We start from the raw sequence: 230,686 nt of genomic DNA on the forward strand, positions 1-230,686 counted from the left end.
CATATCCCTTCCAGCATAAACGGGATATAAGGAACTATTTGTGAGAAATCCAGGTTCATCTATTACAACTCATTTCTAAAGGAAAGTTTACTCTTCGTCAGTCAGCCATTCTTTCTTCAGTTCTTCCAGCTCGCCGCTTTCTTCCATTTCGGCAAGTACACCATTCACGTCTTCAACAAGGTCACTGCCTTTCGGGAAAGCGACAGCCATGCCCGGAGAAGCCGTTGTCGGGTCATCGAAAGCTCCTAAATCCTGTGCTTCGATATAGCCCAGCGCCACTTGTTTATCCATATATGCAGCGTCGATGCGGCCAGATAGGATTTCCTGGATCAAAGCGCCGGAATCATCCAGTGCTTTCAATTCAAAGTTGATGCCTTCGTCTGCAATGATGCTTTTCGCACCTTCTTCTTGGATAGTGCCAAGCTGGACGCCTACACTTTTTCCTTCCAATGATTCAAGTGTAGTCAATTCTGAATCTTTTAGCGTGACGAACATTTCGCCCGAGTGGTTATATTCTGTAGAGAAATCAACATTTTCTCTACGAGACTCTGTAGCAGACATGCCGGCAATCACCATATCGACGCGGTCATTCTGCAAAGCACCGATAAGGCCATCGAATTTCATATCGGTAATTTTAAGTTCATATCCCAATTCATCTGCGATGTGGTTGGCTAGATCGATATCGAAGCCGACAATTTCACCTTCGGGATTGCGCGATTCAAAAGGTGCGAATTCAGCGGATGTGCCCATCTCCAAAACCTTTTTTTCTTCTGATGAGCCTTCGCTCGAGCTGTCGCTTCCGCATGCTCCAAGCAGTAAGGCAGATGATGCGAACAAAGCGATCAGTGATTTTTTCTTAATCATGGATAGTTCCCCCTAAGTGATGTATGTTTATTCATTAAAATGAATTTTAACACATCATTCTGTTTTTGAGAAGTTTTTTTATGAGAGTGGGAAAAGTTTATTTTTTCAGAAATTTAAAAGGACAAAGGCCGGCTCACTAGAATTCCTCAGTGGGCACTCGTGGGAAAAGGGAAATGGGTTGCGTATAATAACAGGGAGGAGGCGATAAAATGAGAAAATTGCTTTTGACCGGGTTTGAACCATTCCTGGATTTTACGGTCAATCCAACGATGAAAATAGTAGAAGAGCTGGACGGTGATTTAATTGGGGACTATGAAATTATCGGGAAGATTATGCCGGTGGACTTCAATGCGTCTGGAAAAATGCTGCTTGATTTCGTCGCGGAGGAAAATCCGGATGCGGTAATTTCTCTTGGCCTTGCAGCGGGGCGCTATAAGATTACGCCGGAACGGATTGCGATCAACGTCAAAGACGGGGCTGCTGACAATGAAGGCAATAAACCCATCGATGAACCGATTCGCGAAGAAGGAGAGCCGGCATATCTGTCCGCGTTGCCCATCCGGAAAATGGTCGACAGCCTGCTTGCTAATGGTTTGCCTGCAACGATCTCCAATACGGCGGGTGCATATCTATGCAATAATGTCATGTATGAAGGATTGCATTATGCGAAAACTACTAAACCAGAGATGAAAACAGGATTTATCCATATACCGGCTTCGCATGAATTGGCAATTCAGCATGGCCGCATTCCGAGCTGGTCACATGAGGATTTATTGAGAGGCGTTCGGATTTGTATCGAAGCGTTGGAAGAAGCATAAAAAGGGGCTGTCCCAAAAGACCCGGCTGATGTCCAGTGCGGCGGACGCGTTCCGAGGGCACGGCTTCTGCCGCTTCCCTCGCTGCGCTCAGTCCAGTGGCTCCAGCTCGCGCTGTTCCCGCTGGAGTCGCCGCCTCCATTCCCATCAGCCAGCTGTTCTCAGAAAACGTATTCCCCCATCAAAAAACAGCCGGAGAAAAAGGCTTTCTTTCTCTCCGGCTGTTTTATTTTAGAGACTTATGGAACAGCCCCTTCTTCTGATTAGATGATTTCCCAATTGCGCTTGGCAGCAACTGTCCGCAGTCTTTCTTCGGGTTGGACGGCTACCGGATGGCCTACAAGTTCAAGCACGGGCAAGTCTGAATGACTGTCGCCGTATGCGTAGCTATTGGCCCAATCAATGTCCTGGCCTTCGAGTGCTTCTTTGATTTTGGCTGTCTTTAGAGGGCCCTGGATATGTGAAATGGGTGTCCGGTGATCCAGGACGTTGTCTTTATAAAGGATTTCTGTTCCAATGATGGTCTTGATCGGCAATTGTTTTGTGACCGCATGCAGAAGCGGTGTAAAGGCTCCCGATACCAGCATGACGTAATCGTTGTTGGCTACATGGTTTTTCAAACGCTCAACGACGTTCGGATTCATATCGCCGTGCATTCGGTCTGCAATTTCGCCGAAATACTGTTCCAGCTCAACTTTCGTGAAAGTTTCGAGCGCAGACAGATAGGCTTGGACAGAACGTTCGCGCATTTTCCGTTCGGGATAGATTTTCAGTTTATGGCCGATATAGGGAGGCATGATGGCCCGGTAAAATTGGCGGTAGCGTTTGCTGTGCTCAGGATGATTTTTCAAATGGTCCATCATCAGCTGGAAAGTTTCCTTCGAATACAAAGTTCCGTCAAAATCAAATATGGCTACACGCAAGGTGATCAACTCCGGTTTCTCAATTTTTTTCTATTGCTATTATCATAGCGGAAAAACAGAGCCTCTTCCAGCGGATGGCTGCTGCAGGTTTAGGCATTTTCTTCTTAAGGGTATGGAAGGTTAAACGAATAATTACGCCACAGGAGGTTTTACGATGGAAAAGCAGCGCATCACAGTCGGTTACGTCGAATTGACTCAGGAAGAGTCGGACCGGCTGTTTCAAGAAGTGAAAAAAGATAAAGATATCGAAAACTATAGCGAACTTCAAGGATTGATGGAAGATTTTGATTCTGTCATCATCGAACCCGATGCACGGCCCCTCGCTGATATTCTTGATGGGGATGAAGCGCCCACAGAAACAGAACAGGGCGGCACCCGCTATATTGAAGTCTTTAATAAACTCGAAGAAGATACCCGTTATCGTTTCGAATCGTCAGATCAAAACTAAAACCAGCCGCCCATTTTCTGTGTTGGGCGGTTTTGTTATGGCAGATTCATTGGCAGAAGGCTTTCGTAAACGGAAAAAACAATTTTAGAGGAATTCACGGGAGTCTTGGCCTGATTATTCCTGATTGTCCTCACTTTAAAAAAGGATGACCCATTTTTGGGTCATCCTCTTTTTTAAGTTTCTTCTATTCTTCTATTTTTCCGATGCAGCGTTCACATTCGTAGATGATCGATTCACGTTGTTCCTTGATTTCGCATCCACATTCCCGGCATTCCTTTTTCGAGCGAGTTTCATAAGTCTGTGTGTTTTTCATCATGATCTCCTCCAATGGTTTAGTTTAGTATGTCGTACCCAGGCAGTGTCAGGAATTCAGCAAAATCACTTTGCAGCGTGAGGCTTGTAAACAATTCGCGGGCTTCCGCGTAGTTTCCAGTTGAATATTTCGCTTCGCCGACGGCTTGTTTGATTTTGGCGGCTTCTTCTTCGGTAACTTCATGGAATAACGAAACATCGATAGTACGGCCGTCTTCCAAAATCCCTTTCGGGTGGCGAATCCATTGCCATACTTGAGAGCGTGAAATTTCAGCTGTTGCGGCATCTTCCATCAAGTTATTGATAGGTGCTGCGCCGTTTCCTGACAACCAGGAAGCGATGTATTGGATACCGACTGAAATATTGGAGCGAAGGCCATCTTCTGTAATCGTGCCCTCGGGAACTTCAACTAGTTGCGCAGCCGTCACTTGGACATCTTCCCGTTTCTTATCGATCTGGTTAGGAGTGGGCATGTGTTCGTTGAATTGTTCCATCGCGATTGCGACCATCCCGGGATGGGCAACCCATGTGCCGTCGTGGCCGTCCACCGCTTCACGGCGTTTGTCTTCTGCTACTTTTTGGAATGCAGCTGCGTTGGCTTCATCATTTCCTTTAACAGGAATCTGAGCGGCCATCCCGCCGAGTGCCGGTGCATTGCGTTTATGGCAAGTCTTGATGCAAAGCTGTGTATAGGCTCGCATGAACGGGACGGTCATCGTCACTTGTGAACGATCCGGGAAAATGTATTCCGGAAGGTTGCGCATCCGTTTGATGACGCTGAAGATGTAATCCCAGCGCCCGCAGTTTAAGCCAGCAGAGTGATCGCGTAATTCGTAGAGGATTTCATCCATTTCAAATGCAGCCAAAATGGTTTCAATCAATACAGTTGCTCGAATGGTGCCTTGCGGAATCCCCAGTTCATCTTGTGCGAAAACGAAAACGTCGTTCCACAGGCGAGCTTCTAAATGGCTTTCCATTTTTGGAAGATAGAAATAAGGGCCGCTTCCACGCTCAATTAATTCTTTAGCGTTGTGGAAAAAGTATAATCCGAAATCGACCAGGCTGCCGGAAATCGGCTGTCCGTTAATATGGATATTTTTCTCCATTAAATGCCAGCCGCGAGGACGAACCATCAACACTGCTGTTTGTTCATTCAAAGCATACTTCTTTCCGGTTTCAGGAGCTTCAAAATCAATTTGGCGTCGAACCGCATCACGTAAATTTATTTGTCCATCAATGACGTTGAACCAATTTGGTGCAGTAGCGTCTTCCAAATCCGCCATGAACATCTTGGCGCCGGAGTTCAATGCGTTGATCAGCATTTTCCGGTTGGTCGGACCTGTGATTTCGACACGTCGGTCCTTCATGTCTTCTGGGAGTGGGGCAATGGTCCAATTATTATTTCGGATATGTTTGGTTTCAGGAAGAAAGTCGAGTTTCTTGCCGGCATCAATTTCTTTTTGGCGAACTTGTCGTTTTTCGAGAAGTTTAACTCGCTGTTTATCAAAATTTGTATGAAGCTTTTCAATAAATTCTAAAGCTTCAGGTGTTAAAATTGTCTCCATTCCCGGAACTTTTTCACCTTTTATAGTCACAGTCGATTTAGTCAACAAACAAATCATCCCTTTCTGAGAAAAAATTTAGAACATCTGTATTAATACAGTTTGTTTTGATGTATATTAATATATAACAGAAAATTCTAACTGTCTTGCAAACAGGACGAAAAGGAGTATTCAGCGATAAAAGCAGTTATAAGGGGATAAACACATTTGGAAGGGGAGTCAGGGGATGGAAAACAGTATGTTGGAACAAATGGGGTTTATTATGGGAGACTGGATTCCGAAAGAAGCATCGATTGCGATTGCGGTAGAGGATAGCTACATCTACTATAAAGCAGGTATTCATGACTTGAAGATCCGGGAAGGCGAACCCGTACTGCCAGGCAGTATTGCTGCACGTGCAAAAACCGATGGGAAGCGGATTGAGATGTATGTAGAGGAATCGATTTTGGGAACAGCTTATTATGGCATCGGTTACCCAATCAGGTTTGGCGGCATTGAAGGTGTGTTGGTGATCATCCTGCCGCCTGATTACTTAGTCCGCAAAAAACAGCCGATCCGATTTTTAACTGGGAAAATCGACGAAACGTGGAAGCCGGTTCCAATCGATCAAGTTTCCCATATTGAAAGCAGCCAAAAGAAAACCTGGTTTTACACGGAGCAGGAAACCTATTGTTCTATCCATACCCTGAAAAACTTGAAGCATCAATTGCCGGATACCTTCTTGCCGATTCACCGCTCTTATATCGTGAATATCAATTATATAGAAGAAATCTCCCGGGATATTGCATCAAATTATCAATTGACCCTTAGAAACGGCTCAGTTTTGCCGGTAAGCCAAAATTACACTGCAAGTGTAAGGGAACGGCTGGGGTTTTAATCGAATACAGAGAAACTTCACTCGGCAGGGTTCTTCATGGCAACTGACCCTTAAAGCAGGGAAAACGAAAAGCCAGCTGAGGATTTTTACTCCTCAGCTGGCTTTTATGCAAACATTTTTCCTGGGTTCAGTAAATTATCAGGATCCAGCATGCGCTTCATATTCTTCATGACAGCAATAGCTGCTCCGTGTTCGGCATCCTGATATTTCATTTTGCCAAGCCCGACACCATGTTCACCTGTGCACGTGCCTTCCAATTCAATGGCACGGAAGGCGAGCTTTTCGTTGATTTTTTCAGCTTCCAGTTTTTGGACAGGATCTTTGGCATCGTATGAAATCGTCGTATGGAAATTCCCGTCGCCGATATGTCCCAAGGCTCCGCCTTCCAATCCGCTTTCTGCAATGAGTTCCAGAGCGTAATCGATGAGTTCCGGAAGTTTGGAAATCGGTACGCAGACATCACCGCCCGTGACAGTCATTCCGGACTGATGCCTGAAGGCGTAAGCCATTTCATGGCGGGCTTTCCAAATCATCGCCCGTTCTTCTGAATCTGCCGCAACACGCCAATTTTCAGCGTTCATGTCATGCATCAGTTCTTGTGCCAAAGCCGCTTCTTCTTCAACAGCATTTTTCATGCCGGCAAACTCAAAAAAGAGGGAATGCTTTTCAGGCAGTCCATAGTTTCCGTAAGCATTCACTTTTCCAATGCTATAGGCGTCGACGAATTCCATGCGCTGGACAGGAATGCCGCTCAGCAAAATCATATGTGCGGCTTCTGCACATTGGTGGGGAGTTTCGAAAGTACAACTGGCAGCAATGGTGTGCTCAGGAATTCCGTGTAGCTTTAATGTGATTTCCGTAATGATGCCAAGCGTGCCTTCTGAACCGGTGAACAGCCCGGTCAAATGGTAGCCGGAAGATGATTTTTTGGCTTTTGTGCCGGTATGGAGCAATGTGCCGTCTGCCAATACCACTTCCAAATCGACAATTTGATCACGCATGACGCCATAGCGCACTGCTGTGGTTCCGCTGGCGTTGTTGGCCGCCATGCCGCCGATGGATGCATCTGCACCAGGGTCCACCGGAAACTGCAGGCCATGCCGATTGATGATGTTGTTCAATTGCAGGCGCGTGATGCCGGGCTGAACGGTGACCAATAAGTCTTCGGGTGAAAATTTCACGATTTGGTTCATGCGTTCGAAATTAAGCGAAATCCCGCCATTCAAAGGAATGGCTTGTCCTTCCAAGCCTGAACCGATGCCGAATGGAGTAATAGGAATGGAAGCATCACGGGCAATTTTCATGATGGCGATCACATCCTCTGTGGATTCCGGGAAGCAGACAAGTTCAGGTTCGACAGGTGGATGCTCGGATTCATCATGGCTATGCCTGTATAATTCGCTGATGCTTTTTGAATATTGATCTGTTTTTAAGATGCTTTCTATTTGCGTGATCCAATGATTTGTCATGCGGGTGACTCTCCTTTTATTTTATTAATAATTGATGAATGACAAAGGTTTAGTACAAATTCAAATCAGGGTAAAGAGTCTAAAAATCACTGAGGAGGAGCTATGAAAAAACTCATCGGATTTGCACTGATTTTACTGGTGTTGCTTGCTGCTTGCGGACGGCCTGCTGATCAATCCACTTCAACAGAACAAGAAGGAGAACAAGAAACCTATACAATCCGAATAGCTTATCTGGTGCCCGAAGAACATTCTGCCCATATCCAATCTTTGAAATTCAAAGAAAAACTGGAAGAAGAGTCTGATGGGCGGCTTATTGTAGAATTGTATCCGAATGGCCAATTATATGGATCGGACCGTGAAGCGATTGAAGCGGTACAGCTGGGCAATCTGGAAATGACCATTCCGGCGGTAGCCCCATTAGCTTCATTCAATGAGAAGTTTCTGGTTTTCGATTTGCCGTTTCTTTTTAATGATTACGATGCCGCCTATACAGCATTGGACGGAGAGCTGGGCCAGGAACTGCTGGACAGTCTGGAGCAAAACGATTTAAAGGGACTGGTATTCGGTGAAAATGGCTTCCGGCATGTTTCCAATAACGACAAGCCGATCCAATCCCCTGAAGACATGGAAGGGCTGAAACTGCGGACCCTGGAGAATCCATTGCATACAGATACTTTTAAGGCGTTCGGAGCCAATGCCTCTCCATTTGCGTTTGGAGAACTTTATACGGCCTTGCAGCAAGGAACGTATGATGCGATGGAGTGCCCGATTTCCCTGTACTACACGAATAAATTCTATGAAGTCCAGGATTATTTAACTTTGACGGGACATGTCTATGCAGCTGCCATTCTTCTGGCCAACAACGATTTCTACACTAGCTTGCCTGAAGATCTGCAGCAACTGGTCATGGAAGCGTCTGAGGAATTCAAGGATGAACAGCGTGCACTCGCCCAGCAGCAGGATGTTGAATTCCTGGAACAACTGAAAGCGGAAGGCATGCAAGTCAACGATTTGACAGCTGAAAAACGCGATGAATTTCGTCAAGCAGCGCAGTCTGTCTATGAGAAATACGAAAGCCAAATCGGCAAAGATCTGATCGATCGGGCATTGGCGGCGAATGAATACAAAAGAGTGGCAACCAGGGAGCGTTCCCTGGTTTTTTTGATTTCAAGCAAACCGGTAAAGAGAGAAAGTTATTAGAAAATTGTAATTCTTACTATACAAACGAATCTGTCTATTCTATACTTTCTGTATACAGTATACACTGTACAAGATTTTTATGTAGAGGGGAGGAATTATGGAGAAAATCGTGAAACAAGCCACATTGGCGGATCAAGCATACGAGTATATCAAGAAAATGATCATTACTGGAAAGTTGAAACCGGGCCAGGAATTGCCGGAAGAAAAACTGGCATTGGAACTCGGCATCAGCCGGACGCCTTTAAGAGAAGCTCTAAAAAGACTGGCTGTTGATGCGCTTATCGAGTTAAGAAAAACACGGCCTGCCATAGTAGCAGCCTTTACATTCCAGGATGTCCAGGAAATCATGGAGTTGCGCAGGTTATTGGAAATCTATGGACTGGAAAATCTTTCGAAGGCAGATCAACAGCCTGTCATGAATGAACTGAGAAAAAACGTAGAACGCCAATTTCAGGCAGTGCAAGCTGAAAGAGTAGTGGAATTTATGGATTTGGATCAGGAGTTCCATTCCTTCCTCTATCAAAGCCATGCCAACAATCGCTTGAAGGAAATGATAAAAGGCATTAACAGTGGCGGCAGCCGGGCATTTTTGTTGCTGTCAGACACTGCAGCCGATAGTTCCAAAAAGGCATATGGTGAACACTTGTCCATCCTCAAGGCGATTGAAGATGGTGATATCGACGAAGCCAAACAGCAGTTGGCCATCCATTTGGACAATATCGAAAGCCGGCTGCTGAAATACATTTCACAGGAGGAACTATGAAAAAATTACTTGGACTATTTCTTATTGCACTATTTATCTTATCAGCCTGCGGAAGACCGGATAGCGGTACGACGTCGACAGAAGACGGCGGGGCCGGGGAAGACACGTATACCATTCGTTTGGCTCACCTAGTGCCGGAAGAACAATCTTCGCATGTGGCAGCAGTGGCATTCAAAGAAAAATTGGAAGCGGAATCAGACGGCCGTCTGACAGTGGAATTGTATCCGAATGGCCAACTATACGGCTCGGACCGTGAAGCGATTGAAGCAGTTCAGCTCGGCAATGTTGAAATGACGATTCCGGCTGTCGCAGCAATGGCTTCATTCAACGAGAAATTCCAGGTATTTGACCTGCCGTTCCTGTTTAATAATAACGAAGCAGCTTACCGCGCATTGGACGGCGAGCTTGGCCAGGAACTATTGGCTGATCTGGAAAACAACGGCATGAAAGGCTTGGTCTTCGGTGAGAACGGATTCCGCCATGTTTCCAATAACGATGCGCCGATTGAAGCGCCGGAAGATATGGAAGGCCTGAAAATGCGGACGTTGGAAAGCCCATTGCATACGGATACCTTTAATGCTTTTGGAGCAAACGCTTCTCCATTTGCTTTCGGGGAGCTTTATACAGCACTTCAGCAAGGCACATACGATGCCATGGATTGCCCAATTTCCCTTTACTATACAAATAAATTCTACGAGGTACAGGATTACCTGACATTGACTGGCCACGTGTATGCAGCAACGGCCTTGTTGGTGAACAATGATTTCTACAATACCCTTCCAGCGGATCTGCAGGATCTGATCACGGAAGCGTCGGAAGAATTCCGGACGGAACAGCGTGAACTGGCACAGCAGCAGGATGGAGAATTCCTGGAGCAGCTGGAAGCGGAAGGCATGCAGATCAACGATTTGACAGATGAACAGCGCAACCAATTCCGTGAAGCGGCAGAATCCGTTTACACGAAATACGAAGATCAGATCGGCAAAGATGTCATAGATCGCGCGTTGGCAGCAAATGAAGGATAAGTGAAAAGGACAGTTGAAGAATCAAGGAAGAAATTCCTTGATTCTTCATTTTTCCTGCTTTAACGACCAAAGGAATGGAAAATACCGTGCTGATTGAAGTTTCTCTTTAAGAAAGGAAGTGCAAGAATGATCAAGAAATTTGAAAAGGCGGAAGAGGCCTTTCTGGTCTTTACATTAGTCGTGATGGTGGCGTTGATTTTTAGCCAAGTCGTTGGTCGCTATGTTTTTTCCAATGCGCCCAGCTGGACAGAAGAGATGGCTCGCTATATACATATTTTCCAGGTATGGATAGGAGCAAGCTACGCCGTTAAATTGCGTGAACATATACGGGTGGAAGCCTTTATCACCCGTTTTAAAGGGATGCCGAGAAAAATACTGGAAACGATTTCATTGGCGATCTGGTTCGGAATGGCTTTGTTCCTGGCTTATTTTGGAACCGATCTCGTTTTAACCAGTATTTCAAATGGACAGGTCACGCCAGCGATGCAATTGCCGATGTGGATTCCTTTTTTGGCAATTCCGCTGGGCGGCATCGGAATGTGCATTCGATTGATCCAGCAATTGATTAAAATCTGGCAGGGCGATTACGAGATGCATAAAGGAGGGGACCTTCCGGTATGACAATAGCTCTGTTATTCGGCACCTTATTCATTTGTTTGCTGATCGGCGTACCGATTGCGATTGCGTTGGGCGTTTCAGCGTTGACAGCGATTTATTTCGGCACAACTTTACCGCTCAGCATCATCACTCAAAAAGCATTCACTTCACTCGACTCGTTTCCTTTGCTGGCGATTCCGTTCTTTATGCTGGCAGGAATTCTTATGGGAAAAGGCGGCGTTTCCAAGAGGCTATTGGCGTTTGCGTCAGCTTTGGTCGGCTGGATGACAGGCGGATTGAGCATGGTGACCATCGTGGCCTGTATGTTTTTTGCGGCTATTTCGGGATCAGGTCCAGCAACAGTTGCAGCAATCGGCGGCTTTATGATCCCGGCAATGATTGCGCGTAAATATGACGGGGGCTTTGCGTCAGCTGTTGCAGCTTCTGCAGGATCTATCGGTGTCATCATTCCGCCGAGTATTCCATTTGTCTTGTATGGGGTTATCGGGGGAGTTTCAGTCGGCAGCATGTTCCTGGCAGGCATTATTCCAGGATTGATCATCGGTGCTGGCCTGTTGTTGACTGCATATCTTATTTCCAAGAAGCGTGGCTATAAGCCGGAACCTGGCGAAGCATCGTCCTTTGAATTTAAGGACGTGCTGAAAACCTTCTGGGACGCCAAATGGGCTTTGTTGATTCCTGTCATTATCCTGGGCGGCATATACGGCGGTATCTTTTCTCCAACTGAAGCGGCCGTAGTTGCTGTAGTATATGCTATAATTATCGGCAAATTCGTTTATAAAGAATTATCCTGGCACGGACTTTATGAAAGCTTCAGAGAAGCCATTGTCATCAATGCCACCACGATGATCATCATTGGTTTATCGGTATCGTTTGCTTACTTTATGACCATCGAACAAATTCCAGGAGAAATCTCTGACTACTTAACAGCATTGTCGACGAATCCATTGGTCATTCTTTTAGCCGTCAATTTATTGTTGCTGGTGGTTGGGATGTTCATTGATACCATTTCGGCATTGGTCGTCCTGACTCCGATTCTGTTGCCGATTGTTGTTTCTGTCGGAGTGGATCCGATCCATTTCGGTGTCATTCTTGTAGCCAACTTGGCAATCGGTTTTGTCACACCACCGCTTGGAGTCAACTTATTTGTGGCTTCAAGTGTCGGAGGGGTTCGCTTCGAACGCATTGCTTTGGCCGTTGTGCCATTCTTGTTATCGATGATTGTATGTCTGTTGATCATCACATTCATCCCTGCTCTATCTCTGTGGCTGCCAGGACTTTATGAATAACGAAGATTTTTAATGAGAGAAAGGTTGTCACGTATGAGCATTTCTATTAATAGCCGGATCAAGTCGATTGAAATTTCAGGCATCCGGCAGTTTTCCAATCAACTGATCGATTTTCCGGAAGCCATTAACTTAACGATTGGACAACCCGATTTCCCGACACCTGAAGCTGTGAAACTGGCCGCGATCGAGGCGATCCGCAACGATCAGACCAGTTATACGCATAACGCAGGCTTGCTTGAGCTGCGTGCGGAAATTGCGTCTTTTTTCCAGGACAAATACGGGTTGAACTATGACCATAAAACAGAAGTCATCGTTACCAACGGCGCCAGTGAAGGATTGGATTCCCTTTTTCGAGCGATTCTTGAAGAAGGCGATGAAGTCATTTTGCCTGCACCTGCTTATCCGGGATACCAGCCGATCATCGAACTATGTGGCGGGAAAGTGATTTATTTGGACACTTCAGATACTGGTTTCCAACCCGATCCGCAGCGCCTGGAAGGTTTGATTACTGACCGGACCAAAGCCGTGCTAATGAATTTTCCATCCAATCCGACAGGAATCACCATGGAGTCGGAACAGCTTGAAAAAGTAGCTGCGGTACTGGAAAAACATGAGCTCTTTATCGTTACCGACGAAATATACAGCGAAAATTCATATGGTGAAAAACATTCTACATTTGCCCGTTTTGAAAGTTTACGAAACCGGACATTTTTGGTGCACGGTCTATCAAAATCACATTCCATGACTGGCTGGAGAATCGGTTTTGTGCTTGGGCCGGAAATGTATATGAAGCATGTACTGAAAGTTCATCAGTATAATGCCATTTGTGCAGCTGTACCAAGCCAATTTGCAGCGCTTGAAGCGATGAAAAACCAACGCTACCTACCTGCGGAAATGAATAAGGAGTATCTTCAGAGAAGAGATTTCGTCTATGGCCGTTTAACTGGAATGGGTATTGATGTCATCCTGCCGAATGGAGCGTTTTATATTTTTCCGTCGATTGAGAAATTCGGAATTTCATCTTTTGAGTTCGCTACGCGATTGCTGAAAGAAGGCGGAGTAGCAGCAGTACCAGGCTCGGCCTTCACAATATATGGCGAAGGTTTTGTGCGGATTTCCTATGCCTATAGCATGGCAGTGCTCGAAGAAGGCATGGACCGATTGGAGAAATTCATCGATACATTAAACTGATTCGAGGATTCTGCGATTACTATGCTTCTATCGGGGTAAAGTTCCATAAAGAAAGGAGCTGATAGGCATGGAAACTGTTAGGTTTTATCGATTTGAAGACGATGGGGTTATTCCTAACAACCGATCGCTTGAAGTGATAGTGTATCCGGCTGCCTTCAAGGAGAATACGCAAGAAATCGAAGAAGTGTTCAACCGCCATGAGTGGACGAACAGCTGGACAGGCGGTGTATTTGAATATCACCATTACCACAGCAATACACACGAAGTATTGGGGGTACTCAGTGGAACTGCCACGCTGCAGCTGGGCGGTGAGCAAGGTGAAATTTTGGATATTGCAGCAGGGGATGTGGTCTTGCTTCCAGCAGGAACCGGCCATAAAAAATTGGATGCCAGCAGTGATTTTGAAATTGTCGGAGCTTATCCGGGAGGTGTCTCTTATAACCTCAAGACCGGTGAACCCGGAGAGCGCCCTTATGTGCTGGAAGATATCCAAAACACGCCGTTGCCGAAAATGGATCCCGTTTTCGGCGACAGCGGACCCGTTAATGAAAACTGGTCATGAAACTCACAAAAGCCCCTTGCCGGATTTTTCAGGCAAGGGGCTTTTGCATGTTAAAGGCGTCTAAGGTGCAACTCTGTTACTCATAGTAGCCTTCCGTCGATTTACGGAACGTTTTGAACTGGTTCGCATCATGGCCAAACCAGACATCGGAATTGGTTTCTTTTGCGATTCTGCGTATTTTTTCAACTGCAGTCGTATAGCCCACTGAATCATATAAGATGCCGGGCGGCTTGATTGGCGGGCCGTAACTCTCTGCCGTATAGATGGCATCCGAGGCCAAGATGATGCCGCCTGTTTCCGGCATTTGTATCTGAAGGCCGAGCATGCCCCACGCATGCCCGCTTCCGAAGTTCAGGATTTTGATGCCTTCAGCCAGTTGCAGCCCGTCCTCTGTCCGTTTGACGGTCTGCCATTGCAGGTTGTTCTTGATCCAGGCGTCGATGTCGCCCCAGATATAGGCACCTTCCTTCATGTTGCGGGCATAGGTCTGCAAAGCGCCATTCAGTTCATCTTCGTGAACGATGATGGTCGCATTGGTGAACAGCTCAAGGCAGCCGGCGTGATCCAAATGCAGATGGGAAGCCACTACATATTTGATGTCTTCAGGCCGGACATTCAATTCCTCCAAGCGGTGATGGAGGTAGCACTCTTCCGGCATATCAATCGGAAACAGTGATTGCGTCACTTTCCCCCAACGTCCTTCGGCACCCATTGAATTCGGATTGCAGGCGGTGTCGAACAGGATTTTGCCTTCAGGATGATCGATCAATACGGTGTAGACTGGAAATGTCACCATTTCACTCGGTGGATTTGGATTTTCTGCACTTGCGGGATTATGCATGGAAATCAGGTAGTTCTTATCCATGCTCAATGTGCCATTGTCCATTACGTACAGTTTCGGGTTTGCCTTGATAATACCAGTCATCAAATGTCCCCCTCTCAGAATAATTACATAATATCATAATATTCAGTTTACTGTGAAGGGATATAAAAACTCCTGAACCAATAAGTTCAGGAGTTAAAAGGGAGTGAGGTTAATGAACCAATGCAGGCTCAAAGAATTCTTTGTATAATTCGTTCAATATCTTTTGTTCATCTTCTTTTAGAATGCCGAAGACTAAACTTACTTCAGAAGAACCCTGGTTGATCATTTCGATGTTGACGCCGGTTCTGGCAAAAGCGTTTGCTGCACGTGCAGTAAGTCCTTTTGTATTGTTCATGCCTTCACCAACCAAAACAATCATGGAAAAATCATTGCGGATATGGACGTCATCAGCCTGCAGTTCAGATTTGACCCGATCGACAATCCGCTGTTCTTTATCAGCAGTCAATTGATGGCTGCGCAAAATGACGGATAAGTTATCGATGCCGGATGGAATATGTTCATAGGAAATGCACTCATCTTCCAAAATCTGCAGCAGTTTGCGGCCAAACCCGATTTCACGGTTCATCAGGTATTTGCTGACATAAAGCGTCGAGAAACCGCTATCTGCCGAAATTCCTGTAACCGGGCGCAGGGAAGTGTCGCGTTCTGCAACAATCATCGTACCAGGGGCAGATGGATTATTGGTATTGCGGATGCATAAAGGAACCGCTGCTTTAAAAACAGGCATTAAAGCTTCATCGTGCAAGACGGCAAATCCCGCATACGAAAGCTCGCGCATTTCACGGTAAGTCATCTGTTCGATTTCGACCGGATTAGCGACGACGCGTGGATTGGCGACAAACACACAATCGACGTCAGTAAAGTTTTCATACAGCTCAGCTTTGACGGAAGCTGCAAGAATCGATCCGGTGATATCCGAGCCGCCACGCTCGAATGTCCGAAGAACGCCTTCTTTTGTATAACCAAAAAAGCCGGGGAAAACAGTGATGGTTTCTTTATTGCGCAGTTCTGCTAATCGGTCATAGGCTTCTGGAAGTGCCTGTGCCCGTTCAGGCAAGCCGTTTACAAATAGACCGGCATCAAACGGGTTGACATATTCGGCATTCAAGCCGATTGAAGTCAGGTAAGCAGCGATTAATTTTGCAGAGTTGTCTTCACCGCTTGCTTTGATCGAGTCAGCAAAAAGTGGGGGAGAGCTTTTATCTGCCTGAAGGCGGTTCAGAAGGTCTGTTTTGATGACTTGCTTAATGTCATTGCCCAGCTCCAACTCGTCAGCAATTTCCGCATAGCGTTCAACGACCTTTTCCAAGGGAGTATCCGTCGGTTCCTCGCGTAGCGCAGCTGCCGATAAATTAATTAACAAATCTGTCACTTTTACATCTCCATCAAATCGCTTGCCTGGAGCAGATACCACAATGATCTTACGAGAAGGCTCTGCTTTAACGATTGCTGCCACTTTTTTGATCTGTTGTGCACTAGCTACTGAAGTACCGCCAAATTTGCTTACTTTCATCCAATCAAGTCCCATCTTTTTTAATAGTCTGTAAAAGGGTTGTTTTAACTAAGATATAATACTATAATGTCCCTATGACAAAAACAGCTGTTTTTTCACAGTGTACACACCATGGGAGGAATCGTCAATGAAAAATGAAATTTCAATCGGATTATTAGGCCTTGGAACGGTGGGCAGCGGAGTTGCTAAAATCATTCAGCAGCATCAGCAGGATTTGCATCATAAATTAGGTGCCCAAGTTTCAGTAAAGAAAGTACTGGTCAGAGACACCAATAAAGACCGGCTTTCCAGTTTAGATCCGAGTGTATTCACGACGGATATAGAAGACATATTGAATGATTCTTCTCTCGATATTATTGTTGAAGTGATGGGCGGCATCGATGGCGCGAAGTCAGCTATTGAACAAGCGCTTAAAAATGGGAAACAGGTCGTAACGGCCAATAAAGATGTGATGGCTGAATATGGCCACGATCTACTAAAACTGGCAGACGCTGAAAAGTGTGACCTGTTCTACGAGGCCAGTGTTGCAGGCGGTGTGCCGATCATCCGTACATTGGAAGATGGACTCGCTTCAGACCGGATTTCGAGCCTGATGGGAATCGTCAATGGCACGACCAACTTCATCATGACGAAAATGAAAAAAGAAAACATGACTTATGACGACGCATTAGCTGAAGCTACTGCATTGGGTTATGCCGAAGCCGATCCTTCTGCCGACGTCGATGGCATCGATGCGGCAAGGAAAATGGTGATCTTGTCTTCGCTGGCCTTCTCAACCGAAGTCCATTTGGATGATGTCCTGGTAAGAGGCATGAAAGAAATCCGTGACGGTGACCTGGAACTCGCGAATAAGTTTGGTTATACCATGAAAATGGTCGGTTCTTCAACTAAAGACGAAGATGGAATCGAAGTTTCAGTAGAGCCGATCTTCCTGGCGAACTCACATCCGCTTGCTTCGGTCAACAATGAATTCAACGCAGTTTACATATACGGCGATGCAGTAGGTGAAACGATGCTTTATGGACCAGGTGCCGGTTCATTGCCGACGGCTACATCTGTGGTCTCTGATATCATTGCAGCTTGCCGCAACCTGCAGTTGGGCGTCAACGGAAAACGCGCACACGCAGCTCAGCATGAACGCGTTATAAAACCAGAATCGAAATGCTTTTCGAAGTATTGCCACCGTCTGCTTGTAAATGATGAAGTGGGCGTGTTGTCGAAAATGACTGCAGTCTACAGCAGGCATGGGGCGAGCATCCAGTCGGTTATACAGTCTCCGGCAAACGAAGACGGCAAAGCCGAACTGGTGCTGCTGACGCATCAGATTTCACGCCAGCAGCATTTGGATGTATTGAAGGAATTACAAGGAACGGCGAGCGTCATTAGCCATTACCGCATAGAAGGAGAGGAAACAGCATGAGATGGCAAGGACTGATTGAAGAACATAAAGAGTGGCTTCCCGTTACAGAACATACACCTTCACTGACATTACAGGAAGGGAATACACCATTGGTGCATTTGGAAAAACTATCAGAAGAATGGGGAATTGACCTCTATGTAAAACTGGAAGGAGCCAATCCAACCGGTTCCTTTAAAGACCGCGGCATGGTGATGGCTGTCGCCAAAGCTAAAGAAGAAGGCAAAACAGTATTGATTTGTGCTTCAACCGGTAATACCTCCGCTTCTGCAGCCGCTTATGGAGCCAGAGCGGGTATGCGTACAATTGTCGTCATTCCTGAAGGGCGCATTGCGCTTGGGAAACTGGCGCAAGCGAAAATGTACGGCGCAGAAATTCTTGAAATCAAAGGCAATTTTGATGAAGCATTGCAGATGGTTCGTGAGGTTGGCCAGGAGGCAGGCATTGCCCTCGTCAATTCCGTCAATCCTTACCGTTTGGAAGGACAAAAAACCATTGCGTTTGAAGTTATTGACCAATTAGGCCAAGTACCCGATATTTTCGCGTTGCCTGTCGGCAATGCCGGCAATATCTCTGCTTCTTGGAAAGGGTTCACGGAGTACGCAGAACGTACTGGCGAAAAACGCCCGACACTCTTAGGGGTGCAAGCAGCTGGAGCGGCACCGATCGTCAATAATAAAGTTGTGGAAAATCCCGAAACAGTGGCAACAGCCATTCGAATCGGAAATCCCGCGAGCTGGCAGCTGGCACTTGATGCCTTGGACCAGTCAAACGGAACGATTCTCGCAGCTACCGATGAAGAGATTCTGGAAGCCTATCAGTTGTTGGCTTCAACCGAAGGGGTATTTGCAGAACCGGCATCGTGTGCTTCCATCGCAGGCATCAAAAAGCAAGTGGAGAGCGGCCAATTGCCGAAAGGTTCAAAAGTTGTAGCTGTTCTGACAGGCAATGGATTGAAAGATCCGGAAACAGCGATTTCGGTCAATCAGCATAAAGCGCTTTTGGTTCCAGAAGACATGGAACGCTTTTGGGAGGATTTGAAAAAAGGAGTGAAAATATGAGCTGGAAAGAATTTTCAGTAACTGTTCCGGCTTCAACAGCCAATCTGGGTCCAGGATTTGATTCGATCGGGTTGGCATTGGATCTTCATATGTTTGTTCATGCCTCACCAGCAGCAGAGTGGCTGGTCGAATATAAAGATTCAGGCTATCAAGGGATTGCGAGCGGTGCCAACAACTTGATTGTCGCTACTGCCCAAGCTGTTGCGGATAAATATGGACAGCCATTGCCAAGCGCGAAATTGGTGGTCGAGACGGAAATCCCGTTGAGCAGAGGTTTGGGCAGCAGCGCATCCGCAATTGCGGCTGGCATTGAAATTGCTGACAGGTTAGCCGGATTAAAACTGCCGATGAAAGAGAAATTGAGAATAGGAACGGAAATGGAAGGGCATCCTGATAATATTTCCGCTTCACTTCTTGGGGGACTGACGATCTCCTATTTCGATGAAGACGAACTGGAAATCGTCCATATTCCGGAAGTGGAAATCGGTGTGGTTATCCTGGTTCCGCCGACTGAATTCCTGACTTCAGAATCCCGCAACTTATTGCCGGAAACCTTATCCCATAAAACAGCGACGCGGGGCAGTGCTTCTGGCAACGTCATGGCGGCTGCTTTAGCGAGAGGGGATTGGAAAACCGCAGGCCGGATGATGCAGAAAGATGTTTTTCATGAACCTTACCGCAAAGAGAGATTCCCGGATTTCGATGCCATCCAGCAAGGGTGCCTAGAACTTGGTGTCTACGGGGCGGCAATCAGCGGAGCTGGTCCATCTTTGTTCATCGCCGTGGAAAAAGGCTATGAAAAAGAGGTGGCAACCCAATTGGAAGAAAAATTCCCGCATTACGAATGCCTGGTCACCAGACCATCTGCACACGGAATCAAAATATGTGAAACAGTGATTTAAACGAAAAGAAGCAGCCCGGAATTCCGGGCTGCTTCTTTTTTCGAGCGGTATTTTCTGTTCTCTATTTATATTTTAATGGACACATACTTGGTTTCCAAAAAGGCTTCCAATCCTTCTTGTCCGCCTTCACGGCCAACGCCGCTTTCCTTCATTCCGCCGAATGGAGCTTGAGCAGTAGAAGGGGCACCGTCGTTCCAGCCGACAATTCCGTAATCAAGGTTTTCGGATAGATAAGTGCCGCGTGACATGCTTTCGGTAAAGAAATAAGCCGCCAAGCCAAAGCGCGTATCATTCGCCAGTTTGACTGCTTCTTCATCTGTTTCAAAAGACATGATTGGCGCTACAGGACCAAACGTTTCTTCATTCATGACCAGCATATCTGAAGTGGCATCGACCAGTACCGTTGGATTAAAGAAGTACGCGTTGTTTTCTGTACGGCCATCTCCGCCTACCAATACTTTGGCGCCTTTTTCGACGGCATCATTAACATGCTTCTCAACTTTTTCATAGCCGTCTTTGTCGACTAACGGACCGATTTGTACGCCTTCATCCAGACCATTGCCGACTTTCAGATTGCCTGCAGCTTGCTGGAGTTTTTGGGAAAACTCTTCAACTATGCTTTTCTGAACGTAGATTCGATTGCCACAGACGCAGGTCTGTCCGGCATTACGGAATTTCGACGCCATGACGCCTTCAACAGCGAGGTCCATGTCCGCATCTTCCAAAACGATGATAGGTGCATGCCCTCCAAGCTCAAGTGAAAGGTTCAACATAGTTTCTGAAGCCTGTTTCATCAATTCCTTGCCAATTTCTGTAGACCCTGTGAACGTCAGTTTGCGGACATCCGGATGGCTGGTGAACACTTTGCCGATCTTGCCGGCGCTGCCCGTCACTAGATTAATGACACCTTTAGGGAAGCCTGCCTCAATAGCCAGCTCGTACATTTTAACAGCAGTTAATGGTGTCATTTTCGCTGGCTTCGCTACAAAGGTGCATCCAGCAGCTAAAGCAGGTGCCATTTTTCTGGCCATCATCGCTGCAGGGAAATTCCATGGGGTAATGGATACAACAACGCCGACCGGCTGCTTGTTGATTTGAATCCGTTTGCCTTCTTTGCTTGCCGGAATAGTGCGTCCATACATGCGCTTGCCTTCTTCAGCAAACCAGGAAACGAAAGAAGCCGAGTACTCAATTTCACCGATAGCTTCAGCTAGAGGTTTGCCCATTTCCTTCGTTAAAATTTCACCGATTTCTTCCTTATGCTCGAGCAGCAAATCATGCCATTTCATCAGCAGTTCAGCACGATGGTAGGCTGTTGTCTTCGACCATTCGGGAAAAGCCGAAGCGGCAGCTTCGATTGCAGCAGTGGCTTCCTCTTCGCCCCCGTTGGGTACTGTGCCAACAACTTCGCCGGTTGCCGGATTCATGACCTCTATTTTTCCATCTCCTGTTTCAGTCCATTCACCATTGATATAATGTCTGCCATTCATTTGTTCGAATCCTCCTTTTGAATTTTGCCTATCCTAATAAATACCTCTAAACGCGAGGAGGTAAACGTTTGGAGTGAAGCAGCAAGAATGCCGTTCGCAAAATATACACATTTATAAAACTGGAAAGGGATATGCAATATATAGCTATTGGAATCGGTTACATTAAAAATGAATGGCCACTCAATTTAATATTATTTCAAAATAGTCGTTTTATTCTATTTATTCCCTGCTGTTTGTGTGCTACTATTGCATCATTATACAAGTTATCTTTAAAAAGCTTTGAGTTCAATAGCTTATTAAGAGAAAGAGGAGGAAATGGAAATGGCCCAGATGCTCGCATTACCGATTTTGATTTTTGTATTATTTATTGGCGAAGTAATCTCAACTCGAACGAAAGCTTGGATTCCTTCAATATTTGTCAGTGGGGTATTGTTTCTGCTGGGATATTGGACGTTCTTTCCTCCTGAAATTGTAGCGATTGCGGGAATTCCGCCTGCAGTAGCTGTTATGCTGATTTATCTGTTGATCACCAATATGGGGACTTTGTTATCTCTGGAAGAATTGAAAAACCAGTGGAAAACAATTCTGATTGCCATAGCGGGAATTTTAGGGATTATTGCTGCATTGTTCAGCATCGGAATTTTGCTGTTTGATTTTGAAACAGTGGTGGTTGCGATTCCGCCATTGGTTGGCGGATTGGTTTCTGCGTTGATCATGTCAGAAGGGGCAGCAGCTGCTGGACTTCCGACGCTAGCTGTCTTCGCCATCGTCATTTATGTTGTTCAAGGGTTTGCAGGCTATCCGTTGACTTCAATCATGTTGAAAAAAGAAGGCCAGAACTTATTGAACAAATACAGAAATAATGAATTGACTGCAAAGCAGCTGCCTGGTGAACAAACAGGGGCATCGGGCAAAGCGGTCAAGGAACCGCGTATGTTTGCCAATATGCCGGATAAATACAATACGGATTTCTTTAAATTTTTCAGGTTGGCATTGGTTGGTTACTTGGCGTATCTGACTTCAACTCTTGCAGCTCCAATCGTGGAAATAAGCCCGTTCGTCCTGTGTCTGCTGTTCGGAGTTATCGGACGCAGCATCGGTTTCCTTGAGCGCCATCCACTGCAAAAAGCAAATGGCTTCGGATTCGCCATCATGGGTTTATTGCTTTATATTTTCGACGGATTGAAAAATGCTACACCGAGCATGATGCTTGAAATCCTGTATCCGCTTATCGGTTGTATCGTTATCGGTGTAATCGGGATGTACATCTTTTCATTCATCATCGGGAAACTTCTTAAAGTCAGCAAGGAAATGGCATTTGCGGTTTCATTGACAGCCCTTTATGGATTCCCGGCAGATTATATCATCACGGTGGAAGTCATCAATTCACTGACGAAAGACGAAGAAGAACGGAAAGTACTGACCAGCCATATGCTGCCGCCGATGCTTGTGGCAGGATTCATCACCGTTACAATCGTTTCTGTAATATTGGCCGGTATATTTGTCGGCTTCCTATAAGAACTGGAGGAAATTCATCATGATCAATCAAACCATCAAAAATGCCATAAAAGAAAACAGCAACGAAATGATTCAAATACGGCGCAAGCTTCACAGCGAACCTGAACTGTCGTGGGAAGAGTACCAAACTTCCCAATTTGTCTTTGACTATCTAACGGAGCTCGGGATTGAAGCGCGAAAAACTGAGCCAACCGGTGTTGTTGGGGAGCTGAAAGGCGGAAAAGCAGGCAAAACTGTTGCCCTGCGTGCCGATATGGACGCTTTGTCTGTGGAAGAATTGAATGCGGATTTGTCTTATAAATCAAAAGAACTCGGGAAGATGCATGCATGTGGCCATGATGCCCATACTTCGATGCTGCTGGCTGCTGCAAAAGCATTGGCCAGCGTGAAAGATGACATTCCAGGGAATGTGCGGTTTATTTTCCAACCGGCAGAAGAAGTGGCGACCGGTGCAAAAGCAATGGTTGAGCAAGGTGCAGTAGCGGGTGTCGATGATGTGTTCGGCATTCATATTTGGTCCCAAAGCCCAACAAAGACTGTCGCTTGCAATCCTGGAGCCTCATTTGCATCGGCTGATATTTTCAAAGTTCATTTGAAAGGGCAAGGAGGACACGGAGCAATCCCGGAAGCCTGTATTGATGCGGCTGTCATCGCTTCTTCTTTTGTCATGAATTTGCAGTCCATAGTATCGAGGACCATTGATCCTCAACAGGCAGCAGTCGTAACTGTCGGGAAGATGGTTGTTGGAACGCGTTTCAACATCATTGCTGAAAATGCAGAAATCGAAGGAACAGTGAGGTGCTTCGATCCTGCGACACGGGACCACATCGAACAACAGCTTCAAGTCTACGCTGAAAACACAGCGGCTATCTACGGAGGAACTGCTGAAGTCGAGTATATCAGAGGAACACAAGCCGTCATCAATGGCAAAGAAAGTGCCGATTTGGTCCAGCAAGTGGCACGGGAAGCATTCGGTGAAGAGTCCATCTATGATGAAAAACCGACGATGGGCGGAGAAGATTTTTCATTCTATTTAGATGAAGTACCAGGCAGCTTCGCATTAGTAGGAAGCGGTAATCCAGAAAAAGATACCGAATGGGCTCACCATCACGGCAAGTTCAATATCGATGAAGAGGCAATGGAAACAGGCGCTGAGCTCTATGCACAATATGCCTGGGCGTTCTTAACTAAATGATCCAACGGATTTCACCAATCAAAAACAAGGAGGAAGTTATGCCAGCAAATAATGACAATCCTTTATATGAAGATCTGCTGAAAGACTACGATGATCGCCTTGACCACTCAGGCATCCGTGGCGAACGGATTGCGAGGCGGTTGTTTGAATTATCTCAGATTGGATTTGTGCAAGTGGGTGGCGTAAAGCGGCCCGGTTACTCGAATGAAGAAAAAGAAGCAAAAGAACTCGTCAAAAAGTGGCTGTCTGAAGCAGGACTAGCGATTCGAGAAGACGGTGCCGGCAATCTCATGGCACGGCTGGAAGGAAAAACGGAAGGGGCGGCAATTGCTTCAGGTTCCCATCTGGACAGCGTACCTAGCGGCGGGAATTTTGATGGGCCACTTGGCGTCCTGTCTGCATTGGAAGTGGCGGAGTCCTGGAAAGAAAGTGGCTATGTCCCCGATAAGCCATATGAAGTGATTATTTTTTCCGATGAAGAAGGATCCCGTTTCAACAGCGGATTAACAGGAAGCCGGGCAATGACGGGAGCCATCTCAAGACAGGAAATGGAACAGCTTCGGGATTACAATGGAGAAACTCTTGAACAAGTGCTGAAACAGTATGGCAGTACACTTGATGCTTATGAAGAAGCTAAAAGAGATCTATCAGACTTGGAATTGTTTGTAGAAGTGCATATAGAGCAAGGCAAGAAGCTTGAAAAAGCCGCACAGCCGGTAGGTATCGTCAATGGCATAGCTGGTCCTGCCTGGCTCGAAATGGAGTTTATCGGAGAAGCGGGCCATGCTGGAAACACTCCGATGATTGGCAGGAGAGATTCTCTCGTAACGGCGGCTGAATTTCTGCAGTCCATTCCGGATTTTCCGAAAACAGTCAGTGATACAGCAGTGGCCACAGTCGGAAAATTAGAGGTCTTTCCAAATGGGGCGAATGTTATCCCGGAAAAAGTGAAGTTGCTTGTCGACATTCGGGATATCATCGAAGAAACTAGAGACCGACTGATTGATTTGCTGATTGAACAGGCAGAAAAGGTTGCTGCAAAGAACGATATTCTGCTGAATATTAAGCTGAATACAAAAATCCAACCGGTACCGATTGCTGAAGACTTGCAGAAACAGCTGGCAGCCTCTTTAGAAAAATACGGAATTACGCCACAGTATATCCCCAGTGGAGCAGGACACGATGCCATGAATCTTGGACGTTACTTGCCGGTGGCCATGTTGTTTGTCAGAAGCAAAGATGGCATCAGCCATAATCCAAAAGAATGGTCATCCTTAAATGACTGCGTAATGGGAATTCATGTATTGAAAGACTTTATTGAAAACAAAATGAAACAATAATAGAGAAAAACCGTTCTAAGGAACGGTTTTTTTTATTTTTATTTATCCACATAATGGAAAATTAAAATTTTTTTTGGAATTATCAGTATTTATTAAAAATGTGTGTATAATTTTAACAAGACAGGGTATAGAAATAATAAGGACATGCCAAGTGGCTGATACTTTTTGGAGGTGGTTAGATGAAAGTAATGGAAAATCAGCATTCCAGTAGAACCAAGCTTTTTTCAGAAGACAAGCTTCTCAATGAATGCCGGTCGTATTTTTCATCAGAAACTGAAAAAACGGCAGAAATTGGAGAGAAATTTATTCACTACTTTCTGAAGAATGCTTCACCTGAAGGAGTTCTCTTTAAAACGATCAAAGACATTACAACAGACATTAATATTTCTCACCAAACATTGACTAAAGTTCTAAAAACACTTGAGTCAAAAGAAATTATATACCGAAGAAACGGCATCATCGGTCTATGGAAAGAATAATGAAAGCATCTCTCTATTGAAGGAGAGGTGCTTTTTTTTTTTTGCTGAATTCGGTTAGCTATAGTGGAACCGTTTTAACAGGGAAAAATAAAGTGAAGACAGGCTCCAACTTCACAGCTTTTTTTACCTTGATTGATAATAAGCATATGAAAAACCGGTGGTGGTTAATTATACCTAATACATAGGAATTAAATTTAAAATAAAATATTATGAAAGACTAAATACTTATATTATCCTTGAGAATTTAAAAAAATATCCTTATAGGTATAGATTGAGTCAATAAAATATGATATAAATGAACTATAATAATCTGAATTTTTAGAAATAAATTCAAATTAATTGTCTTCTTATATCAAAGAAAGGGGACTGCAAGGAGTTGTTTTAAGATGGTGATCCATTTCATAGAGAAATTGAAAAATCATACCCAGATCCTATCCGTTTTTGTTGCTCTCTTTCTGTTGGCGGTTTGGCTCTTTCCATCTTTTATTATGGATCCGAAGTACCAAGCATCAAGTCAATTGCTTATAGAAGAAAAAGGGAGAGCTTTACAAGAGGTGGCATCGCATAGTAATCGCTTGGATCCTCAAGCCATCGAAGCATTTGCTGCTTTTGTTAAAAGCCCGAAAGTATTGGAGGAACTAAGAGCGGATCTGAAATTTGAAATATCCCTTTCTGACCTTCAAAAGCAGATTACAGTAAATCATTCGAGTGATTCTCCGATCCTTACAATCACTGCCTTTTCTGATAGCGGCCAGCAATCTGTAGAAATTGCAAATAGCTTATCTTCTATATTCCAAAATAACGTGAGCAAAAATTTGGACACGGCTTCTATTCGGATTATTTTACAGGCAGTGGAAGCCCGAAAAGCAAATATCGTAACCGAGAATTGGGTTCTGGGCTTAGTAGCAGCGACAATACTGGGTTTTATCTTTAAGTTGCTTGCCGGATACATAAGCACATCAGCGAAAGCGTCAGCTGAAATAAGAAAAGATGCAAGAAAAAAAGAGAATCAATTGCAGACAGTGTTCAAGTGATTTTCTAGGTGAAGCAGGGGTGGAATTTATGTTTGAGCTAATATCGATACAACAGCACAGTCGCTGGCAAAAGATTCTCGACAGTCTGCAAATAACGGATATTTATTATACCAGCCAATATTTTTTTAGTGCATTGAAATTGGATCCAGGAGAAGCTTTGCTTTTTTATTATAAAGATGAAGAAGGAGAAGTAGCTTACCCTTACATTAAAAGGCATATAACCAATAGTCGCGGCAATACGTATTTTGACATCACAACCCCTTTTGGATATGGAGGGCCAGTGGTTAAAGCCGAAAATGACTATGCAAAGTTGATTGCGAATTTCAGGGGAACTTTTACGGAGTACTGCCATAAGGAAAAGATCGTTGCCGAGTACATCCGTTTTCATCCTTTGAAAGGAAATGCTCTTTTTTTCAAAGAACACTTGAAGTTATCTGCGCTGTACGAAACCTTTACAATCAGGCTGAGAGATTACTTCGCTTCTGGAGCAGCTACTCAGCTTTCCGACGGCAGTTTTGGGAAGAATTCTGACTTGGTAATCAAAAAGTTGGGAACTGTACGCCATATGTTCGAGTTTTTGGTATTGTATTATTCGGCTGCCAGAAGAAGAGAAGAGTCAGACAGCTATTATTTTTTCACCAATGATTACTTTGAAACGCTTATCAGTTCTATGGGGCCGAACCTTCATTTATTCGGTGCCTATCACGACAATAAACTGGTTTCTGCCTGTTATGTCCTATCTATGGGGGATACAATCTACTTCCACTTGGAAGGCAGTTTGTCGAATGCAGATAACGAAATAACGATGCAGCAGCTGCTGCTGAAAGTTGCTGAATGGGGAGAAGAGAATTATTACGCTTATTTCCATTTGGGCGGAGACTTCCAAGGGGACGTATACAGTGGAAAGCCGATGAAAAAAGAAATGGCAAATTGCGAACCAGAGGTTTTCTACATTGGCCAGAAAGTATACGACCAGGAAGTTTATAACCAATTGGTGGCATTGGAAGATCATGATATCGTTCGCCGATACAGAAACGTCTAAACGACAGACGGAATAAAACGCATAAAGATCAACATTATACCGGGGAGGCATAATAATGAGATACATGCAATATAAGGGCGTCGTAGAAAGAGAATATAAGAAGTCGTTAAGAAAGATTATGTATGAAATATGTGTGGTGGAGGGGTTAAATGCTTCTCTTGGCGCAAAAAAATTAGGTGTTGCAAAGGAGATTTTTATCTTTTGGAGACATTTTTATCGTCTGGATAAGAATCAGCAAGTGTTTGATCAGGCAGTCAGTGACTTGGACCAGATGAAATTCCTGTATCTGAATGAAGCGAAAGAAATAGATGCGTCACGGCCACTGCAGCATGAGGCGGAAGAGTCGCTTCAGGGGCTTGAAGAATTGATTGATCGGATGGTAGAGTATTATAAATGTCTACATGCTGAGAGCGGGGGGCTGGCGACGGAAACAGGAAAACTTCCGTTGTACGAGTTTGCTAAGGAACTTCTGACAGATTATCGAAATGGAGATTTGCTGAAGGAAGTAAAGGCTCAATCAGACAAGGCATCTTCATAAAACAAATTTGAATGGATGGAAGAAATGCATACTTTCACAGAAAAAGCTGTAGCTGTCATCAAAGAGATTCCTCCGGGAAAAATTATGACCTATGGACAAGTTGCTGCTGTTGCTGGAAGCCCGCGTGCTGCTCGGCAAGTAACGCGTATTCTCCATAGCATGAGTGCCAAGCATAACTTGCCTTGGCATAGAATTGTTAATGCACAGGGACGAATCATGTTGCGCGATGAAGAGTCGCGGTTTTTTCAACGGAAATCGCTGCAGGAAGAAGGGGTAGAAGTGGACCAGGATGATTGCATCGATTTAAGCCGTTACCGCTTTACTCCTTTCGCGGATGATAAAGAGTAGTATCTGATCAGGCCCTGAAAAGGGTTTTTTTATTGAGCTGGATTAGGGTTTATACAAAGTATGCATAAGACAGAATATCCTTGGGTATAGAAATAGTGAGTTCTTGGTAGAAAGCTAAATGTTTATCATTTTAATGAATAAGGGTATATAGAACAATGGACAATTTGAATAAGTGGAAAAGAGGAAGTTAAATGTCAAATGAAAACAAACCGGTTATCGGGATTACAGCACGAGTTGAAGAAGATCAAACCTACTCATTGGATCCAGTATACGGAAGAGCGATTTTGCAGGCTGGGGGTTTGCCGCTGATAGTACCGATTGTGGATAAAGAAGACATCCCTTTGTTATGCGAGCGCTTGGACGGCTTGATTGTCACTGGAGGTGGGGATATCAATCCTACTTTGTACGGGGAAGAGCCACATTTACGCTTGGGCGCCGTATACCCTGGCAGTGATGAGTATGAAAAAGAACTGATTTTGAAGTTTCTTGAACTCGATAAACCGTTTATCGGAATGTGCCGTGGGTTGCAGATGTTAAATATTTCATTAGGTGGCACAAATTATCAGGATTTAGAGGCTCAATTTGAAGGCAATTTGCATCAGCACAAACAAATGGCTATGCGGACACATCGTACCCATTCGGTAACTTTGGAAGACGAAAGCCTACTGTATGAGATTATGAAAGAGAAAAAATTCAATGTGAACTCTTTCCACCATCAAGGCGTCAAAGACGTTTCGGATCAATTGACGGTAGCCGCTTATGCTGCTGATGGTCTGGTGGAAGCATTGGAAAGCAAGCACCATCAATTCGCTATGGGCATCCAATGGCATCCAGAAGAATTCGCTCTTCAAGGCGATGATGCTTCCATGAACATATTTAAGCGTTTTGTTGACGAATGCCTGGTAGACAAAAAGCAAAATCAATAAATACAGAAAAAAGATTCAGGGATCTCTTATCCCTGAATCTTTTTTATTGCCTTCAGGAGTAAATAGAGCGGTTGCTTTTCCGTTGTCCTGAAATAGTGTGTCTGCCGGCGAGGTTAATGCGATATAAGCCTGTATATAATCTCCGGCAGAACCTGCAAAGTTTACGATCATTAAAATATAAACACTTAGAAACAAGGGGTTCGGAACGAGGGCCAATAGGGAAATCAATGCTGCTCCCCATATCGTTACAGGTGCCAAAGCGATGATGATAAAACTTCTTCGATTAAAATAAGCTTCACTGCCAACTGAAAGGAACGGAAACCGAATTCGATAGGCAGGGCGGCTGCGGGAAAAGATCTTTATGAAGACTGCGTGCATGGTTTCATGAAGAGCCATATAAACTAAAACCAAAACAACGGTAATAAAAAAAGACAAGAAAGGATTCAAAGTGCTAGATAAAGGCAAGCCTGTCCATAAAGCTAAGCCAATCAAAATGCCAGTGATCAAGACAAAGCAGGACTGGATCAAAACATTAAGATGCTTATCCTGAGCTAAATCGATTGTGCGCTCTATATTATAATGAGGTGGCAAACTAAGAGTATTTTCATTCATCTTCTTCCCCATGCATATTCCTCCTTGTAGATAGAAGTAGGAACGAACTTTAAAAGTAAAAAGACTGTCGCCAAGTGAATAAGCGACAGTCTGGGTAGGAGTAGAAAGAATACTAAGCCTGTTGATTTTTAACGGACCAAGGTTCAGGAACACGATCATTAACAGCAAGCTGCTTCACAGCCCAAGGTTCAGGAACACGGTCATTAACAGCAAGCTGCTTCACAGCCCAAGGTTCAGGAACACGGTCATTAACAGCAAGCTGCTTCACAGCCCAAGGTTCAGGAACACGGTCATTGACAGCAAGCTGCTTCACAGCCCAAGGTTCAGGAACGCGGTCATTGACAGCAAGCTGCTTCACAGCCCAAGGTTCAGGAACACGGTCATTGACAGCTGTCTCTACTTCGGAATTTGGTGCTAAAAATCCTGTAGTTAAAAGTATGGATGCAAAAGATACAATAAGTAATTTTCTCATTTTCCCACTCCTCATTTGACAGTCATTAGATCTTTATAGCATTGTTTGGATTCATTAAATGTAATAGCTGCTTTTTCGAAGTCACCTCGCTTAAAATATGTTTTACCTAATAGATCTAGGTAATAACCCTTTTCGAAAAGATTACCATTTTGGCTCAATATAGGAAGCAAGAGTTGGCAATAATATTCAAACTTGTCATCGTCACCTTTTATCAACTGAACTAGTCCTTTGAATTCGTATAAGATTTCTCTAAAAGCTTTATTAGTAGGAGATTCAAGTACTAGGTTTATTCCTTCTATGAGAGCTTCTCCCTTTTGGACTAAAATAATAGCTTCTTCTAAATCTTCTAGTTCTACATTGCATTTAATAAGAATACAATATGCTGAAAGTAAGTCAGAGGTATATTCTTTTGGAATAAATTCTAAAGAGTTTGTTATATGAAGTTTTGCTAACTTATAATCTTGGAAATGAAAATAAAAATATCCATAGTTATACTCGGTAGTAAACTTCAAAATATCATTATCAAGTTTTTTCCCAATGGTTAAAGCATTCTTAAGATGTTCTTTTGCAGTTGTGAAATTTCCTATTCTACGTTCATTAATAGCTAAATTTAAATGGCATTCGACAATTCTTTTCGGAATAAATTCCTGCTGGTAAATTTTTAAAGCAAGATGGGAATATTTATTTCCTATACCAGTTTCACGGCATTGTGTAGCAGATATCCCAATAGAATAATATAAATCCCCTATTTCAGAACCTGGTATTGCTTGAGGAGCTATTTTTTCAGCCATTAAATAAGTTTGGAGTGCGGTCTCATAATCATTTAAAATGTAATGATAATTCCCATTATATTTGTGGAACAAATAAAACTGTTCCTGATTCATAAACTCAGTGAAACGATTCATTTCCTTTAATTTATCTTCAGCGCTATCTAAGTCTCCTGTGATGATAAAATACCTGATTTGTTGTATGGCATATTCTAACTCTACATCTTCATCAACATGCAATAAAGGATGGTCTTGAATATCAGAGTAATACTCCATGATTTTCCCTTTATTTTGAGGATGTAGTAGGGCATTCTTGAAATTTTTTACTAAAACTTTTCCAATGGGATTATCCTTGGATGCCAATGGTATTTTTAACTTTTTACATAAAGCTTCAAGGTCCTTCAATGCTGGATCTTTGAGGCCGGTTTCAATTTTTTTCAGTTCCCTGGGAGTCAGTATGCCAGAGGCTAATTCTTCTAAACTAATTTTCTTTTTTAAACGATGGTATTTCAAACGCATTCCCGTGTCCATTACTGCTCTCCTTTCCTTTTGCAAGGGCAGTACTTCTGTCATCCATGTAGGAGAGTTGTTTTCCGCCTTTTTCGGATCGTCCGAGAAGTAAGAAGAAAATAGATCGCTAAGTACGATAATTGCCGCCTCCACATCCCATAGTTGCTTTGTTTTTACATCTTTTATACATGATATCATCAATTTTCGAAATAAACTGCTTTTTTATTTTAGATTTCGATAAAAAGAGAAAAAAGGGAATAAAAGCCTACTCCGGTAATTGTTGAGTAACTGAATACTCATAAAAGTTATTTTTATGGGTATATTTATCCAATATTTATTAAAGCGCTAATAACTCTTATTTGAACTTTTCATTTTTGAAAAAATAGTTACACAAGCAAAGTACGCTGATTTCCTGTGTTTTATACCTGATCATAGTATATTCATGAGGGATTTTTTTATTCTGCTCCTAAAGAATGTTATGGATGTTTCCATCGAGGGTAAAGAAAGAATAGGAAATTTTATAATGTTATGGAGGTTTTTATATGGATGCGGATAAAAAAGTATTGGCAGTGGTATTTTCGGAAAGTGATCTGCAAAGAAAAGTGGAAGATTTAAAGAATGCGGGGTATGAGGAACGCGATCTTCACATCATCGCCAAAGACGTAAAGCATTTTGACAACTACGCTTTCGATAAAAAAGAAGTCGATTCATTTGCTGATAAGTTTAAAGGATTTATTTCAGGTGAGAGTGGTGTCCGTGAAGGAGTGAAATCATTGGGCCTTTCGGATTCGGAAACAGAACGCTATACGGCTGATCTCGCAAAAGGTGGAATCTTAATATACAAAGATGAAGAAAATAAAACCATTATAGACGTGATTTCAAATAAAAATGTAGCTGCGGGACAGGAAAATCCGAATGATCTGCAAAGACAGCAGTATATCAATTCGGTTGACAATAACTTTGATGAACAGGAAGATCGTTTTGCCCGTGGAGAAACATTCATGCAGGATCCGACCTTAGTGAAAGATGAAAAACATAATTCATTCACTACCCAAGAAAATCCGGATGTCGAGAAAGCTAGAGGCGGCTCCAGTGAAGCTGAAAAGCATAGCCAAAGCGATCGGAAGTACAAATAAAGGGGCTGTCCCATGAGTCTCTAAAATAAAACAGCGGGAGAGATAGAAAGCCTTTCTCTTCCGCTGTTTTTTGATGGGGGAATACGTTTTCTGAGAGCAGCTGGCTGATGGAATGGAAGCCGCAGAAGCCGTGCCCACGGAACGCGTCCACCGCAATGGACATCTGCCGGGTCTTTCGGGAACAACAAAAGGGCTGTCACCAAAAGTCATTTTTCATGACCTTTTGGGACACCCCCTTTTTACAGGCATCAATATTGCCTGAACTCCCGGTTCCAGGTTTTAGGTATCCATCTGAATGGGTAAACAAAAGTAACACAGTACACAGGAGGTTTTATAATGAGATCGGGAAATCGTGAGTTTGAAATCGTCTACAGCAAAGCAGAAATGGAAACAGCCATACAGGCATTAAAAGCGAAAGGCTATCATGAAGGAGATATTCATTTGTTGGCGAATGATAGAGGAGTTGTTGAATCGGCCGGAAAAGAAGGCGTTCAGGCAGACCAAGCGAACTCCATCTCTAATCGCTTTAAATCTTTTCTTAGTGGAAAAGATATCGTCAGAAAAGAGCTTGACCGGTTTAACTTGAACAAGGACCGGGCAGACGACTACGAACGTGAAATCGAAAAAGGCGCCGTCCTTCTTTATACAGATGGGCAAGCGATATCCGGTGAAGATGAACATTTCTCATCATTAGATGATTCCAACGATCCGATGGATATGGAAGGCAGCAGCGGACAAAGATCTGGCGACAAAGTTATTCCTCGCTACGATGACAAACCCCATAACCCAGATGAAATCTATGCGCGCGAAGTTTCCAGAGAAGACCAGCATGCCCGCGCAGGAAAGAGTGACCGATTACAGGACTCTCGCCTAAAAGGGGATGAAATCCATCCAACTGCTGGATTGAACAAAGATGAAGGGTCTGCTCGTGAGAAGGAATTGGACCATGAGCCCGGTTTACAGACTAAAGAAGGAGAAGACAATCTATTGCGTGAAGACGGTGTCAACCGCCGTCAAGATGAACCTTCTCCTGGAGTGGATCCGAATTTAGGGCCTGCACCTTTTGGGCGTGATTCAGAAGAAGAGCATCTGCTGAATGACGAGCGCAGAGATGATTTGGATAAACCAAGAAACAAGCGCGAACACTACAATGAACAAGAAGAAAAAAGCAAAAACAATGATACTCCGCCATCGCCAAGATTGTTTTAAAGAAAAAAGGAGCCTCCCGATACACCGGGAAGGCTCCTTTAATTCGTACGATGGGATAAGCGCGCAATGATGACGCCGATTAAAGTCCCGACAAAAGCTGGGGCTATCCAGCCGATGCCTTGTTCAAAAAACAACAGGTGGCTTAACAAAGCATCTATTGGTTCAAACATAATTCCAGTGGAACGAAGTGCATCGAAAATACTGACAATTGCGGTCGCTCCAAGTGCCAATATATACACATAAGGCTTCCGATAGAACATGAGATCAAAGAACGACAAAATGACTAAGACAATCGCTATCGGATAAATTGCTAATAACACCGGAAGCGAGATAGCGATTAATTGCGTTAAGCCCACATTGGCGATAACGGCGGAGAACCCTGCAAAAAATAATACATAAACGATATAGGAAATCTTCGGAAATATCTTATAAAAAAATTGTGCTGTTGCAGAAACCAGGCCGATTGAAGTCGTCAAACACGCGAAGGTGATCGCGGCAGACAAAATGATTCCACCGATATCTCCGTACAAAACACGTGAAGCCATGGCGATAACGATGCCGCCATTGTCCTGTAGGCCAATGGAATCAACACTCGTCGCGCCAATATAACTTAACGATATGTAAACGGCAGACATGCCGATGGCTGCTATAAAACCGGCATACGCAGTCGATTTCAATATTGTCCGGGTATCCGTAACCCCTTTATTTTGTATAGATTGAATGATGACAATTCCAAAAACAAGCGCAGCAATTGCATCCATTGTCAGATAGCCTTGCAGAAAGCTTTCGAAAAACGCTTCCGTATCATAATTTCCAATCGGAGAATTGATGGAGCCCATTGGAGTCAAAAAGCTTTTTACAGCCAACAGTCCAATGACCAAGATCAGCAAAGGAGTTAAAATTTTGCCGATTCTGTCCACCAACTTTGTTGGATTCATTGCAAACAGCACCGTAATGATAAAGAAGACAAGAGTGAAGATAAATAAAGACCAGAATGGTTCTGCAAAATCAGCTGGAAGAAAAGGTGCGGTCCCGATTTCAAAAGCTACTGTAGCTGTACGAGGGATTCCAAAGAAAGGCCCGATTGCCAGGTAAACAATCAAGGTGAAGACGATACCGAAAACTGGATTGACACGTCCCGCTATAGATTGAAGGTCTCCTCCGGCTTTGGCAATCGCTAAAATTCCAAGTAGAGGCAGACCTACCCCTGTCAACAAGAAACCAGTTACAGCGATCGCCAACTCATCCCCGGCAAGCTGTCCTAGATAAGGAGGGAATATAATATTTCCTGCTCCGAGGAACAAGGCGAAAAGCATAAGTCCCAATGTAAAAATCTCTGTATTTGTAAGCGCCTTCTTTTCCATAAAAAACTCCTTAATAAATAACATGGATGCACGAATTTTCATTATAACCGAATTCTTGCACTTTTGAAAACATTAATCTTGCCATAAGAAAAACCCGGTTAGAAAACCGGGTTTCGGATTACTTATTATCTTTTTTGAAATCGCCGATCTTATCTTGGACGTTTCCTTTGGCTTTATCGATTTTACCTTCAGCCTGTTTGTTGGGATCGTTTGTAGCATTTCCGATTTGATCCTTCACTTCGCCTTTGCCTTTGTTTACTGCACCTTTTAATTTATCAGAGAATCCGTTGTTGTCGCTCATCAATAACTCCTCCTTCAAATTTATAACTACTTATATAATATCCTTCTGAAGAAGAATCTAAACATTATCGGGTAGATTCGGATTTGGCAGAAAGATTCCATAAAGTTTTTGAGGCGGTTTCTTTAACCGTAATGCATAAATCTTCCTCGCTAAGCCTCGTTAATGTTTGAAGAGGCGTATGGTCGTTTTGTGCGACGCCGAACCTTACTTCAGCATGCTGGTCCATCGATAGGTCTACAAGCAATCCTTCACAATTAATGATGCTAGCCAGCTCTGCGCGGGACTGGTAGTCCATTTTCAAAACAGCGGCTTCATCCCAAGGCGTCCACACTGTCTTCAGTGAATAAAATTGTATTGCATCATCCATCTAGTTTGCACCCCTAAAAAATATTTGAAAATTCGTGCTATTTTATTCAATATATCATATTATGATTGATATAGTAAGCAAAATTACTTATAAAGGAGCATTCATATGAAAATATTAGTTATTGGAGGCACATCTTTTGTAGGGCGTCATATAGTAGAGGCACTGTTGGAAAAAGAGCATGAGGTAGTTTTGTTCAATCGGGGCAAAAGCAATCCGCACCTTTTTCCGCAACTGCAGAAAATACTGGGGGACCGAAGGAAAGATGCAGAAAAACTGGCAATAGAAAAATGGGATGCAGTTATTGATTCGTCAGCTTACACGCCAGCTGATTTAAAACCAGTTCTTAAGAATCTTAAAACAAACCATTATATCTTTATCTCGACCATATCCGTATACGATGATTTTAAAAATGGCCCTGTCCGAGAAAGTGGATCCCTCTTTAAAACGGAGGTGACAGAAGATGAGGTTACTGGAAGTACATATGGGCCGTTAAAAGTGATGTGTGAAAATTATATAGAAAAGACTTTATCAGATAAGGCGTTGATTCTTCGACCGGGCATTGTGGTAGGTCCGTATGACCCAACAGACCGTTTTACATATTGGGTGATGAAATTAAACGGCAAAGGCCCTGTCCTCGTTCCCGGCAGTAAGGAAAGAAAAATTCAGTGGGTTGACGCGAGAGACTTAGCTGAGTTCACAGTACTTCAAATGGAAAATAAAACGACGGGTGTCTATAATGTGGCGGCTGATGCTGTGTCTATGGAAGAACTTGTCCGAACTTTAAATGGTGGCGAAGCGGATTGTGTTTGGGCGGATGATCATTTTTTGTTGGAACAAGGGATGAAAGCATTCGAATTGCCGTTTTGGATTCCATTTTCTGCAGAATTTCCGGAAGGCTTCCTGCTGGTGGACAATGAAAAAGCGAAAGGTGCAGGGCTGGGCATGCGTTCTGTGAAGCAGTCTGCCCAAGATACTTTGGAGTGGCCTCAGAAAGAGGGCTTGTCACGATTAAAAACAGGAATTAGTGAAAATAGGGAACGTGAATTATTGAATAAAATAATGAAGTGATTTGAAAAAGAATCCATTCTTCCAACACGGTTGTACACATCGTTTAACCAAAATATGTACAGCTGAAACTTTGTGAAAGAGGGAGCGTCCTATACTATATAGAGGGAATGAAGAGACAGGTTTTTCTTTATTTCTGTTCCAGTCGTGCTATAATGACAATGGATATGTATGTATAGAAGATGTTTTAAGGAGGAAAGATATGCTATACCTTACCATGGTCTTGGCATTTATCACTTCGATTTTGCTGACTCCGATTGTTAAACGCATTGCTTTTCGCGTAGGAGCAGTTGACCGACCAAATTACCGAAAAGTTCATGCGAGAATTATGCCGCGTTTAGGCGGGTTAGCCATTTTTGGTTCATTTTTGATAGCATATTTTATATTAAAACCTCAAGATCCGATTTCCAATGCAATTGAAGCATCATTTATTCCGATTGAAACAGCTATAATCATAGGCGCTTTATTGATTATCATCACGGGTGTACTGGATGATATGTATGAAATCAGCGCAAAAGCGAAACTACTCGGTCAATTGGTAGCTGCAGGAATTGTCGTAGTCGGCGGGGGACTTGAAATTTCTTTCATCAACCTGCCATTCGGTGGTGTTTTGGATTTTGGTTATTTGAGTATTCCATTGACGATTCTGTGGATAGTCGGAATCACCAACGCCATCAATTTAATTGATGGACTTGATGGATTGGCAGCTGGCGTTTCGACAGTCGCTCTATTGACACTGGCAGCAATGGCTTTCATTATGGGCGATGTTTATGTTATGTCGATGGCTGCACTTTTGGCAGCGAGCACATCAGGATTTCTGGTCTATAATTTCCACCCTGCAAAAATTTTCATGGGTGATACCGGAGCATTGTTCCTAGGTTTCATGATTTCAGTCTTGGCCTTGATGGGATTCAAGAATGTCACAGTTGTGGCATTGATCATTCCGATCATCATGCTCGGCGTACCAATTTCAGATACGTTTTTTGCCATCGTTCGGAGAGTGCGTGAAAAGAAATCGATTTCAGAAGCAGACAAGTCCCATTTGCATCATTGTTTACTGAACATCGGCTTTTCACATAGCCAAACCGTGCTGATCATTTATGGAATTGCCGCTTTGTTCGGGCTTGCAGCGCTATTGTTTTCTCAGGCGACCTTATGGGGAGGAATCCTGTTGATCAGCGTCATGCTGGTGGCAATTGAATTGTTCGTTGAGGTTGTTGGGTTGGCAGGGAAGAATTACCGGCCATTATTGAATCTTGTTAAATTTATAGGCAAATAAAAAAAGATTGAACTTGAAGCGCATTGCTTTGATTTCAATCTTTTTTTCTTTTGGGTAAAAGATACGGGGAATGCTTTAGAAAGCTCTAGAGACGATTGAACGAAAAAAAACACCACAGTTTTCACTGTGATGTGTCGTCTTCTGCTAGGTCTCTTGCTACGTTTTGTTCTATCTCATTGGTGGTTAAGTTGGACGTATCCGGTTTTAAACCGAGGTGGCTTTGCAGAACATCTTGTATTTCCATCAGGGATTCTTCTTTCAATTTCCAATAGTAAATCCCGGTGGACATATCATCATAACCGTCAAGCGTAATGGTTTCCACGTCTGGTTTACCGTTTTTAGCGTATTCGAACAATGCACGCATATCCTCGAATCTCATGTTCGTTTTCATGTTGTCTCCAACTGCTTCGAAAACATCACCGTATTTGGTGATTGAACCGACTGATAAGGCGCGGTTCATAATGGATTCAAGAATCATTTGCTGGCGTTTGCCCCGTTCAATGTCATTATCGTAATGGCGTGTTCTCGCAAGTGCCAGCGCTTCGCTGCCATTCAGGAACTGGATGCCTTCTTTTAGTTCAATGGCATCCTGCGAATCATTTTCATCTTGTTCCGTGATGTCATAAGGCACTTCTACTTTAATGCCGCCGAGGGCATCAATCACATCGATGAAGGCGTCAAAGTTCATCCGCAGGTAATAATTTACCGGTACTTCCAAAAGTCCTTCTACACTTTCGATGGTTGAACTCGGCCCATTCAAAGCATAAGCATGAGTGATTTTATCTTCTTTTCCGCTATCCGGAATATAGGTATACGTATCACGAGGGATACTGACCAGTTTAATGGACTTGTCCTGGTTGTTCAATGTTGCCAGGACGAGTGCATCTGAACGGATATTGTCGTCACTTTGGTTGCGTTCTTGGCTGTCATCCACGCCAATGAACAGGATGGAGATGTTGTCCGTAAGCGGTTCAACCGGTTCATCTACGTTTCCTGTAGACTCATAAGCGCTGTTGACGGCCAATTCCGCTTGTTTGACCAGGTAAATCCCGTAAGCTGAAACACAGATCAACAATGAAACAACTAAAGTGAGAATCACTTTTATAATTGTTCGTTTCCTGTCCGACTTGGTTTTCCGATAATGTTTTCGGTTCATATTTATTTGCTCCTCTATAGGTAATGGGCCAACCGAGTTATCTGTTCGGATAAATCCATTTTCTTAATTAGCGACAGGCTTTTTGCTCTTGAAAAAAAATTTTGTATGTGCCGACAATCTGTTTTTTCTGTGCTGTTGACATTATACAGTGATTTTTAACAGCCGTAAATGAAAAGAATCATGACTTTGAAAATTCGAGGAATTCACTGCTCGTGATGCTGACGTCTGCTTGTCCATTCGTCATTTCATTTATCCAATCGATGAATTCCTGCTCTTTTTCAACAGGAACGTAAATATAGATGTCTACACCTTCCATGTATTCTAAGCGGTCAAGCGGATACGGGGACTGACGAATTTCGTTTTCAAGTTTACCGAGCCATGTATAGTCTATAGAAGCTTTCATCAAATGATGAAGTTTTCTTTCTACAACGCCTGCAGCAGCAATAGCTGCGGAAGCCGATTTGCCATATGCCCGAATTAAACCGCCACTGCCCAATTTTATGCCGCCATAATATCGGGTGACCACCAGTACAGTATCTTTCAAGCCTTGTTTTTTTAAGACTTCAAGCATGGGGAACCCGGCAGTGCCACTAGGTTCTCCATCGTCATTTGCCTTTTGGATAGAATCGTGTTCTCCGATAAGGTAAGCTGAGCAATTGTGGGTGGCTGTCCGGTGCAAGAGTTTGATCGAATCAATGAAGTCAAGCGCCTGCTGTTCTGTTTCAGCGCGTGCTACATGTCCGATGAACCTGGATTTTTGGATAAGTATTTCTGCATTGGCAGAATCGCCTACAGTTGTGTAATTTTCTCGCAATTTAGCGCCTCCTGTTGTAAAATGAAATCAGATAATTTGTAACGTATATTTAATATGGTCTTGCTTATAAAGTGATATACTTAATACAGCCGACAAGGTATAAAGAATTAAGGTTTTTACCTGATACAGTCAGTATAGCTAAGGCGGTTTTAGAATGGCAAAGAAAATCGGTGCAAAAACACCTGATTCTATTTTTAATGAAATGCTTGCTGGAATAGAACAGGCTAAACAAGATATTTTCGTCATTAGTGAAGAAAGTCGCCAAAGTTATGAAAAAATGAAAGACGAATTGGAAGATGTCCGCATCAATATTGCTCGAGTGATTGAAGATGGAGATGTTTTGGAAGAAAAGACACGTGCAGCTCGACGGCGGTTGGCTGAGGTTTCGCAATTTTTCAACTCTTTTACAGAGAGTCAGGTTCGCCAAGTATACGAGCAGGCAAATAATCTTCAAGTACAATTATCACTCAACCGGAACGAAGAAAAAAAGTATCGGCAAAAGCGTGATAAATTGCAGCGCAGACTTCAAGTTTTACTGCAGACAATAGAGCGGGCGGAAAGCTTGGTCAATCAAATCAATGTCGCCGGCAGCTATTTGACTTCAGATTTCGAGAATGCTGATGAAGCCGTCGGCAAAAATAAGTCAAGTCAAGATTATAGCCTCCGCATCATTGAAGCGCAAGAGGAAGAAAGAAAACGTCTCTCAAGGGAAATCCATGATGGACCTGCCCAAATGATGGCTAACGTATTGCTTCGTTCCGATTTAATTGAGAAGACATATCGTGAAAAAGGCCCTGAACCCGCTTTTCAAGAGATTACGTCATTAAAGGATATGGTCAGGCAGGCGCTTACGGAGGTCAGGAGAATCATATACGATTTACGGCCTATGGCATTGGATGATTTAGGACTTGTGCCTACGCTGAAGAAATACCTGGACACCATTGAAGAGTACAACAAAGGCATCAGGATGGATTTCCAATCGATTGGAAAAGAAGTGCGGTTGCCGAACAAATACGAAACCGCTATTTTCCGTCTGGTGCAAGAAGGTATTTCAAATGCGATACGCCATGGGAAATCTTCTGAAATTACAGTTGAAATGGACTGGTTGAAAGACCAGGTGAAAATTACAGTAACAGATAACGGAACTGGTTTTGACCAAGGAATTGTCAAACACCAATCATTCGGATTAGCAGGTATGAGAGAAAGAATTGAATTGGTCGAAGGAGAGTTTTTCATTAATTCTTCGCCAGGGAACGGTACAGTCTTAATGTTTCATATACCTTTTGAAAAGGGTATATAAGATAGGGTATTCGAGGAGGACGACATAATGACAAAAATAATTATTATTGACGATCACCAACTTTTCCGTGAAGGTGTAAAGAGAATTTTAGATTTTGAAAGTTCATTTGAAGTCGTTGCTGAAGGCGGAGACGGCAACGAAGTCATCAAATTATATGAAGAAAATCAACCAGATGTGGTATTGATGGATATCAATATGCCACAAAAAAATGGTGTAGAAGCTACTGGGGAATTGATTGAAAAGTTCCCGGATGCAAAAGTCATTATGCTGTCCATTCACGATGATGAATCTTATGTGACCCATGCTTTGAAAACTGGTGCTTTAGGTTATATGCTTAAAGAAATGGATGCAGATGCGATTATTCAAGCAATTAAAGTTGTAGCGAAAGGCGGTTCTTATTTACATCCAAAAGTTACACGCAACTTAGTGATGGAATTCCGCCGTCTAAGCGAACGTGAAAATAAAGGTTCTTTCCATCAAACGGAAATCCGTCGTCCTTATCATTTATTGACGAAACGCGAAAGTGAAGTTCTTCAATTATTGACGGATGGCCAAAGCAATCGCGTCATCGGGGAAACTCTGTTCATCTCTGAGAAAACAGTCAAAAACCACGTGTCGAGCATTTTACAGAAAATGCAGGTCAATGATCGGACGCAAGCAGTTGTAACGGCTATTAAAAACGGTTGGGTGGAAGTAAGATAACTGCCAAATAGTGAAGACGGTGTACCTGCCTTTTGGCAGGTACACCGTCTTTTTTATTAGCCAACTTAACTGTGGATTGAACATCATTATTTGCAGATGCCAGCTTCTTTCTTTAAAGCCGGTCGTAGCAGTATTGGTAGATGGCCGCTGTTGCCAGGCAGTCGCCTAATGCATCGTGGGCGTCATGCTCGAGCTTTAGAAAAGCGGTCAAGGTGGTTAGTTTGTGGTTAGGTGTCTGAGTGATCGCTTTTCTCGCCAATTTGACTGTATCAATAACCGTGTATTCAGGAATGGGCGTGATTTCTTCCAAAGCGTAAAGGAAGCCCATATCAAAAGGTGCATTATGTGCAATAAGTGGCAAACCGCCGATAAAAGCGATCAGTTCATGTGCAATTTCTTCGATGGTGGGGGCGTTTTCTACGTCTTTATTGGTGATGCCGGTAATTCGGGTGATGGTGCTCGAAATGAAGCATTCGGGATTGACCATGAGATACATCGTTTCCATGCGCTCGTGGTTGATGTATTTGACAGCACCGATTTGAATGATTTTATCGCTTCCTGCACGCAAGCCGGTGGTTTCGAAATCGAGGACGACATAGTCTTCGACTTTTTGCATGCTCGACTTGTACTTCTTAGGACGGACAGGCTGTTTGCGGCTCCACTGAGGCCGTGTTTCCTTCATTTTCTGTTCAAGTATCTGCCGTGCATCTCTTTTTTCCATACGATGCCTCCTTTTTTACTTTCTAGTGTACCGCAAAACTGAAAAAAATTCCGTTTTGGCAGATGACACAGTTTCTTCATTGTATTCGCCATCTGCCTATGGCAAAATGAAGCGCAGGAGGAATGCATGATGAAAAAAATGATTATTGCGGTTGGGCTGATTTTGACGCTAGCTGCCTGTTCGAATTCAGAAGAACCTTCAGTCAATGGAAATACGGTCGAAGACGGCAATGCCTCTAATGAAAATAATGCTGTTGACCATGGCATTAAAGAAAATAAGGATGAAAAAGTCGGCTTTACAGTAGATGATGAAGGAAATGTCATTGAAGCAGATGTGCCTGAAGAAAAGGCAAGTGAACTTCTTGCTGCCTATGATGAATATATTGCTGCTTTCAATTCTGAAGATATTGATCGGTATATGGAAACCATTGCACAAGAACCGGACGGTTTCGATCGCGAAGAAGACAAAGCAGCATTGGCTCAGGCTTTTGAAGCTTTTGACAGCAAATATGAAACCAATGACGAAACAATTGTCAAATATGAAGAAAGCCGTGCGGAAGTTTTTGCAACCCTGAATGTTAAGATGAAAGATGCAAAGTCATCTGACGCCATCGAGCAGTCAGGACGCCAAGTGGTCGTATTCAAAAAAGAGAATGATGAATGGAAAGTAACTAGCGTTCACTTTATCGGTAATCAATAAAAGATATCCCGCTATGTGCGGGATTTTTTTTATTGTGACTTTTCACTTTATGTCTTTTCTATGTCTTTTTTTGGTAAACTAGCAAGGGGGGCTTGATCGAGTAATGAAAACAGCAATTGTAACAGATAGCACATCTTATTTGCCTATAAAAACACGTGAAGCATTAAAGATCCATACAGTTTCACTGGAAGTGACGTTTGGGAACCAGTCATTTAAAGAAATAGATTTAACAGAAGAAGTATTTTATCAGAAAGCTAAAGAAGAATTCCCGAAAACTTCACAGCCGCCTCTGGGAGAATTCGTTGCGCTGTATGAAGATCTTTCAGCCGACCACGCTGAAGTTGTATCCATCCATTTGTCGAGCGGCATCAGTGGCACCTACGCAGGTTCCAAACAGGCTGCTGAAATGGTTGATGGCGTCAAAGTTTATTCTTTTGATACAGAACTTACTTGTGGCCTACAGGGGTTTTATGCAATTAAGGCCGCCAAAATGGCTGAAGATGGAGCAGATGCCCAAACGATTTTAACCGAATTAAACGAAATGAAAAAAACCTTGCGTGCTTATTTCATGGTGGAAGACCTGAAACACCTGCAGCGCGGCGGACGATTGTCGACTGCACAGGCGCTGGTCGGCGGTATGCTGCAAATCAAACCGATTTTGCATTTCCAGGAAAAAGTCATTGTTCCGTTTGAAAAAATACGGACACGCAAAAAAGCGATGAATCGGATTGTTGATTTATTGAAAGCAGACGTCAACGAGGGTTTGGGATTCCAGGCAACAATTATCCATGCGAACCGGCCGGAAGAAGCTGAACGATGGAAAAAAGAATTGGAGGTTGCCTGTCCTGAAGTGGATTTTGAAATTTCCTATTTTGGGCCAGTCATCGGAACACATTTAGGAGAAGGAGCAATGGGTCTTGGTTGGGTGAAGAAATAAACCTGCTGAGGCTTTTTCTCTATCGAAAGGTGGTAGTCCATGAAAGATATAGAAGAGTTTTTGACTGGGCGGGTGTGGCTTAGAAATTTCACGCCCTTTCCAAAAGAGCAGATTGACCAGGCTATTTTAAACGGGAAAATCAGCATCAGCCGAGGCATTACGGATGAGCTTCAGTGTGCCCGTTGCCTCGAAAAGTCACCACAAAAAATTATTTCTTTTTTCTGCAGTGCATGTGTCGGCATCTGTTATTATTGCAGACATTGCATTAGAATGGGACGCGTCAGTTCCTGTACAGAATTGATCACCTGGTCATCTCCTTCAACGATTACTCCTCAGAGCCATTCTTTTCACTGGAATGGCAACCTCACACCTTTGCAGGAAAGAGCTTCCCAGGAAGTTCAAAAAAGCCTCTTTCAACAAAATGACCATCTTGTTTACGCCGTCTGCGGAGCAGGAAAAACGGAGTTGTTGTTTCCGCCGATTTTCGCTGCGTTGCAAAAAGGGCAACGCGTTTGTGTCGCTGCACCCAGAACGGATGTCGTATTGGAACTTTCACCGCGCTTGCGTGCCGTCTTTCCGGATACGATCATCCACAGCCTGTACGGGAATTCTCCCGAAGAATCGGGTTTTGCGTCGCTGGTCATTGCAACGACCCATCAATTATACCGATTTCAAAATGCCTTCGATGTCATGATTGTCGATGAAGCAGATGCATTTCCCTATTCTTATGACCTTGCTTTGAAAAATGCAGTGATAAAAGCGCGGAAGAAAGACGCACCTATTGTTTATGTATCTGCTACTCCTTCGGATCAATTGCAGAAGCAAGTGCCGGAGATATCTCAAATTTTTCAGCGCTTTCATGGGCATCCTTTGCCGGTTCCTGAATTTCGGTCATTATGGGGATACGACAAAGCTTTTGCAAAAGGGAAGATTCCCAAAAAGCTGATTGCCTGGGTAGATGAAAAAATAGAAAAAGAAGAGCCGTTTCTTGTGTTTTTTCCGACAATCGAAATGATTGAGCAGGCCATCCCTTTATTGCAAGAGCGCCATCCGGAAATTGCGGCGGTGCATTCAAAAGATCCGGATAGAAAAGAAAAAGTGATGAAGTTGCGCCAAAGGCAAATCCCAGGAGTTCTGACATCGACCATCCTTGAGCGCGGAATCACGATTCCTAATGTGCAAGTGGCAGTAGTGGGCGCTGATCAGCCTGTTTTCAATGCGGCTGCTTTGATTCAGATTGCCGGACGGGCTGGAAGATCAGCGGATTATCCCGATGGAGAAGTTGTGTTTTTCCATAATGGCATCGTTCGCCAAATGGATAAAGCCAAGCAGTTAATCATTTCCTATAATGGAGGGAGCCGCCGATGAACTGTTATTTATGCGAGCGGGATATGCCTCTCCAAGCAAATTGGCGAAGCCTTTTTTTAAACGATCTGGAAGAAGTAATCTGCAGCCGGTGCCGCAGCAGTTTCGAACGGCTGGAAAAAGGCTGCCGTATTTGCGGGGGGTTAGGAACAGACATCTGCTCCGACTGCAGCAAATGGGAAACGACAGCCTACGCCGGAGTGATTGACTCCGGCAAAAGTTTATTCCGCTACAACCTTGCAATGAAAGAATACTTGCATCAATATAAGTTTTTAAAAGATATCGTGTTGGCAGAAGTGTTCGCACCAGTCCTGCGGGAAGAGCTGCGCAGCCAAAAAGCAGTGATCGTTCCAATTCCAATGAATGAAAACAAATTGAAAGAGCGTACGTTTCCACAAGTCGATCGGCTGTTGGATGCGGCCTCTCTGCCTTATGTCCACTATCTCGAGAAAAACGAAGTAAGACTGGCAGGGAAATCAAAAGCTGATCGAATTGCTTCGGAAGATGTCTTTTGGTGGAATGGAAAACCGGTCCCTGAAAAAGTGCTACTGTTCGATGATCTGTACACCACAGGAAGCACAATGAGAATGGCTGCGAAAGCCTTAAAAGCGGAAGGCGTCAAAGAAATTACCATTCTGGCGCTCATCCGTGCCTAAGAGGTGAAGTTTTAATACAGGATAACGAGGAGGAACATGGATGTTTTATAAAAGGTCAGAAAGTTTTCGTTACACCTTCGGCACACCGCCGGAAATCCATATGCACGTATTGGGGGCAGCAGAAAGTCCACCCAAGACGACTAAAATATATGGCCTAATGCTTGATGTTTCCCCAAAAGGAGCCAAATTGTTTTCCGAAAGGGAATTGCAGCCGGGAGAAGAAAATGTCAGACTGGAATTTGTCTTAAACCACGAAACAATCCGGTCAGGCGCAACGATTGTCTGGAAACAGCAATACGAGGAAGGCTGGATCTACGGTGCAGATTTCGAACGCAATTCAATCAAGGAAATGCTTATTTTAAATGAAATCAGAGAACTGAAAGAAATAGAAATGAAATAAAACCGGCCTTGGCCGGTTCAGACTGTAGACAAAGTCTTTACAAAATGAATAGCGGTGCATACCCCCAACCGGTCCGGCCACTTCGCGTTCCGTGGGCTCAGCTTCAGCCTCCTCGTCACTGCGTTCCTGCGGGGTCTTCAGCTTTCGCTGTCCCACAGGAGTCTCCGTGGCCAGCCCGGTCGGGGGCGTGTAGCTCTAATCAAAGAAAAGGGCTTGCTAGTCAGAATCCCGAAGACATCGTCCAAACAAACTTGGTAAATCCATCAAAGGATCCGTAGCGCAAGGCGGCGACTCCAGCGGGATAGTGAAGTGCCGAAATCCACTCGGGCGTCAGTCCGAGTTAGTTCGGCGCGAGCCCGCAGGAAAGCGTCCGCCTGGAGCGCAGGATCTGGTGTAAATAAGATAAAATGAATAATTATTCTTTAAAGGATATAACTATTCTTTTGTCTACAAGCTGAACCGGCCTTGGCCGGTTTTTTAGTGCTCGTATATCATTTTTCTTGTCATGCCGCCGTCGATATTCAGGCATTCGCCCGTGATGAATGAGTTTTGTGGATTGCTCAGAAACAGGCAAGCCCGTGCGATGTCGTCGGGATTTCCGACGCGTCCGCTCCAATGCTGCTTGTGGTCCACATCGCGCAATTCGGCAGTGTCCCCAGTATGGATCCAGCCTGGAGCGATTGAGTTGACGCGGATTCCTTGTTCGCTGAAAGTGGCGGCGAGTGAATGGGTCAATGCGAAAATGCCGCCTTTTGATGCCGAATAGGTTTCTGTATTGGGTTCCGACATGAAAGCCCGTGTCGAGGCCATGTTAATGATGGAACGGATATCGTCTTTCATATAGCGAGCTGCTTCACGGCTGCAGATGAAGACACTTTTTAAGTTAGTGTCCAGAACCTGATCCCATTCCTGTTCATCCACTTCCCAGATGGATTTGAACGTTGAAATCCCGGCATTGTTGATCAATGCATGGATAGCACCGTAATCCTCATGGATTTTTTTGAATACAGCCATTACTTCCGTGAAATCTCCCACATCGCATTTTCGGTATTCCACGTTCTCCAATTCGACCGGTTGGATATCTAACCCGATAACACGCGCATTTTCAGCTGCGAAATGTGTGGCAATGCTGCGGCCAATTCCTTGCGATGCTCCTGTAACGACAATGGTTTTATTAGTGAACATGAACTTCATCTCCTTGTCATAATGTTTACCTGTAATCCATGTTCTTAAAACTTTTTTGGTTTTAAGAAGGAAAGACTAGGGAAGATGTAGAATTGTACAAGTAGCACAATAGAAGGAGGAGTTAACATGTTGCAATTTAACATCAGAGGCGAAAATATTGAGGTAACTCCCGCAATACGCGACCACATCGAAAAGAAAGTGGAAAAAATTGAACGCTATTTTACCGACGGAGCAAATGCTACCGCGATGGTCAACTTAAAATCCTACAATCATAGCCAAACAAAAGTGGAAGTCACAATACCAATGAAAAATTTAACATTACGTGCTGAAGAACGGCATGATGATATGTATGCTGCAATTGATTTGATCGTCAGCAAACTAGAGCGCCAAATCCGTAAGTACAAAACTAAAGTCAACCGCAAATTCCGTGAGCGGGATGGCATTGGGCTTGCTTTTGCAACAGCAGAAAATGATACACGTGCACAGAATGAAATTGAGGAAGAAGAAGAAGATTTGACAATCGTTCGCACTAAACAGTTCGACTTGAAACCGATGGATGAAGAAGAAGCGGTTTTACAGATGAACATGCTTGGGCATAACTTCTTCGTCTTCACGGATGCAGAATCCAATGAAACGAATATTGTCTATAAACGAAAAGACGGAAGCTACGGACTGATCGAGACTTCTGCACAATAAAGGCATCTCCAATAGGATGTTAAAGCCTCTCCTTGCGAGAGGCTTTTTTAGTTGCTTTTTTCGATAGGAAACATTTTTCATATTAGGCTTTAGAGACAATAGATGGCGGATTCAGGCGCTTTAACGACAAAGAAAGAGAATCCATAATTTGCACGCATTTCAGCGCAGTGTTAAAATGAATAGTGAGATTTTTTTTGAAACAACCGATGATGATTTGGGTAAATATGTTCTTATAGGTTTTACTTAAAAGAACACTATAAAAGCTAAAGCGATCATCCGGCATGACAGGTGCCGGCGGACACTTACGCAGGGAGCGGTATAATTATGCTAGGAGTATTGAATAAGGTATTTGATCCGAATAAACGGGATTTGAAGCGATTAGAAAAAACGGCAGATCGGGTAGAAGCGTTGGCTTCTGAGTTTGCAGCTTTGTCCGATGATGCATTAAAGGCGAAAACCGAAGAATTTATCGCACGCCATGCAAAAGGCGAATCATTGGATGACTTGCTGCCTGAAGCATTCGCGACTATTCGTGAAGCGTCGAAACGTGTACTTGGCCTGTACCCATTCCGCGTACAGATCATGGGGGCTGTTTCTCTTCATGAAGGGAATATTTCTGAGATGAAGACAGGTGAAGGTAAAACTTTGACCTCTACTTTAGCCGTCTACTTGAACGCTATCAGCAAAAAAGGTGTGCATGTCGTGACGGTCAACGAATATTTGGCTAGCCGAGATGCTATGGAGATGGGCCAACTTTACGAATGGCTTGGACTATCTGTTGGATTGAACTTGAACAATTTGACCAAAGACGAAAAACGGGCGGCGTATCAGGCTGACGTAACATATAGCACCAACAACGAATTGGGCTTTGATTACCTGCGGGATAATATGGTCCTTTACAAAGAAGATATGGTTCAGCGGCCATTGAATTACGCTGTAATTGATGAAGTCGATTCAATTTTGATCGATGAAGCGCGGACTCCGCTGATCATTTCCGGACAGGCAGCCAAAGCGGCGCAATTGTATCAGCAGTCTAATGCGTTTGCACGCCTTCTGACAAAAGACCAGGATTATACTTACGATGAAACGACCAAAGGTGTGGTGTTGACGGAAGAAGGCATCGAAAAGGTTGAGAAAGCCTTTGGAATCGATAATCTTTTTGATATCAAACACGTGCGGCTGAACCACACGATCAACCAATCATTAAAGGCATATGTCACCATGCACAAAGACGTTGATTACGTGGTACAGGAAGGCGAAGTCGTCATTGTCGACCAATTTACGGGCCGTCTAATGAAAGGGCGCCGTTATTCGGATGGGCTTCACCAGGCAATTGAGGCGAAAGAAGGCCTGGAAATCCAAAACGAATCTATGACGATGGCTACCATTACATTCCAGAACTATTTCCGTATGTATGATAAGTTGTCCGGTATGACAGGGACAGCGAAGACGGAGGAAGAAGAGTTCCGCAATATCTACAATATGTACGTTGTGGTCATTCCGACGAATAAATCGATCATCCGTGAAGACCGTGTAGATTTGATTTATTCTACAACTGCCGGTAAATACAAAGCGGTAGGCGACGATATCGCTGAACGAAACGCAAAAGGACAACCTGTATTGGTGGGTACTGTAGCGATCGAGACTTCTGAAATCATTTCAGAGTACTTGACGAAAAAAGGCATCAAGCATTCGGTATTGAATGCCAAAAACCACGCCCATGAAGCAGAAATCATTTTGAACGCAGGCCAAAAAGGTTCTGTTACGATTGCCACCAACATGGCTGGACGCGGTACAGATATCAAGCTTGGCGAAGGTGTCATCGAGGCAGGCGGACTGGCTGTTATCGGGACAGAGCGCCATGAATCACGCCGTATCGATAATCAGCTGCGCGGACGTTCAGGACGCCAAGGCGATCCGGGTGTCACTCAATTCTACCTGTCTCTTGAAGATGACTTGATGCGCCGCTTTGGATCAGATGCGATGCGCAACATGATGGGCAAATTAGGCATGGACGATTCACAGCCATTGCAATCAAAAATGGTGACACGTTCTGTGGAATCAGCACAAAAACGGGTTGAAGGCAATAACTTTGATGCACGGAAACGCTTGCTCCAATACGATGATGTGCTTCGCCAGCAACGCGAAATCATCTACAAAGAGCGTATGGAAGTTTTGGACACTGACAATATGCGTACATTGGTTGAAAATATGATCAATAGCTCTATTGAACGCATGGTTTATACGCATACTGTTGAGGAAAAACAGGAAGACTGGCACCTGAAGACACTTTCTGAAACAATAGCTGCCAACCTGCTTCCCGAAGATACAGTCACTGAAGCTGATCTGCAAGGAAAAAACCAGGAAGAATTGATCGACTTCATCAAGGCAGCTGTCGCTGTGCGTTACGATGAAAAGGAAGTTGAGATGACGCCTGAACGGATGCGTGAATTCGAGAAAGTTGTCTTGCTTCGTTCGATTGATACGAAATGGATTGACCACATTGATGCAATGGATCAGTTGCGCCAGGGAATTCATTTGCGTGCTTATGGACAAAATGATCCGCTTCGCGAATACCAAAGTGAAGGATTCGCCATGTTCGAGGCAATGGTTGAAGCCATCGAAGAAGATGTCGCGAAGTATTCCATGAAAGCTGAAATCCGCAATAATCTTGAACGTGAAGAAGTTGCAAAAGGGCAGGCCGTCAACCCGAAAGAAGACGGACCGGCACCGAAAAAGAAAAAGGCTCCTGTCCGCAAAGACATGGAAGTTGGGCGCAATGAACTTTGCCCATGCGGCAGCGGCAAGAAATTTAAGAATTGCCATGGCACAGCTTCATAAGAGTGTGTGAAAATACCGAAGAGCATATGCTCTTCGGTGTTATTTTGAGGAGGAACATATAATGATGGAATTAGCAGACATCCGTAACGAGCTCGACAAATCAGCCAGTAAATTGGCGGACTTTAGGGGGTCTCTTTGACTTAGAAAACAAAGAAGCCCGCATACAGGAATTGGATGAAATGATGCTCGATCCGGATTTTTGGAATAACCAAGAATCGGCGCAGACAGTCATATCGGAATTGAATGGGTTGAAGGAAATCGTTAATGCTTATTACGGTTTCGTAGAAACCCAGGAAAACATGGAAATGTCTTTAGAGCTACTAAGAGAAGAAGACGATGAAGAGTTGCATGAAGATGTTAACACTGAAATGAAGGAATTCATTTCTAAGCTGGCAGATTACGAATTGACGATGCTGCTCAGCGAACCGTATGACAAAAACAATGCCATATTGGAGTTGCATCCAGGGGCAGGCGGAACTGAGTCTCAGGATTGGTGTTCAATGCTTTTGCGCATGTACACACGCTGGGCTGAAAAACGCGGATTCAAAGTAGAGACACTGGATTACTTGGCTGGAGATGAAGCAGGTGTTAAATCGGTGACTTTAGGGATTCGTGGACACAATGCCTATGGCTACTTGAAAGCTGAAAAAGGGGTTCATCGCCTGGTTCGGATATCGCCTTTTGATTCATCAGGCCGCCGTCATACTTCTTTTGTTTCCTGCGAAGTCATGCCGGAATTTACAGGTGAAATTGAAATCGATATTCGTACAGAAGACTTGAAAATCGATACGTATAGGGCAAGCGGCGCCGGTGGACAGCATATCAATACAACGGATTCCGCTGTCCGTATCACTCACCTTCCGACGGGGGCTGTTGTGACGTGCCAACAGGAACGTTCGCAGATCAAAAACCGGGAAAAAGCCATGCAAATGTTGAAAGCGAAATTGTATGCGCTGAAAATCGAAGAAGAAGAAGCGCGTCTTCTTGAAATTCGTGGAGAACAAAAAGAAATCGGATGGGGAAGCCAAATCCGTTCTTATGTGTTCCATCCCTATTCGATGGTCAAAGATCACCGGACGAATTATGAAACAGGCAATTTGAGTGCCGTCATGGACGGCGATATTGATGGATTCATCAATTCCTTATTGCGTTCTAAAATGGAATAGAATTATGTAGTGGATTGTGAAAAATTGCTGCAGTTCTAGACGAACGCCGCGAAAGCCAATGAGCTTTCGCGGCGTTTTTTCTTTGGGTGTCTGGCGAATGCCCTGCTTTACTTGAATGAAGTTCACAAAGTTCCATGCGTTTGGTATACTCTGACAGGGTTTAACCGAACATAACAGAGAAGAGGAAGAAACAGATGGCTAAAAAAAATAGACGTATCCGTAAAGATCCACATCCACTGCTGACGGTTTTCATAGATTATGCCAGTGTCATAATCGGCTCAGCGATTGTGGCCATTTCCTTTAACGTGTTTTTGCTGCCTAACGAAGTAGCTTCGGGCGGAGTAAGTGGCATCAGTACTTTATTGAAAGGGTTATTTGAATGGAAACCAGCATTTGTGCAATGGGCATTCAATATCCCTTTGTTTATTGCAGGCTTGATTTTATTAGGGAAAAATTTTGGCGTTAAAACGGCTGTAGGGACCGTATTCCTTCCGTTTGTCGTCTTTCTGACGGAATCATGGGAACCATGGACGCGTGATCCTTTGCTTGGGGCTTTGTTCGGAGGGATCATGGTTGGTCTTGGATTAGGAATCGTATTCCGGGGGAAAGCATCTACAGGCGGGACGGATCTGGCCGCTCAGATCATTACCAAATTTACTGGGCTGACGCTCGGGACAAGTGTTGCCATGATTGATGGATTTATCGTATTGGCTGCGGCATTGGTATTTGATATCGAGAAAGGCCTTTATGCATTGATCGGCCTTTACGTGACGACCAAAACCATCGACCTTGTCCAGGTAGGGTTTGGCCAATCCAAATTGGTTTATATTATTACTACAAAACAAATGGAGATCCGTGATGCCATTTATGAAGAAGTGGACCGGGGGGTTACAGAATTGGCTGCAACCGGAGGTTATTCGGGAACAGAAAAACCTTTATTGATGGTGGTTATTCCTCAAACGGAATTTACGAAACTGAAACAATTGGTGAAATTTATCGATCCTTCCGCATTTGTTATTGTCTCGGATGCCTCAGAAGTTTTAGGTGAAGGTTTTAAACGGGCGTAACTTTGGTATACTCTAATAGGAAGAGATAATACATCTGAGGAGGTCACCAAATGAAAAAACAGTTGATGGCTATATTATTCGGATCAGCACTTATCCTTGGTGCGTGCGGCGGCGGAGATACGACTGAACCGGAAGAGGCACCTGCTGACAGTGGCGGTGAAGAAGCAGCAGCGGTGGATGCGGAACAAGTGGTTCAGCAAAATTGCATTTCCTGCCATGGTGAAAACCTGGAAGGTGCAGGGAATTTCCCGCCTTTGAACAATGTTGGTTCGCGTTTATCGCAAGATGAAATTCGCTCAGTAATCGAAAATGGTAAAGGTGCAATGCCAGCAAACATCATTGAAGGTGAAGAAGCCGATGCTGTTGCAGAGTACTTAGCAAGCATGAAATAAATCTGCTAATTAGCAGATTTATTTTTTTTGCCAAAAAATAGGTCCGAATAGCATATTTATGTCTAGAAAAAGGAAAAAAATAGTTTTTAAAAGGTCTATAATTAGGACAAGAAGTATTTTTTCATATAGTTCTGATTATTCAGATTGAATTTTAAATGATACAGAAATGTAATAAAAATATATGTTTAAGGTGTTATAATGAGTTTGCTGCAAAATTCTATGGAAATAATTTTGGCATTTAGCCAATTAATAATAGGTGGGTAATAAAATGATTCAAATGAAAAATGTCTACAAGAAATATCCGAATGGCATTGTCGCTTTGAACGGTCTGAACGTTGAAATCGAACAAGGAGAATTCGTATATATTGTAGGTCCGAGTGGAGCAGGGAAATCAACATTCATCAAAATGATGTATCGCGAAGAACGTCCATCTTCAGGCCAGATGTTTGTGGATGATATCGATATAGCAACATTGAAGAACAGAAAAGTTCCGATGCTGCGCCGTCAGATCGGAGTCGTGTTTCAGGATTTCAAATTACTGACGAAGTTGAATGTTTATGAAAATGTAGCATTTGCCTTGGAAGTAATTGAAGAAAAACCACAAGCAATCAAAAAGCGTGTCATGGAAGTATTGGATCTGGTTGGCTTGAAGCACAAAGCCAAAATGTTTCCGACTGAATTATCCGGTGGCGAACAGCAACGTGTTTCAATTGCGCGTTCGATCGTCAACATGCCGAAAGTAATGATAGCGGATGAACCGACTGGAAACCTGGATCCGGAGACAGCATGGGACATCATGAATTTGTTCGAGCGGATCAACAAAGCAGGAACAACTGTAATTATGGCAACGCATAATCAACAAATCGTCAATACGCTCAGACATCGCGTTATTGCAATAGAAGGCGGATTAATTGTCCGTGATGTAGCTGGAGGTGATTACGGCTATGAAGGGTAGAACATTGGTACGCCATTTCAAAGAAAGTTTCAAAAGCATCGGAAGAAACAGCTGGATGACATTTGCATCTGTAAGTGCTGTAACAGTAACGTTATTGTTGGTCGGGGTATTTGTTCTTATCATGATGAACTTGAACAAAGTGGCCGATGATCTTGAAAACGATGTTGAAATCAAAGTATTCGTTTCCTTGGACGCTTCGGAAGAGACGGTCCAGAACCTGGAATCGAAAATAACTGAAATGCCTGGTGTTGAATCGACCAACTTCTCGACAAAAGAAGAAGAGTTGACTGACTTGGTTCTTGATTTTGGGGACGAGTTAAGCTTATTCGAACAAAGCAATCCATTGTTCGATGTTTTTTATGTAAAAGCACTTGACCCGCAGCAAACTGAAAAAGTGGCCACAGATATAGCGGCTTTTGAACATATAGAAGATGTGAAGTACGGAGAAGGCAAAATAGAAAAACTCTTTAATTTCTTGAATGCCGGAAGAAATGTCGGGTTGATTTTAATCCTTGCATTGCTGTTTACAGCCATGTTCTTGATTTCCAATACGATTCGAATCACAATTGTTGCGAGACGACGTGAAATTGAAATCATGAAATTGGTGGGTGCAACAAACTGGTTTGTCCGAATTCCATTTATTTTGGAGGGTATGTGGCTTGGCCTGTTAGGTTCCATCATTCCAATTGGTCTTGTAGCATTGCTTTACAGCAAAATCACCGAATTTGCACAGCCCCGCTTGAGTGGCGAACTGTTCCAGCTATTGGAGTTTACACCATTCATTTACCAGGTAAGCGCCTTGATCTTGCTGATGGGTGTATTTATCGGGATTTGGGGAAGCTTCATGTCCATCAGAAAATTCTTGCGTGTGTAACATAGATTTAGAAACGGCCTGCATGTAGGCCGTTTACATAGAAAAAACGGAAATAGATAGAAAAAGAGCGTAAAGCCGAAAGGGGATCACGAACTTGAATTCGAAGTCGAAATGGATGTTGACTGGTGTTTCATCGGTATTAGCACTTACCTTGTTGATTCCAACAGCAAATGCAGATACATTGAGTGAATTACAGCAAGAACAACAAAAAGTAGAACAAAAACAAAATGAATTAAATTCTGGAATCAGTGAAAAATCCAACGAAATGAATCAAAACCAATCTACACTGGAGAGCATCATGGCTAAAATCCAGGAGTTGGAGAACCAAATGCAAGAAACCCAGTCAAAAATTAATGGAGTTCAAGGCGAAATTGATCAAACAATCGTTGAGATTGAAGAGCTGCAGAAATCAATTGAAGAACTGGAACGAAAAATTGCTGAACGTACAGAGCTTCTTCAGGAACGTGCACGTGCTATCCAATTGAGCGGCGGCTCTGTGGATTACATAGATGTATTACTGGGTGCCAATAGTTTTGTTGATTTTATTGACCGTTTTTCAGCAGTCAATACATTGATTGATGCAGATCGCGAAATCATGACAGAACAGGCGGAAGATAAAAAGCTATTGGGCGAACAAAAGGCTTTAGTTGAAACAAAACTTGCAGAGCAGGAAGAACGCCGTGCAGAACTTGTTAATTTAAAGGAATCATTGGAAGGCCAAAAAGCGCAGCAAGCAGGCCTCGTGAAAGATTTGAAAGCTGAGCAGGAACGCTTGGCAAAAGAGAAAACTTCACTCGTGCAACAACGCGATGAAGCAATTGATATAAGTGCTGATCTTGAAACAAAAATCGTTAATGAACAAGCGCGTCTGGCAGAATTGGCGAGAAAAGCTGAAGAAGAACGCCAACGTAAGCTAGCGGCAGAACGTGCAGCAGCAGAAAAAGCAGCAGCAGAAAAAGCGGCGGCAGAACGCGCTGCAGCAGAACGTGCAGCAGCTGAAAGAGCGGCAGCAGAAAAAGCAGCCAGCAAATCTCAAGCAGCCAAAGCACCGGCAGCAGTAAGTGCACCGGCTTCAACGCCGGCTCCAGCTTACAGTGCTCCTGAACCAGCAGTGTCAGTAAGCGCAAGCTCAGGATTTATTCGTCCAGCAGCTGGACGCTTCACTTCTAAATTCGGCTGGCGTGATATCGGTTCTGGTCCGGAATTCCACCAGGGCGTAGATATTGCCAACAGCAAAGGCACTACAATTGTAGCTGCAGCGAACGGATTCGTTTCTTATGCAGGATCGATGGGCGGCTACGGCAATGTAGTTATCATTACTCACTCGATCAACGGACAAACGCATGCGACTGTTTATGCACACTTGAATTCGATTAGCGTGTCAGTCGGACAGCAAGTTTCACAGGGACAAAAAGTTGGCGGAATGGGGAACACTGGACGTTCATTCGGTGATCACCTGCATTTCGAAATCCATGTTGGACCTTGGAATGGCGGACGGACAAACGCAGTGAATCCAGCAAGCTATATTTCTTTATAAGTACAAACAGCCGGCCTCGTGATGCCGGCTGTTTTTCTATTCTGCGATTCTGTCACATTTCGCAATAAACATAGTGGAACAAGTCACCTGATTTATCGTATGATAAAGAGAAACTTCAATTTATGTGGGTTTCTTCATCCCCCATTGATTGTTAGTTGATCCAATCGGACTTTTACGTCCAGTGGATCACCCGTTTGTTAAAACGGGATGAAAGTTGAATGGAGTGAATAACAGATGCCTAAAAAGATAATTGGCTTATTAGTGTTGGCTGTTATGATAGCCATTGTTGTAATAGGAGCTGTGAAGAATAACATGGCGGATTCTGATGCATTGGATGGCATGGCAATCGGCAGCGATGTGGATTTTTTGCCGACAGAGGAAGGCCTTGCCAAAGGTGAAAAAGCACCGGATTTTCTGTTGACTACATTGGATGGCGAAGAAGTTAAATTGTCGGACTATCAGGGAAAGAAAGTGCTGCTGAATTTCTGGGCTACCTGGTGTCCTCCTTGCAGAGCCGAAATGCCGCATATGCAAACCTATTATGACGAGCAGGCAACAGATGAAAATGTCGTGATTCTGGCAGTCAATTTAACGACTGAAGACAAGGGACTCGGGAAGATCGAAGATTTTGTCGAAGAATTTGGATTGGAGTTCCCGATTCCGATGGATGAAAACGGGGATGTGGGAGCTTTATATCAGGCGGTATCAATTCCGACTTCATATGCAATCGATACAGAAGGACGCATTCAGAACAAAGTAGTAGGCCCGATGGATGAAACGATGATGGAGCAACTGATTCAAGAATTGGAATAGGAGATGGACTAATGACCTCAATTGAAACGAAATCCGTACACACTGCAACAATGAAAGAACGGACAATCCAATCAAAAGTTATGCCGCTTTACCAGACTTCCGCTTTTTCTTTCTCTTCGTTGGAAGAGCTTGAAGGTTATTACGAAGGAAATGGAACGTATTTGTATTCTCGTACAGCTAATCCGAATACCGATGCACTTGGCCAGACTGTAGCTGATCTCGAAGGAGCCCCTAGAGGCGTTTCGGCATCTTCCGGGACTTCGGCTATCTTGGCGGGAATCTTGTCGGTGGTGAAAACCGGAGACCATATCCTGGCAGCACAGGATGTTTACGGCGGAACTTTTCATTTGTTGAAGGAAGAACTGGTGCTGATGGGAATTCAGGTCCATTTTGCTGATTTTTCGAATATCAATGAGATTGAACAGATTTTAGTCGATTTCCCTGAAGTCAAACTGGTATTCAGTGAATCGATCACCAATCCATTTTTGCGTCTGGAAGATATCGAAGCTCTGGGACAATTGAAACGGCATTACGGTGTCCGGCTCATGATTGACAACACCTTCGCTACGCCTTACACAATGACGCCTTATGCTCTTGGTGCTGATTTGGTTGCTCACAGTGCGACTAAGTATCTTGGTGGCCACAGTGACGTCACAGCGGGTGTTTTGGTAGGGGATGCCGATCTGATTGGCATCGCTGAAAAACGTGTGGTGAATTTAGGATTGAACTTAAGCCCTTTTGAAGCCTGGCTGACGATTCGGGGAATCAAAACGCTGGCGCTGCGAATGAAGACACAAACCGAAAATGCTGTAGCAATTGCTGCTTTCCTGAAAGACAAAGCCCGCGTCTGGCATCCGGGAGTGGGGGCCATCGTGTCATTCGAATTGCCTGAAGCAGTTGATGTATCGAAATTCTTTTCATCTCTTGGTTGGATAAAAATCGTGCCGACTTTGGCAGGCGTCGAAACAACAGTGTCGTATCCTTACGGAACCTCGCACCGGGCGTTGTCTGCAGAAGAAAAAGAGAAAATCGGCGTGACACGCCAAGTAATCCGGCTGTCTGCTGGAATTGAAGGCACTGAAGATATTTTGGAACAATTGGGTGCCGCTTTTGATTAACTGAAAAAGAAGTGCAGAAAGCCGGTTTTCTTTGGTACAATAATAACTAAAGTCAATTGCCGGTGATAGGATGGTGTAAGAACAGTGATAATGGATTTAATAGTAGCTATAGGCAGATTTTTTGTGAATCCGGTTTTTTACATAGCATTGCTTGCTGCAGTGTTATTGGGATATTACAGAGTTAAGAAAGAAAGAAAGATTTTCAGGATCCGTATTGTCTATGGTCTGACGGAATTCAAGCGGCTTATGAAAGATGGCTGGCTGTATGCCCTAATCTTTTCTGTGCTGTTTGCAGGAATCGGGCTGGTTGTACCGATGGATTGGCTGATTGCTTTGAGCATCGTTTCCATCGTATTGATGGCCACAACTTTTTACCAGGCAGGTTCATTCATTTATTTGTCTGCCGCCGCTGTAGGGTTAAGTTGGTTGTTCAGTGCAAATGATTGGACCTTGAATTTCGGGTTTTTCAAATTTGAAGGAGTGGCTTTTTCTTACGAATGGCTCGTTCCGGTTGCGTTGATTGCAGGAGCATTAGTATTCGCAGAAGGCAAAATGATCGGCAGAGCGGCAGCGGAAGCCGCTTCTCCGCGTTTGCATAAGTCAGGACGGGGCCTTAAGGCTGCTGCTTACATTTCGAAACGTTTGTGGCTGCTGCCGATCTTATTGGTGGTGCCAGGTTCATTGATTGAATCATATGCACCTTATTGGCCTCAATTGCCGATCGGCGAATCCAGCTTTTCGCTGATTTTGTTCCCGTTCATCTTTGGTTTTCAGGGGCGCTCGCAGCGTACCTTGCCAGTGTATCTATATCCGCAAGTCGCCAAAGCGGTCTCCACTTTGGGGATCGGCATTCTGGTTGTCGGGTTAGCTGCATTGTTATGGCAGCCGTTGGCAGTAGTAGCATTGGCAGCTGGAGTAATCGGCCGCATCGCCATTGCTATCCGTTTTGCAATGAAAGAACGCAGCGGCAATTACGCTGTAACTCCACAATCTCAAGGCGTCATGATCGTCGATGTTTTGCCGGGTTCTCCCGCTGACAAAATGGGCTTGCTGCGCGGCGAAGTGATCCGTAAAGTAAACGGTATCGCTATTACGAATGAATCAGAGCTGTATGAAGCAATTCAAGTCAACGCGGCACATTGCCGTCTGGAAGTGCTGGACCATAACCTGGAAGTTCGTTTGCGCCAGCATGTCATTTTCCGGCATGACCATCATCGTCTGGGGTTATTAGTAGTCAATTAAGGAGCTAACTAAATGGAATCAATGGTAACGAAATTTTTCTTGTCTCTGCTGGTGCCTGGGCTGCTCGTCATTTTGTTTACGAGAGTCACGTTCAACCACATTGTTGCATTGATTTTGACTGTGGCGCTTATGGCGGCGGCTGTCTATGCGGGTTATACCCACACATGGCTATTGTTCATTGCCAATGCAGCTTCTTTAACCGCCGGATTCTGGTATTCCACAAATATGTTCAACCGCAGAAAAAAAGCCGAAGCTCATGAAAATGAGTAACGGCTTTTTTGCTGGATAAATTTAAATGATTAAACTTAAAACTGCCAATACGGCAATCGAACCGAGGACCACTACCATGACATTGGCTCCGGTAAAAGCGATGCCGAATGCGGCAACTGCGCCAATTATGCCATACCAAATATTTTCCTGAATAAAAAAGATCGCCGGAAAAATCAAAGCACCCAAAACGGCATAAGGAATATTGCGCAAAACATTCTGAAGGGTTTGAGGCAGTTCCTTGCCTTCCAAAAAAGTAAGTGGAACGGCGCGCGGGATATAGGTCACCACTGCCATGCCAAGTATCATCCACCAGTACCAAGAGCCCATTAGTGTGTCACACCTTTCCGGGAAATCCATTCAATGAAAATGGCGGACGCCAAAGTCGAAACCATGATTGCCCAGCCGGTGGACAGCCATTCAGTAAAATAAAATAAGGAATTGACCGCCCCGGCAATAAGGGCGAGGCTGACCACTTTTCGATTGCCGCGCATCGAAGGCACTAAAAGGCCGACAAACATGGCGTACAGTGCAATCGACATGGAAGCCTGGAGAAATTGAGGCAAGTTGGCTCCGATTAAATGGCCGATTGCTGTAAAAATGACCCAGCTTCCGTAGGCGATGACAATGACACCTACAGCAAAAGCAGTGCTTAATTTATGTCCTTTTTGTGTAGCCAGCACTGAAAAAGATTCATCTGTAATTCCAAAAGCGTACAGCGCTTTTTTCCACCGGTCGTCCGGCTGCATCTTTTCATTGAGTGCGGCCGTCATAAGAAAGTGGCGAATGTTGACGATAAACGTGTTTAATACAATGACCGCTGGTGCCACTCCGGCAGTAATGAGTGATAGGGATATGTATTGTGCAGCACCCGCATAGACGAAAATGCTCATCGCTACAGCTTCAACCAGTGATAGACCAGTGGTTTTAGCCAACAAACCAAAGGTTAATGCTATCGGAAAATAACCGACGGCTATGCTCGTTCCAGCCTTCAGCCCGGACGAGAACTCACGACCATTCATTTTTCTCGCTCCTTGTGATTAAGTATTTCCTTTTCCAAACCTCTTGAAAGAGTGTAAAGTAATTATAATAGCATATCATATAATCTTTAAAATTTTGCAGACCATTTCTAAAAAATAGGTAGTTTAAAGGACTGAGCTTATGTCGGATTTTTTTTCCATGGAGAATATTGTTGAATTGACACAATCCTACCGGGCTTTCGGTCCAATCATTGGTTTTTTATTGCCGTTCTTTGAAGCCTTTCTGCCCTTTTTGCCATTGTTCGTTTTCGTCTTTGCGAATGCTACGGCTTATGGACTGTGGGTCGGCTTTTTGCTGTCCTGGAGCGGCTCTGTAGTAGGAGCATATGCAGTATTTTTAGTAATCCGCAAGTATGGCCGTGCCCGGTTTATGAATTTTATGACAAGGCATGAAAAAGTGCAGAAATTGATCCACTGGGTGGAGCGAAATGGGTTCGGCCCGCTGTTCCTGCTGTTGTGCCTGCCTTTTACACCTTCAGCATTGGTCAATCTCGTAGCGGGTTTGTCCAATATCCGCAAGCATTATTATTTATTGACGGTCATGGCAGGCAAGTTCGTCATGGTCTTTACGATTTCATATGTCGGTTATGACCTGCGGGCTTTGTTTACACAACCCATTCGAACGGCCATTGTCATCTTGGTGATCGTCCTCCTTTACATCATCGGAAAAATTCTTGAGAAAAGGCTGCACAAAAAAGTCGAAGCGGATTTCCGTTTGGCAAGCGAAGAACGTAAAAAGCGCCAATCCTAAAAGCTTTTCTATAATTGGCAATCAAATTCAGTTAGTCGTATAATTAGAACAAACGTTCTTAATTGAGGAGTGATCATGTGTCTTTACGCATTGTATACGGCCGAGCAGGAGCGGGGAAAACTCGTTATCTACAGGAAGAAATTGTGGAAGAACTGCAGCGCCAAGCCGATGGAGAACCGATTTTTCTCATCGTGCCTGACCAGATGTCGTTTTCTACCGAGTATCGCCTTTCTGCCGCCTATGGCATGAATGGCATGATCCGTGCCCAGGCAGTCACTTTTAAACGGCTGGCCTGGCGCGTGCTGCAGGAAGTCGGCGGCATCAGCAGAAAAGAAGTTGATACCTTTGGTTACCGGATGCTGATCCGAAGCTTGCTGGAAGAACATCGGGACGACTTTCAATTATTCCGTAGAGCGGCTGGAAAACGGGGCTTTACGGATCAAATCGAGCAGTTGGTGAAAGAATTCGCCCGCTATTGTGTGGACTGTGGAGAATTGAGTTCCATTCGTTCATCCCTAACAGAAGCAGGGGCGCCCAGAACCTTGCTCGATAAGGCCGAAGACCTGGAGCTGATTTTAACTGAAATCGAAAGCCGCCTGGGCAAAGTCTTTGTGGATTCTGAAGGGCACCTGGCTTTGCTGAGCGAAAAAATCCCTTATTCCGAGCTGATTAAATCAGCGACCGTCTATATCGATGGATTTGTCACATTCACTGCAAGAGAATATGAAATTCTGTTTGAATTGATGAGGCATGCCAAATCGGTGACGATTGCCTTGCCGATGGATGACCGCACAGATTCCAACGATGAGCAGGCCCTTTTCTATCAGTCTGCCAACACGGCACGCCGGCTCAGTGAACAAGCTGCAAAAGACGGCATTGAAATTGACCAGCCAGTGCATTTGGATGTTCCGCGCAGGTTTGCGCATCCGGAACTGGAGCATATCGAACAGCATTTTGATGATTATCCGATTCAGACAATGCAAGGGCAAGGCCATGTATCTTTGGTGGAATCATCAAACAGAAGAGCAGAGTTACATGCCGTGGCACGGAGTATCAGAGACCAGGCCAGAAAAGGAATGCGCTATAACGAAATCGCCATTTTGTACCGCCAGCCGGAAATCTATGATGAATTGATCAACACGATTTTTCCGCAATATGATATTCCCTATTTCATCAGCCAGAAAAAATCGATGCTGCATCATCCCTTAATTGAGTTCAGCCGCTCGGTCCTTGAATCGGCTGTCTCCAATTACTCCTATGAGTCGGTTTTCCGGGCGGTCAAAACGGATTTATTCTTTCCGCGTGGTCCTGCAACAAAATGGCGGGAGCGAAGCGATCTGCTGGAGAACTTCGTTATCGCCAACGGCATTTATGGAGAACGCTGGTTTGAAGAAAAGCGCTGGTTCTTTAAGAAATACAAGGGACTGGAATTTCATACGTCCATCCAAACAGACGAAGAATTGGCGGCCCAAATGGAACTGCATGCAGTCCGTGACTTGATTCGAGATCCACTGGCACAATTGAAAGAGCAAATGAAAGAAAGCAAAACAGGCAGAGACATTGCGGAAGCTTTGTTTCTTTTCGTGGAAAAGATGGACGTTTACGCGAAGATCCAAGATTTGAAAGAACGCGAAGAAAATGAACATCGCCTATTGGCTGCAACCGAGCATGAACAGGCGTGGAATCAATGGGTGGGTGTCCTTGATCAGTTTGTGCTGATGTTCGGAGACAAAGAAATCGATTTGGCTACAGCTGTCAAAATTCTGGATGAAGGATTTGAAACGCTGGAGTTTTCCCGCATCCCGCCATCTTTGGATCAAGTGACAGTGTCCAAAATCGATTTGGCGCGCCTGATGGATATCAAGTCGGTATTCGTCATCGGAGCCAATGACGGCGTATTGCCGAAACGCATCGAACAGGAAGGGATTTTGACCGATACGGACCGTGAATGGTTTGCCCAGATCGGTTTCGAGCTGGCACCTACTTCGAAAATGCGTCTGATGGATGAAACGTATATGGTCTACCGGGCATTCACGTCAGCTTCGGATGTATTGACAGTTTCCTATCCGATTGCAGATGAAGAAGGAAAAGCGCTGTTGCCATCGCTTTATATCCAGAAACTGAAGGATATGCTGTCGATCGACACGGTGCCTGCGGTCATCGATCCGGAAGAACTGTTGGACGTGTCCCCAATGGCTTATATTTCGCATCCGCGTGCAAGCCTGGCTTATTTGACTTCGCAGATCCGCAGCGGTGACTTAACTGCCGAATGGCGCGCTGTTTTGAACTATTACGAAGACGATCCGTTTTGGTCTTCGGTCATCAAACGCATTTTAGCACCGATCAAACCGAATATTGCAGATCCGCTGCGGCAAGATATTGCTGAACCGTTGTACGGCACGCCGATTTCTTCCAGTGTTTCACGTGTGGAAACCTATTATAGCTGTCCGTTTGCGCATTATGTTGCTTACGGCCTGCGTCTGGAAGAGCGCAGCCAGTACAAATTGGCAGCGCCGGCGATGGGGGACCTTTTCCATGCAGCGATCAAGTGGATATCTGATGAAGTCATGAGGCTCGGCGTATCTTGGTCATCACTGACTCGGAAACAATGCCAGGACTTGGCAAAAGAAGCGATTGAACAGCTTTCGCCTTATTTCGTCAACCACATCCTGATCAGTTCCCACCGCTATCGGTATATCCAATATAAATTGGAAGGAATTATCCGCCAGACAGCGTTCATGCTCAGCAAGCATGCCAAAGTTTCAGGATTCGTGCCGGTTGCCCTGGAAGTTGGGTTCGGTCCGAAAGAAACGATTCCGCCGCTGGATATTCCGTTGAAAAATGGCCGGAAAATGAATGTGCGCGGCCGTATCGATCGGATTGATTCGACTGAAATTCATGGCAAACCTTATTTGCGCGTGGTTGATTACAAATCATCGAAGCAAGGACTTGACCTCGGAAATGTCTATCATGGCTTGTCCCTTCAGACGTTTACCTATCTGGATGTGGCATTGACACATTCAGACCGTTGGCTAGGGGAAGAGGCAGAACCTGCCGGAGTGCTTTATTTCCATATGCACAACCCCATGTTGAAGTTGACGAAGCTGATGACAGAGGAGGAGCTGGAAGAAGAGATGGCTAAGTCCTTTAAGATGAATGGGTTGGTCGTCGAAGATCCGGAAGTGATCCAGGCAATGGATGAAGCGATTGACGGTTATTCGAATGTCATACCGGTAAGGCTCAATAAGAGCGGCACTGTGTCTGCTTCCCAATCGAAAACCGTAATGAAAGAAGACATGCAGGCAATTCGCCGTTATGTCCGCGGCAAGCACCAGAGCGCGGGCAATGGCATATTGGATGGAAATACAAGCATTACACCATATAAAGTGAAGGAAGATACACCTTGCCAATTCTGTTCTTACCGTTCAGTCTGCCAATTCGATCCGGCGGACCCGGCGCAAACTTACCGGAAACTGCCGGCATTGTCTCCGGACAAGGCAGTAGAATTGATCAGAAAGGAGACCGCTGAAGATGATACCGAAGAAACCGACTGATGCCACATGGACTGATGAACAATGGCAGGCGATATGGGCCAAGGGCCAGGATATGCTTGTTTCAGCTGCAGCTGGATCGGGTAAAACAGCCGTCCTGATCAATCGGATGATTGAAAAAGTGTTGGCTGAAGAAGAACCGATATCAGTGGATGAATTGCTTGTCGTAACTTTCACTAACGCATCAGCTGCGGAAATGCGCCATCGTATGTCCAAAGCCTTGGAAAAAGCGGTGGCTGAAAACCCGGAATCGGCCCATTTGAGAAAGCAATTGCGCCTGATCAATAAAGCGCAGATTTCGACTCTGCACTCTTTTTGCCTGCAGGTGGTGAAACAGTATGCCTATCTGCTGGAAATTGATCCCGGCTTCCGGATTGCAGGAGATACTGAAGCTGCCCTGTTGCGGGACGATGTCCTTGAGTCGGTTCTGGAGGAATCCTACGAAGGAGAAGGGGCTGACGCGGTTTACCGGCTGGCAGACAGCTTTACTTCGGATCGCAGTGACCAGGCGATGGAAGTCCTGTTGAGCAAGCTTTACGACTATTCCCGGGTGCATCCTGATCCGGAAGAGTGGCTTCAGCAGGTTCCGGCTTTATATGCGGTTCCGGAAACTGCCACTATCGATGAACTGCCTTTTATCGGCGACTTAAAGCTGACCATACGTCATGCACTAGAGGAAGCGCTGCAGTTGACGCAACAAGGTCAGCAATTGGCATTGCAGCCGGATGGACCTGCTTTGTTGGAAGAAACATTCAAAACGGATGCAGAAGTAATCAAAGCGGCAATTGCCGCTTTGGAGATATCCTGGGACAGCTTATATAATTTTTCAAAGTCGTTTAAATTTGAGAAAGCAGCAAGCATCAAAAAGGATTCCTGCGACCCTGCAGTTGCTGAAGAAGCGAAAGGCATGCGCAACGATGTGAAGAAAATCGTTACGGGGCTGTTTGATTCGTATTTTACACGGACGCCTAAGCGCCTGCTTGACGAGATGCGTGAAATGGCACCGATGATGGCTACATTGGTGGAACTGACACAGCTTTTCGCCGATCGCTATAAAGCATTGAAAATCGACCGGGCATTGGTTGACTTCTCGGATTTGGAACATTATGCGCTGGAAATCCTGTCAGATGAGGGGAAACCGTCTGCAATTGCGAAAGAGTACCAAAATCGCTTTAAAGAGGTGCTTGTCGATGAATACCAGGACACCAATATGCTTCAGGAAACCATTTTGAACTTAGTGAAGTCCGGAAATGAACAGGATGGAAACCTCTTCATGGTAGGCGACGTCAAACAATCGATTTACCGGTTCCGCCTTGCAGAACCCATGCTTTTTTTAGGGAAGTATTCCAGGTTCAGCCATGATGCGGAAGGCACGGGACTGCGCATCGACTTGAATGCGAATTTCAGAAGCCGCAAAGAGATACTGGATGGCACCAATTACATCTTCTCGCAGATCATGGGACAACGTGTAGGGGAAATTGACTACGATGAAGCAGCAGCTTTAAAAGCAAAAGCACCTTATCCGGAGCAGCAGGTTCCGATTGAATTGGCGTTGATTCATGAACCTGAAACCGAAGAGGAAGCGCCGGATGAAGACTTGGCGAAATCCCAATGGGAAGCACGTTTCATTGCAAAGAAAATCAAAGAGATGATGGATCAGGAAATGCTCGTCCATGACCCGTGGACACAGCAGCAGCGGAAATTGGAGTATCGGGACATCGTCGTCCTCATGCGTTCTATGACGTGGTCGGGAGATTTTGTGGATGAGTTCAAAATGGCTGGCATTCCTTTGTATGCCGAACTGAACGGCGGTTATTTTGATGCGTTGGAAGTGATGATCATGCTCAATACATTGCGCGTCATCGACAATCCGTATCAAGATATTCCGTTGGCATCCGTTTTGCGGGCACCGTTTATCGGCTTAAAAGAAAATGAATTGGCCGAAATCCGTTTGGCTGCGCCAAACGCCTCGTTTTATGAAGCAGTAAAAACCTTTATGCGCGCAGGGACCGGAATCGACCGGGCTGCGGCTGATAAACTGCAGCGCTTTGTTCTTCAACTGGAAGGATGGCGCAACCAGGCACGCAGGGGTTCGCTTGCGGAGTTGATCTGGCAGGTTTACCTGGATACGAATTATTATGAAATGGCAGGGGCCATGACCAACGGCAAGCAGCGGCAGGCAAACTTGCGTGCGCTGCATGACCGGGCACTGGAATATGAAAAAACTTCTTTCCGCGGGTTATTCCGCTTCTTGCGCTTCATTGATCGGATGCGCGAGCGGGGCGATGATCTGGGAACCGCCAAATCACTCAGTGAAAAAGAAAATGTTGTTCGGCTCATGACGGTCCATAAATCAAAAGGACTTGAGTTTCCGGTGGTCTTTTTTGCCGGTACTGGACGGTCGTTCAATGAAATGGATTTTAGAAAATCGTATCTGTTCGATCAGGATTATGGATTGGCCGTCAAAGCGGTCAATCCCGACACGAGAATCGAATACACTTCCTTGCCGTTCCTGGCAGTCAAGGAAATGAAGCAGCTGCAGATGAAAGCAGAAGAGATGCGGGTGTTATACGTAGCGATGACACGAGCCAAAGAACGGCTGTTTCTGACGGCTTCTGTCAAAGAAATCGACAAGCTCTTTGAAAAATGGAAAGTCGGCGGCAATGATGTCCGTCTGCCGGATTTCATGCGTTCACGTGCCAAAGGCTATTTGGACTGGATTGGTCCGGCCGTGGCCAGACATCCCGATGCTGCAGAGCTATTGAGTATCAATGGCAATGTGCTGCCGCATTCTTCCCGCTTCCACATCGAAATCATCGAGTCCCAGTCATTGCTTCCAGGAGAAATCAATTTGGAAGAATTGCTGAAAGGCGATGACGTAAATGAAGATTATCAGCAGCTTGTCAACGAACGTTTCGATTTTCGTTATCCGCATCAACGGGCGGTTGAAAAGCGTTCCAAACAATCAGTCACTGAAATGAAACGGCTGCAGATGCTTCAGCGTCTGGATGAACCTGAGTCCTTTATCCAAACCGCAAAACCTGAACGAACGATGCTCTTGCACCGTCCGGATTTTATGATGGACAAACGCTTATCGGCTGCTGATATCGGTACTGCCGTCCATGCAGTCATGCAGCACATTCCATTGGACCGCACAATGGATTCTGCGGAAATCAAGGGGTTCATCGACAATTTGGTCGGCATGGAAATATTGTCGCCCGATGAAGGAAAAGCCGTAAAGGTTGAAGAAATCGAACGGTTTTATGCCAGCGACACTGCTGAACGTCTCCGTTCGGCGAAACATGTTAAACGGGAAGTCCCTTTTACGTATGCCAAAGCGGACGCTGATGGAGACCACCAAATTATACAAGGGATTGTCGATTGCCTTTTCGAGGAACAGGATGGCTGGGTTTTGCTTGATTACAAAACAGACAGGCTAGCACATTTAAATGATGTTAAAATGGAAATGGCTGAGCGATATGGCGTCCAGCTGACTGTCTATCAGGAAGCGGTAGAAGCGATTCTCCGCATCCCGGTCAAAGAAAGGTTGCTATATTTGTTTGCAGCGAGCCAAGAAGTGAATATTTAGGGGGATTATTTTGGACTTACAGCCCGTTTCAATAAATGAACGAGTAAAAGCGATTGACTTGATGAGAGGCTTCGCGCTTTTGGGAATTTTAATCATCAACATGTTGGCCTTCCATTCACCTTTGTCGTATATTGATCCGTACAAATGGTTTAATGGGAGTTTGAACGAAGGAATATACATGGTTATTGATATATTTATTCAAGCCAGTTTTTATCCTCTGTTTGCGATGCTATTCGGTTATGGCCTTGCGATGCAATTCATGCGTGCAGAAGCGCGGAACCGGCCATTCATGCCACTTGCGGTCAAACGGTTATTGATTCTTCTGCTGATCGGCATCATTCATGCGTTTTTGATTTGGTACGGCGATATACTGATCACCTATGCCATCATGGGTCTTCTGCTGATCAGTATGATCCGCCTGCCATCCGCCTGGCTGATGGCCTTTGCAGCGGTCATCTATACGGTACCGCACCTGTTGCTGCTCGGCATCATGTTTTTGGCAGTGGCAGTGGATCCGAACACGTATGTCGGATATATGGAAATTGAAAGTTCCATCCAATCCTATCAGTCTGGCAGTTTTGCAGAAATCTTCAGCCAGCGCCTGGCGGATTGGACTTACAGCAATAACCTGGTCAACTACATTGTCCTGATTGCCACGATTCTGCCATTTTTGATGGTCGGAGCAGCTGCAGCAAAATGGCGGCTGATTGAGCGGACACAGGAAAAACGCAAATTATGGTTGGTGTTGGCTATTGTGCCGCTGACAGTCGGCTTATTATTAAAGTCTGCACCTTTCCTTTTCGAATCGAATTATGCCTTTGTCTATCTGCAGGATATTTTCGGCGGGCCGCTTGTAGCCATCGGTTATGCAGCGCTGATCGCTTTGCTTGCACAAAATGCCTTCATGCAAAAATTGCTTTCTCCGTTGGCGAAAGTCGGACGCATGTCGCTGACAACTTACATTACACAATCTGTCCTGGCAACATTGATTTTCTATTCCTATGGATTCGGTCTTTATGGACAAGTGGATTTGCTGACAGGAACCTTGATCGCTCTTGGAATATTCATCGGGCAAGTGATTTTTGCGGAGCTCTGGTTCGAAAAATTCCAGCGAGGACCACTTGAAATTATCTGGAGAAATTGGACATATGGAAATAAATTCGAAAAAACTAACAATTCAAAACTCTGAATGTGTATAATGGATTCAATCAAAGAAAAGGAGTGTTTGACGAATGAAGCTGTTATCATTTCGCTATGCAGGGGAAGAAAGATTCGGACCAAAAGTTAAAAAGGAAGAAGCTGTTTGGGACCTGATTGCCATTCAACAGCAATTGGAGGTTCTGCCTGCGTTTCCTGCCTCACTGATTGAAGGAATTCCGCAAGGCATGGAATTTGTGGAAGCAATTCGAAAACTGACCGAAGCCGCAGTCCAATCTGACCGCTCTGAAGAATTCAAACACTCTTTTTCAGAAATTGAATGGTTGCCGCCAATTTCGAAAACACCAAAAAATATCCTTTGCGTCGGCAAAAACTATGCCGATCATGCAAAAGAAATGGGAGCGGAAGCGCCTGTGGATTTAGTGGTTTTCACTAAAGCGCCTGCAACCATCTCAGCGGATGGGGCAACTGTCTCTGTGCATAGTGATTTAACCGATTCCTATGATTATGAAGGGGAACTGGCTGTCGTCATCGGCAAAGCCGGGCATAAGATACCGAAGCAAATGGCTTATGACTACGTATTTGGCTACACAATCGCCAATGACTTGACCGCGCGGGATCTGCAGGATAAGCACCAGCAGTATTTTCTTGGGAAAAGTTTGCCGGATTCCTGTCCGCTTGGGCCATATATTGTCACTAAGGATGAAATTCCGCAAGCGCAGAATTTATCAATTGTAACAAAAGTAAATGATGAAGTGCGCCAAAACGGCAATACGGAAAAAATGATCCGCCGCGTGGATGAGTTGGTAGCTGAAATTTCGAAGTACGTGGCATTGGAACCGGGCGATGTATTATTGACGGGTACGCCCGCCGGAGTCGGCAAAGGCTTTAATCCGCCGAAGTTCCTAAAAGCGGGGGATACCATCAAGGTGTCGATCGAATCAATCGGTACCCTCGTCACACATTTGTCATAAGATCAGAGCTCTTTTCATCGTCCGCTTTGTGATAAACTGAAGAGGACATTATTGGAAGAGGTGAGCTTTTGAGTATTTTTACAGACACTACACATTTACACATCACGACATGGGTCATTGCAATCGTTTTATTCCTGATTGCCGCATTCATGCAGCGTGACAGCAAAGGACGCAAGATTTTACACATGGTATTGAGATTGTTTTATATCTTGATCATCATCACCGGACTTACTTTATTCATTGAATGGTCTTCTTCTGATCCGATGGTATACGGCATCAAGTTCCTATTGGGCATTTTGACAATCGGAATGATGGAGATGGTATTGGTCCGTTCGAAGAAACAAAAACCGGTTACGATGTTCTGGGCATTATTTGCATTATTCCTATTTGCAACTATGTTTATCGGCTTCATGTTGCCGGTCGGTATGGATTTCTTTTAATGAAAGTAAGGCAGGTGCATCCAGCACCTGCCTTTTTCTTTTGTTTCAGCTGCAAGTGTTCAGCTTTTCTGCTCATATCTTCCATTCCTTCAGTTGGGCGCTTCCGCTTTTCTAAAGCGATTTTCACAGTTTAGACGAAACTCGGACAAGTCACTGAGGAAACCTTAACTTAACATGGCGGCAGTAGCTGGAGTTTGATAAAATAAACCGGGTGGAACATAAGTACGACCTCATTGAAGGAGGATTTTAGAGTGAAGAAAAAATGGATTTCAGGCATTTTAACAAGTGTGCTGCTGCTGACTTTGGTTAGTCCGGTATCTGCTCAAGATGAGCTGGAGCTTAAAGACGAGTTCATATACGATACACTGGTCGACCGGTATTTCAACAAAAAGATCGACAACGACTATGAAGTGAATGCAGTTGACCCTGCTGCTTTTAACGGAGGCGATTTCGATGGCATGGCCAGTGAAATCCTGTTTGTTAAAGAAATGGGCTTTACTGCTCTTTCAATAGGACCTGTATTCTCTACAGCTACATATGATGGAAAAAGCGTATTGGATTATACTGAATTTGAACGCCATTTCGGTACCGATGAAGAATTTAAAGAGCTGGTTACCGAAGTCCACGACCAGGAAATGAAAGTGATTGTGGATATTCCAACGCAACAAGTCAATGAAAACCATGTATGGGCAATTGAAAATCCAGAGTGGTTTACAGAAAATGAAGATGGCAGCCTGGCACTGGATACAGCGAATTCAGAAGTTCAAGAAGCCTTGATCTCAGTATTCGAGGAATTCACGGAAACCTACGAAGTTGATGGGTATCGTCTTCAGAATGCCGATCAATTGGACCCTGCATTTATTCTCGATTTTTCTGAAGCTATGAAAGGCGCGGGGAGCAGCTATTTGCTGAGCGATCGTGAAATGGAAGAAACTCCTGGGTTTGACGCAGTGGTCTTGCCGGGAGTGGAAGAAACCCTGCGCGCCGCGTATAAGAATTTTGATCAGGACATGACCGGGATTTCCACTATCATGGAACAAAGCGAAGGCAAGCTGATTCAAGTCGATTCCCTATTGGGGTCGCGCTTTACGGCCGATATTGTCGATGTGAACGGCTTTCCGCCCACACGCTGGACTTTATTGCTGACTCAATTATTGACGATGCCTGGAATTCCAGTCATTCAATACGGCTCTGAAGCTGCTATGAATGGCGTTGAAGCAACGGAATCGCATCAAATTTTGGACATGGCAGTAGATAAAGAACTGGTTGACCATATTACTGACCTAACGTCCTTGCGCAATGCCTCTGCCGCTTTGCGGACAGGAGACTTGGAAGTGCTCCATGACGAGGATGGGTGGCTGGTATACAAACGTTCAAATGATGAAGAGACATGGATTGTCGCCATCAACAATTCCTCTTCGACTCAGAACTTCAATTTGTCGACTGACGTAATTGGAGAAGGCAAGGAGCTTCGTGGTTTGTTTGAAAGTGACATCATTCGCCAAGGAGAAAATGGCGAGTACCGTGTGACACAAGATCGTGAAATTGCGGAAGTTTTCCACGTTACTGAAGAAACCAGCCTCAATACGGCCTATATTGCAACACTTGCTATCATGTATGTCGTGTTCATGCTGTTCCTTTGGTTCGTCTGGCGCAAAGGCAAACAGCGCAAAGCAGATGCTGCAAAACAAAAAGAAAATGAAAAAGCGGTACAGTAGTTTCAAAAACTAAAACAGGACGGAAAAGCGATATGCTTTTCCGTCCTGTTTTTGATTCTGCTTTTATTTAGTGATGGCTTTATAGCCAATCATATTGATCGGGTCTTTCGGAGACGAGTAGGGAGGCGCGTAGCAAAGCTCAAGTGCCTGCAGATCATCAACCGTTAAACCGGCATAGATGGCTGTAACAATCACGTCAATGCGTTTGTCGACTCCTTTGCCGCCGATGCATTGCGCGCCTAAAATCTTACGAGTTTCCGGATTGTAATGGACCTTTAACGTGATTTGAGCGTGGTCCGGATAATAGCCGGCGTTCGAGTTGCCGGTATGAGTGACTGTAGCGGACTGGAGATTCTTATCCTTTATGGAACGTTCGTTCAATCCGGTCATAGCTGCAGTCAGTGAAAAAACTTTCAAAACAGAAGTCCCGAGCAACCCTTTTTTTGCGAGTTTGTTCCCTGTCAGGTGCTGGGCTACAATGAACGCCTGGCGATGGGCAGGGGACGCAAGAGGAACCCTTTTAGGATCTCCGGTGACCATGTCGGAATTCTCTGAAGCATCTCCGATTGCATAAATCGAAGGGTCGTTTGTTTGCATAAACTCATTGGTTTGGATGCCGCCGGTTTCGCCGATATTCAACTCTGCTTTTTCAGCAAGCTCAGTATTGGGCTTCAATCCGATGCTCATGATAATGAAATCAGCCTGCAGGTCAATTCCGTTCCCCAATTTAATCGTTTTGCCTTCGGTTTTCTCAATCGTAGTTCCTGTCAAAAGCTTCACGCCTTGAAGCGCTAATTCTTTTTCGATGAGCAAGGAGATGTCCGTGTCTAAAATGGACATGATGGTTGGGGACTTATGGACGAGTGTGACATCCAACCCAAGATGCTTCAAGTTTTCAGCCATTTCAAGGCCGATAAAACCTCCCCCTGAGACGATGGCATTTTTAGGCTGCTGTGTCTTGATAAATTGGTCAATGCGCTGCATGTCCTCGTAATTGCGCAAAGTGAAAACTTTCGAAGACTCGATGCCTTCCACATCAGGCATCACAGCAGAACCGCCAGGAGACAAGATTAACGTGTCATAGGACTCTTGGAATTGCTCACCTGTTACTAAGTTTTGAACGTGTACCTTTTTGCCCTCACGATCGATTTCCAACACTTCATGCTGCAACTTAACATTGACATCGCGTTTCTTTTTGAATTTTTCCGGATCTGTCATGATGATGGAGCGTTCATCTTCGATGACACCACCAATGACGTAGGGAGTGCCGCAGGCAGCGTAGGACATCGTCGAATCACGGTCGAATACTACGATGTGTGCATCCGGATCATAAAAACGAATTTGGCCGGCTACTGTTGCTCCACCGCCAACTGCACCGACAATGACTATTTTTTTCATAAGAAAGTCAGCCCTTTCCTTATTCAATTTTGTTGAAGAAGAATAAAGCCAATGTGCCGGGGCCCGTATGTGCAGCAATAACCGAACCGATCATATGGATTTCGACTTTTTGGGGATGGAAGTTTTCTTCAATTTCTTCTTTCAAAGTATTGGCGAATTCTTCATCATCTCCATGGCTGATGGCAATTGTTTGCTGGTCTAATTGGCTTCCGCGTTCTTTCATCAATTCAATCATTCGCTTGATGACTTTTTTGCGTCCGCGCAATTTTTCAATCGGCACCAATTTGCCGTCTTCTACGTGGAGCAATGGTTTGATGTTCAATAACCCGCCTACAAAAGCGCTGCCTTTAGAGATGCGTCCGCCTTTGGCCATATAATCCAAATCCTCGACAGTAAATAGGCTTTCCAGGTGGTCGGCCATAAAACGGGTTTTTTCTATAATTTTGTTTAACGGTTGGCCGTCATCCCGCATTTTTGCAGCTTCTTTCACCAGAAGCCCGTAGCCGAGGGATGCTGCTTTAGAATCAAGAATGGTGAGCTTCATTTCCGGGTATTCCTCGCGTACTTGATCTGAGACCATTACGGCTGTACTGTAAGTGCCTGATAGTTCAGACGAAAAGGCGATGTAATAACCTTCATCACCATCTTTTGCTAACTTCTCAAAAGCGGACAGCATTTCTTCAGGTGATACTTGTGATGTTTTGGGATGATTGCCTGAACGGATATCATCAAATACTTTAATGGATTGAATGCCTCTTACATCTTCATAATCCTGATTTCCGATATGGACACGAAGCGGAAATAAAACGACGTTTTCATTTTCAAAAAAATCTTTCGGCAAATCAGATGCGCTGTCAGCAAATAGTCTCATGTAAATCCCCCTTTTCTTTTACAATTTCAATCGATCGATCAGCAATTCAGCGATGCCGTCTTCATTATTGGTTAAAGTTATTTCGTTAGCTATGTTCTTCAACGGATCAATGGCGTTGCCCATTGCAACTCCGACGCCTGCAAAATCTATCATTTCCAGGTCATTGTCTTCGTCGCCGAATGCAATGATGTTTTCCCGTGAAATCCCGAGCGATTTAGAGACGCGGTCAAGTCCGACAGCTTTGCTCATTCCGCTTTTGACAATTTCAATGACGTGCCAAGGAGCTCCCCAGCGACGATGATCGATGACTTCCGCATGGACAGAAGAGAGATGATCATGAATTTCCTGTACGCGTTCAAAAGGTGCATGAATCAGAATAGAAGTTGGATCTGTTTTTAAGTAATTTCGCAAGTCACCCGTGGTGATGGTCGGATCACCGAACCGGAAGATATCCATTAGTTTTTCATCGTGGTGATGGACATAGACATCATCCAATACTTCAGCGACGATATTGTGGAATTCATAGTTGTGCATGGATTCGACCACTTCATGGACAACGTCGAGCCCGATCGGGTTATGGTGCATGCCCCAATACTGATTGGCTGGATGATGCACAAAAGCTCCATTGAAGTTGACGATTGGTGTCGTCAACCCCAATTCTTTGTAATACGGTTCGCTTGAACGGTATGGACGTCCAGTGGCAATCATAACTTGATGCCCTGCTTCAAGTGCTTTATTTAAAGTCAGTTTCGTTTTGGGTGAAATGACTTTTTGATCGGTTAATAAGGTTCCATCTAAATCTAGAACAATCAAATGTTGCTTCATAAATTGCCGACTCCTTTCTCTATACTACTAGTGTAGCGATAATACGAGGGTTTCGTCAAAAAATCTTGAGAAAATCGACAGGGTTTTTTGGGAAGTAGATTGACATTTGCTGGATAAGGTTAAGATTGGTAGGATTACTAATGAAGGAAGTGATTTGAGATGAGAGTTGAACGACAAGTCTGGGGACATATCCCATTGCTGAACATAACGCCGGATCAGGATGGAAAAGAGTTGCCGACCGTTATTTTTTTTCATGGGCATACGAGTGCTAAAGAGCATAATCTGCATTATGCATACCAATTGGCTGATAAAGGAATTCGTGTGATTTTACCTGATTCCCATCTTCACGGAGAACGAAGTGAAGGATTGGATGGAGTCCAGATAAGCTTACGATTTTGGGAAATCGTTTTGACATCAATTGAAGAATTGGCATTTCTGCGGGACGAATTACATAAACGCGGATTGATGGCCGGTGAACCAGCAGTAGGCGGTACGTCAATGGGCGGCATTACGACACTGGGCGCAATGACGGTCTATCCGTGGATCAAAGCGGCCGCAGTAATGATGGGTGCCGGAAACTATGTGGAATTGGCACAGGCACAGATGGCCCAATACGAAAAGAGAGGTTTCCAGTTGCCGATCAGTGAAGAAGAACGCGAAAAGATGCTGTCGACTTTAGCTATTTTTGACAGCCGCCGCCATTTGGAGAAATTCAATGGACGCCCGATTTATTTCTGGCATGGGGAACAGGATGTCACGGTTCCATTTGAACCGACCTATCGCTTGTATAAAGAATTGAAACAACAATATGAAGCGATCCCTGAGAAGATCGAGTTCAAGCGTGAACGCGAAGCGGGACATGCAGTGAGCCGGACCGGCATGCTTGAAGCGACAAACTGGCTGGCTAAGTATTTGCTGGAATAAGCGTGTGAATTTCATTTCCGGTGAAAGTTTGTTAAGATGGTACTAACAGTAAAGGGAGGGATTCTGAATGGATCAAGATATGAAAGACAGCATGATGGGTGCCTTAGAAACAGTAATCGATCCTGAATTGGGTGTCGATATTGTCAATTTGGGCCTTGTATATGATGTAATGGTTACAGAAGACGGATTTGCAGTGGTTACCATGACATTAACGTCAATGGGTTGCCCAATGGGACCTCAAATCGTTCAAATGGTCAAAGAAGCATTATATGAGCTGCCTGAAGTGGAAGAAGTCGATGTTAAAATCGTCTGGCAGCCAGTATGGGGCAAAGAACATATGTCGCGTTACGCGAAAATGGCGCTTGGCGTCAGATAATCTATACTTGAAAGGCCGTTACGGATTTTATTCCGTAACGGCCTTTTTTTAAGACCAAAATAATTGCATATTCCTGAAAATTTGACTATAATCTAATTAGTCAAAGATAGTCAAACTAATTGAGAGGTGTGGTTGTTATGGTTCAATTCCAAAATAACACAGAACAAAAATCCCCGTTGGAGCAGTTTGGCCGCAATATGGTGGAGCAAGCCCAATCAGGGAAAATGGATCCTGTCATCGGACGAGACCAGGAAATCCGTAATGTCATCCGCATCCTGTCGCGGAAAACCAAAAACAATCCGGTATTGATCGGCGAACCGGGTGTCGGTAAAACGGCGATCGTTGAAGGATTGGCACAGCGAATTGTCCGAAATGACGTACCGGAAGGGTTGAAAAACCGGACCATCTATGAGCTTGATATGAGCGCATTGATTGCTGGAGCCAAGTACCGGGGGGAATTTGAGGAACGGTTGAAAGGTGTTTTAAAGCAGGTCAAAGACAGTGAAGGACAGATCATCCTGTTTATTGATGAAATTCATACCATCGTCGGAGCGGGTAAAACTGAAGGTGCGATGGATGCAGGAAATATGCTGAAACCGATGCTTGCCCGAGGGGAATTATATTGCATCGGAGCGACCACATTGGACGAATACCGGATGCATATTGAAAAAGATCCGGCTTTGGAACGCCGGTTCCAGCAAGTAATGGTAAGAGAGCCTTCTGTAGAAGATACGGTGTCGATTTTGCGCGGTTTAAAGGAACGTTTTGAACTGCACCATGCTGTGCGGATACATGACCGTGCCATTGTAGCTGCGGCGGCTATGTCGGATCGTTACATCACTGAACGCTTTTTGCCGGACAAAGCCATTGATTTGATCGATGAGGCTTGTGCGATGATCCGGACGGAAATCGATTCCATGCCGCAGGAATTGGATGAAGTGACGCGCCGCCTTATGCAGCTTGAAATCGAAGAGCAGGCATTGATGAAAGAAACCGATGCAGCCAGCAAAACACGCTTGGATACTTTGCGTAAAGAAATCATGGAGCTGCGCGATTCTTCTGCAGATATGAAAAACCAGTGGACAGAAGAAAAAGAGTCGTTGAAGAAAATCCAGGAAAAGCGGGAACAATTGGATCAGTTCCGCCGCCAGCTGGAAGATGCGGAAAACCGCTATGATTTAAATGCGGCAGCCGTTCTGCAGCATGGCAAGATTCCGGAACTGGAAAAGGAATTGGTAGCGCTCGAAGCCAACCTTGAAAAAGACGGCGCAGAACGGTTGTTGCGTGAAGAAGTGACGGAAGAAGAAATTGCCGGCATTGTCGCCAGATGGACTGGAATCCCGGTAACCAAATTGGTGGAAGGTGAACGTGAAAAATTGCTTCGCTTAGGCGAGACCTTAAAAGAACGTGTCATCGGACAAGATAAGGCAGTTGAACTGGTGACGGAAGCTGTATGGAGAGCGCGGGCAGGCATCAAGGATGAGAAGAAACCGATTGGTTCATTTATTTTCCTAGGTCCGACCGGTGTCGGTAAAACCGAATTGGCCAAGTCTCTTGCTGCAAATCTGTTTGATTCGGAAGATCATTTTATCCGAATCGACATGTCCGAGTATATGGAAAAACACAGTGTATCCCGTTTGGTCGGAGCTCCGCCAGGATACATCGGCTATGAAGAGGGTGGACAGTTGACCGAAGCGGTACGCCGCAACCCTTATTCTGTCGTGTTGCTTGATGAAATTGAAAAAGCCCACCCGGATGTCGCCAATATCCTGTTGCAGATTCTGGATGACGGGCGCATAACCGACAGCCAAGGGCGCTTAGTCAACTTCTCGAACACGGTGGTGATCATGACTTCCAATATCGGATCAGCCCACATCAGCGATACGAGCAATGAACATGATATTGAAGACATTGTCATGAGCGAATTGCGCAGACATTTCAAGCCGGAGCTGTTGAACCGCATTGATGACATCGTCATTTTCCATGCGCTCAACAACACTCATTTCTACGGAATTGCTAAGAAGATGATCGCTGAATTGGCAGCCCGCATCAGTCAGCAGCAAATCAAGCTGACAGTGGATGATTCCGTCATCGACTATATCGTCGAAGCTGGAACCGATCCGGTATTCGGGGCACGGCCATTAAAACGGTTTATCCAGCGGAATATCGAAACGAATATCGCCCGTGAATTGATCAAAGGTGGAATCGTCGCAAATACAGAGTTGAAATTGACTATGGGCGACAATAAGCAAATCATCATCAACAAAAAAGAAGCGTAAACCGGCTAACCGGTTTACGCTTCTTTTTCTATTAATGCTTTTCAGGAGCTGGTTCGTTAGAAATGACAGCTGACATAACGAAGATCATGATTGAAACTCCGACTGAAATGTAAACGCCGATCATGAAGTCGAACGGTACGTTTTGTACTGCGCTTACCACATAGTTGACCAATGAAATCAATAAGAATGACCATAAGAACGTTCCAATATATTGCATCTAGTTTCACCTCTACATAGAATATCTAGATTAATCATAGCACAAGCTCCGACAGACAGAAAGGAAGATTGGAGAGATTGAAGATTTTTTGTCGGAAATATGTCAGTTAGTTGAAATTAAAGGATAGATGACGTATTATTAACACCAGGTACTAATATATGATGACAAGTGAAATGAGGGATATGAAATGAATGCTGGCATAATCGGTATGGGCAGATGCTTGCCTGAAGATAAATTGACGAATTTTCAATTAGAGCAGCGGATGGATACCAGTGACGAATGGATTCGAACAATGACAGGCATAGAAGAACGCCGAATCGCGAGAGAGGAACAGGACACTTCTCATATGGCTCGTGAAGCTGCGCAAAAAGCGATTCAGGATGCTGGAATCGATCCTGCTGAAATTGGTTTGATCCTAGTGGCGACCGTAACGCCGGACCAGCCATTCCCATCGATGTCTTGTGTCATCCAGCAGGAAATTGGTGCTGTCAATGCTGCAGCCATGGATATTTCAGCAGCATGTGCCGGCTTTATGTATGGAGTTATCACAGCAAAACAATTCATCGATAATGATGTTTATAAATATATTCTGGTTGTGGGCGTCGAGAAATTATCAAAAATCACCAACTGGGAAGACCGCAATACGGCTGTCCTTTTCGGTGACGGAGCGGGAGCCGCCATCATTGGGAAAGTATCCGAAGGAAGAGGGATTCTGTCCTTTGAACTGGGGGCTGATGGGTCTGGCGGGAAGCACCTGTTCCAAGATGAAGAAGATCATCTGCAGATGAACGGCCGGGAAGTATTCAAGTTTGCAGTTCGCCAGATGGGTGAATCTGCTGTAAACGTTATTGAAAAAGCGGGATTGCAGAAAGAGGACGTGGATTTTCTGATTCCGCATCAAGCGAATATTCGAATTATGGAAGCATCCCGAGAACGCTTGGGGCTTCCAATTGAAAAAATGTCAAAAACGATTCACAAGTATGGCAACACTTCAGCAGCTTCAATTCCGATTTCTCTTGTCGAAGACATCGAAGAAGGCCGTGTCAAAGATGACGATGTCATCGTCATGGTAGGATTCGGTGGTGGCTTGACTTGGGGAGCAATTGCAATGAAGTGGGGCAAATAATCAGCTATGCGAAAGGAAGAAGATAGAATGGATAATCGCCGTGTAGTCATTACGGGAATTGGTGCTGTAACACCTTTAGGCAATAACATCGAAACAACCTGGGAAGCTGTAAAAAGCGGGAAATCCGGTGTCGGTCCCTTAACTAGATTGGATGCAGATTTGTATTCAGCAAAAGTGGCAGCTGAAGTAGAAGGTTTTTCAATGGAAGATTATGTAGAAAAGAAAGATGCCCGGAAAATGGACCGTTTTACGCATTATGCGTTAGCAGCCTCCATTATGGCCATGAAAGATGCTGACCTTGAACTGGATGACAATACAGCTTTGCGTACGGGAGTTTGGATCGGTTCTGGCATCGGCGGAATGGAAACCATTGAAAACCAGATGAATGTGTTGAATACAAGAGGCGTCCGCCGCATCAGCCCGTTCCTGATTCCAATGATTATTCCTGATATGGCTTCAGGGCAAGTATCGATTTACTTTGGCGCAAAAGCCATCAACTCCTGCTCGGTGACTGCCTGTGCGTCCGGCACCAACTCAATTGGAGATGCTTTTAAAGTCATCCAGCGCGGAGACGCAGATGTAATGATTTCGGGTGGCGCTGAAGCACCGATCACGCAATTGTCTGTAGCCGGCTTTACAGCCAATACGGCATTGACGACCAATCCGGATGCAGCTACAGCATCCCGTCCATTCGATAAGAACCGCGATGGTTTCGTTATCGGTGAAGGTGCAGGGATTGTTATCCTTGAAGAATATGAACACGCAAAAGCACGTGGCGCCAAAATCTATGCGGAAGTGGTCGGGTACGGCTCGACTGGCGATGCCCACCATATTACAGCTCCTGCTGAAGGTGGAGAAGGAGCGGCCCGTGCAATGGCACAAGCTTTGGCAGATGCCGGTGTTGAAACAACGGAAGTCGGTTATATCAATGCGCATGGAACAAGTACACCATATAATGATTTGTACGAGACCATGGCTGTGAAAACGGTATTTGGTGAGCATGCCTATAAATTAGGAATGAGTTCTACAAAATCTATGACAGGCCATTTACTTGGTGCAGCAGGTGGAGTAGAAGCGATCTTCACTGCGTTGGCTCTTCAAGAAGGCATTATGCCCCCAACAACGAATTACGAAACACCGGACGAGCAATGCGATTTGGATTATGTTCCAAATGAAGCCCGCAAAGCGGATTTGAAATTTGCTATGAGCAATTCATTAGGCTTTGGTGGACATAACGCTTCACTGGTATTCAAGAAAATTTAACTACTATCTAAATGAAACAGCTAGTTGCGCTTTATTGACGCAACTAGCTGTTTTTATGCTTTCCATGTAGAAATAAGGGGGTTATGACATATTTTTATAAAAATTGAAAAAGTTTTCCGATTATTGTTTAGCTTGTGTTATTCTATTTACACAGAGTATTAGTGTTTAATTATATGGATGTACAATACAAATTATATGAACAATATTTACTAGGCTCTCTCTCGTTAAAAAATGAGTGGATATTCACAATAATTTAATCTCTATCGAAACGTTGGTACGACTGGTTTTCTAAAGAGAAATTGCTATTCGGAATTACGAAATAATTCATAAAATTAATAATAATCATTGTTTTTGTAATTTTATTGTAATAAAATTAATGGTAGAAACCATTATCCGAAGAAAACATTAACGTTGATATGCTGTTCCGGGGAAACAGCCCAGCAAGTGTTAACATTTTTTTTAGGATGATATGTCTGAAAATTGAAAACTTCATTGCATGTATTAAGTCGCTCAGTTCAGCAAGAAGACAACCATAGAACGGATTCATTTTGAGGAGGATAAATGTGAATGATGTTTTGTTGAATATCAAGAATTTAAAAACGTCTTTTAGAATTAAAGATGATTATTACGCTGCAGTTGATGATGTATCGTTGACCGTTAGAAAGAACGAAGTATTGGCGATCGTAGGTGAATCAGGATCCGGCAAAAGTGCTTTTGCTTTTTCTATCATGGGTCTTCATACAAGAGCCAAAATCGAAGGAGATATTGATTACAAAGGGATCAACCTGGTAAAGGCCAGCACCAGCCAAATGAGAAAATTGCGCGGCAAAGATATGGGAATGATTTTTCAGGATGCACTTTCAGCTCTGAATCCGCTTATGGTGGTGGGAGATCAAATCGATGAAGCAATTTTCCTGCACAACCCGAAAAGTTCCAAGAGCCTGCGAAAAAAGCAGGTCATCAATTTATTGAATCAAGTGGGCATTCCCCGTCCAGAAAAAACATATCACCAGTATCCGCATGAACTGTCAGGCGGAATGCGCCAACGTATTGTAATCGCTATGGCGATTTCCAACCAGCCCGAACTGTTGATTGCAGATGAACCGACAACTGCATTAGACGTGACGATTCAGTCACAGATCCTTGATTTGATAAAAGAATTGAAAGACACCATCAATGCCGGCATTATCCTAATCACACACGATTTGGGTGTCGTAGCAGAAATGGCCGATCGGGTAGCAGTCATGTACGCGGGCCAAATTGTGGAGATTGCGGATGTTTATACATTGATGGAAAATCCACAGCACCCGTATACCCGTTCACTTTTAAATTCAATACCTACATTGAACGACGTGAAGGAAGAACTTCACGTAATACAAGGGGTAGTGCCATCGCTCCAGAAACTGCCGAGAACCGGTTGCCGTTTCGCTGCCAGAATTCCTTGGATCGAAGAATCTTCACACGAAGCTTCACCGGAACTCCATGAAATTAGTCCTGGACATTTTGTGCGCTGCACATGCTACAAGGACTTTTACTTCCCAGAACAAGCCGAGGAGGAGCGCAATTATGTCGCTAATTGAAGTTGAAAACCTGAAAGTTCATTTCCCCGTACGTGGAGGAGTCTTTCAGACAGTAAAAGATCATGTTCGCGCAGTAGATGGTGTTTCATTCTCTATTGAACAGGGCCAAACTTATGGGCTTGTCGGCGAATCTGGATCAGGAAAGACAACAACTGGACGCGCGATTATCGGTTTGAACGATATCACTTCAGGCAAGGTCATGTTTGAAGGAAGAGATTTGGCTACGATCAACAAGAAAGAGTATATTGATGTGCGAAAAGATATCCAGATGATTTTCCAAGATCCATTTTCCTCATTGAACCCTAAAAAAAGAGTAGTGGATATTGTGGCAGAACCTCTGCGCAACTATGAAAACTTATCGGCTAAAGAAGAGCGGATCCGTGTTCAGGAGCTAATGGAATTAGTTGGGCTCAGTCCAGAAGCTATCTATAAATACCCGCATGAATTCTCCGGAGGACAGCGGCAGCGGATCGGTATTGCCCGGGCAATAGCGCTCAATCCAAAATTGATCATTGCGGATGAACCGGTATCTGCCTTGGATGTTTCCGTCCAGGCGCAAGTATTGAATTTCATGCGTGAAATACAAAAAGAATTGAACTTGACGTATTTATTCATCAGCCATGATTTGGGGATTATCCGCCACATGTGCGATCACATCGGCATCATGTATAAAGGGCGATATGTTGAACATGGGACATCTGACGAAATTTTCAACAACCCGCAGCACATTTATACAAAACGGTTGATTGCGGCCATTCCGGACAGCAACCCGCGCAATCGGGAAATGCATTACGAAAATCGCAAACTGGTGAAATCTGAGTACGACAAGTTGGAGAAAGACTTTTTTGATGAAGAAGGTTTGCCTTTCTCTTTAAAATCAATTTCAGCTACCCACCAAGTAGCGTTGCCTGAGAGAGGTTGAATGGTATGTGGAAATTAATTTTACGCAGAACACTTATAACTATCCCGCAAATTATCCTCTTGAGTGTCTTGGTCTTCATCTTGGCCCAAGCAATGCCTGGAGATGCATTAACCGGACTGATCGATCCCAATATCGACCCTGCCACCATCGAAGCGATGCGAGAACGTCTTGGATTGAACAATCCATGGTATGTACAGTATATCGACTGGATCAAAGGTGTGCTTCAAGGGGATTTCGGACAGTCATTCCGCTTTAAGATGCCAGTATCTGAATTGATCGGCGAACGCATGATCAATACATTGTGGCTGTCATTGGCTACATTGATCCTGACTTACTTGATTGCCATTCCACTTGGAATCATCAGCGGCCGCTTTAACGACACATGGTTGGATCGTGCCATCACAGGATATACGTATATAGGCTTTGCAGCTCCATTATTTATTTTCGCCTTGGTTATGCTGTTTGTTTTTGGATTCCAGTTGGGCTGGTTCCCGACAAGCGGAAGTGTGACACCGGGTACTGAACCGGGAACCTTCGCATATTTCCTGAGCAAACTGAATCATTTATTATTGCCGGCATTGTCTATGGCATTAATTACAACTGTTTCAACAGTCCAGTATTTGAGAAGTGAGATCATTGATACAAAACAAAAAGATTTTATCGTAACAGCCAGAGCAAAAGGCAATTCTGAGACACGGGTCTACAATCGCCACATTTTGCGGAATTCCCTGTTGCCGATTGCCGCCTTCTTCGGCTATGAAATCACGGGCTTGATTGGCGGGACCATTTTCATCGAGAATATTTTCGGCTATCCAGGAATGGGTGAATTGTTCCTTTCTTCAATCAGTTTACGTGATTACAGCGTTATGACAGCTCTTGTCCTGTTGTTTGGACTAGCAGCGATTATCGGGGCATTGCTATCCGATATCATCTTGAGTTTGGTTGATCCACGCATACGGATTAAATAATAAATGACAATTTTAGAGGTGTAAATATGAGAATTGATAAAGACAGTGGAGCACAAATCCCTGATGTGGATCTTGGCAAAAGCCCATCTGGATTCAGTATATTACTAAGAGAGCTGATTCGGGACAAAGTTGCATTTGGTTCTCTCTTGTTCCTGTTTTTGATCATTGCTGGCGTCTTCGGCACTTCGATCATTATGGACCAGTCTGAGATTATCAAAGTAGATCTTTTTGCACTATATGAGCCGCCATCGGCCACTTATTGGCTGGGGACGGATTACGGCGGCCGCGATATTTTCGGGCAATTGATCATCGGTACACGGAATTCATTAGCTATTGGATTTTTGGTCACATTACTGACTGGAATCATCGGCATATTGGTAGGATTGATTTCTGGTTATTACGGCGGTACTGTGGATAATATCTTCATGCGCTTTGTTGACTTCTTCATGGTTTTGCCGATTTTGATGATCGTTATCGCATTTGTTACAGCGGTACCAGGATACAGTATTGTATCTTTTTCATTGATCATGACAGCTTTCCTATGGATGGGAATTGCGCGATTGATCCGTTCAAAAGCATTGCAGGAAAAAGAACTGGATTACGTAAAAGCTTCTAAAACATTAGGGACATCCGATTTTAAAATCATGTTTTTCCAGGTCCTGCCGAATCTTAGTTCGATCATCATTGTTACGATGACGTTGAATTTGGCAGGCAATATCGGAATCGAGTCAGGCTTATCCTTTTTAGGGTTCGGCTTCCCGGAATCGACTCCGAGTTTGGGGACCTTGATCAGTTATGCAAGAAATCCGCAAACACTGGAATTACGATGGTGGATTTGGTTACCTGCATCAATCCTGATTTTTGTTTTGATGCTTAGCATAAATAATGTCGGGCAAGCGTTAAAACGCGCTACTGACGCACGACAGCGTAGAGGGTGACAAAAAGCGGGGGAAAAGGAGGAGTAGGGTTCTCAGTACCAGAAATAAACAACTCTATTCGAGTACAACATCAGTCAGAAATACCTTTAGTTATTAGAAAAGAGGAGGAAACAGAGAATGGCGAAAAACAAATGGTCCAGATATTTAGCATTGCCGATGTTGTCTTTTGTAATGGTCTTGGCAGCTTGTTCCGGAGACGATACGTCTAAAGAAGAAGGCGGGGAAAAAGAAGCCGACGGCGGACAGGATCTGAAGAATGGCGGCATGTACTCAATTGAAGATTTCGACAATGTAAAAACAAATGAAGGGGAAGCCATTGATGGCGGAACCGTTACATTCGGTTTGGTGTCGGATACAGTATTTGAAGGAACATTGAACTGGAACTTCTACTCCGGTGCACCGGATGCTGAAATTTTGAACTGGTTTGATGAAGGTCTATTAACATGGGATGAAAACTATGTGTATACCAATGATGGAGCTGCAACATATGAAGTTTCAGAAGATGGCCGTACATTTACCTTCAAAATTGGCGACAATGTCAATTGGCATGACGGCGAACCTGTAACTGCAGAAGATTGGCTATTTGCGCACGAAGTAATCGGTAACCCTGATTATGACGGCCCTCGCTACAATACTGATTTCACCAACATTGAAGGAATGGAAGAGTATAACAGCGGGAAAGCTGATACAATTTCAGGCATTGAAGTGATCGATGAAAAAACCTTGTCGATTACGTATATCGAATCAACACCTTCTCTATTAACAGGAAGTATCTGGACTTACCCATTGGCTAAGCACATCTTCGGAGACATGGCAGTTGCTGATATCTCGTCTTCACCTGAAGTGCGTGAAAAGCCAATCGGTTTTGGGCCATTCAAAGTGGACAGCATCGTACCTGGAGAGTCTGTGACTCTTTCTAAAAACGAAGACTACTGGCGCGGAGAACCAAAACTTGATGGTGTAACAATTAAAGTAATCAGCAGTTCGACAGTCGTTCAGGAATTGGAAACTGGCGGTGTTGACCTGGTAAGTGATTTCCCTGTAGATCAATTCCCGGATAACGCTGAAATGTCGAACGTAGAGTATTTGGGAACAATTGATCGTGCTTATACGTATATCGGCTTCAAGCAGGGAACATGGGATGCTGAAAACAACCGTGTTGCGTATGACCCAGAATCGAAAATGGGCGATGTAGAGCTTCGCCAAGCAATGTGGCATGCAGTGGATAACGCAGCTGTCGGCGAAAAATTCTATAACGGTTTGCGTTGGAATGCTACAACATTGATTCCGCCATCCCATCCTGAATTCCATGATGAAAACAATAAAGGCAGAGAATACGATCCTGAAGTCGCTAAACAACTTTTGGAAGAAGCTGGATATGTTGATACAGATGATGACGGTTTCCGTGAAGATCCAGAAGGCAACCCATTGGAAATCAATTTCGTTTCTATGACTGGCGGCGATACAGCTGAGCCTTTGGCACAATACTATGTTCAGTCTTGGGAAGCTGTTGGTTTGAACGTGAATTTGGAAATGGTTGAGTTTAACTCGTTCTACGATCGTGTAGGTAACGGCGGAGAAGATGATCCAAGCGTAGATGTTTACCAAGCAGCTTGGGGAGTTGGAATTGACGTAGATCCTTCAGGTCTGTACGGCGCTGACACATTGTACAACTTCGGCCGTTGGGAAAATGAAGAAAATGATCGCCTTCTAGCAGAAGGCCGTTCAGAAAAAGCATTTGACCTAGCATACCGCCAAGAAGTTTACAACGAATGGCAGCAATTGATGGTTGACGAAGTACCGGTATTCCCTACGCTATACCGTGCACTATTGGCTCCTGTCAATAAACGCGTAATGAACTATGCAATCGGTGATGGCACTGGAGTGTACTTGTCTGATCTTGCGGTAAACGCAGAATCAGCAGAAGTAGCTGAATAAAAGAACATGGAAAAGGAGCTGCGAATTCGCAGCTCCTTTTTGTATATTTTATTTTCTTTTCCGTCCAAGACCCATAGCGTTTTCCATTTTCTTCAACGTTTTATTTGCCAGATAATTGGCTTTTTCAGCACCAGCATCGAGTATCGCATCCAGCTCTTCAGAACCGAGAAGCGCAGCGTAGCGTTCTTGGATCGGTGCCAAATGTTCAGTGACGGCTTTGGCAACAGAAGCTTTAAAATCTCCGTAGCCGGAACCTTCATATTTAGCCACCAGACTATCAATGCTTTCTGCGGTCAATGCAGCTTCAATAGTCAACAAGTTCGCAACACCAGGCTTGTTGATCGGATCGTAGCTGACTACTCCTTCAGAATCCGTGACAGCGCTCTTGATTTTTTTCTCGATCGTTTTCAGGTCATCCAATAAAGTAATGATGGCTTTTTTATTGGTATCGGATTTGCTCATCTTTTTCGACGGATCTTGCAAGGACATGATGCGTGCTCCGTTCTTGGGCACGCGAATATCAGGGATCGTAAAGATGTCGTTGTATTTGCGGTTGAAGCGTTCTGCCAAATCACGTGTCAGTTCGATATGCTGCTTTTGATCATCGCCGACAGGGACGATATCCGTCTGATACAAAAGAATATCGGCTGCCATCAATGGTGGGTAAGTCAATAATCCTGCTAGAACAGACGTGTTTTTCGCGGACTTGTCTTTGTACTGGGTCATGCGCTCAAGTTCACCGATAGTGGAGACGCATTGCAGCATCCATCCGGCTTGTGCATGGGCAGGAACTTCAGATTGGATAAACAAAGTGACTTTTTCCGGATCGATTCCGACAGCCAAATAGAGAGCTGCTAAAGCACGAATGTTATTCCGGAGCTCTAAACGATCCTGGGGCATTGTAATGGCATGTTGGTCGACGATGCAGAAGATGCAATCATACTCGTCCTGCAAATCTGTAAATTGCTTAAACGCTCCTATGTAATTTCCGAGTGTCACCGTACCAGTAGGCTGAACGCCTGAAAAAATTTTCTTCATCAATATTCCTCCTCAAAGTAAAAAACACAGCACACACCCCTAAAAGAAGGGACGAATGATGTGTTTTCCGCGGTACCACCCTAGTTGCCGTCACCGGCCACTCTTCTTCATAACGTGAAGAACACGGAACCGGCTACTCCACGTTCACCGGTTCAGCTCAAAAGCCCATTCAATGCAATCCTCCATCTGTTTCCACCAACCACAGACTCTCTTTATAGAAGGAACTGCATTTACTCTTCTTTTTCATCGCTCAATATATGTCTTATTATTATAATACATAAGCGATTTGAGGTGCAATGTTAGAAGCTGTAAATCATCAGGCAAATTCCCATGATCAGCATAGTGACTGCACCTGTGGTCAACAGCAGAGAACTGGAAAATCCCAATGCTTCGGATGGGGGACGCATTTCATCATCATCCAGTGTGGATTTCAGCTTAAAAGCTTTTCTCATGCTGATGGTGAATATATCAAATACGCCTGTACGGACGACGAAAACCCACAAACCGAAAAACAGCAGAACGCCACCGTAAATAAATGAGTTGTTGATATAGGACAACAAGGAAAGATTTTCTGCCCGGAAAAATATTGTCACGAAAATCAATACTTGGATAATTACTAAAGAGAAACCTATTTTCTTCAAAACTCGCACCTCGATTCTTATCAATTGTAGAAGAAATTAAAAAAAAAATCAAAAATTCTTTATTTATCTTAGACGGCGAAAACGCTTACAAATCCAATATTCTGGCGCTTTTATGTAATGTTAATGTAACGCAATTGTTACAAGAGTGTAAAAATTTCCAAAAAAAGTTCTGTACAACAAAAAAAAATTATGTATAATTAGCAGTGTACCAAGTTTTCAGAAAATTCGAGGGGGTCAATTTAGTGAAGAACAGCAAGATTTTTTGGCTACTAAGCCTAGTTTTAGTACTAAGTGCTTTTCTAGCAGCATGTGGGGGCGGCGATAACGCTGACACTGGGACTGAAACTACAGACGAAAAAGAAGGTACAGAGACAGCTGGGGATTTAGACTCAGTACAAGAACTTAACTTGATGGAAAGCGCAGAAATTCCAACAATGGATTCGGCAATCGCTGAAGACACAGTAGCTTTCAATATCTTGAATAACGTAAACGAAGGACTATTTCGTTTAGATCAAGAAAACATCGCTATTCCGGCATTGGCTGAAGGCGAGCCAGAAGTAAGCGAAGACGGTTTGACATACACGTTTAAATTGCGTGATGCTAACTGGTCAGATGGTACTCCTGTAACAGCTGAAGATTTCGTGTTCTCTTGGCAGCGTGCGATTGATCCTGCAACTGGATCTCCTTATGGTCCATACATGATGAGCGGAACAATCCTTAACGCTACAGCAATTTCTGAAGGTTCTATGGATAAAGCAGAACTAGGCGTTAAAGCTATTGATGAAAAAACTCTTGAAGTAAAACTTGAACGCCCGGTTCCATATTTCATGTCATTAATGGCATTCGGAACTTTCTACCCGCAAAACGAAGCGTTTGTTACTGAAAAAGGCGATGCATATGCGTCTAACTCTGACAACCTTCTTTTCAACGGACCATTCACACTTACTGATTGGGACGGCACTGGCTTGACTTGGAAAATGCAGAAAAATCCTGAGTACTGGGATGCTGAAACAGTTAAACTTGAAACAATCAATGTTGACGTAGTTAAAGAACCTGCTACTTCAGTGAACTTGTACAACTCAGGTGAAAAAGACCAAGCAATCCTAAGTGGAGAATTTGCATTGCAGTATGGCGATAACGAAGAAGTAGTAACTGATTTGGAGCCAACTGTATTTTACTTGAAATTTAACCAAGAACGTGAAGGAGCAGCAACAGCTCTTAAAAACGTAAATATCCGTAAAGCAATTGCAACAGCTTTCAACAAACAAGATCTAGCAGATGTTGTATTGGCGAATGGTTCACTTCCTGCAAACTTCTTAGTTCCAACTGAATTCACTTTTGATGAAAGCAAAAAAGATTTCCGTGAAGTAAACGGAGACATGCTTGAATTCAACGCTGAAGAAGCTAAGAAACTTTGGGCTAAAGGCTTAGAGGAAGAAGGCTTGACTGAAGTCACTTTGGAATTGCTTGGTGGCGATACAGAAACAGCTAAGAACATGGATGCATATTTGAAAGATCAACTTGAAACAAATCTTGAAGGTTTGACAGTTAATCTGAAAGCAGTACCTTTTGCAGTTCGTCTTGAACTTGACGAAGCACAGGATTATGACATCCAAACATCTGGATGGGGCCCTGATTACCAAGATCCAATGACTTTCATTGACTTGTTCGTAACAGGATCTTCACACAACTTGATGTCTTATTCTAACGAAGAATTTGATAAATTAGTAGAATCTGCTAAAGCAGAACTTGCACAAGATCCAGCTGCGCGTTGGGAAGCAATGGCTAAAGCTGAAAAAATCTTGTTAGAAGACGATGCAGCGATTGCACCAATTTACCAACGTGGTGAAAAAGCTCTTCAAAAACCTTACGTTAACGGTATCATCAAACACCCATTCGGTGGGGAATACAGCTATAAGTGGGCTTCTATTTCTGGAAAAGAATAATTTAATCCCGTTACTGTAAAAACAAAATAGAAGGAGAGTATATCGCATTGTTAGGACGATATACTCTCTTTTCTAATGTAAAGGAATTAACCGAAAATTAACGGTTTTCTGCTAACTCATGAATATAACAAGACTCTGTTTATTATGCATAGAGCTTGTCAAATAGACTTATTTTTGGAGGTGCACAATGGGTAAATATATTGGCAAACGTTTAATTTATATGGTTATCACTCTGGCTTTAATCGCTACGTTCACGTTCTTCTTGATGAATGTACTACCAGGTTCCCCAATCGCTTCCGCAGATAAATTAACTCCAGATCAAAGAGCAGTTGTAGAGGCAAGATATGGCTTGGACAAACCTCTTCCGGTTCAGTATTTTGATTACATGTTCGGGTTAGTGCAAGGAGATTTAGGGATTTCCATTAACCAATTTAAAGGCGCAGATGTAACAGATGTTATTTTAAGCCGTATGGGTCCTTCAGCTCAAATTGGTTTCCAAGGTATGCTGATCGGAACTGTGCTTGGAATTCTATTGGGCATGGTTGCCGCTTTAAGGCAAAACACATGGATGGATTACACCAGTACGTTTATCGCTATTGTTGGTATTTCAATTCCGTCCTTCGTTTTTGCATCTTTACTGCAATATTGGTTCGGATTGAAATGGGAATTGTTCCCGGTTGCATTATGGAAAGACGGCTTTATGTCCAGCGTTCTGCCATCCATCGCGTTGGCCATGTTCCCGCTTGCGACAGCTGCACGTTTTATCCGTACTGAAATGATTGAAGTACTGGGTTCGGATTACATCACCTTGGCGAAAGCCAAAGGCGCAAGCGGTTCAGAAATCGCATTCAAGCATGCATTCCGTAACGCATTGATTCCATTGATTACAGTTCTTGGGCCAATGGCAGTATCCATCCTTACTGGATCACTCGTAGTGGAACAGATTTTCGCAATTCCGGGCATCGGGGAACAATTCGTTAAATCGATCATGGTCAGTGATTTCTCCATCATTATGGGAACCACTATCTTCTTCTCAGTATTCTTGATTGTCATCATTTTACTGGTCGATATTCTCTATGGTGTCATTGATCCTCGTATCCGTCTTTCAGGAGGTAAAAGTTAATGACTCAAAAAATCGATAAAATTCCGGAACTGCCGAAAGGCTCGTTTGAACGCATTACATTAGATGCACATCAAGCGGAACGCATCACAAAGCCGAGTGTCAGCTTCTGGCAAGATGCCTGGTACCGTATCCGCAAAAACAAAGGCGCTTTATTCAGCATTGTGTTATTTGGTCTAATCGTCATTATGGCGTTTTTAGGGCCGGTCATCAGCCCGTATGCACCAAATGCCCAAACTATTACTCACGCTAACTTGCCACCAAAGATCCCAGTCATTGAAAAATTGGGGATCCTTGATGGAGTCGGAACTTTAGGCGGCAAAGAAGTCGATTTGTATGAAATGAAAAACGTTGAAGTCAACTACTGGTTCGGAACTGATGGACTTGGCCGTGATATGTTCTCACGTGTCTGGAAAGGGACTCAAGTATCCCTATTCATTGCTTTCGTTGCAGCAGCGATTGATATGTTGATCGGCGTCATCTACGGCGGGATTTCCGGTTACTTTGGCGGACGTGTGGATGATTTCATGCAACGGGTCGTTGAAATTTTAACAGGTATTCCAAACCTTGTTGTGGTTATCCTGTTCATTCTAATCATGGATCCGGGAATACTAGCCATCATCATCGCTCTGACGATAACCGGTTGGACAGGGATGTCTCGAGTTGTCCGTGGCCAGGTGCTTAAGTACAAGAGCCAGGAATTCGTTTTGGCCGCCCGCACGTTGGGTGCCAGCGACACTCGTATAATCTGGAAGCATTTGATGCCTAACGTATTAGGCGTAATCATCATCAATACCATGTTTACAATTCCAAGCGCTATTTTCTTTGAAGCTTTCTTGAGCTTTATTGGATTGGGGCTGCAGGCACCGGATGCTTCACTCGGAACATTGATTAACGATGGCTATGCGTTAATTCAGTTCGCACCGCATATCTTAGCGTTCCCAGCTATCTTGCTAAGTTTGATCATGATTGCATTTAACTTAATCGGTGATGGACTTCGAGATGCCCTCGATCCGAAGATGAAAGATTAAGGAGGAAAGTTTAAAATGGAGAAAATTTTACAAGTGAAAAACCTTGAGCTTTCCTTTAACACCCAAGGCGGGGAAGTTAAAGCGATACGCGGGGTTAACTTTGATCTAAATAAAGGTGAAACGTTGGCAATCGTAGGGGAGTCGGGTTCAGGCAAATCTGTAACGACGAAATCGATTATGCGTTTGCTGCCTGAAAGTTCCGCTGAGTTCAAAAATGGCGAAATTCTATTTGGCGGCCGTGATTTGACGAAGTTGAGCGATAAAGAAATGCAGAAAATCCGCGGAAAAGAAATTTCGATGATTTTCCAGGATCCAATGACTTCCTTGAATCCGACAATGCCAATCGGCCGGCAGCTGACAGAACCTTTGCTGAAGCATCAAAAGATCAGCAAAAATGAAGCAAAAAAAGTAGCGATCGATTTATTGCGCATGGTCGGTATGCCGAAACCTGAATTGCGGATGAAGCAATATCCGCACCAATTCTCAGGTGGACAGCGCCAGCGTATTGTTATCGCCATCTCACTCGCCTGCAATCCGAAGATCCTGATTGCGGATGAGCCGACAACAGCACTTGATGTGACAATCCAAGCGCAGATTCTGGAATTGATGAAAGATCTGCAGAAGAAAATCGATACATCAATCATTTTCATTACCCATGACCTTGGAGTTGTGGCGAACGTAGCTGATCGTGTGGCGGTTATGTACGGCGGGAAAATCGTCGAAATCGGTACAGTCGATGAAATTTTCTATAACCCGCAGCATCCTTATACATGGGGCTTATTGAGCTCCATGCCTTCATTGGACACGGAGGATGCCAAGTTGTATGCAATTCCAGGAACGCCACCTGATTTATTGGATCCGCCAAAAGGAGATGCTTTCGCGCTTCGCAGCGAATACGCTCTGAAAATTGATATGGAGCAAAACCCTCCTTTCTTTAAAGTCAGCGATACGCATTCAGCTGCCACTTGGTTGTTGCATCCGGATGCGCCGCAGGTAGAACCGCCTTTAACTGTCATTGAACGAATGAAGAAATTCCCAGGAAGCAGATATTATGAAGGGGGCGCGGTGTAATGGCTGAAAAATTACTGGAAATCAAAAACCTGAAACAATATTTCAACATCGGCAAAGCCAATGAAGTCCGCGCAGTAGATGACATCAGCTTTGATATTTACAAAGGTGAGACCCTCGGATTGGTTGGAGAGTCAGGTTGTGGGAAATCGACTACTGGCCGTTCCATCATCCGTTTATATGATGCAACAGATGGGGATGTCTTCTATGAAGGTGAGAATGTCCATGGCAAAAAGTCCAAGCAGGACTTGAAGAAATTCAACCGTAAAATGCAGATGATTTTCCAGGATCCCTATGCTTCGTTAAATCAGCGTATGAAAGTTATGGATATCATTGCTGAAGGCATCGATATCCATGGTTTGGCGAAAAACTCGACTGAACGGAAAAAAATGGTTTACGATTTGTTGGAAACTGTTGGTTTGAACAAAGAGCACGCTAACCGTTACCCGCATGAATTCTCGGGTGGACAGCGCCAGCGTCTTGGCATAGCCCGTGCTTTGGCAGTAGATCCGGATTTCATCATTGCGGATGAGCCGATCTCTGCATTGGATGTATCCATCCAAGCTCAGGTCGTCAACTTATTGAAAGAACTTCAACAGGAAAAAGGGTTGACGTTCTTGTTTATTGCCCACGATTTATCGATGGTCAAGTACATTTCTGATCGCATTGGTGTCATGTATTTCGGAAAATTGGTGGAGTTGGCTCCTGCAGAGGAGTTGTACAATAATCCGTTGCATCCTTATACGCAATCACTGTTGTCAGCTATTCCATTGCCTGACCCCAACTATGAACGCAACCGGATCCGCAAGTCCTACGATCCGGCCATCCATAAATACACAGAAGCTGATGACGTGCGTATGAGAGAAATCAGTCCTGGCCATTTTGTTCAATGCTCAGAACGTGAATTCGAATCGATTAAATCAGCATCAGTGTCGAAGTAACAGCAAAACGATGTCCTAATGGGCATCGTTCTTTTTTTTTTGGGAACAATCTATTGGCTGGCATAGTGAAAGAGTTATCAATAGCTGCATCCAGGCGGATGATTTCTTATTTCAATTAGTCAGATAAATGTTAGAATGGAATAACACTGGATATTAAAGTTTATTCATATAAGGAGGGCTCTGAGCTAAGGAGCCGATTTAGGTGATTGATCAAATTAGAAGGCGGGTAAGCAAGTATAAATAACTTGGCGTAAAAGTGGAATAAGGGGTGCAAGAAGATGGCGAAATCATTGAAGACAGCAGTAATTCTTACAGCAGGCGTTTTATTGGCAAGTGTTGACAACGTTTATGCAGCTGAAGAAAGCGAAACACCGGATTTTACACCGCGTACATACAATACAATAGAACTTGATTCGAGTGTTTTGGCAGCTTCCCAGTTGTTTAAATTTGATTCAGGCCTCGAATTTGCCTATCCGGATGCCGTTCGGGGGATTTTTGTAACAGCTCATTCTGCAGGCGGGGAGCGGTTTGGATCACTGGTTGAACTGGTGGAGCAAACAGAATTGAATGCCATGGTCATCGATATCAAAGAAGATTTTGGCCATTTGACATACATACCGGAAGACGGCTCAGCACTGGCGGAACTTGGATTGGGCCAGCCTTTGATTAAAAACCCAAGAGCTATGCTGGAGCAGCTGGAAGAAAAAGAAATCTATCCTATCGCTCGCGTGGTGGTATTTAAAGATACCGTACTGGCGGAACAGCAGCCTGAGCTGACATTTATGGATGGAGAACAGGTCTGGAAAAATAATCGCGGAGAATCATTCGTCAATCCATTCTTGAAAGAAGTGTGGGACTACAATGTCCAAATTGCTATCGAAGCCGCTAAGCTTGGTTTTAAGGAAATTCAATTCGACTATGTCCGTTTTCCGGAAGGATTTGAACACCGTGCTGATGATCTCAGCTATTCGCTCGGGGATTACGCAAACTCTGATGCTGATCCGATACAGCGGCGAGTAGAGGCGGTAACGGATTTTGTTGCCTATGCAAAAGAACAATTAGAACCGTATGAAGTGGATGTATCGGTCGATATTTTCGGCTATGCGGCAACACTGCCGGAAGCTCCAGGCATCGGCCAGAACTTTTCCAAGATTTCTGAGAATGTGGATGTCATCTCATCGATGATTTATCCAAGCCACTGGACCTCTTACTTTGGAATTGCCAAGCCGGATCTCGAACCTTATAATCTGGTTGCGGAATATGCCAAGGTGGAAAACCAGGTGTTGGGTGCTTTGGAAAATCCGCCAGTTTCGAGGCCTTGGCTTCAGGATTTCACCGCCAGCTATCTTGGATCAGGCAACTATCTGCGGTATGGAAAAGCAGAAGTGGAAGCTCAGATCAAGGCGTTGAACGATAATGGAATTGAAGAGTTTCTTCTTTGGAATGCAGGGAATACTTATTCTAAAGGTGTGGATTATACGCCTTAAGCTGGTTCGTGGGATTGTGAATAGGGTGTTTGGCTAAGGAAATAAAAATATCTTATAGCAATCATAAATTTAGATGGAACTATTTTCAGTTTGAAACGTAATATATACTAGAATCGATTTTCAAAAAGAAGCTGTAACTGAGAATAAAAAATTTTAGTTTGGAAGTTTACGACAAAAGAAAATGGGGTAAATTTAAATATACAAGCTTACAAGTATAAAGAATGTATAGCGAATATGTGACAAAAAGCTTGAAATTTAATTTTTTTACTGAAATACACTATTAAATTCATCCCATACATTGTATAATGAATGTAGAGCCTCTAAACTATAATGATTCTAATTTGAAAAATGAACCACACTAAATTTTCATGAATCCGAAAGGAAGTGCTCCATTATGATGGTTACATTATTCACGTCCCCGAGCTGCACATCTTGCAGAAAAGCAAAAGCTTGGCTTGAGGAACACGAAATTCCATATACAGAACGCAACATTTTCTCTGAACCTTTGACAATCAGTGAAATCAAAGAAATCTTACGTATGACTGAAGACGGTACAGATGAAATCATCTCAACCCGTTCTAAAATATTCCAAAAATTGAATGTAGATGTTGAAAGTTTACCACTTCAGCGTTTATACGAATTAATTCAGGAACATCCAGGATTGCTGCGCCGTCCGATCATCATGGATGAAAAGCGTCTGCAAGTCGGCTATAACGAAGATGAAATCCGTCGATTCCTACCGCGTAAAGTTAGAGCTTATCAACTGCTTGAAGCTCAGCGAATGGTAAACTAACAATAAGCACATCAGCTGTCCGGTCTTTATGGTATTTCATAATAGATCCTGGGGCAGCTTTTCTTTATTTTAATTAGTTGCATAAATCAGTTAAGTGATTTAAACTCTATGTACTTGTAACTTGTCTTTGGAAGATAGGCATAAACTTTTTCTTTGCTTGCAAAAGAAGTTATACTTATTAGAAGCAACACAAGCACGGCTCGGAGGAAGGTTCTCTTAGTCCAAACCGTAAAGGAGAGGTGTAAAATGGAAATAGAACGCATTAACGACAACACAGTTAAATTTTACATTTCCTATCTCGACGTTGAAGAGCGAGGGTTTAGCCGTGACGAAATCTGGTTTAACAGAGATAAGAGCGAAGAACTTTTTTGGGAAATGATGGATGAAGTTAATGAAGAAGCCGATTTCGTAATGGAAGGCCCTCTGTGGATCCAAGTCCAAGCGATGGATAAAGGACTCGAAGTCACAGTAACACGTGCTCAATTGACTAAAGATGGGCAAAAGCTTGATTTGCCTGATGACATAGAGGAACGCCGCAAAATGTTTGCAAGTGAAGATGCGGTGACTCCCGAATTTGATGAATTCGAACCGGTTTTTGATGAACCCGATATTAAGAAACTTGAATATACATTTGTCTTCTCAGAAGTGGAAGAACTATTGCCAATTGCACGGCGCTTGATGTATGTGCCGATTGAATCTGCGGTTTATCACTTTGAGAACAAATACTACCTTTACACAAGTTTTGATGAAATTCTTCATTCTGAAGAAGATATCAAAAACAATGTCAGCATCATCACAGAGTATTTGCGCATATCACCTGTTACAGTTCACCGACTTGAAGAATACGGCAAGCCCATCTTCAAAGAAGACGCGCTCTCAAATGTACTGCATTACTTTGGCTAAGGCCTCCTTTACAGGAGGTCTTTTTTTATTGCCAAAATAGGCTGGATTCCATAGAATGGAAAAAAGGAGAGTGATTGATATATTAGTGGCTAAAACAGAACAACAGGAATTGTTTTATTTGACCGGACAACACGATAGGCATGAACTTCAGTACATTCGCACCCAGCGTCGATTCTTTTGCCCATCCTGCCAAGCTCCATTGCTTTTAAAAATTGGCGTAATCAACATCCCTCATTTTGCCCATCGGACTCTTTCAGGCTGCGACCACTACAGCGAACCTGAATCATCTTTACACCTTCAAGGAAAACTCCTTCTCCATCAATTCTTCAAACAGCGGAACTTTAAAGTCAATCTGGAAAACTACTTGCCTGAAATCCGGCAGCGTGCAGATCTTCTGGTAGATGGCCAATATGCCATTGAGTTCCAATGCAGCACCATATCACCTGAGGACCTCCAGCAGCGCTCGCAAGGCTATCGGCGATTAGACATCAAGGACATATGGATTAAAGGCTTACAAGAGCCCTGCAATGAAGGAATCGGCTTGTTGCGATTGAAATCCCACGAAATTGCCATGCAGCAGAAAAGGGGAGCGCTTCCTTTCATTCTTTTGTTTTTCCCTCCGGCTAATCGATTTTATTATCACTCCAATTTATTGTTCATCAGTTCAAATCGGTGGGTGGGCAAAACGAAGTCGATTTCAGCTGCTATGCAGGTCTTTCCATTTGCAGTTCCGAAGCCGCTGTCGAAAGCGGAGTTCAAAACAGTGATGGAAATTTTTAAGGCTGAAAAAAAGCGCTATATCCGAAATCAGCTGTACGCTGAAAATCGGATTAGAAACGTTTATTGCCGTCTTTGCTACGAGTTGCGAATGGATATGGCAAATGTACCAGAGTTCATCGGTATCCCAGTCAGAGGCGCCCAGTGTTTCAAAGAACCTGTAGTGTTGTGGCAATTGCATGCTGTGGCTGCACAGGAAAAAAAGATTCCGCTTCGTGACTTGATCCGTTCGGGCAAACTGACATTGAGTGCCGGTACGCAAGAAGGACAGGCAGCAGCAGTTTTGGAAGATTACCTTTCCTGTTTTCTGTCTTTTGGAGGAAGTGCCTTGACTGATAACAGTCTTTTGGATATCGTCTACCATAACTATTGCAAAACCTTGTGAAAATTGAGAAAATAAGGTGTAGTTCGATTCCCGAAAGAGTGGGACAGAGGAGGAAATTAAATGGTTGAGAAAGTATTGGCAAGAGAAGAAATACCAACAGAACTGACGTGGAGATTGGAAGATATATTTGAAACCGACGAGCTGTGGGAAAAAGAGTTTGTAGAAGTTGCAGCTCTTGGAGATAAAGCCGAATCCTATCAAGGGAAATTGCAGGAAAATGCGGAAGCGCTCTATGAGGTGCTGGTCTATAAAGATGAGTTGACTGAACGCTTAAGACGCCTTTACACGTATTCCCATATGCGCTATGACCAAGACACCACCAATTCAAAATATCAGGCGTTGGATAGCCGCGTAAAGTCTTTGTTTGCGAAAGTATCAGCGGGCTTGTCCTTCCTGACACCGGAAATTTTGGCGCTGGAGGAATCCGTCTTAAATGACTATGTTGAAAACCATGAAGGCTTGAGTTTATACAAACAAGCACTCGAAGAATTAAATTCATTGCGTCCTCATGTCTTACCGGCAGAACAGGAATCCCTGCTTGCCCAAATGTCTGAAGTAAGCCGTGCTTCTTCCGAAACGTTCGGCATGCTGAATAATGCAGATCTTGAATTCCCGGAAATTGAAGATGAATCGGGCGAAAAAGTACAGATTACACATGGCAACTATATTCGCTTCCTTGAAAGCAAAGACCGCCGTGTGCGGGAAGATGCATTTAAAGCCGTTTATGCGACATATGGCAAATTCCGCAATACGTTCGCTTCTACACTTTCAGGCAATATTAAGCGTGATAACGTCAATGCGCGGATCCGTAAATTCGAATCGGCTCGCCAGGCAGCTTTAGCTGATGACCATATTCCGGAAGCGGTTTACGATAATCTGGTGGAGACCATCAATAATAACCTTCACCTCTTGCACCGTTACGCTGCCCTGCGCAAAGAAGTGCTTGGCATCGATAAGGTTCATATGTGGGATATGCATACGCCATTGGTCAAAGAAGTGAAAATGGAGATTCCATACGAAAAAGCCACTGGCATCATGCTTAAAGGCCTTGAAGCACTTGGAGAAGAATATGTTGGCATCGTCAAAGAAGGCATCGATAATCGCTGGGTGGACGTCAAGGAAAACAAAGGCAAGCGCAGTGGAGCCTATTCTTCGGGTACTTATGGAACAAACCCGTATATCCTGATGAACTGGCAGGACAACGTCGATAACCTGTTCACATTGGCGCATGAGTTCGGCCATAGTGTCCACAGTTATTATACGCGCGCCAATCAGCCGTATATTTACGGCGATTATTCAATTTTCGTGGCAGAAGTGGCTTCTACCACCAACGAAGCCCTTTTGAATGAATACATGGTCAACGCCACTGAAGATGATCAGGAACGCATCTATCTGCTGAACCACTGGTTGGATGGATTCCGTGGGACGGTGTTCCGCCAAACCATGTTTGCTGAATTCGAGCATATGATGCACAAAATGGATCAGGATGGCGAAGCGCTGACTGCAGACCGCCTGACAGAAGTTTATTATGAACTGAATCAGAAATATTTCGGACCGGATGTAGCAGTCGATGAAGAAATCGGTTTGGAGTGGGCGAGAATCCCGCATTTCTACTATAATTACTATGTGTTCCAATATGCGACAGGCTTCAGTGCAGCAACTGCCTTGAGCAAAGGGATCCTAGAAGAAGGACAACCCGCTGTCGGCCGCTATATCAATGAATTCCTGAAAGCCGGCAGCTCGGATTATCCGATTGAAGTGCTGAAAAAAGCCGGTGTCGATATGACACAATCAAAAGCCGTTGAAGAAGCCTGCAAAGTGTTCGAACAAAAACTTAATGAGCTTGAGAAACTATTGTTGAATAAATAAGAAGGAAGAGAAACTAACGATATTAGTTAGTTTCTCTTTTCTATTTGTTATTACACAATAGTTAAGTTCAAACAGACATTGGATAATACACAGCTCGTTTATGACAAATTTGTGAAAGTCTTTGTGAATTATTGCATTAACTATTATGCCGTGCTAAGATTAGGTTGTGAAATAAATCACATACAAACATACACCCCTTTGTTTGAGCGTGAACATTTCTCCCATCCCCTTTGTGTAATATAGAAAGGCGCCTTCCGGACGTGGAAGGCGCCTTTCGCTTTTTCGCATCTTTATTGGGCAGACTTTCGATTCGATTCAGATACTTTCTAATTCAACCCAAATACTTTCCAATAAATACGGAATACTTTCCGTTTCAGCACAAATACTTTCTATTACAGAATATATACTTTCCATAGCCATCTTGACGCCAAAAAAATAGCCTGTCTCCCCCAAAAGGGGAGGCAGGCTATTTTACTTTCCATATGGTTTCTTTTGCCATGCAGATGCGTTCCAGTTTTTGTTGGAGCACTTGTTTTTTCAGTTCGCATTCGGCTGTTTGTTCGGAAATATTATAAATAGAAGCAATTTCTCTAGTGGCCATTGTCGAGTATTTAGTAAAAAGATCATCCAAGGGTGGCGGGGACTGACGATTTAAGCTTTCTTCACCCATCATCTCTTGCAAAATTGTCTGGTAGACATCGTATGAATAAAGTCCGGATACTTTAACACCTTCATCTTCAATGCATTCATTGAAAAATACGATGCTTGGCACTTCGTTGATTTCCATTTCACGTGTAATCTGTAAGTCGCATTGGAAAGCTTTTGCGGTATGTACAGAGTGGAAGTCCAATTTGAACTCTTCTTGATCCAATTCTGCTTCTTCCGCAATTTCCAGTAAAACATTATATGAAGAAACATCTTTTGATTGAAGGAACAAGTGCTCCTGCAATTTGTGCAGGAATCGGTTTCCAGAACGTTTTCCCTGAAGCTCTGCTGCTTTAATCGCCACAGACGGCAAAACAGGATGGGTTAAGTTGTTCGTGTCGATGTTTGATGAAAGTGTTCCTTTATTTAAATTGAGCAGCTGTGTACTCAATACAATACGCATAGAAAAGTAATGGCCGTATTCGATCTGGAGTTTCCGTATAACTGCTTGAAGCTCCCAACATTCTGGGTTCAAGGGGTCTACGAAAACATACAACTCCATTGGTTTAAAAGAATTCGCAGGTTCACGAATTTCCTGGACCAAATCTAGATTGCTCACTCCAACTCCTCCTCACTGTCAGACTCATTGATCATGTGATGTGCAGTTAAAACAAGTCGATTGTATAAGGTTTCACGGAATTTTCCGCTCAATCCCACCTCGTCCATTGCTTCACTCATGCACTCAAGCCAAGCCTGAGCTCTAGCAGGCGTTATTGCGAATGGATTATGTCTTGCTTTTAGTCTCGGATGCCCATGTTCTTCTGAATACAAATTCGGTCCACCTAAATATTGGGTTAAGAATTGTTTTTGTTTACGGGCGGTCTCGGAAAGGTCATCTGGAAAAATAGGCTGCAGCTTTGGATGTGCCGCTACGCGAGCATAAAATGCATCGACTAACTGTGATAATGTTTCCGCACCAATCTCTTCGTACGGAATAATCGGTTTTCCAGTCATCATCGTGTCTCCTTTGCTTTAGCTGTAAACTCATTCTAACAACGCAGCACAAATATCTCAAACAAATCGATTGAACAGTTGGGAAAATTAGGCAATAAAATTTATTTGTCAACAGAACGGACAGAAGCAGAATTCATGAAGCGGGCGATTTTCTTGTCGGCGGGACGCTGTGGAATGTCTTGCTGCTGCAGGAAATCCAAGAAGCGTTTTTGGCCATTTTCAGCATCAGCTACTTCGAATTCCAATTCAAAATCTTCATGGCCGTTGTACTCGGAATGGTCAATCACCAGAAGCCCATCCAGATAGTCGAACTCTGCACGATGAGTGGTCAATGTGCCGATCGATTCTAATTGCGCCAATGGAATATCGAGCTCCTGCAGGGCAAGCGAAACTTCAGGTGCTTCAAAAGTCTTTAATTCCAGCATGCGGCGCGCTTGTTCTCTGGTCAATTTATCAGTGATTTCGTAATGTCCGACTGGCGCCGGAATCTTTAACGTACATTCGAAGCGCCCCTGTTTATTGCGGATGCGAAGAGCGCCGAGCTTGTTCTTCAATTGAAAGTCGGGCGTGTCAAAATAATGGTTGTGCTGGGTTTTAGGCCCGTTGTGGAAAGCAGAAAAATCCTTCAGTAAACGCATGTATTCTTCTTTAGTGAGCATGTTTTTAAATTCGATTTCAAGTTCTTTTGTCATAAGATGCACCTCTCTAGTAACTTCATTATCGGATAGTTTAGCGCAAACTGCAACGAATGGCAGAGCTGTGTTAAAATATCATTATCAGGAAGCCAGAGAGGATGTATGAATTTGCATAAATTAGTAGCTGTATCTAGGACTGAAATTACCGACAATGAAATAGAATTCATTATTGAAGAAACAGAACCTGTCGAAGCAATTGAAGCTTCTGGCCAAATGCTGACAGATTCCGACAACCAGGCGTTTGTCTACTTGTTGGATACGGGTACTGACTATATATACGTTCAATTTGATATACATACATGGCCGGCGTTGACTAAAGCGCTTCAGTTTAAAAACGTCCCCCTTTTAACGTGGGGCAAGCAAGTTATGCCTTTGGCAAATTTCCACGACGAACTATGGATGCTGGTGGAGAATATAGAAGGCAATGACAATTATGGTGAAGCGTTCCGCATCGCTGTTGAACAGGCATTTCATGAGGCACTTGCTTCAAGATCTTAAAGAGAAGTGAGGAGGACCGGAAATGGGTCAATGGAATCGATTTTTAGCACCATATAAACAAGCCGTAGATGAATTGAAAGTGAAATTTAAAGGAATGCGCAGCCAATTTGAAAATGGCAATACAAATTCCCCAATCGAGTTTGTTACAGGCCGAGTCAAGCCTCTAGCGAGTATCTATGACAAGACGCTGGAAAAAGGCATCCCGTTCGAGCCTTCTGAACAATTGGCCCACCAGTTGCAGGACATTGCCGGAATCCGGATGATGTGCCAATTTGTCGGTGACATCGAAACGGTAGTCAGTCTGCTCAGACAACGCAAGGATCTGCGCATTGTTGAAGAAAAAGATTATATTTCCAATGAAAAGCAAAGCGGTTACCGGTCTTATCATGTCATCGTAGAATATCCGGTCCAGACCATTGATGGGGAACAGCTGATTTTGGCTGAAATCCAAATACGTACTTTAGCGATGAATTTCTGGGCCTCGATTGAGCATTCCTTGAATTACAAATATAAAGGTGTTTTTCCGGAAGAGATAAAGAATCGCCTGCAGCGAGCGGCGGAAGCCGCGTTTCAATTGGACGAGGAAATGTCGCAAATCCGGGATGAAATTCAGGAAGCTCAAGCTTATTTTACTGAATTTAAGGAATCGCCTGGAACCCATTTCCGAACCGACAGAGAAGGAGGTCGATCTGAAAGATGAAGTTTTATATTATATCGAGAACGGACAAATTATCCAATGAATTGATGGCCACTGCAAAGAATTACCTGGAGGACTTTGGGATGGAATGGAACGAAGAGGCACCGGATGTTGTCTTATCGATTGGTGGAGACGGCACGCTTCTTCACGCCTTCCATAAATACAGTGAAAAACTGGCGGATGTAGCTTTTGTCGGGATACATACGGGCCATCTTGGTTTTTATGCCGACTGGAAGCCGATCGAAATCGAAAAATTGGTTTTATCGATTGCCAAAAAAGATTATGAAGTGATCGAATATCCATTGCTTGAGGTTAGCATCCACTATCAGAACCTCGATGAGCCGGCTGTTTATCTGGCGTTGAATGAGTCAACTGTGAAATCTCCGGATGTCACATTGGTGATGGATGTCTTTTTGAATGAAAGCCATTTTGAGCGTTTCAGAGGAGACGGCCTGTGCATGTCGACGCCTTCTGGCAGTACGGCCTACAACAAAGCGCTTGGCGGGGCGATCATCCATCCGTCCTTGCAGGCGATGCAATTGACGGAGATGGCCTCCATCAATAACCGGGTTTTCCGCACAGTCGGTTCACCATTGGTTTTGCCTGCGCATCACAGATGTGCGTTGCGCCCGGTCAAGGCGCCGGATTTCATGGTGACAGTTGACCATCTGCAATTGCTTCATAAAGATGTAAAATCAATCGAATACAAAGTGGCCAGCGAAAAAGTCCGTTTTGCCAGATTCCGTTCATTCCCGTTCTGGCAGCGTGTCCACGACTCCTTCATTGACAGCGAGCTTTCAGATTGAACGCCATGAAACCTTTTCAACTGACGTATACTGCTGAAAGCCAAAGCCTGCTGCGTGAAGCATTGGGAGAATGGGGCATCTCCAAACGAACGTTGGCTTCCGTCAAGTATGGCGGCGGACAAATTTTAGTGAATGGTGCAGAGGTAACGGTCAGGCATCCCCTTGAAAAAGGCGATGCGGTGACCGTTATTTTTCCGAACGAAGAACATGGCAAGGGCCTGCTGGCAGAAGACGGGAACCTGGATATTGTCTACGAGGATGATGCTTTGCTGATTGTCGAGAAACCCCCTTTGCAGAACACGATTCCTTCTCGCGAGCATCCCTTTGGAAGCCTGGCCAATATTGTAGCCAAGCACTTTAATGACCACGGAATCCCTTCGACTTTGCACATTGCCACACGGTTGGACCGCGATACGTCCGGCCTTGTCTGTATTGCAAAAAACCGCCACATCCATCATATGATCTCCATGCAGCAGCAGGAGAAGAAGATGAAGCGGCGGTATGAGGCCTTGGTTCATGGGCTTGTAGAAAAGGACGAATTTACAATAACGGCTCCGATTGGACGGAAAAATACAAGCATCATTGAACGGGAAGTCCGTGAAGACGGGCAATTTGCGGAAACCGAAGTACGGGTGATTAAAAGGCTTCCCGATTATTCGCATATCAGCCTCCAGTTGAATACTGGAAGGACCCATCAGATCCGTGTGCATTTAGCCCATATCGCCCACCCTTTAGTTGGAGATGATTTGTACGGCGGCAAAAGGGAACGGTTGGACCGCCAGGCGCTTCACTGTACGGAATTGGAATTGATCCATCCGGTTTCCGGAGAGAAATTGTTTTTCAGTTCTTCGTTGAATGAGGACATGCAGGCATTGGTTTAATTGTAGATGTGAAAACGGTCGGGTTGGTAGGGCTGCTGAGATGGAACAGAGACGATTTCTTTTTCGGGATAGCGAAATGCCGTCAAGGCACCGCCGAACACACAGCCGGTATCGATATTAACGGTCCGGTTGATGACATAAGGTTCAGCGGTCGGCGTATGGCCATAGACCACCCACTTCGTTCCTTTGTATGTTTTAGCCCAGTCGCGCCGGATAGGGCGCCCGTCGTCATGGAATCTGCCTGTGATGTCACCATACAGCACAAAAACCGCGATGCCTTTGCTCAGCGGCTTGCCGATCATTTCAGCCTTTAAACCCGCGTGGGCGACAATCAAATCATGTTCAAGCTGCTGATAATGAGGAAGCTGCTCATAGAAATGGATATAGCGTTTCCGGAACTGCTGCCTTTCCTGTTTGGGCAACTGTTCCCATTCGGCGACAGTCATTTCCAGTCCATGGGCAAGCTGAACATTATGCCCTTTGAAAAAACGGAAAAGTTTATTGCAATGATTTCCAGGGGAATAGTAAAGGATGCCTTCATCCTGCATGGCGAACAGTAGGCGCAGGACGTTCAACGACTCTGGTCCACGGTCCATCGCATCACCGACAAACGCCAGCTTTCTGTTTTCAGGATGGATGAATACATCGCCCTGTTTCTGGTAACCTAAGCGTTCGACGAGCTGCAATAGTTCTTGGTAGCAGCCATGGATGTCGCCGATGATATCGTATTTCAAGTAAACCACCTCTTTAATGAAAAATTTACTATACAGTTCTATAGTGAAGCGTATAGACTACTATAGCAAGCAGACACAATCCTCGAAAGGAGGGAGTATACATGATGGAAGAAAAAGTTATACGTGATGAGGAAATGAACGACGCATTGTTCAATGAATTGCTTATCCGCGGAGATGTTAAAGAATTCCGTGATGAGTTTTTATCGCACCATCCATACGACCAGGCAAGTTTTTATGAAAAGGCGGATTCCGCCACTAGGCAAGTGCTGTATCAGTATCTCTCTCCTAAAGAGATGGCAGATCTCTTTGAAGCAATCGAAGTGGACGATGATGATTACGAAGATTTGTTCCGCGAGATGGATGCTAGTTATGCCGCTGATCTCTTGTCCTATATGTACACGGATGACGCGGTCGATGTCTTAAACGAATTGAATAAAGAACAAGTCGCCAGTTACTTGACGATTATGGACAAAGACTCGGCGCAGCAAATTAAAGACTTGCTGCATTATGAGGAATATACTGCAGGTTCCATTATGACGACGGAGTTTGTGGCTATCCCGAAAAACTCCACTGTCCGTTCCGCGATGAACATTCTTCGCAATGCCGCTCCGAATGCGGAAACCATCTATTATGTGTTTGTGGTAGATGATGATCAAAAGCTTTCAGGCATCGTGACGTTGCGTGATTTGATTCTGGCGGAAGAAGATACTCTGATCAGCTCCATCATGAATGACCGGGTCGTCAGTGTCTCTGTCAGCGAAGACCAGGAAGAAGTGGCACGGATGATCAAAGATTATGATTTCCTGGCCATGCCGGTTGTCGATTATCAGCACCATCTGCTCGGCATCATCACCGTCGATGACATCATTGACGTGCTGGAAGAAGAAGCATCAGATGACTACTCCAAACTGGCCGCTGTCTCGGATATGGACACGTTTGACAAAGGATCCTTTACCGCGGCTAAAAAACGGCTGCCTTGGTTGATTTTATTGACGTTCCTTGGAATGCTGACGGCTAACCTCATGGGTATGTTCGAAGCGACATTGGATCAGGTAGCGTTGCTTGCTGTCTTTATTCCGCTTATTGCGGGAATGGCAGGGAACAGCGGAACTCAAGCTTTGGCCGTAGCAGTCCGTGGGATTGCGACAGGAGACATCGAAGAAGAAAGCAAGATCAAGCTGTTGTTCCGGGAAGCCGGCACAGGTCTGATTACAGGCGTGGTCTGTGGCATCGTAGTGGTAGGCTTAGTGTACTTCTGGAAAGGTGAATTGCTGATCGGTGTATTGGTCGGAACCGCTGTTTCCAGCTCTATTTTTGTGGCGACTCTTGCGGGTTCGTTCATTCCATTATTGATTCACCGGATGAAGATTGATCCGGCTGTCGCTTCAGGACCCTTTATCACTACTTTAAATGACATCATTTCCATTTTGATTTATTTAGGTTTAGCGACAACGTTCCTAGGCAGCCTCTAGAAAAGTGCGAATTGCACTTTTCTTTTTTGTGATGTATTATTAGTACCAGGTAATAATAACAGATGCAGGAGGAATGGACATGTCAATATCATTAGAAGGAAAGACTTTTGTCATTATGGGAGTAGCCAACAAGCGGAGCATCGCTTGGGGAATCGCACGTTCGTTGGATCAATCGGGAGCTAACCTGATTTTCACTTATGCAGGTGAGCGCTTTGAAAAATCTGTGCGTGATTTGGTGGCTACGTTGGATGGCAACCACGAACTGATTTTGCCATGTGACGTGACAAATGACGAAGCTGTAGCAGAATGCTTTACGGCCATTAAGGAACAGGTGGGCACCATCCACGGTCTTGCGCATTGCATCGCTTTCGCGAAGAACGAGGAACTGGCGGGAGATTTTTCGGATACGTCAAGAGACGGATTCTTGCTGGCACAAAACATCAGTGCATACTCATTGACCAATATTGCCAAAAACGCCAAGCCATTGATGGCTGAAGGCGGAAGCATTGTAGCTTTGACATACATCGGCGGCGAGCGCGTTATGCCGAATTACAATGTCATGGGCGTTGCAAAAGCTTCTCTTGAAATGTCGGTGCGTTATTTAGCAGCAGATCTGGGGCGTCATGGCATTCGTGTCAATGCGATTTCTTCAGGTCCGATTCGTACACTTTCTTCTAAAGGAGTCAGTGATTTCAATTCGATTTTGCATGAAATCGAAGAAAAAGCGCCATTGCGCCGCAACACTACACCGGAAGAAGTGGGCGATACAGCAGCATTCCTCTTCAGCGACATGTCTCGCGGGATTACAGGGGAAACCATCCATGTAGACAGCGGATACCATATCCTTTAAAGAACACAAAAAACAGGGCGACCAGATTAGCGGTCGTCCTGTTTTTTCATGTCTGCAAAACCATCAGTTAACGACTTTTTCCATCGATTTGTGAGGGATTCCCGCATCCATGAATTCTTCTGATGTCACTTCATAGCCGATATTTTCATAAAAGGAGATAGCGTGGGTCTGGGCATTCAATTTAAGTCTGAAAATCCCGTTTGTCCGTGCATACTCTTCCATCTCGTTCATCATCATGACACCGATATGCTGTCCACGGTACTCGGGGAGCACGCATACCCGTTCGACTTTGCCGAGGCCAGCTTCTACTTCCCGCATCCGTCCGGCAGCAATCGGCTGTTCAAGCTGATAGCCGACAAAATGAATGGCACTGTCATCGTATTCATCCATTTCAAGATGAACCGGAACTTTCTGCTCTTCCACAAAAACTTTTCTGCGGATATCAAAGGCTTGTTCTTTTTCCAATTGGTTTTCGGTTATTTTTACTTTCAGCACTTATTGATCATCTCCAGTTAATCGGAATGTCTCGTAGACCGTCCATGAACCATCTTCCAATTGATAAAGTAAATGAATGCGGTCAATAATTTCTTCGTGGTCGATGCCTGCCATCTTCAATTGGGCGAAAACATCGGCATGTTCGGTATCAGACAATTTCTGTCCAATCGTAACATGCGGCACGAAAGAATGCTTCGGCATACCGCCAAAGAAATCGGAATGTAAGTCTTCATGCAACGCTGAGATATCAGCATTCGGTTCCACTTTGAAATACAAAGTATTGGTGACCGGAGAAAACGTGCTGACACGCGTCGCGTGCAATTTAAACGGTTTATGGCGTTTTGCGATGTTCTGCATTTCTGCCGCAACGTCTTTTATTTTTGATGCGTCCGCCTCAAATGGATCTTTTAATGTCATGTGAGGGGTGATCAGTTCATAATGCGGATCATAGCGTTTTCTGTATGAGTTTGCGATATCCTGCAATTTTTTTGAAGGAAAAGCTGCTACTCCATATTTCATCCTAATGACCTCCTTGTCTGTAATGACCATTTCTCTGAATGCCACCAGTTAGTCCTGACGCCTCATCAGCTTCTACATACCGAAGTTCTGAATCAATGCACGCCGCAAATCTGGCTGCCAATGCTTCCAAGTATGGTCTCCATCAAATTCTTCATAAAAGATCGAAAACCCTTTATTTTTCATTAAATTATTTAATTTCCGGTTAGGTTCAACAAAATCTTCTGTTCCGCCATTGCTCAGTTTGACTGCTGTTTCTTCTTTTCCGATGACGTGGTAAACGGTGAAAGAATTCGCTGAATTAAAGGCTTCGACTGCTTTTAGCATGTCTTCGCCGACTTTTGGTGACTGCAGAATGACGCGGCCGAATATATTCGGGTATTTCAAAGCTGCCATTAGCGATACTGTTGCAGCCAGCGAATCCCCAATCAATGCACGGCCCATGCCGACCTGATAGGTCGGGTATTTTTCATCCAGGAAAGGCACCAGCTCATGTGCTAAAAAGCGCACGTATGCACCATGCTGTTCACCGGTCGGTTCGTATTTTTTATTGCGGTCGGGCACGCTCTTATAAGGCACGCCGACCACGATGATATTTTCGATTTCCTGATTCGCCAATAACTCATCTACGACACGCGGAATCCGCCCTAATTGAAAATAATCCTTGCCATCTGAAGCGATGACCAGTGTGTATTTGTACAAGGGTGAAAAATTGGAAGGAAGGTAGACAAGCAATTGCATGTCTTCTTGAAGTTCCTTGCTGTAAATGGATAAATCTTCTACCTTTCCAGTAGTCATTTATATGCCTCCTCTAGTGGTTTGTAAGAAAATTGTACCATACTGGATGGACAAGGTATAATGGGAAAAGAACACCAAGACTATAGAAGGAAGGGGTTTTTGATTATGGATGGCGGAAGATTTCGAGTACATTCGGACGAAGTGACGAAAGCGACGCACGAGGCGTTGGAGCGAAGAGGCGTCACCAATGAAGACATAGCTAAAATCGTTTTGGATATGCAATTGCCTTTCAATGAAGGACTGACAATTGAACATTGCATGGAATCCGTTGAAAGTGTTTTGCGCAAACGTGAAATGCAGCACGCCCTGCTTGTGGGAATTGAGTTGGATGAATTGGCAGAACAAGGGAAGTTATCCCGTCCACTCCAGCAGATCGTAGGAGCAGACGAAGGGCTTTTCGGGGTCGATGAAATGATCGGTTTAGGTGCAGTATTGACTTATGGAAGCATCGCTGTAACCACATTCGGCCATTTGGACAAAAATAAAACTGGAATTATCCATAAGCTTGATACGAAATACGGCGGCCAAGTCCACACATTCCTGGATGACCTGGTAGCTAGTGTTGCGGCATGTGCATCGGCACGGATTGCCCACCGGACGCGTGACCTTGAAGAACAGGGGCGGACTTTTGAAGATCTGGCGCCGGGAGAAACAACTCCTGAAACTCATGTAGAAGGTGCTGAAACTTGATTCGAGTTTTCTAAATGTTCTCTATGTAAGCGGTTGTATTTCCTGAAATGCATTGAAAGTAGTAAGAAAGACATGCTATTATGAAAAGGAAACACAAAATACGAATTGAGCAAAGGGGAGGTCACTTTATGTTGAAGAAGAAATTTGGTTTATTTGCTGCAGTAACTCTTGCAGGATCTGTATTTTTGGCAGGCTGTGGAGATGACGCAGCAACAGAACCCGAAGGAGAAGGCGGTGGCGGGGCTTCTGATCCCGAATTCCTCAGCATCTTGACGGGCGGAACAACAGGAACATACTATCCGCTTGGCGGCGCGATGGCTACGATCGTTGAAAATGAAACGGGCTTGGACACCACTGCTGAAGTTTCCCAGGCTTCCGCTGCAAACATGACTGCACTTGCTGATGGAGCGGCGCAGATTGCGTTTGTTCAAACGGATACAGCCTTCTACGCAGCTGAAGGATCGAACATGTTCGAAGGGGAAAAGATTGATACCGTTTCCGCTATCGGTGCGCTTTACCCGGAAACCATCCAATTGGTCACAACTTCAAATTCAGGAATTGCTTCTTTTGATGACTTGGCTGGGAAGAAAATCTCTGTAGGTGCCCCTGGATCTGGGACTTATATTAATGCTGAACAATTACTGGAAATCCATGGCATGACGATGGAAGACATCGATGCTCAAAATCTTGATTTTGGGGAATCACAAGAAAGCCTGCAGTCAGGACAAATTGATGCGGCATTCATCACTGCCGGGACACCGACAGGCGCTGTTGAAAGCCTTAGCGCAACTTCAGACGTAGTGATTGTACCTGTCGAACAGGATAAAGCGGATGCATTGATCGAAAAATATCCTTACTATGCAAATGATGTTGTACCATCCGGCACCTACGGATTGGCTGAAGAAGTTCCGACTGTTTCTGTATTGGCTATGTTAGTGGTACAGAACGAACTTTCAGAAGACTTGGTGTACGACATCACTAAAGCGATCTATGAAAACACAGATCAAATCCAGCACGCTAAAGCGGAATTGATCAAAGCTGAAACGGCTCTTGATGGAATCGGAATCGATATCCACCCTGGAGCACAGAAGTATTTCGACGAAGTAAAGTAATTGAATGAGCGAACAACTGACGGTAAAGCGAAAGCTCTGCCGTCAGTTCTTTGTTTTCAAGATGGAGGAGAATGGACGATGCAGTTCCCCCGGATACAGAAGTTTCTTCCGTTAATGATTGCCCTCATCTTAATCAGCTCCTTAATCGCATTCACCCCATTCCAGAAGAATTATGTGTTTATCGATAACGAGACTGAAAAAATAACGGCTTATGTGCCGGTCAAAAGCCGGTTTTTCCAATTGATCTATACCCATTCGATCCATTTGTCAGAAGTCATTGAAAGTTATAAAGTGATCGAGGATAACGCTTTAATGATGATAGAGCTTGAATATGAAGATTTTAATATCGGCATGCCCTCAAATGCAGGAGAAGGCGAGACCTTTGTCGAAAAGGACGGTAAATACTTTATCAAGAATATGACAAGGGAACTGCCCGAATTTCGGCTGTTCGTCGGAGATGTGGATGCCGGTTTATCATTCAGTACAAAAGGACAGAAGATGGATTTGAAAAAAACGCTTGAAAGAGGGAAGTCGTATACTTTTAGGGTAGAACGCTTATCCCTTTTTCAACTAAGACAAGGAGTGAGAATTGATGAGCGATAAATTGTCTCCAGAAGAACGCGAACAGCAAAAGCTTCCGCCGGAAGATGAATCTTACATCTCGGAAGAAAAACAGAAGGAAATTCTACAGAAATACGATCCTGAATCCAATACGCGGGATTTAAGCGGAATCATTAAGCATGTGGTCTTTTTCGGGTTATTAGCTTTTTCTTTATTCCAGCTTTATACCGCTATTTTCGGCCAATATACTGCTTATATTCAGCGGTCTGTCCACTTAGGGTTTGCATTATCTTTGATCTTCATATTATTCCCAGCCAGAAAACGCAAAGGAATCCGGCATAAAGTGGCCTGGTATGATTATATTCTGGCGCTGCTTTCAATTGGCGTAGCTGCCTACTGGCCGATCATGTACGACGATTTGGTGTTCCGTCTCGGACGGGTCACTGAACTGGATTTGATTGTCGGGATTTTAGCGATCCTGCTGACGCTTGAAGCAACTCGGCGAGCCGTGGGTATGCCGATTACCGTCATTGCCAGTTTATTTTTGGCCTATGCCTTTTTCGGGCCTTACTTCCCGAGCTTCCTGCGCCATAGAGGACAGGATCTGGATTCAATCGTCCAGCTCATGTTCTATACCACAGATGGAATACTGGGAACGCCAATCAGCGTTTCAGCCACCTTTATCTTTACGTTCCTGTTGTTCGGGTCGTTCCTGGTGAAGACCGGAGTCGGACAGTATTTCAATGATTTGGCTGTATCCTTGGCCGGTCATTTGACTGGGGGGCCTGCGAAAGTGGCCATCTTCTCCAGTGCGTTGCAGGGGACCATTTCCGGGAGTTCTGTAGCCAACGTAGTAACTTCAGGTTCCTATACTATTCCGATGATGAAAAAACTGGGATATAAGAAGGAATTTGCCGGAGGCGTAGAGGCAGCAGCTTCGACAGGCGGACAATTGATGCCGCCGATCATGGGTGCTGCAGCCTTCCTGATGGTGGAGTTTATCGGAGGAGTTACCTACTGGGAAATTGCGAAAGCTGCTGCAATACCGGCTCTTTTGTATTTCACAGGAGTTTGGATCATGACTCATTTTGAAGCCAAGCGGATTGGACTGAAAGGCCTTTCGCCTGAAGAAATGCCAAACCGCAAGGAAGTTTTGAAAAAGATTTATCTCTTGCTGCCGATTATCGCCATCATCGTTTTCTTGTTGATCGGCATTCCAACCATGCAGGCAGCACTTTACGGGATTCTGTTGACGATTTTCGTCAGTGCTTTTAATAAAGAAACACGCTTGAACTTCAAAGATATCATTTTAGCGCTTGTTGATGGGGCACGAACGGCTTTAGCTGTTGCAGCGGCAACAGCCGCCGCCGGAATCATCGTCGGTGTCGTTGTGAAGACCGGCCTTGGCCTGAGTCTGGCAAATGGTCTGGTTTCAGCTTCAGGTGGAAATATCCTGCTGACCTTGTTCTTCACCATGCTGGCAGCGATTGTTCTCGGAATGGGGTCACCGACAACTGCCAATTATGTCATCACCTCTACGATAGCGGCACCAGCCATTATCACGTTATTGATGATGGATGAGCCGGTTGGAGCGGCAGTACCGCTGGTGGTCGCTTTATCTGCCCATCTATTCGTGTTCTACTTTGGGATCATTGCCGATATTACACCGCCTGTTGCGCTTGCAGCATTTGCAGCTTCAGGGATTTCAGGTGGCGAACCGATCAAGACTGGTTTTATTGCAGCCAAATTGGCGGCCGCCGCGTTTATCATTCCGTATATGTTTGTGTTGTCACCCGCTCTGCTGATGATCGATACCACTTGGCCTGAGCTGATCTGGGTACTGATTACAGCATTGACAGGGATGATTGCCATCGGAGCAGGATTGATCGGTTATTGGTACCGCAAGCTGAACTGGCTTGAACGCATCCTGGCATTTGCAACCGGATTAGCTTTGATTTATCCGGAGGGCTTGTCTGATACGATTGGTGCCATTGCCTTTGTTATTCTATTTGGAATCCAGTGGCTGGCGCGCGATAAAAAGCCTGCCAAAACTGTAGAAGCATAATAAACTATGAAAAAACCGGTCGGGCTGATGCCTGGCCGGTTTTCTTTTGGCTAAAAAACGAAAAAAGCCATCACCCGAAGGCGATGACTTTTTCAAAGCAAACTTTGTTCCTAAAGCTTGCAGTGGGTTTGGCACCCATTGATTCCTGCGAATCCGGAACAGCAATTTCCAACTGTTTTCCGGTGCGCTGATAAGAATGGTGGATGTCAAATCTTTTACTGCACTTATCATAATACGCATACCGGCAAATGTAAAGTTGTTAGAAAATTGAATGATCCATAAGGCGGGGCATTCAATTTTTTTAAATCTTTTTTATAGTTGAAGCATAGAAACGGTTGGATTTTTTTAGAATATCGCTTTTGCTATGCAGTTCAGATCCAGTGAACCGCATGGCAGAAGTTTATTTTTTTAAAAAGGATTGCCGTTACGATCATCGTGGTATAGAATAAGAACATACGTTCCCTTTCGAGAGGTGAGAGTGATGAAAGCACTTGAATTGCCAGAACGTCATATCTTTTGTATTGATATGTGCAGTTTCTATGCCAGCGTCTCGGCGGTAGAACTGGGACTCGATCCGTTGGAAGTTTGTCTTGCAGTGGTGGGAAACCAGGAACGGAAAGGAAGTGTGGTTTTAGCGGCATCGCCTATGATGAAAAAGCGTTTTAGTGTGAGAACTGGCACACGGCTTTTTGAAATTCCGAACCATCCGGATATTTTACTGATTGAGCCTAAAATGAAGCTTTATTTGGAAAAATCGATGGCCATTACTGAGCTGTTGGGCAGCTACGTGCCAAAAGAATCGATTCATGTTTACAGTGTAGACGAGAGTTTTATTGAACTGACAGGGACAGAGAAGTTGTGGGGGCCTCCTGAACAGACAATGCGCCGCATCCAACAGGAATTGCTGGACTGTTTCAAACTGCCTTCTTCGGTGGGGGGAGGGCCAAATATGCTGCTGGCAAAGTTGGCTCTCGATTTGGAGGCGAAAGAAACGGGTTTTGCCAATTGGACATATGCCGATGTGCCGAAAAAGTTATGGCCAGTGGCGCCTCTCAGTAAAATGTGGGGCATCGGCTCTCGGATGGAAAAAACCTTAAACAGCATGGGGATTTTCTGTATTGGAGATTTGGCCTGTACAGACGTCTCTCTTTTGGAGGAGCGCTTTGGGATTATGGGCAATCAACTCCACCAACACGCCAATGGCATCGACTTGTCGGATTTAGGTGCGCCTTTGGTGGAGGGACAGGTCAGTTACGGAAAAGGACAGATTTTATATCGCGATTACATAGAAGAAAAAGACATCATGACGATTATTCTGGAAATGTGTGAAGATGTTGCGATGCGTACGCGTAAAGCTCACCGCATGGGGCGGACAATTCACTTGAGTGTTGTTTACAGCAAGTCCGTATTCGGCGGCGGATTCTCCCGTTCGCGCTCTATTGACGAAGCAACGAATGATACGCTGAAAATTTATCGCGTCTGCCAGGAGATTTTTCATGAGCATTTCCAACATAAACCGGTTCGCCAGATTTCGTTGTCCATCAGCAATCTGGAAGAAGAGTCGTCGATGCAGTTAAGTCTGTTCGATGAAAGGAAGTTTGAAAACAGGCGCTTGGGGAGTGCCATGGATGCCATCCGGAAAAAGTATGGCTATTCGGCTATCTATCGGGGCATCTCGGGCACACAGGCGGGCACCGCCATAGCGCGGACAAAATTGATCGGCGGACACAACAAAGAATAGGGGTGGTCCGATGAAACGCAATAAGTATTTAAAGACAGTCGGCGATATTAAAGATCGCGGGAACATTAAATGGACAGCCTTGATGCTGCCGGAACATGTCGAAATGATCCGGGAATGGTACGAGAAAGACGAACAAGTGCCAAAACCCGAGTTGAACGGAGACGACTTGCAGTTGATTCAGGAAGAGATGGAGATTGCGCTGAAGCGGCAATGCGAAGTTCTCATCCGCTGCTGGAAAGATGGTGCCATCGAGGCACACAGGGGGACGATTAAAAGCATTGATGGGAAAACTCGAATGTTGATTTATGAGGATCCATTCAAGCAGCGCAGACTGCCCGTGGATGAAATCGTGTCGATTGTGATGGTGGATTAAACCGGCAGGCATGGCCTAAAAAAGTGACAAAAAAGGATGATAAAATGAAACGGATGAATTTGTATTTTTTTGGTGAAGAGCACATAAGTTTTCAAGATGGCTTTTATTTTTACGGGATGAACTTACTGGGGATCGCCTTGCTGTTTTTGATGCAGTTTTGATGTTGAAGATAAAGATGAATAGGATTTCAAATTTGGTGCGGGAGCTTTATGCATCCCGTTTTTTGTGATACAAAAAAACCGCGCAGCCTAAATGGCTGTGCGGTTCTTCATCGTACTATATGATTCCTACTGGGCTCGAACCAGCGACCTCTACCCTGTCAAGGTAGCGCTCTCCCAGCTGAGCTAAGGAATCTCAATTTCCAGGACAAATATAAGTATAGCTTGTCCACGGAAAAAGTCAATAGTTTTTGGAAAAGAAAAATAAGCGCTGTATTTCCCTTTATCCGTCCCGCCCGGAGCACTGTCAGGGCATGCGAAAATACGCTGCATTTCATCGACGACACAGCCGGAAGAAGGCCCCATAAAGAACTGTTGTCCTACTGTCCAACCCCTCTGAAACCGGCGTCTTGCGCTTCTTGTTCTGTACAGAACCATTCTTCGGGATTGGTTTGTTCATAAGAAGAATCACTCGGCATGTGATAGATTTTATTGCCGTTGCGGTTGATATTTCCTTTGATTTCACAATCACCGTCTATTGGCTCTTCAGTGGAAGGACGGGCATTTCCGGAAGATTCCTGTCCAAATGCTTCTGAATTGAAGCCCCGGTCGGTGGAATAGTTTTCGTATTGCCAAATTCCTGCTTCCTCATCTTTGGCGATTTGCTCCGCTTTTTCAAAATCATCCAGGTAACGGGTATTTGGAGGGAAGACATAGGCAACCCGGGCCAGTCCAGACTCCAGCATCTGTTCCTGAACACTTTCGCCATCGACGTAGATATAAGCCAGCAAGCGGTCATAATCGTCAAAACGGTCGCCGACGTCAAACTCGATCGAGACATCGCCTGATTCGATCAGCCGTTTGTTTTCTTCTGTCGCTTCTTTGCCAAGAGGCTGTTCACCCAAGCGCGGGTGATTGGTTTCCGGCGTATCCATCAACAAGTAGCGGACAGTGACTTCTTCGCCTTCATAAATGATTTTTATGGTATCGCCATCAATGACCTGCGTCACTTCCACATCGATCCGGTCGGTTGTGCCGGATGTATCAGTCGATTCCAGCATGCCGCATCCTGAAAGAAAGAATAAGGCCAGCAGCATAAGTTTTAGTTTCATAGGATCCCTGCTTTCGTTTCCATTATTATATGGATAATTAGGCTTTCTGGCAATGCGACAGCGGTTTGCGGATTTGGGTTCAGCTATAACTGTCCGGGAAATTTGCATAATAAAACGCCTCGATCAATTGTAAATTGAACAAGGCGTTTTCTATGTATTGCAGCGGCAAAAGTCGTGTGTAAGTTTCAGCAATTAAAAAGCTGACTCCGTCTGATTTGAAGTTTCTTCATAGTATAAAATGGATTCTTCCGTAACGCTTTCTAACTTTTCTTTATTGACGCCTACTTCTAATTGTCCTGTGAAAATAGGCTCCCACCAATTCGTTTGTTCATTCATGTTGTTTCCTCCTCAGGATGTAATGGTATTGTTTGACTATTCTATACCCCTAAAGGTTACACTGATAAACACAGAGCATAAAAAAGCCGAAAGGCCATAAAAGGGGAGATTTTTTATGATTTCAATTGGCATCATTGGAACAGGAATTGTTGGTGAACGCATCATCAAACAGCTTCAGCAGGAAAAACAAGTGGAAATAAAAATGGTCTATGACCAGCAGGCAGAACGCCTCGAAGAAATCAGCGAAGCCTATGGAATCCCTGCAGCAAAATCAGTAGAGGACGTGTTGCATTCAGATATCAATTGGGTATATATTGCGACACCGCCCGCCTTTCATTCGGAAATCGCTGAACTGGCAGCCAGTGCGGGCATCAATATCCTCTGCGAAAAACCGTTGGCTCATGACGTGGAAGATGGCGAAGCAATGGTCAAGTCTGTTGCAGACAATCGTGTGCAGACGGCCATGCATTTCCCGCTGATGTATAAACCGGAAATCCGCGAAATGGCCAAGCGCATCAAGAACGGACAGATTGGAAAAGTGGTACGGATCGAGCTCCAGACATTTTTCCCGGATTGGCCGAGGTTGTGGCAACAAAATCCATGGATTGCTTCAAGAAGCCAAGGAGGCTTTGTCCGTGAAGTCTTTCCCCATTATTTTCAATTGATGAACCGTCTTTTCGGTGAGTTGTCGTTTACTTCCCATCACATCACCTATCCGGAAGACGCAGAAAAATGCGAAACGGGATTGATTGCGCATGGCTTGACTCAAGAACAAATTCCGTTCTTGTTGACGGGAATCAGCGGCATCGGCCAACAAGAGAACTTGCAGTTTAAAATATACGGCGAAACTGGAGTTCTGACATTGGAGAATTGGTCGGATCTTTATGAATCAGAAAAAGGCCAAGAGCGGCGATTGATCAGTGGATTTGAAAATGTACCATCACTTTTCACAGAAATGGATAGCCAATCGACTCTTTTGGTTAATTTTGAAGAAGGCCTGGTCATCCAACGCTATATCGATTATTTATTGACTGAATAAGTGTTCATTTTTTGAATTCAAGAACTCCATTGGTATAATGAAAACACTTGAGGGAGGTTGGAAAATGAATTTTACAGCAAATGACGTAGAACAGATGATTGAAGAACAACGTGATTATTACTATACGGGTGCCACAAAATCAACGGACTTTCGGATTGAACAATTGCACCGCTTGAAAAGCGTAATCCAATCCCATGAAACCGACGTAATTGAAGCTTTGAAGAAAGACCTGGGCAAAAGTGAATTTGAAGCCTATGCAACCGAAGTAGGCTTTGTGCTCGACAGCATCGGCAGCATGGCGAAAAATTTGGAAGACTGGATGAAGCCTGAACAAGTCAAGACGCCGATTCATCTTCAGCCGTCGAAAAGCTTTGTCATCCGTGAACCATACGGCTCTGTCCTGATCATCGGTCCTTTCAACTATCCGTTCCAATTGGTGATGGAGCCATTGATCGGGGCTATTATCGGCGGAAACTGTGCAGTGGTCAAGCCATCTGAAGCAACGCCTCATGTGGCGAAAATCATCCGCACCATTATTGAAGAAACGTTTCCTGCCTATTACATTCGTGTGGTTGAAGGTGAACGTGAAGAAGTGACGGCGTTGATCCATGCTTCATTCGATTATATTTTCTTCACGGGCAGCGTCAATGTCGGGAAAGTCATCATGAAAGCGGCATCGGAACGTTTGACCCCTATAACTTTGGAGCTTGGCGGCAAAAGCCCGGCAATTGTAGACCAGACGGCGAACTTGGACCTGGCTGCCAAACGGATTGCCTGGGGCAAACTGATGAATACCGGCCAGACCTGTGTAGCGCCTGATTACATTTGTGTGCATGAATCGGTTAAAGAAGAATTCCTGAAAAAATTAACGAAGACGATACAGAAGTTTTACGGAAAAGATGCGCAGCAAAGCAAAGATTACGGGCGCATTGTCAATACCCAACATTTTGACCGCTTAGCGGAAATTGTGAATAAGGAAGCTGATCACGTCATTTACGGCGGCAAAATGGACCGTGATGATTTGTATATCGAACCGGTTCTTTTGGACAATGTCAATTGGGACAGCCCATCGATGGAAGATGAAATTTTCGGACCGGTTTTGCCGATCATCACATATACGGATCTTCCATTGCTGTTGCGCCAAATCCGTAAATTGCCGAAGCCTTTGTCGGCGTACTTGTTCTCTGAAAACGACCGTGCTGTCCGGTTCTTCCTGGATCAATTGCCATTTGGCGGCGGCTGCATCAACGATACGGTATCGCATGTGGGCAGCTCGTATTTGCCATTCGGCGGCATCGGTACATCGGGAGTTAATTCCTACCACGGAAAATCCAGTTTTGAAACTTTTACACATGCCAAATCGATTCTAAAGAAATCAACTAAATTATCAACAAACCTGGTCTTCCCGCCTTATAAAAACAAAGCGAAGTGGATCAAAACAGTATTGAAATAAGCGGCCTTCGGGTCGCTTATTTCTTTTTTGTCTACTTGGTTGCGCTTTTCGTAGTGTCCAGACTCCAGCAGCCAGCCCCTCGAGTCGCTTCAGCCTTTCCGACAATGGCTAAGAACGCCATTACCGGGAAGACTTCCAGCGCTTGTCGGGGCTAAACGGCTGCTTGTGCTTTTCTTAAATCTGCTATTATAAGTATCAAGAGGTGATTGTAGTGGTAGAACGCATTTTAATTGTGGAAGATGAGAAAAGCATTGCACGTGTATTGGAATTGGAATTGAAATTTGAAGGATATGAAACAGGGGTTGCCCATACAGGATCAGAAGGATTGATTCAATTTCGGGAAGAGGACTGGGATTTGGTGCTGCTCGATTTGATGCTGCCGGAAATTCATGGACTGGATGTCTTAAAACGAATCCGTTCTTCTGATGCAGCGATTCCGGTTATTTTATTGACGGCTAAAAACGATGTGAAAGATAAAGTGGCCGGATTGGATTTAGGGGCAAATGATTATGTCACCAAACCTTTTGAAATAGAAGAATTGTTGGCCCGGATCCGTGCTTGCTTGCGCTTGGTGAATGGCAATGGCAATTCTTCACTGCATCGTTTTCATGAGCTGGAGATGAATGAAAGCACGCGTGACGTAACACGTAACGGCCGTGCCATCGAATTGACGCCGCGTGAATTTGATCTTTTGCTGTATCTGATTAAAAATCCACAGCAGGTGCTCAGCCGCGAACAAGTGTTGAATGCAGTGTGGGGCTATGATTATTACGGCGACACCAATGTCATCGATGTCTATATCCGTTACTTGCGGAAGAAAGTGGACGCTGGTGAAAGCTCGACTTACATCCAGACGGTTCGCGGAGTCGGCTATGTCTTGAAGGAGCAAGGCCATGAAGCTGAAAAATAAAATTCACATTTCCTCCACTTTACTGATGTTGGTTATTTTGCTTGTACTGGCTTTTGTCATTTATTTTTCATTCAGCCAATTGACGTATTCATCGGAAGTCAATCAACTGCAGTCAGAAACAAACGCTCTTGTGGCTAAATTCAATGAAACTGAAACTTCAGATCCAAGCAATGTACTGCGAGCGTATGTGCCTGTCAACGGACTTGTGAAGGTCACAGTTCCAGAAGGCAAGCAGCCTTCACCTATCCAATCTCCGACAGTGACTGTGAAACTTCCTGCAGAGCTGGAAGGCCAGTCGGGAACAGTGAAAGTGGATGACGAGCGCTTTGCGTATGTAAAAGCACCGATTATCTGGACAGATGGCCAAGTGGCGGAAGTGACGGTCGCGCAGTCATTGCGGGAAACGACCAATAACTTGAATACGCTTCGTTTAGTTTTGATTGCGGGAACTTTGCTCGCGATGATTCCAGTTGTCATTTCCAGTGTCGTTCTGGGGAAAATCGTGACACAGCCGATCACCAACTTAACGAATACCATGACACGCATCCAGCGCAATGGCCAGTTTGAAAGACTTCCGATAGAAGGGAAGTCTCAGGATGAATTGACGCAGATGGGCAACACCTTCAATGAAATGATGAGTCTATTGGAAGAAAACTATTCCAAGCAGGAAGAGTTTGTTTCGAATGCATCGCATGAACTGAAGACACCGCTGACAGTCATCGGAAGTTACGCCAAGCTGCTGCAGCGGCAAGGCATGCAGGATGAAAAAATTGCGGAAGAAAGTGTGGCCGCCATTCGTGCAGAAACCGATCGCATGAAAGCGTTGATCGAGCAATTGCTGCACATTGCGCGCCGAAGCGAATCCCAGGTGGAGTGGACACAGGTGGATGCACTTGACCTATTGGAGCAGACTGTGACAGCCATGAACACTTCCTATGACCGTGAATTCAAACTGATCACAAGTGAGCAGTCTCTGCCAGTCGTCACCGATATTTCAAAATTCAAGCAATTGCTGTATATCCTGTTGGACAATGCCCGAAAATACAGCTCGGAAAAAGTAGAAGTGGTGGCCAGAAAGAATGGCGACACCATCATCCAGGTTCGCGACACGGGAATCGGCATTCCAAAAGAAGCTGTGCCCTATGTCTTTGAACGTTTTTACCGGGTGGATAAAGCCAGAAACCGTGAAACTGGCGGGTTTGGTTTAGGGCTCTCGTTAGCGAAGCAACTAGCCGATTCCTTGAAAGTCCGAATCGAGCTGGAAAGCATTGAACAGCTTGGTACGACAGTATCCATCATTTTCTCAGAGAATTTTAATGTTGATGAAGTACACTCGAAGCAGGAGGGATTGTGATGCGAAAATGGATTTTGATGGCGTCAGCGACAATCTTGTTTGGAGTGGGGGTTTTGGCTTTTCTTCTGTTTCCTCGTTCTGGACCTGATATTTCAGCAAAGCAGGCCAATGAAACCGTAATCAGCCTGTACGGGGGGGAAGTAGAACAGACTATAGAAGAAGGTGATGCTTACCGGGTCGAATTCGTGCGGCCGGATGGACGTTATCTAGCTTTGGTCAACCGTCAGAACGGGCAAGTGGAGACCATGGAATTGCTTCATAAAACAGAAGCGGTCAAGGAATTGACGGAACAGCAAGCACAGGAAATGGCGTTGAAGAATGCTTCGGGTACGATTGACGGCATCAACTATAACAAAGAGCGCAATGAATACGAGGTCAGGGTAAAGGAAGAAACCCAAGTTTCGACGGTCATCTTATCTGCGGAAACTGGAGAGGTACGGAAAATCAGCCAGGAGCCGATTAAAGCGGCACCGCCTGCAGAAGAACCGGAAGCCGAACCTGAAAGGATCATTACAAGAGACGCCGCGATCAAACTGGCTAAAAAAACATTGACCGGCGAAGTGCAAGAAGCTGAGTTTGTAGAAACTGGAGACGGCGGGTATTACTTGGTTGAAATTGAGAATGAACAGACTGACCAGGAAGCAACAATCCAGATTCATGCGATCCGAGGGGATACCATGACCGTTGAGTGGGACGATTGACTCTGTGAACACTATCATGGATTTCTCATCAAATTCTCATAAACCCTTAATCTTCTGCTCAGAACAGAAGGTTATTGTAAGAGTAACAACAAATGAGGAGGAGAAATTACATGAAGAAATTAATTTACATTCCAGTCGCAGCAGGGGTTTTAGCTTTTGGGGGCATCGTTTTGGCTAACTCGGAAACGCCGGCAGCCAATCCGGCAGCCAAAACCGGAACGGTGACCAACGAAGTACAGAAATCATCAACACCTGAAGAAATGCTCAGCTTTGAAGAAATCTCAGCAAAAGCATTGGAGTTGGCAAGTGGACGCATTACTGATATCGAGTTGGACAAAGATGACCGTAGAGCTCATTACGAAGTGGATGTCGACTTTGAAGGGTATGAATATGATTTTGAATTCGACGCCTACACAGGAGAAGTGCTGGAACATAAACGCGAAAAAGACAGAAATGATGATGTAAAGCAATCCAGCACAGCAGTTTCACCGGCAAGCACAAAGACAGCAGACAGCAAATCAGGAAATCAGGCAGTTTCAAACAAAGACTTGATCGGTTCGGATAAAGCAATTGAAGCGGCTTTGGCGGTCGTAAGTGGGACTGTGGAAGGATTTGAACTCGAAATGGATGACGGATTTGCTTATTACGAAATTGAAATCAAAGATGGACGCTCAGAACATGATGTCGACGTCAATGCAAAAGACGGTTCTATCTTGAAAGTCGATTCGGATTTTGATGATGATGACAGCGATGACGACTGGGATTGATTACAGCATGCATCTGAATAACAGGCTGAAATAGAAAAGACAGGAAGGGAAATCGATCCCTTCCTGTTTTTGTTTAGGTCGTTTTTATAGGCAAAAGAATTGTGGCGGTTGTTCCGACGCCTTCTTTACTCGATATCGTCAAGGAACCTTTGTGTTCTTGGATAATCTTTTGGGAAACAATCAATCCGAGGCCAGTACCACTGGCTTTAGTGGTGTAAAAAGGTTCGAAAACTTCTTCCAGATCCTGTTCAGCAATCCCAATCCCCGAATCTTTGAACCTGATGGATAACATGGAATCAGCTTCGGCTTGCAGTGAAATCTCGATTTCGCCAGGCTGTTCCATCGATTCCACAGCATTTTTCAATAAATTGATAAAGACCTGCTTTAAATGATGTTCTTCCCCATTGATTTGGAAATCCTTGTCCCATTCCGTCTTCAAAATGATGCCGTTCAGATTGAGCTCTGAACTGAAGAGCAGCAAAATATCATTCAGTGTTTGCTGAACGCTGAAAATCTTCAATGTGGCAGCTTGAGGTTTAGCGAGAACTAAAAATTCACTGATGATCAAATTGATCCTGTCTATTTCAGATAGAATCAATGCTGTATATTCAGGAAAGAGATGCTTGGGATCCTGATGCATCATTTGGACAAATCCGGAGACGACGGTCATGGGATTCCTGATTTCATGAGCCACCCCTGCAGCAATTTCTCCAGCAAGCTTGAGTTTTTCAGATTGCAATATCAGCTTTTCAGATTCCTTTTGGTAGCTGATGTCACGGGAAATGATCGAAGTAGCAATCACCTCATTGGAATCATCAAAGATAGGCGACAGCGTGACCTGTGCATGAAAGCGGCTGCCGTCTTTTCGGACATCTATCGTTTCCAATAAAGAATAGCTTTGGCCCTGCTGGACTTCCCTGGTACGGATTTCCGCTTCTTTTTTCATATCCGCTGGGTAAAGCGGCAAGGTTTTGCCGATGCATTCTTCCGAAGGCCATCCGTATAGTTCTTCAAAAGCGGGATTGACAGCAATGATTTTATTAGTTGAATCAAAAACAGCAATCGCATCTTTGGCATTCTCGAAAAACAAATGCAGGTAGCCTTCTTTTGACAACAGCGCCTTTTCCATCGATGCATTTTTTGATTCCAACTGTTTTAGGTAATGGCTGAAATAGATGCTGTCGAGCAAAGTAATCGACAGAATTGCGATGAAGAACATGATCATCGATAGTTGGTTGTAGGGCAGCGGAGCTCTTACGGCAAAGCGGTCAAAAACAGTCAAAAGCAGCATGAATTCTGCAGATGTGAGCAGTGCCAAGATAACGATCGGCTTTGTGTCGTTATATAAGGCGGAGGCAATGATTGGCACCACAAAAAAAATAAGGGTGATGGAAGACAAAGATTCGAAGTTCAAGATGAATACATATAAGTTCATAGCTAAAAGAACCATGAATTGAAGCGTACGATCGTTTACTTGGGCAACAGCCAGGCTTAACAATACGGAATATGAAATAATGCCGAATATGGGGGAGACGGTGGCTGTGTTCATTTCCACTAATTGGTTAAGCAGAAAATGGAAAATACTCGCAAATCCGTACAAGTGGATAAATAACTGGTTTCTTCTGTGTTTGATGACATTGCTTTCCATTGGACACCTCGAGGTTTATGCTTATAAACTATAGTATGTTGAACTATTCTTTCCGGTTTTCCGGCAAACAAACCGGAAGCGGAAAATGGCAGGCAAAAGTTCATTTTTTTGATTCAACTTATACCATGATACTATAAGACAGGACTGTCCGAACAACTTTGATTTTGATATGATTAAAAGATCGAGGAGTGATGAAGGTGACTTATCAATGGAACCAAAACGAAACGATCAATTTATTAAAAGAGTTAGTGGAAATTCCAAGTCCATCCGGCTATACCATGGACGTCATGGCAAAAATCCGAACGTTATTTGAACAATGGAATGTCGAGTACAAGACCACCCATAAAGGTGCGGTAATCGCGACGATCCAAGGAGAAAATAATCAGCAACATCGGTTGCTGACGGCGCATGTCGATACACTCGGTGCGATGGTGAAGGAAATCAAACCCAGTGGCCGCCTGAAGCTGTCATTGGTGGGCGGATTTAAATTCAATGCGATTGAAGGCGAAAATTGCCTGGTACATAAAGCGGACGGTTCAACCGTATCCGGAACGATCCTGCTGCATCAGACGACGGTCCATGTCTACAAGGACGCGGGATCAGCTGAGCGGAATGCAGACAACATGGAAGTGCGCTTGGATGAAAAAGCCTTTTCACAGGAGCAGGTCAGGAACCTTGGAATTGAAGTGGGAGATTTTGTTTCTTTCCAGCCAAGGTTTGAAGCGACTGCTTCTGGCTACATCAAATCCCGTCATTTGGATGACAAGGCAAGCACGGCTTTGCTGCTTCAATTGGTGAAACATTTCAGTGAAACGCAAGAAAAGCTGCCTTATACGACCCATTTTTATATTTCAAACAATGAAGAAATCGGCTACGGCGGAAATTCCAGCATTCCTGAAGAAACACAGGAGTATATTGCAGTTGATATGGGTGCTATTGGAGACGGACAGGAATCAGATGAATACACTGTATCGATCTGTGCGAAAGATTCAAGCGGCCCGTATCATTACGGATTGACCCGCCACTTGATTTCCTTGGCGAAAGAGCAGAGCATTGATTACAAAGTCGACATCTACCCTTATTATGGATCGGATGCATCGGCGGCCATCAGTGCCGGCCACGACGTGAAGCATGCTTTGTTCGGTCCTGGGATCGAAGCTTCCCATTCATATGAGCGCACCCATACAGATTCATTAAAAGCGGCGGCAGCATTGCTTCACGCATATGTCTTGTCACCATTGGTTTCATAAGAGTTAGGAGAGGATTTACATGAACAGCAAAGAATTACTTGCGGCAATCCCATATAAGCAGATTAAAGGTGAGTTGCCTGAAAAAATTAAGTATTTAACCATCGATTCACGGGATATCCAACCGGATTCCTTGTTCATTTGTATAGCAGGATATACGGTGGACGGCCATGATTTTGCACAACGGGCTGCCGACCAAGGGGCAACCGTGATTATTGCTGAAAAGCCATTGACGATCGATAATGCGACAGTGATCACAGTGGCCAGTACTTCGCGGATATTGGGGCTATTAGCCGCTAAGTTTTACGATTATCCCTCTAAGCTTTTGCATATGATCGGCGTCACTGGCACTAACGGCAAAACCAGTGTGGCAGGCATTCTGCATTCCATGTTGATGGAGCTGGGCGAAAAGTCAGCATTGACCGGGACAATCGGCTTCAATTTAAATGGCCAACTGCATCCATCAGCCAATACGACAAACGATGTCTTGACGACCCAGCAGATGATTGCACGCGCACGCGATGAAGATTGTTCACACATGACGATGGAAGTTTCTTCGCATGGATTGATACTCGGCCGATTGGCTGGCGTGGAATTCGACACGGCCATTTTCACCAACTTGACACATGATCACTTGGATTTCCACGGCACGATGGAAGCATACGGCCACGCCAAAGCGCTATTGTTTTCTCAGCTTGGCCAGGACCTTGCCAACCGGAAGCAGGCCATCTTAAATGCAGATGATCCATGGTCTTATGAAATCGCCAAAATGACACCGCATCCTGTCTATACATTCGGCATTAAGAACGAAGCGCAATTCCGGGCAACAGATATTGAATTGACGCATGAAGGGACCCGCTTCACTCTTGAATGTTCTGAAGGGAAGTTCCCGGTCCAGATGAAATTGCTGGGAGAGTTCAACGTTTCCAATGCGCTGGCAGCAATTGCTGCATTATACGCTGAAGGCTATAAGTTGGATGAAATCCTTAAAGCTTTGGCGGCAATTGCGCCTGTCGAAGGACGTATGCAGAAAGTGGAACTGGAAGCACCGATTTCAGTCTTCATTGATTATGCGCATACACCGGATGCCATCGAAAAAGCGATTGATGCTGTTCAAGACTTCAAAAAGAACCGCATCATCTTCCTGGTCGGAACCGGAGGCAACCGGGATAAGACAAAACGTCCTATTATGGCTGAAAAAGCATCGGTTGCCGATTATGTCGTCTTGACGACAGACGATCCTCGCGATGAGGCATATGACAGCATTTTGGGCGACTTGGAAACCGGTATGACGCACAGCAATTTTGCTTGCATCGGCGACAGAGAACAAGCTGTCCGCCATGCTGTGCAACAAGCTGAGCCAGGCGACATCATTATTTTTGCCGGCAAAGGACATGAAGATTACCAAATTATCGGCAATACCAAATATCCACATAGCGATAAAGAAATTGCGATACAGGAAGCAATGAAAAAGTTTCAATGAAAAAGGAGCCTCTTCAGGCTTCTTTTTTCTATGTACAGTAAAATTCCTTGTTTTTTTCAGTCGCGTTCTCTAATATGAAGAGAGTAGATTAAAGGAGCGTATAAACATGCCAGACCAATTAAAGAATGAAATTCAAAATAGAAGAACCTTCGCCATCATTTCCCACCCGGATGCCGGAAAAACGACTTTAACGGAAAAACTGCTGTTATTCGGCGGTGCGATCCGTGATGCAGGAACCGTTAAAGGAAAGAAAAGCGGCAAGTTCGCTACATCCGACTGGATGGAAATTGAAAAACAACGAGGGATTTCTGTAACATCTTCCGTGATGCAATTCGATTATGCCGGACACCGTGTCAATATTCTGGATACTCCTGGACACCAGGATTTCAGTGAAGATACGTATCGCACATTGATGGCCGTCGACAGTGCCGTCATGATCATCGATGTGGCCAAAGGGATTGAAGCCCAGACCGTCAAATTGTTCAAAGTCTGCAAAATGCGCGGTATTCCCATTTTCACCTTCATCAACAAAATGGACCGCCAAGGGAAAGAACCGCTCGAACTGATGGAAGAGCTGGAAGAAGTACTTGGTATCCAATCCTATGCGATGAACTGGCCGATCGGCATGGGGAAAGAATTCCTCGGGATTTATGATCGCTACAATAAGCGCATCGAGCCGTTCCGTTCTGAAGGAGAGCGTTTCCTGAAGCTGGATGAAGAAGGCAAATTGATGGAAGAACATGAAATGACCAAAACGTCTTATTACACTCAAGCGATGGAAGACATCGAATTACTGGATGAAGCGGGCAATGACTTTTCGATTGACCGAGTGAAAAAAGGTGAATTGACGCCAGTATTCTTCGGCAGTGCTTTAGGAAACTTCGGGGTGCAGACTTTCCTGGAAACGTATCTGCAGTTTGCCCCTTCACCACAGCCGCGTGAAACGCGAGATAACGAAGAAATCAATCCGGTCGATATGCCGTTTTCTGGATTTATCTTTAAAATCCAAGCCAATATGAATCCAGCTCACCGTGACCGTATCGCTTTCGTGCGCATCGTGTCCGGTAAATTCGAACGGGGAATGAACGTTACGCTGGCACGGACAGGAAAAAGCATCAAATTATCACAAACCACTCAATTCCTGGCGGATGATCGGGAAATGGTCAACGAAGCCGTTGCAGGAGACATTATCGGTCTTCACGATGTCGGGAATTACCAGATTGGGGATACCATTACGAGCGGCAAGAAGTTCCAATTCGAAAGCTTGCCACAGTTTACACCGGAACTGTTCATGAAAGTAACCGCCAAAAACGTCATGAAACAAAAGCATTTCCATAAAGGGATTCTTCAGCTTGTACAAGAAGGAGCCATTCAATATTACAAAACCCTTCACTTGGAGGAAGTTATTCTTGGGGCAGTCGGACAGCTTCAGTTCGAAGTGTTTGAACATCGGATGAAAAACGAATACAACGTGGATGTACGGATGGAACCGGTCGGTTCGAAAATCGCACGTTGGATCGAAAATGAAGAAGATGTTAAAGAATCGATGTCCAGTGGACGTTCGATGCTGGTTCGCGACCGTTTCGATAATTATGTTTTCTTATTCGAGAATGAGTTCGCAACACGTTGGTTCCAAGACAAAAATCCGGGAATTCGATTGTACAGCCTTCTGTAAAAATGAAACCTGCTTCGGCAGGTTTTTTTATTTTTATTGTTAAAAGTGGCAGATAAGTGAACACTATCTTTATAATTTGCGGTTGTAAGCGTTTTTTCTTATGATTAAGAAACACGGATAAGAGAGGGTTTGAAGAAATGAAACTAAGCGATTTTTCGATTAAAAGACCTGTTTTCACCTTAGTCATTATGTTTTTGATCATTATTCTGGGAGTGGTATCTTTTACCCGGATTCCAATTACTTTAATACCTGAACTTAATCCGCCGATTGGCGTGGTAGTGACTAATTACCCAGGGGCAAGCCCTACAGAAGTAAGTGAAAAAGTCACAAAGCCATTAGAGGCGAATTTATCGACTTTGCCAGGCATCAAATCAATTCAATCAAATAGCCAGGAAGGATCTAATTTTATCCTGTTGGAATTTGATTGGTCCACCAATATCGATGATGTCCAAACAGATATCATGCAGCGAATCGATCAAACGCCGATTCCAGACGATTCAAACGATCCGCGTTTTTTGAAGTTCGACCCTTCTCAATTCCCGATCCTTCAATTGTCTTTGCGTTCGAGCGATCCGGATGCTGATGTGCGAGTAGTTGCGGAAGAGCTGGAAACAGAGCTTCGCCAGACGGACGGCGTAGCCAGCGTCAACATTTCAGGTTCTTTAATAGAAGAAATTCAAATCGAATTGGATCAGGCAGAGCTTGAAGAACGAGGTCTGCAGCAATCGGATGTTGTCCAGCTGATTCAGGCAAACAATATTTCGTTGCCAGGAGAACCGATTGAAACTGAAGACGGCCGTAATTTGACTACACGCATCATCAGTACGTTGACCAGTGTTGAGGAAATACGTGACCTGATTTTAACTATTGATCCAATTGACGGCAACAATGTCACCATTGCGGATGTTGCTGAAGTGAATGTCAGCGAACGTGAGAGCAATAGTGAAACGCGCGCGAATGAAGAGCCGGCTGTCCTGTTGTCTGCTTTGCAGGAATCGCAGGCGAATACGGCGGAGGTATCAGATGCCTTCCAGGAAAGATTGGACGAATTGCTGAGTGAAGAGCGTTTTGAAGGCGTTCAGGCAGATGTACTGTTTGATCAGGGCGACTATGTCAAATTGGCCATTGGAAATATTGGCCAGACACTGATTCTGGGCGGAATATTTGCCATGCTGGTACTGTTCTTTTTCCTTCGTGGCATCAAGAGTCCAATTATTATTGGTGTCGCAATCCCGTACTCAGTTATCGTAACTTTTGTTTTAATGTTTTTTGCGGATTTTGCTTTGAACATTTTGACTCTGGGTGCGTTGGCTCTCGGAATTGGGATGTTAGTGGATAATGCCATTGTTGTGATCGAAAATATTGAACGGCATTTAGCGATGGGCAAGAACTCCAAAAAGGCTGCTTCTGAAGGCGCCAGAGAAGTTTCAGGTGCGATCATTGCTTCTACTCTGACGACAGTGGCAGTATTTATTCCAGTCATATTCATTTCAGGTTTGATTGGGGAAATTTTCTTTGAATTTGCTTTAACGATTTCTTTCAGTCTTTTTGCTTCTTTAGCTGTTGCGTTAACAGTCATTCCGATGATGGCTTCAAGAATGCTTGGGAAACCAGGCGATAAGCCGAAAGTACAAAAAGACACATCCAAAAGCGTCAAAGCATTCGAAGGTTCGGTTATTTGGGCTCTTCGCCATAGAATCATCGTACTGCTTACAGCGCTGGTCTTGTTGGTAGTTGGTGCTTTCGGAATTATGCAAGTTGGCACCGAATTTATTCCAGCAACGGATGAAGGTTTTGTCAGTGTCTCTGTTGAGCTGGAGAATGGTTCTTCCAGAACGGCGACCGACGAAGTCGTCAATCTGATAGAAGAAGAATTGAAAGATGAAGAGGATGTCGAAGTATACGTCAGTTTGATCGGCTCGACACAGCAAGGACAGGCCCAAGGTTCAGCAGAATCGAATACAGCTGAAATTTATGTGAAGCTGGTGGACTTGGCGGATCGTGACCGTTCTGTCTTTGAATTTGTGGATGAAGTGCAGCCGCGGGTTCTCGAGGCTGTAGGAGAACGGGCACTGGTCAACTTTAATCTGCAGACAGCTGCAGGTTCTTCACCGAATACATTGTCGTTTACAGTGACGGATACAGAACGGCCTCGCTTGGATGATGCAGTGGCTGATATTGAAGCTGCTTTACTGGATTTGCCGGAAATTACGGAGTTGACAAATGACCGTCAGGAAACCATCGATGAAATCCAGATGACCATCGACCGTGATGCCGCGACTGAATATGGATTGCCGCCGGCTCAAATCGCTCAATCCGTCAATAACATCACGCGTGGCGTTTTAGCTACACAAGTACTGACGGAAAATGATGAAGTGCTGAGTGTATATGTCGCTTTTGATGAAGAGGAAAGAAACAGCCTTGAAAAGCTGCGGACTTTATCCCTACGGACACCTTCAGGCGAATTTGTCGAGCTGCAGGAATTGGCTGATATTGAAGTTGCTCAAGGTCCGGTCAGCATTCAACGGGTGGATCAAGCAGACAGCGTAACTTTTACATTGCAACATCAATCGAGCATTACTTTAGGGGATATGTCCGATAAAGTGGATGCCGCCATTGAAGAATTGAATCTGGAAGAAAATACGATGATTTCGTTTGGTGGAGACCGGGAGCTGCTGGACAACTCCATCAATGACATGATGCTTGCTGTCGTGCTTGCCATTGTACTGGTCTACATTGTGATGGCTGCGCAATTTGAGTCCTTTAAGTACCCGCTGGTCATCATGTTCACTGTTCCACTCATGGCAATTGGTGTGGCAATTGCGCTCTTTGTCACACAAACGCCGATCAGTATAACAGCTGTTATCGGGATACTGGTTCTGGTAGGGATCGTGGTCAACAACGGGATTGTCCTGGTTGACTACATCAATCAACGCAAAGCGGCAGGCATGCAGTCTTACGAGGCTATCGTAACTTCTGTCCATGATCGCCGCCGTCCGATTCTAATGACTGCTTTGACCACCATTCTAGGGTTATTGCCTTTAGCTATCGGAATTGGTGAAGGAACTGAAATCAATCAGCCGATGGGAATTACGGTTATCGGGGGGCTTATCAGTTCAACTTTGCTGTCGCTCTACATCGTGCCAATCGTTTATAGCTTGTTTGACAGACAAACAAGAAGAATGAATAAAAAGTAAGCCTTCGGGTTTACTTTTTATTTTTAATGAAAATTATTGGAAAATTTAGTATGATTATTAAAAAAGGGGTATGAAGCTATGAATGAAGTGGTCTTTACAGGATTTCCAGGATTTATTGCCAGCCAGTTGATACAAAAGCATGCACAGCAAAACGAGGCGATTTCTGCCATTATTCTTCCATCCGAACGCAACAAAGCTGAAAAAGAAGCCAGCCGAATTGAAAAAGAAACACATTGTCGGCCGATCAAACTGATTGAAGGAGATATCACCCAACCCGATTTGGGAATTGCTGACGAGGATCAGGCATATTTAAAGGCGAAAGAAGTCACTTTCTGGCATCTTGCTGCTATTTATGATTTGGCGGTGCCGAGAGACCTGGCATGGAAAGTCAATGTGGAAGGAACACGCCAAGTCAACGAGTTCGTTGCTGAATTGCCACGTCTGAAGCGATATATCTACTTTAGTACGGCCTATGTGGCAGGAAATCGGGAAGGGACAATTTATGAAAATGAATTGCTCCGTCCAGAAGCTTTCAAAAACTTCTATGAAGAAACAAAATTTGAAGCGGAACTGCTGGTCGAAAAAATGAAGGATTTAATGCCGATTACCATTATCCGGCCAGGAATTGTGCGTGGCCATTCAGTTACAGGAGAAACCATTAAATTTGATGGCCCTTATTTTTTCCTGAATTTGATTGATCGGGTTAAGTTCCTTCCTGCTATTCCATTCGTTGGTCGTTCTAAATCCTATATTAATGTAGTACCGGTTGATTACATATTGGATGCCTCAATTTATTTAAGCAAGCTAGATGCGGCTTCGGGCCAAACTGTCCACCTGACAGATCCAAATCCACATCCGGTGGAAGAAGTTTATCGCGGAATGGTCCATTTGATGACAGGGAAAAATCCGAAAGGGCGTTTGCCGCATAAGCTGGCGGAAATATCTTTATCCATAGCACCCGTAAGAAAAGGGCTGGGCGTCGAAATTGAAACCTTGGATTACTTGACCTGGACCGCTGACTTCGACACCAAAAATGCAGAACTTCTGTTGAAAGGGAGCAGCATCAGATGTGCCGATTTTTTGGAAACAATGCCGGCAATGGTGGAGTTTTACAATATGCATAAAAATGACAAAAAGTTTCAGATCCCTATTCATTAAACTTTCCCTTGGTTTGAAAAGATGCTATACTGACATTACAACTTCATACACTTTGACTTTCAGTCAAGGGGGAGTAGCTATAGGGTAACCTATTTCACAGTCGTCAATACATGGTTAGTAGCCATCGGTTGTGATAGCAGATAATTTTGCTTAGCGAGACCTTTGCCTTTATTTAGGCAAGGGTCTTTTTTGTGGGCAAAAATAGGAGGAGAAAGCAGAATGGAAGCAATTTTATTGGAGTATGCCTGGGTCCTATTGGTACTAGTTGGACTTGAAGGGCTACTAGCTGCAGATAATGCAGTGGTAATGGCGGTAATGGTAAAACATTTACCGAAAGCGCAACAGAAAAAAGCGTTATTTTACGGATTGGTAGGAGCTTTTGTTTTCCGTTTTGCAGCGTTGTTCATGATTACGCTATTGGTTAATATCTGGCAGATTCAAGCACTTGGAGCGGCTTATCTATTGTTCATTTCGATTAAGAGCATATACGATCAGCGCAAGGGAGATACAGATGAAATCCTTGAAGGCGTTGATGGAAAACCTGAGAAAAAAGGTTCTGGTTTCTGGATGACGGTATTAAAAGTCGAATTAGCAGATATTGCTTTCGCAATCGATTCGATGTTGGCAGCGGTCGCTTTAGCTGTAACCTTGCCGCATTTGAATGTTTTGGGAATGGATGACATTGGCGGCATCAACTCAGGGCAATTTATGGTCATGCTTGCTGGTGGATTGATCGGCGTTATCATCATGCGATTTGCCGCACATAAATTCGTGCAATTGCTTGAAAAATATCCACAGCTTGAAACAGCCGCATTCGTTATTGTTGGATGGGTTGGAGTAAAGTTACTGGTTATGACACTCGCTCACGAAAATGTCGGTATTCTGCCGCATGATTTCCCGCACTCCACACCTTGGACACTGATCTTCTGGACGGTATTGATTGGTATTGTAGTGGTAGGTGGAATTCTCGGAGTCAGACAAGCTAAAGAACAAGAAGTTAAATAAATTTCAAGTTTATCAGAATAGAATACAAAAAAAAAGGTGTATTGAATCCAATTCAATACACCTTTTTCTATGATTTGGAAATCAGTAGACGAAAAAATGATTCACTACCGACAAAAGAAACGATTAAAAAGCGAATAATGGTAGGAACAGAAGAAACTGCCTCTTTCAAATTAGTTCCTTCAAAGCTACAATCGAGTAAGCAGTGACTTTGAAAAGAGGTGAATGAAGTGCTTTTGTCTACATTAAGCGGGATTTTTGGGCGCGACGAAAAAACTGATCTTGAAGCAATGGTGTTTCAAGCGCAGAACGGAAACGAACAGGCATTGCACGATTTACTTTTTTCTTATTCACCTTTTATGAAAAAAACGGCTTCTCAAGTGTGCAAACGGTTCATCGATGATCACGACGATGAGTACAGTGTCGCACTTTCCGCATTTAATGAAGCTGTACAAAAGTTTGATCAAACCAATAACGCTTCATTTCTGACATTCGCCCATATGGTCATCCGCAGGCGCATCATCGATTTTATACGCAAGGAGAGCCGGCGAGACGAATTCAGTCATGACTTCATGCCGGCAGCTGAACCGGAAACGCATAATAAGATAGCCGACCATGCGGCATCTCTTGCCTATGATACCAAACAGGAAAATCAGAAAAGACGTGAGGAAATTGCTTTATATGAAAACATACTCCAGCAATATGGCCTATCTTTCCAAGTTTTGGTGAAAGTGTCGCCATCTCATCAGGATGCACGCCTCACGGCTATCCAAATCGCGCAGTTGGTTGCTGAAACAGATGAATACAAACATTATTTATTGGAAAAGAAAAAATTGCCGATTAAGGAAATTGAAAAACTGGTTAAAGTGTCACGGAAAACGATTGAACGCAATCGGAAATACATAATGGCAATTGCGCTCTTACAGATGAGCGATTTATATTTCTTAAAAGATTATTTGAGGGGAAGGTTAATTTGATGCAGAGACAATCGGGAATATGTATTGAACTGAATCAAGACCGCTCAATTTTTCTGATGAAAGATGGACAGTTTGTAACCGGAACTCCTGTAGGCAAGACTTCTATCGGAGAAGAAGCCAAATTTTATCCTTTTGAAAAAAAATCGCTGATTCGTCGGCAGCCCATTATCGCCCCTGTGGCAGCGGCGATAGCTGCTTTGGCATTGTTTATGTCTGTGCTCGTGTCTCCGGCTGAGGAGGCCTTTGGTTACGTTCAAATACAAATCAATCCAGGCATCGAGCTGGGAGTCAACGAGCAGCATGAAGTCGTATCTATCCGTGAATTGAACAGCGATGGAGAAAAGCTGATTCATCAACTTGGCGACTGGAAAGACAGTTCCCTTCCTGAAATTTTAAACCGAATCATCGGTTTGGCTGTAACAGAAAAAACCGAAGACATCACTATCACGGCAGTAGAAGAGGAAGGCAAAGAGATTGGGGATTCCATCAAGAAAGTAGCAGCGGAAGTTTCGTCCGGCACAGACAACGAAAATATGGCCATTCATTTGAAGGCAGCCACTAAGAAACAATGGCGGCAGTCGAAAGAAAAGCATGTGCCCGTTGGAAAACTGATAGAAGAGTCGGAAACCCTGAAAAAAGAAAAACAGCCAGACGTCAAAAAGAAGGAACATGAGTCTGACAAGAAACCCATTCATAAAGAGGGTACAAACGGCAATAAACAAGGGAAATCGGATCAAAACAAGAAAACCGATAACAGGGAAATAGATGAAAGCAGCACTTCAAAAGATAAGAAACAGCCAAATGCAAAAAAGGCAACTCCCCCTGCAGTAGAGAAGAAAAGAGAAGTAAAGGAACATCAAAAAAATTCGAAGCAAAATAATGAGTCTGAAAAATCTTCCGCTCAACCGAAGAACATTCTTCCCGAAAAGAAACAGCAAAAAGTAAATCCACAGCCTAAAGCTGAACCGAAGCAAAAAGCTGAGCCAAAACCAGAACCAAAACCAGTACCAAAACCAGTACCAAAGCCTAAAGTTGTGCCGAAAGAAAAACCGGAACCTAAGCCGAAAGAAAAACACGAGCCTAAGCAAAAACCGAAAGAAAAAATTGAAAAACGCGGTCCGGAAAATAAAGGGCAAGGAAATAGCAAAGCTCCAGGCCAACAAAAGAAGAATCATTCTCCTGGCAACAGCGATAAACGACAAAACAATAAAGATACTCATGCTCCGCCTGGACAAAGCGAAAAGAATAATAAGAATCCCGATAAAAAACAAAAAAACACCCATGAGGCAAATGGCAAAGAAAACTCGGCAAAAGGAAAAGGCAAAGAAAATCAAGGAAAAGAGTAGAAGATTGACTTCTGCTCTTTTCATTTTTTCGGAACCCGGAATGCTGACTCGCTAGCTGTGTATTGAGACTAAAAACCTGGACTAAGTGCTTTTTGTCGATACTTTGCCCAATCACCACTTAGTACCTAAAAGCGGGACTTTCAATTGCAATCATTAGATTTTCGATTTCTCTTTCCTTTTGCCTATTCTTTTCATAGAATGGGGAGAGAGAAAAACGCTGAAGGGAATCAATGTCCTATGAATAAATCATTTCAAAAAGTACGGAATCTTACACCTGCACAGGCGATTGTTTCGTATTACTTTGTGGCAATTGCCATTTCCTTCTTATTATTGAGGTTACCGAATGTCCACAAACCAGGCATGACCATCCCAATGATTGATAGTCTTTTCACGGCAGTAAGTGCGGTGAGCGTAACAGGTTTAACGGCAATCAATGTAGTGGAGACCTATACAGTCTTTGGCATCATCGTATTAATGGTTATTTTGCAGTTAGGCGGTATTGGCATCATGTCCATCGGTACGTTTTTCTGGCTGCTGGTCGGTAAACGAATCGGCTTGCGGGAGCGCCAATTGATCATGGTTGACCATAACCAGTCGAGTATGGCTGGCGTAGTTAAATTGATTCGTGAAATAGTTAAAATCCTCCTTCTGATAGAAGCGGTGGGAGCACTCATTTTGACTATTTATTTTACGCAGTATTTCCCGACGTTCCAGGAAGCTTTGCTTCATGGTGTGTTTGGTGCTGTAACCGCAACGACGAACGGCGGTTTTGATATTACAGGAGAGTCATTGGTCCCTTACTTCAATGATTATTTTGTGCAGATCATCAATATGATCCTGATTATTTTGGGGGCCATCGGTTTTCCTGTACTGATTGAAATAAAAGAATTTTTGTCGAATAAAGAAAAACATTTCCGTTTCTCTCTTTTTACTAAAATTACCACAAGCATTTTTGCGATTTTATTGGCGGTTGGAGCAGCCGGCATCTTACTGCTCGAATCATTCCGGGCATTTAAAGGAATGAGTTGGCATGAAGCGGCATTTGCGGCGATGTTCCATTCGGTCTCCTCACGCTCTGGTGGAATGGTTACCGTCGACATCACCCAATTTAATGAAGCCACAAATGTCTTTATGAGTGCGCTGATGTTCATCGGAGCTTCACCGAGTTCGGCAGGAGGCGGAATACGGACTACCACTTTCGCCATCGCGTTTTTGTTCCTGATCAATTTTGCGAGAGGGAAAAACACCATCCAGATATTCAAGCGTGAAATTGAATTGATTGATGTTTTTCGTTCGTTCGCTGTTATTTTTCTGGCGGTTTTCATGGTGCTTGCTGCAACCATTACATTGCTCATCACGGAACCCCAGGCAACGCTCGTGGAAATCGTCTTTGAGATCACTTCGGCATTTGGAACCTGCGGCATGTCACTTGGCCTAACGGATGACCTGTCGGTGATCGGCAAAATCATCATCATGGCTTTGATGTTTGTGGGACGTGTCGGTTTGATATCCTTCCTCTTCACTATTGGCGGAAAAACCGATCCAACGAAATTTCATTATCCAAAAGAGCGTGTTATCATTGGCTAACTCCCAAAGGTGTTATTTTAGCGGAAAAAGACTATAATTAGTGTAATGCAGCTTAAACAGTAGAAAGAGTGAACCTAATGAATGAAGATATTAAACAATCGTTAAAATTATTTATTGTGCTGTCACGTGCGCACAAAGCCATATCGGAACAAACTAACCAGTTTTTCCAGGCGAGTGGGGTAAACCCGACAGAATTTGCTGTGCTTGAACTTTTATACCATAAAGGCAAGCAGCCGCTCCAGAAAATAGGCGGGAAAATTCTATTGGCGAGCGGTTCGATTACATACGTAATCGATAAGCTTGAAAAAAGAGGTTATATTAACCGTGTCAATTGTCCGAGCGACCGGCGCGTGACATATGCGGAGATATCTGAGCAAGGAAAAGAATTTATGGCTCAGGTTTTTCCGGAACACGAAAAGAAATTGCATGAATTGACGAACGTGCTGTCAAACGAAGAAAAAGAACAAGCCATCGAATTGATGAAAAAATTAGGCTTGTCGATCAAAGACCTGTCATATTGAGCACGTTAAAAGGCCATCCGGAATTTTCCGGATGGCCTTTTTGTGGACTTGCAGAACAATGGTTTATTGCGCTTTTGCTTTAATGGTTTTTCCCATAGCGAGAAATTCTTCAGTGGCGTTGACAGTGCTATCGTCAAAAATAGTTAAACGGACCAGCAAATCATCTTTTTCATAGACAAGTCCTGTCACGCTGCCTTCTGAACTTGGAACTTTCCATGCAGTCGACTGAGTATAGCCGGATCCGTCAAAATCCGTAACTTCAACAGCTTCCTCATCTGGGCTTACAGCCTGAAGAGTTTGGATCATGGTTTCTTCTGCAGTAGCGAAATCGGTTTCTTCGGGTGTGAATGTTTCAATTCGCATAAAGACAGCTGGATGATCCTTTACATAAAGAGAATCTTTTTTCGGCTCTTCTGCTGTCAGTTCATACCCTTCAAGGACGTGCATTTCAAAATTCTGTCCGTCACTCTGAGTCAGTGTTCCTTCAGGTTCGGCCGCATCAGTTGCCGGGGTACTGTCGTCCGTTTCTTCCTGAACGACTTCTTCTGCTGCATCCTCCGGTGTCGGTTCCGTTTCTTGATCTGTTGTATTCGTCGATCCACAAGCAGCTAACAATAATCCGGTGGTGAGAATGGATGACAGGATGAATAAATTCTTCTTCATAAAAAAACCTCCCTATCGGTTCGTCTAAGTAGACGTTCGACAAGAAGGAATGTTTCGTTTAAACAGGCAATGGCAACACCAGGAATAATAGGACAATCATGACCAGGTGAGCGATAATGATGACTGGCAGGCTCTTTTTCCATTCATAGAGCAGACCGAGAACCAAGCCGGCAGCAATTCCAGCCCAAACCCCAGGCCAAAAATTACCTAAGGCAAGTGCAGAACCGAACAGAATCGAACTGACGAGAATTGACCAGGAGGTGGAGAGGTATTGTTTCAGCTTTTGCTGAACGAGGCCTCTCCAAAAAATCTCTTCTCCGGGGACGATGATGAACATCAGCAGCAAGTAATGCCAAATTGAGAAGGGGGAGAAGTCGGACAGGAAAGATTTAACCGGTCCCGCAACATCGATGGGTGTCAGGAGAAGCAATTGTAAGCCAATAGCAATAAGCCCATACAGAAGTGTCCCGTACCCCAATCCGTAAATCAAGGATTTCCACGTAACAAGCTCATCATGGATTTTAACGAATATGATAGCGGCGGACATTAAAGTCAACATCGCAAATGTATACATATACCAGAAAATAGAAGTGTTTTCGAAAGCTAAGTTGTATAAAAAGAAAGCCAATGGCAGCATGAAAATCAAGGTATGCTGCTTGAAAAAATTAATCATGTAAATCCTCCTAAAAATCAAAGCCATGCTTAATTACACAAATGGTGGAATGGACAAAGATGTCCGGTTTGTATTGTTGCTGTATACTGTTTACTGGAACAGAGTTTTATAATCTGTCTGGAGATAGCCCGAAAAATGCCGGATATATACGATTTATATCATCCGTCTAGTATTATAACAGAAGGGGTTACTAAAACTATGGCAAAAGGAGAACAATTCATGACTGACTATAACCAGCTGCTTGAAGACTTGAAGAACGGTGAAATTGAATCGATCACTATTCAAAAGGAAGATTTTCTTGATTTCCGGACTGTGCTGATCGCACGTGAAGATTTTAAGCATTTCAGAGGCACAGCTTACCATCTTGGACTGACTGTCTATACTTATACAGAAGAACCCTCTAAGTGAGTTTTTTCCGCAGCAATCAAGTATTTTAAAGGAACAAAGCAGCCTAGCTATTCTTGAAAGCCATAAGGTTGATTAAATAAAAATAAAAAAAGGTAAATATTTTAAATGAATATGTTTAAAGTGTTGGTGGGAAGGGGATAGTATACTTGAACACAGCAACATTCTCATTTCCCCCTTTTGTGGTCGGTCCGTTATGCGGATCGGCTTCTTTTTTTTTGCAAAAAAACAGCTGTATCCGCTTTTCTATTGTCCAGCTGCAGCGGCCAACTCCTCGGGCTGCAAGCCACTCTGGCAATGCGGCTGAAAAAACGCCGCTTCGCCAGATCGTCTTACCCCTGTCGGAGGTCCACAGGATGTGGATCAGGTAACCGCTGCGACAGGAAGTCGCGTACTTAGGTTTCCTTCCTTAAACGGCCGCTTCCACTTTTCTATTGTCCAGCTACAGCGATCAGCTCCTCGGGGTCATAAGTCCCTCCGGCTATGCGGCTGAAGAGATGCCGCACAGCCGAAGTGCCTTATGCCTGTCGGACCTACCCGATCGCTTCCACTTTTCTTTAGTTTACGGAAGATTTTTGCTAAACTGAGAACATCAACAAAAGGAGGAACTACATATGAAGCTCGGATTTATTGGAACTGGTGTTATGGGCAATAGCCTGGTCAAACATTTATTGGATCACAAACATGAGGTCTCCATTTACACTCGAACAGCTAAAAAAGCCGAGAATCTAGTAGAAGCTGGAGCTGTTTTGCTGGCATCACCGCAGGAAGTAGCTGAAAAAAGCGAAGTTATTTTCACAATGGTCGGCTATCCCTCCGATGTGGAACAAGTTTATTTTGGGGAACAAGGATTGTTGAAAAACGCGAAAGCAGGAACCGTGCTTGTAGATATGACCACTTCCCAGCCTTTGTTGGCACAACGCATTTTCGAAGCCGCTGCTGCGAATGGGCTCCACGCATTGGATGCTCCGGTATCCGGCGGGGATATCGGTGCTAAAAATGGAGTATTGTCCATTATGGTCGGTGGTGAGAAAGAGATTTTCAAACAAATATCCCCGATACTGGATCTATTTGGTGAAAATATCGTCTTCCAAGGACCGGCGGGTTCTGGCCAGCATACCAAAATGTGCAACCAAATTACAATTGCCAGCAACATGATCGGCGTCTGCGAATCGCTTATCTATGCCAAAAAAGCAGGGCTTGATCCAGAACGTGTCTTGAGATCTATTTCTACAGGTGCAGCTGGCTCCTGGTCGTTGGCAAACTTGGCACCGAAAATGATCAATGAAGATTTTCGTCCCGGGTTCTACATCAAGCATTTCATCAAAGACATGAAAATCGCTGCAGAAGAAGCGGAGAATCTGGGATTGCAACTTCCTGGCCTCCGTTTGTCATTGAGTATGTATGAAGAATTGGCGGCTCAGGGCTATCAGGATAAAGGCACCCAAGCACTCATCAAGCATTATGAAGCATAAAAAAGCCGGAAACCTTTGGAGGTTTCCGGCTGATAACCGTCATCAATCAAAATAAGATTTTTTTGGTGAATAAAATCGATCAACTTGCCGAGGCTGATAGGATTTGGTGAAATTGGAAACGGTTGTTTCTTTTTTCTGTGGTTCCAATCCTGTCAATACGCGCAAGGTTTCCTTCGCCACTTTTAAATTCATCCGGCTTGGAGGATTGCGGTACGTATCGTCTAAATGGCCTAAATGCTCGAGTGAGGCGAAATCTTCCTTTTTCGGGAGCATATGAAAATAATAATTGCCACATTTTACGAGGACTGAAGATTGTTGTTGGCTTTTCTGGGGGTTTTTGCTGAAGTGCAAACCGATTTTTTGTGCGCGCTGCTGTTCAATCATCAAATTTAAAGCTTCTTTTTTCAAGGCATACAAGTATTGATTGTCAGGAGCAGTTTTTGCGTGCCGGTTTACAGTGAAAATGGCTTGTGCGATATCTGAATCTGATTTAGAAGAGGTCATGGACTCATTCCTTTCATCCGAAATTACGTGTGGTTCGACTTTATCATATCAAAATTTCCAAGCACTGTATACCGAAGGGCATGGTCAATAAAAGGGAAAAGCACGTCTTGCATCGAACTCTATTAATCAAGTCGAATTAAATAAATCCCGATTGAGTTTCAAAGGGCTTGTGACTATCATAAGAGGGACTCGTCAATTCGGCATATAAAGCATAATCAAAAGGGGGATGTTTGAATGTTCACGGACAAAACAATGATTGTTACAGGTGGGTCAAGCGGTATGGGATTGCACATGGCAAAAAAGTTCGCTTCGGAAGGGGCCAATGTCGTCATTACTGGACGGGATATGGAAAAACTGAACGAAGCTGTGAAAGCGATTACAGGAGAGCGGGGATCAGTCGAAGTTTTTCAAATGGATGTCCGTGAACCTGAGCACGCCAAAGCAATGGTCAAATTTGCACACGATAAGTTTGGGAGAGTGGATGGACTTGTAAACAATGCCGCCGGCAATTTTATTGTCCACGCAGAAAAGTTGTCGCCTAATGGGTGGAAATCGGTGATCGACATTGTCTTGAACGGAACTTTCTTTTGTTCCCATGCAGTCGGCAATTACTGGATTGAGAACGGCACAAAAGGAAATATCCTGAATATGCTTGCCACCTACGCCTGGAACGCTGGGGCGGGCGTAGCACATTCAGCTGCTGCAAAAGCAGGTGTCATGTCATTGACCCGCACATTGGCTGTAGAATGGGGTACGCAGTTTGGCATACGCGTCAATGGCATTGCGCCTGGACCGATCGAACGCACCGGCGGAGCCGATAAACTTTGGGAATCCGAAAAGGCGGCGAAACGGACAATAGAATCTATTCCTCTTGGCAGGCTCGGAAAACCGGAGGAAGTTGCAGAACTTGCAGCCTTTATCATGTCGGAAAAAGCGTCTTATATGAATGGAGAAATTGTTACTTTGGACGGGGGACAATGGCTGAATAAGTTTCCTTTTTAAGGGATTCTGCGCAGCAATTCAATAGTGTCCATAAACACGATGTGTTATGATAAAACCTGAATGGTCGGCATCCAATACAGGCGCAGCAAAAGGAGTAGAGCACATGATTTCATTACCAAGCAGAGATTTTCTAGATACACCAATCGAAGACTATATCATTTCTTCCGAGAAAGTTGCTCATGTACAGATGGGAAACAGTGCTGAACATGCATTGCTCGTACTCACCAAGACGGGCTATTCCGCAATTCCGGTTTTGGATTCAAAATACCGCTTTCGGGGTTTGATCAATGCACAACGGATTACTGATGCGATTCTTGGATTGGATCATATAGAATACGAACGGCTTCCAGACATCCGTGTGGAAGATATCATGGAAACAGATCTGCCCTTGATCCACGTCAATGAACGTTTTCAAAAAGCGCTTGATATGGTCATCAACCAGAACTTTCTTTGCGTAGTTGATAATGAAGGAATGTTCATGGGGATTTTGACGCGGCGTGTTGTATTGAAACAATTGAAAAAACAAATTTATCAGCTGAAGAATTGAATAAGGCAATAATGGAGAAGGTCTCGTTTTGAGGCCTTTTTTATGCTTAAAAAAGGATGGGATATTTCCCATACGAGAGATATTATGAGCGCAGGCCACCACTCAAACGTGTAGGGAACTGCACTAGATCAACCCCGGTTGGTGCTGCTAATTGGAGATAGTCGAAAAGAGGTCTGTTCAATGGAAAATTCAAAAAGGCCGCTGATTTTGGCTTCTGTCATGCTGGCCATGTTCGTCAGTGCGGTTGAAGCCACAATCGTCTCGACCGCAATGCCCAGCATTGCTTCTGAGCTGGGCGGCTTTTCAAAATACAGTTGGGTGTTCTCAGCTTATTTACTGATGAGTACCGTAACGGTTTTAATCTACGGGAAATTATCCGATATTTTTGGGCGAAAGCGGGTATTTGCTTTTGGCATGCTGCTCTTTTTAGTCGGTTCGCTTTTATGCGGATTAGCCAATTCTATCGAAGAATTGATATTTTATCGCTTTATTCAAGGCATGGGGGCAGGGGCAGTCATGCCGATTGCCACGACTATTGTCGGTGATATTTACTCCAGGGAAGAACGCGCAAAAATACAAGGGTATTTATCGAGTGTCTGGGGAATTTCAGCAGTCACTGGACCGGCAATCGGCGGGATTCTTGTGGCGACCATCGGGTGGGAATATGTCTTCTGGCTGAATCTTCCTCTTGGCATCGTCTCTCTTCTTGGTGTAGTGCTGTTTTTAAAGGAACCCGCAAATACGAAGAAACCGGCAATTGACTATAAAGGGGCATTCTTATTAACGGCCGCTTTATCAAGCTTGCTGTATTTATTGGTTGAAGGCGGCGTATCGTTTGATTGGTTGTCCAGGCAATCGCTCATTTTAGCGGCAGCTAGCTTAGTGCTTATCGCATTGTTTGTCTGGGCAGAACGGAAAGCAGCCGATCCAATGATGCCTTTTGAAATCTGGAAGAATAAGACCATTCTGTATGCCAATCTCGTATCTTTGGCGACCGGTGTCATTTTAATCAGCATATCCAGTTATTTGCCGACCTATGTGACCGGGGTGATGGAACAGCCTGCAGCTATTGCAGGCTTCACTCTGTCCGCGATGTCGATTGGCTGGCCACTGGCAGCTTTCTTCTCGGGAAGGTTGCTGCTGAAGATCGGCTATTTCAAAACATCTTTAGCTGGCGGAATATTTCTGGTAGCGGGAACATTGTTGTTTGTCTTGATGCAGCCAGGGTTCGGTCCTTTATGGGCAGCCATGTCGAGTTTTTGCATCGGAATTGGAATGGGGCTGACCAGCACGGCCTTTATTGTTTCGATACAGGCTGCCGTTTCCTACGAACAGCGTGGATCGGCGACGGCCTCGAATATGTTCATGCGAAATTTAGGCAGCACGATAGGCGTGGCATTGCTCGGCAGCATACTTAATAGTTCTCTGCTGCGTTATTTTGCTGACAATGGCGAGAATTATTCGTTAAGCTCAATCAATGATTTATTGAGCGTGGACAGCCGTGCCGGAATTTCAACCCAGACACTGGATTTTCTCCAGCAGGCATTGGCTGGTGCGCTCCAGAATGTGTACGTGGTTACTGCATTTTTTGCGCTGCTCAGTTTCATCCTGATCTTTGGGCTTCGCGGACAGAAAGGAGTGAAGAGCAGTGTCAAATGAAGAATTGATCATTAAAGTGCTTGCGGAAGAAGGGAATATGAGAAAAGCGGCAGAGCGGCTGTTTTTATCCCAGCCGGCTTTATCCCAACGCCTTCAAACAATCGAGAAGGATTGGGGACAGCAATTGTTCATCCGTTCTCAAAAAGGGTTATCTCCAACACCAGCGGGAGAATTGGTGATTCAATACGCCAATGAAACCATCCAGCGCAAAGAAGAAGTTTTCGAAGTGCTGCACACGTTGACATCCAAAGTTCACGGCACTTTGAAAATTGCATGCGCGACAATCATCGGCCAGAACTGGCTGCCCAAAGTGCTGAAGGATTTCGTCACGCTTTACCCGGAAGCCAAAATTCAATTGATTACCGGCTGGAGCTCTGAAATCGTCCGTTCATTGTACGAAGGTGAAGCACATATCGGAATTGTCCGAGGACACACGGATTGGAAAGGGCCTAAACTGCATTTATTCAAAGATACGCTGTATCTTGTCGATAAGGAAATTCGATCGCTGGAAGAGTTGCTTCAGACGGAACGGCCATTCATTCAGTTCAAAAGCGACTCGACTTATTACGAGGAGATTCAGCAATGGTGGCAAAAGCATTTTGCCTCCAATCCGAAACGGCAGATTACAGTAGACCAGATTGAGACTTGTAAGCAGATGGCCGTCAATGGCATCGGCTATGCCATCCTGCCTTCCATTACATTGACCGGCACTGAAGATGTCCATATGATGCCTTTGACAAACAATAAAGAAGAACTTGAATTGACGCGGGATACATGGCTGATTGGCTATGAATCAGCATTCCAGCTTCGCCAAGTAGAGGCATTTGTCAATATAGTCAAAAAACATGCCGCTTTATTAAGGTGAAGCGGATGAATTATTATGCAATATCAGATATAATAACAGCATCACATAATAGAAAGAGGTTATATTGATGAAACAGATGGATGCAAATGAAATTATCTCGTACATACAGAATGCCAAAAAATCTACACCCGTTAAAGTATACATAAAAGGACAGGGCGTCGCTGGTTTGGATTATGGAACAGATTCCAAAGTATTCGGAGAAGGCAGTTCAGTTACTGTATTTGGTGAATGGGCAGATATTCAAAAGGCATTGGAAGCGAATGCTTCTGTCATCGAAGATTCGGTTGTAGAGAACGACCGCAGAAATTCAGCCATTCCATTATTGGATATGAAAAACATCAACAGCCGCATTGAACCGGGTGCGTTTATCCGTGAAAACGTGGAAATCGGCAATAATTGTGTCATCATGATGGGCGCTGTCATCAATATCGGCTCTGTTATCGGAGATGGAACAATGATCGATATGGGCGTTATATTAGGCGGCCGTGCAACTGTCGGCAAAAACTGCCATATCGGAGCCGGCGCTGTACTGGCCGGCGTGATCGAGCCGGCATCAGCTACCCCTGTCATCGTCGAAGATAATGTAATGATCGGAGCCAATGCAGTAGTTCTTGAAGGGGTTCGCATCGGCAAAGGCGCCGTAGTTGCTGCAGGGGCTATCGTGATTGAAGACGTTCCTGAAAACTCGGTAGTAGGTGGAACTCCAGCTCGCGTATTGAAATTGATGGATGAGAAAACACGTTCGAAAACTGAAATCAAACAAGAACTAAGACAGCTGTAATCGATGAATCCAATGGAATTAGTGAAAATCAGAAGAGATCTGCATCAAATTCCGGAAATTGGTTTTCAGGAAGTTAAAACACAGGCTTATCTATTGGAAGCCATTTCGCGATTGCCTCAAGAGCGGCTGGAAGTGGTGGAATGGCGTACCGGCATCGCGGTTAAAGTGCGGGGCAGCCATCCCAAGAAGCGGATTGGCTGGCGTACGGACATCGATGCTCTGCCGATTACAGAAGAGACCGGATTCGATTTCAAATCGACTCATCCCGGATATATGCATGCCTGTGGACATGATGTCCATATGGCGGTAGCACTCGGGTTGCTTGAAAAGCTGATTGACAAACCCATCAAGGATGATGCCGTGATTTTGTTTCAGCCTGCAGAAGAAGGTCCAGGAGGAGCATTGCCATTTCGTGAATGGCTGAAAAATGACAAACCGGATTTTCTTCCGGACGTGATTTGTGCGCTGCATATTGCGCCTGAACTGCCGGTCGGTACAGTCGGCACCCGGCCAGGTTTGCTGTTTGCCAATACGTCCGAGCTGTTTATCGACCTCCGGGGCAAAGGCGGCCATGCAGCCTATCCACATTTGACGGAAGATATGGCCGTTGCTGCTGCTTCGTTATTGATTCAGCTGCAGACCATCGTCAGCCGAACTGTTAATCCGATGGACTCTGCCGTTCTGACGGTCGGCAAAATGACTGCCGGAACGGTGCAAAATATTATTGCTGAGCATGCACGTTTGGAAGGGACAATCCGTACGCTGAACAGTGAATCCATGGTTCATATGAAGCGACGGATTGAAGCTATCTGCCGGGCTGTCGAAGAAGCCAATCATTGCAAGGTCACCATCGATTACGGTTCAGGGTATTTGGAAGTCAATAATAACGAGGCACTGGCGGAGAAGTTTCTCCGTTATGCCAGCGAATCTGAAGGCATTCAAGCCATTCGCAGCGAAGCGGCTATGACAGGCGAAGATTTTGGTTACTTTACCGAACAGCTGCCAGGACTGATGTTTTGGGCAGGAGTTTCTTCACCTTATGGATTGCATCACGCGAAACTGGATCCGGATGAAAAAATTCTGGACTTAATGCCAGGGTTTATCCATGGATTCATGTCAGAATTGTAGGGCGGACAGCTTAGGCTGCCGTTCTTTTTTTATGGAGAAAAATAGGAAGGGAGAGAGGATGGACGTTTAACCGCCAGCCCAGGAAAAAAGGCGTTACAACGAGATGCCTGTCTTCCTATTTTACGGGTACTGCAACAAGCACTTCTTCGTTAAAAATAATTGAAAAATTGTTATGAGAAAATGGAACTATTTAACTTAGCCAGCGTACTAATAAAGAGACAAGAAAAAGGGGGATCAACATGCACAAACGCTTGCTGGCATTTTTGGTTTTTGCATTATTTATCAGTTTGTTTATTGTGCCGCAGGTAACATTGGCAGCACCGCAAATCACGGTGGATTCCAGCGCCGGTTTTCAAAATAAGGTCAAGTACGAAAAAGGGCTGCCGCTGCAATTTACAGTGACCAATCAAGGCTCTGCATTTTCCGGAGACCTCGTGCTGAGCTATTCTGAAACCTACAATCTTGGGGCCGGTCTGGCGATGCCGATCGAGCTGGCTGAAGGCGAAAGCAAGACCTTGCAGATTGCCTCATCCGGATTGTCGGATATGTATTACACAGGAGGTCCAGGAGACCAGAACATCTTTGTATTTGAAGGTGGCTGGGAAGACGGAAAATCCATTGCCTTCAAAGGTGCAAAGATGGTCCAGCCTTCCTATTATTCGCCCATGACGTTATTTGTAGCCACCTTGACGGATAATCCGGACCGTCTGTTGCCGTTGAAGCAACTGGCGGTTCCGGCAAGCGAAGGAGTGGAAGTGTTTCATCTGAATCAATTAAAAAACTTCTCATTGCCGACCGAAGCACAGGCTTGGGACATGATCGATTACTTGGTCATTGATGAGTTTGCCTTTAGTGATTTGCCGGATCCGGCACAACAGGCAATTCTGCAATGGATGCAGCAAGGCGGCAACATGATCGTCGGTTCATCCAGCAGCGCAGAAGCTGAACTTGGCAGTTTAAGTGAATACTTGCCATTGGAACTGGGGAATTCGATTGAAGCAGCCGTTCCAGGGTTGGAGAAGCCAGTACCTGCATACGAAGCGGTTGCTAGAGAAGGAGCCGCTGTCAAGCTGCAGAAAGATGGGCAGGTTTTTGCTGCGACCCAGCCAGTGGGTACCGGAAGTTTGACGCAGCTGAGCTTTTCTCTTGGAGATGAAACGGTTTCTGCCCAAAAGGGCTATAGCAAGATGATGTCGAACTTCTTTCCGACGTCGTTGAATGCATACAATTCTATGGGCGGCCAATCGATCCTTGATTACATGAGCTATGAGGTGGGGGATGTCAACGAGCTATTCGATAGCTTTGCTGTGTCACGTCCGTTTATCCTTGCTGTCATTTTGCTTTATATCCTCTTGATTGTGCCTGTTCTTTACATTGTCTTGAAGAAAAAAGACAAACGGGAATATGCCTGGTTCATCATTCCGGGAGTCGCTTTACTGACCTCGATCGGTCTCTTCGCATATGGTGCCAAAGATCGGATCGGCAATCCGCAGATTCAGCAGACCGGTTTTTTTGAAGTGGACGTGGACAGCGGATTGAACGGTTATTATGTCAATTCCTTGTTATCAAACCGTGGCGGGAATTATCAATTCACCGCACCTTCATCGACTACCATGACTTATCGCATGGCCAGTGAATTTTCAGGCACACAGCCTTACCTTTCTGCAATGATGGAGAAAGGGGCTGCCAACAACCAAATGACTTTGCGTGATATGCGCTATTGGTCTGTAGAGTCCATCATGGGCCAGTCGTATATTGAAAACAGTGGGGATTTCACCATCGACTTGGAAGTGGCTGAAGAAAAAATTTCAGGAACAATCCGTAATAATTTTCCATTCGCTGTCGAAGACGTCTCAATTTGGACAGGGACACGCCTTTTGGATCTGGGCGATTTGAACCCAGAACAGGAACTAGCAGTGGACGAGAAAATCCAGTCAGCTATTTTGTCGCCTGCCGCTGCTATCGGCCAATCCTATGGCTATATGCCGATAGCGGATCTGAAAGAACTGGAAAAAGCCCGACGCCAGACTTTGCTCTCGACGTCCTATGAACAGATGTCACAGAACGGCAAAACGCCTTATGTGATTGCTTATACAAAAGATGCCATCGTTCCAATTACTCTTGAAAACCAGCGTGCTTCAGTGGATTCCATTCATTTGATTGCGCAAAGCTTTAAACCGAAATTGTCCTTAAGTGGAGAAATCACGCTAAATGCTGATGCTTTTGGGATGGGAATCACCGGGACCACCACTAATGCCTATTCTGAAAACGTCTCAACCGACCCCTACCTGTATTATTTGGAAGAAGGCGAGTATGACATGATCTACACGCTGCCTGAGGATATCGAGAAGGACAAATCTGCCTGGGATGAGCTGTCCGTCATTACTTCAGGGCAAAGCTTGAGCGTTTCCATTTTGAATGCCGATACCGGGAATTATGAAGAAATTACGGATTCCAATAAAAAATTCACCGATACGGCTAAAAATTATGTGGGGCCGGAAGGGACGATTAAATTGAAGCTGAAAATGTCCATGAATTCGGGGAATCCTGAAGTAGTCGTACCGAAAGTTAAATTGAAAGGAGTGATTACCCCGTGATTGAAACCATCGGATTAACTAAAAAATATGGTTCTTTTTATGCGCTGCAGGACTTGAATCTGATAGTTGAAGACAGTACCGTATTTGGATTCGTCGGTGCGAACGGCGCTGGGAAATCAACCACCTTTTCGATTTTGGCGACTCTTTTGCAGCCGACATCGGGTGACGCATTCATCAATGGAATAAGCGTCACGAAAAATCCTCAGGAAGTCAGAAAACAGATCGGCTATATGCCGGATTTCTTCGGTGTATACGATCAGCTGAAAACTGAAGAGTACTTGGATTTTTATGGGGCGAGCTATGGCATCAAGCCGAAAGAAAGGGCTGCATTGATTCCGAAGCTTTTGGAATTGGTAAATTTGGAGCACAAGCGGTATGACTATGTCGATTTGTTGTCGAGAGGAATGAAGCAACGGCTATGTTTGGCCCGTGCCTTGATCCATGATCCAAAAATCCTGATTCTTGATGAACCGGCTTCCGGTCTTGACCCGCGTGCCCGTGTAGAAATGCGGGATATTTTAAGAGAGCTGAAAGCGATGGGCAAAACTATCCTGATTTCTTCCCACATCCTTCCCGAGCTTGCAGAAATGTGCGACAGCATCGGCGTTATCGATAATGGCAGATTGATTGCACAAGGCTCTGTCCATGATATTCAAGCGCAACTGCAAAGCGAAAAAGTGCTGCGCGTTAAAGTAATGGGAGATACACAGCCGGTTGTTCCATTTTTTGAAATGGATCCCTTCGTTTCTCAGATTGAAGAACAGCGTGACAAAAACACGATTCAGTTTTTCTACCGGGGAGCAGAAGAAGACCAAATGCGGATGCTGCAACGGGCAATTGAACAAAAAATTCCGATCCTGTCATTTTCAGAAGAAGAAACCGATCTGGAAGATGTCTTTATGGCGATCACAAAAGGAGTGGAAATTGGATGAAAACTCTTTCTGCCAATCCAGTATTAATTAAGGAACTTAAATTGCGTTTCCGTAATTTGAAAAGTTTTACGGGCATCCTGTTCTATTTGATAGCCATGAGCGTTTTTGTTTTCGGTTTCATCTTTTTGGCCACCTCGCTGACGGGAAGCGGATTCTTCCGTCCTGATGAAAGCTTTATGCTGTTCAGCAGCATGACCTATATCCAGCTAGGGCTGATTTTATTCATCACTCCGGCACTGACGGCAGGAACCATCAGTTCGGAACGTGAAAAACAGACCTTGAATATTCTGCTGACAACATCTCAAACATCTTTCCAAATCATTTTTGGAAAGATGACATCATCCATCGCTTTTCTGCTGCTGATGATTGTATCTGGGCTGCCTATATACAGTCTGGTATTCTTGTACGGAGGGGTTTCTCCCAGCCAATTGCTTTTCATTTTCCTGTTTTATCTGCTGACACTGTTGGCATTAGCCAGCATCGGCGTCATGTTTTCCACATTAATCCGTAAAACGATTGTCGCGATCATTGCGACCTATGGGGCAATGATCTTCTTTGCCGGCGTCACTGCATTTTTCCTGCTGATTTCGGTCCAAGTATCTCAAATGGGCACTGCGGCACCGTCTATGTCGCCGATGGCTCATTTCTGGGCCACCATCAACCCGCCGGCGGTGCTGCTGACTTTGCTGCAGCCGACGATGGAAGGGCAGTTGCAGAGCTTGACGATGATTCCGGTTCCACTATGGATCGGCTATACGATTTTTTATATTCTGCTGACTGTTTTCTGCATTTTCATGGCGGTCAAAAAGCTTCGCGTTAATATGAATAAATACAAATAAGGAGGGATTCCCATGAACAATCGCGACATCCATAAGTATGTCAAAAAGACAGACAAGCTATTGAAAATGCTCCATTTTAGCCGCACTCTGCAGTCCGCTTTAGTTGCAGGCCTTGTTTTGGCAGTGGCTCTGCTGTTGGTGTCGCGCTTGTTTGTGCTTCCTTATTATGAATTTTATGCATATGCTGCGGGATTTTTTGCTGTAGGAAGTTGGCTATTACTGTCGTTCAAAAACTTGCCGAACCTTCAGCAGGCAGTTCAGGAGTTGGACCGGTTCACACCACATAATCAGCTGCTGACGGTGTGGAGGCTGACCGAAAAAAATCCTTTAGCGGAAGAGTTGACTAAAAAGACTGCACAAACCGTTCCTTTCAGCTATCAGTTGTTCCGTAAAGAACGCAAAGCCTGGCTGCGGCCCAAGTGGTTGATTGGGGCTGTCGTCAGTGCGACTTTAATGGTGCTGCTCCTGATCTTTCCGAGCAATTTGCAAAACCAGGCGAATGACGTAGAAAAAGAGCTCGAATTGGTGGAAGACATAAAAAAAGAAGTCGATGAAATGAATAAACAGGCAGAAACAGAAATTGTGAAAAAAGAATTGGATACATTAAAAACAACGATTGAAGATGAAAAAGACCCTGAAGCGGTATTGAGAGAAGTGGTGAAAAAGCAAAAAGAACTGGACTTGAAGGAACGGCAACTGGCTGAAAAAAAGGATGCAAGTGCCGAAGCAATATCCAAAGACATTGGGAAAGCTGCTGATCAATTAGCTGGACAAGCCGGAAAAACCCAAACAGCTTTGAGCAATATGGGGAAACCGGTAGCATTTCCTCTGCAGCAGACCATCGCTAACCGTGAACAATCAACACAAGAAAATCCAAGTGAATCTGAAACCGGCAAATCATCTGAGGGAACAGGTGACGCCGGCAGTTCCGATGCAAACGGCCAATCATCCAATAATGAAGAAGGAAAAGAAGGCGAAGGTGAGAGTAAGGGCCAAAGCCAGGCACAAGGCCAAGGCCAAGGCCAAGGGCAAGGTCAGGGTCAAGGACAAGGACAAGGACAAGGACAAGGAGAAGGACAAGGACAAGGACAAGGACAAGGTCAGGGACAAGGCCAGGGACAAGGCCAGGGTCAGGGGCAAGGTCAAGGACAAGGCCAGGGGGCCGGGAAGGGCAAAGGCAGTCGGGATTTATTGACCGTCCCATCCAGAATTGGCGGTCAAGGAGAAACGGCAGTGGACAGTGGCGAAATTGGCGAAGGCAAGGCAGCGGGAGAGCAGCAAGGAGCCGTTCCTGCCACCAAAGGCACAATCCAGCCATATGAAGAGGTCGTGGGCGATTATTCGGATGCCTATTTTTCAAGCGCGGACCGTCTACAATTGCCGCCTGATCTGCAGACCATTGTAGAGCAATACTTTACGGATATTGAAACCGACAAATAGAAAAGAGGGTTCTCATGACATACACAACGGATCAATTTACAGAAATGAGCCAATTGCTTCAGGAAGTCAAAGAAGAAATTGGACGCTTTATCGTCGGCCAGGAACGGGCTGTCGAGTTTTCTTTATACGCGATTCTAGCGGATGGCCATGCCTTGCTAGAAGGGCTTCCCGGGCTTGGCAAGACGATGCTGATCCGGACCATTTCGGACGTACTCGATTTGTCGTTTTCAAGAATCCAGTTTACTCCTGATTTGATGCCATCGGATATTACAGGGACCAGTCTGATTGAGCGGGATGCAGAAGGGCGCCAGCAGTTTACGTTCCGGGAAGGGCCAATATTCCACCAAATGGTATTGGCTGATGAAATTAACCGGGCTACTCCTAAAACACAAAGTGCATTGCTTGAGGCGATGGGAGAAAAAACAGTGACGATTCTTGGCGATACGAAAAAGATGGCACGCCCATTTTTTGTATTGGCAACACAGAATCCGATTGAAATGGAAGGAACCTATCCGTTGCCGGAAGCACAAATGGACCGCTTCCTATGCAAAATACTGGTTTCTTATCCGACACGCAACGAATTGGCTGAAATCAGCCGCCGAACGACAGGAGCCCAAACGATCAGCCTCAGCAAAAAGATGAATACAGAAGGGTTGGTCGAGGCGCAACAGATGGTAAAAGAAGTGCTGATGGCAGATGATATTTTAATGGTGGCTGTGGATATTATACAAAATACCCATCCTGAGCATTCAGAGCACGAAGCAATCCAGCAATATGTCCAGTATGGAAGTGGACCACGCGGCTTGCAGAGCCTGATTCGATTGGCTAAGGCGCGTGCCTTGATGGAAGGACGCTATCATGTATCGATCGGTGATTTGAAGTATGTGGCCAAACCGGTACTTCGGCATCGCATGCTGTTGAATTACGAAGCTGAAGCGATGGGCAAAGAAGCGGACGAGTTGATTGACTTGGTGCTCAGCAATGCTGGAAAAGGCGTTGTCAAATGATGTTGTTGAATCTGCCTGCCGATTGGGGTTCACGTGTGAGCCGTTATGCCATTGGAACAAAGGCAAAAATCAGGGGCCACCATAAAGGGTCACATCGTTCTATGCGGTTTGGCAGTTCGCTGGATTTCTCCGATTTTCGGGAATACCATCCAGGAGATGATGTCCGCCACATTGACTGGAATGTATACGCACGGACTGAAAAGGTCTATATCAAACGGTTTTTGGATGAACAGGAAATGCGTATCCACATCTTGTTAGACAGCTCCAAGTCAATGGACAGCAAATGGCTGTTTGCCGAACAGCTGGCCTTTTCTTTGGGTCTGATGGCGTTGTCGAACGATGACCGCCTGACGGTTTCGGCTGGACAAAAAGAGACGATTCCTTTTCGGAAAAAAGGGAAGTCGGCCAGAAAGTTATTCGAGCATTTTATGGCTTCTATGCCGGATCCCGAAAATCTGTCATTCGCAAAACAGGCAAGTTTTCATGCAGCAAAAGACTCGACGGTATTGTTCATCCTATCGGATGGATTGGAACCGCTGGAAGACTGGCAGGTATTCTTCAAACAGGCTCCTGCTTATGCGCATGATATCCGCTTTATCCATATTACGACGGAAGACGAACGGTCACCTTCGTATAAAGGAGATCTTCGTTTTATCGATGATGAAACCCAGCAGGTATTGAACGTCACGGTTACAGAAGAAGCGCTTCGCGCATACCGGAAGCAAAGTGAGCTTCACACCAAAGGGCTGGAATCGCTTTGCCGAACATATGGAATCGCTTATTTGCCGTTGCAGACAGAAGAAGGAATCGAGCAGGTGCTGTTTCAGCAGATGGTTCGGAAAAATTGGATTAAATGAGGTGAAACGGCATGGGGGCATCGAATTGGGGAATGATCTGGACAGCAGTTATGCCGTTGGCCGTGATCCTCTATTATTTCTTCAGGAAAAAATACAAGGACCAGCGCGTGTCATCAACAATGTTCTGGCAGGAACGGATGAAAGAGCTGAAAGCTTCACCGTACCTGAAAAAATTGCAGCATCATTTATTGTTTTATTTGCAGCTGGCGGCTCTCCTGTTTTGTGTACTGGGATTATTGGGGCCGTTCAGCGAGTCGGAAACGCTGGCAGGCAATAACTTTATCTTTGTCGTCGACACATCGGCGACGATGCTTGCGGGTTCCCCCACACATTTTGAAAAGCAGCAGGAGGAAATGAAAAAGTTGGCAGCCCAAGCTGGAGGGAAACCCGTCACTATCGTCACGACAGGAGCCAGTCCAGAAGTAGTGGTCCGCAATGAACAGGACCAAAGAGTTTTGGAGCGGGCGATTGACCAACTGGAAGTAAGGTATGAAAAGGCTGAAATGGAACAGACAATTTTGTTTGCTGATACGCTTGCAGCCAACGAATCAACGGTCATTCATATTTTTACGGATTCATTGGACCGTGCTGTACTGGCCAACAAAACCGGCCAACGTTATCAAGTCCACGGATTTAATGAATCACTGCGCAATGTTTCCATTGAGCAGTTCGGTCTATCAGAGACTGAAGCGGGTGCACGGGGCATCGTCCAGCTGGTAAACAACAGTGAAGATCCCCTGCAGGCGACAGTCCGTCTATCGGCAGGCAACATAGAGAAGACAGCGGAAGTAGAGCTGGAGCCTTCAATGGAATTGCTTGTTCCTTTCGAAGAGCTGCCCAATGAAAAGTTGTGGCAGGCGACTGTAGAAGTGGAAGATGATTATGCGGCTGATAACACAATGGCGACTTATCTGGCGCCGCCAGGAAATGCGGTCGTGATTGACTCATCATTGCATGAACTGATCGCCAGCGGGTTCCGTTCAACGGATTTGGAAGTTCACCTGGCAGAGTCGGTCCAGTTAGAACCGGATTCAGCACTGCCGCTGGTTACCAACCAAAGCGAATTATTGGATGGAACAGCGCCGGTTCTACTGATTGGCCGTAATGATGAAAAAGCTTTCGAAGTAGCCGGAGAAATTGAAGCACAAGCGCATCCGCTCTTTACTTACGCTTCTTTGGAAGATGTCTATGTATCCCAGCTGTATCCACCTTTTGAAGGGTTCGAAACAATTGCGTCGATTGATGGGCATCCTTTCATTCAAGTGTCTCCTGAAGGCGATATTGCCGTGCTGACGGATATTCAGTTGACCGACTGGCCGCTGTATCCGTCATTTCCGTTATTTCTTTGGAGCGCGATGGATAGTTTATCTGGAGATGCAGCGTTTCTCGGATTTTTTCAGCCCAACGAACATCGCTCGGTTTCTCTCGCTTCCGATACAGGAGAATGGGAAATCTTTAAAGATGGCACTTACCTCTATTCTTATATAGAAGGCAGCGGCCCGTTTATTTCACCGTCTGAACCAGGAGTTTATGAAGTGATTGGTGAACAAGAGACCAGGAACATGATTGTTCAGCTGGCAAATGAAGAGAAGACGTTGGGAGCCGGTTCTTCCTATGCGATGGGGCTGGCGACAACCGCCCAGGACACAGTCCGTTTTTCTTTCGTGCCGTATATTATTGTGTTGATTTTGCTGCTGGTTGCTGTGGAATGGGAGGTGTACCGCCGTGGAATTGCAACTCGATGAACCGCTTTGGCTGATTTTGCTCCTTCCTGCCGCCCTCTACTTTGGCTGGTTTGGTTTAAAGAATTTTCCTGCCAGTTCCAAAATGGCGAAAACAGTTTTTATTCTTCGTGTATTCGTGGTGGCTTTATTGATCTTCGCCTTGGCGGGGCCATCGCTGTTCAGTCCGGTAAAAGAAGAACAAGTGATTTTCCTGTTGGACCGATCGGCGTCTCTTGAAGGAATGGAGACCGAAATGGCGGCAGCAGTGGAAAAAGCTTTAAACGCTCAAAAAGATCATCAGTCGGTTGCCGTCTATACATTCGCCGAGGATTTCCTGAGCCTTCTGCCGATGACAGCAGAACCTCAGACTTTGCCTGCGGAACTGGCGATCGGCCAGAACGGCCATACCAATATCGCCCGGGCACTGGAGCTGGCTTCAAATAGTGGAGACACAGACCTTGCGACACGGTTGGTGGTTTTGACTGATGGCAATGAAACACAATCTTCTGCCATCGAAAGCTTGAATCGCCTAGAATCGGACCGTTTGCAAGTGGATGTTTGGCCCATCGAACAATCTGCAGTGAACGATATGGCCGTCAGCCGCTTTGAAACGCCTTCACGGGCATTTTTGGGAGAGGCACAGGCATTTTCTGTCTCCATTGATTCAGATGCAGAAGCTCAGGCAAAATTGATCTTTTCGGTTAACGACCGCGATTTGGATGCAAAAGAGATCTCCTTGGCAGAAGGCCAAAATGTCTTCAATTATACCTATCCGGCCAGTTCGGAAGGCTTGCTGAAGTATGAAGTGCGTTTGGAGGCTGCTGAAGATGCTTTTCTCGAGAACAATTCATTGGCGAGCATTACGGAAGTTTCCGGCAATCCGGAAGTACTGGTGGTCAATGGCGGAGAGCCGAGTCCGATTGCCGCTTTATTGGACACAAATAATTTGCGTGTAACCGAACTCTCTGGCGCTGAACTGCCGAGCAGCTTATCCGCTATTCTTCGTTATGACTCCATTATTTTCGACAACGTATCAGGAACTTCTGTCGGTGAACAGCAAATGGCCATTATTGAACAAGCTGTCCAGCAATTCGGTGTCGGTTTTATGATGGTCGGCGGCGATCAAAGTTTTGGGTTGGGAGGTTATTTCAAGACGCCGATTGAACGCCTGTTGCCGGTGGAAATGGAAGTCCAAGGCAAACATGAATTGCCTTCACTAGGCCTCATGATTGTGATGGACCGTTCAGGAAGCATGATGGGAATGAAGTTGGAGCTCGCCAAAGAAGCGGCAGCCCGCTCTATCGAATTGCTGCGTCCGGATGATACCTTGGGCGTCATCGCATTTGATGACCAGCCATGGGAAATTTTGCCGACTGCCAAAATGGCCGATCCGCAGGCCGCGGTGGATAAGGTCTTGGGAATTACGCCAGGAGGCGGGACTGAAATCTATCGTTCTTTGCAAAAGGCTTATATGGAATTGGAAGATTTGAAACTGCAGCGGAAACACATCATTCTATTGACGGATGGCCAATCTGCTACATCAAATGACTATGACGCGTTGATTGAAAATGGCAAAGACAATAACATCACCTTGTCGACAGTGTCGATCGGACAAGATGCTGACCGCAATCTGCTGGAACAGTTGGCGGACACAGGAAGTGGGCGTTTCTATGATGTGACGGATGCTACTACGATTCCTGCCATCCTGTCGCGTGAAACTATCATGATGTCGCGGACTTACATTGTCGATCAACCGTTTTACCCGATCGTTTACAGCAGCAAATGGGATGATTTATTTGCAGAAGGTGTTCCGCAACTCAATGCCTATATTGCAACTACAGCCAAGAGTACCGCAACCATTGCACTGGAGAGTGAAGAAGGCGATCCTGTGCTGGCGAGCTGGAATTACGGCCTTGGAAAAACGGTTGCTTTCACTTCCGGCAGTGGTGCATGGAGTGGGGACTTCCAAAGCTGGGCTCAGTGGCCGGATTTCTGGAACCGCAGCGTGGCTGAATTGCAGCCTACATTTGAAGAGATTCCTTATTCGGTCATTCGGAAAGAACAAGGAGTCTACACGGTAGAAGATCCTACACAGAGTTCTGCGATCTTGACGGTGGCGGCAGTTGACGAAGAAGGCAATGACATTCCACTGCAGACAGAGCCGGTGGCACCTGGAAAAGTTGAAGTCAAGTTGGATGCCGATCCGGGACTGGTCTTTTTCAGCGTCAGCAATGAAAACGGAGCGGCCTTTAAAACAGGGCTGACTATTCCATACGGCGATGAATACCGAACGGCATCAGCCAATATGCCTCTTTTGACAGCCTTGGCTGAACGGACAGGAGGGCAAGTATTGGGTACACTGGATGAAGCGTTCCGTGACATGCCTTATACCAGCGGTACGGTCCGCCCGATTCAATTGTGGCTGCTGTTGGCGGGGATGGTTCTGTTCTTTACAGACATCACACTCCGACGCTTTGGTCTGCCGAAACTCATACAAAAAAGAAAAACCGCTAAAGAAGAGGACTCTTCTCCTGCGGCAATTGATCAATTAATAAAAGCGAAAAAGAGGAATTGACTCTTTTTCGCTTTTTGATTTATGGAAGTAAAATATTTTGCTCTTAATTTAATGTTTCAGCTCCGGCTGGTAGCCAAGAGTTGCTGTTTCCGCATCGACCATGTATTGGCAATGAAAAAACAAGTGATCAAGATGGCGGTCCCTAATATATACGGATAGCTCATGTTGATGTCGAAAAGGATGCCGGCGAGTGCCGGACCGATCATATTGCCGAGGCTCATGTAGGCATTGTTCATACCGGCTGCAAATCCTTGTTCATCGCCAGCCAGTTTGGATATGAGCGTATTGATGGCCGGCCGCAACAGGGAGGCGGCAGTGAAAAAGACCGCAGCCACCAGAAGGATGGCCCAGAACGAACTGACAAACAAAATGCCGATCATGGCTCCTGCAGAAACCAGCAAGTTGACAAGGATAACTTTCATTTCGCCAAAACGTTTGAAGAGCTTATCAATGACAAAAGTTTGGACCACTACACCGACAAATCCGCCGATTGTAATCAGAATAGCAATTTCTTTCGGTGTGAAACCAAACTTCTTATCTGCATATAATGCGATGGTCGATTGGAAATTAGCCAAACCGAAAGCGAAAATGAACATGACCAGCAGCATGACGAAGTAAGGGGTGTAAGTAGAACGCTTGAGCTGCTGGAGCAGGTTTTCGGATTTTTGATCTGCAGCCTGTACAGTAGGTGCGACATTCGGCAACACGACAAAAGAAATAAATGCAGCAATGAGTGCCACTGCCGTTGCAACGTAGAAAGGAAACTGGATGCTGACTTCGGCGAGAAACCCACCGATTCCCGGCCCGATCATAAAGCCGAGCGACATGGAAGCTCCGAGCAGCCCCATTCCTTTTCCACGTTCTTCAAACGTTGTGATATCAGCAACAAAGGCCATCATCGGGGGGATCAGGAATGCAGCACCGAGTCCGCTGAAGAAACGGGCAAGGTACAAAATCCACAGATGGGAAGCGAGCCCGAATGCCAGTTGGGATAGACCGAAAACGATCAATCCAAAGATGATCAACTTTTTTCGCCCGTATTTATCGGAAAGTTGACCGGACAAAGGCGAAAACAGGAACTGGGCTAAAGCGAATGTAGCGATTAGGGTGCCGAGAGCTTGGCCAGCCACGCCGAAAGTGTCCAGATAAGCTGGCATAATCGGAATGATCAAACCGATGCCGCTCATGGCAATGAACATATTGAACATCAGCACATAAAGTGCGAATTTATTTGATTTTACGGCCATAAAGAGACCTTCTTTCATTGTTATTTCGTATTACTAAACTTTAGTCTATAGAATCTACATACTATACCCCAATTCCCACAAAAAAAACAGGCAAAAGTTCTGCCTGTCAGTTTTCCATATCCATTTTAAATTCCAGGAATAGTTCGTTGTAGATTCCCAGCATTTCAAGTCCCAGATTTTCGTAGACTTCAAGGCGCTCCCGAAGTTCTTCCGGGGGATAGAATCGTTCATCTCCGGTAACTTCCGGGTCCATCAACGCAATCGCTTCTTCGTTCGGAGTGGAGTATCCGACGTAATCCGCATTTTGCGCTGCCACTTCCGCATCCAGCATAAAGTTGATGAATGCGTGGGCGCCTTCCACATTTCCGGCTGTCTTTGGAATGACCATATTGTCAAACCATAAGTTCGAGCCTTCCTCAGGGACCACGTAATCGATGTCTTCATTGATCCACATCATATCGGCAGCTTGTCCGGACCAAGTAACCGCTACTGCAGCTTCTTCCCGGCGCATCATTTCAACAATTTCATCACCGATGATGGCTTTGACGTTCGGGCCCATCGTTTTCAATTTATCCGTGGCTTCACGCAATTCACCCATGTCGGTCGAATTCAGTGAATAGCCTAAACTGTTCAGCCCCATGCCGATGACTTCACGCGCACTGTCGACAAGAATCACTTCCTGTTCGAGTGTAGGATTCCATAAATCATCCCAACTTTCGAACGTCTGTCCTTCCAACAAGGTCGGATTGAATGCAATCCCGACTGTTCCCCAGAAATAAGGAATCGAGTATTCGTTGCCTGGATCAAAAGGCAAGTCGAGGAAATACGGATCGATGTTCTCAAGATTCGGCAATAGCTCATGGTCTATTGGGTGCAGCAGGTCGTTTTCCTTCATTTTTTCGATGGCGTATTCAGAAGGCATCGCAACATCGTAAGTTGTGCCGCCCTGTTCAATTTTGGTCATCATCGATTCATTTGAATCAAATGTTTCATAAACCACTGAAATATTGGTTTCTTCTTCAAATTGGTCGATCAGTTCGGGATCGATGTATTCACCCCAGTTGTAGACGGAAATGGAGCCTCCGCCAATAGTTGCCGAACTTTTTTCCATGGCGTTGACCACATATAAGAGAATGGCCGATACCAGCAGGATGGCTATAGCGGCTCTGACGATTTCTTTCATAGTTTGGCGCCTCCTGTTCCAGGGGTTTGTCCAGCCCGTTGATTAAAGAAGTAGTAGCCGAGGACCAGTCCAAGCGTTACTACAAAAATCAACGCGGAAAGTGCATTGATGGTCAAAGTGATCCCTGCACGGGCCATTGAATAGATCTCAATGGATAAGGTCGAGAAACCGTTTCCTGTAACGAAAAACGTAACTGCAAAATCATCAAGCGAATAAGTCAAGGCGAGGAAAAATCCAGCGAAAATACCCGGCTTGATATAAGGAATGATAACGCGTGTCAAAATATCCCGTTTCGATGCGCCAAGGTCGGTCGCAGCGTCTATCAGCGACCCGCTCATTTCCTGCAGCTTCGGCAACACCATGATCACCACAATCGGAATACTGAAGGCGATGTGTGAAATCAGAACAGAAGCAAAGCCGAGTTTGACGCCGATCATCGTGAACAAAATCAGGAACGATGCCCCGATGATGACGTCCGGACTGACGATCAAAATGGTGTTCAAAGACAGAACGGCGTTGCGCGTTTTGCGGTTTCGCAAAAAGACGATGCCAATTGCGCCAAGAACGCCGATTGCTGTTGAGATAAGTGAAGACAACAAAGCGATAATGACAGTGTTCATTAAAATGATCAGCAGCCGCGTATCGTTGAATACAGCGCCGTAATGCTCCAAAGTGAATCCTTCAAAGCTCGACATGGTGCCTCCGCTATTGAAGGAGTAAAAGATTAGATAAAAGATCGGCGCATAGAGAATGGCAAAAACGACTACCAAATATAGTTTTGCGGACTTACTTAGTTTTGCCATTATATGCACCTCCTTTTTCTTTCTGGCCAGTCAGCATCATGATGATGATCATGAACAAGATCAGGAACACGGCAATGGTTGAACCCATTCCCCAGTTCTGTGTCACAAGAAATTGCTGTTCGATTGCTGTACCCAGTGTAATGACTTTGTTTCCAGCAATCAGGCGAGTGATGACAAAAAGCGACAAGGCAGGGATAAACACAGCCTGTACACCTGATTTCACCCCATTGATGGCCATAGGGAAAATAACACGTCTGAAAGTCGTGAAAGACGAAGCTCCCAGATCGCGTGAAGCATCGATCAATGCCGGATTTATTTTATCCAGCGAATTGAAAATCGGCAATACCATAAACGGAATGAAAATATAAACCGATACAAAGATAAAGCTGAAATCTGTAAACAATATCTGCCACGGGCCTGCTCCGAGTGTCTGAAGCAGCTTGTTGGCAGGGCCGTACAATCCGAAAATCCCGATAAAGGCGTAAGCCTTCAACAATAAGTTGATCCATGAAGGAATGATGATCAACAACAACCACAGCTGCTTATGCTTGGTCTTAGTCAACCAATAAGCTGTTGGATAGGCAATTAGGATTGTGATAACGGTAATCAGGAAAGCGTACCAGAACGAGCTTAATGTCATCCGCAGGTAAACGGAAGAAAAGAAGTTCTGGTAGTTTTCCAATGTAAAGGCACCAGTCAAATCCAAGAACGAGAAATAGAAGATCAAGGCAATCGGTGCAATAACGAATAAGGCAATCCATATATAATAAGGGACAAGGTATAACGGGCGCGATGGGTTATCTTTCATTGACAGCCGCTCCGTAGGATTCCAACCGTGCATCAAATGCTTCTTCCGATTCGTTCAAACGCATAACGTGAATCGCTTCTGGTGAGAAATCCAGGCCGATCTGTGAACCGACCTCAACTTTTTTCGTAGAATGGACGAGCCATTCGTTGCCTACTTCGTCAATTGTGGAAATTTCGAAATGCACCCCTCTGAACAATTGGGTATCAACAGTGACGGCCATTTTGCCGACACCTGCCGCAGTGATTTCGAGATCTTCAGGACGGATGACGATTTCCACCTGTTCATTCGGATTCAATCCCGCATCCACACATTCAAAGTCTTTATTGGCAAAACGAACTTGATAATCGGCAATCATGACGCCGCTGACGATATTCGATTCACCGATAAAGTCGGCGACAAAACGGTTGATAGGCTCATCATAGATATCCATCGGGGTTCCGCTTTGCTGGATTTGGCCAGCGTTCATGACGAAAATTTCATCAGACATGGCAAGTGCTTCTTCCTGGTCATGGGTAACAAAGACGAAGGTTTTCCCAAGGCGCTGCTGAAGTTCCCGCAATTCATACTGCATTTCTGTCCGCAGTTTCAAATCCAAGGCAGAAAGGGGCTCATCGAGCAAGATGACTTCAGGATCGTTGACAATTGCACGTGCGATGGCAACGCGCTGGCGCTGACCGCCGGACATCTCTGCGATTTCACGTTGTTCATAGCCCTGCAGATTGACGAAAGCCAAAGCCTCTCTTACGCGGCGCTCCACTTCCGGGCCTTTCACTTTCTTGATGCGCAATCCGAATGCGATGTTTTCAAATACGTTCAAATGAGGAAACAAAGCATAGTCCTGGAACACCGTATTGACTTGGCGCTGGTTTGCAGGAATCGTGTTCATTTTTTTGCCTTCTATATAGATATCGCCGCTGGTCGGTGTTGCAAAACCGGCTATCAGGCGCAAAATGGTTGTTTTCCCGCAGCCTGATGGACCAAGCAGCGTATAGAATTTTCCTTTTTCCAGTTCAAAGCTGACATTGTTCAATACATTGCCGGCACCTTCATAGGTCTGCGTGACATTTTCAAAACGTATAATTGATTTTTCGGACATAAGATCCCTCCTGAATTATAAATAAGATTGTGTGGTAACGATGATCATTTCAGAGATGCCATCAAAATCATTGATCAATTGATGGTGATTGGAAGCTTCAAAATAGATGGAATCGCCGGCAGCTGCCGAATATTGGTGATCACCGATTCTGAGCAGAACCCGTCCTTCGAGAACGTAGATGAATGTTTCTGCAGAAGAGGGTTCAAATTCTTTAAAATGCCCATTTGTCTGGAAAGTTAAATAGACAGGCTCCATTTCCTTTTCATTGGATGTGGGAATAAGCCATTCCACTTCATATCCGGCTTCTTCGTCAACGTGTGCAGTGTGGTCGGCGGTGGAGTATACAACTTTGACTTCCCGTTCATCGGAAAAAAATTCTTTGGGAGTGGTCCCCAGCACTTCAAGCAATGTGAAAAAGGTTTCTATAGAAGGGGAATTCATGTCACGTTCCAACTGAGAAATAAAGCCTTTGCTCAAGTCGGTCCGTTTTCCCAATTCTTCCTGTGTCAATCCGTTCTTTAATCGAAGACGTTTGATTTTTGTTCCGATTTCCAACAGAATTCTCCTCGATTCCTATTAAGTGAAAATTTCATAAAGTTTAGTTAAAATATACTTTTAGTTTACTAATAGCATATATTCATTATACGAGAAGAGCGATAATTTTCAAGTAAGAATTTATTTTCAATAAAGGATTGTTATCTATTGCAATTTGGCATGGGTTTTTACTATCATAGAGAAAGTGTGAAATTAAAAATAGTACATTTAACTTATAACAGACTACTGGAAGCTTTCCGATGAATGAAACTAACATATAAAAATGATGGCTGGACGGAACAATAAGCCTCTGCGCGATTTCAGCCGATGTCCCGTTGTCACCGGCATTGGGAGTAGAGCAGCTGTCCGGATACAGCTGATGAATCCAAGTACTATAGCACGACCAAACTCTAGGAGTGATCAATGTGAACGGCAAAATGAATTTTTTTCTTGATCCTAAAAACCGGGTCATTCAAAAACCTTCGATTATGAATTACAAGCAGGACCAGCAAGGATTGTACCTTGTAGCAGACAAGCGTTTTATCAATTGGATGGATGTCCATACCTATTGCCACACTTGTTTGTCGGCACTGACGTTTGACGATGAATTTGATGCAAGCTACTGCGCCGACTGCAATGAATGGCGGGAAGAACCTTGCACAGACATCAGTTGCGAGTATTGTGAAAATCGTCCAAAACGACCTTTGGATCCCCGCCGATAAGCGGGGTTTTTTTATTTTACCGAAAGTTGTTCGGCATATTGAGATTTTTAGTTTGCATTATGTATGCTAGAATAGAAGCAATTGAAAATGTGGAGGATGGATATGAAAAAGGAATTTGTAGTCATTGGGCTTGGCCGGTTTGGCGGAAGCATTGTGCGTGAGTTGATCGAACAGGATGCGGACGTTATGGCAATCGATAAGGATTCGGAACGGGTAGATGAATTTTCGTCCATCGCGACACAAGCGGTTGTAGCGGATACGACCGATGAAGCGGTTCTGAAATCATTGGGAATCCGAAATTTTGAACACGTCATCGTGGCAATTGGGGAAAATATCCAAGCCAGTATATTGACGACGCTGATGTTGAAGGAAATAGGCGTAAAAAAAATTACGGTAAAAGCGCAAAATGATTACCATGCTAAAGTGCTGGATAAAATTGGCGCCGATAAAGTGGTTCACCCGGAACGGGATATGGGAATCCGGATTGCCCATAACATCCTGTCCAATAACGTGCTGGATTATCTCGAACTGTCCGACGAACATTCCATTATGGAAATCAAAGCCAATCACAAATTGGCAGGCTATACATTAATTGGGCTTGATATCCGGGCAAGGTACGGCATCAACATCGTAGCTATTAAACGGAAAGACGACATTATCGTTTCTCCGCAGGCCGATATGGAGATTGAACAGGAAGATGTCCTGATCATCATTGGATCAGACGCGGACATCAATCGTTTCGAGAAAAAAATGATGAATTGATTGCTGCAAAACAAGAAAAAGACCGGAAAAGGGAGTGCATCCTTTTCCGGTCTTTGTTTCCCTGTATTATATGAAAATAAAGAAAGGTGCATCGGAATGATTATCCGGTGCACCTTTTTTTATTTGCTTAATTAAACTTCCATAATTACCGGCAAAATCATTGGACGGCGTTTTGTTTTTTCATACAAATACGGTCCGAGAACGTCAGAAATATCATTTTTTAATTCTGCCCATTCTGTGTTTTTGCTGTGTATTTTTTTATTGAGATGGCGATTCAGCATTTGCTGAGCCTCATAGATCATTGTGCCAGACTCACGCATGTAAACGAATCCGCGTGAGATGATGTCGGGACCTGAAACCATCTTGTTCTTTTTCATGTCAACGCTGACGACAACAATGACCAATCCTTCTTCGGAAAGGACACGGCGGTCACGCAAAACGATATTGCCGATATCTCCGATGCCGCTGCCGTCGATATAGACATCACCAGAAGGGATGCGTCCTGCAACAGAAGCTTCGTCTTGCCCTAAAGCAAGAACTTCGCCATTTTCCATGATGAATGTGTTTTCCAAAGGAACATCACATTCAACGGCCAATCCTGCATGCGTTTTTAACATCCGGAATTCACCATGAATCGGCATGAAGTATTTTGGTTTGATTAAACGAAGCATCAATTTGTTTTCGGGCTCTGAGCCGTGGCCTGATGTATGGATATTGTTAAGTGATCCATGAATCACGTCTGCTCCAGCGCGGAACAACAAGTTGATTGTACGGTTGACGCTGCTCGTATTGCCCGGAATCGGAGAAGACGAGAAGACAACTGTGTCGTTTGGCTGAATCTGGATTTGGCGATGTGTTCCGTTGGCGATTCTTGAAAGGGCAGCCATCGGTTCGCCCTGTGAACCGGTGCAAAGAATCAGAACTTCGTTTGCAGGTAAACGGTTTAAGGTTTGTGTATCTACAAAGGCATCCTCAGGTGCATTGATATAGCCTAGCTCACGGCCGATTGTCATGGCGTTGTCCATGCTGCGTCCGAAGACGGCAATCTTACGGCCTTGTGCGACCGCTTCATCCGTTACTTGCTGAAGACGGTAGATGTTTGACGCAAAAGTCGCAAAGATCAGGCGTCCATCAATTTTTCTCATGATGTCTTTGATGGAATCGCCGACTTTTCGTTCTGACATGGTAAAGTCAGGAACTTCAGCATTGGTACTGTCGGACAATAAGCATAAAACGCCTTCACTGCCGATTTGGGCCATTTTCAATAAGTTGGCAGGTTCGCCTACCGGTGTGAAATCGAATTTGAAATCTCCTGTGTGGACAATATTGCCGGGTGGCGTTTTTACCACGACACCAAAAGCATCAGGGATACTGTGAGTAGTACGGAAAAAGCTAACAGCCGTTTTACGGAACTTGATGACGTCATCTTCTTCGATTTCCATCATCTTCGTTTGGCGCAACAAGCCATGTTCTTCCAGCTTTTTGCGCAATAGGCCTAGAGCCAGTTTTCCGCCGTATACAGGAATATTGATTTTCTTAAGAAGGTAAGGGATACCGCCGATGTGATCTTCATGGCCATGCGTAATGAAAAGGCCTTTAATTTTGTCGACATTCTTTACTAAGTATGTGTAATCCGGAATAACGTAATCGATTCCGAGCAAATCGTCTTCCGGGAATTTAATGCCTGCATCAATCAGAATGATTTCATCCTGGAATTGGACACCATACGTATTTTTACCGATTTCGCCTAGTCCGCCAAGTGCGAAAACAGCTGTCTGATCGTTTTTAACGAATTTCATCGTTATTCTACGCTCTCGACTTCGTAATTTTGGCTGGCTTGTTCATACTCGAGATGATTGCCTTCAAGTAATTGAACAAGTTCAATATTGTAGTTACGGTCTTTTAAGTGGTTTCGGACTTCGCGCTCGGATGCTGCTTCCACATAAAGGCTTTGGGTATTTTCACGAACTGGTACTTCAAAACGGTTTTCTTGGTAGTATACTTTAAAAATCATTGTTTGCTCTCCTTTTTCCACGCTCAAATAAATGCACTTCCTTTATATTATCATGTCGTTGTACTAAAATAAAGAATAGCCCTCCTTATTTATAAAGAAGGGCTAAATCGTTTATGCAATTTTCTTTTTGTTCATGATGCCATTGAGCTGTCTGAGAAGTTTTCGTTTCAAACGTTTCAACATGGCTTACCACTCCTTAAGGCGAGTATACTGCGTTTTCTGACAATTGTAAAGGATGCGGGCTTTATTTTAAGGGCCCAATCACATGGAATGGAGACGAGAAAATGTCTAAATTATTATTGCTCGATATTGATGGGACTTTATTGGATTCCCATAAAAAATTACCGGCTTCTGCTAAAGAAGCCTTGCAGCAAGCGCGTTTGAACGGCCATGATTTAGCCATTGCAACAGGGCGCGGCCCATTTATGATCACTAATGTCCTAAAAGAGCTGGATATCGACACTTATATTACGTTTAACGGCCAGTACGTAGCCCATAAAGGCGAGGCTATCCATAAGCAGGCAATTGATGCAGATGTTCTGAACGATATCTTTGAATTTGCGGATCAGCGTGACCATCCTCTGGTATTTATGAATGAAAATAAAATGGTGTCTTCGATCGACTTCCATCCGGACATTGACGAAAGCATCAAAACCTTGAAAATGGCACATCCTGAAGTGGATAAAGAATTTTACCTGAATAATGATGTCTATCAAGCTTTGGTATTTTGTGAAGAAGAAGAAGAGCAGCAATACCATGACACATTCAAACAAGTGGATTTTGTCCGCTGGCACCGGGTATCATGCGATATTACGCCAAAAGGAGGAACCAAGGCCAGTGGTATCAAACATTTGATTAAAGCTACTGGACACTCTATAGAAGAAACCATCGCATTCGGCGATGGGTTGAATGATCTGCAGATGATGGATGTTGCAGGATACAGTGTAGCAATGGAAAATGGCCATGAAGAAACAAAGAAACGTGCTTCTTATGTAACGGATCATGTAGACAATGACGGATTGGCAAAAGCGTTCAAGCATTTGAAGTTGATTTGATAAAGAAAAGCGCAAGCGCCCGTTTGAGGAACGTAAGCTAAAGGCGCGACTTCCTGTCGCAACGCTTACGTGATCCGCCTCCTGCGGACCTCTGCTGGGCATAAGACAGACCAGCAGAGTGGCGATTTTGCCGCGGCGCTGGGTTGGCTTATGACCTAAGGAGCTGGGCGCTGGAGTCTGGACAATAAGAAAAGCGCAAGCGCCCAAAGCTAAAAAGAGAATCAGACAAAAAAGAGACTCGGCTTACTCAGCCGAGTCTCTTTCAATTGCGATGGCGTTTTCAATTTCAGCGAACGGGTTTTTTGAGTCGATATGGTCAAAGAACATGACGCCGTTCAAGTGATCAAGTTCATGTTGGAATGCGATGGCAGGAAGTCCTTTTAAGCGCATTTTGAACTCTTCCCCATCCAAATTGAAGGCTTTGATAGTGACGCGGGCGTATCTTGGCACATAGCCGGGGATTGCACGATCAACAGACAGGCAACCTTCTCCAGCTGCTAAGTAAGCTTTTTCTACAGAATGGCTGACGATTTTGGGGTTAACAGCAATCATGCTGAGGTTTTCGCCAGAGCTTTCGTCAAAATGCAGGGCAAAAATTCGTTTCGCTTCATTTACTTGCGGTGCTGCGATTCCAACGCCTGGGCGCAGGTCGTATTTTTCAGCCAGCTCATCGTCTTGGCTGTTTACTACATATTCCAGAAGGTCTTCACCCAGTTTCCGGTCTTCTTCAGAAAGTGGGAATTTCACTTCTTCTGAGCGTTTTCTGAGTGTAGGATGACCTTCACGTATAATGTCTTTCATTCGTATCAAGTGATTTCATCCTTTCAATTGGCTTGCTATACATATCAGTATAACGTAAAGCGGCTGTTTTGAAAAAAGAAAAAGCTGCTGGCCGGTGTTGTATTTTACTTAATGGCATACTATAGTTAATTCATGGAAATAAGGGGTGAAAAGGATGAGGAAATTAGGGGTACTGTGTGCTTTCATCATTCTTCTTTTAGTGGCTGGCTGTTCAGGTTCGGGAACTCGTGAAGAATTGGATCAAGTCCTGAATGATACTTTCGATGCCGAAGAAGAATATCGGGATGTCCAGGATGACCTGGAAAAACGCGAGAAAAAAGAGCAGCAATTGTTTGAAGAAATTATGGCGTTAACACAGGAGCAGCAAGAAGATGTTGAAAAACAGGCTCAATCAGCAATTGATTCTGCAGATGAACGCCTTGATTTCCTTCAAACTGAAAAGGAATCGATGCAGGCAGCCAAAGAAAATTTCACAGAGATTGATGGAGTGATTGAAGATGCCGAAGAAGCAGCTGTTAAAACTGACCTCGAAGCATTGAAAGCAAAAATGCACGAGCGCTTTGCTGCTCATAATGAATTTACGCAAGCGTATGAGGGGCTGATCGGACTTCAAAAAGAATTATATGAAATGTTGAAGGATGAAGAAAATAATCTGCAGATGCTTCAAGAAAAAGCTGGAGAAGTTAATAAACAAAATGAGCAAGTGCAAAATGCTGTGACAGCGTTTAATGAGTTAACCCAACAGGTAAATGAGTTGAAAGATGCCACAATGGAAAAATTAAATGAAAACGAAGAGTAAGCGGCCCCTACGGCCGCTTTTTCTGTGCTATAAAAGATAGTGTATTTGTTCTCTGTATTATAATACAGGTGAAAAAAACAACTGATACAGTTTTAAATATCTAAATTATTTCATTATTACTATTATGCAAAAATGTTAGGTTCTATATGATTGACCGAGCTATTCGAGTAACGTATACTGAAGTGGAATGTGAAATTGTATCATAAATTGTATGTAATTATTTTAATACAGATAAAAAGGAGAGTTGCTTTTATGGCTGCGAAAAAATCACAGCAGTTCGATCCAGTGGAAACGCTTAACACAATCGAAGAAAAGTTTGAAATGGTCCAGATTTTAAATGAAGAAGGCGAAATCATCAACGAAGAGGCAGACCCGAAATTATCGGATGAAGACCTTCAGGAATTGATGAGCCGGATGGTTTATACACGTATTCTCGATCAGCGTTCAATTTCGTTGAACCGCCAAGGCCGTCTAGGATTCTACGCTCCGACAGCAGGGCAGGAAGCTTCTCAATTGGCTTCGCATTTTGCTTTGTCAAAAGAAGATTTCATTTTGCCGGGCTATCGTGATGTTCCGCAATTGATCTGGCACGGTTGGCCGTTGCACCAGGCATTCCTTTTCTCTCGTGGACATTTCATGGGGAACCAAATGGCTGAAGGTTTGAATATTTTGCCTCCGCAAATCATTATCGGTGCGCAAATCATCCAGGCAGCCGGAGTGGCACTTGGCATGCAAAAACGCAAGAAAGAAGCAGTGGCGGTTACTTATACAGGAGACGGCGGTTCTTCACAAGGTGACTTCTATGAAGGAATCAACTTTGCAGGCGCATTCCGCGCACCGGCTATTTTCATTGTTCAAAATAACCAGTATGCGATTTCTACGCCTCGCGAACTTCAGACTTCAGCGAAAACCATTGCACAAAAAGCGGTTGCAGCCGGAATTCCAGGCGTCCTTGTAGACGGTATGGATCCGTTAGCGGTGTACGCGGTAACACGTGACGCTCGTGAACGTGCAGTTAAAGGCGACGGACCTACATTGATTGAGACACTTTGCTACCGTTACGGACCGCACACAATGGCTGGTGACGATCCGACCCGATACCGTACTTCAGATATCGACAGCGAATGGGAAAAGAAAGATCCACTTGTCCGTTTCCGTAAATACCTGGAAGCAAAAGGCATCTGGAATGAAGCAAAAGAAAACGAAGTAATTGAAAAAGCTAAAGAAGAAATCAAAGCAGCAATCAAAAAAGCTGACGGCGCTCCGAAACAAAAAGTATCCGATCTATTAGAGATCATGTACGAAGACGTGCCGTTTAATGTTCAGGAACAGTTGGATATTTATAAAGCAAAGGAGTCGAAGTAAGCCATGGCACAATTAACGATGATCCAAGCGATTACCGACGCTCTGAAAACAGAGATGAAGAACGATGAAAACGTTCTTGTTTTCGGTGAAGACGTAGGAAATAACGGCGGTGTTTTCCGCGCAACAGAAGGTTTGCAAAAAGAATTTGGCGAAGATCGCGTGTTCGACACGCCTTTAGCTGAGTCAGGGATTGGTGGTCTAGCAATCGGTTTAGCATTGCAAGGATACCGTCCAGTACCGGAAATCCAGTTTTTCGGATTTGTTTTTGAAGTAATGGATTCCATCAGTGGACAAATGGCGCGTATGCGTTTCCGCAGCGGCGGCAGCTTGAATTCTCCTGTAACCATCCGTTCTCCATTCGGCGGCGGTGTTCACACACCTGAAATGCACGCTGATTCGTTGGAAGGGTTAATGGCGGCTCAGCCTGGTTTGAAAGTGGTCATCCCTTCTACACCTTACGATGCAAAAGGTTTGTTGATCTCAGCAATCCGCGATAACGATCCTGTCATTTTCCTTGAGCATATGAAGCTATACCGTTCATTCCGCCAGGAAGTGCCGGAAGAAGAATACACGATTCCACTTGGCAAAGCTGAAGTGAAACGTGAAGGCAAAGATTTGACGATCATCGCTTATGGCGCAATGGTGCAGGAAAGCATCAAAGCGGCAGAAGAGCTTGAAAAAGAAAATTATTCGGTTGAAGTGGTCGATCTTCGTACCATCCAGCCGCTTGATATTGAAACAATCATTGCTTCAGTAGAAAAAACTGGACGAGCTATGGTCGTCCAAGAAGCGCAAAAACAAGCTGGAATCGCAGCGAGTGTCGTGGCTGAAATCACGGACCGCGCTATTTTAAGCCTGGAAGCACCAGTTCTTCGTGTTACTGCGCCGGACTCTGTATTCCCATTCTCACAAGCAGAACAAGTTTGGCTTCCGAACTCGAAGGATATAGTAGAGACAGCGAAGAAAGTACTTACTTTCTAATTAGACAGAACCGAAAGGGTGATATAGATGGCTTTTGAATTTCGTTTGCCGGATATCGGTGAAGGTATCCATGAAGGTGAAATCGTAAAATGGTTTGTAAAAGCAGGAGATACAATTGAAGAAGACGATATTCTTGTTGAAGTGCAAAATGACAAGGCCGTTGTCGAGATTCCCTCACCGGTTTCAGGAACAGTTGAAGAAGTATTGGTTGAAGAGGGAACGGTTGCAGTAGTTGGCGATATCTTGGTCCGTATTGACGCGCCTGACGCTGAAGAAATGAACTTTAAAGGAGACCACGGCGATAAAGAAGAAGCTGCTCCTGAAGTGAAAGAAGAAACAGAAGAACAAGTCCAGTCCGGCACTGCTGAATCAGGCCAGGAAGTCGATAAGGCTCCTGCCAAAGAAGAAGAGCCGAAAGAACAGACTGGCGCAGGAGCTCAGCCGCAAGCTGACTCTACAGAAGAAGCATATCCGAATGCGCGTGTCATTTCCATGCCGTCTGTCCGCAAATTTGCACGCGACAACGATGTTGACATTAAACAAGTCACCGGATCCGGCAATAATGGCCGCATTCTAAGAGAAGATGTAGAAGCCTTCATGAATGGTGACCAGAAAGCAGCTGCGCCAGCAGCTTCTGAAGCGCCACAAGAAACAACGCAGGAAGCGGCAGCAGAAAGCACTGACAAAGTGGCAGCAGCACCTAAAGCAGCAGCAGCTCCTGAAGGGGAGTTCCCGGAAACGCGTGAGAAGATGTCTGGTATACGTAAGGCGATCGCCAAAGCGATGGTCCACTCGAAACATACTGCTCCTCATGTAACGTTGATGGATGAAGTGGATGTCACTGAATTGGTAGCACACCGCAAAAAATTCAAGGACATTGCAGCAGAAAAAGAAATCAAACTGACTTACTTGCCTTACGTGGTAAAAGCGTTGGTCAGCACATTGCGTGAATTCCCAGCATTGAACACATCGTTTGATGATGAAACAAGCGAAGTTATCCAAAAGCATTATTTCAATATCGGCATTGCTGCTGATACGGAAAAAGGCTTGATGGTTCCAGTCATCAAAAACGCAGACCGCAAATCCATATTTGCGATTTCTGATGAAATCAACGGGTTGGCGACAAAAGCGCGTGATGGTAAATTAACTGCTGCTGAAATGAAAGGCGCTTCATGCTCGATCACCAATATTGGCTCTGCTGGTGGGCAATGGTTCACTCCAGTCATTAACCATCCTGAAGTGGCAATTCTCGGAATTGGCCGCATTGCAGAAAAACCTGTAATTAAAAATGGTGAAATTGTAGCAGCACCTGTGTTAGCATTGTCATTGAGCTTCGATCACCGAATGATCGATGGTGCAACAGCGCAACACGCATTAAATCATATTAAACGTTTATTAAGTCAACCTGAATTATTATTAATGGAGGCGTAAAACTTATGGTAGTAGGAGATTTTCCAATTGAAACAGACACGCTCGTCATCGGCTCAGGCCCTGGCGGTTATGTGGCGGCTATTCGCGCAGCACAAACTGGCCAAAAAGTAACAATCGTTGAAAAAGAATATATTGGCGGCGTTTGTTTGAATGTCGGCTGTATCCCTTCAAAAGCAATGATCTCAGTTGGACACCGTTTTGAAGAAGCTCAACACTCAGAAGATATGGGTATTGTAGCCAAAGAAGTTTCACTCAACTTTGAAAAAGCGCAAGCGTTCAAAGATGGCGTCGTTAAGAAATTGACTGGCGGCGTTGAATCGCTTCTTAAAGGCAACAAAGTTGAAATCCTGCGCGGCGAAGCTTATTTCGTTGATGAAAATACAGTACGTGTTATGGATGAAAATTCAGCACAAACGTATAAATTCAAAAACGCGATTATTGCTACCGGATCACGTCCTGTGGAAATCCCGACTTTTAAATTTACAAAACGTGTAATTAATTCAACAGGAGCTTTGGCATTAACTGAGCTTCCTAAAAAACTCGTCGTTATCGGCGGCGGCTATATCGGTACAGAGCTTGGTACTGCATTCTCAAACATGGGTTCTGAAGTAACAATCCTTGAAGGCGCACCGGATATCCTTGCTGGATTTGAAAAGCAAATGACAGCTATCGTCAAAAAAGGATTGAAGAAAAAAGGCGTTGAAGTCATCACTAAAGCATCTGCCAAAGGTGTAGAAGAAACTGATTCAGGCGTTAAAGTAACATATGAGGCAGGCGGAGAAGAAAAAACCGTTGAAGCGGATTACGTTCTTGTCACTGTAGGCCGTCGTCCAAACACAGACGAAATGGGTCTAGAAGAGTTGAACCTGAACATGTCTGACCGCGGCTTGATCGAAGTCGACAAGCAATGCCGTACAAACATTTCCAACATCTATGCAATCGGTGATGTGGTAGCTGGTCTTCAATTGGCGCATAAAGCTTCATATGAAGGTAAAGTTGCTGCAGAAGCAATTGCAGGCGAGAAGTCTGAAGTTGATTATATGGCTATTCCGGCGGTCTGCTTTACAGATCCGGAACTTGCAAGCGTAGGTTTGTCTGAAGAACAGGCGAAAGAAGAAGGATTCGAAGCTGCGGCTGCGAAATTCCCATTCGCTGCAAACGGCCGTGCTCTTTCATTAAATGCAACTGAAGGATTTGTGAAACTTGTTTCACGTAAATCTGACGGCTTGCTGTTAGGTGCTCAAATTGTCGGAGCTGGCGCATCAGATATGATCGCTGAGCTTGGTCTTGCCATCGAAGCTGGAATGACAGTAGAAGATATTGCAATGACAATCCATGCTCATCCAACACTTGCGGAAATCACAATGGAAGCTGCGGAAGTAGCTCTTGGAACACCAATTCACATCATCAAGTAAGAAACAGGGAGCCGCTTATGCGGCTTCTTTTTTTTGGAAACAATGGATGAGGCGTGGTAAGATTTGTTTAGTAAAGGGGTGTTTAGTTTGATACATAAAAAATGGCCTGTTCTTGCAGTGTCCTTGCTCGTGTTGGCAGGTTGCGGAGAAGAACAGGGTGCTCCACCTGAAGAAAAAAATCCGTCTGCAGAAGAAGCGGAAAATGAAAAAGAAGAGACCGAGAAAGTTGAAAAAACAACTGAATCGAAAGAACAGCAAGTGAATGAAGAAGAGAAAGAAGAACAAAAAGTTGCTGATGAGCCCCAGTACCGCATCAATCCGGCGAACTGGTCTGTACAGCCCATAGCAGCAGCCGATGAAAAAGTTGTACTGGTAACCATCGATGATGCTCCGGACAAACACGCGTTGGAAATGGCAGAGCTGTTGAAAAAGCAAGGCATTCCAGCAATCTTTTTCGTCAATGGCCATTTTTTGGATACCGATGAAGAAAAACAACAGTTAAAGCAACTTCATGACATGGGCTTTGCCATCGGCAACCATACCAATAGCCACCCCAATTTAAGGGATTTGTCAGAGCAGCAACAGGAAGAAGAAATCCTCCTATTGAACAAAACGGTGGAAGACATCATTGGAGAAAAGCCAAAATTTTTCCGGGCGCCGCACGGGGCAAACACCGACTTCAGCAAACAGCTGGTCGAGCAGGAAGGAATGGTCCTCATGAATTGGACCTATGGCTATGATTGGGAGCAGCAATACCGGGATGCTCAATCTTTGACGGATATCATGGTCAACAGCGAGTTCTTAAACAATGGCGCCAACCTATTGATGCATGACCGGGAATGGACGTCTGAGGCCCTTCCAGGGATCATTCAAGGCCTGAAGGACAAAGGATACGGCTTTGTAGATCCTGAAGACATAGAAGGCATATAAAAAGATCCAAGAGCGTCCTGCTCTTGGATCTTTTTTATCTGATAGCCTGCTGCTCTTTTATTACGCGCAGCATTTGCAATGTGTCGTCTTCCGGACCTTGGACAGGCAACCCGGCTGCGACATTCATATGGATGTAGTTGATATTTTCTTCCGTAATGATTTCTCCGGGGATGAAAATAGGAATGCCCGGTGGATAAACCATGATGAATTCTGCGGAAATGCGTCCGACTGCTTCATTGATTGATATGACTTCCGTCGTAGCGTAGAAAGCATCGCGCGGCGTCATGGCAAGCCGGGGAATATCCGGAAGCAGCACAACCGGTTCAACAATGGCAGCATCGCTGTCTAAAGACTCGCTCATGCGCTGCAAAGCGTTGATCAGCAGATTCAATTCTTTCCGCGTGTCGCCGATAGTCACCAGGCATAGGATGTTATAAAGATCGGAAAGTTCAATTTCGATATTGGCGTTTTCTCTTAGCCATTCTTCAGCCTGATGCCCCGTGATGCCAAGATTTTTGACGCTGATCAATAATTTGGTCGGATCCATATCAAAAGTTGCGGAAGAATTCAGCACTTCTTTGCCTACGCAATGCAAGTGCGGAATTTTATTGATGCGCTTGCGTGCATCCTGTGCAAGTCTGATTGCCTGATCAATCAGGTCATAGCCATGAATGGCAAGCTGACGGCGTGCCGTATCAAGAGACGCCAAAATCGGATAGGAAGTCGAAGTTGTCGTCAGCATGGACAGAGTGGACTGGACACGTTTGGGTGATACCAGCCCTTCTTTGACATTTAATACGGAACTTTGCGTCATGGACCCGCCAAGTTTATGGACAGACGTTGCCGCCATATCTGCGCCTGCAGCCATAGCAGAAACAGGCAATGATTTATGGAAATGGATATGGACGCCATGCGCTTCATCGACCAGGACTGGGATGTCATGGCCATGCGCGATGTCGACAATGCGTTTTAAATCAGCGGCTACACCGAAATAAGTCGGGTTGATGACCAACACGGCTTTGGCGTCCGGATATTCAAGAATCGCTTTCTCCACCGCTTCTGCAGAAATTCCGTGGGAGATTCCGAGCTCCGGATCGACTTCGGGATGAATGAAGATCGGGATGGCGCCAGCAAATACGATAGCGGACATAATGGATTTATGGACGTTCCTTGGCACAAGAATCTTGTCGTTGGGGCCGACCACACTTAAGATCATGGTCATGATGGCACCGCTTGTTCCTTGTACGGAAAAGAATGTATGGTCTGCGCCAAAGGCTTTTGCAGCTAATTCCTGCGCGTCTTTAATGGCGCCTTTTGGTGAATGTAAATCGTCCAAAGGGGCGATATTGATCAAGTCGATCGATAAAATATTGTCGCCGACAAATTCCCGGAATGCGGGATCGACGCCCTGGCCTTTTTTATGGCCTGGAATGTGAAATTGGATCGGGTGCCGGTTTCGATGCTTTAACAGCGCATCAAATAACGGAGTTTCTAATTGAGACAATGATAAGCCCACCTCACTATATATAAAATGAAAACAAGGAGAATTATAGCATGATGCAAGTTGCTATACTATAAAAATAAAAGGATTTCCTCGTGTGGCAGCGAATACAAAATAAGCAAGGGAAAAGGAGTGAGTCCATGGAATTCAAAACAAGGGTGACAGAACTATTGGGCATTCAGTACCCCATTATACAAGGAGGATTAGCTTATCTGGCTTATGCAGAACTGGCAGCTGCAGTTTCAAATGCAGGAGGCCTTGGGCAAATTACAGCAATGAGCCTTTCTACACCTGAACAATTGCGGGAAGAAATCAGGAAAGTCAGGGAATTGACGGACAAGCCATTCGGTGTTAATTTTGCAATTGGCGAACACGGCCGTGCATTTTCTCATATGCTGGATGTGGCAATCGAAGAAAATGTACCAGTCGTCTCCATGACAGGCGGCAATCCAACACCGATTTTTGAACAGCTGAAAGGGACGGATATCAAGAAGCTGGTTCTCGTCGCTGCCACAAGACAAGCTGAAAAAGCGGAAAGCCTGGGAGCTGACGCTGTAATGGTTGTCGGCCATGAAGGCGGCGGACATTTGGGACGAGACGATATCGGTACGATGGTATTGATTCCTCAAGTGGTCGATGCGGTGGATATACCGGTCATCGCCTCAGGCGGGATCGGGGACGGCCGCGGTTGGATGGCTGCTCATGCCTTAGGGGCAGAAGGCATAGAAATGGGCACGCGCTTTATTGCCACTAAAGAATGTGTCCATGCTTCAGCAGCCTATAAGGAACAATTGATTAATAGCTCCGAGAACGATACGGTCATCATTAAACGCAGCATTGGAGCTCCTGCCAGAACACTGCGCAACAGCTGGACCGACAAAATCCTTGAAATCGAACAACAGACGCCAAGCTACGAAGCCTTAAAAGAATTCATTAGCGGTGAAGCCAATAAACGCTTCATTTATAATGGGGAAAAGGACCAGGGCTTTGGCTGGGCAGGGCAAGTTACAGGCCTGATCAAAGATGTTCCGTCAGTCCGGGAATTGATTGATGGCATGGTCAAACAAGCTGGAGAAATACGAAAGAAATGGTCAATCACTGAATGAAAAGAGGGATTAACTATGGATTATTCCTATCCATTTTCAATTGAATGGTCAACCGAAGAAATCATTGATGTCGTTAGCTTTTTTGAAGGAATCGAAATGGCTTATGAAAAAGGCATCAACAGGCAGGAGCTGCTGACGCGTTACCGCAAATTCAAGCAGGTGGTTCCTGCGATTTCGGAAGAAAAGACATACTTCCGTGAATTTGAAGAAGAAAGCGGCTATGCCAGTTTCCCTGTCATCAAGGAGATGAAAGCAGGAAGCGGCGATGGAGTCATCAAAATTAAAACGAAATAAAATGAAAAAAAGAACCTTCAGCTTTAACGGCTGACAGGTTCTTTTGATTTTTGTAGCAGGGTATTGTAAACCGGAAGCAATGCCTCGAAAGTTTCTTCGGCAAATTGGAAAAACTGCTGTTTGTTCATGGAATCCGCCTGTTTTCGAGTTAAATGGCGGCCAATCACAAATTCGCCTTTTTTGACATCGCGAAGTCGGGTCAGTAATTTCTCAATGCCTTCTTCACCTAATTCGATCAGCGCATCGGATTGGGGTTTCATATGGTCGCCAGAGGCTACAAAGTCATCCGATAGCTGTGCAAGGGCATCAGAATGCAATAGGTTTTCAGCCATGATCGCTTTATTGGGCGCTTCATAGATGACCGCCAGAATGACGAACACATGGCTTTCCCACATGCCGATCTGGAAATGCGGGACCGCTTTGTAGCCTCTTTTATAAGGAGCGAACGCAACCCAGCTGTCATTTGGCGGATTTACGGTTCTTCTCATATGCTTTGCCACGTGCGGGAAAAACTCATTTCCTGTTTTTCCAGAGAAGAAAGAAGAAAATTCAGTTCCTAGTTCCTCGAACTTCGGACGGACATATTCAGTTAATGCAGACATCCTGGCATCCAGGCCAGGAGTAGTGAAAACATCGAAATCTTGCTCATTCCAATAAGACGTCAAGTAAATATCCTCCTTAAAATTAGGTAATCAGGTTTCATTTTAACGAAGTTTGGGAAAAAAGAATATAAATACGTTTCTGCCAATGGATTTCATTAGAAGAAAGTGGTATTATAATAATTGTAACAAGATTAGTCAGAATTTTCGGAGTATGATGAGAAAGGGGTGCTCATTATGAAACAGATGATTCAGATAATCCGCAAAGCGGATGTAGAGAAGGAATACGTACATGTGCTGAAACTGGAACTTGATTATGAACTTGCTTCTTTATACGATGCGATGCAGCAAAAAGACGATCAACAAATGTCGAAAAGCAAGCAGCGGCTTCAAGAGATTCACGTGGAACTGGAGGCCCTTCATGCGCTCTAATACGTCTATACATTAAAGGCATCTGCTGAAGTAAGACAGCAGATGCCTTTTTCGTTATACTGAAACAAAGAGGAAAGGGGATACACATATGGATTTGCATGCAATGGATTTGTACATAAAGTCATTGATCAAAGAGGCGGGGCATCGCATCTGCAATTCTTTCTTAACGGATATCACCATTGAATCAAAATCGAATGCCAATGATTTGGTGACGAATATCGATAAAGAAATTGAACAATTTTTCATCGGCCGCATCCGGCGTGATTTTCCGGGCCACCGAATTTTTGGGGAAGAAGGATTTGGAGACGATATCCAAACTTCGGAAGGGGTCATTTGGATGTTAGATCCGATTGACGGCACAATGAATTTTGTTCATCAAAAACGCAACTTTGCTATTTCGTTGGGAATCTTCAAAGATGGAGTTGGCCAATTAGGTTATATCTATGATGTTGTCAATGATGATTTATACCACGGAGTTAAAGGAAGAGGAGCCTATTATAATGATGAACAGATGCGGCCGCTTATGGAGACGGTGATTGCTGAATCGATTGTTGCTATGAATGCAACATGGGCAGTGCCGAACCGTTATCTTGACCATGAAGGAACTCTTCAATTGATCCGTGACGTACGAGGCATGCGTTCTTATGGCTCCGCGGCTCTAGAGCTTGCTTATTTGGCAAGCGGACGGGTTGATGCTTATATCTCGATGAGGCTATCGCCGTGGGACATCGCCGGTGGCATGGTCATAGCCCAGGAAGTTGGGGCGGTAACGACGAACTTTAAAGGGGAACCTGCAAATCTATTGAAGCAAGATACATTTATTGCAGCTAATCCAGCCATCCATCAGGAGCTGTTGAAAAAATACATCCGACTCAAGTAAAAAAAGATGCGGAATTCCGCATCTTTTTTTATAATTACAGTAATCCGGCTTCCCGCATCTCTTTCTTTTTCTTAAAGCCCATGCCCATAATCAGGCAAAGCACCAAAATTGCTGCGAAAATACCCAAAACGCTGCGCAGGCCTACAGCTAAGCCGATTCCTGCCATCGCCAGTAATGCTGCAATAGAATAAAAGACAAATATCCATTTTACGTTTTTCAATAAGCCAATCAAGCGATTTTCCTCCTGTAGCATATAGCCTGAAATAAAATCTTAGGGTTTTACACCTATATGTGCTATACTAGCACAGTTATAGGCATGAAAAAAGAATATTGGAGTGAAATTATGACTAAATTACGTAACGACCTAAGAAACATTGCTATTATTGCCCACGTTGACCATGGTAAAACAACTCTAGTGGATCAACTTCTACAACAATCCGGAACTTTCCGTTCAAACGAACACGTTGAAGAACGTGCGATGGATTCTGGCGATATCGAAAGAGAACGCGGAATTACGATTCTTGCGAAAAATACTGCAATCCAATACAAAGATTCTAAAATCAACATTTTGGATACTCCTGGACACGCTGATTTCGGCGGAGAAGTTGAACGTATCATGAAAATGGTTGATGGTGTTCTATTAGTAGTAGACGCGTACGAAGGCTGTATGCCACAGACACGCTTCGTTCTGAAAAAAGCATTGGAACAAAACTTGAAGCCAATCGTTGTTGTAAACAAAATTGACCGTGACTTTGCACGTCCTGAAGAAGTGGTTGACGAAGTCATCGAATTGTTCATTGAACTTGAAGCGAATGACGATCAATTGGAATTCCCGGTTATCTTTGCATCAGGCATGAACGGCACAGCAAGTCTTTCTTCAGATCCTGCTGATCAGGAAGAAAACATGCAGGTCATTTATGATGCGATCCTGGAACACGTCCCAGCGCCAATCGATAACAGAGATGAGCCACTTCAATTCCAGGTAGCTCTTCTTGATTACAGCGATTATGTTGGACGTATCGGAATCGGCCGCGTATTCCGCGGAACAATCGAAGTTGGCCAATCGGTTTCTTTAATGAAACTTGACGGGTCATTCAAAAACTTCCGTGTGACGAAAATGCACGGTTTCATGGGCCTTAAACGGGTGGAAATCGAAAAAGCGGAAGCTGGAGATTTGATTGCCATTTCTGGTATGGAAGACATCAACGTTGGGGAAACAGTTTGTCCACAGGATCATCAAGAAGCATTGCCGATCCTGCGCATCGACGAGCCTACTTTGCAAATGACTTTCCTAGTAAACAACAGCCCGTTTGCAGGTAAAGAAGGTAAGTGGATTACGTCAAGAAAAATCCAGGAACGTTTGGATGCACAATTGCAGACTGATGTATCATTGCGTGTAGAACCTACAGATTCACCGGATGCATGGATTGTATCTGGACGCGGAGAGCTGCATTTGTCGATCTTGATCGAAAACATGCGCCGTGAAGGATTTGAACTTCAAGTTTCAAAACCAGAAGTTATCGTCCGCATGGTAGACGGAGTTCGCTGCGAACCTGTTGAACGCGTTCAAGTGGATGTTCCTGAAGAATATACAGGCGCAATCATTGAATCATTAGGCGAACGTAAAGGCGAAATGCTGGATATGGTCAATAACGGAAGCGGACAAGTCCGTTTGGTGTTTAACGTACCGGCTCGTGGATTGATCGGTTACACAACTGAATTCCTTACACAGACTCGCGGATACGGAATCATCAACCATACATTCGACAGCTACCAGCCAGTTGCTTCTGGCCGTGTTGGTGGACGTCGCCAAGGTGTATTGGTATCTATGGAGCGCGGTAAAGTTTCGACTTACGGCTTGATGGGCATCGAAGACCGCGGTACTGCATTTGTTGAAGTCGGTGCTGAAATCTATGAAGGCATGATCGTTGGAGAACATAACCGTGATAGTGACTTGACAGTGAACATTGTAAAAATCAAAGCTGCAACGAACATCCGCTCAGCCAACAAAGACCAAACGACTACGATGAAAAAAGCACGTTTGATGAGTCTTGAAGAAGCACTTGAATACTTGAATGATGATGAGTTATGTGAAATTACACCACAAACGATTCGTTTGCGCAAAAAAATTCTTGATAAAGCTGAACGTGAGCGTATGGCTAAGAAGAAAAAAGTTGCCATCGAAGAATAAGTGGAATGGAAGGATGTATAATCCGTGGACGATCAAGCTTTTGTCTATGACAATATGTATCCGGTAGCCCGAATTCTATACCAAAGTATGCCAAGTTTCGAAGCTGCAGGATATGCACTTTTTGCAGTCATCTTCCTGCTTTCGGCATTTGTTTATAAATTGGGGTTTGCTAAAAAGCTATCAATTGGGAAAAACGTAGTAATCGGCCTGTTTCTTGCGGTCGGAGGATTGGGGCTAACTTTCTTAGCCTTCTTCCTGCCGATTGTGGAGGGGCTAGTCATTGCGGCGCTTATTCTGATCCTTTATAAAATCCGCCTATGGCGCGAAAAACGCGAAAACGCTGTATCTCATTGAGATACAGCGTTTTTGCGTTCAAAGGTTTTGTAAAGGATCGGCAATAATAAAGCATAAGTAAGATGTCCGAATAGCCAATAAAGAAACGCTCCCCAATCAGTGGCTGCAGGCACATCAGCTTCGACTGCCAGCCAGGATAACAAGAAATAGAGAAACGGAAAAGGCACGGACAGGAACAGGCTGATCAGCACTAGTTGGCCGAATGGATACTTGCGTCTTTTGGCCAAATAGACATAAACAACGCCAATGATAAGTGAAATGAGCAAGTGGAAAATGAATTCGGTTATCTCAGACCATTGCACATCGCCGATCAACGGGATAAAATCGACATTCAGCAACAGGGTATATACTTGTTCGCCAGTGACAGATTGAATCCATTTCAGCAGAAGCCCCAATATCAACCCGCTCCAAAAACCGATCCAGAGACCTTTTAAGAGCTTCATCAGAAGTCATCCTCAATACTGCGGGAGCTGCGGTAAAAACGGAAGGAACCGGTCGCCAGGCGTTCTTTGGTCCTTTCGGTGATCCGGTCATGGCATTCATTGCACATATGAGTGTGGATGGGCCGGTTGCGCAAGCGCTTGGCCTGTAAGGTATCATCCACTAATTCTTCAATTTTATCGCAGATTACGCATTGGACACGCATGGTCTATCACTCCTATTCGAATCGGATGGCTTGGATATCGGTAATCGGATTATCCTGATTGGAGCCATCCGGAAGCAACACATGGACAGGGCCATTTTCTCTTAGAGGCTGTCCTTTTTCACTGAATTTGAAAATCAGCTGTTGGGCATGTTCAATCGGGAATTCGAACTCTCCATTCGCCGTTTCGAAAACAACGCGCTTAGTGTGTTCAAATGGTTCTGCATTTAATAGGAATGGCTTGAATGCGATACCGAACGTACCTGTCAGCATCTCTTTCTTTTCTTTGCTCTTATACGTTTTTTCTGAATTCAAGGTAGGCGGAACGGTATTGCCTTCCATGATTTCACGGGACCAATGCTCGCCCATTCCGCGTTTATACTCTTCAAGTTCGTCTTTCTCTATCCGCTCTTCCTGGAAATACGTCTCCAGATTCAATTTACGGTCATCAAAAATCCAGACAGTGGGATCTAATACTAGTTTGAACTTCACTTCACCTTTAAAAGGTACGATAAATTCCATGGGTAAACCCTCCATTAAAATATTCATTCTCTTAACAGTATACCTTTTTGTGTCAAGTTGCCAAAGGGATTCATCTCTTTCTTTATAGAGGCTTGCATTTTCCCTCCTTAAAAGATACACTTTAAACAGGAAAATAGAGAAGAAAACTCATAAAATGGGGGAGTCCTCATGGAACATACAGAAGAACAAACATACCATCTGAAGGCTTTAGAACTCCTCAAAGCTGATGCAGAAAAAATCGAGCAGCTGATTAAGGTGCAAATGGACCATTTGACATTGCCATCTTGTCCTTTATACGAAGAGGTGCTTGACACCCAAATGTTCGGTCTTTCACGCGAAATTGATTTTGCGGTAAAGCTGGGGCTCATTGAACGTGAGGCTGGAAAAAATTTAATGGATACGCTGGAGAAGAAACTTTCCATTCTGCATGAAGCGTATACAAATAAATGATCTAAAACTCAAACGAACGCTGTTTGAGTTTTTTTACAATTTAAGAAGTATAATCATTCAGTACTGCGAAAGCCGCAAACGAAGTGAGTGTAGGCCGCTTGCGCTTTTGCCATTAAAACTATCAAATTAAAAGAGGTATAAAAATGAAATCTTACATCAAGAAATACGCAAAATTCTTCGACTACCCATTGTTTTTCGCATACTTAGCACTGACCTTATTCGGATTGATCATGATCTACAGTTCAAGTATGGCCTGGTCGGTCAACTATTACGGTTCAGCGCCCGATCGTTTTTACATACAGCAATTAATCAACTTAGCCATCGCATTCCCGGTCTTTGTAGTGGCTGCAATCTTTCCATACAAGCATTTTAAAAAACGCTGGATGATGGTGACGATTTTAACTGTTGTTTTTGCCGGATTGATAGCTGTTCATTTTATTGGATTTGCAGCAGGTGGGGCAAAAAGTTGGATCAGCCTCGGCTTTGCCAATATCCAGCCGTCGGAAGTGGCGAAAGTCGGCATCATCTTGTACTTGGCAGGTGTTTTTTCAAACAAATACAATAAAGGGACCATCAACAAGCTGAATGAATCCATCATTCCACCGGTTATTATTTTGACGCTCGTCTTATTTTTGGTATTTCTTGAACCGGATCTTGGTTCGATGTTGATTATCGGATCAGTTGGTTTAGCAGTCATGTCGGCAAGTGGGGTTCGCTTAAAACCCTTTATCCGTCTGGCTGGTGTTTTTATCGCTGCAGCATCAATCATTATTGTGCCTTTCATGCTATTTGCTGGAGACATGATTTTTACCGAGAAACGCCTTGGCCGTTTAGATGCATTCTTTAATCCGTTTTCCGATGAGCTGGGCTTTGGCTTTCAAATAGTCAATGGGTATCTGGCCATCGGATCCGGTGGATTAAGCGGGCTGGGACTCGGCCAATCCATACAGAAGCTTGGCTATCTTCCGGAACCGCATACGGATTTCATCATGTCTGTCATTGCTGAAGAACTGGGAGTCCTGGGTGTCGTTTTCGTTTTAGGGGGACTGGCTTTCATTGTTTTGCGGGGGCTTTGGATTGCCATGACCACGCATGATCCGTTGGCAAGAATGCTTGCAGCGGGTGTTGCCAGCATGATCGGAATTCAATCTTTCGTTAATTTAGGTGGCTTGACGGGCATAATTCCGTTAACTGGAGTCACACTTCCTTTCATAAGCTATGGCGGAACCTCGGTAATTTTGTTATCTTTAGCTATGGGAGTATTAATGAATGTTTCCATGTTCAATAAATACGAAAAAACGAAAAAGTAAAGGGTGTGCTGTGGTGTGAAGGAGATTAACAAGATCTTGGTAGCAAACCGCGGAGAAATCGCTATTCGGGTTTTCCGCGCTTGTACAGAACTGAAAATTCAAACTGTTGCGATTTACTCACAGGAAGACAGCGGTTCGTATCATCGCTACAAAGCAGATGAATCCTATTTAGTGGGTAAAGGCAAAAAGCCGATTGATGCTTACTTGGATATTGAAGATATCATTCGCATCGCAAAAGATTCCGGCGTGGATGCAATTCATCCGGGATATGGCTTCTTGTCGGAAAACGTCCATTTCGCCAGACGCTGTGAAGAAGAAGGAATTGTCTTTATTGGCCCGAGCTCCAAACATTTAGACATGTTCGGTGACAAAGTGAAAGCGCGTACTCAGGCGATCGCTGCAGGCATTCCCGTAATTCCAGGAACAGATGGTCCTGTAGAGTCATTACAGGAAGTTGAAGAATTCAGTAAAACAGCTGGGTTTCCGTTAATGATCAAAGCTTCTCTTGGCGGTGGAGGACGCGGAATGCGCATCGTCAGAACGCAGGAAGAGCTGGCATCTTCATATGAACGCGCAAAGTCCGAAGCGAAAGCGGCTTTTGGATCGGATGAAATGTACGTTGAAAAGTTCGTTGAGAAGCCAAAACATATCGAAGTTCAAATATTAGGCGATACAGAAGGCAATGTCGTTCATTTGTATGAAAGAGATTGTTCAATTCAGCGCCGCCACCAAAAAGTCGTAGAAATCGCGCCTTCCAATTCAATCAGCAACGAATTGCGTAATGAGATTTGTGATGCTGCAGTTAAATTGATGAAAAACATTGACTACATAAATGCGGGAACTGTCGAATTCCTTGTAGCAAACGATGAATTTTACTTTATTGAAGTGAATCCGCGCATTCAGGTGGAACATACCATTACAGAAATGATTACAGGAATCGACATTGTCCATGCACAGATCCATATTGCCAGAGGGCATATGATCCATAGTGAAGAAGTGGGCATTCCACAGCAAAAGGATATTCCGTTATTCGGTTACGCGATCCAATCCCGTGTAACAACAGAAGATCCATTAAACGATTTTATGCCCGATGCCGGGAAATTGATGGTTTATCGTTCTGGTGGAGGATTCGGTGTCCGTCTGGATGCAGGAAATGGCTTCCAGGGTGCTGTAATTTCACCTTATTACGATTCGCTTTTGGTGAAAGTATCTACATGGGCCGTAACGTTCAAGGAAGCTGCCGGTAAAATGGACCGCAACCTTCAGGAATTCCGTATCCGGGGAATCAAAACGAACATCCCGTTCCTGGAAAATGTCGTCAAGCATAAAAATTTCATCAAAGGTGACTTTGATACAAGCTTTATCGACAACACACCGGAATTGTTCATCTTCCCGGTAAGACAGGATCGCGGTACGAAGTTATTGAGCTATATCGGCAATGTGACCGTCAACGGTTTCCCAGGGATCGAGAAGAACAACAAACCGATTCATGCAGCGCCGCGCAAACCGGAAGTGGATCTATTAGCTCCGGCACCAAGCGGGACAAAGCAGATTTTCGATCAGCAGGGTGCTGACGGATTGACGAAATGGATACATGAGCAAAAAGATGTCTTGTTGACGGATACAACATTCCGTGATGCCCACCAATCGTTATTGGCAACGCGTGTCCGTTCACATGATTTATTTGAAATCGCCAAAGAAACTTCTCAGTTGCAGAATGACCTGTTTTCACTGGAAATGTGGGGAGGCGCCACTTTTGACGTATCCTACAGATTCCTCAAAGAAGATCCATGGGCTCGCCTGATTAAACTGCGCCAGGAAATTCCGAATGTGTTGTTCCAGATGCTGTTCCGCGGCGCCAATGCCGTCGGATACAAAAACTATCCGGATAATGTCATTCGCGAATTTGTCCGCAAGTCCGGTGATGCAGGAATCGATGTATTCCGCATCTTCGATAGCTTGAACTGGATCAAAGGAATGGAAGTGGCGATTGATGAAGTCCGCCAATCCGGCAAGATCGCTGAAGCAGCGATTTGCTACACAGGAGACATCCTGGATCCAAGCCGTGACAAGTACACGGTTCAATACTACAAGGATATGGCCAAGGAGCTGGAAGCAGCGGGCGCCCATATTCTGGCCATTAAAGATATGGCGGGTCTTTTGAAACCGGAAGCAGCGTATCGCTTGGTATCCGAATTAAAAGATACGGTTTCATTGCCGATCCATCTTCACACACATGATACAAGCGGCAACGGCATCTATTTGTACTCAAAAGCCATCGAAGCAGGCGTGGACATCGTAGATACCGCACTTGGATCGATGGCAGGGCTGACGTCACAGCCAAGCGCCAATTCACTTTATTACGCAACAAGCGGCAGCGGGCGTGAAGTCAGAGCAGATATTAAAGGAATCGAAAAATTGTCCCATTACTGGGAAGATGTCCGCAAGTACTATGTTGACTTTGAAAGTGGCATGAACAGTCCGCATGCAGAAGTCTATGAGCATGAAATGCCAGGCGGACAGTACAGCAATCTCCAGCAGCAAGCAAAAGCAGTTGGGCTTGGATTGCGCTGGGAAGAAGTCAAAACCATGTACTCACGCGTCAACCTGCTGTTTGGGGATGTCGTAAAAGTAACGCCTTCTTCTAAAGTGGTGGGAGACATGGCTTTGTTCATGGTTCAAAACGAGTTGGATGAAGAGACTGTCATCTCAAAAGGGCAAACAATCGATTTCCCTGAATCAGTCATCGAATTCTTTGAAGGTTATATTGGACAGCCTCATGGCGGATTCCCTGAAGAGCTTCAGAAAGTTATTTTGAAAGAGCGCCAACCGATTACAGTTCGCCCTGGCGAATTGCTGGATCCTGCTGATTTCGATGAAATCAAAAGAACTCTTTACGACGAGTTGGAGCGTCCGGTTACAAGCCATGAGGTTTTGGCTTACGCGCTTTATCCGAAGGTATTTGAGGAGTATACAGCTACCAATATTCAGTTCGGAAATGTTTCTGTTCTCGACACCCTGACATTCTTGTATGGGATGAGATTAGGGGAAGAAATTGAAGTGGAAATTGAAAAAGGCAAGACATTGATGATCAAGATGGTATCAATTGGCGAACCGCAAAAAGATGGAACGCGCATCATCTATTTCGAATTGAACGGCCAACCACGTGAAGTCAGCATTCAGGACATGACGGTGGAAACGGACAGTACCGCTAAACCGAAAGCAGACCCGACCAATGAAAGCCATATTGCGGCGACTATGCCGGGGACAGTATTAAAAGTCCTAACGGAAAAAGGCACTAAGGTGAAACGTGGAGATCACTTGCTGGTAACTGAAGCAATGAAGATGGAAACGACTGTTCAGGCTCCGTTTGATGGAACCATTCAAGATATCCATGTAGTGGCAAGTGATGGCATTTCTACAGGCGACCTATTGATTGAAATGGAGAAAAAATAAAAAATGGCTGGCGCCAAAGCGCCAGCCATTTTTGTTTTTACTTTTACTTTTTAATTCGGCTGCGTGAAACGAGCAGCACCATATAGCACAATAAACCGAAAAGCATAGAGATGAGCAGCGAGTGAAGAAGTGCCACAAACAAATTCAGTTTTGTCAAAACAACGAGCATGCCGGTGGTCGCTTGAAGAAGGACGATGATGAAAGCGATGATCCAACCCCAATAGATGACACGCTGGTCTTTGTATTGCTTGAATGCGTGCCAGGCAATGTAACCGAGCCAGATGACGATTAAGCCGGCTGCAGCGCGATGGCCCATTTGGACCCATTCGTACATATTGCTGGGCAATGCAAAGTCATCGTTTCGGCATAGTGGCCAATCCGCGCAGATCAAACTGGATTCGGTATGGCGTACTAAAGCGCCCGTATAGACTACGATGTAGGAGTATAACGTAACGCCTATTGTATGGAAGCGCAATTTTTTGCCGATCTGCAAACGATCAGCGTCAAACTTCCGATCCACTTCAAAGATCAGCAGCGTCAATAATAAGATGGAAGCAAACGACAGCAGGGAGATGCCAAAGTGAAGAGCTAAGATGAAATCACCTTGTCCCCAAAGAACTTGTGCTGCACCAATCAATGCCTGCAGAACTAAAAAGAAAACGGCCATAATTGCCAAAAATTTTGTTTCTCGTACATGGCCGAATTTTCTCCAGGCCCATACTGCTAAAATGACTATCAGGATACCGACGACCCCGGTAACAAGGCGGTGCGAAAATTCAATCAATACTTCAGCTGTAATATTATCCGGGATCAGCTTGCCATTACAGTCTGGCCAGTTTCGTCCGCAGCCTAAACCGCTGTCGGTCTTAGTGACCAGGGCGCCGCCCAGAAGAATAAACAGCATGCCTATGGTAGCCGCAACGGCAAACCATTTGATATATCTATTTTGCTGCAAAATACCACCTACTTTTTTCTATAGAAAACTTTTCAAGATTCATTTACCTGCATACTCGATAATAGCGAAAGTTTCTTTAAAACACAACGAGAAATCAGCAATAGTAGAAACTTTCAAGATTTGGACATAATAATTGGAGCTTCACAAACTGTTCAAAAACTATTATTTTTCTATCTTAAAATAGTGAGGCCGTTCATGTATGATAGGAGATGGATATTTGTGAGACCATTTGCGTGAAAATCATCTCTTTTATCAGGAAATTTCAGTTATATGTAGAAAAACAACTGGAATTTAGATATAGTTATGGTTAGCGGAATATGCTTACAACTTTGAAAGGAGGGGAATTATATGTCAAACGGCCGGGCAATGTCTGCAGAGGCGAACGAAGCTCCGGAAGCGTCCACATTTCTGAAAGACTTCTTGGCACTTATAAAAATTGGAATCGTGAATTCTAATTTAATTACTGTTTTTACAGGATTGTGGCTCGCCTTCCAGTTCTCTGACAGACATTTTCTGAGTGAGCTGAATATCCTCGTCTATACAATAGTCGGTTCTGCACTGATCATTGCGGGTTCTGCAGCCATGAACAACTACATCGATACGGATATAGACCCGTTAATGGAAAGTAAGAAAGCACGTCCGACAGTGACAGGAAGATTTAAGCCATCTGCTGTATTGGCACTCGCTGTTTCTTTCATCGTTATAGGCGAAATATTTTTGTTTTCCGCTTCTGTATCAGCTGGTGTATTGGGAATTGCCGGAGTTTTAGCGTATGTCGTCTTATATTCCATGTGGTCAAAAAGACGGCATGTCAGCAACACGATCGTGGGGAGCATCTCTGGTGCGATTCCGCCACTTATCGGATGGGCAGCTGTAGAACCATCACTGGGCGCAGGCGCTTGGGCGTTATTCCTAATCATGTTCATTTGGCAGCCACCGCATTTTTATGCACTGGCTATGAAACGGACAGAAGAGTATCGGGCAGCGAACATTCCTATGCTACCGGTAGTTAAGGGTTTTCACCGAACAAAAAAATCGATGCTTGCATGGGTTGTAATGCTTTTCCCTCTGCCATTCCTATTAATGGAACTCGGGACAGGCTTCATCATCTTAGCTACACTTTTGAATATCGGCTGGCTTGTATTGGCTATTCGCGGTTTTAAAGTGACTGATGATTTGAAATGGGCGAAGACAATGTTTATCTATTCATTGAACTATATGACCATTTTATTTGTTTCAATGATTATTTTTGCTGTCTTTGTCTGATCAATATTTCTAAAGAGAAATTATTTAAATGAGAGAGGGGTATGAAAAGCTATGATGAAAGGGATTAAAAAATGGCGCCTTTTCGCATTGATGACCACATTACTGGTTTTTCTTGCGGGATGCGGACGTGAAGAGATTTCAACTTTAATACCAGCAGGCAAAGTTGCTCAAGATCAATTTAATCTATTGATTTTATCATCTGTCGTTATGTTGTTTGTCATTATTGTTGTATCGATTATCTTCGTATTGGCAATTGTTAAGTTCCGCCGCTCTAAAATGGGAGAAGACATGATCCCTGAGCAAGTCGAAGGAAGCGCAAGATTAGAATTTATCTGGACAGCTGTTCCGATTGTTCTTCTTTTGATTCTTGCTGTTCCGACAGTGTACTCGACATTCGATTTGGCTGACGTTACATCAATGGACGTTCAGGCAGAGGATGGCAATTCGACTCATTTGACAGTCAACGTTACCGGTAAACTTTACTGGTGGGAATTTGAATACCCGGAACAAGGCATTACAACTGCACAAGAGTTAGTTGTACCGACTGATGAGCGTGTTTATTTCAACTTGATTTCTGCGGATATCAAACACTCATTCTGGATTCCATCCATTGGCGGTAAATTGGATGTTAACCCTGAAAACGTAAACACTTTCTACCTTGAATTTGACCAGGAATCTTCAGAACTTGAAGATGGCGTATTCTACGGTAAATGTGCTGAGCTTTGCGGACCTTCTCACGCATTGATGGATTTCAAAGTGAAATCTGTAGATCGCGAAGAGTTTGACCAATGGGTAACGGCAATGCAGGCTGAACCAACTCCTGCCGAAGGCGCTCTTGCTCAGCAAGGTGAAGAATTGTTCGGACAAGACGGATTAGCTTGTATTTCTTGTCACGCAACTTCAGGTGCAGTCACTGCTTCTGGAGTAGGCCCTAACATGGCGACATTCGGCGACCGCAACCGTGTTGCAGGATACTTAGAACACAATGAAGAAAACCTTAAAAACTGGATTGCAGATCCACAAGAATACAAGCCGGGCAACTTGATGCCGGATGCCGCTTCTTTAAACGGCGGTAACGAATTGACAGACCAAGAACTTGATGCTCTTGCAGCCTATTTAATGGGCTTATCAGTCGAAGAGTAGAAATAAAGCTTAAAAAAGGGAGGTATACAGTGTGAGTTCTATTGCTCAAAAAAAGGGCTTCGGCGCTACGATTTGGGACTTCATGACAACGGTCGACCATAAGAAGATCGCAATCCTTTATCTCATCTCAGGTGGTATCTTCTTCCTGATCGGTGGATTGGAAGCGATGTTGATCCGTGTCCAGTTGGCTAAAGCAGGGAATGATTTCCTAAGTGCTGGAACATATAACGAAATTATAACAATGCACGGTACTACCATGATTTTCTTGGCAGCGATGCCGATTTTACTGGCTTTCATGAACGCTATTATGCCTTTGCAAATCGGCGCGCGTGATGTAGCTTTCCCATTCTTGAATTCACTAGGTTTCTGGCTTTTCTTCTTTGGTGGTATTTTCCTTAACCTTTCATGGTTTATGGGAGGAGCACCAGATGCAGGTTGGACGAACTATGCTTCTCTTGCCCTTGCATCCGAAGGAAAAGGCATTGACTTCTATTCACTGGGATTAACGATTTCCGGTTTTGGTACGCTGATCGCAGGGATTAACTTCCTGGTAACGATCATCAACATGCGTGCTCCGGGTATGACTTACATGAGAATGCCTTTGTTCACATGGACAACTTTCGTTGCTTCTGCGTTGATCTTATTGGCATTCCCGCCACTTACTGTTGGACTTTTCTTCATGGTCTTCGACCGTATGTTCGACGCTAACTTCTTTGCAGTTGAAATGGGCGGTAACACGATCATCTGGGAGCATTTATTCTGGATCTTCGGTCACCCTGAAGTTTACATCTTGATTTTGCCGGCTTTCGGTATTTTCTCCGAAATCTTTGCGATCTTCTCACGTAAACGCCTATTCGGTTACACTGCACTTGTTTTCGCAACAATCCTTATCGGTTTCTACGGATTCATGGTTTGGGCTCACCACATGTTCACAGTCGGTTTAGGGCCAACAGCCAACGCTGTCTTCGCACTTGCGACTATGATCATTGCAGTCCCAACCGGTATCAAGATCTTCAACTGGCTCTTAACGATATGGGGAGGGAATATTTCCTTCTCAGTACCAATGATCTACGCTGTAGCATTCATTCCGTCATTTGTTGCGGGTGGGGTTACAGGGGTAATGCAGGCAATCGCTCCTTTGGATTACCAGTTGCATGACTCTTACTTTATCGTAGCTCACTTCCACTACGTAATTGTAGGTGGGGTGGTTCTGGCAATTTTGGCAGGTACACATTTATACTGGCCGAAAATGTTCGGAACGATGCTTAGTGAAAAATTAGGCAAATGGACGTTCTGGTTCTTCTTCATCGGATTCCATTTAACATTCTTCATTCAGCATTTCCTTGGCTTGATGGGTATGCCACGCCGTGTTTACACATTCGGAGCAGACCAGGGCTGGGATCTATTCAACGCAATCAGTTCTGTTGGTGCAGTATTCATGGCTATCGGTGTAATCATCCTTTTAGTCAACGTAGTATTGACATCTATTAAAAACGAGCGCGTCGGCAATGACCCGTGGGGTGACGGCCGTACATTGGAATGGGCAATTGCATCTCCACCGCCGTTCTATAACTTTGCTCAAACTCCATTAGTTCGTGGTCTTGATTCAGTGTGGATCGAAAAAATGGATGGCAACAAAAAAGGTATGATTTTCGCTGAACCTCTTGGCGATATCCATATGCCGAATGGCTCGATCATTCCATTTGTAATTTCACTTGGTATGTTCATCGCTTCATTCGGAGCATTGTACTTCCTCGATGGCGACAAGCCATGGGCGTTGGCAGTGTTGATTATTGGTCTGGGAATCACTTTCGGTTCAATGCTATTGCGTTCATTGAAAGATGATCTGGGCTTCCATATTACTAAAGCAGAATTACTTGAAGACGCGAAGGGAGGCAACACCGATGGACATTAATCAAAAATATACTCCTCAATCATGGCCGGAACATCCTGAAACGGCTACGATGGAGGGGAAAAATAAGTTTATTGGTTTCTGGTTGCTTCTTGCTGCGGAGACAGTAACGTTTGCTTCGCTTTTCGCAACTTACCTTGCATTAAAAGATAAAGGGCCAAGCGGCATGGAATTCTCTGCCGCTGGACTCTTTGAACTGCCACTTGTTTTTGCAATGACAATGATTCTCTTGACCTCATCATTGACAAGTGTTTACGCTATGTACCATATGAAAAACCACAATTTCAAAGCAATGCAGGCTTGGCTTGGAATTACAGTCCTGCTTGGTGCGACTTTCCTAGGGTTGGAAATCTATGAGTTTAACCATTATGTCCATTTAGGCTTCGGCTATACGAATAGTGCTTTCAGTTCAGCGTTTTATACATTAGTTGGAACGCACGGGGCTCACGTACTATTTGGTCTTAGCTGGTTTATCGCATTAATGCTGCGCAACTCAAAACGTGGATTGAATATGTACAACGCACCGAAATTCTATTTAGCTTCGTTATACTGGCATTTTATTGACGTCGTATGGGTATTCATCTTTACTGTCGTCTATTTGATGGGAGTGATCGGATAATGGCACACGATACACATATTCATGTAAGATCGCAGGCAGAATTCGAATACACGAAGAAAAAAAGAGCAGAAGAAATGCGGGGCCATTTAGCCACATTTGCAATCATGATTTTCTTGACATTGATTGCTTTTACAATGGTTACCGCTGGATTCTCAGCTTACTTGATTGTTCCTATTATTCTTTTGCTTGCAGCTATTCAAGTCGTTCTTCAACTTTACTACTTCATGCACATGAGCGGAAAAGGGCACGGCATGGTCGCGTTCTTCATGTTCTGTGGAATGTTTGTAGCTTTCATCACCATTCTTGCATTAGTAACAATTGTTTGGTGGTAGAATATCTTAAAACCCCCTTACCTTTCGAGGTAAAGGGGTTTTTTGTCTTTCGGATCAGTTATAGCTCAGAACATGAAGCTGCGTTAAAACGAGCCTGGAGAAGAATAAAGGCTATTCCTACTGATATAGTAAAAGTAGATGTCCGGTTTGTTGGTGCAAGAAGAAATGGCAATCGGTCCTCTGATCATCTCTCCATAAAAGAAGGGGTTTGCGCATTTGGGATTGTTCATAGTTCGTTCATTGATATAGTTTGAAGAGCACTATATAATGAGGGTACTTGAGGAAAAGGAGGTCCCATTACAATGCCAATCAGTATTTTCGGGTTTCAGGCTTTATGGAGTCCGTATTACTTAGCAGTCCTCGTTCTGGTGACGATTCTCTATTTTTTGGTCACTGTAAAGTGGCGTGGGAAATTTAAAGGAAATCAACCGCTTAGTGTAAAACAAGCTGCGCTTTTTACTTCAGGCATCGCTTTACTTTATATTATTAAAGGTTCACCAGTGGATTTATACGGACATATTTTGTTTACCATGCACATGGTCCAGATGGCATTATTGCTGCTATTGGTTCCACCGCTTTTGATTATGGGAATTCCGAGTTATATTTGGAAAGCTTTCACTGAGCTGCCTGTCATCAAACCATTATTTAACCTTTTAACAAAACCGATGCTTGCGTTGATCCTGTTTGGAATGGCCTTTTCTTTTTATCACATTCCAATGGTTTTTGATTTTGTTAAACAGGATGTTCTTCTCCATGGCGCTGTTAATATCGTATTGTTCACATCAGCGCTTTTGTATTGGTGGCCAGTGGTCAACAATTTGGAGGGCGTGCATAAATTCCACGGTTTGAAGAAATTGGCGTACTTATTCGGACTTAGTGTATTGGTAACTCCGGCGTGTGCGTTGATCATCTTTAGTGATACACCTTTCTATGCAACATATACGAATGGAGAAGCCTGGCTTCAGGCAATGGCTCTATGTGTACCTGCAGGAACTCTTTCTCAGTTGAACCTTTCAGGGCCTGAGTTATTCTCTACGATGTCGACGATTGAGGACCAGCGGACGGGCGGAATTACAATGAAAATAATTCAAGAGCTCGTTTTCACAGTCTTTATCTGGTTGGTATTCTATGAATGGCTGCGCAATGAAAACGATAACGCTGATGAAATCACTGCAAAAGTTTTACAGGATCGAAAAGACATGGCTTACCACAGACACAATGCTTAAAGGAGAATAACTTAAATGAATTTGCCGCTACTGCCGACTATCAGTACATTTTTTATCGTATTAAGCGCAATTTTGGTGGCGATCGGCTGGAATCTGGTTCGTCGCCGCAAAATTGAAGCTCACAAGAAAGTGATGGTGGGAGCAGGTGCTGCGGCATTGACTTTCTTCATCATCTATATGTCTCGAACGATTTTTGTCGGAAACACCGCATTTGGTGGCCCTGACGAGTTGAAAATCTTTTACACAGTCTTTTTGATTTTCCATATCACCTTGGCTACGACAGGCGGAGTTATGGGCTTGATCACAATCTATTGGGGTTGGAAAAACCAACTGTCGAAACACCGTAAAATCGGACCGATCACCAGTGTGATCTGGTTCTCCACTGCGATAACAGGGGTTATGGTCTATCTGCTGCTTTATGTTTTCTATGAAGGCGGCCACACAACTTCTGTATTTAAAGCGATATTAGGTGGATAAAAAAAGGAACCCCGAGGGGTTCCTTTTTTTATACTTTAAAATCAATTTTAATCATGCCTGCTTCGCGAGCTGAAGTAAAGAGAATGACAATCAGCGGTCCGACGAAGAATCCAAGGAAGCCGATAAGCTGCAGCCCGATAAACATGGCTATTAATGTCGCTAAAGGAGACAGGCCGATTTGAGTTCCCATCACTTTCGGTTCTACAGTCCGGCGGATGATCAGAAGTACTAAAGCCAGAATAGCCAATTGGGTTCCTTGGACGATGTCACCGGTGATGAATTCGTAAGCAAACCAAGGCGTCAGGACGATGATCGAACCTAAAATAGGAATGAAATCAATCAGCCAAATCAGCAGGGCCATCACAATCGCATATTCCGGTGCGATAAACGCCAGAGCTGCCAGTGAAACGATAAAGATAATGCAACTGACCAGGAATTGTGCTTTTAAGAAACCGAAAATCACTTTGTTCAAACGTGCAAACATAAAACGGACTTTTTCCGCTGTTGAATCTTTCAGTCGGTTGAAAAGCATGACTTTCAAATCCGGCAAGTCCAACATGAACAAAAAGAGCGCGATCAGGAAGACGATAAAGCTGACGAGAAAAGAAGGGATGCCTGTCAGCAGATTTGAAATGGTATCGTAATTGACAATGGTCAAAATCCAATTGCGGATTTCTTCCATGATGCCCGCAAGTTCAGTTTCAAATGAAGAGACCACTTCAACGGGCATATCTCTAGTTGAACGGAAAAAGAACCGTTGAAACTCATCCCACATAGCAGATAGGGAGTTGATGTATTCGGGTACCATTTTCGTAAATTGAATAATTTGGCCAACCAATTGCGTGATGGTCCAATAAAGCAAAGCGGAAACAATAACAAGAAATAGAATGAAAACAGAAATTACAGAGGTTTTTCTACGCCATTTAAACCTTTTTTGTATAAAATTAACAAGTGGTTCCAAAAAAATAGCCGTAATTAAGGCGATAATTAATGGTATGGAAATAGGCAGTATGTATATGGAAATTAAAATTAAGACCGCAATGACGATGGCGGTCGTTAATGTTCTCTTCGTCAACCACTTCACTAATCAAGTCCTCCTTATGAAATTAGGATATTCATGAATCGGTTTAAAAAACCGCAGTTCAATAGTGAACTGCGGAATTTTTATACATTGATTTCGAAAGATTGAACATCCTTTTTGATGGAGTCTAATAATCCGATACAAGTTTTAACCAAGTGTTCTGGGAACTCTTCGTCTTCACCATATTCAACACCATGCGGATAATAATGTTTACCGAGTACCGGCTTCAGGACGCGCATAGTGGCATCGTTTGAATCAACATCTCCGTCAGTAGCATAAGCGAATACGCGCAGATAATATGTGCCTTCGCGTACGATGAATTTGCGGTCATAAGTGACACGCTCGTAATCCCATTGTCCTTCTTTTGTCAGACCATGTTTGTTCATGATGCTTTCAAGTAATGCAATATCTACGTGAATGTTTTCAAGTCCTGTATTTTCAAAATACATAGGATCTCTCCTCCTCTATAACAAAAAAGACTAAATGCTCCTTTAATAATAGATCATAATTTGAGTTGTTGCAATGGCTAGATTGTGTCAGTGTAAAGGCGGCTGTTATAATAGTGTTGATACAATAGCAAAGGGGCTGTTCGGTTGAAAGACTTGCTGCGCATTATGATTTTTCTATCGATCGTTCTAATCGGCTTATTTTATTTCGATCCTGCTATAAACGAAAATGATGTTCTAGAAGCACCGCGGACGGTAGAGCCTTTGCCGAACGAAGATATTGTGGATGAATCACTGGATATCGACCGGCCGGCCACAGGCATCTCCACCTATATCGGGGAGTCCAGCGACAAATGGGTTGAGCGATACGGAGAACCCGAACGGATTGAGCCATCTGCCTTCGGATACGACTGGTGGATATATAACGCATCATACGCCCATTTTACGATGATCGGCGTGAAAGAAGGGGAAATCGTCCAAGTCTATACGGCTGGAGCGGCAGCAGATGCAGCTCCCTATAAAATTGGACAAAGCCTGGATGACCTGTACCGTTTCACTATTATAGAAAATGAAGTCACCATCAAGTATGAAACCAATACCTATACCTTCAATATTGCAGCGGAAGACTTGGACAAACGGCTGCTGGTCAAATTTGACGGGCTTTACGCACAATTGTATATCGACTCTATCGACCGCTCATTGGAGGCCGTCCGTTTTATGGACGCGGAAACTTTAATTCGCCACCAGCCTTATGACATGATGTATTCAGGTGAGTTATTGCCGATCCAAACACCCTCTTCAACGCTTCAGCAATCCATCAATGATGGGAATGCTAAACAGATTGTCGATTTAGTCAATGTTTACCGGTTGCATCATCAAACCAAGCCATTGGCCGTCAATCCTGTGGCCAACAAGGTCGCTGAAGCGAATAGCGAAGATATGGCTAAGCAGAATTTTTCTTCCGAGGAAATGGAAATCAAAGATCTGCATGCCCGCTTACAAGAAGCAGATATCGTGTTTAAGCAAGCGGCTGTCAACACGGCAACACGCTATTACGATGCAGCGGAGACAGTGCATGGCTGGACCAATTCGGACAGCCATCGTAAAACTTTGCTCAGCCAACAATACAACCAAACGGGAGTCGGTGTTTTCGGCAAGTACTATACCCAGACCTTCCTTGAAAAAGAGCCTGCTACTGTTGAGAAGCAATAGCAGGCTTTTCCTTTTTGGGGATGATGAAAAACGAACCGGTTGCTGTCGCAATATGTTTTCCATCCTCCTGAAAGATATTTCCTTCAAGTACCATCGTATGTCTGCCACTGCGAATCACACGTGCCTGTGCACTTATTTTCTTTTCATCAGCCACAGTGAGATAGTTGATCGTCAGCGTCGTGGTTACAGCTGCAAATCCGGGATCGCATTTGCTATTTGCCAGTGTGCCCATCGCAGTATCGAGCAGCACTGCCAGAATCCCACCATGGGGAATCCCTACGTTATTATGGATGTGGGGAGTATTTGGAATAGACACCATAGAAGCTTGGTCGTCTGTAATACGGGTCATGTCCAAACTTGCGCTTAAATAGGTAGCAAATTCACCTTGCTGTTTTTTTTCGAAATTTTTCAGGTAATCATTCAGGATTTCTAAATCTTCAGCGCTGCTATTTTCGAGAATGCGCTCCAATTGATGAGTTATCGGGTTCATGATGACAATCCTTTCAAGTCTGTAGTGAAATTCAAAAATATCTGCTATGATTAAAGCGTAAAGGAGGAAAATGCTATGATTATGACCTATGAATGGGCTGAAATAACTGACTTTGCAGATGAGTTAGGCCAAATGATCTTACAATCAGAGCAAGCTGACCTTTACCGGGCTGCTTATGCCTCTGTCTATAATGATAAAAATCTTGCGGATGAAATCCAGGCTTTCGCCAGATTAAAAGACCAATATGAAGAAGTACAGCGTTTTGGGAAATATCATCCGGAGTACTCACGGGTGATGAAACAGATCCGAGTCGATAAACGACGCTTGGACCTGAATGAAAAAGTGGCCAATCTGCGCTTGGCTGAAAATGAGCTTCAGGACCTGATGGACCAAGTGAGTTTTATCCTTGGAAGATCTGTTTCAGAGGCAGTAAAAATCCCTTCTTCCAATCCATTTTTCTCATCCGAATCTTCCTGTGGAGGAAGTTGCGGTACAGGCGGCGGCTGTTCTTGTTCGGCATGATCGCTTTTTAGAACCAAAGGCCATAAAAAAAGTGCAACGCTTGCGTTGCACTTTTTTTATGCGGTTTCTTATTCCATGTCGGAAATGATTTCCACAGCTAGATCGGGTCGTCCGGTGATAATGCCTTTGGCTCCTGCGCCTATTAAATCACGCATTGCATCCTGTTCATCAATGACCCAGTAATGCACGGGAATATTCAAACTCTCCAAGAACGCAATAAAGCGGGGAGAATCCAACCGGAACACAGAGGATTTGACAGGAATCTGGAAAACGTCTGCCCGCGGCTGATACAAATGGCCAAACTGGCTATTGTAGGCCGTATATGCTTTTCTGACTTCATTCTCGCCTGCGCCGATGGCTACACGGTTTTGTGCATATAAATTAAATCGGTCAATTTGTTCATCGAAGAAAGAAGTCACGACCACGCGGTCTTGAGCTCCGAGTGAATCGATCAGACGCCATAGTTTCGAAGGGACTAAACTGCCTTCATAGGTTGCAGGATCGTCCTTTATATCGATATTGATAAACATTTGAGGGAATTTTTCAATCAGTTCGCGCAACAGTACAACCCGTTCGTTTTTCCCGCGGTAAGAATGGTTGCCATCGGTATCGATAAAATGATAGCCGAGATCGAAAGCCTTCAACTGGTCAAGCGACATGTCTGCAACTCTGCCAGCCCCATCCGTAGTCCGGTCGATGAATTCATCATGGAAAACCAGGATTTCTTCATCATTGGTCATACGGATATCGATTTCGAAACCATGGACTCCAAGATCAGCTGAGCGATTGAATGCAGCCATCGTGTTTTCAGGCGCCAATTTGCTGCCGCCCCGATGTGCCAGGACGATTGGACGTTCGTAATTCAAAACTTCTTTTGCGGGCCGTTGCTGGGGGTTAGCCAATGCTTTAGAGCCTGCCCACGCAGCAGCTCCGACAGCCGCAGCTGCTAAGCCGATTTTTGTCTTTTTACCCATACTTGTTGTTACCTCCCTGAAATACCGTAATAAAAACAGTATAGCGAATTGAATGGTGCACTGTCATTTTATCCCTCTTTAACAACCGGAAAAATTTCAGCGTCTGCAAGTGAAAAAATCAGCTGTCTGCAAAAGTCTATTAACAAGCTTGGACAATCAGCTGCGGATCAACACTTCTGAAGCAATGGAAGTTTCTCGCTATTCGGTTGCGGCTTTTTTCTTTCCTATGGTATTCTAGAAGCTAAGAAAAGAGGGATACTTATGCATGATCGCCAAGGCCTCATTGTCTATGTGCATCATTTGAAACAAGCTAAATCGCTGCGGAAATTTGGGCATGTCCATTATATTTCCCGCAGATTGAAATACGTCGTCCTGTATATGGACCAGGATGTCATAGAAGCGACCAAAACGAAATTAAATAAATTGCCTTATGTAAAACAAGTGCTCGAATCATACCGTCCCTTCCTGAAAACGGAATATGAAAATGCCAAGCCTGATAAAGCAAAAGAATATGATTACAAGATTGGCTTGTAATTATTGCATCGGCGGAATGTAATGGTTTAATCTTAAAACGGAAATCAAGTGGTTGTGGAAAAATTTTCTGTCTGCATAAACGGAAGAGTGTTTAACTTCCATTTTGATCGGCGTATGTCCGAGTGCAGCAACCGCTTGTTCAAATACGTCCAACCGCTTGGAATTGACTGGAATTCCTTCGCGGCAAATATAGATCGGCATAAAGTTTCCTTCAGCAGCCGGTTTGAATGCAGCAGCAATTGATAGTACATCCTGTCCCTGCGGATTGGTGGAGAGAAAAACAAATCCATGCATGAAACGTTGTTGATTGCTTGTGATGAGTTCGCGGAGCTCATAGATATCTCCGTACCCTTCTCCGAGTTCGATAAAACGTTGTATCATCATTTCACGTCCTTTCCAGTCTTCATTTTACCATTATGCATGTAAAATGCATCAAGAAAATCATTTAAGTTAGAGGCGATAGTATGCGTGTTGTAGCAGGCTCGGTTAAAGGGATCCCATTAAAGGCGGTGCCTGGCAATTCCACCAGACCGACGACAGATAAAGTGAAAGAATCCATTTTCAATATGATCGGCCCATTTTTTGATGGAGGGGTTGCGTTGGACCTGTTTGCCGGAAGCGGCGGACTGGGCATTGAAGCGCTTAGCCGCGGCATTGACCATGTCATTTTTACAGACAAGGACCGCCGAGCGGTTGAAACGATCCAAAGCAATTTGGAGAAGACACGCCTTACGGACCAGGCAGAAGTATTTCGGGCCGATGCGGAACGGGCAGTCAAGGCCATAAAGAAGAACGGTGTACAGGCGAGGTTGTTGTTCCTGGATCCTCCATATCATTTGAAAAAATCCTATGATTTGATGGACAAAGCGGGAGAATTGGAAATCGTGACGAAAGATGCGATTATAGTTTGTGAGCACGACAAGGAAGTGGAGCTTCCGGATCGCACTAAATATTTTGAACGCTATAAAAAAGAACTTTACGGGAGCACCATCATTTCAATTTACCGTTACCAGGGGGAAGAGGGAGAACGCATTGACTAAAATTGCTGTAGTTCCAGGGAGTTTTGACCCGATAACAATGGGGCATCTGGATATCATTAAACGCGCATCCACTATTTTTGATGAAGTGAAAGTCGTGGTTATGAATAATTCTTCAAAAAATCCTTTATTTGACGTCAACGAGCGTATGGATCTGATTTCGCAAGTGACGCAATCGATTCCGAATGTCAAAGTGGATTCTTTTTCAGGATTGCTGATTGATTACTCAGTTGAAGTAAAAGCAAACGCTATCATTCGCGGCCTTCGAGCTGTCAGTGATTTTGAATACGAAATGCAAATCACATCCATGAACCGGTTCTTAAATGAAAATATCGAAACTTTGTTCATGGTATCCAACAACCAATATTCGTTCCTGAGTTCGAGTATTGTTAAAGAAGTGGCAAAATACAAAGGCAGCATTACCGGTCTTGTACCCGAAGCGGTTGAAAAGGCTCTTCATTCAAAATTTCAGTGAGTCACGAATTTCGTGGCTTTTTCTTATGCAACGCTTAAGGCAGCAACGATTTCAGCCAATGAAAGGAAGAACTGGATGAAAAATAAACGATTACTCATTTTCGTCGCGGTGGTGGCTCTGGTGGTCTTTCTGTCTTCATATCGTTTGGATGCCTATATCACAAGACCCGGAGGCGCATACGAGCTGTCACCGCTTGTAGAAGTCGCAGGAGGCGATGAAGACGATGAAGGAAGCCTCAGCCTAATGACAGTCTCCATGCTGACGGCGACTCCCGCTTTGTATGTCTGGGCAAAATTCCAGGATGGCTACAAAGTCATGCCGCCGGAGCAGGTCAGAAGCCCGCATGAAAGCGATGAAGAATACAATGTGCGTCAGTTGAAGCTCATGTCCGATTCACAGGTGAATGCATTGCAGATTGCATTTGAGCAGGCGGAGTTGCCGTACGAAGTCATCAACGATGGCGTCTTTGTCCTGAACGTATTAGATGGGGGGGCCGCAGATGGCATTTTAGCGCCTGGAGATCGTGTTCTTGAAGTGGATGGCAATAACTTCAGTGAAATGCAGGAATTCATCGATTATTTAAGCGACAAAAAAGCCGGGGAACAGGTGGAAGTGCTCTATGAGCGGGATGATCGCGAAATCAGTACAGACATCGGATTGGCGCCGTTGCCGACGGATCCAGAACGGGTCGGTCTCGGGATATCATTTGTCGAAGATAAAAGGATTGAAACAACGCCCGAAGTAAAAATCGATTCCGATACCATCGGCGGCCCTTCCGCCGGCTTGATGTTCACACTCGAGATCCTGAACCAGCTGGTGGATGAAGATATTACTAAAGGCTATGATATCGCCGGCACCGGTACCATGGAAAGCGATGGTTCTGTAGGCAGAATTGGCGGCATCGATCAAAAAATCATGGCTGCTGATTCTGCAGGCATTGACATTTTCTTTGCACCGAACGCAGCAGTGGAAGGCGGCGGTGACAGCAACTATACCATCGCTGTGGAAACGGCCGAAAAAATCGGGACAGCGATGGAAATCGTTCCCGTCGATACAGTGGAAGATGCCTTGGCATTTTTGGAAGAACTTCAGCCCCGGTAAATCGGCGGTGTTGTGAATTCTTTTTTTAACTCAGTGGAGCCCATACCTTGCAAGTACATCGCAGTAGCATGAATATCAAGTTTCCCCATTGGATCGTTCAGCTCAGCTGCACGGCTCACTACAGGAAGCTTGATATTCTTTTTTTGCAGATTTAGATAGCTTCTCCCGGCTTCTGACATGCCGAGGAGCCGGATATAAGCCGGAGCTTCAAATGAGCGCAGGAGCTGCCATGTAAAGCCTGTGTAGATATGCGTCAGCATCCGTTGGATCCGTGTCCGTGTAAACCGTTTTGATTTAATAAGTGAAATGAACGCTTCAAAGCTGTCTGCTGTTTTGGCGGACTGGTAGATTAAATTTTCGATGCCTTCAGTCACTTCGGCATACAGTTTCAACCTTTCAGGCCCTTCCCGCAAAACTGTAAAGCGCAACAAAGGATAGAACTGTTCCCAGCTGCCGAAGGAACCGTATTCTTTTTCCGCTTTCTTTAATGACGCAATCGAAGTTTTTGGCATATAAGCCGATAATTCCTCGACGGAGTCTCCTTTAAAGAATGCATCGCGAATTCCGGTGGCACTGGCAATCGGCAGTCCTGCTTGGATCGGGTCATGATAATTGGCGCCTATACGCTGGATGGTCAGGGGGGTTATGGAAGAGCCGAGTTTTTGAGCGGCTTCCAGATAATGAAAACCTAAAATATTATTCGGCTGCGTCAAATCGGCAAAGTCCGTGCCATTGCCAACCAAAGACAAGTAGGCGTTATTCAGTGCTTTGGGGTAGCTGATGCCGGTCTGGACAGCTTCATGGATAAGCTGCTGGTATGCCATCGCATGTTCAGTCAGCAATTGGTGTGAATTCAAGAATGGCTCAATAGCCCCCTGTTCACTGCCGAAGCAAAAAGAAGAGCAGCCGATGGCATCGAGCAGCGCGATGCCGCCTTTTGCGAAATCTGCGGCCTGAGCCGTTGCATACACATAGGGAAGTTCTATTACCAGATCGATGCCGGCATCCAATGCCATCTCTGTGCGTGCCCATTTATCGGCGAATGCCGGTTCCCCGCGCTGCAGGAACTGTCCGCTCATCGCTGCGATGACGATGTCGGCGCCTGACTCTTTACGGGCTTGCTGGGCGTGATGGAGGTGTCCGTTATGAAAAGGGTTGTATTCAACAATAATTCCTACAGCTTCCAATCTGCTCACCTCTTTGGTAGAATTAACAATAGTATACCGATGTTTGAAATAGTGTGACAAGATTTTTTCTTGACATCTTTTTCTGTGCATTATATAATCAACTTTGTTGTCTTGAGGTGATTACTTATGAAAATAGCGATTCAACAGCTTCAAAAGCATCGCAAAGACGGACTGCCAATTGACCAAATGGTTCATTTGGATGCAGTGAAATCACGGAATAGCGATATTCGGGAAATTTCGCCTGTACATGTTACAGGACATTGCACAATTGGTTCGCAACAATTAACGTGCCAAATCCATCTCGAAGGTATGCTTACGCTGCCTTGTGCCAGAACTTGGGAGGATGTTGAGTTTCCGATAAACGTTGATTCGGTTGAAGTCTTCGATTGGTCTGAAAATGCCAAAGAGGATAAGCTAAGCGATGTTCACCCTGTAGAAACTGAGATCATTGATCTTCAGCCGATACTGGAAGAATTAGTTTTGCTGGAAATACCGATTCAGGTGTTTAAGGAAGACGCTGATCAGGCCGTCATCAAAGGCGGGAATGATTGGTCGTATTCAACAGACGAAGAGTACGAAGCTGAGAAAGAAGCGGCACCACCAAAACCGGATCCAAGACTTGCTGATTTAGCAAAGTATTTTGATCAGTCAGATGAATAGAATTAGTGTAAGGAGGTGTCACCAATGGCTGTACCAGCTAGAAGAACGTCCAAAACCGCTAAAAGAAAACGCCGTACACATTTTAAATTGTCAGTGCCGGGCATGGTAATTTGCCCAAGCTGTGGCGAAAGTAAATTGGCTCACCACGTCTGCAAAGCATGTGGATCATACAAAGGGAAAGAAGTAGTAGCAAGCAAATAAAACAGTATTTGCTGCTGAAAGGCTATTGAGAGGCCATGGCTCTCGATAGCCTTTTTCTCTATACATAAGCAAGTGGCGGATTTAACCGCCAACAGAAAAATTGGCAGAAGAGAGGGATTCTATTGTCTTATACAATCAACCTTACAGAGGGAATTATGACATTTACGATTGACCGGCCCCATATCCGCAACGCCATCAACGATGAAGTCACAATGGGACTGGAGGAATTGGTGGAAAAGGCACAGCATCCTTCTGTCCGGGCCGTTATCATCACAGCTGCCGGCAAGCAGGCCTTTTGTTCAGGCGGCGACCTGTCGGTATTCCATGCCCTTCGAACGGAAGAACAGGCATACGGCATGCTGAAGCGCATGAGCGAAGTGCTCTATTCAATCAAAACACTGCCTGTACCGGTTGTGGCAGTTGTTAATGGTGCAGCAGTCGGCGGCGGCTGCGAAATCGCCACAGCGTGCGATTACAGGCTTGTATGGGACCATGCCAAGTGCGGCTTTATCCAAGGCACGCTAGCTATCACCAGCGGCTGGGGAGGCGGAACATATCTACTGGAAACCTTGCAGCATGACAAAGCGTTGCAAATGCTCAGTGAAGCTAAGGTATACACAGCGTCTGAATTAAAAGAGTCCGGTTGGGCATCAGTGATTATTCGCAGTGACCAAGATATCATTGACTTTTTCAAATCGATGAAGAAAGTCCATCCCGACGTTCACCGCGCCTATAAGGAAATGGCCATCCGCAAATGGCAGAAGACCGATTTGAAAGAACGTGTGGAACAGGAAGTTAGAAGATGCGCTATTTTATGGGAGAAAGACGCCCATCATGATGCGGTCGATGGCTTCCTCAATAAAACGAAAAAATGAAATCCCTTTTCGGAGGGGTTTCTTTTTTATGGAATTCTTCAGAAAGTCCGGGTGTGGCGCGCTTGAAGAGTAGACTGGGTCATAGCTCCACACAACATGGGCTTGGCGATTTGAGAGAATAATTTTATGTTTCATTCTACTTAAAAAGAAATATTTTAATGAATAGTTGAAATCGCTTACAAAATTCGTATATGCTATAGAAGGGAGAAAACATAGGGGGTATTTCTAATATGAAAAAAATCCTGATCGCGAACCGGGGAGAAATCGCACGCCGAATCATTCGGACCTGCGAACGACTCGGTATCGAGACGGTTGCTATTCATTCTGAGGCAGATGGGGATCTGCCTTACGTCAGTGAAGCGACCCAAGCTGTACTGATCGGTCCAAATCCGGTCGTACAGTCTTACCTGCAAATCGATAAAATTATTGAAGAAGCTAAAAAACACGGTGTGGACGCCATCCATCCGGGATATGGGCTGCTGTCGGAAAATGCCGGTTTTGCCCGTCGCGTGGCAGAAGCCGGGATGGTCTTTATCGGACCTTCAAGCGATATCATCGAAAAGATGGGGGATAAAATTAAATCCCGCAGAACGATGATCAAGGCTTCTGTACCTGTCGTCCCTGGTACAGAAGAAGGTGTGACGACACTTGAAGAAGCTTTGCAGGAAGCTGAAGCTATCGGTTATCCATTGATGCTGAAAGCCAGTGCAGGCGGCGGTGGAATCGGTATGGTGCGCTGTGAAAGTGAGCAAGCGCTCACTCAACAGTTTGTCTCTGTTAAAAACCGCGCGAAGGCCTATTTTGGAGACGATGTGGTTTATTTGGAGAAATTTATTGCTGACGCCCGCCATATTGAAGTTCAGATTTTCGGCGACCACCATGGCAATCTTGTTCATTTATACGAACGGAATTGTTCAGTCCAGCGCCGCAACCAGAAAGTGATTGAAGAATCGCCTTCGCCGAATTTGCCGCAAGATGTCCGCGAACGGCTTTGCGAAGCTGCGCTGCAGGCTGGAAAAGCGGTTAACTACACCAATGCGGGAACCGTCGAATTTATCGTCGACCCGGATAATAACTTTTATTTCCTGGAGATGAATACGCGTCTGCAAGTCGAGCATCCTGTCACCGAAGAAGTGACAGGGCTGGATCTTGTTGAATGGCAGCTGACTGTAGCTGATGGGGGAGAATTGCCTTCTCAGGACAGCATACAGACAAAAGGCCACGCCATTGAGTACCGCGTGTATGCTGAAGACCCAAAAACATTTTTCCCATCTCCAGGTAAGCTCGAAAAGCTTCAATGGGGAGAAGGCGCACGTATTGAAACGGGTTACGAAGAAGGCAACCAAGTGACGCCTTTCTACGATCCGATGATTTCAAAAATTATCATCCGCGGAACCGACCGGATTGATGCTTTGTCAAAATCACAGACTTTTTTCAATCATGTTACAATTACTGGTGTAAAAACCAATATTCCTTTATTTAAGGAATTTATTAGGTCAGAGGAATTTATTTCAGGTGATTACGCAACTGCGGTATTGCCGCAATGGATGGAAAAAATAAAGGAGGAACACACATTATGAAAGAATTGAAAGCATCTATGGCAGGAACGGTATTAAACGTATTGGCGGCTGAAGGGGAAGCGGTAACTGCCGGACAAGCTGTTTTGACAATCGAGTCCATGAAAATGGAAATTCCAGTAGAAGCTGAATTTGGCGGAAAAGTCGAGAAAGTTCATGTCGAAGTTGGCGGCTTTGTCAACGAAGGCGATCTGCTGTTGACGGTCGGCGAATAAAGAGAAACTTCAATCAGTGGGGGTTCTTCATCCCCCATTGGTAAAAAGCGGAACATCGGCTAAACGCGCCGCGTCCTGCGGCAACGCCTATGTAACCGGCATCCTGTCGGCCCGATCCAATCGGACTTTTACGGTCAGTGGATCTCCCGCTTGCAGAAGCGGGAGTCTTACTGCCCGTTAAAGCGGGATAATCGATTTTATTGCAAAGGGGACAGTGAGATGACGAAAACGACTGAAACAACAGGGTATAACGAACGCTTGGAACAAAAACTGTCGAAAATTTTTGCTGGGGGGCAGCAAAAATACCACGACAAACTGAAAGAAAGCAATAAATTATTTGTCCGTGATCGTTTGAAGTTATTGTTTGATGACGAGAACTATGCGGAAGATGGACGTTTTGCCAATGTCGAAGCAGAAGATCTTCCGGCGGATGGCGTTATTACAGCCATTGGGAAAGTCAACGGGGAAACCGTTTGTGTAATGGCCAACGATTCAACGGTCAAAGCCGGGTCATGGGGTTCGCGTACAGTAGAAAAAATCATCCGCATCCAGGAAACAGCTGAAAAAATGCAAGTACCGATGCTCTATTTGGTGGATTCTGCGGGAGCCCGGATCACAGATCAGCTGGATATGTTCCCAAATCGCCGGGGAGCAGGCAAAATTTTTCATAATCAGGTGAGAATGTCCGGAATGGTTCCGCAAGTGTGCTTATTGTTCGGTCCATCTGCTGCAGGAGGTGCCTATATTCCGGCTTTCTGTGATATCGTCATCATGGTTGAGGGCAATGCCTCGATGTATTTGGGGTCGCCTCGTATGGCGGAAAAAGTCATCGGAGAAAAAGTGACGCTAGAAGAGATGGGTGGAGCCCGCATGCACTGCACCGTCAGTGGTGTCGGCGATGTATTGGTGGCCACGGAAGAAGAAGCAATTTCTGAAGCGCGCCGCTATTTGACGAATTTCCCGTCTAATTTTGCCCTCAAGCCTGAAAAGATTGAGGCAAAAGCAGCCAAAGCAGGGCGTTCGCTGGAAGCAATTATCCCGGAAAACCAAAATGCGCCGTTTGACATGTATGAACTGATTGATCAATTAGTCGATGAAGGCAGCTTTTTTGATATCAAAAAGCTGTTCGCTGGGGAATTGATTACAGGAATTGCACGTATCGACGGCCAGGTGGTCGGCATTCTTGCCAACCAGCCAAAGGTTAAAGGGGGAGTCCTATTCGGTGATTCAGCCGACAAAGGAGCAAAATTCATCAACCTTTGCGATGCATTTTCAATTCCGTTGTTGTTCCTGGCAGACGTTCCAGGCTTTATGATCGGCACAAAAGTCGAACGTGCCGGCATCATCCGCCATGGTGCCAAGTTCATCGCCGCAATGAGTTCAGCGACAGTGCCGAAAATCTCTGTCATTGTCCGCAAAGCCTATGGAGCCGGTCTCTATGCGATGGCAGGCCCAGCCTTCGAACCGGATGTCTGCATCGCGTTGCCGACAGCGCAAATTGCAGTGATGGGTCCTGAAGCGGCGGTAAATGCCGTTTACTCGAATAAAATTGAAGCCATCGAAGATCCGAAAGAACGCCTTCAGTACGTACAGCAAAAACATCAGGAATACAAAGAGGAAATCGATATTTATCGTCTGGCATCTGAATTGATCATTGATGAAATTGTCGCGCCGCATCAATTGCGTTCGGTACTTTCTCAACGCCTGTCTTTTTATGAAACAAAAGATTTGCCATTGCCATATCGAAAACATCCGATTTATCCTGTATAATAAAGTTTATTATTGGAAGTCTGCCTAATATGGGCAGGCTTCTTTTTTAAGAAACTGTGGCACTGTAAGGAGTGATTCTATGAAATATGCAATTGTCGGAGCTGTGGCCAACGGAATGCTGCCAGCCTATCTATTGAAAAAAGCGGGCCATGATGTACAAGTGGTCACGGAGCATGAAGAACAAGCTGCGTCGATCAACGAGCAGGGAATCATACATGGTAAGGACCGGCAGTATATAAAAGCCTACACGGATATTGAGCAGATCGATCCGGACGCTTTTATTCTTCTGACGGTGAAGTACGAAGATCTTCAGCCGATTTTAAGGCTTCTGAAAATCCGCTGTCCAAGCAACCGGATTGTTTTCCTTCAGCAAGGGATGCTGTTTTTGGAAAAAGCCAGAACTTTGTCGCATCGCCATATTGCAGCAGCTGTTTTGGAAACAGATTGCGTCAAGTTGAGCAATACGGAAATTAGTTTCAGCAAAACTGCACACGTCACCTATGGTTTGGTAAAAGGCCATATGGAAGAGTTTCAGCCGCTTCTTGAATCTTCTGCCTGGCAGACAAATTGGGTGGAGACGATTGAAGAGCAGCTTTTTGAAAGCTTGCTGTTCAGCAGCTTGATCGATCCATTGACAGCGTTGATGAAAATCCGCAACGGTGAATTGATCACCAATCCACATGCATATGAATTGTTCAGAAACCTGTACAACGAACTTTATTTGGCATTTCCTGAAATTGAATCGCTGCAGCCGATTGAGAAAGTGGCTGCATTCTGTGCAGCAGAGCCAGAACGAGCATCGGCAATGTTGACAGATCGCTTGGCAGGCGATCCGATGGAAGTTGAAGGATTGATGCTGTATGTATTGAATCGTTCCAAATTGGAATTGCCTTTATTCAAGGCTTTCTATCACCTATTAAAAACTGTTGAGGTAGAAAAATGACGCTATTACATACAATTGGAACGATTTTTCTTTATATTCCCTTTCTTCTTTTCATCTTTGTTTATTTTTTGTTTTTAAGAAAGAAAAAACGGAAAGCGCTTGGTGTGGCATCTGATATCACCACTTTCTTGCTATTTTTTTCCGTACCTGCGTCGGTAGACTTCCTATGGGGCTATTCTGTATCTGCGATTGTTTATTTCGTGGCACTTGTATTGGCGATCGTCTTGCTGGTCATCGAATGGAGAACCGCCAAAGAAATTGAAATCATCCCGTTTTTCCGGAAATTATGGAGAACCTGCTTTCTGCTATTGGCTTTCGCTTATGCGTTTGTATGGCTGGCCGGACTGGTAATGATCATCATTGAATCAGTTTAGCAGGCGTATTTTTTTTCTTTAGGAGATGCGTTTGATATAGTAGATTTTAAATGTAAAGGGAAAAGGGGACTTTTTTTCATGAAGGTAGAGGAACAATATATAGAATCGGCCAGTAAATTGATGAGTGATTATGTAAATGGCAGACCGGCCATCCGCCAGTATTTTTCATATGATCCGCAAATGCAGTCACTTGAAGGGCGATTGAAGAAGCTTCAAAGCCATTCTGTCGATCGCATCAAACTGTCAGGCGTTTTGCGTCAATACATGGGACGGAATGGATTGTCCGAATCAGCAGAACGGCATTTGAAGAGTTTCGAAGAAGGTGCGCCGGTGGTTGTGACAGGCCAACAGGCAGGCCTCTTAACAGGTCCCTTATATACGGTACATAAAGCAATATCGGTTATTGTTCTGGCCAAACAGGCTTCTGCGCAGCTGAACACCAAAGTGGTGCCGGTATTTTGGATTGCCGGAGAAGACCACGATTTGGCTGAAATCAGCCATCTGTACAGAGAAGTCAATGGACGAGTGGATAAATTAAACATTCCGCACGCTGAATATGGAAAGCATTCCGCTTCTTCTGCCACGCTGAATAAACCGAAGATCGCTTCTTTTCTGGAAGAGTATTTCCGCAGTCTTCCCGAAACCGAACATACCAAAGAAATCCATGGCCTGGTTTTCGGTTTGTTGGAACAATCTGTATCCTTCACCGATTTCTTCGCATGCCTGCTCGATCATTTTTTCAAGGAAGAAGGACTATTGTATATCGATGCGGCAGATGAAAATCTTCGCAACTATGAGTCTCCTTATTTCAAACAGATGATTGAACGATCCGCCGAAATTGCGGAAACGGTTGCAGCCGCTGAGCGATCATTGGCGAAGGACGGCTATAGTGCCGTCATCGGAGCCGAAGAAAACGCAGCCCATTTGTTTATTACAGTGAAGGGGGAACGCTTGCTGCTAGAGCGCCAAGACGGGGAGTTTGTTGCGAACAACGGTGCCATCCGCTTTACAAAGCAACAGCTTTTGGATATAGCTGAAAAGACTCCTGAACTGCTGAGCAATAATGTGGTGACACGACCGCTGATGCAGGAAATGGTCTTCCCGGTGCTGGCTTTTGTAGGCGGCCCTGGAGAAATCGCTTATTGGGCAGCTTTCAAAGGCGCTTTCGAATTGTTCGGCATGGAACTGCCGGTTGTTATGCCGCGCTTAAGCCTGACTTTAGTGAACCGCCAGACGCAGCGTCTTTTAGAAAAGTACAATTTGGATTTTGCTGCAGTGGTCAACGAGCGGCAAGTGGCCATCAAAAGAAATGAGTTGATGGACTCGATCCGTGAAAAGGAAGCCGAGGCCCTGATTGCGGAGCTGCAGAACCAGGTCGAAAAAGCATACAAAGAGATCCATAAAAAGTTCTCTACCATCAGCACGGGATTAACGCCGATTGTGGAAAAAAATCTGCAATTGCACGTTAAGCAATTAAGTTTTTTGAAGAATAAACTGGAAGATGAAGTGGTGCTTCAAAATAGCATTGAGTTTGGCCATTACGCTGCCATTGAAAACGAGTTGCTGCCGAATGGTGGGTTCCAAGAACGAATCTATAGCCCGTTTATTTATATGAATCAATACGGAAGTGGACTCGTAAAAGATCTTCTGGCATTGCCATTGAAGTATGATAAAAATCATAAAATTATTTGGTTATAATTGTCAAAAAGTCTGCATTCGCAGGCTTTTTTTATGTCAAAATAACTTGTTGAGACATTTTAATGTAACAAACGTGAAATATTTCAAAAACAAGTGGTGACAAGTGGGGGATTGTGGTACATTTAGTACAATAAGTGGGGTGAAGGGTATGTTCATGGGCGAATATCAACATAGCGTTGATGCGAAGGGACGGTTAATCGTTCCGGCAAAGTTTCGTGAGCAGCTGGGTGACCATTTTGTCATTACCCGAGGCCTAGATCAATGCTTATTTGGTTACACTATGGACGAATGGCAGAAAATTGAAGAAAAGCTGAAAGAGCTGCCGGTCACCAAAAAAGACGCTCGTGCTTTTACACGTTTCTTTTTTTCAGGAGCTACAGAAGTGGAACTTGATAAGCAAGGACGCGTCAATATACCGACGACATTAATTTCTTATGCGAAACTTGAAAAAGAATGCATCATCTTAGGTGTGTCCAACCGTTTTGAAATATGGGCAAAAGATTCATGGGAAAGCTATTTTGCAGCATCTGAAGATTCCTTTAACGAAATCGCGGAAAATTTAACTGATTTTGACTTTTAAAAATGAACGGGGGAAATGGATTGTTCAACCACACCACGGTTTTACTGCATGAAACTGTCGATGGTCTGAACGTTCGTCCTGACGGCATATATGTGGATTGTACGCTGGGCGGCGCAGGCCACAGCGAATATTTGGTTCAGCAATTATCTGACCAAGGTCATTTGTATTGCTTTGATCAAGACGCGACGGCACTGGCTCATGCAAAAGAAAAACTGCAAGATTACTTACATAGAATTACATTCATCCATGCCAACTTTAAGTTTTTAAAAGAAGAGCTGGAAATGCGTGGAGTGGAAAAAGTCGATGGCATTCTTTATGACCTCGGTGTTTCTTCCCCGCAATTAGATACTCCAGAACGCGGTTTCAGCTACCATAACGACGCGCCACTGGATATGAGAATGGATCAAAGCGCTGAATTGAGCGCCTATCACGTCGTCAACGAATGGTCTTTTGAAGACTTGGTAAGAATTTTCTACCGCTACGGTGAAGAAAAATTCTCTAAACAGATAGCCCGCAAAATCGAAGCTGCACGAGAAAAGCAACCCATTGAAACAACGGGGCAACTAGTCGAATGCATCAAAGACGGTATTCCTGCTTTTGCCCGCCGCAAAGGCGGACATCCTGCGAAACGGGTATTTCAAGCGATTCGGATTGCCGTAAATGATGAACTGGGCGCTGCTGAGACATCGCTGCAGGATGCAATTGATCTATTGGCCATTGGGGGAAGAATCAGTGTCATCACCTTCCATTCCCTTGAAGACCGGCTTTGCAAAGCGATTTTCAAAGAAGCCTCGTCCCTCCCGGAACTGCCGCCGAATTTGCCGGTGATTCCAGACGGGATGGAGCCGATACTGAAGCTGATTACAAGAAAACCGATTCTGCCAACAGAAGAAGAGCTTGCACACAATAACCGGTCAAGATCCGCAAAATTGCGGATTGCAGAAAAAATAAATGAGTAAGGACGTGTTCAAATGGCGTTGAATGCAAGAACTGAAACCTACATCCAACAGCCGGCCGTTCCTCAAAATCCGAGTCGGCAGCCGGTAAGAAGAAAGAGTTTAATCACTAAAGGTGAAAAAATACTGTATGTAACTTTCGTAGCAGTCTGTATCCTGTGCGCCTTGGTGATTTTGCAGAATCAATCAAAGATTCAGGCATCCACACAAGAAATCCAAACAATTGAACAATCAGTCAGTGAAATGACGAAGCAAAATTCAGATTTGTCCGTACAGGTGAAAGAACTGTCTTCATACGAGCGCATTTGGGCAAAAGCGAAAGACCTTGGCCTTAAATTAAATGAGCACAATGTAAAGGTAGTGCCTGGACAATGAAAAAAAAGTTTCGATTTCAAGGAGGAGCCTTTCTGCTATTTTTGTTATTTGCAGGGCTCTTTTTCCTTTTATTGACCAGAATTGTGACGATTCAAGCAACGGGAGAAGTGGAAGGGCAGGAACTTGCTGCCAGAGCAGCAGCGAAATACAGCCAGGAAGAAGTATTGACTGCTGAACGGGGCCGCATCATTGACCGGAGCGGAGAAGTGATTGCTGAAGACACACTCACTTACAAACTTGTCGCGGTACTGGACGAATCAGCAACGCAAAAAGCCGGTGATCCACGGCATGTCGTAGACGTGGAAGAAACAGCCCAAAAATTGGCTGGATACCTGGATGCTTCTGAAGAAAGTATTTTAGAGACATTGAAACAAGGCGTGGAAAAAGATCGCTATCAAGTGGAATTCGGTTCTGCAGGACGCGAAATCAGCCACACAAAGATGCTTGAAATGAAAGAAGCCAATATTCCGGGATTATTGTTTGTCCGGGATTTGAAAAGGCTATACCCGAACGGCGTCTTTGCGTCTCACCTGATTGGCTATGCCATGAAAGAAGAGCTGAAGGATGGCGAAACCAAGACTACCGGGAGGATGGGACTGGAATCCATTCACAATGAAGTATTGACCGGCAAGAACGGAAGAATGGAATTCGATACGGATAAATGGGGCTTCCTATTGCCTAATAGTGAGTCGGCAGTTACACCAGCCGAAGACGGTTCAGACGTTCAGCTGACTTTAGACAGAACCTTGCAGAATTTCCTGGAAGACGCCATGTCTGGAGTTCAGGAAGAATACGATCCGACGCGAATGATCGCCGTAGTTGCTGATCCGAAAACTGGTGAAATTCTGGCTATGTCACAGCGTCCGACGTTCAACCCGAATACACGTGAAGGACTTTCGGACAATTGGCTGAACGAAAGCATCGAATTGACGATTGAACCAGGATCTCCAATGAAGATGTTTACATTGGCAGCTGCAATAGAAGAAGGCAAATGGGATCCGAACGCTGTCTATAACTCTGGAACCTATAATTTATTAGGCACTACCATCGGTGACCATAACGGTGGGCGCGGTTGGGGAACCATCTCCTTCCTTGAAGGGATTCAACGCTCTTCTAACGTATCGATGGCCTATTTATTGGAGCGCATGGGAGCAGACACGTTTATGAAATACGTGGATGCATTTGGATTTGGCAAACAGACTGGCATCGATCTGCCGAAAGAGGCAGCCGGTAAAATACTGGATCAATACCCAATCAATAAATTGACGACAGCATATGGACAGGGATCGACAGTAACGCCGATTCAGATGATTCAAGCCGCCTCTGCTATTGCAAATGACGGCGTCATGATGAAACCGTACGTCATCGATCAAATCAAGAACAAGGATACTGGAAAAGTCACGGTTAAAAGTGAGCCGGAAGAAGCCGGGAAGCCTGTGTCAGCAGAAACTGCTGAAAAAGTACGGGAAGTTCTTGCGTCAACCGTGACTTCCGAAGTCGGTTCAGCAAGAGGATTTGCATTGCAGGATTACACGATTGCCGGGAAGACGGGTACAGCGCAAGTTCCGAAAGAAGGCGGCGGCTATTTGAAAGGCAGAAACAATTATTTGTTCTCGTTCCTTGGAATGGCGCCTGCAGATGATCCGGAACTGCTTATCTATATCGGTGTCCAGCAACCGAATGTGCCTGCTGATGAATATGGTTCTGTACCGGTAGCGAAAATCTTTACTTCTGTCATGGAAAATAGCTTGAAGTATTTGAACATTGAGCCAGAAAATATGGCGGAAGCTACGACGATGCCTGTGGAAGAATATACAGGTAAATCTGTGGCAGAGGCTACTGAAGAGTTGACTGAGCTTGGTGTCGAAGTCGTTGTTACAGGTGACCAGTCAGAAGTCGTGGCTCAGTACCCGGAAAATGAGGACACTGTACTGAAAGGCGGCAAAGTTATTCTGAAGACAGCGGGTAAAACGGCGTTGCCTGATTTTACTGGCTGGTCAAAACGTGAACTGCTTGCCTATCAGTCCTTAAGCGGCTTAGCATTGGAAATTGCGGGCCAAGGATATGTTTTGACGCAAAGCATTGCGGAAGGCGAAATTGTAGAGGATAATGAGCCTGTAGTAATTGAGCTTCATCCTCCGGAAATTTATTATCCAGCGCAGGCACAAGAAGACGCAGCCGCCGAAGACGATGGCGAGCAGCTGCTTGAAGAAGAGGCTGCAAAAGGTTTTGAAGCTGAAAGTGAACAGCAGGAACCACAAACGGACACTGAAGCTACGGAAACAGAAGCACAAACTTCTGAAACAGCAACAGTGGAAACAGAAGAAGTAGAAGCAACAACAGAAGAAGCAACAACAGATGAAGCCGAAGCCACGGAAACAGAAACAGAAGAAACAACCGAGTAATCTCGTGTTTAAAGGAGCTCTCTAAATGAACGCTTATACAATAATGGGTCTTGGACTTGCTTTAATCCTAACGGTCGTGCTTATGCCGATTTTCATTCCGTTGTTGAAACGGATGAAATTCGGGCAAAGCATCCGTGAAGAAGGACCTGAATCACATATGAAGAAAACAGGAACGCCGACTATGGGCGGACTGGTTTTCTTAATTTCAATCATCATCACTGTGCTATTGGTTGCCTGGTTTGCCGAACTTTTGAATGCCAAAGTACTGATTCTATTGCTTGTACTTTTCGGATATGGATTGATCGGATTCCTGGATGACTTTATCAAAGTAGTCTTAAAAAGAAATCTGGGATTGACTTCATTGCAGAAGTTAATCGCACAAATCGTCATCGCAGTCATTTCGTTCTTGGTATTGAACGGCATCGATTTTGAGACTGGCGTAACAATTCCATTTACAGATATCGCACTGGAATTATCCTGGTTCTATGTATTCTTCATTGTCTTTTGGCTGGTCGGGTTTTCCAATGCAGTCAATTTGACAGATGGGCTCGACGGCTTAGTGGCCGGCACAGCTTCAATTGCATTTGCTGCATTTGGCCTATTGGCGATTTATCAAGACCAAATCGGCATTGCCATCTTTACTTTTTCCGTCACAGGCGGTTTGCTTGGATTTTTGATTTTCAATAAATATCCGGCTAAAGTCTTTATGGGAGATACGGGTTCATTGGCTTTGGGTGGCGCATTGGCCATGGTGTCTATTTTGTTGAAACAGGAATTGCTGCTATTGCTGATTGGGCTTGTTTTCGTTATCGAAACAGCTTCAGTTATTCTGCAGGTCGGCAGTTTCAAATTGCGCCAGAAACGAATCTTTAAAATGAGCCCGATCCACCATCATTTTGAATTAAGCGGATGGTCAGAATGGAAAGTAGTCATCGTATTCTGGTCAGTCGGTCTTATCAGCGCGGCAATCGCAGTCTTTTTGGAGGTAATGTAAATGAAAGAGGTGCCACAATTACACCATAAAAAAATCTTGGTTCTGGGTCTTGCGAAAAGCGGATTTACCGCTGCACGCATCCTTCACAAACTGGGAGCATTTGTTACAGTCAACGACTCCAAGCCTTTTGAAGAAAATCCGGAAGCGCAAGAGTTATTAAATATGGGCGTCACCGTTATTTGTGGGAGACATCCTGAAGATTTACTGGAAGAGGGATTTGAACTGGTTGTCAAAAATCCGGGTATCCCTTATACCAATGTATTGATTGAATCTGCACTGGAGAAGAACATTCCGGTTTGGACTGAAATTGAGTTGGCTTATCTGATCAGTGAAGCGCCATTTATCGGCATCACTGGATCTAACGGCAAAACGACAACGACCACTTTGTTGTTCCATATGCTCAACCAAGACAATAAAAAGCCATTGATTGCCGGGAATATCGGCACAGTTGCAAGCGGGGTTGCTGAAAAAGCGAAGCCTGAAAATGTGGTGGTGACCGAATTGTCTTCTTTCCAACTAAAAGGAACTGAGTCTTTCCGCCCGAATATCGCAATTATCACGAATATTTACGAAGCGCATCTGGATTATCATGGGACGATTGAAGACTATCGAGCTTCAAAAATGAAGCTTACTGAAAATCAGACAGCTGAGGATTATTTCATATATAATGCCGATCAGCCTTTGTTGGTGAACCATGCCAAAAACTGCAAAGCGCAGTTGGTGCCGTTCACTTTAAAAGGACGGACGCCGACAAGTATCAGTGCTGACAGTGATTTCATATACTGGAAAGGCGAAAAGCTGATTGAACGTTCAAAAATTATACTTGGCGGACAGCATAACCTGGAGAACATTTTGGCGGCAACCGCTGCAGCTATGTTGTGGGGTGGAACGAAGGAGACCATCATACGTGTTTTGACTTCTTTCACGGGCGTTAAGCATCGTTCCCAGTTTATTGTGGAGTGGCAAGGACGCAAATTCTACAACGATTCGAAGGCGACCAATGCCTTAGCGACGAAAAGTGCATTGGAAGCTTTCCCGGAAAATATCATCTTATTGGCTGGAGGGTTGGAGCGAAACCATTCACTCGAAGAAATCCGTCCTTATATGAATCGGGTCAAAGCTTTGATTACGTTTGGGGAGACGGCACAGCGCTTTACAGCTTTTGCAGAAGACTGTGGTGTAGCACATATCGTACAAGCAGGGAAAATGGATGACGCGGTCGAGAAAGCGATCAATCATTCCGCCAGCGGCGACACGATCCTCTTATCTCCTGCATGCGCAAGCTGGGACCAATACGACAGTTTTGAAATTCGAGGCGATGCTTTCATTACCGCAGTCCAGCAGATGACGGAAGCCAACGAATAAAAGATAAGGGGCAGCAATTATGGACAAAGTGATTGACATCGAAGAACGCATCCCGACGCTCCGCGAGCGCCGGAAAAGAAGAACCAATCGCAAGTTCGTGGCGCTGCTGTTCATTTTCCTCACTTTGCTTGCCGTACTTTTATACAGCCAGTCGAAGTACAGTGAAATCCAGACGATTACCATTGAAGGCGCTGTGCTCTTTGACAAGGAAAGCTACCAGGCTGCAAGTGGATTAGCCGTCGGAGATTCGATGTGGTCTTTCGATGCAGGAGCGGTAGCGAAAGAATTGGAAAAACTCGAGTGGATTGAAGACGCCTCTGTCGAGAAAAAATGGCTGACAGGCGTGGAAATCAAGCTGACTGAATATGTTCAAATGGGTTACTTAGACCGTGGCAACAGCTACCAGATTGTGCTATCCAATAATTTGGCTCTGGATCAGCCGGTCACTGTCGTCGACGGTCCGATCTATTCGAATTTTGAAGACGATAAGAAACGGAAGAAACTGGTAGATCAATTATTGGAAATCGATGCTGAGGTTCTTCAACTAGTTTCACAAGTGATACTGGATCCTGATCAGGAAGACGCAGACTACGTAACTTTA

At 44.5% G+C, this 230,686-nt stretch carries 226 protein-coding genes, 1 tRNA gene and 1 other annotated feature (2 of these 228 only partly in view); of the genes, 164 read left to right on the forward strand and 63 right to left on the reverse strand.

The annotated features are described in order from the left end of the window. Both QMA01_RS00985 and QMA01_RS00990 read right to left on the reverse strand, forming a co-directional pair. A protein-coding gene (locus tag QMA01_RS00985) for an amino acid ABC transporter permease (RefSeq protein WP_191713788.1) crosses the window boundary here: on the reverse strand, positions 1-59 show its start. It extends 601 nt beyond the left edge of the window; the window shows 59 of its 660 coding nt (coding positions 1-59); it begins with the start codon at positions 57-59; its stop codon lies beyond the left edge, outside the window. 28 nt (positions 60-87) lie between these two features. Further along, positions 88-864 (reverse strand): transporter substrate-binding domain-containing protein, encoded by a 777-nt coding sequence (locus QMA01_RS00990; protein ID WP_290214125.1) that lies wholly within the window; start codon positions 862-864, stop codon positions 88-90. A gap of 209 nt (positions 865-1,073) precedes the next feature. Between QMA01_RS00990 and pcp the strand changes: the two genes are divergently transcribed. Next, positions 1,074-1,682 carry a pyroglutamyl-peptidase I gene (pcp, locus tag QMA01_RS00995; RefSeq protein WP_290214126.1) on the forward strand — a complete coding sequence of 203 codons (609 nt, stop codon included), beginning with the start codon at positions 1,074-1,076 and terminating at the stop codon, positions 1,680-1,682. Between the two features lie 260 nt (positions 1,683-1,942). Here pcp and QMA01_RS01000 read toward each other — a convergent pair whose 3' ends face one another. Continuing rightward, complete coding sequence (locus QMA01_RS01000; RefSeq protein WP_191713791.1) at positions 1,943-2,602, reverse strand: HAD family hydrolase; 660 nt, start codon at positions 2,600-2,602, stop codon at positions 1,943-1,945. Positions 2,603-2,756: 154 nt separating this feature from the next. On the opposite strand from QMA01_RS01000, the gene QMA01_RS01005 reads away from it, so the two are divergent. Next, positions 2,757-3,050 carry a hypothetical protein gene (locus QMA01_RS01005; RefSeq protein ID WP_191713792.1) on the forward strand — a complete coding sequence of 98 codons (294 nt, stop codon included), beginning with the start codon at positions 2,757-2,759 and terminating at the stop codon, positions 3,048-3,050. Positions 3,051-3,234: 184 nt separating this feature from the next. Here the strand turns inward: QMA01_RS01005 and QMA01_RS01010 are convergent, their stop codons facing one another. Both QMA01_RS01010 and aceB read right to left on the reverse strand, forming a co-directional pair. Next, positions 3,235-3,366: a YhfH family protein gene (locus QMA01_RS01010; protein ID WP_225218317.1), complete on the reverse strand. Its 132-nt coding sequence runs from the start codon at positions 3,364-3,366 to the stop codon at positions 3,235-3,237. Positions 3,367-3,382: 16 nt separating this feature from the next. Next, the gene (gene aceB / locus QMA01_RS01015) at positions 3,383-4,984 is read right to left on the reverse strand and encodes a malate synthase A (RefSeq protein ID WP_203339254.1); all 1,602 of its coding nucleotides are present in this window, start codon (positions 4,982-4,984) and stop codon (positions 3,383-3,385) included. A gap of 166 nt (positions 4,985-5,150) precedes the next feature. Between aceB and QMA01_RS01020 the strand changes: the two genes are divergently transcribed. Next, positions 5,151-5,801, forward strand: a complete 651-nt coding sequence (locus tag QMA01_RS01020) for a LytR/AlgR family response regulator transcription factor (protein ID WP_191713794.1) — start codon at positions 5,151-5,153, stop codon at positions 5,799-5,801. Positions 5,802-5,905: 104 nt separating this feature from the next. Here the strand turns inward: QMA01_RS01020 and QMA01_RS01025 are convergent, their stop codons facing one another. Then, positions 5,906-7,270 (reverse strand): FAD-binding oxidoreductase, encoded by a 1,365-nt coding sequence (locus QMA01_RS01025; protein WP_290214127.1) that lies wholly within the window; start codon positions 7,268-7,270, stop codon positions 5,906-5,908. A 102-nt stretch (positions 7,271-7,372) separates the two neighbouring features. On the opposite strand from QMA01_RS01025, the gene QMA01_RS01030 reads away from it, so the two are divergent. From QMA01_RS01030 to QMA01_RS01060, 7 genes are all read left to right on the forward strand, one after another. Then, on the forward strand, positions 7,373-8,470 hold the full coding sequence (locus QMA01_RS01030) for a TRAP transporter substrate-binding protein (protein ID WP_290214128.1): 1,098 nt from the start codon (positions 7,373-7,375) through the stop codon (positions 8,468-8,470). 97 nt (positions 8,471-8,567) lie between these two features. Beyond that, on the forward strand, positions 8,568-9,233 hold the full coding sequence (locus tag QMA01_RS01035; RefSeq protein ID WP_290214129.1) for a GntR family transcriptional regulator: 666 nt from the start codon (positions 8,568-8,570) through the stop codon (positions 9,231-9,233). Continuing rightward, positions 9,230-10,258, forward strand: a complete 1,029-nt coding sequence (locus QMA01_RS01040) for a TRAP transporter substrate-binding protein (protein ID WP_191713798.1) — start codon at positions 9,230-9,232, stop codon at positions 10,256-10,258. The genes QMA01_RS01035 and QMA01_RS01040 overlap by 4 nt, the downstream gene beginning before the upstream one ends. Positions 10,259-10,384: 126 nt before the next feature. Beyond that, on the forward strand, positions 10,385-10,879 hold the full coding sequence (locus tag QMA01_RS01045; RefSeq protein WP_290214130.1) for a TRAP transporter small permease: 495 nt from the start codon (positions 10,385-10,387) through the stop codon (positions 10,877-10,879). Next, entirely contained in the window at positions 10,876-12,165 is a 1,290-nt protein-coding gene (locus QMA01_RS01050; protein ID WP_203339261.1) for a TRAP transporter large permease, read from the forward strand. The genes QMA01_RS01045 and QMA01_RS01050 overlap by 4 nt, the downstream gene beginning before the upstream one ends. Positions 12,166-12,198: 33 nt before the next feature. Next, positions 12,199-13,356, forward strand: a complete 1,158-nt coding sequence (locus QMA01_RS01055; RefSeq protein WP_290214131.1) for an aminotransferase class I/II-fold pyridoxal phosphate-dependent enzyme — start codon at positions 12,199-12,201, stop codon at positions 13,354-13,356. 67 nt (positions 13,357-13,423) lie between these two features. Beyond that, positions 13,424-13,918: a cupin domain-containing protein gene (locus QMA01_RS01060; protein WP_290214132.1), complete on the forward strand. Its 495-nt coding sequence runs from the start codon at positions 13,424-13,426 to the stop codon at positions 13,916-13,918. Between the two features lie 76 nt (positions 13,919-13,994). Here QMA01_RS01060 and ahlS read toward each other — a convergent pair whose 3' ends face one another. Then, the gene (gene ahlS / locus QMA01_RS01065) at positions 13,995-14,843 is read right to left on the reverse strand and encodes an AhlS family quorum-quenching N-acyl homoserine lactonase (RefSeq protein WP_191713803.1); all 849 of its coding nucleotides are present in this window, start codon (positions 14,841-14,843) and stop codon (positions 13,995-13,997) included. 109 nt (positions 14,844-14,952) lie between these two features. Beyond that, complete coding sequence (locus QMA01_RS01070) at positions 14,953-16,317, reverse strand: aspartate kinase (RefSeq protein WP_290214133.1); 1,365 nt, start codon at positions 16,315-16,317, stop codon at positions 14,953-14,955. Positions 16,318-16,444: 127 nt separating this feature from the next. On the opposite strand from QMA01_RS01070, the gene QMA01_RS01075 reads away from it, so the two are divergent. The 3 genes from QMA01_RS01075 to thrB are packed head-to-tail and all read left to right on the forward strand — an operon-like array spanning position 16,445 to position 19,697. Continuing rightward, positions 16,445-17,737, forward strand: a complete 1,293-nt coding sequence (locus QMA01_RS01075; protein ID WP_191713805.1) for a homoserine dehydrogenase — start codon at positions 16,445-16,447, stop codon at positions 17,735-17,737. Continuing rightward, a complete protein-coding gene (gene thrC, locus QMA01_RS01080) occupies positions 17,734-18,795 on the forward strand; it encodes a threonine synthase (RefSeq protein WP_290184340.1) in 1,062 nt (353 codons plus the stop codon). Before QMA01_RS01075 ends, thrC begins: the two co-directional genes overlap by 4 nt. Further along, positions 18,792-19,697, forward strand: coding sequence for a homoserine kinase (gene thrB, locus QMA01_RS01085; protein WP_290214134.1), 906 nt, complete (start codon positions 18,792-18,794; stop codon positions 19,695-19,697). Before thrC ends, thrB begins: the two co-directional genes overlap by 4 nt. A gap of 65 nt (positions 19,698-19,762) precedes the next feature. Here the strand turns inward: thrB and QMA01_RS01090 are convergent, their stop codons facing one another. Continuing rightward, the gene (locus QMA01_RS01090) at positions 19,763-21,187 is read right to left on the reverse strand and encodes an NAD-dependent succinate-semialdehyde dehydrogenase (RefSeq protein WP_290214135.1); all 1,425 of its coding nucleotides are present in this window, start codon (positions 21,185-21,187) and stop codon (positions 19,763-19,765) included. Between the two features lie 321 nt (positions 21,188-21,508). On the opposite strand from QMA01_RS01090, the gene QMA01_RS01095 reads away from it, so the two are divergent. From QMA01_RS01095 to QMA01_RS01135, 9 genes are all read left to right on the forward strand, one after another. Beyond that, positions 21,509-22,705 carry a hypothetical protein gene (locus tag QMA01_RS01095; protein ID WP_203339269.1) on the forward strand — a complete coding sequence of 399 codons (1,197 nt, stop codon included), beginning with the start codon at positions 21,509-21,511 and terminating at the stop codon, positions 22,703-22,705. Between the two features lie 19 nt (positions 22,706-22,724). Continuing rightward, positions 22,725-23,900 carry an amidohydrolase gene (locus tag QMA01_RS01100; protein ID WP_290214136.1) on the forward strand — a complete coding sequence of 392 codons (1,176 nt, stop codon included), beginning with the start codon at positions 22,725-22,727 and terminating at the stop codon, positions 23,898-23,900. A 38-nt stretch (positions 23,901-23,938) separates the two neighbouring features. Further along, the gene (locus QMA01_RS01105; RefSeq protein WP_290214137.1) at positions 23,939-25,240 is read left to right on the forward strand and encodes a M20 family metallo-hydrolase; all 1,302 of its coding nucleotides are present in this window, start codon (positions 23,939-23,941) and stop codon (positions 25,238-25,240) included. 179 nt (positions 25,241-25,419) lie between these two features. After that, complete coding sequence (locus QMA01_RS01110) at positions 25,420-25,719, forward strand: hypothetical protein (RefSeq protein WP_290214138.1); 300 nt, start codon at positions 25,420-25,422, stop codon at positions 25,717-25,719. A gap of 386 nt (positions 25,720-26,105) precedes the next feature. Further along, entirely contained in the window at positions 26,106-26,753 is a 648-nt protein-coding gene (locus QMA01_RS01115) for a YveK family protein (protein ID WP_290214139.1), read from the forward strand. A 28-nt stretch (positions 26,754-26,781) separates the two neighbouring features. Next, positions 26,782-27,795: a GNAT family N-acetyltransferase gene (locus QMA01_RS01120; protein WP_290214140.1), complete on the forward strand. Its 1,014-nt coding sequence runs from the start codon at positions 26,782-26,784 to the stop codon at positions 27,793-27,795. Positions 27,796-27,850: 55 nt separating this feature from the next. After that, positions 27,851-28,333: a hypothetical protein gene (locus QMA01_RS01125; RefSeq protein WP_290184349.1), complete on the forward strand. Its 483-nt coding sequence runs from the start codon at positions 27,851-27,853 to the stop codon at positions 28,331-28,333. Between the two features lie 24 nt (positions 28,334-28,357). Further along, positions 28,358-28,681 (forward strand): MGMT family protein, encoded by a 324-nt coding sequence (locus QMA01_RS01130; RefSeq protein WP_191713816.1) that lies wholly within the window; start codon positions 28,358-28,360, stop codon positions 28,679-28,681. 191 nt (positions 28,682-28,872) lie between these two features. Beyond that, positions 28,873-29,607 carry a gamma-glutamyl-gamma-aminobutyrate hydrolase family protein gene (locus QMA01_RS01135; RefSeq protein ID WP_191713817.1) on the forward strand — a complete coding sequence of 245 codons (735 nt, stop codon included), beginning with the start codon at positions 28,873-28,875 and terminating at the stop codon, positions 29,605-29,607. A gap of 15 nt (positions 29,608-29,622) precedes the next feature. On the opposite strand, the gene QMA01_RS01140 is transcribed toward QMA01_RS01135, so the two are convergent. The 3 genes from QMA01_RS01140 to QMA01_RS01150 form a co-directional block, all read right to left on the reverse strand. Then, positions 29,623-30,231, reverse strand: coding sequence for a DUF3267 domain-containing protein (locus tag QMA01_RS01140; RefSeq protein WP_290184350.1), 609 nt, complete (start codon positions 30,229-30,231; stop codon positions 29,623-29,625). Positions 30,232-30,331: 100 nt separating this feature from the next. Continuing rightward, on the reverse strand, positions 30,332-30,691 hold the full coding sequence (locus QMA01_RS01145; protein ID WP_290214141.1) for a hypothetical protein: 360 nt from the start codon (positions 30,689-30,691) through the stop codon (positions 30,332-30,334). 11 nt (positions 30,692-30,702) lie between these two features. Beyond that, positions 30,703-31,989: a helix-turn-helix domain-containing protein gene (locus QMA01_RS01150; RefSeq protein WP_290214142.1), complete on the reverse strand. Its 1,287-nt coding sequence runs from the start codon at positions 31,987-31,989 to the stop codon at positions 30,703-30,705. 521 nt (positions 31,990-32,510) lie between these two features. Between QMA01_RS01150 and QMA01_RS01155 the strand changes: the two genes are divergently transcribed. The 3 genes from QMA01_RS01155 (at position 32,511) to QMA01_RS01165 (ending at position 34,313) form a co-directional block, all read left to right on the forward strand. Then, positions 32,511-33,104: a YflT domain-containing protein gene (locus tag QMA01_RS01155; protein ID WP_290214143.1), complete on the forward strand. Its 594-nt coding sequence runs from the start codon at positions 32,511-32,513 to the stop codon at positions 33,102-33,104. Positions 33,105-33,216: 112 nt separating this feature from the next. Next, positions 33,217-33,366 (forward strand): hypothetical protein, encoded by a 150-nt coding sequence (locus tag QMA01_RS01160; RefSeq protein WP_290214144.1) that lies wholly within the window; start codon positions 33,217-33,219, stop codon positions 33,364-33,366. Positions 33,367-33,440: 74 nt separating this feature from the next. Continuing rightward, a complete protein-coding gene (locus tag QMA01_RS01165) occupies positions 33,441-34,313 on the forward strand; it encodes a YflT domain-containing protein (protein ID WP_290214145.1) in 873 nt (290 codons plus the stop codon). Positions 34,314-34,351: 38 nt separating this feature from the next. Here QMA01_RS01165 and brnQ read toward each other — a convergent pair whose 3' ends face one another. The 3 genes from brnQ to QMA01_RS01180 form a co-directional block, all read right to left on the reverse strand. Then, positions 34,352-35,677, reverse strand: a complete 1,326-nt coding sequence (gene brnQ / locus QMA01_RS01170; protein WP_290214146.1) for a branched-chain amino acid transport system II carrier protein — start codon at positions 35,675-35,677, stop codon at positions 34,352-34,354. A gap of 118 nt (positions 35,678-35,795) precedes the next feature. Next, complete coding sequence (locus QMA01_RS01175) at positions 35,796-35,978, reverse strand: CsbD family protein (RefSeq protein WP_191713824.1); 183 nt, start codon at positions 35,976-35,978, stop codon at positions 35,796-35,798. A gap of 64 nt (positions 35,979-36,042) precedes the next feature. Continuing rightward, positions 36,043-36,345 carry a hypothetical protein gene (locus tag QMA01_RS01180; RefSeq protein ID WP_290184362.1) on the reverse strand — a complete coding sequence of 101 codons (303 nt, stop codon included), beginning with the start codon at positions 36,343-36,345 and terminating at the stop codon, positions 36,043-36,045. Between the two features lie 105 nt (positions 36,346-36,450). Here QMA01_RS01180 and QMA01_RS01185 point away from each other — a divergent pair, with 105 nt between their 5' ends. Continuing rightward, positions 36,451-37,413 (forward strand): NAD-dependent epimerase/dehydratase family protein, encoded by a 963-nt coding sequence (locus tag QMA01_RS01185; RefSeq protein WP_290214147.1) that lies wholly within the window; start codon positions 36,451-36,453, stop codon positions 37,411-37,413. Between the two features lie 199 nt (positions 37,414-37,612). Beyond that, positions 37,613-38,689, forward strand: coding sequence for a glycosyltransferase family 4 protein (locus tag QMA01_RS01190; protein ID WP_290214148.1), 1,077 nt, complete (start codon positions 37,613-37,615; stop codon positions 38,687-38,689). 121 nt (positions 38,690-38,810) lie between these two features. Here QMA01_RS01190 and QMA01_RS01195 read toward each other — a convergent pair whose 3' ends face one another. Next, positions 38,811-39,845 (reverse strand): LCP family protein, encoded by a 1,035-nt coding sequence (locus QMA01_RS01195; RefSeq protein ID WP_290214149.1) that lies wholly within the window; start codon positions 39,843-39,845, stop codon positions 38,811-38,813. 178 nt (positions 39,846-40,023) lie between these two features. Continuing rightward, positions 40,024-40,659, reverse strand: coding sequence for a YigZ family protein (locus QMA01_RS01200; RefSeq protein WP_290214150.1), 636 nt, complete (start codon positions 40,657-40,659; stop codon positions 40,024-40,026). 154 nt (positions 40,660-40,813) lie between these two features. On the opposite strand from QMA01_RS01200, the gene QMA01_RS01205 reads away from it, so the two are divergent. Together QMA01_RS01205 and QMA01_RS01210 are read left to right on the forward strand one after the other, a co-directional pair. After that, entirely contained in the window at positions 40,814-41,959 is a 1,146-nt protein-coding gene (locus QMA01_RS01205) for a sensor histidine kinase (protein ID WP_290214151.1), read from the forward strand. Positions 41,960-41,986: 27 nt separating this feature from the next. Next, complete coding sequence (locus tag QMA01_RS01210; RefSeq protein WP_191713831.1) at positions 41,987-42,661, forward strand: response regulator; 675 nt, start codon at positions 41,987-41,989, stop codon at positions 42,659-42,661. Positions 42,662-42,773: 112 nt separating this feature from the next. Here the strand turns inward: QMA01_RS01210 and QMA01_RS01215 are convergent, their stop codons facing one another. Next, positions 42,774-43,382 carry a 3'-5' exonuclease gene (locus QMA01_RS01215; protein ID WP_290214152.1) on the reverse strand — a complete coding sequence of 203 codons (609 nt, stop codon included), beginning with the start codon at positions 43,380-43,382 and terminating at the stop codon, positions 42,774-42,776. Between the two features lie 126 nt (positions 43,383-43,508). Here QMA01_RS01215 and QMA01_RS01220 point away from each other — a divergent pair, with 126 nt between their 5' ends. The 5 genes from QMA01_RS01220 to QMA01_RS01240 all read left to right on the forward strand — a co-directional run bounded on the left by QMA01_RS01220 (position 43,509) and on the right by QMA01_RS01240 (position 47,439). Beyond that, positions 43,509-44,081, forward strand: coding sequence for a DUF4440 domain-containing protein (locus QMA01_RS01220; RefSeq protein ID WP_225218318.1), 573 nt, complete (start codon positions 43,509-43,511; stop codon positions 44,079-44,081). Positions 44,082-44,184: 103 nt separating this feature from the next. Then, on the forward strand, positions 44,185-45,018 hold the full coding sequence (locus QMA01_RS01225) for a DegV family protein (protein WP_191713833.1): 834 nt from the start codon (positions 44,185-44,187) through the stop codon (positions 45,016-45,018). Between the two features lie 39 nt (positions 45,019-45,057). Beyond that, a complete protein-coding gene (locus tag QMA01_RS01230; protein WP_290214153.1) occupies positions 45,058-46,386 on the forward strand; it encodes an ATP-dependent helicase ComFA in 1,329 nt (442 codons plus the stop codon). Further along, positions 46,383-47,039: a ComF family protein gene (locus QMA01_RS01235; RefSeq protein WP_238943039.1), complete on the forward strand. Its 657-nt coding sequence runs from the start codon at positions 46,383-46,385 to the stop codon at positions 47,037-47,039. Before QMA01_RS01230 ends, QMA01_RS01235 begins: the two co-directional genes overlap by 4 nt. 40 nt (positions 47,040-47,079) lie before the next feature. Then, a complete protein-coding gene (locus QMA01_RS01240; RefSeq protein ID WP_203339290.1) occupies positions 47,080-47,439 on the forward strand; it encodes a PilZ domain-containing protein in 360 nt (119 codons plus the stop codon). A 477-nt stretch (positions 47,440-47,916) separates the two neighbouring features. Here the strand turns inward: QMA01_RS01240 and QMA01_RS01245 are convergent, their stop codons facing one another. After that, positions 47,917-48,624: an SDR family NAD(P)-dependent oxidoreductase gene (locus tag QMA01_RS01245; protein ID WP_191713836.1), complete on the reverse strand. Its 708-nt coding sequence runs from the start codon at positions 48,622-48,624 to the stop codon at positions 47,917-47,919. Positions 48,625-48,750: 126 nt separating this feature from the next. Between QMA01_RS01245 and hpf the strand changes: the two genes are divergently transcribed. From hpf to QMA01_RS01305, 12 genes are all read left to right on the forward strand, one after another. Then, complete coding sequence (hpf, locus tag QMA01_RS01250; RefSeq protein WP_284700299.1) at positions 48,751-49,320, forward strand: ribosome hibernation-promoting factor, HPF/YfiA family; 570 nt, start codon at positions 48,751-48,753, stop codon at positions 49,318-49,320. Between the two features lie 324 nt (positions 49,321-49,644). Beyond that, positions 49,645-52,161: a preprotein translocase subunit SecA gene (secA, locus tag QMA01_RS01255; protein ID WP_290214154.1), complete on the forward strand. Its 2,517-nt coding sequence runs from the start codon at positions 49,645-49,647 to the stop codon at positions 52,159-52,161. Positions 52,162-52,225: 64 nt separating this feature from the next. Continuing rightward, positions 52,226-53,327, forward strand: a protein-coding gene (gene prfB / locus QMA01_RS01260; protein WP_191714484.1) for a peptide chain release factor 2 whose coding sequence is annotated in 2 segments (ribosomal slippage) — positions 52,226-52,297 and positions 52,299-53,327 — 1,101 coding nt in all. Because the reading frame shifts where the segments join, the coding sequence is not laid out codon by codon here. 194 nt (positions 53,328-53,521) lie between these two features. Next, positions 53,522-54,394: a YitT family protein gene (locus QMA01_RS01265; RefSeq protein ID WP_191713838.1), complete on the forward strand. Its 873-nt coding sequence runs from the start codon at positions 53,522-53,524 to the stop codon at positions 54,392-54,394. A 50-nt stretch (positions 54,395-54,444) separates the two neighbouring features. Beyond that, positions 54,445-54,786 carry a cytochrome c551 gene (cccB, locus tag QMA01_RS01270; protein ID WP_290214155.1) on the forward strand — a complete coding sequence of 114 codons (342 nt, stop codon included), beginning with the start codon at positions 54,445-54,447 and terminating at the stop codon, positions 54,784-54,786. A 268-nt stretch (positions 54,787-55,054) separates the two neighbouring features. After that, positions 55,055-55,741, forward strand: a complete 687-nt coding sequence (ftsE, locus tag QMA01_RS01275) for a cell division ATP-binding protein FtsE (RefSeq protein ID WP_191713840.1) — start codon at positions 55,055-55,057, stop codon at positions 55,739-55,741. Continuing rightward, on the forward strand, positions 55,731-56,615 hold the full coding sequence (gene ftsX / locus QMA01_RS01280; protein ID WP_191713841.1) for a permease-like cell division protein FtsX: 885 nt from the start codon (positions 55,731-55,733) through the stop codon (positions 56,613-56,615). The genes ftsE and ftsX overlap by 11 nt, the downstream gene beginning before the upstream one ends. A gap of 94 nt (positions 56,616-56,709) precedes the next feature. Continuing rightward, positions 56,710-58,152, forward strand: a complete 1,443-nt coding sequence (locus QMA01_RS01285; RefSeq protein ID WP_290214156.1) for a murein hydrolase activator EnvC family protein — start codon at positions 56,710-56,712, stop codon at positions 58,150-58,152. 234 nt (positions 58,153-58,386) lie between these two features. Further along, positions 58,387-58,965 carry a peroxiredoxin family protein gene (locus tag QMA01_RS01290; protein WP_290214157.1) on the forward strand — a complete coding sequence of 193 codons (579 nt, stop codon included), beginning with the start codon at positions 58,387-58,389 and terminating at the stop codon, positions 58,963-58,965. 11 nt (positions 58,966-58,976) lie between these two features. After that, positions 58,977-60,083 (forward strand): trans-sulfuration enzyme family protein, encoded by a 1,107-nt coding sequence (locus tag QMA01_RS01295; RefSeq protein WP_290214158.1) that lies wholly within the window; start codon positions 58,977-58,979, stop codon positions 60,081-60,083. Positions 60,084-60,173: 90 nt separating this feature from the next. Further along, positions 60,174-61,325: a PDZ domain-containing protein gene (locus QMA01_RS01300; RefSeq protein ID WP_479692275.1), complete on the forward strand. Its 1,152-nt coding sequence runs from the start codon at positions 60,174-60,176 to the stop codon at positions 61,323-61,325. 12 nt (positions 61,326-61,337) lie between these two features. Next, positions 61,338-61,595: a CsbA family protein gene (locus QMA01_RS01305; RefSeq protein WP_203339293.1), complete on the forward strand. Its 258-nt coding sequence runs from the start codon at positions 61,338-61,340 to the stop codon at positions 61,593-61,595. Between the two features lie 21 nt (positions 61,596-61,616). On the opposite strand, the gene QMA01_RS01310 is transcribed toward QMA01_RS01305, so the two are convergent. Together QMA01_RS01310 and QMA01_RS01315 are read right to left on the reverse strand one after the other, a co-directional pair. Then, positions 61,617-61,922, reverse strand: a complete 306-nt coding sequence (locus QMA01_RS01310; RefSeq protein WP_290214160.1) for an AzlD domain-containing protein — start codon at positions 61,920-61,922, stop codon at positions 61,617-61,619. Beyond that, the gene (locus tag QMA01_RS01315; protein ID WP_290214161.1) at positions 61,922-62,614 is read right to left on the reverse strand and encodes an AzlC family ABC transporter permease; all 693 of its coding nucleotides are present in this window, start codon (positions 62,612-62,614) and stop codon (positions 61,922-61,924) included. Before QMA01_RS01315 ends, QMA01_RS01310 begins: the two co-directional genes overlap by 1 nt. A gap of 157 nt (positions 62,615-62,771) precedes the next feature. Here QMA01_RS01315 and QMA01_RS01320 point away from each other — a divergent pair, with 157 nt between their 5' ends. The 7 genes from QMA01_RS01320 (at position 62,772) to QMA01_RS01350 (ending at position 74,813) form a co-directional block, all read left to right on the forward strand. Beyond that, on the forward strand, positions 62,772-63,383 hold the full coding sequence (locus QMA01_RS01320; RefSeq protein WP_290214162.1) for a TVP38/TMEM64 family protein: 612 nt from the start codon (positions 62,772-62,774) through the stop codon (positions 63,381-63,383). Positions 63,384-63,460: 77 nt separating this feature from the next. Continuing rightward, entirely contained in the window at positions 63,461-66,937 is a 3,477-nt protein-coding gene (gene addB / locus QMA01_RS01325) for a helicase-exonuclease AddAB subunit AddB (protein ID WP_290214163.1), read from the forward strand. Beyond that, positions 66,915-70,523: a helicase-exonuclease AddAB subunit AddA gene (gene addA, locus QMA01_RS01330; RefSeq protein ID WP_290214164.1), complete on the forward strand. Its 3,609-nt coding sequence runs from the start codon at positions 66,915-66,917 to the stop codon at positions 70,521-70,523. The genes addB and addA overlap by 23 nt, the downstream gene beginning before the upstream one ends. Before the next feature lie 10 nt (positions 70,524-70,533). Further along, positions 70,534-71,712 (forward strand): DUF418 domain-containing protein, encoded by a 1,179-nt coding sequence (locus QMA01_RS01335; RefSeq protein WP_191713852.1) that lies wholly within the window; start codon positions 70,534-70,536, stop codon positions 71,710-71,712. 43 nt (positions 71,713-71,755) lie between these two features. Beyond that, entirely contained in the window at positions 71,756-72,655 is a 900-nt protein-coding gene (locus QMA01_RS01340) for a fumarylacetoacetate hydrolase family protein (protein WP_191713853.1), read from the forward strand. Between the two features lie 68 nt (positions 72,656-72,723). Then, positions 72,724-73,095: a YisL family protein gene (locus QMA01_RS01345; protein WP_191713854.1), complete on the forward strand. Its 372-nt coding sequence runs from the start codon at positions 72,724-72,726 to the stop codon at positions 73,093-73,095. A gap of 251 nt (positions 73,096-73,346) precedes the next feature. Continuing rightward, positions 73,347-74,813, forward strand: a complete 1,467-nt coding sequence (locus tag QMA01_RS01350; protein WP_191713855.1) for an alpha-amylase family glycosyl hydrolase — start codon at positions 73,347-73,349, stop codon at positions 74,811-74,813. 63 nt (positions 74,814-74,876) lie between these two features. Here the strand turns inward: QMA01_RS01350 and QMA01_RS01355 are convergent, their stop codons facing one another. Genes QMA01_RS01355 through QMA01_RS01365 form a run of 3 tightly spaced genes read right to left on the reverse strand, consistent with a single transcriptional unit; the run spans position 74,877 to position 77,907 of the window. Beyond that, entirely contained in the window at positions 74,877-76,211 is a 1,335-nt protein-coding gene (locus tag QMA01_RS01355) for a CoA-disulfide reductase (protein WP_290214165.1), read from the reverse strand. A 19-nt stretch (positions 76,212-76,230) separates the two neighbouring features. Beyond that, positions 76,231-77,082 (reverse strand): DegV family protein, encoded by an 852-nt coding sequence (locus tag QMA01_RS01360; protein ID WP_203339303.1) that lies wholly within the window; start codon positions 77,080-77,082, stop codon positions 76,231-76,233. An 18-nt stretch (positions 77,083-77,100) separates the two neighbouring features. Beyond that, a complete protein-coding gene (locus QMA01_RS01365) occupies positions 77,101-77,907 on the reverse strand; it encodes a Cof-type HAD-IIB family hydrolase (protein ID WP_290184414.1) in 807 nt (268 codons plus the stop codon). A 159-nt stretch (positions 77,908-78,066) separates the two neighbouring features. Between QMA01_RS01365 and QMA01_RS01370 the strand changes: the two genes are divergently transcribed. The 3 genes from QMA01_RS01370 to QMA01_RS01380 all read left to right on the forward strand — a co-directional run bounded on the left by QMA01_RS01370 (position 78,067) and on the right by QMA01_RS01380 (position 81,486). Further along, positions 78,067-78,831: a prolyl oligopeptidase family serine peptidase gene (locus QMA01_RS01370; RefSeq protein ID WP_191713859.1), complete on the forward strand. Its 765-nt coding sequence runs from the start codon at positions 78,067-78,069 to the stop codon at positions 78,829-78,831. A 67-nt stretch (positions 78,832-78,898) separates the two neighbouring features. After that, a complete protein-coding gene (locus QMA01_RS01375) occupies positions 78,899-79,207 on the forward strand; it encodes a metal-sulfur cluster assembly factor (RefSeq protein ID WP_191713860.1) in 309 nt (102 codons plus the stop codon). Positions 79,208-79,344: 137 nt separating this feature from the next. After that, complete coding sequence (locus QMA01_RS01380; RefSeq protein WP_290214166.1) at positions 79,345-81,486, forward strand: ATP-dependent Clp protease ATP-binding subunit; 2,142 nt, start codon at positions 79,345-79,347, stop codon at positions 81,484-81,486. A gap of 31 nt (positions 81,487-81,517) precedes the next feature. On the opposite strand, the gene QMA01_RS01385 is transcribed toward QMA01_RS01380, so the two are convergent. Next, positions 81,518-81,703, reverse strand: a complete 186-nt coding sequence (locus QMA01_RS01385) for a DUF2929 family protein (RefSeq protein ID WP_191713862.1) — start codon at positions 81,701-81,703, stop codon at positions 81,518-81,520. Positions 81,704-81,890: 187 nt separating this feature from the next. On the opposite strand from QMA01_RS01385, the gene QMA01_RS01390 reads away from it, so the two are divergent. From QMA01_RS01390 to opp4A, 7 genes are all read left to right on the forward strand, one after another. Continuing rightward, on the forward strand, positions 81,891-82,829 hold the full coding sequence (locus tag QMA01_RS01390; RefSeq protein WP_191713863.1) for a beta-ketoacyl-ACP synthase III: 939 nt from the start codon (positions 81,891-81,893) through the stop codon (positions 82,827-82,829). Between the two features lie 27 nt (positions 82,830-82,856). After that, positions 82,857-84,092 carry a beta-ketoacyl-ACP synthase II gene (fabF, locus tag QMA01_RS01395; protein ID WP_191713864.1) on the forward strand — a complete coding sequence of 412 codons (1,236 nt, stop codon included), beginning with the start codon at positions 82,857-82,859 and terminating at the stop codon, positions 84,090-84,092. Positions 84,093-84,655: 563 nt separating this feature from the next. Continuing rightward, positions 84,656-85,672, forward strand: coding sequence for an ABC transporter ATP-binding protein (locus QMA01_RS01400; RefSeq protein ID WP_191713865.1), 1,017 nt, complete (start codon positions 84,656-84,658; stop codon positions 85,670-85,672). Then, complete coding sequence (locus QMA01_RS01405; protein ID WP_225218322.1) at positions 85,659-86,594, forward strand: ABC transporter ATP-binding protein; 936 nt, start codon at positions 85,659-85,661, stop codon at positions 86,592-86,594. Before QMA01_RS01400 ends, QMA01_RS01405 begins: the two co-directional genes overlap by 14 nt. Before the next feature lie 5 nt (positions 86,595-86,599). After that, on the forward strand, positions 86,600-87,562 hold the full coding sequence (gene opp4B / locus QMA01_RS01410; protein ID WP_191713866.1) for an oligopeptide ABC transporter permease: 963 nt from the start codon (positions 86,600-86,602) through the stop codon (positions 87,560-87,562). A 26-nt stretch (positions 87,563-87,588) separates the two neighbouring features. Further along, complete coding sequence (locus tag QMA01_RS01415) at positions 87,589-88,500, forward strand: ABC transporter permease (protein ID WP_191713867.1); 912 nt, start codon at positions 87,589-87,591, stop codon at positions 88,498-88,500. A gap of 117 nt (positions 88,501-88,617) precedes the next feature. Continuing rightward, positions 88,618-90,438 carry an oligopeptide ABC transporter substrate-binding protein gene (opp4A, locus tag QMA01_RS01420; protein ID WP_290184425.1) on the forward strand — a complete coding sequence of 607 codons (1,821 nt, stop codon included), beginning with the start codon at positions 88,618-88,620 and terminating at the stop codon, positions 90,436-90,438. A gap of 48 nt (positions 90,439-90,486) precedes the next feature. On the opposite strand, the gene trpS is transcribed toward opp4A, so the two are convergent. Continuing rightward, positions 90,487-91,476, reverse strand: a complete 990-nt coding sequence (trpS, locus tag QMA01_RS01425; protein ID WP_290214167.1) for a tryptophan--tRNA ligase — start codon at positions 91,474-91,476, stop codon at positions 90,487-90,489. Positions 91,477-91,520: 44 nt separating this feature from the next. Then, positions 91,521-91,732: a binding site (T-box leader), on the reverse strand. 43 nt (positions 91,733-91,775) lie between these two features. Continuing rightward, positions 91,776-92,117 carry a DUF3899 domain-containing protein gene (locus tag QMA01_RS01430; protein WP_191713870.1) on the reverse strand — a complete coding sequence of 114 codons (342 nt, stop codon included), beginning with the start codon at positions 92,115-92,117 and terminating at the stop codon, positions 91,776-91,778. 242 nt (positions 92,118-92,359) lie between these two features. Between QMA01_RS01430 and QMA01_RS01435 the strand changes: the two genes are divergently transcribed. The 10 genes from QMA01_RS01435 (at position 92,360) to pepF (ending at position 104,437) form a co-directional block, all read left to right on the forward strand. Further along, a complete protein-coding gene (locus QMA01_RS01435) occupies positions 92,360-94,063 on the forward strand; it encodes a peptide ABC transporter substrate-binding protein (RefSeq protein WP_191713871.1) in 1,704 nt (567 codons plus the stop codon). 187 nt (positions 94,064-94,250) lie between these two features. Then, a complete protein-coding gene (gene opp3b, locus QMA01_RS01440) occupies positions 94,251-95,186 on the forward strand; it encodes an oligopeptide ABC transporter permease (protein ID WP_191713872.1) in 936 nt (311 codons plus the stop codon). Further along, on the forward strand, positions 95,186-96,214 hold the full coding sequence (gene opp3C / locus QMA01_RS01445; protein WP_191713873.1) for an oligopeptide ABC transporter permease: 1,029 nt from the start codon (positions 95,186-95,188) through the stop codon (positions 96,212-96,214). The genes opp3b and opp3C overlap by 1 nt, the downstream gene beginning before the upstream one ends. A 15-nt stretch (positions 96,215-96,229) precedes the next feature. Then, a complete protein-coding gene (locus QMA01_RS01450) occupies positions 96,230-97,285 on the forward strand; it encodes an ABC transporter ATP-binding protein (RefSeq protein WP_191713874.1) in 1,056 nt (351 codons plus the stop codon). Continuing rightward, entirely contained in the window at positions 97,285-98,223 is a 939-nt protein-coding gene (locus tag QMA01_RS01455) for an ABC transporter ATP-binding protein (RefSeq protein ID WP_191713875.1), read from the forward strand. Before QMA01_RS01450 ends, QMA01_RS01455 begins: the two co-directional genes overlap by 1 nt. A 278-nt stretch (positions 98,224-98,501) precedes the next feature. Beyond that, positions 98,502-99,710, forward strand: coding sequence for a putative glycoside hydrolase (locus QMA01_RS01460; RefSeq protein ID WP_290214168.1), 1,209 nt, complete (start codon positions 98,502-98,504; stop codon positions 99,708-99,710). Between the two features lie 397 nt (positions 99,711-100,107). Continuing rightward, complete coding sequence (gene spxA / locus QMA01_RS01465) at positions 100,108-100,503, forward strand: transcriptional regulator SpxA (RefSeq protein ID WP_006829729.1); 396 nt, start codon at positions 100,108-100,110, stop codon at positions 100,501-100,503. A gap of 246 nt (positions 100,504-100,749) precedes the next feature. Then, positions 100,750-101,406 carry an adaptor protein MecA gene (gene mecA / locus QMA01_RS01470; RefSeq protein ID WP_191713877.1) on the forward strand — a complete coding sequence of 219 codons (657 nt, stop codon included), beginning with the start codon at positions 100,750-100,752 and terminating at the stop codon, positions 101,404-101,406. A 70-nt stretch (positions 101,407-101,476) separates the two neighbouring features. Then, entirely contained in the window at positions 101,477-102,568 is a 1,092-nt protein-coding gene (locus tag QMA01_RS01475) for a competence protein CoiA (protein ID WP_290214169.1), read from the forward strand. 60 nt (positions 102,569-102,628) lie between these two features. Further along, entirely contained in the window at positions 102,629-104,437 is a 1,809-nt protein-coding gene (pepF, locus tag QMA01_RS01480; protein WP_290214170.1) for an oligoendopeptidase F, read from the forward strand. Between the two features lie 466 nt (positions 104,438-104,903). Here pepF and QMA01_RS01485 read toward each other — a convergent pair whose 3' ends face one another. The 3 genes from QMA01_RS01485 to QMA01_RS01495 all read right to left on the reverse strand — a co-directional run bounded on the left by QMA01_RS01485 (position 104,904) and on the right by QMA01_RS01495 (position 106,788). Then, on the reverse strand, positions 104,904-105,701 hold the full coding sequence (locus QMA01_RS01485) for a ClpXP adapter SpxH family protein (RefSeq protein ID WP_191713879.1): 798 nt from the start codon (positions 105,699-105,701) through the stop codon (positions 104,904-104,906). Continuing rightward, the gene (locus QMA01_RS01490) at positions 105,698-106,096 is read right to left on the reverse strand and encodes a globin domain-containing protein (protein WP_191714486.1); all 399 of its coding nucleotides are present in this window, start codon (positions 106,094-106,096) and stop codon (positions 105,698-105,700) included. Before QMA01_RS01490 ends, QMA01_RS01485 begins: the two co-directional genes overlap by 4 nt. 101 nt (positions 106,097-106,197) lie before the next feature. After that, the gene (locus QMA01_RS01495) at positions 106,198-106,788 is read right to left on the reverse strand and encodes a CYTH domain-containing protein (RefSeq protein WP_290214171.1); all 591 of its coding nucleotides are present in this window, start codon (positions 106,786-106,788) and stop codon (positions 106,198-106,200) included. Positions 106,789-106,893: 105 nt separating this feature from the next. Here QMA01_RS01495 and QMA01_RS01500 point away from each other — a divergent pair, with 105 nt between their 5' ends. The 4 genes from QMA01_RS01500 to QMA01_RS01515 are packed head-to-tail and all read left to right on the forward strand — an operon-like array spanning position 106,894 to position 109,673. Continuing rightward, positions 106,894-107,289 (forward strand): UPF0738 family protein, encoded by a 396-nt coding sequence (locus tag QMA01_RS01500; RefSeq protein WP_290214172.1) that lies wholly within the window; start codon positions 106,894-106,896, stop codon positions 107,287-107,289. A 22-nt stretch (positions 107,290-107,311) separates the two neighbouring features. Next, positions 107,312-107,989, forward strand: a complete 678-nt coding sequence (gene yjbM / locus QMA01_RS01505; RefSeq protein WP_191713882.1) for a GTP diphosphokinase — start codon at positions 107,312-107,314, stop codon at positions 107,987-107,989. Then, on the forward strand, positions 107,986-108,792 hold the full coding sequence (locus QMA01_RS01510; RefSeq protein ID WP_191713883.1) for an NAD kinase: 807 nt from the start codon (positions 107,986-107,988) through the stop codon (positions 108,790-108,792). The genes yjbM and QMA01_RS01510 overlap by 4 nt, the downstream gene beginning before the upstream one ends. Before the next feature lie 5 nt (positions 108,793-108,797). After that, entirely contained in the window at positions 108,798-109,673 is an 876-nt protein-coding gene (locus QMA01_RS01515) for an RluA family pseudouridine synthase (RefSeq protein WP_290214643.1), read from the forward strand. On the opposite strand, the gene prpE is transcribed toward QMA01_RS01515, so the two are convergent. Further along, entirely contained in the window at positions 109,670-110,407 is a 738-nt protein-coding gene (prpE, locus tag QMA01_RS01520; RefSeq protein WP_290214173.1) for a bis(5'-nucleosyl)-tetraphosphatase PrpE, read from the reverse strand. The genes QMA01_RS01515 and prpE overlap by 4 nt on opposite strands. Positions 110,408-110,508: 101 nt before the next feature. Here prpE and mgtE point away from each other — a divergent pair, with 101 nt between their 5' ends. Both mgtE and fabI read left to right on the forward strand, forming a co-directional pair. Further along, entirely contained in the window at positions 110,509-111,879 is a 1,371-nt protein-coding gene (mgtE, locus tag QMA01_RS01525; protein ID WP_191713885.1) for a magnesium transporter, read from the forward strand. Between the two features lie 79 nt (positions 111,880-111,958). Then, entirely contained in the window at positions 111,959-112,729 is a 771-nt protein-coding gene (gene fabI / locus QMA01_RS01530; protein WP_191713886.1) for an enoyl-ACP reductase FabI, read from the forward strand. A 63-nt stretch (positions 112,730-112,792) separates the two neighbouring features. On the opposite strand, the gene QMA01_RS01535 is transcribed toward fabI, so the two are convergent. The 3 genes from QMA01_RS01535 to QMA01_RS01545 all read right to left on the reverse strand — a co-directional run bounded on the left by QMA01_RS01535 (position 112,793) and on the right by QMA01_RS01545 (position 114,538). Continuing rightward, positions 112,793-113,224: a GNAT family N-acetyltransferase gene (locus QMA01_RS01535; protein WP_191713887.1), complete on the reverse strand. Its 432-nt coding sequence runs from the start codon at positions 113,222-113,224 to the stop codon at positions 112,793-112,795. After that, positions 113,225-113,743 carry a YjcG family protein gene (locus QMA01_RS01540; RefSeq protein WP_203339320.1) on the reverse strand — a complete coding sequence of 173 codons (519 nt, stop codon included), beginning with the start codon at positions 113,741-113,743 and terminating at the stop codon, positions 113,225-113,227. It lies immediately after the preceding gene. Positions 113,744-113,815: 72 nt separating this feature from the next. Continuing rightward, entirely contained in the window at positions 113,816-114,538 is a 723-nt protein-coding gene (locus QMA01_RS01545; protein WP_290214174.1) for an alpha/beta hydrolase, read from the reverse strand. Between the two features lie 105 nt (positions 114,539-114,643). On the opposite strand from QMA01_RS01545, the gene QMA01_RS01550 reads away from it, so the two are divergent. From QMA01_RS01550 to QMA01_RS01575, 6 genes are all read left to right on the forward strand, one after another. Further along, the gene (locus QMA01_RS01550; protein WP_191713890.1) at positions 114,644-115,228 is read left to right on the forward strand and encodes a phosphatidylglycerophosphatase A family protein; all 585 of its coding nucleotides are present in this window, start codon (positions 114,644-114,646) and stop codon (positions 115,226-115,228) included. Positions 115,229-115,356: 128 nt separating this feature from the next. Beyond that, positions 115,357-116,340, forward strand: a complete 984-nt coding sequence (locus QMA01_RS01555) for a TAXI family TRAP transporter solute-binding subunit (RefSeq protein ID WP_191713891.1) — start codon at positions 115,357-115,359, stop codon at positions 116,338-116,340. A 78-nt stretch (positions 116,341-116,418) separates the two neighbouring features. Then, positions 116,419-116,943 (forward strand): DUF1850 domain-containing protein, encoded by a 525-nt coding sequence (locus QMA01_RS01560; protein ID WP_191713892.1) that lies wholly within the window; start codon positions 116,419-116,421, stop codon positions 116,941-116,943. After that, positions 116,933-118,966 (forward strand): TRAP transporter permease, encoded by a 2,034-nt coding sequence (locus QMA01_RS01565; protein ID WP_191713893.1) that lies wholly within the window; start codon positions 116,933-116,935, stop codon positions 118,964-118,966. The genes QMA01_RS01560 and QMA01_RS01565 overlap by 11 nt, the downstream gene beginning before the upstream one ends. Before the next feature lie 481 nt (positions 118,967-119,447). After that, a complete protein-coding gene (locus QMA01_RS01570) occupies positions 119,448-120,707 on the forward strand; it encodes a Y-family DNA polymerase (RefSeq protein WP_191713894.1) in 1,260 nt (419 codons plus the stop codon). Positions 120,708-120,717: 10 nt separating this feature from the next. After that, a complete protein-coding gene (locus QMA01_RS01575) occupies positions 120,718-121,080 on the forward strand; it encodes a YolD-like family protein (protein ID WP_191713895.1) in 363 nt (120 codons plus the stop codon). A 281-nt stretch (positions 121,081-121,361) separates the two neighbouring features. On the opposite strand, the gene QMA01_RS01580 is transcribed toward QMA01_RS01575, so the two are convergent. The 3 genes from QMA01_RS01580 to QMA01_RS01590 form a co-directional block, all read right to left on the reverse strand. Then, positions 121,362-121,434 (reverse strand) — tRNA-Val (locus QMA01_RS01580). 184 nt (positions 121,435-121,618) lie between these two features. After that, complete coding sequence (locus QMA01_RS01585) at positions 121,619-122,350, reverse strand: thermonuclease family protein (protein ID WP_191713896.1); 732 nt, start codon at positions 122,348-122,350, stop codon at positions 121,619-121,621. A 192-nt stretch (positions 122,351-122,542) separates the two neighbouring features. Further along, on the reverse strand, positions 122,543-122,686 hold the full coding sequence (locus QMA01_RS01590; protein ID WP_191713897.1) for a hypothetical protein: 144 nt from the start codon (positions 122,684-122,686) through the stop codon (positions 122,543-122,545). 115 nt (positions 122,687-122,801) lie between these two features. Here QMA01_RS01590 and QMA01_RS01595 point away from each other — a divergent pair, with 115 nt between their 5' ends. The 6 genes from QMA01_RS01595 (at position 122,802) to QMA01_RS01620 (ending at position 128,910) form a co-directional block, all read left to right on the forward strand. Next, positions 122,802-123,725, forward strand: coding sequence for a Gfo/Idh/MocA family protein (locus QMA01_RS01595; protein ID WP_191713898.1), 924 nt, complete (start codon positions 122,802-122,804; stop codon positions 123,723-123,725). A gap of 64 nt (positions 123,726-123,789) precedes the next feature. Then, positions 123,790-125,178, forward strand: coding sequence for an aldehyde dehydrogenase (locus QMA01_RS01600; RefSeq protein WP_290214175.1), 1,389 nt, complete (start codon positions 123,790-123,792; stop codon positions 125,176-125,178). Between the two features lie 211 nt (positions 125,179-125,389). Beyond that, positions 125,390-126,088: a response regulator transcription factor gene (locus tag QMA01_RS01605; RefSeq protein WP_191713900.1), complete on the forward strand. Its 699-nt coding sequence runs from the start codon at positions 125,390-125,392 to the stop codon at positions 126,086-126,088. Then, positions 126,072-127,442, forward strand: a complete 1,371-nt coding sequence (locus tag QMA01_RS01610; protein WP_290214176.1) for a sensor histidine kinase — start codon at positions 126,072-126,074, stop codon at positions 127,440-127,442. Before QMA01_RS01605 ends, QMA01_RS01610 begins: the two co-directional genes overlap by 17 nt. Beyond that, positions 127,442-128,143: a PepSY domain-containing protein gene (locus QMA01_RS01615; RefSeq protein WP_290214177.1), complete on the forward strand. Its 702-nt coding sequence runs from the start codon at positions 127,442-127,444 to the stop codon at positions 128,141-128,143. Before QMA01_RS01610 ends, QMA01_RS01615 begins: the two co-directional genes overlap by 1 nt. Positions 128,144-128,253: 110 nt before the next feature. After that, entirely contained in the window at positions 128,254-128,910 is a 657-nt protein-coding gene (locus tag QMA01_RS01620) for a PepSY domain-containing protein (protein ID WP_191713903.1), read from the forward strand. Positions 128,911-128,983: 73 nt separating this feature from the next. On the opposite strand, the gene QMA01_RS01625 is transcribed toward QMA01_RS01620, so the two are convergent. Beyond that, positions 128,984-130,558 carry an ATP-binding protein gene (locus QMA01_RS01625; protein ID WP_191713904.1) on the reverse strand — a complete coding sequence of 525 codons (1,575 nt, stop codon included), beginning with the start codon at positions 130,556-130,558 and terminating at the stop codon, positions 128,984-128,986. A gap of 191 nt (positions 130,559-130,749) precedes the next feature. Between QMA01_RS01625 and QMA01_RS01630 the strand changes: the two genes are divergently transcribed. The 10 genes from QMA01_RS01630 to QMA01_RS01675 all read left to right on the forward strand — a co-directional run bounded on the left by QMA01_RS01630 (position 130,750) and on the right by QMA01_RS01675 (position 144,751). Beyond that, positions 130,750-131,808 (forward strand): M42 family metallopeptidase, encoded by a 1,059-nt coding sequence (locus tag QMA01_RS01630; RefSeq protein WP_191713905.1) that lies wholly within the window; start codon positions 130,750-130,752, stop codon positions 131,806-131,808. Between the two features lie 19 nt (positions 131,809-131,827). Continuing rightward, positions 131,828-133,288, forward strand: a complete 1,461-nt coding sequence (locus tag QMA01_RS01635; protein WP_191713906.1) for a UDP-N-acetylmuramoyl-L-alanyl-D-glutamate--2,6-diaminopimelate ligase — start codon at positions 131,828-131,830, stop codon at positions 133,286-133,288. Between the two features lie 106 nt (positions 133,289-133,394). After that, positions 133,395-134,963, forward strand: coding sequence for a peptide chain release factor 3 (locus QMA01_RS01640; RefSeq protein ID WP_191713907.1), 1,569 nt, complete (start codon positions 133,395-133,397; stop codon positions 134,961-134,963). 137 nt (positions 134,964-135,100) lie between these two features. After that, positions 135,101-138,160 (forward strand): efflux RND transporter permease subunit, encoded by a 3,060-nt coding sequence (locus tag QMA01_RS01645; RefSeq protein ID WP_191713908.1) that lies wholly within the window; start codon positions 135,101-135,103, stop codon positions 138,158-138,160. A gap of 78 nt (positions 138,161-138,238) precedes the next feature. Further along, the gene (locus tag QMA01_RS01650) at positions 138,239-139,318 is read left to right on the forward strand and encodes an SDR family oxidoreductase (protein ID WP_290214178.1); all 1,080 of its coding nucleotides are present in this window, start codon (positions 138,239-138,241) and stop codon (positions 139,316-139,318) included. Between the two features lie 219 nt (positions 139,319-139,537). After that, entirely contained in the window at positions 139,538-140,323 is a 786-nt protein-coding gene (locus tag QMA01_RS01655; RefSeq protein WP_191713910.1) for a TerC family protein, read from the forward strand. Between the two features lie 227 nt (positions 140,324-140,550). Then, positions 140,551-141,297, forward strand: a complete 747-nt coding sequence (gene sigI, locus QMA01_RS01660) for an RNA polymerase sigma-I factor (RefSeq protein ID WP_191713911.1) — start codon at positions 140,551-140,553, stop codon at positions 141,295-141,297. Continuing rightward, positions 141,297-142,643: an anti-sigma-I factor RsgI family protein gene (locus QMA01_RS01665; protein ID WP_290214179.1), complete on the forward strand. Its 1,347-nt coding sequence runs from the start codon at positions 141,297-141,299 to the stop codon at positions 142,641-142,643. The genes sigI and QMA01_RS01665 overlap by 1 nt, the downstream gene beginning before the upstream one ends. A gap of 237 nt (positions 142,644-142,880) precedes the next feature. Next, on the forward strand, positions 142,881-144,230 hold the full coding sequence (locus QMA01_RS01670) for a TrkH family potassium uptake protein (RefSeq protein WP_290214180.1): 1,350 nt from the start codon (positions 142,881-142,883) through the stop codon (positions 144,228-144,230). A gap of 77 nt (positions 144,231-144,307) precedes the next feature. Continuing rightward, complete coding sequence (locus QMA01_RS01675; RefSeq protein WP_191713914.1) at positions 144,308-144,751, forward strand: MarR family winged helix-turn-helix transcriptional regulator; 444 nt, start codon at positions 144,308-144,310, stop codon at positions 144,749-144,751. Positions 144,752-144,814: 63 nt separating this feature from the next. On the opposite strand, the gene QMA01_RS01680 is transcribed toward QMA01_RS01675, so the two are convergent. Then, positions 144,815-145,414 carry a hypothetical protein gene (locus QMA01_RS01680; RefSeq protein ID WP_191713915.1) on the reverse strand — a complete coding sequence of 200 codons (600 nt, stop codon included), beginning with the start codon at positions 145,412-145,414 and terminating at the stop codon, positions 144,815-144,817. 58 nt (positions 145,415-145,472) lie between these two features. Then, positions 145,473-146,087, reverse strand: coding sequence for a CPBP family intramembrane glutamic endopeptidase (locus QMA01_RS01685; RefSeq protein ID WP_290214181.1), 615 nt, complete (start codon positions 146,085-146,087; stop codon positions 145,473-145,475). Between the two features lie 219 nt (positions 146,088-146,306). Between QMA01_RS01685 and QMA01_RS01690 the strand changes: the two genes are divergently transcribed. Further along, positions 146,307-146,495: a hypothetical protein gene (locus QMA01_RS01690; RefSeq protein ID WP_191714488.1), complete on the forward strand. Its 189-nt coding sequence runs from the start codon at positions 146,307-146,309 to the stop codon at positions 146,493-146,495. A gap of 611 nt (positions 146,496-147,106) precedes the next feature. Next, positions 147,107-147,967: an NAD(P)-dependent oxidoreductase gene (locus QMA01_RS01695; protein ID WP_191713917.1), complete on the forward strand. Its 861-nt coding sequence runs from the start codon at positions 147,107-147,109 to the stop codon at positions 147,965-147,967. Between the two features lie 42 nt (positions 147,968-148,009). On the opposite strand, the gene QMA01_RS01700 is transcribed toward QMA01_RS01695, so the two are convergent. Further along, complete coding sequence (locus QMA01_RS01700) at positions 148,010-148,471, reverse strand: YkyB family protein (protein WP_191713918.1); 462 nt, start codon at positions 148,469-148,471, stop codon at positions 148,010-148,012. 234 nt (positions 148,472-148,705) lie between these two features. On the opposite strand from QMA01_RS01700, the gene fadH reads away from it, so the two are divergent. From fadH to QMA01_RS01770, 14 genes are all read left to right on the forward strand, one after another. After that, a complete protein-coding gene (gene fadH, locus QMA01_RS01705; RefSeq protein WP_191713919.1) occupies positions 148,706-149,473 on the forward strand; it encodes a 2,4-dienoyl-CoA reductase in 768 nt (255 codons plus the stop codon). Between the two features lie 103 nt (positions 149,474-149,576). Further along, the gene (cbpB, locus tag QMA01_RS01710) at positions 149,577-150,020 is read left to right on the forward strand and encodes a cyclic-di-AMP-binding protein CbpB (protein ID WP_191713920.1); all 444 of its coding nucleotides are present in this window, start codon (positions 149,577-149,579) and stop codon (positions 150,018-150,020) included. A gap of 180 nt (positions 150,021-150,200) precedes the next feature. Then, positions 150,201-151,679: an MDR family MFS transporter gene (locus QMA01_RS01715; RefSeq protein WP_290214182.1), complete on the forward strand. Its 1,479-nt coding sequence runs from the start codon at positions 150,201-150,203 to the stop codon at positions 151,677-151,679. After that, positions 151,669-152,544: a LysR family transcriptional regulator gene (locus QMA01_RS01720; RefSeq protein ID WP_290214183.1), complete on the forward strand. Its 876-nt coding sequence runs from the start codon at positions 151,669-151,671 to the stop codon at positions 152,542-152,544. Before QMA01_RS01715 ends, QMA01_RS01720 begins: the two co-directional genes overlap by 11 nt. A 67-nt stretch (positions 152,545-152,611) precedes the next feature. Continuing rightward, positions 152,612-153,325 carry a 2,3,4,5-tetrahydropyridine-2,6-dicarboxylate N-acetyltransferase gene (gene dapD / locus QMA01_RS01725; RefSeq protein WP_290214184.1) on the forward strand — a complete coding sequence of 238 codons (714 nt, stop codon included), beginning with the start codon at positions 152,612-152,614 and terminating at the stop codon, positions 153,323-153,325. Between the two features lie 12 nt (positions 153,326-153,337). Continuing rightward, positions 153,338-154,453: an N-acetyldiaminopimelate deacetylase gene (locus QMA01_RS01730; protein WP_290184494.1), complete on the forward strand. Its 1,116-nt coding sequence runs from the start codon at positions 153,338-153,340 to the stop codon at positions 154,451-154,453. Positions 154,454-154,692: 239 nt separating this feature from the next. After that, the gene (locus QMA01_RS01735; RefSeq protein WP_191713925.1) at positions 154,693-157,050 is read left to right on the forward strand and encodes a hypothetical protein; all 2,358 of its coding nucleotides are present in this window, start codon (positions 154,693-154,695) and stop codon (positions 157,048-157,050) included. Next, the gene (locus QMA01_RS01740) at positions 157,047-157,982 is read left to right on the forward strand and encodes an ABC transporter ATP-binding protein (RefSeq protein WP_290184498.1); all 936 of its coding nucleotides are present in this window, start codon (positions 157,047-157,049) and stop codon (positions 157,980-157,982) included. The genes QMA01_RS01735 and QMA01_RS01740 overlap by 4 nt, the downstream gene beginning before the upstream one ends. Next, complete coding sequence (locus QMA01_RS01745; RefSeq protein ID WP_191713927.1) at positions 157,979-158,821, forward strand: ABC transporter permease; 843 nt, start codon at positions 157,979-157,981, stop codon at positions 158,819-158,821. The genes QMA01_RS01740 and QMA01_RS01745 overlap by 4 nt, the downstream gene beginning before the upstream one ends. Positions 158,822-158,833: 12 nt before the next feature. Beyond that, positions 158,834-160,261 (forward strand): hypothetical protein, encoded by a 1,428-nt coding sequence (locus QMA01_RS01750; RefSeq protein ID WP_290214185.1) that lies wholly within the window; start codon positions 158,834-158,836, stop codon positions 160,259-160,261. A gap of 14 nt (positions 160,262-160,275) precedes the next feature. After that, complete coding sequence (locus QMA01_RS01755; protein ID WP_191713929.1) at positions 160,276-161,268, forward strand: AAA family ATPase; 993 nt, start codon at positions 160,276-160,278, stop codon at positions 161,266-161,268. Then, positions 161,265-162,125, forward strand: coding sequence for a DUF58 domain-containing protein (locus QMA01_RS01760; RefSeq protein WP_290214186.1), 861 nt, complete (start codon positions 161,265-161,267; stop codon positions 162,123-162,125). The genes QMA01_RS01755 and QMA01_RS01760 overlap by 4 nt, the downstream gene beginning before the upstream one ends. Before the next feature lie 11 nt (positions 162,126-162,136). Then, positions 162,137-163,870 (forward strand): vWA domain-containing protein, encoded by a 1,734-nt coding sequence (locus QMA01_RS01765; protein WP_191713930.1) that lies wholly within the window; start codon positions 162,137-162,139, stop codon positions 163,868-163,870. Further along, a complete protein-coding gene (locus QMA01_RS01770; protein ID WP_290214187.1) occupies positions 163,851-166,424 on the forward strand; it encodes a VWA domain-containing protein in 2,574 nt (857 codons plus the stop codon). The genes QMA01_RS01765 and QMA01_RS01770 overlap by 20 nt, the downstream gene beginning before the upstream one ends. Positions 166,425-166,480: 56 nt before the next feature. Here QMA01_RS01770 and QMA01_RS01775 read toward each other — a convergent pair whose 3' ends face one another. The 6 genes from QMA01_RS01775 to QMA01_RS01800 all read right to left on the reverse strand — a co-directional run bounded on the left by QMA01_RS01775 (position 166,481) and on the right by QMA01_RS01800 (position 172,116). Further along, on the reverse strand, positions 166,481-167,671 hold the full coding sequence (locus tag QMA01_RS01775) for an MFS transporter (RefSeq protein WP_191713932.1): 1,191 nt from the start codon (positions 167,669-167,671) through the stop codon (positions 166,481-166,483). Between the two features lie 106 nt (positions 167,672-167,777). After that, the gene (locus QMA01_RS01780) at positions 167,778-168,854 is read right to left on the reverse strand and encodes an ABC transporter substrate-binding protein (RefSeq protein WP_290214188.1); all 1,077 of its coding nucleotides are present in this window, start codon (positions 168,852-168,854) and stop codon (positions 167,778-167,780) included. Next, the gene (locus tag QMA01_RS01785; protein WP_203339358.1) at positions 168,851-169,657 is read right to left on the reverse strand and encodes an ABC transporter permease; all 807 of its coding nucleotides are present in this window, start codon (positions 169,655-169,657) and stop codon (positions 168,851-168,853) included. Before QMA01_RS01785 ends, QMA01_RS01780 begins: the two co-directional genes overlap by 4 nt. Continuing rightward, complete coding sequence (locus QMA01_RS01790) at positions 169,641-170,465, reverse strand: ABC transporter permease (protein ID WP_203339359.1); 825 nt, start codon at positions 170,463-170,465, stop codon at positions 169,641-169,643. The genes QMA01_RS01785 and QMA01_RS01790 overlap by 17 nt, the downstream gene beginning before the upstream one ends. Continuing rightward, positions 170,455-171,561: an ABC transporter ATP-binding protein gene (locus tag QMA01_RS01795; RefSeq protein WP_290214189.1), complete on the reverse strand. Its 1,107-nt coding sequence runs from the start codon at positions 171,559-171,561 to the stop codon at positions 170,455-170,457. Before QMA01_RS01795 ends, QMA01_RS01790 begins: the two co-directional genes overlap by 11 nt. A gap of 15 nt (positions 171,562-171,576) precedes the next feature. Next, positions 171,577-172,116 carry a helix-turn-helix domain-containing protein gene (locus QMA01_RS01800; protein WP_290214190.1) on the reverse strand — a complete coding sequence of 180 codons (540 nt, stop codon included), beginning with the start codon at positions 172,114-172,116 and terminating at the stop codon, positions 171,577-171,579. 404 nt (positions 172,117-172,520) lie between these two features. Here QMA01_RS01800 and QMA01_RS01805 point away from each other — a divergent pair, with 404 nt between their 5' ends. Together QMA01_RS01805 and QMA01_RS01810 are read left to right on the forward strand one after the other, a co-directional pair. Then, the gene (locus QMA01_RS01805) at positions 172,521-172,817 is read left to right on the forward strand and encodes a hypothetical protein (protein ID WP_191713938.1); all 297 of its coding nucleotides are present in this window, start codon (positions 172,521-172,523) and stop codon (positions 172,815-172,817) included. A 102-nt stretch (positions 172,818-172,919) separates the two neighbouring features. Further along, complete coding sequence (locus tag QMA01_RS01810; RefSeq protein ID WP_191713939.1) at positions 172,920-173,579, forward strand: potassium channel family protein; 660 nt, start codon at positions 172,920-172,922, stop codon at positions 173,577-173,579. Between the two features lie 131 nt (positions 173,580-173,710). On the opposite strand, the gene rnjA is transcribed toward QMA01_RS01810, so the two are convergent. Both rnjA and QMA01_RS01820 read right to left on the reverse strand, forming a co-directional pair. Beyond that, the gene (gene rnjA / locus QMA01_RS01815; RefSeq protein ID WP_290184511.1) at positions 173,711-175,378 is read right to left on the reverse strand and encodes a ribonuclease J1; all 1,668 of its coding nucleotides are present in this window, start codon (positions 175,376-175,378) and stop codon (positions 173,711-173,713) included. A gap of 2 nt (positions 175,379-175,380) precedes the next feature. Next, complete coding sequence (locus QMA01_RS01820; RefSeq protein WP_191713941.1) at positions 175,381-175,593, reverse strand: DNA-dependent RNA polymerase subunit epsilon; 213 nt, start codon at positions 175,591-175,593, stop codon at positions 175,381-175,383. A 284-nt stretch (positions 175,594-175,877) separates the two neighbouring features. On the opposite strand from QMA01_RS01820, the gene QMA01_RS01825 reads away from it, so the two are divergent. Next, a complete protein-coding gene (locus QMA01_RS01825) occupies positions 175,878-176,648 on the forward strand; it encodes a Cof-type HAD-IIB family hydrolase (protein ID WP_290214191.1) in 771 nt (256 codons plus the stop codon). A gap of 243 nt (positions 176,649-176,891) precedes the next feature. Here QMA01_RS01825 and def read toward each other — a convergent pair whose 3' ends face one another. Then, on the reverse strand, positions 176,892-177,458 hold the full coding sequence (gene def, locus QMA01_RS01830; RefSeq protein WP_191713943.1) for a peptide deformylase: 567 nt from the start codon (positions 177,456-177,458) through the stop codon (positions 176,892-176,894). A 145-nt stretch (positions 177,459-177,603) separates the two neighbouring features. Here def and QMA01_RS01835 point away from each other — a divergent pair, with 145 nt between their 5' ends. The 6 genes from QMA01_RS01835 (at position 177,604) to QMA01_RS01860 (ending at position 184,370) form a co-directional block, all read left to right on the forward strand. Then, entirely contained in the window at positions 177,604-178,248 is a 645-nt protein-coding gene (locus tag QMA01_RS01835) for a YkyA family protein (RefSeq protein ID WP_290214192.1), read from the forward strand. 252 nt (positions 178,249-178,500) lie between these two features. Next, positions 178,501-179,613, forward strand: coding sequence for a pyruvate dehydrogenase (acetyl-transferring) E1 component subunit alpha (gene pdhA, locus QMA01_RS01840; RefSeq protein ID WP_191713945.1), 1,113 nt, complete (start codon positions 178,501-178,503; stop codon positions 179,611-179,613). Positions 179,614-179,616: 3 nt separating this feature from the next. Then, entirely contained in the window at positions 179,617-180,594 is a 978-nt protein-coding gene (locus QMA01_RS01845; RefSeq protein WP_191713946.1) for an alpha-ketoacid dehydrogenase subunit beta, read from the forward strand. Positions 180,595-180,621: 27 nt separating this feature from the next. Further along, positions 180,622-182,025, forward strand: a complete 1,404-nt coding sequence (locus QMA01_RS01850) for a dihydrolipoamide acetyltransferase family protein (protein WP_290214193.1) — start codon at positions 180,622-180,624, stop codon at positions 182,023-182,025. 5 nt (positions 182,026-182,030) lie between these two features. Further along, a complete protein-coding gene (gene lpdA, locus QMA01_RS01855) occupies positions 182,031-183,440 on the forward strand; it encodes a dihydrolipoyl dehydrogenase (protein WP_203339367.1) in 1,410 nt (469 codons plus the stop codon). A gap of 87 nt (positions 183,441-183,527) precedes the next feature. After that, positions 183,528-184,370, forward strand: a complete 843-nt coding sequence (locus tag QMA01_RS01860) for a polysaccharide deacetylase family protein (RefSeq protein WP_290214194.1) — start codon at positions 183,528-183,530, stop codon at positions 184,368-184,370. Between the two features lie 34 nt (positions 184,371-184,404). Here QMA01_RS01860 and QMA01_RS01865 read toward each other — a convergent pair whose 3' ends face one another. Further along, on the reverse strand, positions 184,405-185,874 hold the full coding sequence (locus QMA01_RS01865; RefSeq protein ID WP_191713950.1) for an aminotransferase class I/II-fold pyridoxal phosphate-dependent enzyme: 1,470 nt from the start codon (positions 185,872-185,874) through the stop codon (positions 184,405-184,407). 137 nt (positions 185,875-186,011) lie between these two features. Here QMA01_RS01865 and QMA01_RS01870 point away from each other — a divergent pair, with 137 nt between their 5' ends. Both QMA01_RS01870 and QMA01_RS01875 read left to right on the forward strand, forming a co-directional pair. Then, positions 186,012-186,977 (forward strand): NAD(P)H-dependent flavin oxidoreductase, encoded by a 966-nt coding sequence (locus QMA01_RS01870; RefSeq protein WP_203339369.1) that lies wholly within the window; start codon positions 186,012-186,014, stop codon positions 186,975-186,977. Positions 186,978-186,992: 15 nt separating this feature from the next. Then, positions 186,993-187,271: a UPF0223 family protein gene (locus tag QMA01_RS01875; protein ID WP_191713952.1), complete on the forward strand. Its 279-nt coding sequence runs from the start codon at positions 186,993-186,995 to the stop codon at positions 187,269-187,271. A gap of 23 nt (positions 187,272-187,294) precedes the next feature. Here the strand turns inward: QMA01_RS01875 and QMA01_RS01880 are convergent, their stop codons facing one another. Continuing rightward, the gene (locus tag QMA01_RS01880) at positions 187,295-187,936 is read right to left on the reverse strand and encodes a YktB family protein (RefSeq protein WP_191713953.1); all 642 of its coding nucleotides are present in this window, start codon (positions 187,934-187,936) and stop codon (positions 187,295-187,297) included. Between the two features lie 171 nt (positions 187,937-188,107). On the opposite strand from QMA01_RS01880, the gene QMA01_RS01885 reads away from it, so the two are divergent. Together QMA01_RS01885 and QMA01_RS01890 are read left to right on the forward strand one after the other, a co-directional pair. Further along, entirely contained in the window at positions 188,108-188,302 is a 195-nt protein-coding gene (locus tag QMA01_RS01885) for a hypothetical protein (RefSeq protein WP_191713954.1), read from the forward strand. Between the two features lie 88 nt (positions 188,303-188,390). Continuing rightward, positions 188,391-189,182, forward strand: a complete 792-nt coding sequence (locus tag QMA01_RS01890; RefSeq protein ID WP_290214195.1) for an inositol monophosphatase family protein — start codon at positions 188,391-188,393, stop codon at positions 189,180-189,182. A gap of 34 nt (positions 189,183-189,216) precedes the next feature. Here QMA01_RS01890 and QMA01_RS01895 read toward each other — a convergent pair whose 3' ends face one another. Continuing rightward, positions 189,217-189,414 (reverse strand): YlaF family protein, encoded by a 198-nt coding sequence (locus QMA01_RS01895; protein ID WP_301610274.1) that lies wholly within the window; start codon positions 189,412-189,414, stop codon positions 189,217-189,219. 111 nt (positions 189,415-189,525) lie between these two features. Here QMA01_RS01895 and typA point away from each other — a divergent pair, with 111 nt between their 5' ends. Together typA and QMA01_RS01905 are read left to right on the forward strand one after the other, a co-directional pair. After that, entirely contained in the window at positions 189,526-191,373 is a 1,848-nt protein-coding gene (typA, locus tag QMA01_RS01900; RefSeq protein ID WP_290184527.1) for a translational GTPase TypA, read from the forward strand. Positions 191,374-191,397: 24 nt separating this feature from the next. Then, complete coding sequence (locus QMA01_RS01905) at positions 191,398-191,727, forward strand: YlaH-like family protein (RefSeq protein WP_191713957.1); 330 nt, start codon at positions 191,398-191,400, stop codon at positions 191,725-191,727. Here QMA01_RS01905 and QMA01_RS01910 read toward each other — a convergent pair. From QMA01_RS01910 to QMA01_RS01920, 3 genes are read right to left on the reverse strand one after another with little or no spacing between them, the layout of a single operon-like run. Continuing rightward, positions 191,721-192,170: a hypothetical protein gene (locus QMA01_RS01910; RefSeq protein ID WP_191713958.1), complete on the reverse strand. Its 450-nt coding sequence runs from the start codon at positions 192,168-192,170 to the stop codon at positions 191,721-191,723. The two genes, QMA01_RS01905 and QMA01_RS01910, sit on opposite strands and share 7 nt — an antisense overlap. Then, the gene (locus QMA01_RS01915) at positions 192,170-192,373 is read right to left on the reverse strand and encodes a YlaI family protein (protein WP_146556486.1); all 204 of its coding nucleotides are present in this window, start codon (positions 192,371-192,373) and stop codon (positions 192,170-192,172) included. Before QMA01_RS01915 ends, QMA01_RS01910 begins: the two co-directional genes overlap by 1 nt. Before the next feature lie 12 nt (positions 192,374-192,385). Next, on the reverse strand, positions 192,386-192,892 hold the full coding sequence (locus QMA01_RS01920; protein ID WP_191713959.1) for a peptidyl-prolyl cis-trans isomerase: 507 nt from the start codon (positions 192,890-192,892) through the stop codon (positions 192,386-192,388). 168 nt (positions 192,893-193,060) lie between these two features. Between QMA01_RS01920 and QMA01_RS01925 the strand changes: the two genes are divergently transcribed. The 3 genes from QMA01_RS01925 to pyc all read left to right on the forward strand — a co-directional run bounded on the left by QMA01_RS01925 (position 193,061) and on the right by pyc (position 198,108). After that, on the forward strand, positions 193,061-193,342 hold the full coding sequence (locus QMA01_RS01925; RefSeq protein ID WP_058384833.1) for an Fpa/YlaN family protein: 282 nt from the start codon (positions 193,061-193,063) through the stop codon (positions 193,340-193,342). A 143-nt stretch (positions 193,343-193,485) separates the two neighbouring features. Beyond that, positions 193,486-194,652: an FtsW/RodA/SpoVE family cell cycle protein gene (locus QMA01_RS01930; RefSeq protein ID WP_191713960.1), complete on the forward strand. Its 1,167-nt coding sequence runs from the start codon at positions 193,486-193,488 to the stop codon at positions 194,650-194,652. A 15-nt stretch (positions 194,653-194,667) separates the two neighbouring features. Beyond that, complete coding sequence (gene pyc, locus QMA01_RS01935) at positions 194,668-198,108, forward strand: pyruvate carboxylase (protein ID WP_290214196.1); 3,441 nt, start codon at positions 194,668-194,670, stop codon at positions 198,106-198,108. 43 nt (positions 198,109-198,151) lie between these two features. Here the strand turns inward: pyc and QMA01_RS01940 are convergent, their stop codons facing one another. Beyond that, positions 198,152-199,063, reverse strand: a complete 912-nt coding sequence (locus QMA01_RS01940; protein WP_191713962.1) for a COX15/CtaA family protein — start codon at positions 199,061-199,063, stop codon at positions 198,152-198,154. A 348-nt stretch (positions 199,064-199,411) separates the two neighbouring features. Between QMA01_RS01940 and cyoE the strand changes: the two genes are divergently transcribed. The 7 genes from cyoE (at position 199,412) to QMA01_RS01975 (ending at position 206,038) form a co-directional block, all read left to right on the forward strand. Continuing rightward, entirely contained in the window at positions 199,412-200,329 is a 918-nt protein-coding gene (gene cyoE / locus QMA01_RS01945; RefSeq protein ID WP_191713963.1) for a heme o synthase, read from the forward strand. A gap of 51 nt (positions 200,330-200,380) precedes the next feature. Then, positions 200,381-201,472 carry a cytochrome c oxidase subunit II gene (gene coxB, locus QMA01_RS01950; protein ID WP_290184537.1) on the forward strand — a complete coding sequence of 364 codons (1,092 nt, stop codon included), beginning with the start codon at positions 200,381-200,383 and terminating at the stop codon, positions 201,470-201,472. Between the two features lie 31 nt (positions 201,473-201,503). Beyond that, on the forward strand, positions 201,504-203,387 hold the full coding sequence (locus QMA01_RS01955; protein WP_290184540.1) for a cytochrome c oxidase subunit I: 1,884 nt from the start codon (positions 201,504-201,506) through the stop codon (positions 203,385-203,387). Continuing rightward, positions 203,377-204,003, forward strand: coding sequence for a cytochrome (ubi)quinol oxidase subunit III (locus QMA01_RS01960; protein WP_203339377.1), 627 nt, complete (start codon positions 203,377-203,379; stop codon positions 204,001-204,003). The genes QMA01_RS01955 and QMA01_RS01960 overlap by 11 nt, the downstream gene beginning before the upstream one ends. Continuing rightward, positions 204,003-204,335 (forward strand): cytochrome c oxidase subunit IVB, encoded by a 333-nt coding sequence (gene ctaF / locus QMA01_RS01965; RefSeq protein WP_203339378.1) that lies wholly within the window; start codon positions 204,003-204,005, stop codon positions 204,333-204,335. The genes QMA01_RS01960 and ctaF overlap by 1 nt, the downstream gene beginning before the upstream one ends. A gap of 302 nt (positions 204,336-204,637) precedes the next feature. After that, positions 204,638-205,561, forward strand: a complete 924-nt coding sequence (gene ctaG / locus QMA01_RS01970; RefSeq protein ID WP_290214197.1) for a cytochrome c oxidase assembly factor CtaG — start codon at positions 204,638-204,640, stop codon at positions 205,559-205,561. Positions 205,562-205,576: 15 nt separating this feature from the next. Further along, on the forward strand, positions 205,577-206,038 hold the full coding sequence (locus QMA01_RS01975) for a DUF420 domain-containing protein (protein WP_203339380.1): 462 nt from the start codon (positions 205,577-205,579) through the stop codon (positions 206,036-206,038). A 28-nt stretch (positions 206,039-206,066) separates the two neighbouring features. Here QMA01_RS01975 and ytvI read toward each other — a convergent pair whose 3' ends face one another. Next, the gene (gene ytvI, locus QMA01_RS01980) at positions 206,067-207,122 is read right to left on the reverse strand and encodes a sporulation integral membrane protein YtvI (RefSeq protein WP_290214198.1); all 1,056 of its coding nucleotides are present in this window, start codon (positions 207,120-207,122) and stop codon (positions 206,067-206,069) included. Positions 207,123-207,202: 80 nt separating this feature from the next. Next, positions 207,203-207,568 (reverse strand): YugN family protein, encoded by a 366-nt coding sequence (locus QMA01_RS01985; protein ID WP_191713971.1) that lies wholly within the window; start codon positions 207,566-207,568, stop codon positions 207,203-207,205. Positions 207,569-207,712: 144 nt separating this feature from the next. On the opposite strand from QMA01_RS01985, the gene QMA01_RS01990 reads away from it, so the two are divergent. Continuing rightward, complete coding sequence (locus QMA01_RS01990) at positions 207,713-208,777, forward strand: CAP domain-containing protein (protein WP_290214199.1); 1,065 nt, start codon at positions 207,713-207,715, stop codon at positions 208,775-208,777. Here QMA01_RS01990 and QMA01_RS01995 read toward each other — a convergent pair. Next, a complete protein-coding gene (locus QMA01_RS01995; RefSeq protein ID WP_290214200.1) occupies positions 208,758-209,267 on the reverse strand; it encodes a PaaI family thioesterase in 510 nt (169 codons plus the stop codon). The two genes, QMA01_RS01990 and QMA01_RS01995, sit on opposite strands and share 20 nt — an antisense overlap. A 75-nt stretch (positions 209,268-209,342) precedes the next feature. On the opposite strand from QMA01_RS01995, the gene QMA01_RS02000 reads away from it, so the two are divergent. Continuing rightward, positions 209,343-209,789, forward strand: coding sequence for a YlbF/YmcA family competence regulator (locus QMA01_RS02000; RefSeq protein WP_191713974.1), 447 nt, complete (start codon positions 209,343-209,345; stop codon positions 209,787-209,789). A 68-nt stretch (positions 209,790-209,857) separates the two neighbouring features. Here QMA01_RS02000 and QMA01_RS02005 read toward each other — a convergent pair whose 3' ends face one another. Further along, positions 209,858-210,763, reverse strand: a complete 906-nt coding sequence (locus QMA01_RS02005) for a glycerophosphodiester phosphodiesterase family protein (RefSeq protein WP_290214201.1) — start codon at positions 210,761-210,763, stop codon at positions 209,858-209,860. Between the two features lie 261 nt (positions 210,764-211,024). On the opposite strand from QMA01_RS02005, the gene QMA01_RS02010 reads away from it, so the two are divergent. After that, complete coding sequence (locus QMA01_RS02010) at positions 211,025-211,297, forward strand: YlbG family protein (protein ID WP_191713976.1); 273 nt, start codon at positions 211,025-211,027, stop codon at positions 211,295-211,297. Here the strand turns inward: QMA01_RS02010 and QMA01_RS02015 are convergent, their stop codons facing one another. After that, the gene (locus QMA01_RS02015; RefSeq protein ID WP_203339701.1) at positions 211,298-211,678 is read right to left on the reverse strand and encodes a DUF7147 family protein; all 381 of its coding nucleotides are present in this window, start codon (positions 211,676-211,678) and stop codon (positions 211,298-211,300) included. Between the two features lie 83 nt (positions 211,679-211,761). Here QMA01_RS02015 and rsmD point away from each other — a divergent pair, with 83 nt between their 5' ends. The 3 genes from rsmD to QMA01_RS02030 all read left to right on the forward strand — a co-directional run bounded on the left by rsmD (position 211,762) and on the right by QMA01_RS02030 (position 213,910). Then, the gene (gene rsmD, locus QMA01_RS02020) at positions 211,762-212,337 is read left to right on the forward strand and encodes a 16S rRNA (guanine(966)-N(2))-methyltransferase RsmD (protein WP_191713977.1); all 576 of its coding nucleotides are present in this window, start codon (positions 211,762-211,764) and stop codon (positions 212,335-212,337) included. Beyond that, positions 212,330-212,809: a pantetheine-phosphate adenylyltransferase gene (gene coaD / locus QMA01_RS02025; protein WP_191713978.1), complete on the forward strand. Its 480-nt coding sequence runs from the start codon at positions 212,330-212,332 to the stop codon at positions 212,807-212,809. Before rsmD ends, coaD begins: the two co-directional genes overlap by 8 nt. Positions 212,810-212,884: 75 nt before the next feature. Then, positions 212,885-213,910 carry a SepM family pheromone-processing serine protease gene (locus QMA01_RS02030; RefSeq protein WP_290214202.1) on the forward strand — a complete coding sequence of 342 codons (1,026 nt, stop codon included), beginning with the start codon at positions 212,885-212,887 and terminating at the stop codon, positions 213,908-213,910. Here QMA01_RS02030 and QMA01_RS02035 read toward each other — a convergent pair. Then, positions 213,898-215,097: a nucleotidyltransferase gene (locus tag QMA01_RS02035; RefSeq protein ID WP_191713980.1), complete on the reverse strand. Its 1,200-nt coding sequence runs from the start codon at positions 215,095-215,097 to the stop codon at positions 213,898-213,900. The two genes, QMA01_RS02030 and QMA01_RS02035, sit on opposite strands and share 13 nt — an antisense overlap. A 126-nt stretch (positions 215,098-215,223) precedes the next feature. On the opposite strand from QMA01_RS02035, the gene QMA01_RS02040 reads away from it, so the two are divergent. From QMA01_RS02040 to QMA01_RS02115, 16 genes are all read left to right on the forward strand, one after another. Next, positions 215,224-215,757, forward strand: coding sequence for a YceD family protein (locus QMA01_RS02040; protein ID WP_191713981.1), 534 nt, complete (start codon positions 215,224-215,226; stop codon positions 215,755-215,757). A 24-nt stretch (positions 215,758-215,781) separates the two neighbouring features. Next, entirely contained in the window at positions 215,782-215,958 is a 177-nt protein-coding gene (gene rpmF / locus QMA01_RS02045) for a 50S ribosomal protein L32 (protein WP_006828847.1), read from the forward strand. Between the two features lie 122 nt (positions 215,959-216,080). Further along, on the forward strand, positions 216,081-216,833 hold the full coding sequence (locus QMA01_RS02050) for an enoyl-CoA hydratase/isomerase family protein (RefSeq protein ID WP_422766029.1): 753 nt from the start codon (positions 216,081-216,083) through the stop codon (positions 216,831-216,833). A 230-nt stretch (positions 216,834-217,063) separates the two neighbouring features. After that, a complete protein-coding gene (locus tag QMA01_RS02055) occupies positions 217,064-218,413 on the forward strand; it encodes an acetyl-CoA carboxylase biotin carboxylase subunit (RefSeq protein ID WP_290214204.1) in 1,350 nt (449 codons plus the stop codon). After that, on the forward strand, positions 218,410-218,625 hold the full coding sequence (locus QMA01_RS02060) for a biotin/lipoyl-containing protein (protein ID WP_191713984.1): 216 nt from the start codon (positions 218,410-218,412) through the stop codon (positions 218,623-218,625). The genes QMA01_RS02055 and QMA01_RS02060 overlap by 4 nt, the downstream gene beginning before the upstream one ends. Positions 218,626-218,844: 219 nt before the next feature. Beyond that, positions 218,845-220,395: an acyl-CoA carboxylase subunit beta gene (locus tag QMA01_RS02065; RefSeq protein ID WP_290214205.1), complete on the forward strand. Its 1,551-nt coding sequence runs from the start codon at positions 218,845-218,847 to the stop codon at positions 220,393-220,395. A gap of 79 nt (positions 220,396-220,474) precedes the next feature. After that, positions 220,475-221,338, forward strand: a complete 864-nt coding sequence (locus QMA01_RS02070; RefSeq protein ID WP_290214206.1) for a ketopantoate reductase family protein — start codon at positions 220,475-220,477, stop codon at positions 221,336-221,338. Next, complete coding sequence (locus QMA01_RS02075; RefSeq protein ID WP_191713987.1) at positions 221,335-221,712, forward strand: DUF3397 family protein; 378 nt, start codon at positions 221,335-221,337, stop codon at positions 221,710-221,712. Before QMA01_RS02070 ends, QMA01_RS02075 begins: the two co-directional genes overlap by 4 nt. Positions 221,713-221,790: 78 nt before the next feature. Beyond that, positions 221,791-223,410 (forward strand): bacillithiol biosynthesis cysteine-adding enzyme BshC, encoded by a 1,620-nt coding sequence (bshC, locus tag QMA01_RS02080; RefSeq protein ID WP_290214207.1) that lies wholly within the window; start codon positions 221,791-221,793, stop codon positions 223,408-223,410. Positions 223,411-223,558: 148 nt separating this feature from the next. After that, complete coding sequence (mraZ, locus tag QMA01_RS02085; RefSeq protein ID WP_290214208.1) at positions 223,559-223,990, forward strand: division/cell wall cluster transcriptional repressor MraZ; 432 nt, start codon at positions 223,559-223,561, stop codon at positions 223,988-223,990. Positions 223,991-224,010: 20 nt separating this feature from the next. After that, complete coding sequence (gene rsmH, locus QMA01_RS02090) at positions 224,011-224,949, forward strand: 16S rRNA (cytosine(1402)-N(4))-methyltransferase RsmH (protein ID WP_191713989.1); 939 nt, start codon at positions 224,011-224,013, stop codon at positions 224,947-224,949. Between the two features lie 12 nt (positions 224,950-224,961). Further along, on the forward strand, positions 224,962-225,321 hold the full coding sequence (gene ftsL / locus QMA01_RS02095; RefSeq protein WP_191713990.1) for a cell division protein FtsL: 360 nt from the start codon (positions 224,962-224,964) through the stop codon (positions 225,319-225,321). Beyond that, positions 225,318-227,726, forward strand: a complete 2,409-nt coding sequence (locus tag QMA01_RS02100; RefSeq protein ID WP_290214209.1) for a penicillin-binding protein — start codon at positions 225,318-225,320, stop codon at positions 227,724-227,726. Before ftsL ends, QMA01_RS02100 begins: the two co-directional genes overlap by 4 nt. A 25-nt stretch (positions 227,727-227,751) precedes the next feature. After that, positions 227,752-228,720 (forward strand): phospho-N-acetylmuramoyl-pentapeptide-transferase, encoded by a 969-nt coding sequence (mraY, locus tag QMA01_RS02105; protein WP_191713992.1) that lies wholly within the window; start codon positions 227,752-227,754, stop codon positions 228,718-228,720. After that, a complete protein-coding gene (murD, locus tag QMA01_RS02110) occupies positions 228,721-230,085 on the forward strand; it encodes a UDP-N-acetylmuramoyl-L-alanine--D-glutamate ligase (protein ID WP_191713993.1) in 1,365 nt (454 codons plus the stop codon). It abuts the gene before it with no gap. Between the two features lie 19 nt (positions 230,086-230,104). Further along, positions 230,105-230,686, forward strand: partial view of a cell division protein FtsQ/DivIB gene (locus tag QMA01_RS02115; protein ID WP_290214210.1) — the 5' portion only. It continues 204 nt past the right edge of the window; the window shows 582 of its 786 coding nt (coding positions 1-582); the start codon lies at positions 230,105-230,107; the stop codon falls past the right edge of the window.

It is taken from the genome of Planococcus notacanthi, assembly GCF_030407825.1.
GTDB lineage: Bacteria > Bacillota > Bacilli > Bacillales_A > Planococcaceae > Planococcus > Planococcus notacanthi.

Bases quoted from the DNA above. Each gene is read 5' to 3' on its own strand.
- mraZ (WP_290214208.1), top strand. From the start codon at position 223,559: ATGTTCATGGGCGAATATCAACATAGCGTTGATGCGAAGGGACGGTTA.
- QMA01_RS01135 (WP_191713817.1), top strand. From the start codon at position 28,873: ATGTCAAATGAAAACAAACCGGTTATCGGGATTACAGCACGAGTTGAA.
- QMA01_RS01380 (WP_290214166.1), top strand. From the start codon at position 79,345: ATGGTTCAATTCCAAAATAACACAGAACAAAAATCCCCGTTGGAGCAG.
- QMA01_RS01215 (WP_290214152.1), bottom strand. From the start codon at position 43,382: ATGGAAAAAAGAGATGCACGGCAGATACTTGAACAGAAAATGAAGGAA.
- QMA01_RS01680 (WP_191713915.1), bottom strand. From the start codon at position 145,414: ATGAAGAAGAATTTATTCATCCTGTCATCCATTCTCACCACCGGATTA.
- QMA01_RS01755 (WP_191713929.1), top strand. From the start codon at position 160,276: ATGACATACACAACGGATCAATTTACAGAAATGAGCCAATTGCTTCAG.
- cbpB (WP_191713920.1), top strand. From the start codon at position 149,577: ATGATTTCATTACCAAGCAGAGATTTTCTAGATACACCAATCGAAGAC.
- QMA01_RS01700 (WP_191713918.1), bottom strand. From the start codon at position 148,471: ATGACCTCTTCTAAATCAGATTCAGATATCGCACAAGCCATTTTCACT.
- QMA01_RS01635 (WP_191713906.1), top strand. From the start codon at position 131,828: ATGAACAGCAAAGAATTACTTGCGGCAATCCCATATAAGCAGATTAAA.
- QMA01_RS01125 (WP_290184349.1), top strand. From the start codon at position 27,851: ATGAGATACATGCAATATAAGGGCGTCGTAGAAAGAGAATATAAGAAG.
- QMA01_RS01600 (WP_290214175.1), top strand. From the start codon at position 123,790: ATGAATTTTACAGCAAATGACGTAGAACAGATGATTGAAGAACAACGT.
- QMA01_RS01120 (WP_290214140.1), top strand. From the start codon at position 26,782: ATGTTTGAGCTAATATCGATACAACAGCACAGTCGCTGGCAAAAGATT.
- QMA01_RS01625 (WP_191713904.1), bottom strand. From the start codon at position 130,558: ATGGAAAGCAATGTCATCAAACACAGAAGAAACCAGTTATTTATCCAC.
- ctaG (WP_290214197.1), top strand. From the start codon at position 204,638: ATGCCAATCAGTATTTTCGGGTTTCAGGCTTTATGGAGTCCGTATTAC.
- QMA01_RS02065 (WP_290214205.1), top strand. From the start codon at position 218,845: ATGACGAAAACGACTGAAACAACAGGGTATAACGAACGCTTGGAACAA.
- cyoE (WP_191713963.1), top strand. From the start codon at position 199,412: ATGTCAAACGGCCGGGCAATGTCTGCAGAGGCGAACGAAGCTCCGGAA.
- QMA01_RS01155 (WP_290214143.1), top strand. From the start codon at position 32,511: ATGGATGCGGATAAAAAAGTATTGGCAGTGGTATTTTCGGAAAGTGAT.
- QMA01_RS01585 (WP_191713896.1), bottom strand. From the start codon at position 122,350: ATGAAACTAAAACTTATGCTGCTGGCCTTATTCTTTCTTTCAGGATGC.
- yjbM (WP_191713882.1), top strand. From the start codon at position 107,312: ATGGGTCAATGGAATCGATTTTTAGCACCATATAAACAAGCCGTAGAT.
- QMA01_RS01130 (WP_191713816.1), top strand. From the start codon at position 28,358: ATGCATACTTTCACAGAAAAAGCTGTAGCTGTCATCAAAGAGATTCCT.
- QMA01_RS01010 (WP_225218317.1), bottom strand. From the start codon at position 3,366: ATGATGAAAAACACACAGACTTATGAAACTCGCTCGAAAAAGGAATGC.
- typA (WP_290184527.1), top strand. From the start codon at position 189,526: ATGACTAAATTACGTAACGACCTAAGAAACATTGCTATTATTGCCCAC.
- QMA01_RS01075 (WP_191713805.1), top strand. From the start codon at position 16,445: ATGAAAAATGAAATTTCAATCGGATTATTAGGCCTTGGAACGGTGGGC.
- QMA01_RS01030 (WP_290214128.1), top strand. From the start codon at position 7,373: ATGAAAAAACTCATCGGATTTGCACTGATTTTACTGGTGTTGCTTGCT.
- QMA01_RS01510 (WP_191713883.1), top strand. From the start codon at position 107,986: ATGAAGTTTTATATTATATCGAGAACGGACAAATTATCCAATGAATTG.
- QMA01_RS01375 (WP_191713860.1), top strand. From the start codon at position 78,899: ATGGATCAAGATATGAAAGACAGCATGATGGGTGCCTTAGAAACAGTA.
- QMA01_RS01235 (WP_238943039.1), top strand. From the start codon at position 46,383: ATGAACTGTTATTTATGCGAGCGGGATATGCCTCTCCAAGCAAATTGG.
- QMA01_RS01790 (WP_203339359.1), bottom strand. From the start codon at position 170,465: ATGAAAGATAACCCATCGCGCCCGTTATACCTTGTCCCTTATTATATA.
- QMA01_RS02005 (WP_290214201.1), bottom strand. From the start codon at position 210,763: ATGGGTAAAAAGACAAAAATCGGCTTAGCAGCTGCGGCTGTCGGAGCT.
- QMA01_RS02010 (WP_191713976.1), top strand. From the start codon at position 211,025: ATGCATGATCGCCAAGGCCTCATTGTCTATGTGCATCATTTGAAACAA.
- QMA01_RS01140 (WP_290184350.1), bottom strand. From the start codon at position 30,231: ATGGGGAAGAAGATGAATGAAAATACTCTTAGTTTGCCACCTCATTAT.
- QMA01_RS01320 (WP_290214162.1), top strand. From the start codon at position 62,772: ATGGAGAATATTGTTGAATTGACACAATCCTACCGGGCTTTCGGTCCA.
- QMA01_RS01245 (WP_191713836.1), bottom strand. From the start codon at position 48,624: ATGTTCACTAATAAAACCATTGTCGTTACAGGAGCATCGCAAGGAATT.
- QMA01_RS01575 (WP_191713895.1), top strand. From the start codon at position 120,718: ATGAAACGCAATAAGTATTTAAAGACAGTCGGCGATATTAAAGATCGC.
- QMA01_RS01310 (WP_290214160.1), bottom strand. From the start codon at position 61,922: ATGGGCTCTTGGTACTGGTGGATGATACTTGGCATGGCAGTGGTGACC.
- QMA01_RS01180 (WP_290184362.1), bottom strand. From the start codon at position 36,345: ATGGATGATGCAATACAATTTTATTCACTGAAGACAGTGTGGACGCCT.
- QMA01_RS01780 (WP_290214188.1), bottom strand. From the start codon at position 168,854: ATGAAAGAAATCGTCAGAGCCGCTATAGCCATCCTGCTGGTATCGGCC.
- QMA01_RS01020 (WP_191713794.1), top strand. From the start codon at position 5,151: ATGGAAAACAGTATGTTGGAACAAATGGGGTTTATTATGGGAGACTGG.
- QMA01_RS01670 (WP_290214180.1), top strand. From the start codon at position 142,881: ATGAATAAATCATTTCAAAAAGTACGGAATCTTACACCTGCACAGGCG.
- QMA01_RS01035 (WP_290214129.1), top strand. From the start codon at position 8,568: ATGGAGAAAATCGTGAAACAAGCCACATTGGCGGATCAAGCATACGAG.
- QMA01_RS01550 (WP_191713890.1), top strand. From the start codon at position 114,644: ATGGATGGCGGAAGATTTCGAGTACATTCGGACGAAGTGACGAAAGCG.
- cccB (WP_290214155.1), top strand. From the start codon at position 54,445: ATGAAAAAACAGTTGATGGCTATATTATTCGGATCAGCACTTATCCTT.
- QMA01_RS01595 (WP_191713898.1), top strand. From the start codon at position 122,802: ATGATTTCAATTGGCATCATTGGAACAGGAATTGTTGGTGAACGCATC.
- QMA01_RS01745 (WP_191713927.1), top strand. From the start codon at position 157,979: ATGAAAACTCTTTCTGCCAATCCAGTATTAATTAAGGAACTTAAATTG.
- QMA01_RS01785 (WP_203339358.1), bottom strand. From the start codon at position 169,657: ATGGCAAAACTAAGTAAGTCCGCAAAACTATATTTGGTAGTCGTTTTT.
- QMA01_RS01165 (WP_290214145.1), top strand. From the start codon at position 33,441: ATGAGATCGGGAAATCGTGAGTTTGAAATCGTCTACAGCAAAGCAGAA.
- QMA01_RS01265 (WP_191713838.1), top strand. From the start codon at position 53,522: ATGGCTAAAAAAAATAGACGTATCCGTAAAGATCCACATCCACTGCTG.
- coxB (WP_290184537.1), top strand. From the start codon at position 200,381: ATGATGAAAGGGATTAAAAAATGGCGCCTTTTCGCATTGATGACCACA.
- QMA01_RS01875 (WP_191713952.1), top strand. From the start codon at position 186,993: ATGGATTATTCCTATCCATTTTCAATTGAATGGTCAACCGAAGAAATC.
- opp4A (WP_290184425.1), top strand. From the start codon at position 88,618: ATGGCGAAAAACAAATGGTCCAGATATTTAGCATTGCCGATGTTGTCT.
- secA (WP_290214154.1), top strand. From the start codon at position 49,645: ATGCTAGGAGTATTGAATAAGGTATTTGATCCGAATAAACGGGATTTG.
- ctaF (WP_203339378.1), top strand. From the start codon at position 204,003: ATGGCACACGATACACATATTCATGTAAGATCGCAGGCAGAATTCGAA.
- QMA01_RS01500 (WP_290214172.1), top strand. From the start codon at position 106,894: ATGAATTTGCATAAATTAGTAGCTGTATCTAGGACTGAAATTACCGAC.
- QMA01_RS01555 (WP_191713891.1), top strand. From the start codon at position 115,357: ATGTTGAAGAAGAAATTTGGTTTATTTGCTGCAGTAACTCTTGCAGGA.
- fadH (WP_191713919.1), top strand. From the start codon at position 148,706: ATGTTCACGGACAAAACAATGATTGTTACAGGTGGGTCAAGCGGTATG.
- QMA01_RS01495 (WP_290214171.1), bottom strand. From the start codon at position 106,788: ATGACAAAAGAACTTGAAATCGAATTTAAAAACATGCTCACTAAAGAA.
- opp3b (WP_191713872.1), top strand. From the start codon at position 94,251: ATGGGTAAATATATTGGCAAACGTTTAATTTATATGGTTATCACTCTG.
- QMA01_RS02015 (WP_203339701.1), bottom strand. From the start codon at position 211,678: ATGATACAACGTTTTATCGAACTCGGAGAAGGGTACGGAGATATCTAT.
- QMA01_RS01360 (WP_203339303.1), bottom strand. From the start codon at position 77,082: ATGAGACTATTTGCTGACAGCGCATCTGATTTGCCGAAAGATTTTTTT.
- QMA01_RS01340 (WP_191713853.1), top strand. From the start codon at position 71,756: ATGAAGCTGTTATCATTTCGCTATGCAGGGGAAGAAAGATTCGGACCA.
- QMA01_RS01820 (WP_191713941.1), bottom strand. From the start codon at position 175,593: ATGATTTTTAAAGTATACTACCAAGAAAACCGTTTTGAAGTACCAGTT.
- QMA01_RS01750 (WP_290214185.1), top strand. From the start codon at position 158,834: ATGAACAATCGCGACATCCATAAGTATGTCAAAAAGACAGACAAGCTA.
- QMA01_RS01640 (WP_191713907.1), top strand. From the start codon at position 133,395: ATGCCAGACCAATTAAAGAATGAAATTCAAAATAGAAGAACCTTCGCC.
- thrC (WP_290184340.1), top strand. From the start codon at position 17,734: ATGAGATGGCAAGGACTGATTGAAGAACATAAAGAGTGGCTTCCCGTT.
- opp3C (WP_191713873.1), top strand. From the start codon at position 95,186: ATGACTCAAAAAATCGATAAAATTCCGGAACTGCCGAAAGGCTCGTTT.
- QMA01_RS01570 (WP_191713894.1), top strand. From the start codon at position 119,448: ATGAAAGCACTTGAATTGCCAGAACGTCATATCTTTTGTATTGATATG.
- rpmF (WP_006828847.1), top strand. From the start codon at position 215,782: ATGGCTGTACCAGCTAGAAGAACGTCCAAAACCGCTAAAAGAAAACGC.
- QMA01_RS01590 (WP_191713897.1), bottom strand. From the start codon at position 122,686: ATGAATGAACAAACGAATTGGTGGGAGCCTATTTTCACAGGACAATTA.
- QMA01_RS01300 (WP_479692275.1), top strand. From the start codon at position 60,174: ATGGATTTAATAGTAGCTATAGGCAGATTTTTTGTGAATCCGGTTTTT.
- QMA01_RS00990 (WP_290214125.1), bottom strand. From the start codon at position 864: ATGATTAAGAAAAAATCACTGATCGCTTTGTTCGCATCATCTGCCTTA.
- ftsL (WP_191713990.1), top strand. From the start codon at position 224,962: ATGGCGTTGAATGCAAGAACTGAAACCTACATCCAACAGCCGGCCGTT.
- QMA01_RS01885 (WP_191713954.1), top strand. From the start codon at position 188,108: ATGAAACAGATGATTCAGATAATCCGCAAAGCGGATGTAGAGAAGGAA.
- QMA01_RS01110 (WP_290214138.1), top strand. From the start codon at position 25,420: ATGAAAGTAATGGAAAATCAGCATTCCAGTAGAACCAAGCTTTTTTCA.
- QMA01_RS01405 (WP_225218322.1), top strand. From the start codon at position 85,659: ATGTCGCTAATTGAAGTTGAAAACCTGAAAGTTCATTTCCCCGTACGT.
- QMA01_RS01240 (WP_203339290.1), top strand. From the start codon at position 47,080: ATGTTTTATAAAAGGTCAGAAAGTTTTCGTTACACCTTCGGCACACCG.
- QMA01_RS01290 (WP_290214157.1), top strand. From the start codon at position 58,387: ATGCCTAAAAAGATAATTGGCTTATTAGTGTTGGCTGTTATGATAGCC.
- QMA01_RS01195 (WP_290214149.1), bottom strand. From the start codon at position 39,845: ATGAACCGAAAACATTATCGGAAAACCAAGTCGGACAGGAAACGAACA.
- fabF (WP_191713864.1), top strand. From the start codon at position 82,857: ATGGATAATCGCCGTGTAGTCATTACGGGAATTGGTGCTGTAACACCT.
- QMA01_RS01225 (WP_191713833.1), top strand. From the start codon at position 44,185: ATGAAAACAGCAATTGTAACAGATAGCACATCTTATTTGCCTATAAAA.
- QMA01_RS02000 (WP_191713974.1), top strand. From the start codon at position 209,343: ATGATTATGACCTATGAATGGGCTGAAATAACTGACTTTGCAGATGAG.
- QMA01_RS01230 (WP_290214153.1), top strand. From the start codon at position 45,058: ATGAAAGATATAGAAGAGTTTTTGACTGGGCGGGTGTGGCTTAGAAAT.
- QMA01_RS01620 (WP_191713903.1), top strand. From the start codon at position 128,254: ATGAAGAAATTAATTTACATTCCAGTCGCAGCAGGGGTTTTAGCTTTT.
- QMA01_RS02040 (WP_191713981.1), top strand. From the start codon at position 215,224: ATGAAAATAGCGATTCAACAGCTTCAAAAGCATCGCAAAGACGGACTG.
- fabI (WP_191713886.1), top strand. From the start codon at position 111,959: ATGTCAATATCATTAGAAGGAAAGACTTTTGTCATTATGGGAGTAGCC.
- QMA01_RS01095 (WP_203339269.1), top strand. From the start codon at position 21,509: ATGGCCCAGATGCTCGCATTACCGATTTTGATTTTTGTATTATTTATT.
- QMA01_RS01390 (WP_191713863.1), top strand. From the start codon at position 81,891: ATGAATGCTGGCATAATCGGTATGGGCAGATGCTTGCCTGAAGATAAA.
- QMA01_RS01355 (WP_290214165.1), bottom strand. From the start codon at position 76,211: ATGAAAAAAATAGTCATTGTCGGTGCAGTTGGCGGTGGAGCAACAGTA.
- hpf (WP_284700299.1), top strand. From the start codon at position 48,751: ATGTTGCAATTTAACATCAGAGGCGAAAATATTGAGGTAACTCCCGCA.
- QMA01_RS01150 (WP_290214142.1), bottom strand. From the start codon at position 31,989: ATGGACACGGGAATGCGTTTGAAATACCATCGTTTAAAAAAGAAAATT.
- QMA01_RS01210 (WP_191713831.1), top strand. From the start codon at position 41,987: ATGACAAAAATAATTATTATTGACGATCACCAACTTTTCCGTGAAGGT.
- QMA01_RS01415 (WP_191713867.1), top strand. From the start codon at position 87,589: ATGAGAATTGATAAAGACAGTGGAGCACAAATCCCTGATGTGGATCTT.
- QMA01_RS01070 (WP_290214133.1), bottom strand. From the start codon at position 16,317: ATGAAAGTAAGCAAATTTGGCGGTACTTCAGTAGCTAGTGCACAACAG.
- pepF (WP_290214170.1), top strand. From the start codon at position 102,629: ATGGTTGAGAAAGTATTGGCAAGAGAAGAAATACCAACAGAACTGACG.
- QMA01_RS01305 (WP_203339293.1), top strand. From the start codon at position 61,338: ATGGAATCAATGGTAACGAAATTTTTCTTGTCTCTGCTGGTGCCTGGG.
- QMA01_RS01925 (WP_058384833.1), top strand. From the start codon at position 193,061: ATGGAACATACAGAAGAACAAACATACCATCTGAAGGCTTTAGAACTC.
- pcp (WP_290214126.1), top strand. From the start codon at position 1,074: ATGAGAAAATTGCTTTTGACCGGGTTTGAACCATTCCTGGATTTTACG.
- QMA01_RS01915 (WP_146556486.1), bottom strand. From the start codon at position 192,373: ATGCGTGTCCAATGCGTAATCTGCGATAAAATTGAAGAATTAGTGGAT.
- QMA01_RS01450 (WP_191713874.1), top strand. From the start codon at position 96,230: ATGGAGAAAATTTTACAAGTGAAAAACCTTGAGCTTTCCTTTAACACC.
- QMA01_RS01565 (WP_191713893.1), top strand. From the start codon at position 116,933: ATGAGCGATAAATTGTCTCCAGAAGAACGCGAACAGCAAAAGCTTCCG.
- ftsE (WP_191713840.1), top strand. From the start codon at position 55,055: ATGATTCAAATGAAAAATGTCTACAAGAAATATCCGAATGGCATTGTC.
- QMA01_RS01370 (WP_191713859.1), top strand. From the start codon at position 78,067: ATGAGAGTTGAACGACAAGTCTGGGGACATATCCCATTGCTGAACATA.
- QMA01_RS01690 (WP_191714488.1), top strand. From the start codon at position 146,307: ATGACTGACTATAACCAGCTGCTTGAAGACTTGAAGAACGGTGAAATT.
- QMA01_RS01795 (WP_290214189.1), bottom strand. From the start codon at position 171,561: ATGTCCGAAAAATCAATTATACGTTTTGAAAATGTCACGCAGACCTAT.
- QMA01_RS01315 (WP_290214161.1), bottom strand. From the start codon at position 62,614: ATGAATGGTCGTGAGTTCTCGTCCGGGCTGAAGGCTGGAACGAGCATA.
- QMA01_RS02070 (WP_290214206.1), top strand. From the start codon at position 220,475: ATGAAATATGCAATTGTCGGAGCTGTGGCCAACGGAATGCTGCCAGCC.
- bshC (WP_290214207.1), top strand. From the start codon at position 221,791: ATGAAGGTAGAGGAACAATATATAGAATCGGCCAGTAAATTGATGAGT.
- trpS (WP_290214167.1), bottom strand. From the start codon at position 91,476: ATGAAGAAAATTTTTTCAGGCGTTCAGCCTACTGGTACGGTGACACTC.
- dapD (WP_290214184.1), top strand. From the start codon at position 152,612: ATGAAACAGATGGATGCAAATGAAATTATCTCGTACATACAGAATGCC.
- QMA01_RS01185 (WP_290214147.1), top strand. From the start codon at position 36,451: ATGAAAATATTAGTTATTGGAGGCACATCTTTTGTAGGGCGTCATATA.
- thrB (WP_290214134.1), top strand. From the start codon at position 18,792: ATGAGCTGGAAAGAATTTTCAGTAACTGTTCCGGCTTCAACAGCCAAT.
- QMA01_RS01385 (WP_191713862.1), bottom strand. From the start codon at position 81,703: ATGCAATATATTGGAACGTTCTTATGGTCATTCTTATTGATTTCATTG.
- QMA01_RS01540 (WP_203339320.1), bottom strand. From the start codon at position 113,743: ATGAAATATGGAGTAGCAGCTTTTCCTTCAAAAAAATTGCAGGATATC.
- QMA01_RS01870 (WP_203339369.1), top strand. From the start codon at position 186,012: ATGGAATTCAAAACAAGGGTGACAGAACTATTGGGCATTCAGTACCCC.
- QMA01_RS01205 (WP_290214151.1), top strand. From the start codon at position 40,814: ATGGCAAAGAAAATCGGTGCAAAAACACCTGATTCTATTTTTAATGAA.
- QMA01_RS01545 (WP_290214174.1), bottom strand. From the start codon at position 114,538: ATGACTACTGGAAAGGTAGAAGATTTATCCATTTACAGCAAGGAACTT.
- aceB (WP_203339254.1), bottom strand. From the start codon at position 4,984: ATGATTTGTTTGTTGACTAAATCGACTGTGACTATAAAAGGTGAAAAA.
- QMA01_RS01025 (WP_290214127.1), bottom strand. From the start codon at position 7,270: ATGACAAATCATTGGATCACGCAAATAGAAAGCATCTTAAAAACAGAT.
- QMA01_RS01730 (WP_290184494.1), top strand. From the start codon at position 153,338: ATGGAATTAGTGAAAATCAGAAGAGATCTGCATCAAATTCCGGAAATT.
- QMA01_RS01005 (WP_191713792.1), top strand. From the start codon at position 2,757: ATGGAAAAGCAGCGCATCACAGTCGGTTACGTCGAATTGACTCAGGAA.
- QMA01_RS01610 (WP_290214176.1), top strand. From the start codon at position 126,072: ATGAAGCTGAAAAATAAAATTCACATTTCCTCCACTTTACTGATGTTG.
- QMA01_RS01960 (WP_203339377.1), top strand. From the start codon at position 203,377: ATGGACATTAATCAAAAATATACTCCTCAATCATGGCCGGAACATCCT.
- QMA01_RS01630 (WP_191713905.1), top strand. From the start codon at position 130,750: ATGAAGGTGACTTATCAATGGAACCAAAACGAAACGATCAATTTATTA.
- QMA01_RS01910 (WP_191713958.1), bottom strand. From the start codon at position 192,170: ATGAAGCTCTTAAAAGGTCTCTGGATCGGTTTTTGGAGCGGGTTGATA.
- QMA01_RS01190 (WP_290214148.1), top strand. From the start codon at position 37,613: ATGCTATACCTTACCATGGTCTTGGCATTTATCACTTCGATTTTGCTG.
- mecA (WP_191713877.1), top strand. From the start codon at position 100,750: ATGGAAATAGAACGCATTAACGACAACACAGTTAAATTTTACATTTCC.
- rnjA (WP_290184511.1), bottom strand. From the start codon at position 175,378: ATGAAATTCGTTAAAAACGATCAGACAGCTGTTTTCGCACTTGGCGGA.
- QMA01_RS01455 (WP_191713875.1), top strand. From the start codon at position 97,285: ATGGCTGAAAAATTACTGGAAATCAAAAACCTGAAACAATATTTCAAC.
- QMA01_RS01460 (WP_290214168.1), top strand. From the start codon at position 98,502: ATGGCGAAATCATTGAAGACAGCAGTAATTCTTACAGCAGGCGTTTTA.
- QMA01_RS01825 (WP_290214191.1), top strand. From the start codon at position 175,878: ATGTCTAAATTATTATTGCTCGATATTGATGGGACTTTATTGGATTCC.
- QMA01_RS01490 (WP_191714486.1), bottom strand. From the start codon at position 106,096: ATGACTGGAAAACCGATTATTCCGTACGAAGAGATTGGTGCGGAAACA.
- QMA01_RS02075 (WP_191713987.1), top strand. From the start codon at position 221,335: ATGACGCTATTACATACAATTGGAACGATTTTTCTTTATATTCCCTTT.
- QMA01_RS01930 (WP_191713960.1), top strand. From the start codon at position 193,486: ATGAAATCTTACATCAAGAAATACGCAAAATTCTTCGACTACCCATTG.
- murD (WP_191713993.1), top strand. From the start codon at position 228,721: ATGAAAGAGGTGCCACAATTACACCATAAAAAAATCTTGGTTCTGGGT.
- QMA01_RS01365 (WP_290184414.1), bottom strand. From the start codon at position 77,907: ATGAAGCAACATTTGATTGTTCTAGATTTAGATGGAACCTTATTAACC.
- QMA01_RS01055 (WP_290214131.1), top strand. From the start codon at position 12,199: ATGAGCATTTCTATTAATAGCCGGATCAAGTCGATTGAAATTTCAGGC.
- QMA01_RS01665 (WP_290214179.1), top strand. From the start codon at position 141,297: ATGCAGAGACAATCGGGAATATGTATTGAACTGAATCAAGACCGCTCA.
- QMA01_RS01760 (WP_290214186.1), top strand. From the start codon at position 161,265: ATGATGTTGTTGAATCTGCCTGCCGATTGGGGTTCACGTGTGAGCCGT.
- QMA01_RS01835 (WP_290214192.1), top strand. From the start codon at position 177,604: ATGAGGAAATTAGGGGTACTGTGTGCTTTCATCATTCTTCTTTTAGTG.
- QMA01_RS01735 (WP_191713925.1), top strand. From the start codon at position 154,693: ATGCACAAACGCTTGCTGGCATTTTTGGTTTTTGCATTATTTATCAGT.
- QMA01_RS02030 (WP_290214202.1), top strand. From the start codon at position 212,885: ATGAAAAATAAACGATTACTCATTTTCGTCGCGGTGGTGGCTCTGGTG.
- rsmD (WP_191713977.1), top strand. From the start codon at position 211,762: ATGCGTGTTGTAGCAGGCTCGGTTAAAGGGATCCCATTAAAGGCGGTG.
- QMA01_RS01985 (WP_191713971.1), bottom strand. From the start codon at position 207,568: ATGTATTTTGAAAATACAGGACTTGAAAACATTCACGTAGATATTGCA.
- ahlS (WP_191713803.1), bottom strand. From the start codon at position 14,843: ATGACTGGTATTATCAAGGCAAACCCGAAACTGTACGTAATGGACAAT.
- QMA01_RS01775 (WP_191713932.1), bottom strand. From the start codon at position 167,671: ATGGCCGTAAAATCAAATAAATTCGCACTTTATGTGCTGATGTTCAAT.
- QMA01_RS01765 (WP_191713930.1), top strand. From the start codon at position 162,137: ATGGGGGCATCGAATTGGGGAATGATCTGGACAGCAGTTATGCCGTTG.
- opp4B (WP_191713866.1), top strand. From the start codon at position 86,600: ATGTGGAAATTAATTTTACGCAGAACACTTATAACTATCCCGCAAATT.
- ftsX (WP_191713841.1), top strand. From the start codon at position 55,731: ATGAAGGGTAGAACATTGGTACGCCATTTCAAAGAAAGTTTCAAAAGC.
- QMA01_RS02100 (WP_290214209.1), top strand. From the start codon at position 225,318: ATGAAAAAAAAGTTTCGATTTCAAGGAGGAGCCTTTCTGCTATTTTTG.
- QMA01_RS01295 (WP_290214158.1), top strand. From the start codon at position 58,977: ATGACCTCAATTGAAACGAAATCCGTACACACTGCAACAATGAAAGAA.
- QMA01_RS01975 (WP_203339380.1), top strand. From the start codon at position 205,577: ATGAATTTGCCGCTACTGCCGACTATCAGTACATTTTTTATCGTATTA.
- QMA01_RS01655 (WP_191713910.1), top strand. From the start codon at position 139,538: ATGGAAGCAATTTTATTGGAGTATGCCTGGGTCCTATTGGTACTAGTT.
- QMA01_RS01645 (WP_191713908.1), top strand. From the start codon at position 135,101: ATGAAACTAAGCGATTTTTCGATTAAAAGACCTGTTTTCACCTTAGTC.
- QMA01_RS01050 (WP_203339261.1), top strand. From the start codon at position 10,876: ATGACAATAGCTCTGTTATTCGGCACCTTATTCATTTGTTTGCTGATC.
- QMA01_RS01515 (WP_290214643.1), top strand. From the start codon at position 108,798: ATGAAACCTTTTCAACTGACGTATACTGCTGAAAGCCAAAGCCTGCTG.
- QMA01_RS01090 (WP_290214135.1), bottom strand. From the start codon at position 21,187: ATGAATGGCAGACATTATATCAATGGTGAATGGACTGAAACAGGAGAT.
- QMA01_RS01715 (WP_290214182.1), top strand. From the start codon at position 150,201: ATGGAAAATTCAAAAAGGCCGCTGATTTTGGCTTCTGTCATGCTGGCC.
- QMA01_RS01810 (WP_191713939.1), top strand. From the start codon at position 172,920: ATGAAAAAGGAATTTGTAGTCATTGGGCTTGGCCGGTTTGGCGGAAGC.
- QMA01_RS01675 (WP_191713914.1), top strand. From the start codon at position 144,308: ATGAATGAAGATATTAAACAATCGTTAAAATTATTTATTGTGCTGTCA.
- QMA01_RS01175 (WP_191713824.1), bottom strand. From the start codon at position 35,978: ATGAGCGACAACAACGGATTCTCTGATAAATTAAAAGGTGCAGTAAAC.
- QMA01_RS01615 (WP_290214177.1), top strand. From the start codon at position 127,442: ATGCGAAAATGGATTTTGATGGCGTCAGCGACAATCTTGTTTGGAGTG.
- pdhA (WP_191713945.1), top strand. From the start codon at position 178,501: ATGGCTGCGAAAAAATCACAGCAGTTCGATCCAGTGGAAACGCTTAAC.
- QMA01_RS01920 (WP_191713959.1), bottom strand. From the start codon at position 192,892: ATGGAATTTATCGTACCTTTTAAAGGTGAAGTGAAGTTCAAACTAGTA.
- QMA01_RS01115 (WP_290214139.1), top strand. From the start codon at position 26,106: ATGGTGATCCATTTCATAGAGAAATTGAAAAATCATACCCAGATCCTA.
- QMA01_RS01060 (WP_290214132.1), top strand. From the start codon at position 13,424: ATGGAAACTGTTAGGTTTTATCGATTTGAAGACGATGGGGTTATTCCT.
- QMA01_RS01695 (WP_191713917.1), top strand. From the start codon at position 147,107: ATGAAGCTCGGATTTATTGGAACTGGTGTTATGGGCAATAGCCTGGTC.
- QMA01_RS01850 (WP_290214193.1), top strand. From the start codon at position 180,622: ATGGCTTTTGAATTTCGTTTGCCGGATATCGGTGAAGGTATCCATGAA.
- QMA01_RS01105 (WP_290214137.1), top strand. From the start codon at position 23,939: ATGCCAGCAAATAATGACAATCCTTTATATGAAGATCTGCTGAAAGAC.
- QMA01_RS01145 (WP_290214141.1), bottom strand. From the start codon at position 30,691: ATGAGAAAATTACTTATTGTATCTTTTGCATCCATACTTTTAACTACA.
- QMA01_RS01685 (WP_290214181.1), bottom strand. From the start codon at position 146,087: ATGATTAATTTTTTCAAGCAGCATACCTTGATTTTCATGCTGCCATTG.
- QMA01_RS02055 (WP_290214204.1), top strand. From the start codon at position 217,064: ATGAAAAAAATCCTGATCGCGAACCGGGGAGAAATCGCACGCCGAATC.
- QMA01_RS01160 (WP_290214144.1), top strand. From the start codon at position 33,217: ATGGAAGCCGCAGAAGCCGTGCCCACGGAACGCGTCCACCGCAATGGA.
- QMA01_RS01995 (WP_290214200.1), bottom strand. From the start codon at position 209,267: ATGAACCCGATAACTCATCAATTGGAGCGCATTCTCGAAAATAGCAGC.
- QMA01_RS01045 (WP_290214130.1), top strand. From the start codon at position 10,385: ATGATCAAGAAATTTGAAAAGGCGGAAGAGGCCTTTCTGGTCTTTACA.
- QMA01_RS01100 (WP_290214136.1), top strand. From the start codon at position 22,725: ATGATCAATCAAACCATCAAAAATGCCATAAAAGAAAACAGCAACGAA.
- QMA01_RS01220 (WP_225218318.1), top strand. From the start codon at position 43,509: ATGATGAAAAAAATGATTATTGCGGTTGGGCTGATTTTGACGCTAGCT.
- QMA01_RS02060 (WP_191713984.1), top strand. From the start codon at position 218,410: ATGAAAGAATTGAAAGCATCTATGGCAGGAACGGTATTAAACGTATTG.
- spxA (WP_006829729.1), top strand. From the start codon at position 100,108: ATGGTTACATTATTCACGTCCCCGAGCTGCACATCTTGCAGAAAAGCA.
- mgtE (WP_191713885.1), top strand. From the start codon at position 110,509: ATGATGGAAGAAAAAGTTATACGTGATGAGGAAATGAACGACGCATTG.
- QMA01_RS01560 (WP_191713892.1), top strand. From the start codon at position 116,419: ATGCAGTTCCCCCGGATACAGAAGTTTCTTCCGTTAATGATTGCCCTC.
- QMA01_RS01845 (WP_191713946.1), top strand. From the start codon at position 179,617: ATGGCACAATTAACGATGATCCAAGCGATTACCGACGCTCTGAAAACA.
- QMA01_RS01650 (WP_290214178.1), top strand. From the start codon at position 138,239: ATGAATGAAGTGGTCTTTACAGGATTTCCAGGATTTATTGCCAGCCAG.
- lpdA (WP_203339367.1), top strand. From the start codon at position 182,031: ATGGTAGTAGGAGATTTTCCAATTGAAACAGACACGCTCGTCATCGGC.
- QMA01_RS01040 (WP_191713798.1), top strand. From the start codon at position 9,230: ATGAAAAAATTACTTGGACTATTTCTTATTGCACTATTTATCTTATCA.
- QMA01_RS01890 (WP_290214195.1), top strand. From the start codon at position 188,391: ATGGATTTGCATGCAATGGATTTGTACATAAAGTCATTGATCAAAGAG.
- brnQ (WP_290214146.1), bottom strand. From the start codon at position 35,677: ATGGAAAAGAAGGCGCTTACAAATACAGAGATTTTTACATTGGGACTT.
- mraY (WP_191713992.1), top strand. From the start codon at position 227,752: ATGAACGCTTATACAATAATGGGTCTTGGACTTGCTTTAATCCTAACG.
- addA (WP_290214164.1), top strand. From the start codon at position 66,915: ATGATACCGAAGAAACCGACTGATGCCACATGGACTGATGAACAATGG.